General features: G+C 72.6%; 199 protein-coding genes, 2 tRNA genes, 2 pseudogenes and 2 riboswitches (2 of these 205 running past the window's edge). Of the genes and pseudogenes, 124 read left to right on the top strand and 79 right to left on the bottom strand.

Translation table 11 applies throughout. The annotated features are described in order from the left end of the window. Positions 1 to 298, bottom strand: the start of a protein-coding gene (locus ACFYYB_RS04060; RefSeq protein WP_389433078.1) for an enoyl-CoA hydratase/isomerase family protein. The gene continues 452 nt to the left of window position 1, outside the view; 298 of the gene's 750 nt are visible here — the first part of the coding sequence; it begins with the start codon at positions 296 to 298; its stop codon lies off the left edge, out of view. A gap of 214 nt (positions 299 to 512) precedes the next feature. Between ACFYYB_RS04060 and ACFYYB_RS04055 the strand changes: the two genes are divergently transcribed. Next, on the top strand, positions 513 to 1,124 hold the full coding sequence (locus tag ACFYYB_RS04055) for an HdeD family acid-resistance protein (RefSeq protein WP_389433459.1): 612 nt from the start codon (positions 513 to 515) through the stop codon (positions 1,122 to 1,124). A gap of 94 nt (positions 1,125 to 1,218) precedes the next feature. Next, positions 1,219 to 1,773 carry an ATP-binding protein gene (locus ACFYYB_RS04050; protein ID WP_389433077.1) on the top strand — a complete coding sequence of 185 codons (555 nt, stop codon included), beginning with the start codon at positions 1,219 to 1,221 and terminating at the stop codon, positions 1,771 to 1,773. A 64-nt stretch (positions 1,774 to 1,837) separates the two neighbouring features. Here the strand turns inward: ACFYYB_RS04050 and idi are convergent, their stop codons facing one another. Both idi and ACFYYB_RS04040 read right to left on the bottom strand, forming a co-directional pair. Beyond that, positions 1,838 to 2,437, bottom strand: coding sequence for an isopentenyl-diphosphate Delta-isomerase (idi, locus tag ACFYYB_RS04045; RefSeq protein ID WP_250740854.1), 600 nt, complete (start codon positions 2,435 to 2,437; stop codon positions 1,838 to 1,840). A 161-nt stretch (positions 2,438 to 2,598) separates the two neighbouring features. Beyond that, positions 2,599 to 3,849, bottom strand: coding sequence for a GNAT family N-acetyltransferase (locus ACFYYB_RS04040; protein WP_389433458.1), 1,251 nt, complete (start codon positions 3,847 to 3,849; stop codon positions 2,599 to 2,601). 511 nt (positions 3,850 to 4,360) lie between these two features. On the opposite strand from ACFYYB_RS04040, the gene ACFYYB_RS04035 reads away from it, so the two are divergent. The 15 genes from ACFYYB_RS04035 (at position 4,361) to ACFYYB_RS03965 (ending at position 21,705) form a co-directional block, all read left to right on the top strand. Beyond that, positions 4,361 to 6,151: a DUF5941 domain-containing protein gene (locus ACFYYB_RS04035; protein ID WP_389433457.1), complete on the top strand. Its 1,791-nt coding sequence runs from the start codon at positions 4,361 to 4,363 to the stop codon at positions 6,149 to 6,151. Then, a complete protein-coding gene (locus tag ACFYYB_RS04030; protein WP_389433076.1) occupies positions 6,148 to 6,900 on the top strand; it encodes a sugar phosphate nucleotidyltransferase in 753 nt (250 codons plus the stop codon). Before ACFYYB_RS04035 ends, ACFYYB_RS04030 begins: the two co-directional genes overlap by 4 nt. Next, complete coding sequence (locus tag ACFYYB_RS04025; protein WP_389433075.1) at positions 6,888 to 7,949, top strand: iron-containing alcohol dehydrogenase family protein; 1,062 nt, start codon at positions 6,888 to 6,890, stop codon at positions 7,947 to 7,949. The genes ACFYYB_RS04030 and ACFYYB_RS04025 overlap by 13 nt, the downstream gene beginning before the upstream one ends. Beyond that, a complete protein-coding gene (locus tag ACFYYB_RS04020) occupies positions 7,927 to 8,706 on the top strand; it encodes a CDP-alcohol phosphatidyltransferase family protein (protein ID WP_389433074.1) in 780 nt (259 codons plus the stop codon). The genes ACFYYB_RS04025 and ACFYYB_RS04020 overlap by 23 nt, the downstream gene beginning before the upstream one ends. Positions 8,707 to 8,741: 35 nt before the next feature. Next, complete coding sequence (locus ACFYYB_RS04015) at positions 8,742 to 9,605, top strand: glycosyltransferase family 2 protein (RefSeq protein ID WP_389433456.1); 864 nt, start codon at positions 8,742 to 8,744, stop codon at positions 9,603 to 9,605. 96 nt (positions 9,606 to 9,701) lie between these two features. After that, a complete protein-coding gene (locus tag ACFYYB_RS04010) occupies positions 9,702 to 10,631 on the top strand; it encodes an ABC transporter permease (RefSeq protein ID WP_389433073.1) in 930 nt (309 codons plus the stop codon). Beyond that, positions 10,624 to 11,400 (top strand): ABC transporter ATP-binding protein, encoded by a 777-nt coding sequence (locus ACFYYB_RS04005; RefSeq protein WP_389433072.1) that lies wholly within the window; start codon positions 10,624 to 10,626, stop codon positions 11,398 to 11,400. Before ACFYYB_RS04010 ends, ACFYYB_RS04005 begins: the two co-directional genes overlap by 8 nt. 429 nt (positions 11,401 to 11,829) lie before the next feature. Further along, a complete protein-coding gene (hpnC, locus tag ACFYYB_RS04000; RefSeq protein ID WP_389433071.1) occupies positions 11,830 to 12,789 on the top strand; it encodes a squalene synthase HpnC in 960 nt (319 codons plus the stop codon). Between the two features lie 62 nt (positions 12,790 to 12,851). Next, positions 12,852 to 13,793 (top strand): presqualene diphosphate synthase HpnD, encoded by a 942-nt coding sequence (gene hpnD / locus ACFYYB_RS03995; protein WP_389433070.1) that lies wholly within the window; start codon positions 12,852 to 12,854, stop codon positions 13,791 to 13,793. A 91-nt stretch (positions 13,794 to 13,884) separates the two neighbouring features. Continuing rightward, complete coding sequence (hpnE, locus tag ACFYYB_RS03990) at positions 13,885 to 15,258, top strand: hydroxysqualene dehydroxylase HpnE (protein ID WP_389433069.1); 1,374 nt, start codon at positions 13,885 to 13,887, stop codon at positions 15,256 to 15,258. A 68-nt stretch (positions 15,259 to 15,326) separates the two neighbouring features. Beyond that, positions 15,327 to 16,421, top strand: a complete 1,095-nt coding sequence (locus ACFYYB_RS03985) for a polyprenyl synthetase family protein (RefSeq protein ID WP_389433068.1) — start codon at positions 15,327 to 15,329, stop codon at positions 16,419 to 16,421. 124 nt (positions 16,422 to 16,545) lie between these two features. Further along, complete coding sequence (shc, locus tag ACFYYB_RS03980; protein WP_389433067.1) at positions 16,546 to 18,609, top strand: squalene--hopene cyclase; 2,064 nt, start codon at positions 16,546 to 16,548, stop codon at positions 18,607 to 18,609. Further along, entirely contained in the window at positions 18,606 to 19,286 is a 681-nt protein-coding gene (locus ACFYYB_RS03975; RefSeq protein WP_389433066.1) for a 1-hydroxy-2-methyl-2-butenyl 4-diphosphate reductase, read from the top strand. The genes shc and ACFYYB_RS03975 overlap by 4 nt, the downstream gene beginning before the upstream one ends. Positions 19,287 to 19,291: 5 nt before the next feature. Continuing rightward, positions 19,292 to 20,326: an adenosyl-hopene transferase HpnH gene (gene hpnH, locus ACFYYB_RS03970; RefSeq protein WP_266903114.1), complete on the top strand. Its 1,035-nt coding sequence runs from the start codon at positions 19,292 to 19,294 to the stop codon at positions 20,324 to 20,326. Beyond that, the gene (locus tag ACFYYB_RS03965) at positions 20,323 to 21,705 is read left to right on the top strand and encodes an aspartate aminotransferase family protein (protein ID WP_389433065.1); all 1,383 of its coding nucleotides are present in this window, start codon (positions 20,323 to 20,325) and stop codon (positions 21,703 to 21,705) included. The genes hpnH and ACFYYB_RS03965 overlap by 4 nt, the downstream gene beginning before the upstream one ends. A gap of 120 nt (positions 21,706 to 21,825) precedes the next feature. Here the strand turns inward: ACFYYB_RS03965 and ACFYYB_RS03960 are convergent, their stop codons facing one another. Further along, positions 21,826 to 22,632, bottom strand: coding sequence for a tyrosine-protein phosphatase (locus tag ACFYYB_RS03960; protein WP_389433064.1), 807 nt, complete (start codon positions 22,630 to 22,632; stop codon positions 21,826 to 21,828). Between the two features lie 315 nt (positions 22,633 to 22,947). Continuing rightward, positions 22,948 to 23,143, top strand: a riboswitch (cyclic di-AMP (ydaO/yuaA leader). Between the two features lie 4 nt (positions 23,144 to 23,147). Between ACFYYB_RS03960 and ACFYYB_RS03955 the strand changes: the two genes are divergently transcribed. Next, complete coding sequence (locus tag ACFYYB_RS03955; protein WP_389433063.1) at positions 23,148 to 24,146, top strand: LysM peptidoglycan-binding domain-containing M23 family metallopeptidase; 999 nt, start codon at positions 23,148 to 23,150, stop codon at positions 24,144 to 24,146. Positions 24,147 to 24,212: 66 nt separating this feature from the next. Beyond that, positions 24,213 to 25,361 (top strand): winged helix DNA-binding domain-containing protein, encoded by a 1,149-nt coding sequence (locus tag ACFYYB_RS03950; protein WP_389433062.1) that lies wholly within the window; start codon positions 24,213 to 24,215, stop codon positions 25,359 to 25,361. 105 nt (positions 25,362 to 25,466) lie between these two features. Here ACFYYB_RS03950 and ACFYYB_RS03945 read toward each other — a convergent pair whose 3' ends face one another. The 3 genes from ACFYYB_RS03945 to ACFYYB_RS03935 all read right to left on the bottom strand — a co-directional run bounded on the left by ACFYYB_RS03945 (position 25,467) and on the right by ACFYYB_RS03935 (position 28,009). Continuing rightward, entirely contained in the window at positions 25,467 to 26,048 is a 582-nt protein-coding gene (locus ACFYYB_RS03945) for an NIPSNAP family protein (protein WP_389433061.1), read from the bottom strand. Positions 26,049 to 26,282: 234 nt separating this feature from the next. After that, on the bottom strand, positions 26,283 to 27,617 hold the full coding sequence (gene lysA / locus ACFYYB_RS03940) for a diaminopimelate decarboxylase (protein WP_389433060.1): 1,335 nt from the start codon (positions 27,615 to 27,617) through the stop codon (positions 26,283 to 26,285). Between the two features lie 14 nt (positions 27,618 to 27,631). Then, positions 27,632 to 28,009 (bottom strand): SAV_915 family protein, encoded by a 378-nt coding sequence (locus tag ACFYYB_RS03935; protein ID WP_389433059.1) that lies wholly within the window; start codon positions 28,007 to 28,009, stop codon positions 27,632 to 27,634. Positions 28,010 to 28,344: 335 nt separating this feature from the next. On the opposite strand from ACFYYB_RS03935, the gene ACFYYB_RS03930 reads away from it, so the two are divergent. Continuing rightward, positions 28,345 to 29,973, top strand: a complete 1,629-nt coding sequence (locus ACFYYB_RS03930; protein ID WP_389433058.1) for an MBL fold metallo-hydrolase — start codon at positions 28,345 to 28,347, stop codon at positions 29,971 to 29,973. 56 nt (positions 29,974 to 30,029) lie between these two features. On the opposite strand, the gene ACFYYB_RS03925 is transcribed toward ACFYYB_RS03930, so the two are convergent. Together ACFYYB_RS03925 and ACFYYB_RS03920 are read right to left on the bottom strand one after the other, a co-directional pair. Further along, complete coding sequence (locus ACFYYB_RS03925; RefSeq protein ID WP_389433057.1) at positions 30,030 to 31,172, bottom strand: PP2C family protein-serine/threonine phosphatase; 1,143 nt, start codon at positions 31,170 to 31,172, stop codon at positions 30,030 to 30,032. Positions 31,173 to 31,267: 95 nt separating this feature from the next. Beyond that, positions 31,268 to 33,331 carry a SpoIIE family protein phosphatase gene (locus ACFYYB_RS03920; protein ID WP_389433056.1) on the bottom strand — a complete coding sequence of 688 codons (2,064 nt, stop codon included), beginning with the start codon at positions 33,329 to 33,331 and terminating at the stop codon, positions 31,268 to 31,270. A gap of 119 nt (positions 33,332 to 33,450) precedes the next feature. Here ACFYYB_RS03920 and ACFYYB_RS03915 point away from each other — a divergent pair, with 119 nt between their 5' ends. Together ACFYYB_RS03915 and ACFYYB_RS03910 are read left to right on the top strand one after the other, a co-directional pair. Continuing rightward, positions 33,451 to 34,344: an SGNH/GDSL hydrolase family protein gene (locus ACFYYB_RS03915; protein WP_389433055.1), complete on the top strand. Its 894-nt coding sequence runs from the start codon at positions 33,451 to 33,453 to the stop codon at positions 34,342 to 34,344. A gap of 147 nt (positions 34,345 to 34,491) precedes the next feature. After that, positions 34,492 to 35,691, top strand: a complete 1,200-nt coding sequence (locus ACFYYB_RS03910; protein WP_389433054.1) for an MBL fold metallo-hydrolase — start codon at positions 34,492 to 34,494, stop codon at positions 35,689 to 35,691. A gap of 100 nt (positions 35,692 to 35,791) precedes the next feature. Here ACFYYB_RS03910 and ACFYYB_RS03905 read toward each other — a convergent pair whose 3' ends face one another. Together ACFYYB_RS03905 and ACFYYB_RS03900 are read right to left on the bottom strand one after the other, a co-directional pair. After that, on the bottom strand, positions 35,792 to 36,889 hold the full coding sequence (locus ACFYYB_RS03905) for a hypothetical protein (RefSeq protein WP_389433053.1): 1,098 nt from the start codon (positions 36,887 to 36,889) through the stop codon (positions 35,792 to 35,794). Between the two features lie 63 nt (positions 36,890 to 36,952). Beyond that, positions 36,953 to 38,029, bottom strand: coding sequence for a hypothetical protein (locus ACFYYB_RS03900; protein WP_389433052.1), 1,077 nt, complete (start codon positions 38,027 to 38,029; stop codon positions 36,953 to 36,955). A gap of 526 nt (positions 38,030 to 38,555) precedes the next feature. On the opposite strand from ACFYYB_RS03900, the gene ACFYYB_RS03895 reads away from it, so the two are divergent. From ACFYYB_RS03895 to ACFYYB_RS03870, 6 genes are all read left to right on the top strand, one after another. Next, positions 38,556 to 40,157 (top strand): ATP-binding protein, encoded by a 1,602-nt coding sequence (locus ACFYYB_RS03895; RefSeq protein ID WP_389433051.1) that lies wholly within the window; start codon positions 38,556 to 38,558, stop codon positions 40,155 to 40,157. Between the two features lie 38 nt (positions 40,158 to 40,195). Continuing rightward, positions 40,196 to 40,675 carry a roadblock/LC7 domain-containing protein gene (locus tag ACFYYB_RS03890; protein ID WP_389433050.1) on the top strand — a complete coding sequence of 160 codons (480 nt, stop codon included), beginning with the start codon at positions 40,196 to 40,198 and terminating at the stop codon, positions 40,673 to 40,675. After that, on the top strand, positions 40,672 to 41,091 hold the full coding sequence (locus tag ACFYYB_RS03885) for a DUF742 domain-containing protein (protein ID WP_389433049.1): 420 nt from the start codon (positions 40,672 to 40,674) through the stop codon (positions 41,089 to 41,091). The genes ACFYYB_RS03890 and ACFYYB_RS03885 overlap by 4 nt, the downstream gene beginning before the upstream one ends. After that, positions 41,069 to 41,710 (top strand): ATP/GTP-binding protein, encoded by a 642-nt coding sequence (locus ACFYYB_RS03880; RefSeq protein WP_389433048.1) that lies wholly within the window; start codon positions 41,069 to 41,071, stop codon positions 41,708 to 41,710. The genes ACFYYB_RS03885 and ACFYYB_RS03880 overlap by 23 nt, the downstream gene beginning before the upstream one ends. Before the next feature lie 20 nt (positions 41,711 to 41,730). Continuing rightward, a complete protein-coding gene (locus ACFYYB_RS03875; RefSeq protein WP_389433047.1) occupies positions 41,731 to 42,282 on the top strand; it encodes a GAF domain-containing protein in 552 nt (183 codons plus the stop codon). Positions 42,283 to 42,362: 80 nt separating this feature from the next. Continuing rightward, complete coding sequence (locus ACFYYB_RS03870) at positions 42,363 to 42,791, top strand: MmcQ/YjbR family DNA-binding protein (protein WP_389433046.1); 429 nt, start codon at positions 42,363 to 42,365, stop codon at positions 42,789 to 42,791. On the opposite strand, the gene ACFYYB_RS03865 is transcribed toward ACFYYB_RS03870, so the two are convergent. Continuing rightward, the gene (locus tag ACFYYB_RS03865) at positions 42,778 to 43,677 is read right to left on the bottom strand and encodes a transketolase family protein (protein WP_389433045.1); all 900 of its coding nucleotides are present in this window, start codon (positions 43,675 to 43,677) and stop codon (positions 42,778 to 42,780) included. The two genes, ACFYYB_RS03870 and ACFYYB_RS03865, sit on opposite strands and share 14 nt — an antisense overlap. Positions 43,678 to 43,746: 69 nt before the next feature. Beyond that, positions 43,747 to 44,451 (bottom strand): transketolase, encoded by a 705-nt coding sequence (locus ACFYYB_RS03860; protein WP_389433044.1) that lies wholly within the window; start codon positions 44,449 to 44,451, stop codon positions 43,747 to 43,749. Positions 44,452 to 44,611: 160 nt separating this feature from the next. Between ACFYYB_RS03860 and ACFYYB_RS03855 the strand changes: the two genes are divergently transcribed. After that, positions 44,612 to 44,688: transfer RNA gene (locus tag ACFYYB_RS03855), tRNA-Pro, on the top strand. Positions 44,689 to 44,825: 137 nt separating this feature from the next. On the opposite strand, the gene ACFYYB_RS03850 is transcribed toward ACFYYB_RS03855, so the two are convergent. Beyond that, on the bottom strand, positions 44,826 to 45,677 hold the full coding sequence (locus ACFYYB_RS03850) for a class I SAM-dependent methyltransferase (RefSeq protein WP_389433043.1): 852 nt from the start codon (positions 45,675 to 45,677) through the stop codon (positions 44,826 to 44,828). A gap of 231 nt (positions 45,678 to 45,908) precedes the next feature. On the opposite strand from ACFYYB_RS03850, the gene ACFYYB_RS03845 reads away from it, so the two are divergent. After that, complete coding sequence (locus ACFYYB_RS03845; protein WP_389433042.1) at positions 45,909 to 47,279, top strand: FAD-binding oxidoreductase; 1,371 nt, start codon at positions 45,909 to 45,911, stop codon at positions 47,277 to 47,279. Here the strand turns inward: ACFYYB_RS03845 and ACFYYB_RS03840 are convergent. From ACFYYB_RS03840 to ACFYYB_RS03830, 3 genes are all read right to left on the bottom strand, one after another. Further along, positions 47,276 to 47,560, bottom strand: coding sequence for a hypothetical protein (locus ACFYYB_RS03840; RefSeq protein ID WP_389433041.1), 285 nt, complete (start codon positions 47,558 to 47,560; stop codon positions 47,276 to 47,278). The two genes, ACFYYB_RS03845 and ACFYYB_RS03840, sit on opposite strands and share 4 nt — an antisense overlap. A gap of 68 nt (positions 47,561 to 47,628) precedes the next feature. Further along, positions 47,629 to 48,216, bottom strand: coding sequence for an RNA polymerase sigma factor (locus ACFYYB_RS03835; protein WP_389433040.1), 588 nt, complete (start codon positions 48,214 to 48,216; stop codon positions 47,629 to 47,631). Positions 48,217 to 48,257: 41 nt separating this feature from the next. Beyond that, on the bottom strand, positions 48,258 to 48,347 hold the full coding sequence (locus tag ACFYYB_RS03830) for an LPXTG cell wall anchor domain-containing protein (protein WP_327303218.1): 90 nt from the start codon (positions 48,345 to 48,347) through the stop codon (positions 48,258 to 48,260). Between the two features lie 147 nt (positions 48,348 to 48,494). Between ACFYYB_RS03830 and ACFYYB_RS03825 the strand changes: the two genes are divergently transcribed. From ACFYYB_RS03825 to ACFYYB_RS03815, 3 genes are all read left to right on the top strand, one after another. Continuing rightward, positions 48,495 to 48,797, top strand: coding sequence for an ArsR/SmtB family transcription factor (locus tag ACFYYB_RS03825; protein ID WP_389433039.1), 303 nt, complete (start codon positions 48,495 to 48,497; stop codon positions 48,795 to 48,797). Beyond that, positions 48,794 to 49,186 carry a VOC family protein gene (locus ACFYYB_RS03820; RefSeq protein ID WP_389433038.1) on the top strand — a complete coding sequence of 131 codons (393 nt, stop codon included), beginning with the start codon at positions 48,794 to 48,796 and terminating at the stop codon, positions 49,184 to 49,186. Before ACFYYB_RS03825 ends, ACFYYB_RS03820 begins: the two co-directional genes overlap by 4 nt. A gap of 121 nt (positions 49,187 to 49,307) precedes the next feature. Next, positions 49,308 to 51,161: a hypothetical protein gene (locus ACFYYB_RS03815; protein WP_389433037.1), complete on the top strand. Its 1,854-nt coding sequence runs from the start codon at positions 49,308 to 49,310 to the stop codon at positions 51,159 to 51,161. A 54-nt stretch (positions 51,162 to 51,215) separates the two neighbouring features. Here ACFYYB_RS03815 and ACFYYB_RS03810 read toward each other — a convergent pair whose 3' ends face one another. Then, entirely contained in the window at positions 51,216 to 52,295 is a 1,080-nt protein-coding gene (locus tag ACFYYB_RS03810; protein ID WP_389433036.1) for an NUDIX domain-containing protein, read from the bottom strand. 138 nt (positions 52,296 to 52,433) lie between these two features. Beyond that, positions 52,434 to 53,066, bottom strand: coding sequence for a LysE/ArgO family amino acid transporter (locus ACFYYB_RS03805; RefSeq protein ID WP_389433035.1), 633 nt, complete (start codon positions 53,064 to 53,066; stop codon positions 52,434 to 52,436). Between the two features lie 70 nt (positions 53,067 to 53,136). Here ACFYYB_RS03805 and ACFYYB_RS03800 point away from each other — a divergent pair, with 70 nt between their 5' ends. The 4 genes from ACFYYB_RS03800 (at position 53,137) to ACFYYB_RS03785 (ending at position 56,506) form a co-directional block, all read left to right on the top strand. Further along, on the top strand, positions 53,137 to 54,033 hold the full coding sequence (locus tag ACFYYB_RS03800) for a LysR family transcriptional regulator ArgP (protein WP_389433034.1): 897 nt from the start codon (positions 53,137 to 53,139) through the stop codon (positions 54,031 to 54,033). Positions 54,034 to 54,130: 97 nt separating this feature from the next. Continuing rightward, positions 54,131 to 54,523, top strand: coding sequence for a TOBE domain-containing protein (locus tag ACFYYB_RS03795; protein WP_327303211.1), 393 nt, complete (start codon positions 54,131 to 54,133; stop codon positions 54,521 to 54,523). Between the two features lie 143 nt (positions 54,524 to 54,666). Next, a complete protein-coding gene (gene corA, locus ACFYYB_RS03790; protein WP_389433033.1) occupies positions 54,667 to 55,755 on the top strand; it encodes a magnesium/cobalt transporter CorA in 1,089 nt (362 codons plus the stop codon). Positions 55,756 to 55,879: 124 nt separating this feature from the next. Further along, a complete protein-coding gene (locus ACFYYB_RS03785; RefSeq protein WP_389433032.1) occupies positions 55,880 to 56,506 on the top strand; it encodes a GNAT family N-acetyltransferase in 627 nt (208 codons plus the stop codon). 19 nt (positions 56,507 to 56,525) lie between these two features. Here the strand turns inward: ACFYYB_RS03785 and ACFYYB_RS03780 are convergent, their stop codons facing one another. Together ACFYYB_RS03780 and ACFYYB_RS03775 are read right to left on the bottom strand one after the other, a co-directional pair. Beyond that, positions 56,526 to 57,728 (bottom strand): sensor histidine kinase, encoded by a 1,203-nt coding sequence (locus tag ACFYYB_RS03780; protein ID WP_389433031.1) that lies wholly within the window; start codon positions 57,726 to 57,728, stop codon positions 56,526 to 56,528. After that, positions 57,719 to 58,381, bottom strand: a complete 663-nt coding sequence (locus ACFYYB_RS03775) for a response regulator transcription factor (RefSeq protein ID WP_389433030.1) — start codon at positions 58,379 to 58,381, stop codon at positions 57,719 to 57,721. Before ACFYYB_RS03775 ends, ACFYYB_RS03780 begins: the two co-directional genes overlap by 10 nt. Before the next feature lie 179 nt (positions 58,382 to 58,560). On the opposite strand from ACFYYB_RS03775, the gene ACFYYB_RS03770 reads away from it, so the two are divergent. The 4 genes from ACFYYB_RS03770 to ACFYYB_RS03755 all read left to right on the top strand — a co-directional run bounded on the left by ACFYYB_RS03770 (position 58,561) and on the right by ACFYYB_RS03755 (position 63,018). Beyond that, complete coding sequence (locus ACFYYB_RS03770) at positions 58,561 to 59,835, top strand: ABC transporter permease (protein ID WP_389433029.1); 1,275 nt, start codon at positions 58,561 to 58,563, stop codon at positions 59,833 to 59,835. An 81-nt stretch (positions 59,836 to 59,916) separates the two neighbouring features. Then, on the top strand, positions 59,917 to 61,302 hold the full coding sequence (locus ACFYYB_RS03765; protein WP_389433028.1) for an FtsX-like permease family protein: 1,386 nt from the start codon (positions 59,917 to 59,919) through the stop codon (positions 61,300 to 61,302). 5 nt (positions 61,303 to 61,307) lie between these two features. Next, positions 61,308 to 62,018, top strand: a complete 711-nt coding sequence (locus ACFYYB_RS03760; RefSeq protein ID WP_389433027.1) for an ABC transporter ATP-binding protein — start codon at positions 61,308 to 61,310, stop codon at positions 62,016 to 62,018. Between the two features lie 148 nt (positions 62,019 to 62,166). Next, a complete protein-coding gene (locus tag ACFYYB_RS03755; protein WP_389433026.1) occupies positions 62,167 to 63,018 on the top strand; it encodes a chitosanase in 852 nt (283 codons plus the stop codon). On the opposite strand, the gene ACFYYB_RS03750 is transcribed toward ACFYYB_RS03755, so the two are convergent. Further along, positions 62,991 to 64,418, bottom strand: a complete 1,428-nt coding sequence (locus ACFYYB_RS03750; RefSeq protein ID WP_389433025.1) for a glycosyltransferase family 87 protein — start codon at positions 64,416 to 64,418, stop codon at positions 62,991 to 62,993. The two genes, ACFYYB_RS03755 and ACFYYB_RS03750, sit on opposite strands and share 28 nt — an antisense overlap. A gap of 103 nt (positions 64,419 to 64,521) precedes the next feature. Further along, positions 64,522 to 65,427 carry a helix-turn-helix domain-containing protein gene (locus ACFYYB_RS03745; protein ID WP_389433024.1) on the bottom strand — a complete coding sequence of 302 codons (906 nt, stop codon included), beginning with the start codon at positions 65,425 to 65,427 and terminating at the stop codon, positions 64,522 to 64,524. A 105-nt stretch (positions 65,428 to 65,532) separates the two neighbouring features. On the opposite strand from ACFYYB_RS03745, the gene ACFYYB_RS03740 reads away from it, so the two are divergent. Together ACFYYB_RS03740 and ACFYYB_RS03735 are read left to right on the top strand one after the other, a co-directional pair. Then, positions 65,533 to 66,648, top strand: a complete 1,116-nt coding sequence (locus ACFYYB_RS03740) for a serine hydrolase domain-containing protein (protein WP_389433023.1) — start codon at positions 65,533 to 65,535, stop codon at positions 66,646 to 66,648. Between the two features lie 39 nt (positions 66,649 to 66,687). After that, entirely contained in the window at positions 66,688 to 67,242 is a 555-nt protein-coding gene (locus tag ACFYYB_RS03735) for a GNAT family N-acetyltransferase (protein WP_389433022.1), read from the top strand. Here ACFYYB_RS03735 and ACFYYB_RS03730 read toward each other — a convergent pair. Genes ACFYYB_RS03730 through ACFYYB_RS03720 form a run of 3 tightly spaced genes read right to left on the bottom strand, consistent with a single transcriptional unit; the run spans position 67,231 to position 69,307 of the window. Next, positions 67,231 to 67,938: a class I SAM-dependent methyltransferase gene (locus tag ACFYYB_RS03730; RefSeq protein WP_389433021.1), complete on the bottom strand. Its 708-nt coding sequence runs from the start codon at positions 67,936 to 67,938 to the stop codon at positions 67,231 to 67,233. The genes ACFYYB_RS03735 and ACFYYB_RS03730 overlap by 12 nt on opposite strands. After that, a complete protein-coding gene (locus tag ACFYYB_RS03725) occupies positions 67,935 to 68,573 on the bottom strand; it encodes a DUF2064 domain-containing protein (protein WP_389433020.1) in 639 nt (212 codons plus the stop codon). The genes ACFYYB_RS03730 and ACFYYB_RS03725 overlap by 4 nt, the downstream gene beginning before the upstream one ends. Continuing rightward, entirely contained in the window at positions 68,570 to 69,307 is a 738-nt protein-coding gene (locus ACFYYB_RS03720; protein WP_389433019.1) for a glycosyltransferase family 2 protein, read from the bottom strand. Before ACFYYB_RS03720 ends, ACFYYB_RS03725 begins: the two co-directional genes overlap by 4 nt. Before the next feature lie 123 nt (positions 69,308 to 69,430). Here ACFYYB_RS03720 and ACFYYB_RS03715 point away from each other — a divergent pair, with 123 nt between their 5' ends. Beyond that, entirely contained in the window at positions 69,431 to 70,228 is a 798-nt protein-coding gene (locus ACFYYB_RS03715; RefSeq protein WP_389433018.1) for a response regulator, read from the top strand. Further along, positions 70,225 to 71,385, top strand: coding sequence for a sensor histidine kinase (locus ACFYYB_RS03710; RefSeq protein ID WP_389433017.1), 1,161 nt, complete (start codon positions 70,225 to 70,227; stop codon positions 71,383 to 71,385). Before ACFYYB_RS03715 ends, ACFYYB_RS03710 begins: the two co-directional genes overlap by 4 nt. A 216-nt stretch (positions 71,386 to 71,601) precedes the next feature. Here ACFYYB_RS03710 and ACFYYB_RS03705 read toward each other — a convergent pair whose 3' ends face one another. Then, positions 71,602 to 72,606: an NAD-dependent epimerase/dehydratase family protein gene (locus ACFYYB_RS03705; protein WP_389433016.1), complete on the bottom strand. Its 1,005-nt coding sequence runs from the start codon at positions 72,604 to 72,606 to the stop codon at positions 71,602 to 71,604. Between the two features lie 271 nt (positions 72,607 to 72,877). Between ACFYYB_RS03705 and ACFYYB_RS03700 the strand changes: the two genes are divergently transcribed. After that, positions 72,878 to 73,231 (top strand): DUF805 domain-containing protein, encoded by a 354-nt coding sequence (locus tag ACFYYB_RS03700; protein ID WP_389433015.1) that lies wholly within the window; start codon positions 72,878 to 72,880, stop codon positions 73,229 to 73,231. A gap of 214 nt (positions 73,232 to 73,445) precedes the next feature. Further along, a complete protein-coding gene (locus ACFYYB_RS03695; RefSeq protein ID WP_389433014.1) occupies positions 73,446 to 75,665 on the top strand; it encodes an NADP-dependent isocitrate dehydrogenase in 2,220 nt (739 codons plus the stop codon). A 165-nt stretch (positions 75,666 to 75,830) separates the two neighbouring features. Here ACFYYB_RS03695 and ACFYYB_RS03690 read toward each other — a convergent pair whose 3' ends face one another. Further along, the gene (locus ACFYYB_RS03690) at positions 75,831 to 76,283 is read right to left on the bottom strand and encodes a hypothetical protein (RefSeq protein WP_389433013.1); all 453 of its coding nucleotides are present in this window, start codon (positions 76,281 to 76,283) and stop codon (positions 75,831 to 75,833) included. A gap of 487 nt (positions 76,284 to 76,770) precedes the next feature. Between ACFYYB_RS03690 and ACFYYB_RS03685 the strand changes: the two genes are divergently transcribed. The 3 genes from ACFYYB_RS03685 (at position 76,771) to ACFYYB_RS03675 (ending at position 81,079) form a co-directional block, all read left to right on the top strand. Beyond that, positions 76,771 to 78,402 carry a glycoside hydrolase family 71 protein gene (locus tag ACFYYB_RS03685; RefSeq protein WP_389433012.1) on the top strand — a complete coding sequence of 544 codons (1,632 nt, stop codon included), beginning with the start codon at positions 76,771 to 76,773 and terminating at the stop codon, positions 78,400 to 78,402. 80 nt (positions 78,403 to 78,482) lie between these two features. Then, positions 78,483 to 78,624, top strand: a riboswitch (cobalamin riboswitch). A 38-nt stretch (positions 78,625 to 78,662) separates the two neighbouring features. Continuing rightward, positions 78,663 to 80,441, top strand: coding sequence for a ribonucleoside triphosphate reductase (locus ACFYYB_RS03680; protein ID WP_389433011.1), 1,779 nt, complete (start codon positions 78,663 to 78,665; stop codon positions 80,439 to 80,441). Next, a complete protein-coding gene (locus tag ACFYYB_RS03675) occupies positions 80,438 to 81,079 on the top strand; it encodes an anaerobic ribonucleoside-triphosphate reductase activating protein (protein ID WP_389433010.1) in 642 nt (213 codons plus the stop codon). The genes ACFYYB_RS03680 and ACFYYB_RS03675 overlap by 4 nt, the downstream gene beginning before the upstream one ends. 9 nt (positions 81,080 to 81,088) lie before the next feature. Here ACFYYB_RS03675 and ACFYYB_RS03670 read toward each other — a convergent pair whose 3' ends face one another. After that, on the bottom strand, positions 81,089 to 81,472 hold the full coding sequence (locus tag ACFYYB_RS03670) for a YybH family protein (RefSeq protein ID WP_389433009.1): 384 nt from the start codon (positions 81,470 to 81,472) through the stop codon (positions 81,089 to 81,091). Positions 81,473 to 81,580: 108 nt separating this feature from the next. Between ACFYYB_RS03670 and ACFYYB_RS03665 the strand changes: the two genes are divergently transcribed. Together ACFYYB_RS03665 and ACFYYB_RS03660 are read left to right on the top strand one after the other, a co-directional pair. After that, the gene (locus ACFYYB_RS03665; protein ID WP_389433008.1) at positions 81,581 to 82,510 is read left to right on the top strand and encodes a LysR family transcriptional regulator; all 930 of its coding nucleotides are present in this window, start codon (positions 81,581 to 81,583) and stop codon (positions 82,508 to 82,510) included. Between the two features lie 37 nt (positions 82,511 to 82,547). Further along, positions 82,548 to 83,750 carry an aminotransferase class V-fold PLP-dependent enzyme gene (locus tag ACFYYB_RS03660; protein WP_389433007.1) on the top strand — a complete coding sequence of 401 codons (1,203 nt, stop codon included), beginning with the start codon at positions 82,548 to 82,550 and terminating at the stop codon, positions 83,748 to 83,750. Positions 83,751 to 83,759: 9 nt separating this feature from the next. Here the strand turns inward: ACFYYB_RS03660 and cobF are convergent, their stop codons facing one another. After that, positions 83,760 to 84,512 (bottom strand): precorrin-6A synthase (deacetylating), encoded by a 753-nt coding sequence (cobF, locus tag ACFYYB_RS03655; RefSeq protein ID WP_389433006.1) that lies wholly within the window; start codon positions 84,510 to 84,512, stop codon positions 83,760 to 83,762. 18 nt (positions 84,513 to 84,530) lie between these two features. Here cobF and ACFYYB_RS03650 point away from each other — a divergent pair, with 18 nt between their 5' ends. The 4 genes from ACFYYB_RS03650 to ACFYYB_RS03635 are packed head-to-tail and all read left to right on the top strand — an operon-like array spanning position 84,531 to position 87,793. After that, the gene (locus tag ACFYYB_RS03650; protein WP_389433005.1) at positions 84,531 to 85,286 is read left to right on the top strand and encodes a (Fe-S)-binding protein; all 756 of its coding nucleotides are present in this window, start codon (positions 84,531 to 84,533) and stop codon (positions 85,284 to 85,286) included. Further along, on the top strand, positions 85,283 to 86,770 hold the full coding sequence (locus tag ACFYYB_RS03645; protein WP_389433004.1) for a lactate utilization protein B: 1,488 nt from the start codon (positions 85,283 to 85,285) through the stop codon (positions 86,768 to 86,770). Before ACFYYB_RS03650 ends, ACFYYB_RS03645 begins: the two co-directional genes overlap by 4 nt. Continuing rightward, positions 86,767 to 87,399, top strand: coding sequence for a lactate utilization protein C (locus ACFYYB_RS03640; protein ID WP_389433003.1), 633 nt, complete (start codon positions 86,767 to 86,769; stop codon positions 87,397 to 87,399). The genes ACFYYB_RS03645 and ACFYYB_RS03640 overlap by 4 nt, the downstream gene beginning before the upstream one ends. Before the next feature lie 4 nt (positions 87,400 to 87,403). Then, positions 87,404 to 87,793, top strand: coding sequence for a VOC family protein (locus tag ACFYYB_RS03635; RefSeq protein ID WP_389433002.1), 390 nt, complete (start codon positions 87,404 to 87,406; stop codon positions 87,791 to 87,793). A 59-nt stretch (positions 87,794 to 87,852) separates the two neighbouring features. Here the strand turns inward: ACFYYB_RS03635 and ACFYYB_RS03630 are convergent, their stop codons facing one another. After that, positions 87,853 to 88,386 (bottom strand): DUF309 domain-containing protein, encoded by a 534-nt coding sequence (locus ACFYYB_RS03630; RefSeq protein ID WP_389433001.1) that lies wholly within the window; start codon positions 88,384 to 88,386, stop codon positions 87,853 to 87,855. Positions 88,387 to 88,504: 118 nt separating this feature from the next. On the opposite strand from ACFYYB_RS03630, the gene ACFYYB_RS03625 reads away from it, so the two are divergent. Then, positions 88,505 to 88,578: transfer RNA gene (locus tag ACFYYB_RS03625), tRNA-Pro, on the top strand. A gap of 93 nt (positions 88,579 to 88,671) precedes the next feature. Here ACFYYB_RS03625 and ACFYYB_RS03620 read toward each other — a convergent pair. The 10 genes from ACFYYB_RS03620 to ACFYYB_RS03575 all read right to left on the bottom strand — a co-directional run bounded on the left by ACFYYB_RS03620 (position 88,672) and on the right by ACFYYB_RS03575 (position 105,047). Beyond that, positions 88,672 to 90,738 carry a phosphocholine-specific phospholipase C gene (locus ACFYYB_RS03620; protein ID WP_389433000.1) on the bottom strand — a complete coding sequence of 689 codons (2,067 nt, stop codon included), beginning with the start codon at positions 90,736 to 90,738 and terminating at the stop codon, positions 88,672 to 88,674. A gap of 343 nt (positions 90,739 to 91,081) precedes the next feature. After that, positions 91,082 to 92,395 carry an acetyl-CoA carboxylase biotin carboxylase subunit family protein gene (locus tag ACFYYB_RS03615; RefSeq protein WP_389432999.1) on the bottom strand — a complete coding sequence of 438 codons (1,314 nt, stop codon included), beginning with the start codon at positions 92,393 to 92,395 and terminating at the stop codon, positions 91,082 to 91,084. Next, positions 92,388 to 93,725, bottom strand: coding sequence for an MFS transporter (locus tag ACFYYB_RS03610; RefSeq protein WP_389432998.1), 1,338 nt, complete (start codon positions 93,723 to 93,725; stop codon positions 92,388 to 92,390). Before ACFYYB_RS03610 ends, ACFYYB_RS03615 begins: the two co-directional genes overlap by 8 nt. Continuing rightward, the gene (locus ACFYYB_RS03605) at positions 93,712 to 94,449 is read right to left on the bottom strand and encodes a thioesterase II family protein (protein WP_389432997.1); all 738 of its coding nucleotides are present in this window, start codon (positions 94,447 to 94,449) and stop codon (positions 93,712 to 93,714) included. Before ACFYYB_RS03605 ends, ACFYYB_RS03610 begins: the two co-directional genes overlap by 14 nt. Beyond that, positions 94,449 to 97,529: a type I polyketide synthase gene (locus ACFYYB_RS03600; protein ID WP_389432996.1), complete on the bottom strand. Its 3,081-nt coding sequence runs from the start codon at positions 97,527 to 97,529 to the stop codon at positions 94,449 to 94,451. The genes ACFYYB_RS03605 and ACFYYB_RS03600 overlap by 1 nt, the downstream gene beginning before the upstream one ends. Next, on the bottom strand, positions 97,526 to 100,144 hold the full coding sequence (locus ACFYYB_RS03595; protein WP_389432995.1) for an amino acid adenylation domain-containing protein: 2,619 nt from the start codon (positions 100,142 to 100,144) through the stop codon (positions 97,526 to 97,528). The genes ACFYYB_RS03600 and ACFYYB_RS03595 overlap by 4 nt, the downstream gene beginning before the upstream one ends. Positions 100,145 to 100,186: 42 nt before the next feature. Then, positions 100,187 to 100,759, bottom strand: a complete 573-nt coding sequence (locus ACFYYB_RS03590) for a hypothetical protein (protein ID WP_389432994.1) — start codon at positions 100,757 to 100,759, stop codon at positions 100,187 to 100,189. 111 nt (positions 100,760 to 100,870) lie between these two features. Further along, positions 100,871 to 102,148 carry an MFS transporter gene (locus tag ACFYYB_RS03585; protein WP_389432993.1) on the bottom strand — a complete coding sequence of 426 codons (1,278 nt, stop codon included), beginning with the start codon at positions 102,146 to 102,148 and terminating at the stop codon, positions 100,871 to 100,873. After that, a complete protein-coding gene (locus tag ACFYYB_RS03580; protein WP_389432992.1) occupies positions 102,145 to 104,754 on the bottom strand; it encodes an ATP-grasp domain-containing protein in 2,610 nt (869 codons plus the stop codon). Before ACFYYB_RS03580 ends, ACFYYB_RS03585 begins: the two co-directional genes overlap by 4 nt. Positions 104,755 to 104,822: 68 nt before the next feature. After that, positions 104,823 to 105,047, bottom strand: coding sequence for a hypothetical protein (locus ACFYYB_RS03575; RefSeq protein ID WP_389432991.1), 225 nt, complete (start codon positions 105,045 to 105,047; stop codon positions 104,823 to 104,825). Between the two features lie 312 nt (positions 105,048 to 105,359). Here ACFYYB_RS03575 and ACFYYB_RS03570 point away from each other — a divergent pair, with 312 nt between their 5' ends. Beyond that, positions 105,360 to 106,589 carry a helix-turn-helix domain-containing protein gene (locus tag ACFYYB_RS03570; protein WP_389432990.1) on the top strand — a complete coding sequence of 410 codons (1,230 nt, stop codon included), beginning with the start codon at positions 105,360 to 105,362 and terminating at the stop codon, positions 106,587 to 106,589. 204 nt (positions 106,590 to 106,793) lie between these two features. Here ACFYYB_RS03570 and ACFYYB_RS03565 read toward each other — a convergent pair whose 3' ends face one another. Further along, on the bottom strand, positions 106,794 to 107,993 hold the full coding sequence (locus tag ACFYYB_RS03565) for an MFS transporter (RefSeq protein ID WP_389432989.1): 1,200 nt from the start codon (positions 107,991 to 107,993) through the stop codon (positions 106,794 to 106,796). A 147-nt stretch (positions 107,994 to 108,140) separates the two neighbouring features. Between ACFYYB_RS03565 and ACFYYB_RS03560 the strand changes: the two genes are divergently transcribed. From ACFYYB_RS03560 to ACFYYB_RS03525, 8 genes are all read left to right on the top strand, one after another. Then, positions 108,141 to 109,418, top strand: a complete 1,278-nt coding sequence (locus ACFYYB_RS03560; RefSeq protein ID WP_389432988.1) for an ATP-grasp domain-containing protein — start codon at positions 108,141 to 108,143, stop codon at positions 109,416 to 109,418. After that, positions 109,415 to 111,811 carry an ATP-grasp domain-containing protein gene (locus ACFYYB_RS03555; RefSeq protein ID WP_389432987.1) on the top strand — a complete coding sequence of 799 codons (2,397 nt, stop codon included), beginning with the start codon at positions 109,415 to 109,417 and terminating at the stop codon, positions 111,809 to 111,811. Before ACFYYB_RS03560 ends, ACFYYB_RS03555 begins: the two co-directional genes overlap by 4 nt. Next, on the top strand, positions 111,808 to 113,754 hold the full coding sequence (locus ACFYYB_RS03550) for a prolyl oligopeptidase family serine peptidase (protein WP_389432986.1): 1,947 nt from the start codon (positions 111,808 to 111,810) through the stop codon (positions 113,752 to 113,754). Before ACFYYB_RS03555 ends, ACFYYB_RS03550 begins: the two co-directional genes overlap by 4 nt. A 60-nt stretch (positions 113,755 to 113,814) precedes the next feature. Next, positions 113,815 to 114,978 (top strand): fatty acid desaturase, encoded by a 1,164-nt coding sequence (locus ACFYYB_RS03545; RefSeq protein ID WP_389432985.1) that lies wholly within the window; start codon positions 113,815 to 113,817, stop codon positions 114,976 to 114,978. Further along, positions 114,975 to 115,955 carry a proline dehydrogenase family protein gene (locus ACFYYB_RS03540; RefSeq protein ID WP_389432984.1) on the top strand — a complete coding sequence of 327 codons (981 nt, stop codon included), beginning with the start codon at positions 114,975 to 114,977 and terminating at the stop codon, positions 115,953 to 115,955. Before ACFYYB_RS03545 ends, ACFYYB_RS03540 begins: the two co-directional genes overlap by 4 nt. A 115-nt stretch (positions 115,956 to 116,070) precedes the next feature. Continuing rightward, positions 116,071 to 117,210: an aminotransferase class V-fold PLP-dependent enzyme gene (locus tag ACFYYB_RS03535; RefSeq protein WP_389432983.1), complete on the top strand. Its 1,140-nt coding sequence runs from the start codon at positions 116,071 to 116,073 to the stop codon at positions 117,208 to 117,210. After that, positions 117,207 to 120,350, top strand: a complete 3,144-nt coding sequence (locus ACFYYB_RS03530) for an AMP-binding protein (RefSeq protein ID WP_389432982.1) — start codon at positions 117,207 to 117,209, stop codon at positions 120,348 to 120,350. Before ACFYYB_RS03535 ends, ACFYYB_RS03530 begins: the two co-directional genes overlap by 4 nt. Next, positions 120,347 to 121,540 carry a cytochrome P450 gene (locus ACFYYB_RS03525; RefSeq protein WP_389432981.1) on the top strand — a complete coding sequence of 398 codons (1,194 nt, stop codon included), beginning with the start codon at positions 120,347 to 120,349 and terminating at the stop codon, positions 121,538 to 121,540. Before ACFYYB_RS03530 ends, ACFYYB_RS03525 begins: the two co-directional genes overlap by 4 nt. Before the next feature lie 214 nt (positions 121,541 to 121,754). Here the strand turns inward: ACFYYB_RS03525 and ACFYYB_RS03520 are convergent, their stop codons facing one another. Next, positions 121,755 to 122,516: a BTAD domain-containing putative transcriptional regulator gene (locus tag ACFYYB_RS03520; protein WP_389432980.1), complete on the bottom strand. Its 762-nt coding sequence runs from the start codon at positions 122,514 to 122,516 to the stop codon at positions 121,755 to 121,757. A 311-nt stretch (positions 122,517 to 122,827) separates the two neighbouring features. Between ACFYYB_RS03520 and ACFYYB_RS03515 the strand changes: the two genes are divergently transcribed. The 5 genes from ACFYYB_RS03515 (at position 122,828) to ACFYYB_RS03495 (ending at position 128,396) form a co-directional block, all read left to right on the top strand. Beyond that, a complete protein-coding gene (locus ACFYYB_RS03515) occupies positions 122,828 to 123,094 on the top strand; it encodes a StsA-related sactipeptide RiPP (protein WP_266884495.1) in 267 nt (88 codons plus the stop codon). 71 nt (positions 123,095 to 123,165) lie between these two features. Beyond that, positions 123,166 to 124,665 (top strand): StsB family radical SAM/SPASM domain sactipeptide maturase, encoded by a 1,500-nt coding sequence (gene stsB, locus ACFYYB_RS03510; RefSeq protein WP_389432979.1) that lies wholly within the window; start codon positions 123,166 to 123,168, stop codon positions 124,663 to 124,665. Then, positions 124,646 to 124,978 carry a PqqD family protein gene (locus ACFYYB_RS03505; RefSeq protein ID WP_389432978.1) on the top strand — a complete coding sequence of 111 codons (333 nt, stop codon included), beginning with the start codon at positions 124,646 to 124,648 and terminating at the stop codon, positions 124,976 to 124,978. The genes stsB and ACFYYB_RS03505 overlap by 20 nt, the downstream gene beginning before the upstream one ends. After that, positions 124,975 to 126,534, top strand: coding sequence for an FAD-dependent monooxygenase (locus tag ACFYYB_RS03500; RefSeq protein ID WP_389432977.1), 1,560 nt, complete (start codon positions 124,975 to 124,977; stop codon positions 126,532 to 126,534). Before ACFYYB_RS03505 ends, ACFYYB_RS03500 begins: the two co-directional genes overlap by 4 nt. Further along, a complete protein-coding gene (locus ACFYYB_RS03495; protein ID WP_389432976.1) occupies positions 126,531 to 128,396 on the top strand; it encodes a S9 family peptidase in 1,866 nt (621 codons plus the stop codon). The genes ACFYYB_RS03500 and ACFYYB_RS03495 overlap by 4 nt, the downstream gene beginning before the upstream one ends. Positions 128,397 to 128,422: 26 nt before the next feature. Here the strand turns inward: ACFYYB_RS03495 and ACFYYB_RS03490 are convergent, their stop codons facing one another. The 6 genes from ACFYYB_RS03490 to ACFYYB_RS03465 form a co-directional block, all read right to left on the bottom strand. Further along, positions 128,423 to 129,712, bottom strand: a complete 1,290-nt coding sequence (locus tag ACFYYB_RS03490; protein WP_389432975.1) for a helix-turn-helix domain-containing protein — start codon at positions 129,710 to 129,712, stop codon at positions 128,423 to 128,425. 82 nt (positions 129,713 to 129,794) lie between these two features. Then, complete coding sequence (locus tag ACFYYB_RS03485) at positions 129,795 to 130,433, bottom strand: GAF domain-containing protein (RefSeq protein ID WP_327303171.1); 639 nt, start codon at positions 130,431 to 130,433, stop codon at positions 129,795 to 129,797. Beyond that, on the bottom strand, positions 130,430 to 131,293 hold the full coding sequence (locus tag ACFYYB_RS03480) for a S8 family serine peptidase (RefSeq protein WP_389433455.1): 864 nt from the start codon (positions 131,291 to 131,293) through the stop codon (positions 130,430 to 130,432). The genes ACFYYB_RS03485 and ACFYYB_RS03480 overlap by 4 nt, the downstream gene beginning before the upstream one ends. Beyond that, a complete protein-coding gene (locus ACFYYB_RS03475) occupies positions 131,290 to 134,310 on the bottom strand; it encodes an AAA family ATPase (protein ID WP_389432974.1) in 3,021 nt (1,006 codons plus the stop codon). Before ACFYYB_RS03475 ends, ACFYYB_RS03480 begins: the two co-directional genes overlap by 4 nt. Positions 134,311 to 134,316: 6 nt before the next feature. Further along, a complete protein-coding gene (locus tag ACFYYB_RS03470; RefSeq protein ID WP_389432973.1) occupies positions 134,317 to 134,766 on the bottom strand; it encodes an aroma-sacti cluster domain-containing protein in 450 nt (149 codons plus the stop codon). A gap of 65 nt (positions 134,767 to 134,831) precedes the next feature. Beyond that, complete coding sequence (locus ACFYYB_RS03465; RefSeq protein WP_389432972.1) at positions 134,832 to 135,668, bottom strand: hypothetical protein; 837 nt, start codon at positions 135,666 to 135,668, stop codon at positions 134,832 to 134,834. Between the two features lie 346 nt (positions 135,669 to 136,014). Between ACFYYB_RS03465 and ACFYYB_RS03460 the strand changes: the two genes are divergently transcribed. From ACFYYB_RS03460 to ACFYYB_RS03440, 5 genes are read left to right on the top strand one after another with little or no spacing between them, the layout of a single operon-like run. Beyond that, entirely contained in the window at positions 136,015 to 136,956 is a 942-nt protein-coding gene (locus ACFYYB_RS03460; protein ID WP_389432971.1) for an ABC transporter ATP-binding protein, read from the top strand. Positions 136,957 to 136,960: 4 nt separating this feature from the next. Beyond that, on the top strand, positions 136,961 to 137,770 hold the full coding sequence (locus tag ACFYYB_RS03455; RefSeq protein WP_250741952.1) for an ABC transporter permease: 810 nt from the start codon (positions 136,961 to 136,963) through the stop codon (positions 137,768 to 137,770). A gap of 19 nt (positions 137,771 to 137,789) precedes the next feature. Further along, positions 137,790 to 138,986, top strand: a complete 1,197-nt coding sequence (locus ACFYYB_RS03450) for a YcaO-like family protein (protein WP_389432970.1) — start codon at positions 137,790 to 137,792, stop codon at positions 138,984 to 138,986. Then, positions 138,987 to 140,318, top strand: coding sequence for a TfuA-like protein (locus tag ACFYYB_RS03445; RefSeq protein ID WP_389432969.1), 1,332 nt, complete (start codon positions 138,987 to 138,989; stop codon positions 140,316 to 140,318). Between the two features lie 44 nt (positions 140,319 to 140,362). Continuing rightward, positions 140,363 to 140,989: a DUF6434 domain-containing protein gene (locus tag ACFYYB_RS03440; protein ID WP_389432968.1), complete on the top strand. Its 627-nt coding sequence runs from the start codon at positions 140,363 to 140,365 to the stop codon at positions 140,987 to 140,989. Here ACFYYB_RS03440 and ACFYYB_RS03435 read toward each other — a convergent pair. Next, positions 140,970 to 142,142 (bottom strand): MFS transporter, encoded by a 1,173-nt coding sequence (locus tag ACFYYB_RS03435; protein ID WP_389432967.1) that lies wholly within the window; start codon positions 142,140 to 142,142, stop codon positions 140,970 to 140,972. The two genes, ACFYYB_RS03440 and ACFYYB_RS03435, sit on opposite strands and share 20 nt — an antisense overlap. A gap of 120 nt (positions 142,143 to 142,262) precedes the next feature. On the opposite strand from ACFYYB_RS03435, the gene ACFYYB_RS03430 reads away from it, so the two are divergent. The 4 genes from ACFYYB_RS03430 (at position 142,263) to ACFYYB_RS03415 (ending at position 146,527) form a co-directional block, all read left to right on the top strand. Next, the gene (locus ACFYYB_RS03430; protein ID WP_389432966.1) at positions 142,263 to 143,015 is read left to right on the top strand and encodes an AraC family transcriptional regulator; all 753 of its coding nucleotides are present in this window, start codon (positions 142,263 to 142,265) and stop codon (positions 143,013 to 143,015) included. 83 nt (positions 143,016 to 143,098) lie between these two features. Then, a complete protein-coding gene (locus ACFYYB_RS03425; protein ID WP_389432965.1) occupies positions 143,099 to 144,835 on the top strand; it encodes an FAD-dependent monooxygenase in 1,737 nt (578 codons plus the stop codon). Positions 144,836 to 144,963: 128 nt separating this feature from the next. Then, on the top strand, positions 144,964 to 145,935 hold the full coding sequence (locus tag ACFYYB_RS03420; RefSeq protein WP_389432964.1) for an arylamine N-acetyltransferase: 972 nt from the start codon (positions 144,964 to 144,966) through the stop codon (positions 145,933 to 145,935). 88 nt (positions 145,936 to 146,023) lie between these two features. Then, complete coding sequence (locus ACFYYB_RS03415) at positions 146,024 to 146,527, top strand: MarR family winged helix-turn-helix transcriptional regulator (RefSeq protein ID WP_389432963.1); 504 nt, start codon at positions 146,024 to 146,026, stop codon at positions 146,525 to 146,527. 71 nt (positions 146,528 to 146,598) lie between these two features. Here ACFYYB_RS03415 and ACFYYB_RS03410 read toward each other — a convergent pair whose 3' ends face one another. After that, a complete protein-coding gene (locus tag ACFYYB_RS03410; RefSeq protein WP_389432962.1) occupies positions 146,599 to 147,165 on the bottom strand; it encodes a dihydrofolate reductase family protein in 567 nt (188 codons plus the stop codon). A gap of 63 nt (positions 147,166 to 147,228) precedes the next feature. On the opposite strand from ACFYYB_RS03410, the gene ACFYYB_RS03405 reads away from it, so the two are divergent. Beyond that, positions 147,229 to 148,299: an enoyl-CoA hydratase/isomerase family protein gene (locus ACFYYB_RS03405; RefSeq protein ID WP_389433454.1), complete on the top strand. Its 1,071-nt coding sequence runs from the start codon at positions 147,229 to 147,231 to the stop codon at positions 148,297 to 148,299. A gap of 37 nt (positions 148,300 to 148,336) precedes the next feature. Here ACFYYB_RS03405 and ACFYYB_RS03400 read toward each other — a convergent pair. Then, positions 148,337 to 148,432, bottom strand: a pseudogene (locus tag ACFYYB_RS03400) (DinB family protein); the annotation flags it as partial. Next, complete coding sequence (locus ACFYYB_RS03395; protein WP_389432961.1) at positions 148,433 to 148,849, bottom strand: VOC family protein; 417 nt, start codon at positions 148,847 to 148,849, stop codon at positions 148,433 to 148,435. Between the two features lie 106 nt (positions 148,850 to 148,955). On the opposite strand from ACFYYB_RS03395, the gene ACFYYB_RS03390 reads away from it, so the two are divergent. Then, positions 148,956 to 149,735 carry a TetR/AcrR family transcriptional regulator gene (locus ACFYYB_RS03390; RefSeq protein ID WP_389432960.1) on the top strand — a complete coding sequence of 260 codons (780 nt, stop codon included), beginning with the start codon at positions 148,956 to 148,958 and terminating at the stop codon, positions 149,733 to 149,735. Positions 149,736 to 149,820: 85 nt separating this feature from the next. Here the strand turns inward: ACFYYB_RS03390 and ACFYYB_RS03385 are convergent, their stop codons facing one another. After that, on the bottom strand, positions 149,821 to 150,744 hold the full coding sequence (locus tag ACFYYB_RS03385) for an SDR family oxidoreductase (protein WP_389432959.1): 924 nt from the start codon (positions 150,742 to 150,744) through the stop codon (positions 149,821 to 149,823). A 145-nt stretch (positions 150,745 to 150,889) separates the two neighbouring features. Here ACFYYB_RS03385 and ACFYYB_RS03380 point away from each other — a divergent pair, with 145 nt between their 5' ends. Further along, positions 150,890 to 152,200 carry a cytochrome P450 gene (locus ACFYYB_RS03380; RefSeq protein ID WP_389432958.1) on the top strand — a complete coding sequence of 437 codons (1,311 nt, stop codon included), beginning with the start codon at positions 150,890 to 150,892 and terminating at the stop codon, positions 152,198 to 152,200. Here ACFYYB_RS03380 and ACFYYB_RS03375 read toward each other — a convergent pair. Continuing rightward, positions 152,177 to 153,256 carry an alpha/beta hydrolase gene (locus tag ACFYYB_RS03375; protein ID WP_389432957.1) on the bottom strand — a complete coding sequence of 360 codons (1,080 nt, stop codon included), beginning with the start codon at positions 153,254 to 153,256 and terminating at the stop codon, positions 152,177 to 152,179. The two genes, ACFYYB_RS03380 and ACFYYB_RS03375, sit on opposite strands and share 24 nt — an antisense overlap. 461 nt (positions 153,257 to 153,717) lie before the next feature. On the opposite strand from ACFYYB_RS03375, the gene ACFYYB_RS03370 reads away from it, so the two are divergent. After that, the gene (locus ACFYYB_RS03370; protein WP_389432956.1) at positions 153,718 to 154,557 is read left to right on the top strand and encodes a hypothetical protein; all 840 of its coding nucleotides are present in this window, start codon (positions 153,718 to 153,720) and stop codon (positions 154,555 to 154,557) included. Beyond that, on the top strand, positions 154,554 to 155,525 hold the full coding sequence (locus ACFYYB_RS03365) for an exonuclease SbcCD subunit D (RefSeq protein ID WP_389432955.1): 972 nt from the start codon (positions 154,554 to 154,556) through the stop codon (positions 155,523 to 155,525). Before ACFYYB_RS03370 ends, ACFYYB_RS03365 begins: the two co-directional genes overlap by 4 nt. Before the next feature lie 84 nt (positions 155,526 to 155,609). On the opposite strand, the gene ACFYYB_RS03360 is transcribed toward ACFYYB_RS03365, so the two are convergent. The 4 genes from ACFYYB_RS03360 to ACFYYB_RS03345 all read right to left on the bottom strand — a co-directional run bounded on the left by ACFYYB_RS03360 (position 155,610) and on the right by ACFYYB_RS03345 (position 161,917). Continuing rightward, positions 155,610 to 157,205: a molybdopterin-dependent oxidoreductase gene (locus ACFYYB_RS03360; protein ID WP_389432954.1), complete on the bottom strand. Its 1,596-nt coding sequence runs from the start codon at positions 157,203 to 157,205 to the stop codon at positions 155,610 to 155,612. Between the two features lie 43 nt (positions 157,206 to 157,248). Next, entirely contained in the window at positions 157,249 to 157,512 is a 264-nt protein-coding gene (locus tag ACFYYB_RS03355) for a hypothetical protein (protein ID WP_389432953.1), read from the bottom strand. 225 nt (positions 157,513 to 157,737) lie between these two features. Further along, positions 157,738 to 160,083: an alpha-N-acetylglucosaminidase gene (locus ACFYYB_RS03350; RefSeq protein ID WP_389432952.1), complete on the bottom strand. Its 2,346-nt coding sequence runs from the start codon at positions 160,081 to 160,083 to the stop codon at positions 157,738 to 157,740. Positions 160,084 to 160,201: 118 nt separating this feature from the next. Beyond that, positions 160,202 to 161,917: a ricin-type beta-trefoil lectin domain protein gene (locus tag ACFYYB_RS03345; protein ID WP_389432951.1), complete on the bottom strand. Its 1,716-nt coding sequence runs from the start codon at positions 161,915 to 161,917 to the stop codon at positions 160,202 to 160,204. A gap of 192 nt (positions 161,918 to 162,109) precedes the next feature. Here ACFYYB_RS03345 and ACFYYB_RS03340 point away from each other — a divergent pair, with 192 nt between their 5' ends. Both ACFYYB_RS03340 and ACFYYB_RS03335 read left to right on the top strand, forming a co-directional pair. Beyond that, a complete protein-coding gene (locus tag ACFYYB_RS03340) occupies positions 162,110 to 162,754 on the top strand; it encodes a TetR/AcrR family transcriptional regulator C-terminal domain-containing protein (protein ID WP_389432950.1) in 645 nt (214 codons plus the stop codon). A gap of 31 nt (positions 162,755 to 162,785) precedes the next feature. Further along, the gene (locus ACFYYB_RS03335) at positions 162,786 to 163,751 is read left to right on the top strand and encodes a serine/threonine dehydratase (RefSeq protein WP_389433453.1); all 966 of its coding nucleotides are present in this window, start codon (positions 162,786 to 162,788) and stop codon (positions 163,749 to 163,751) included. Positions 163,752 to 163,841: 90 nt separating this feature from the next. Here the strand turns inward: ACFYYB_RS03335 and ACFYYB_RS03330 are convergent, their stop codons facing one another. Then, complete coding sequence (locus ACFYYB_RS03330; RefSeq protein WP_389432949.1) at positions 163,842 to 164,291, bottom strand: universal stress protein; 450 nt, start codon at positions 164,289 to 164,291, stop codon at positions 163,842 to 163,844. A gap of 193 nt (positions 164,292 to 164,484) precedes the next feature. Here ACFYYB_RS03330 and ACFYYB_RS03325 point away from each other — a divergent pair, with 193 nt between their 5' ends. Continuing rightward, positions 164,485 to 164,841 carry a hypothetical protein gene (locus tag ACFYYB_RS03325; RefSeq protein ID WP_327303143.1) on the top strand — a complete coding sequence of 119 codons (357 nt, stop codon included), beginning with the start codon at positions 164,485 to 164,487 and terminating at the stop codon, positions 164,839 to 164,841. 48 nt (positions 164,842 to 164,889) lie between these two features. Further along, a complete protein-coding gene (locus ACFYYB_RS03320) occupies positions 164,890 to 165,864 on the top strand; it encodes a universal stress protein (RefSeq protein ID WP_389432948.1) in 975 nt (324 codons plus the stop codon). A 219-nt stretch (positions 165,865 to 166,083) separates the two neighbouring features. Here ACFYYB_RS03320 and ACFYYB_RS03315 read toward each other — a convergent pair whose 3' ends face one another. Beyond that, a complete protein-coding gene (locus ACFYYB_RS03315) occupies positions 166,084 to 166,776 on the bottom strand; it encodes an SDR family oxidoreductase (protein WP_389432947.1) in 693 nt (230 codons plus the stop codon). Between the two features lie 114 nt (positions 166,777 to 166,890). Here ACFYYB_RS03315 and ACFYYB_RS03310 point away from each other — a divergent pair, with 114 nt between their 5' ends. Beyond that, positions 166,891 to 167,451, top strand: coding sequence for a TetR/AcrR family transcriptional regulator (locus ACFYYB_RS03310; protein ID WP_389432946.1), 561 nt, complete (start codon positions 166,891 to 166,893; stop codon positions 167,449 to 167,451). Positions 167,452 to 167,459: 8 nt separating this feature from the next. Here ACFYYB_RS03310 and ACFYYB_RS03305 read toward each other — a convergent pair whose 3' ends face one another. After that, positions 167,460 to 167,951, bottom strand: a complete 492-nt coding sequence (locus ACFYYB_RS03305) for a PaaI family thioesterase (RefSeq protein WP_389432945.1) — start codon at positions 167,949 to 167,951, stop codon at positions 167,460 to 167,462. Between the two features lie 109 nt (positions 167,952 to 168,060). On the opposite strand from ACFYYB_RS03305, the gene ACFYYB_RS03300 reads away from it, so the two are divergent. Next, on the top strand, positions 168,061 to 168,534 hold the full coding sequence (locus tag ACFYYB_RS03300; RefSeq protein ID WP_389432944.1) for a winged helix-turn-helix transcriptional regulator: 474 nt from the start codon (positions 168,061 to 168,063) through the stop codon (positions 168,532 to 168,534). A gap of 22 nt (positions 168,535 to 168,556) precedes the next feature. Here the strand turns inward: ACFYYB_RS03300 and ACFYYB_RS03295 are convergent, their stop codons facing one another. The 3 genes from ACFYYB_RS03295 to ACFYYB_RS03285 all read right to left on the bottom strand — a co-directional run bounded on the left by ACFYYB_RS03295 (position 168,557) and on the right by ACFYYB_RS03285 (position 171,748). Continuing rightward, complete coding sequence (locus tag ACFYYB_RS03295; RefSeq protein ID WP_389432943.1) at positions 168,557 to 169,828, bottom strand: MFS transporter; 1,272 nt, start codon at positions 169,826 to 169,828, stop codon at positions 168,557 to 168,559. 100 nt (positions 169,829 to 169,928) lie between these two features. After that, complete coding sequence (locus tag ACFYYB_RS03290) at positions 169,929 to 170,522, bottom strand: ArsR/SmtB family transcription factor (protein ID WP_389432942.1); 594 nt, start codon at positions 170,520 to 170,522, stop codon at positions 169,929 to 169,931. A gap of 134 nt (positions 170,523 to 170,656) precedes the next feature. Continuing rightward, positions 170,657 to 171,748: an ABC transporter ATP-binding protein gene (locus tag ACFYYB_RS03285; protein ID WP_389432941.1), complete on the bottom strand. Its 1,092-nt coding sequence runs from the start codon at positions 171,746 to 171,748 to the stop codon at positions 170,657 to 170,659. A 396-nt stretch (positions 171,749 to 172,144) separates the two neighbouring features. Between ACFYYB_RS03285 and ACFYYB_RS03280 the strand changes: the two genes are divergently transcribed. The 5 genes from ACFYYB_RS03280 (at position 172,145) to ACFYYB_RS03260 (ending at position 179,030) form a co-directional block, all read left to right on the top strand. Then, positions 172,145 to 173,479 (top strand): ABC transporter substrate-binding protein, encoded by a 1,335-nt coding sequence (locus tag ACFYYB_RS03280; protein ID WP_389432940.1) that lies wholly within the window; start codon positions 172,145 to 172,147, stop codon positions 173,477 to 173,479. A gap of 179 nt (positions 173,480 to 173,658) precedes the next feature. Further along, positions 173,659 to 174,552: a carbohydrate ABC transporter permease gene (locus ACFYYB_RS03275; protein ID WP_389433452.1), complete on the top strand. Its 894-nt coding sequence runs from the start codon at positions 173,659 to 173,661 to the stop codon at positions 174,550 to 174,552. Further along, the gene (locus ACFYYB_RS03270; protein WP_389432939.1) at positions 174,549 to 175,424 is read left to right on the top strand and encodes a carbohydrate ABC transporter permease; all 876 of its coding nucleotides are present in this window, start codon (positions 174,549 to 174,551) and stop codon (positions 175,422 to 175,424) included. The genes ACFYYB_RS03275 and ACFYYB_RS03270 overlap by 4 nt, the downstream gene beginning before the upstream one ends. Before the next feature lie 118 nt (positions 175,425 to 175,542). Then, complete coding sequence (locus ACFYYB_RS03265) at positions 175,543 to 178,566, top strand: alpha-mannosidase (RefSeq protein WP_389432938.1); 3,024 nt, start codon at positions 175,543 to 175,545, stop codon at positions 178,564 to 178,566. Positions 178,567 to 178,664: 98 nt separating this feature from the next. Further along, positions 178,665 to 179,030, top strand: a complete 366-nt coding sequence (locus ACFYYB_RS03260; protein ID WP_389432937.1) for a DUF4328 domain-containing protein — start codon at positions 178,665 to 178,667, stop codon at positions 179,028 to 179,030. Here ACFYYB_RS03260 and ACFYYB_RS03255 read toward each other — a convergent pair. Beyond that, positions 178,996 to 179,709: an alpha/beta fold hydrolase gene (locus tag ACFYYB_RS03255; RefSeq protein ID WP_389432936.1), complete on the bottom strand. Its 714-nt coding sequence runs from the start codon at positions 179,707 to 179,709 to the stop codon at positions 178,996 to 178,998. The genes ACFYYB_RS03260 and ACFYYB_RS03255 overlap by 35 nt on opposite strands. Before the next feature lie 231 nt (positions 179,710 to 179,940). Between ACFYYB_RS03255 and ACFYYB_RS03250 the strand changes: the two genes are divergently transcribed. The 3 genes from ACFYYB_RS03250 to ACFYYB_RS03240 are packed head-to-tail and all read left to right on the top strand — an operon-like array spanning position 179,941 to position 181,337. Next, positions 179,941 to 180,924 (top strand): L,D-transpeptidase, encoded by a 984-nt coding sequence (locus ACFYYB_RS03250; RefSeq protein ID WP_389432935.1) that lies wholly within the window; start codon positions 179,941 to 179,943, stop codon positions 180,922 to 180,924. Beyond that, positions 180,897 to 181,061 carry a hypothetical protein gene (locus ACFYYB_RS03245; protein WP_389432934.1) on the top strand — a complete coding sequence of 55 codons (165 nt, stop codon included), beginning with the start codon at positions 180,897 to 180,899 and terminating at the stop codon, positions 181,059 to 181,061. The genes ACFYYB_RS03250 and ACFYYB_RS03245 overlap by 28 nt, the downstream gene beginning before the upstream one ends. A gap of 39 nt (positions 181,062 to 181,100) precedes the next feature. Further along, positions 181,101 to 181,337, top strand: coding sequence for a hypothetical protein (locus tag ACFYYB_RS03240; protein WP_389432933.1), 237 nt, complete (start codon positions 181,101 to 181,103; stop codon positions 181,335 to 181,337). A 189-nt stretch (positions 181,338 to 181,526) separates the two neighbouring features. Here the strand turns inward: ACFYYB_RS03240 and ACFYYB_RS03235 are convergent, their stop codons facing one another. Continuing rightward, positions 181,527 to 182,630, bottom strand: a complete 1,104-nt coding sequence (locus ACFYYB_RS03235; protein ID WP_389432932.1) for an Ig-like domain-containing protein — start codon at positions 182,628 to 182,630, stop codon at positions 181,527 to 181,529. A 189-nt stretch (positions 182,631 to 182,819) separates the two neighbouring features. On the opposite strand from ACFYYB_RS03235, the gene ACFYYB_RS03230 reads away from it, so the two are divergent. From ACFYYB_RS03230 to ACFYYB_RS03220, 3 genes are all read left to right on the top strand, one after another. Beyond that, positions 182,820 to 184,844, top strand: coding sequence for an FAD-dependent oxidoreductase (locus tag ACFYYB_RS03230; RefSeq protein WP_389432931.1), 2,025 nt, complete (start codon positions 182,820 to 182,822; stop codon positions 184,842 to 184,844). Between the two features lie 97 nt (positions 184,845 to 184,941). Continuing rightward, positions 184,942 to 185,358 carry a PaaI family thioesterase gene (locus ACFYYB_RS03225; RefSeq protein WP_389432930.1) on the top strand — a complete coding sequence of 139 codons (417 nt, stop codon included), beginning with the start codon at positions 184,942 to 184,944 and terminating at the stop codon, positions 185,356 to 185,358. Continuing rightward, on the top strand, positions 185,355 to 186,677 hold the full coding sequence (locus ACFYYB_RS03220) for an MFS transporter (protein WP_389432929.1): 1,323 nt from the start codon (positions 185,355 to 185,357) through the stop codon (positions 186,675 to 186,677). The genes ACFYYB_RS03225 and ACFYYB_RS03220 overlap by 4 nt, the downstream gene beginning before the upstream one ends. A gap of 352 nt (positions 186,678 to 187,029) precedes the next feature. Here ACFYYB_RS03220 and ACFYYB_RS03215 read toward each other — a convergent pair whose 3' ends face one another. Beyond that, positions 187,030 to 187,842 (bottom strand): DeoR/GlpR family DNA-binding transcription regulator, encoded by an 813-nt coding sequence (locus ACFYYB_RS03215; RefSeq protein WP_389432928.1) that lies wholly within the window; start codon positions 187,840 to 187,842, stop codon positions 187,030 to 187,032. A gap of 127 nt (positions 187,843 to 187,969) precedes the next feature. Between ACFYYB_RS03215 and galT the strand changes: the two genes are divergently transcribed. Further along, a complete protein-coding gene (galT, locus tag ACFYYB_RS03210; RefSeq protein WP_389432927.1) occupies positions 187,970 to 189,037 on the top strand; it encodes a galactose-1-phosphate uridylyltransferase in 1,068 nt (355 codons plus the stop codon). Further along, positions 189,034 to 190,185 carry a galactokinase gene (gene galK / locus ACFYYB_RS03205; protein ID WP_389432926.1) on the top strand — a complete coding sequence of 384 codons (1,152 nt, stop codon included), beginning with the start codon at positions 189,034 to 189,036 and terminating at the stop codon, positions 190,183 to 190,185. Before galT ends, galK begins: the two co-directional genes overlap by 4 nt. A gap of 42 nt (positions 190,186 to 190,227) precedes the next feature. Here galK and ACFYYB_RS03200 read toward each other — a convergent pair whose 3' ends face one another. Both ACFYYB_RS03200 and ACFYYB_RS03195 read right to left on the bottom strand, forming a co-directional pair. Then, positions 190,228 to 191,070, bottom strand: a complete 843-nt coding sequence (locus ACFYYB_RS03200; RefSeq protein WP_389432925.1) for an alkaline phosphatase family protein — start codon at positions 191,068 to 191,070, stop codon at positions 190,228 to 190,230. 65 nt (positions 191,071 to 191,135) lie between these two features. Then, the gene (locus ACFYYB_RS03195; RefSeq protein WP_389432924.1) at positions 191,136 to 193,331 is read right to left on the bottom strand and encodes an alpha-galactosidase; all 2,196 of its coding nucleotides are present in this window, start codon (positions 193,329 to 193,331) and stop codon (positions 191,136 to 191,138) included. Between the two features lie 119 nt (positions 193,332 to 193,450). On the opposite strand from ACFYYB_RS03195, the gene ACFYYB_RS03190 reads away from it, so the two are divergent. From ACFYYB_RS03190 to ACFYYB_RS03165, 6 genes are all read left to right on the top strand, one after another. Further along, positions 193,451 to 194,635, top strand: coding sequence for an ROK family protein (locus ACFYYB_RS03190; protein ID WP_389432923.1), 1,185 nt, complete (start codon positions 193,451 to 193,453; stop codon positions 194,633 to 194,635). Between the two features lie 136 nt (positions 194,636 to 194,771). Beyond that, positions 194,772 to 196,049 carry an ABC transporter substrate-binding protein gene (locus ACFYYB_RS03185; protein WP_389432922.1) on the top strand — a complete coding sequence of 426 codons (1,278 nt, stop codon included), beginning with the start codon at positions 194,772 to 194,774 and terminating at the stop codon, positions 196,047 to 196,049. Beyond that, entirely contained in the window at positions 196,049 to 197,062 is a 1,014-nt protein-coding gene (locus tag ACFYYB_RS03180) for a carbohydrate ABC transporter permease (RefSeq protein ID WP_389432921.1), read from the top strand. The genes ACFYYB_RS03185 and ACFYYB_RS03180 overlap by 1 nt, the downstream gene beginning before the upstream one ends. Before the next feature lie 7 nt (positions 197,063 to 197,069). Further along, complete coding sequence (locus ACFYYB_RS03175; RefSeq protein ID WP_389432920.1) at positions 197,070 to 197,915, top strand: carbohydrate ABC transporter permease; 846 nt, start codon at positions 197,070 to 197,072, stop codon at positions 197,913 to 197,915. A gap of 103 nt (positions 197,916 to 198,018) precedes the next feature. Continuing rightward, complete coding sequence (locus ACFYYB_RS03170) at positions 198,019 to 199,986, top strand: glycoside hydrolase family 5 protein (protein ID WP_389432919.1); 1,968 nt, start codon at positions 198,019 to 198,021, stop codon at positions 199,984 to 199,986. A gap of 39 nt (positions 199,987 to 200,025) precedes the next feature. Further along, positions 200,026 to 201,789 (top strand): beta-galactosidase family protein, encoded by a 1,764-nt coding sequence (locus tag ACFYYB_RS03165; protein WP_389432918.1) that lies wholly within the window; start codon positions 200,026 to 200,028, stop codon positions 201,787 to 201,789. 27 nt (positions 201,790 to 201,816) lie between these two features. Here ACFYYB_RS03165 and ACFYYB_RS03160 read toward each other — a convergent pair whose 3' ends face one another. The 3 genes from ACFYYB_RS03160 to ACFYYB_RS03150 all read right to left on the bottom strand — a co-directional run bounded on the left by ACFYYB_RS03160 (position 201,817) and on the right by ACFYYB_RS03150 (position 205,594). Beyond that, entirely contained in the window at positions 201,817 to 203,001 is a 1,185-nt protein-coding gene (locus ACFYYB_RS03160) for a cytochrome P450 (RefSeq protein WP_389432917.1), read from the bottom strand. Next, on the bottom strand, positions 202,991 to 203,731 hold the full coding sequence (locus ACFYYB_RS03155) for a tRNA-dependent cyclodipeptide synthase (RefSeq protein WP_389432916.1): 741 nt from the start codon (positions 203,729 to 203,731) through the stop codon (positions 202,991 to 202,993). The genes ACFYYB_RS03160 and ACFYYB_RS03155 overlap by 11 nt, the downstream gene beginning before the upstream one ends. Positions 203,732 to 203,956: 225 nt before the next feature. Next, positions 203,957 to 205,594, bottom strand: coding sequence for a carboxylesterase/lipase family protein (locus tag ACFYYB_RS03150; protein WP_389432915.1), 1,638 nt, complete (start codon positions 205,592 to 205,594; stop codon positions 203,957 to 203,959). Positions 205,595 to 205,904: 310 nt separating this feature from the next. Here ACFYYB_RS03150 and ACFYYB_RS03145 point away from each other — a divergent pair, with 310 nt between their 5' ends. From ACFYYB_RS03145 to ACFYYB_RS03125, 5 genes are read left to right on the top strand one after another with little or no spacing between them, the layout of a single operon-like run. After that, on the top strand, positions 205,905 to 207,077 hold the full coding sequence (locus ACFYYB_RS03145; protein WP_389432914.1) for an ABC transporter substrate-binding protein: 1,173 nt from the start codon (positions 205,905 to 205,907) through the stop codon (positions 207,075 to 207,077). Between the two features lie 13 nt (positions 207,078 to 207,090). Next, a complete protein-coding gene (locus ACFYYB_RS03140) occupies positions 207,091 to 207,969 on the top strand; it encodes a branched-chain amino acid ABC transporter permease (protein WP_389432913.1) in 879 nt (292 codons plus the stop codon). After that, positions 207,966 to 208,973 carry a branched-chain amino acid ABC transporter permease gene (locus tag ACFYYB_RS03135; RefSeq protein ID WP_389432912.1) on the top strand — a complete coding sequence of 336 codons (1,008 nt, stop codon included), beginning with the start codon at positions 207,966 to 207,968 and terminating at the stop codon, positions 208,971 to 208,973. Before ACFYYB_RS03140 ends, ACFYYB_RS03135 begins: the two co-directional genes overlap by 4 nt. Continuing rightward, positions 208,970 to 209,716, top strand: a complete 747-nt coding sequence (locus ACFYYB_RS03130; protein ID WP_389432911.1) for an ABC transporter ATP-binding protein — start codon at positions 208,970 to 208,972, stop codon at positions 209,714 to 209,716. Before ACFYYB_RS03135 ends, ACFYYB_RS03130 begins: the two co-directional genes overlap by 4 nt. Beyond that, a complete protein-coding gene (locus tag ACFYYB_RS03125; protein ID WP_389432910.1) occupies positions 209,713 to 210,420 on the top strand; it encodes an ABC transporter ATP-binding protein in 708 nt (235 codons plus the stop codon). Before ACFYYB_RS03130 ends, ACFYYB_RS03125 begins: the two co-directional genes overlap by 4 nt. A gap of 34 nt (positions 210,421 to 210,454) precedes the next feature. Here the strand turns inward: ACFYYB_RS03125 and ACFYYB_RS03120 are convergent, their stop codons facing one another. Continuing rightward, positions 210,455 to 211,294 (bottom strand): DUF4436 family protein, encoded by an 840-nt coding sequence (locus ACFYYB_RS03120; protein WP_389432909.1) that lies wholly within the window; start codon positions 211,292 to 211,294, stop codon positions 210,455 to 210,457. A gap of 299 nt (positions 211,295 to 211,593) precedes the next feature. Between ACFYYB_RS03120 and ACFYYB_RS03115 the strand changes: the two genes are divergently transcribed. The 5 genes from ACFYYB_RS03115 to ACFYYB_RS03095 all read left to right on the top strand — a co-directional run bounded on the left by ACFYYB_RS03115 (position 211,594) and on the right by ACFYYB_RS03095 (position 216,854). Continuing rightward, positions 211,594 to 213,159: an alpha/beta fold hydrolase gene (locus ACFYYB_RS03115; RefSeq protein ID WP_389432908.1), complete on the top strand. Its 1,566-nt coding sequence runs from the start codon at positions 211,594 to 211,596 to the stop codon at positions 213,157 to 213,159. A 12-nt stretch (positions 213,160 to 213,171) separates the two neighbouring features. Continuing rightward, a complete protein-coding gene (locus ACFYYB_RS03110; protein WP_389432907.1) occupies positions 213,172 to 214,755 on the top strand; it encodes an alpha/beta fold hydrolase in 1,584 nt (527 codons plus the stop codon). Positions 214,756 to 214,802: 47 nt separating this feature from the next. Beyond that, complete coding sequence (locus ACFYYB_RS03105; RefSeq protein ID WP_389433451.1) at positions 214,803 to 215,903, top strand: serine hydrolase domain-containing protein; 1,101 nt, start codon at positions 214,803 to 214,805, stop codon at positions 215,901 to 215,903. Between the two features lie 154 nt (positions 215,904 to 216,057). After that, entirely contained in the window at positions 216,058 to 216,477 is a 420-nt protein-coding gene (panD, locus tag ACFYYB_RS03100) for an aspartate 1-decarboxylase (RefSeq protein ID WP_389432906.1), read from the top strand. Positions 216,478 to 216,491: 14 nt separating this feature from the next. After that, on the top strand, positions 216,492 to 216,854 hold the full coding sequence (locus ACFYYB_RS03095) for a GNAT family N-acetyltransferase (protein ID WP_389432905.1): 363 nt from the start codon (positions 216,492 to 216,494) through the stop codon (positions 216,852 to 216,854). 279 nt (positions 216,855 to 217,133) lie between these two features. Here ACFYYB_RS03095 and gndA read toward each other — a convergent pair whose 3' ends face one another. Beyond that, positions 217,134 to 218,579 carry an NADP-dependent phosphogluconate dehydrogenase gene (gndA, locus tag ACFYYB_RS03090; RefSeq protein ID WP_389432904.1) on the bottom strand — a complete coding sequence of 482 codons (1,446 nt, stop codon included), beginning with the start codon at positions 218,577 to 218,579 and terminating at the stop codon, positions 217,134 to 217,136. 207 nt (positions 218,580 to 218,786) lie between these two features. Here gndA and ACFYYB_RS03085 point away from each other — a divergent pair, with 207 nt between their 5' ends. Then, positions 218,787 to 220,043 (top strand): transglycosylase family protein, encoded by a 1,257-nt coding sequence (locus ACFYYB_RS03085; RefSeq protein ID WP_389432903.1) that lies wholly within the window; start codon positions 218,787 to 218,789, stop codon positions 220,041 to 220,043. Positions 220,044 to 220,229: 186 nt separating this feature from the next. On the opposite strand, the pseudogene ACFYYB_RS03080 reads toward ACFYYB_RS03085, so the two are convergent. After that, positions 220,230 to 221,006: pseudogene (locus tag ACFYYB_RS03080) on the bottom strand (DMT family transporter); the annotation flags it as partial. Between the two features lie 200 nt (positions 221,007 to 221,206). Between ACFYYB_RS03080 and ACFYYB_RS03075 the strand changes: the two are divergent. After that, a complete protein-coding gene (locus ACFYYB_RS03075) occupies positions 221,207 to 222,694 on the top strand; it encodes an SDR family NAD(P)-dependent oxidoreductase (RefSeq protein ID WP_389432902.1) in 1,488 nt (495 codons plus the stop codon). A gap of 68 nt (positions 222,695 to 222,762) precedes the next feature. On the opposite strand, the gene ACFYYB_RS03070 is transcribed toward ACFYYB_RS03075, so the two are convergent. Then, positions 222,763 to 223,122 (bottom strand): hypothetical protein, encoded by a 360-nt coding sequence (locus ACFYYB_RS03070; RefSeq protein WP_389433450.1) that lies wholly within the window; start codon positions 223,120 to 223,122, stop codon positions 222,763 to 222,765. Between the two features lie 312 nt (positions 223,123 to 223,434). Between ACFYYB_RS03070 and ACFYYB_RS03065 the strand changes: the two genes are divergently transcribed. Further along, positions 223,435 to 223,611: a hypothetical protein gene (locus ACFYYB_RS03065; RefSeq protein ID WP_389432901.1), complete on the top strand. Its 177-nt coding sequence runs from the start codon at positions 223,435 to 223,437 to the stop codon at positions 223,609 to 223,611. Between the two features lie 222 nt (positions 223,612 to 223,833). Then, positions 223,834 to 224,817, top strand: coding sequence for an NAD-dependent epimerase/dehydratase family protein (locus tag ACFYYB_RS03060; RefSeq protein ID WP_389432900.1), 984 nt, complete (start codon positions 223,834 to 223,836; stop codon positions 224,815 to 224,817). On the opposite strand, the gene ACFYYB_RS03055 is transcribed toward ACFYYB_RS03060, so the two are convergent. Both ACFYYB_RS03055 and ACFYYB_RS03050 read right to left on the bottom strand, forming a co-directional pair. Next, positions 224,803 to 226,266 carry a lipase maturation factor family protein gene (locus ACFYYB_RS03055; RefSeq protein WP_389432899.1) on the bottom strand — a complete coding sequence of 488 codons (1,464 nt, stop codon included), beginning with the start codon at positions 226,264 to 226,266 and terminating at the stop codon, positions 224,803 to 224,805. The two genes, ACFYYB_RS03060 and ACFYYB_RS03055, sit on opposite strands and share 15 nt — an antisense overlap. Beyond that, positions 226,224 to 226,755 carry the 3' portion of a DUF1990 family protein gene (locus ACFYYB_RS03050; RefSeq protein ID WP_389432898.1) on the bottom strand. 71 nt of this gene lie beyond the right edge of the window, so 532 of the gene's 603 nt are visible here — the last part of the coding sequence; its start codon lies beyond the right edge, outside the window; it ends in the stop codon at positions 226,224 to 226,226. The genes ACFYYB_RS03055 and ACFYYB_RS03050 overlap by 43 nt, the downstream gene beginning before the upstream one ends.

Below are 226,755 nucleotides of genomic sequence, written 5' to 3'. Positions count from 1 at the left end.
ACCCGCGGATCGCGGCCAGCGTGGGCTTGGGGAAGGCGGCGAGCGCCTCCTCCGCCGCCACGGCCAGGGCCTGCGGGTCCTCGTCCCCGGTCAGGGAGGAGATGTCGGCCCCCGCGCAGAAGGTCTCGCCGGCCCCCGTCAGGACCAGGACCCGTACGGCGGGATCCGCCGCGTGCCCGGCCAGCAGCTCCGGCAGGCCGCGCCACATCGCGGCCGTCATGGCGTTGCGCTTGGCGGGGTGCGAGATCACGACGGTGGCGACCCCGTCGGCGACGGAGGAGAGCAGGGCGGCGTCCATGCGCCGGATGCTATCCCGGACGGTCAAACCTATGATCAAGAGACCGGTCGCCGGCAGCTCGGCGGACCGGCAGGCAGTCGCGGGGTCCGAAGGTCCGTCGGGGCAGCGGAAAGGTGGCGCGTCCATGGGCGCAGACCGTGGCGAGCGTGGGGACCGTACGGGTCCACAGGACGTGAAGGCCGACAAGAAGAAGGTCAGCCGCAGTTTCGCGTGGATGGCCCTGCTCGGGGCGCTCCTGGTGGTGGCCGGCCTGGTGGGCCTCGTCTACACCGGCGTCGCCACCCTGACCACGATGTTCCTCTTCGGCTGGCTGCTGCTGTTCGGCGGCGCGGTGGGCCTGTTCCAGGCGATCCAGTCGCGCAAGAGCAATTACTTCTGGCTGGCCGTCATCGTCGCCGCGATCAACATCGCGGCCGGTTTCGTGATCCTGCGCCGCCCGGAGGCGAGCGCGGAGGCGCTCACCATGTTCGCCGCGCTGCTCTTCCTCACCGGCGGGGTGTTCCGGCTGGCCGGCGCCGTGGTGGTGCGCGGCGCGCACCTCGGTCTGACGCTGGTCCAGGGTGCCTTCGGCATCCTGTTGGGCCTGCTGATCCTCGCGAACTGGCCCGGCAGCAGCCTGTACGTGATCGGAGCGTTCTTCTCCCTCGCCCTGCTGTTCGACGGCCTGAGTCTGATCGCCGTGGGCATGGGAGCGCGCCGCATCCTGGGCTTGGTCAGGGACGACGAGGTTCCGCTGACGCCGGCAGGGGCGGGAGTGGCCGCGCCTGAGACGCGTGAGGCGGCCGAGAAGAGCCCGCCAGAAGATCAGGAACGGTCGAACAACTGACTCTGTCATACGCCAGCGGTCAGAAAGTGTCCGAATGCTGCTGACTTCTGGTCAGTGGTCCGGCCCGGAGCGGTCCGGTCCCCACTCTTTACGTGTGCAGACGATCGAGCGTGAAGACGGGGGCCGGGAGATGGATGTGAGCGGGAGCGTCCCGCCAGTCAAGGGGGACGAGCCGGAGGTCGCGGCCGCCCCCCTTTCGTACGAGGGAGTGTGGCGATTCACGGCACCCGCGGTAGAAGAATCCGTTCCGCAGGCCCGCCGGGCGGTCCGTGACCTGCTCGGCCGCCAGGAGGTGCCGGCCGACGGAGACCTGGTCTACTCCCTGCTGCTGATCGTCTCCGAGCTGGTGACGAACTCGGTCCGCCACGCGGCCGTGCTCTCCCCGGAGGTCGCGGTGGAGGTGGCCATCGGCCGGGAGTGGGTACGGGTGGCCGTCGAGGACAACCACCCGTACCGCCCCAAGGCGCTGGAGGCGGATTTCGGCCAGACCGGCGGCCGGGGCCTCCTCCTGGTCCGGGAGATCACGCTGGAGGCCGGCGGGGTCTGCGACGTGGAGCACACCTCCACGGGCGGCAAGGTGATCTGGGCGGCGCTGCCGCTCACCACGGCCCTCGCGACCCCCGCGGCCACCCCGACCTCGGCCGTCTGAGCCGGGCCGGGCCTGAAGACCACCGGCGACGACCGCCGGCGACGGCCACCGGCCCGACGGCCGGCTACCAGCCCGCCGCGTCGCCCGTCAGCTCGCGGATCGCGGGCCGGGCCGCGTCCAGCACGGTCATGAACCAGGCCGAGAACGGGACCTCGGCGTGCCGCTTCGCGAGCTCCTCCGCGGTCACGAAGGCGGTGTCCGCGATCTCCTCCGGATCAGGCCGCACCGACCGCTGCGCGAGTCCCACGAACAGGTGGTTGTACTCCTGCTCCACCAGCCCCGACGCCGGGTCCGGATGGTTGTAGCGGACCGTCCCCGCCTCCGCGAGCAGCGAGGGCGACAGCCCCAGCTCCTCGTGGGTCCGCCGGGCCGCCGCCGCGAACGGCGACTCCCCGGGGTAGGGGTGACCGCAGCACGTGTTCGACCACACACCGGGGGAGTGGTACTTCCCGAGGGCGCGCTGCTGGAGCAGCATCCGGCCCTGCTCGTCGAAGAGGAACACCGAGAACGCCCGGTGCAGCTGACCGGGGGCCTGGTGGGCGGAGAGCTTCTCCGCCGTACCGATGGTGTTGCCGGACTCGTCGACCAGTTCGAGCATGATCGGTTCTTGAGCGCCGGTGCCGGTGGTCGCGCTGTTCGCGGCGGTGGCTGGTGTGGTCGGCATACCCATCCTTCGCTTCGGACTTCGGCTTTCAGTCTGCCGTACAAATGAGGATTGCCCCCACTTCGGTGATCTGCGCATGTCCGCCCCCCGCCGCGTGATATGCGACGAGGGGCGGAGCGTGCGGATCCGTCAGTTCGTCCGGCCGCGGGCCTGACCCGGCATCAGACCCCGAACGGGGCCGGGTACGTGATGGTGCCCGTGGGAACCGGCACGGAATCGTCGAGCACCAGCGCCATCATCGCCTCGTCGGGCACCTCGAAGGGCGCGCGGATGCCGAAGCGCGAAGCCGGCACGAACCCGAAGCGCGTGTAGTACTCGGGGTGCCCGAGGACGAGCACGAGGTGCTCCCCGCGCTCGGCGGCCGCCCCGAGCAGCGCCCGTACGACCGCGCTGCCGGCGCCCGAACGCTGGAGCGCGGGAGCGGCGGCCACCGGGGCGAGCGCGAGCGCCGGCGCCCCGTCCACCTCGCACCGGGTCAGCAGGGCGTGCGCCGCGACCGACCCGTCCGGGCCCTCGGCCACGTAGGAGAGACCGGGCAGCCAGGAGCCGTCCGCGCGCAGCGCGTCCACGAGGTCGGCTTCGGCCGGGGTGCCGAAGGCGGCCGCGTGCAGCGCGTGCACCGCGTGCCGGGCGGCCGCGTCCCCGTCCGCCTCGGGACGGACGGGCCAGGCACCGCCGTCCCCGGCCGTCACCGGCCGCAGGACGTAGGCGGTGTACCCGTACTCGTGCCCGTACCGCTCCCGTACGTCGATCTCCTCGCGTACGAAGCCCAGCGCGGCCGCGGCTTCGGGACCCGAGGGCGCCGCAGCCGCGGCGGCCCGCTCGCCGAGCGGACCGTAGTAGGCGGCCCAGTCGGAATCGGGCTGCCGGTGCACGCCGAGCACCTGGTAGCCCGCGGCCTGGATCGCGGCCAGGTTGCGGGCGGTGGAGCGCAGCGCGTAGTGCGGGTCCCAGAAGGCGCGGACCCCGGCGGAGGGTTCGTCGACGGTCCATTCGCACTCGCTCAGCACCAGGGTGCCGCCGGGGGCGAGCAGCCGCTTCCACCGTGCGAGCGCGGTGGCGAAGCCGATGTTGTAGGCCGAGCCCTCGGCCCAGACGAGGTCGAAGGAACCGTCCGGATGGTCGGCGAGGTCGCCGATGTCCGCCCGCACGGCGCGGACGCGATCGGTGAGTCCGCGGGCCGCGGCGGCCGCGCGGAGCTCGTCGAGGAAGCCGCCTTGGAGGTCGACGGCGGTGACATCGGCCCCGAGGCCGCCCGCCTCGGCGGCGAGCAGCAGGGCGCTGGGGCCGGGACCGCAGCCCAGGTCCAGGGCGCGCGGCCGCTCGGGCAGCGGTCCGCACAGGGACAGCAGGTGGCGGGTGGTCGCCTCGGAACCGGGGGACTGCCGGGGCAGGCCGCGGTGCAGCTCCAGGAACGCCTCGAAGAAGAGGTCGCCCCGGGTGCTGAAGTCGTTGGTGTGGGAGTTGCTCGTGTTACCGGTGTGGTCGGTCAACGTGAACCCTTGAAAGGGGGCTCCGGCCGACGCGGGTGATCGGTGTGATCAGGCCCGGCCGGACGCCCGGAAGGAGAGGGGGATGTACCGGAGTGCGCTGCGCTGGGCGGCGACGCCTGCGACGGTCATCAACCCCACCTCTTTCTTTCGTTCGTCACATCTCAGGTGACATTCGGGCGATTGGGACGCTTATGCGGAACTCGTACGCGTCTGCGACCACCCTAACAGTCGCGGTACGCAGGCGGGTTTGTGATCGCTCCCACCGATCGTCAATGATGATCGGCACAGGACCGATAGGCCCATGATTTTCGGCTTATCGGAGCGTAAACAGGCGGTGAACCCCTGCTTCCGTTCATCCGATAGCCTCTGCCGACGTGTCGCAGGCCCACCCGGCGACCGTTACCCGTGTGCGTGCAAGGAGTGAGTTCGTCTGCCGACCGTCATCCTTACCGGCCTGCCGGTGCCCGGATCAGCGCTCGCCGACGAGCTGCGCTCACTCGGTTTCGAGGTCCGCCCCGCGGCCACCCCGTCGGACACCGCCGCCGCCCTGGCGCGCGTACCCGCCGAGCAGCGTGTGGCCGTCGTGGACGCGGAGTTCGTCGGACACGTGCACGCCCTGCGCCTCGCGCTGACCGACCCGCGGTTCGACGCCTGCGCCGTCACCGGGGCCCTCGCCGTCCAGCCCGGCGCCCGCGCGGCCCTGGACCGGGCCGCCGCGCTCGACGCGTCCGCCCCCTCGGGCCACGGCCCGTACCCCGACCGGCTCGCCGCCGCCGTCGAGTCCGACGGCACCCCCGTGCACCGCCCCGAGCTGGGCACCCTCGTCGCCGCCGTGCCCGCCACCACCACCGAGCGTGCGACGGCCGCCGCCGCCGTCGCGGCCGTCGACGACGAGGCCGTCCGGCTGCGCACCGCCGTGAAGTCCCGCGACGGGTTCTTCACCACCTTCTTCATCAGCCCGTACTCGCGCTACATCGCCCGCTGGTGCGCGCGCCGCGGACTGACCCCCAACCAGGTCACCACCGCCTCGCTGATCACCGCACTGATCGCGGCCGGCTGCGCCGCCACCGGCGACCGCTGGGGCTACGTGGCCTCCGGCGTGCTGCTGCTGCTCTCCTTCGTCCTGGACTGCACGGACGGGCAGCTCGCCCGCTACTCGCTCCAGTACTCGACGATGGGCGCCTGGCTCGACGCCACCTTCGACCGCGCGAAGGAGTACTCCTTCTACGCGGGCCTCGCGCTCGGCGCGGCCCGCAACGGCGACGACGTCTGGGCCCTGGCGCTCGGCGCCATGATCCTGATGACCTGCCGGCACGTGGTGGACTTCTCGTTCAACGAGGCCAACCACGACGCCACGGCGAATACGAGCCCCACCGCGGCCCTCTCCGACAAGCTGGACAGCGTCGGCTGGACGGTCTGGGTCCGGCGCATGATCATCCTGCCGATCGGCGAGCGCTGGGCCATGATCGCGGTCCTCATCGCCTTCACCACCCCGCGGATCGTCTTCTACGCCCTGCTCGTCGGCTGCGCCTTCGGCGCGCTCTACACCACGGCCGGCCGGGTCCTGCGCTCGCTGACCCGCAAGGCGAAGCGGACCGACCGGGCGGCCCAGGCCCTGGCGGATCTCGCCGACTCGGGACCCGTCGCCGAGCTCGTGGGCCGCGCGGTGGGCCGCCGGATCCCCGGCGCGGGGATCGCCGCGGCCGTCGTCGGCTCGGGCGCCCTGCTGTGGGGCGCCTGGGACCACGAGTTCGGCAGCCGCCAGGTGGTCATCGCCGCGGTCTTCTACGCGGTGCTCGCCGGCTGGGCCGTCGCCCGGCCCCTCAAGGGAGCCCTCGACTGGCTCGTGCCGCCCGTCTTCCGGGCCGCCGAATACACCACCGTCCTGATCCTCGCGGCCAAGGCGGACGTCCCCGGGGCCCTTCCGGCGGCATTCGGACTGGTCGCGGCGGTCGCCTACCATCACTACGACACGGTCTACCGCATCCGCGGTGGCACCGGCGCGCCCCCGCACTGGCTGGTGCGGACGATCGGCGGGCACGAAGGCCGGATCCTCTTGATCACGGTCCTGGCCTCCGTCCTGGCATCGCGCGCCGTCGACTTCCCCGTCGCGCTCACGGCCCTCGCCGTGTTCGTGGCACTCGTGGTGCTCGTGGAGAGCATCCGCTTCTGGGTTTCCTCCGGGGCACCCGCCGTACATGACGAAGGAGAACCAGCATGATCGGCCTCGTCCTCGCTGCCGGAGCCGGACGCCGCCTGCGTCCCTACACCGACACCCTGCCCAAGGCCCTCGTGCCCGTCGGACCCGAAGGGGCCGAGGAGAGCATCACGGTCCTCGACCTGACGCTCGGCAACTTCGCCGAGGTCGGCCTGACCGAGGTCGCCATCGTCGTCGGCTACCGCAAGGAAGCCGTGTACGAGCGCCGCGAGGCGCTGGAGGCCAAGTACGGCGTCAAGATCACGCTGATCGACAACGACAAGGCCGAGGAGTGGAACAACGCCTACTCCCTGTGGTGCGCCCGTGACGTCCTCAAGCAGGGCGTGATCCTCGCCAACGGCGACACCGTCCACCCCGTCTCCGTCGAGAAGACCCTGCTCGCCGCCCGCGGTCAGGGCCAGAAGATCATCCTCGCCCTCGACACGGTCAAGAGCCTGGCCGACGAGGAGATGAAGGTCATCACCGACGGCGAGAAGGGCGTTCGGCGGATCACCAAGCTGATGGACCCGGCCACCGCGACCGGCGAGTACATCGGCGTCACCCTCATCGAGCCGGAGGCCGCCGAGGCGCTGGCCGCGGCCCTGAAGACCACCTTCGAGCGCGACCCCGACCTCTACTACGAGGACGGCTACCAGCAGCTCGTCAACGACGGTTTCACCATCGACGTGGCCCCCATCGGTGACGTCAAGTGGGTCGAGATCGACAACCACGACGACCTCGCCAAGGGCCGGACGATCGCATGCCAGTACTGACGCGACTCATCCCCTCCCCCCTCGTCGTCGACATCAGCCGCGGCGCGATGGACGACCTGGCCGGCCTCCTGGCCGACCAGCGGATCTCGTCGTCCGGCAAGCTCGCGATCGCCATCAGCGGCGGCTCCGGCGCGGTGCTGCGCGCCAAGCTGGAGCCCGTGCTGCCGCACGCCGACTGGTACCCCGTCATCGACGGGACCATCGACTCCGCGGTCAAGCTCGCCGACGACATAAAGGGCAACCGCTACGACGCGGTCGTGGGCCTGGGCGGCGGCAAGATCCTCGACGTGGCGAAGTACGCCGCGGCGCGGGTCGGCCTGCCCATGGTGGCCGTCGCCACCAACCTGGCGCACGACGGCATCTGCTCGCCGGTCGCCACTCTGGACAACGACAACGGCCGGGGCTCCTACGGGGTCCCGACGCCGATCGCCATGGTGATCGACCTCGACGTGATCCGCGAGGCCCCGGTGCGGTTCGTCCGCTCCGGCATCGGCGACTGCCTCTCCAACATCTCGGCGATCGCCGACTGGGAGCTTTCGCACAAGATCACGGGCGAGCCGGTGGACGGTCTGGCCGCGGCCATGGCCCGTACCGCCGGAGAGTCCGTGCTGCGCCACCCCGGCGGCTGCGGCGACGACGAGTTCCTCACGGTCCTCTCCGAGGCGCTGGTCCTGACCGGCATCGCCATGTCGATCAGCGGGGACACCCGCCCGGCGTCCGGCGCCTGCCACGAGATCAGCCACGCCTTCGACCTGCTCTACCCGGGACGTTCCGCGCTCCACGGCGAGCAGGTCGGCATCGGTGCCGCCTTCGCCATGCACCTGCGGGGGGCCAAGGAGCAGTCCGGGCTCTTCGTCCAGGTGCTGCGCGGTCACGGACTGCCCGTGCTGCCCGAGGAGATCGGGTTCAGCGTGGACGAGTTCGTCGCGGCAGTCGAGTACGCCCCGCAGACCCGTCCGGGACGGTTCACGATCCTGGAGCACCTCAACCTGTCCGCCGCCGAGATCAGGGACGCTTACGCCGACTATGCCAAGACCATCCGTAGCTGAACTCCGGCCCGTCGTTCACCCGGCGGGCGTCAAGGACCGGGTCAGCGGGGAGCACTGGGGCGGGCGCCTCTACATGCGCGAGATCTCCCTGCGCATCACCCGCTTCCTGGTCACCACCAAGGTCACGCCGAACCAGCTGACCTACGTGATGACCCTCGCCGGAGTCCTCGCCGCCCCGGCCCTGCTGGTGCCGGGCATCTGGGGCGCCGTCCTCGGCGTGGTCGCGGTGCAGATGTACCTGCTGCTCGACTGTGTCGACGGCGAGGTCGCCCGCTGGAAGAAGCAGTTCTCGCTGTCCGGGGTCTACCTGGACCGGGTCGGCGCCTACCTGTGCGACGCGGCGGTGCTCGTCGGCTTCGGCCTGCGCGCCTCCGACCTGTGGGGCACCGGGCGCATCGACTGGCTGTGGGCCTTCCTGGGCACCCTCGCGGCGCTCGGCGCGATCCTGATCAAGGCCGAGACCGACCTGGTCGGCGTCGCCCGCCACCAGGCCGGCAAGCCCGTGGTCCAGGACGCGGCGGCCACGCCGCGCTCCTCCGGCATGGCGCTCGCCCGCCGGGCCGCCGCCGCGCTCAAGTTCCACCGGCTGGTCCTCGGCATCGAGGCCTCGCTGCTCATCCTGGTGCTGGCCGTCCTGGACCAGATCCGCGGCGACCTGTACTTCTCCCGCCTCGGCGTCGCGGTGCTCGCCGGCATCGCGCTGCTCCAGACGGTGCTGCACCTGGTGTCGGTCCTGGCCTCCAGCAGGCTCAAGTGAGCGCGCCGCTGCGGCTGGGCGCCGTCATCATCACGATGGGCAACCGCCCGGACGAGCTCAAGGCGCTCCTCGACTCCGTGGCCCGGCAGGACGGGGCCCCGGTCGAGGTGGTCGTCGTGGGCCAGGGCGTACGGCTCCCCGGCCTGGCGGACCCGGCGGCCGGCGTGCGCACCGTCGAGCTGCCCGAGAACCTGGGCATCCCCGGCGGCCGCAACGTCGGCATCGAGGCCTTCCGCACCGCGGGCGGCGGCACCTTCGACGTGGACGTCCTGCTCTTCCTGGACGACGACGGACTGCTGGAGCGCACCGACACCGCCGAGCTGTGCCGCCAGGCCTTCACCGAGGACCCCGAGCTGGGCATCGTCAGCTTCCGGATCGCCGATCCGCAGAGCGGCGAGACGCAGCGGCGCCACGTTCCCCGGCTGCGGGCCTCCGACCCGATGCGCTCCTCGCGCGTCACCACCTTCCTGGGCGGCGCCAACGCCGTCCGCACGAAGGTGTTCGAACAGGTCGGAGACCTCCCCGGGCAGTTCTTCTACGCGCACGAGGAGACCGATCTGGCCTGGCGGGCGCTCGACGCCGGGTGGCTGATCGACTACCGCGCGGACATGGTGCTCCTGCACCCCGCCACGGCCCCGTCCCGGCACGCGGTCTACCACCGTATGGTGGCTCGCAACCGGGTGTGGCTCGCCCGCCGCAACCTGCCCGCCCCGCTGGTCCCGGTCTACGTGGGCGTCTGGCTCCTGCTGACGCTCCTGCGCAAGCCCTCGGGGCCCGCGCTCAAGGCCTGGTTCGGCGGCTTCAAGGAGGGCTGGACCACCTCCTGCGGTCCCCGGCGACCCATGAGATGGCGTACGGTCTGGCGGCTGACCCGGCTGGGCCGACCGCCTGTCATCTGAAACGTCCGGGTCTGAGACCATGGCGCGATCACGAACCGATCGACTCAGGCCCGATGCCACCTTCTGCCGCATCATGAAGACGGAAAGTTTCATCTTGTGAGTGACACAACCCAGGACGGAAACCTTGCCACGAGCAGGCGGCCGTCCGAAGACGCCGGGCTGAGCTCCGCGGAGCTCGCCCGGAAGTACGGCCTGTCCGTCAGCGGACGCCGACCGAGCCTGGTCGAGTACGTGCGCCAGCTCTGGGAGCGCCGCCACTTCATCATCGCGTTCTCCCGGGCCAAGCTGCTGGCTCAGTACAGCCAGGCGAAGCTGGGCCAGATCTGGCAGGTGGCGACCCCCCTGCTGAACGCGCTGGTCTACTACCTGATCTTCGGGCTGATCCTGAACGCCGGGCGGGGCATCGACAAGCACGACTACATCCCCTTCCTGGTGATCGGCGTCTTCGTCTTCACCTTCACGCAGACCTCGCTGATGGCGGGTGTCAGGGCGATCCCGGGCAACATCGGGCTGGTCCGGGCCCTGCACTTCCCGCGCGCCTCGCTGCCGATCTCCTTCTCGCTGCAGCAGCTCCAGCAGCTCCTGTTCTCGATGGTCGTCGTGTTCGTGGTCACGATCGGATTCGGCAACTACCCGTCGCTGTCGTGGCTGCTCGTGATCCCGGCGCTGATCCTCCAGTTCGGCTTCAACACCGGTCTGGCCCTGGTCTTCGCCCGGATGGGATCCAAGACCCCGGACCTCGCGCAGCTGATGCCGTTCGTCACGCGTACGTGGATGTACGCCTCCGGCGTCATGTTCTCGATCGACACGATGCTCGAGGGCAAGCCGCCGTGGATCGCGGACATGCTGCAGTGGAACCCGGCCGCGATCTACATGGACCTGATCCGCTTCGCGCTCATCGACGGGTACGGCGGGAGCCACCTGCCGCCGCACGTCTGGTCCTTCGCGGTCGGCTGGGCGCTCCTGCTCGGGGTCGGTGGATTCGTGTACTTCTGGAAGGCTGAGGAGCGTTACGGCCGTGGCTGAGAACAACCAGGGGCACGTCCCCACCGTCATCGCCGACGACGTCCACATCGTCTACCGGGTCAACGTCGGCAGCGCCGGCAAGGGCAGCGCCACGGCGGCGCTCAGCAAGATAGTCCGCCGGCGCGGCGACGCACCGGGTGTCCGCCGGGTCCACGCCGTGCGCGGGGTCTCCTTCACGGCGTACCGCGGCGAGGCCATCGGTGTCATCGGCTCCAACGGCTCCGGCAAGTCCACCCTGCTCCGGGCCATCGCGGGTCTGCTGCCCTGCGAGTCGGGCAAGGTCTACACCGACGGCCAGCCCTCGCTGCTGGGTGTCAACGCGGCGCTGATGAACGACCTCACCGGTGAGCGCAACGTGGTCCTCGGCGGTCTCGCGATGGGGATGACCCGCGCGCAGATCCGGGAGCGCTACCAGGACATCGTCGACTTCTCGGGCATCAACGAAAAGGGGGACTTCATCTCCCTGCCGATGCGGACCTACTCCTCCGGCATGGCCGCCCGCCTGCGTTTCTCCATCGCCGCGTCCAAGGACCACGACGTCCTGATGATCGACGAGGCGCTGGCCACCGGTGACCGGAAGTTCCAGGTGCGTTCCGAGGAGCGCATCCGGGAACTGCGCAAGACCGCCGGAACCGTTTTCCTCGTGAGTCACAACAACAAGTCCATCCGCGACACCTGCGACCGGGTGCTGTGGCTGGAGCGGGGCGAACTCCTGATGGACGGCCCCACCGAGGAAGTCGTCGCGGCCTACGAGAAGGCGACCAGCTGACGGTTTTCCACCGACGGCCCCCACCGCGTCCGGCGGCGGGGGCCGTCGCATGCGTGCGCGTGCCGCGCGGGTGCCGCGCGGGTGCCGTGCGGGTGTCGTACGCGTGACGTGTGCCGTACGCGTGCCCGGCGCGCGGGGCCGCGCCTTTTCACGCGAGTGGCGTGCGGGCGACATTGTGTGGTGGAGCGAATACCCGTCGAGGTCCGGCGGCGTTGTACAGCGTAAGCTGGGCCAGGCCTCAATCGTGGGCAAGAAGGGGCGATTCCCCCCATAGGTGAATAGCCCGGTACGCCCTGGGGAAAGTGCGGCGGCGTGTCCGAAATGGGATGTTTTGGGTCGGCAGTGTAGAACGGGAGATGTGACGGCAATGGCTACGGGAATTCTCCGGCCCCCAGGCACGACGGCCGTCCCCGCCGCGGGCGGCGGGCGGTGACCCCGGGGTACGGCACCAGCCCCCGGCCGCACGGGCCTTCCGACACCTCCGGCTCCCTCCCCGCGCACCCCGGCGCCGCCACCCTCGGCAAGGCGCGCTCCGAGAACTTCCCCGTCGCCCCCGCCTTCCTGCCCCGCGCCTGGCGCGAGGGCCTGATGGCGGTCTACGGCTACGCCCGCCTGGTCGACGACATCGGCGACGGCGACCTCGCCCCGGGTGGCCACGACGCCGTGCTGCTCGGGCTCGACCCCGCCGCCACGGACGACCGGCTCGCCATGCTCGACGCCCTCGAAGCCGACCTGAAGCGCGTCTTCGGCGGCACCGACGGGCCCCCGCGCCACCCCCTGATGCTGGCCCTGCAGCCCGTCGTGCGCGCCCACGGCCTCACTCCCGAATCGTTTCTGGGGCTCATCGAAGCCAACCGCCAGGACCAGCGGGTCGCGCGCTACGCCACGTACGAGGACCTCGTCGGCTACTGCGAGCTCTCCGCCAACCCGGTGGGGCGGCTCGTGCTGGACCTCACCGGCACCAGCACCCCCGAGCGGATCCGCCGCTCCGACGCCGTCTGCACCGCCCTGCAGATCGCCGAACACCTCCAGGACGTCGCCGAGGACCTGGCCAGGGACCGGATCTACCTTCCGGGCGAGGACCTGCGCCGTTTCCACGTGACCGAGACCGACCTGAAGGCCCCGTCCGCGGGTGCGTCCGTACGCGCCCTCGTCGCATTCGAAACCGAACGGGCGCGGGAGCTCCTCGACGAAGGCACGCCGCTCGTGGGCAGCGTCCACGGAAGGCTCCGGCTGCTGCTCGCGGGCTTCGTGGGAGGGGGACGCGCCGCCCTGCGAGCCGTCACCGCCGCCGGCTTCGACGTCCTCCCCGGCCCGCCCAAGGCCACCAAGAGCGTTCTGCTCCGCGAGGTGGCCGCCGTCCTGCGCACAGCGCCGAGAAAGGGGTGAGCCCGATCGTGGAGGGCCCCACACACGCGTCCGCACCGGGCGCCCCGTCCGTTCCGGCGGCGATGTCCGCACCGATTTCGGCTGCCTACAGCTACTGCGAGGCCGTGACCGGCTCGCAGGCGCGCAACTTCGCCTACGGCATCCGTCTGCTGCCCGCCGACAAGCGGCAGGCGATGTCCGCGCTGTACGCCTTCTCCCGGCGGGTCGACGACATCGGCGACGGCACGCTGCCGCACGAGGTCAAGCTGGCCCGGCTGGAGGAGACCCGTACCCTGCTGGGCCGGATCCGCGCCGAGGAGATCGACGAGGACGACACCGACCCGGTCGCGGTCGCCCTCGCACACGCCTCGCGCCGCTTCCCGATCCCGCTCGAAGGGCTCGACGAACTCATCGACGGCGTCCTCATGGACGTCCGCGGGGAGACCTACGAGACCTGGGACGACCTCAAGGTCTACTGCCGCTGCGTGGCCGGAGCCATCGGCCGGCTCTCGCTCGGCGTGTTCGGCACCTCGTCCGCCGGTGGGTTCGCCGGCGCGGCCGGGCACGACGCGGCACGGGCCGGCGAGTACGCCGACACGCTCGGTCTCGCCCTGCAACTCACCAACATCCTCAGGGACGTTCGCGAGGACGCGGGCAACGGGCGGACCTACCTGCCCGCCGAGGACCTCGCCAAGTTCGGTTGCTCCGACGGCTTCGACAGCGCGCGGATGCCCAGCGGAGCCGACTTCGCCGGGCTCGTCCACCACGAAGTACGGCGCGCCCGCGCCCTGTTCGTGGAGGGCTACCGGCTGCTGCCCCTGCTCGACCGGCGCAGCGGCGCCTGCGTCGCGGCCATGGCCGGCATCTACCGGCGCCTGCTCGACCGCATCGAGCGCGAGCCGGAGGCCGTGCTCCGCGGCCGGGTCTCGCTGCCGCCGCACGAGAAGGCGTACGTGGCGGTCCGCGGCCTCTCCGGCCTGGACGCGCGGACCATCGCGCGCCAGAGCACCAGGAGGCGGCTCTGATGACGGCGGGCCGGCGGGCCGCGGCGGCGAGGCGGACGGGAGCAACCCCGCGGCGCCCGGTGGCGTCCGTGGGAGTGACGGAGGAGGACGTATGAGCGCGGATCGGGCCGTGGTCGTCGGCGGGGGGCTCGCCGGTGTCACCACCGCGCTGGAACTCGCCGACGCCGGCCTACGGGTGACCCTGCTGGAGGGCCGGCCCCGTCTCGGCGGCCTGGCGTTCTCCTTCAAGCGCGGGGAACTGACCGTCGACAACGGCCAGCACGTCTACCTGCGCTGCTGCACCGCCTACCGGTGGTTCCTCGACCGCGTCGACGGCGCCGCCCTGGCACCGCTGCAGGACCGGCTCGACGTACCCGTCCTCGACGTCGCCCACCCCGGCGGCCCCCGGCTCGGCCGGCTGCGCCGCAGCGCCCTGCCCGTACCGCTGCACCTGGCGGCCTCGCTGGCCCGCTACCCGCACCTCTCGCTCGCCGAGCGGGCGTCCGTCGGGCGCGCCGCCCTCGCGCTGCGCCGCCTCGACCCCGCCGACCCGGCGCTCGACGGCGTGGACTTCGCGACCTGGCTCGGCCGGTACGGCCAGTCCCCGCGGACCATCGAGGCGCTGTGGGACCTCGTCGGCATCGCCACGCTCAACGCCACCGCGGGGCAGTCCTCGCTGGGGCTGGCCGCCATGGTGTTCAAGACCGGCCTGCTCTCCGAGAACGGCGCGGCCGACATCGGCTGGGCCCGGGTACCGCTCGGCGACCTGCACGACACCCTCGCCCGCAAGGCCCTGGACGCCGCCGGGGTGCGCACCGAACTGCGCACCCGGGTCACGGACATCTCCCGTACCCCGGAGGGTGGTTGGCGGGTGGCCACCGAGGGCGACTCGTTCGACGCCGGCACCGTCGTCCTCGCCGTCCCGCAGCGCGAGGCGCACGGGCTGCTGCCCGCGGGGGCGCTCGCCGATCCCGACAAGCTGCTCGACATCGGCACCGCGCCGATCCTCAACGTGCACGTCGTGTACGACCGCAAGGTCCTCAAGCAGCCCTTCTTCGCGGCCCTCGGCTCCCCGGTCCAGTGGGTCTTCGACCGCACCGACTCCTCGGGCCTCCCCGACGGCGGTCAGTACCTGGCACTGTCCCAGTCGGTGGCGCACGAGGACATCGACGAGCCCGTCTCGGTCCTGCGCGCGAAGTACCTCCCCGAGCTGGAACGGCTGCTGCCCGCCGCGCGCGGAGCCAAGGTGCGCGACTTCTTCGTCACCCGGGAGCGCACCGCGACCTTCGCCCCCAGCCCCGGTGTCGGACGGCTCCGGCCCGGAGCCCGGACCGACACGCCGGGGCTCTTCCTCGCCGGTGCGTGGACCGCGACGGGTTGGCCCGCGACCATGGAGAGCGCCGTCCGCAGCGGACTGAACGCGGCCCATGCCGCGCTCGCGCCGTTGGACCGCCACCGCGAACACCCCTTGCAGGAGGCGGTATGACCACCACCGGCACTGTCGGCACCACACCACCACGCACCGCAGTACGTACAGGAACCAGAGGAGAGCCAGTGAACCCGGGGAATCCGGCCGTCGAGAACACGGACGCCAGTGCGGGCCCGGCCGGCGGGGAGAAGGCGGACACGCTCGCCCTCCTCGAACGAGGCCGTACGCTCTCGACGCCCGTGCTCCGCGCCGCCGTGGACCGGCTCGCCGCGCCCATGGACACCGTCGCCGCCTACCACTTCGGCTGGATCGACGCCCACGGCAACCCGGCGGACGGCGACGGAGGCAAGGCCGTGCGCCCCGCCCTCGCCCTGCTCTCGGCGGAAGCCGCCGGCGCCGCCGCCGAGGTCGGCATCCCCGGCGCCGTCGCGGTCGAACTCGTCCACAACTTCTCGCTGCTGCACGACGACCTGATGGACGGCGACGAGCAGCGCCGCCACCGCGACACGGTGTGGAAGGTCCACGGACCGGCCCTCGCCATCCTGGTCGGCGACGCCCTGTTCGCCCTGGCCAACGAGGTGCTGCTGGAACTCGGCACGGTCGAGGCCGGCCGCGCGGCGCGCCGTCTGACCACCGCGAGCCGCAAGCTCATCGACGGCCAGGCCCAGGACATCTCCTACGAGCACCGCGAGAGCGTCAGCGTCGAGGAATGCCTGGAGATGGAGGGCAACAAGACCGGCGCCCTGCTCGCCTGCGCGGTGTCCATCGGCGCCGTGCTCGGCGGCGCGGACGATCGTACGGCCGACAAGCTGGAGGAGTACGGCTACCACCTCGGCCTCGCCTTCCAGGCCGTCGACGACCTCCTCGGCATCTGGGGCGACCCGGAGTCCACCGGCAAGCAGACCTGGAGCGACCTGCGCCAGCGCAAGAAGTCGCTGCCGGTCGTCGCCGCCCTCGCCGCCGGCGGACCGGCCAGTGAGGAGCTGACCGAGCTGCTCGCCGCCGACGCCAAGAGCAACGACTTCGAGAACTTCTCCGAGGAGGAGTTCGCGGCCCGCGCCGCGCTCATCGAGGCAGCCGGCGGCCGTCGGTGGACCGCCGACGAGGCGCGCCGCCAGTACGAGATCGCCATCAAGGCCCTCGACGACGTGGACATGGACCAGCGCGTGCGCGACCAGCTCGTGGCGCTCGCCGACTTCGTCGTCGTGCGCAAGAGGTGATCGCCACCCGTACGCGCATATGAATCGCGAGTCGCCGGCCGGTACTGCCTGCCCGTAGTACCGGCCGACGGCGCCCCCCATACAGCGGATGACAGCAGAGGACACTGCACGCAAAGGGGAAGCCATGACTGCGACGACCAACGGCGGCGCCCATGCCTGCGGCGCCGACCCGGACGAGCCCGGCCCCGGGCCCGGCGGCGGACCGCCGGGCCCGGACCCGCTCCCGGACCCCGGCCCCGCCGGGCTGCGCGGGGTCCGCGAGGCCACCGACCGGGCCGTCCGGGACCTGCTGGAGCGGCAGGACGAGGCCGGCTGGTGGAAGGGCGACCTGGAGACCAACGTCACCATGGACGCCGAGGACCTGCTGCTGCGCCAGTTCCTCGGGATCGGGGACGAGGCCACCACCCGGGCCGCGGCCCTGTTCATCCGCGGGGAGCAGCAGGACGACGGCACCTGGGCCACCTTCCACGGGGGCCCCTGCGACCTCTCCGCCACCATCGAGGCCTACGTGGCCCTGCGCCTCGCCGGAGACGCGCCCGACGCCCCGCACATGGCCCGCGCCTCGGCGTGGATCCGGGCCAACGGGGGAGTGGCGGGCGCCCGCGTGTTCACCCGCATCTGGCTGGCCCTGTTCGGCTGGTGGAGCTGGGACCACCTGCCCGAACTCCCGCCCGAACTGCTGTTCCTGCCGCCCTGGGTGCCGCTGAACATCTACGACTTCGGCTGCTGGGCCCGGCAGACGATCGTCCCCCTCACCGTGGTCTCCGCCCTGCGCCCGGTCCGCCCGGGCCCCTTCGCGCTGGACGAGCTGCACGCCGACGCGCGGACCCCGTATCCCGCCAAGAAGCTGGCACCGCTGGCCAGTTGGGGCGGCGCCTTCCAGCGCATGGACAAGGCCCTGCACGTCTACCGCCGGTTCGCCCCGCGCCGGCTGCGCGCGGCGGCCATGGCCAGCGCCGGGCGCTGGATCGTGGAACGGCAGGAGAACGACGGCTGCTGGGGCGGCATCCAGCCGCCCGCCGTGTACTCCGTCATCGCCCTGCACCTGCTCGGCTACGACCTGCGCCACCCCGTGATGCGCGCCGGACTGGAGTCCCTGGACCGCTTCGCCGTCTGGCGCGCGGACGGGGCCCGCATGATCGAGGCCTGCCAGTCCCCGGTGTGGGACACCTGCCTGGCGGCGATCGCGCTGGCCGACGCGGGACTGCCCTCCGACCACCCCGCCCTGGTCAAGGCCGCCGACTGGATGCTCGGCGAGGAGATCGTGCGCAGCGGGGACTGGGCCGTGCGTCGGCCCCAACTGGCCCCGGGCGGCTGGGCGTTCGAGTTCCACAACGACAACTACCCCGACATCGACGACACCGCCGAGGTCGTCCTGGCCCTGCGCCGCATCCAACACCCCGACCGGGCACGGATGGAGGGGGCCATCGCCCGGGGAGTGTCCTGGAACCTCGGCATGCAGTCGAAGAACGGCGCCTGGGGCGCCTTCGACGCCGACAACACCAGCCCCTTCCCCAACAAGCTGCCCTTCTGCGACTTCGGCGAGGTCATCGACCCGCCCTCGGCCGACGTCACCGCCCACGTCGTGGAGATGCTCGCCGTCGAGGGCCGGGCGGGCGACGCGCGCACCCGGCGCGGCATCGCCTGGCTCCTCGCCGAACAGGACCCCAACGGCGGCTGGTTCGGCCGCTGGGGCACGAACTACGTCTACGGCACCGGCTCGGTGGTCCCGGCGCTGACCGCCGCCGGCTACGCCCCCTCGCACCCCGCGATCCGGCGCGCCGTGGCCTGGCTGGAATCCGTACAGAACGAGGACGGGGGATGGGGCGAGGACCAGCGCTCCTACCGGGACCCGTCCTGGGCGGGGAAGGGCGCCTCGACCGCCTCGCAGACGGCGTGGGCGCTGATGGCCCTGCTGTCGGCGGGGGAGCGCGACGCGCCGTCCGTGCGGCGGGGGATCGGCTACCTCGTCTCCACCCAGCGCCCCGACGGCACCTGGGACGAGCCGTACTTCACCGGTACCGGATTCCCCTGGGACTTCTCCATCAACTACCACCTGTACCGCCAGGTTTTCCCGCTCACCGCGCTGGGCCGCTATCTGTACGGAGAACCGTTCGGCCCGGGCGGACGGTACGCGGACCCAGCCGCCCTCCCGCACGCGGCTCCGTCCCCCGGGGAGGCCCGATGACCGGCCGACCCGACGAGGCCGCCCCGCCGCTGCTGATCGCCTGCGCCCTGCGCATCGAGCGGACCGCCCTGCGCAGCACCTCGTACCGCGGCGTCCGCGAGAGCGGCGCGCCCGAACGCCACGAGGTGCTGCGCACGGGGATGGGCCCGCGCGCGGCCGAGCGCGCCGTCGACCGCAAACTGGCCGAGCCGCGGCTGCACGGCGCCGCCGTGCTCGCCACCGGCTTCTGCGCCGGGCTGCTGCCCGGCATGAGCCCCGGCGACCTGATCGTCGCCGAGGAGACCCGGGACCCGCGCGGCACGGTCGCCTGCGCCGGTACCGCCCTGCTCGCCGAGGCGCTGGCCCGGGCCGTACCCGGCCGGACCGTACACCTCGGTGCACTGACCGGATCCGACCACGTCGTCCGGGGCCAGGAGCGCGCCCAGCTGCGCGCCGACGGCGCCATCGGGGTCGACATGGAATCGGCCGCCACCCTCTGGACCGCGACCCGGGGCGGGAGCGCCCCGGGCGGCGCGGACCGTCCGGTTGCGGCCGTCCGGGTGATCGTGGACGCTCCGGAGCATGAGCTCGTCCGCATCGGCACCGTTCGCGGGGGAATATCGGCCTTTCGCGTACTGCGTGCCGTACTGCCCGCGTTTTATGAATGGCACCGTTCTTTGCTGCTCCCCCGGAGGTGAGCCAGATGGCCATGCCACTGCGACAGACGATCAGGGTCGGGACGTACCTGCTCGAACAGAAGCTCCGCAAGCGTGAGAAGTTCCCGCTGATCGTCGAGCTGGAACCGCTCTACGCCTGCAACCTGGCCTGCGAGGGGTGCGGGAAGATCCAGCACCCGGCCGGGGTGCTCAAGCAGCGCATGCCCGTGGCCCAGGCGGTGGGCGCCGTGCTGGAATCGGGCGCGCCGATGGTGTCCATCGCGGGCGGCGAGCCCTTGATGCACCCGCAGATCGACGAGATCGTGCGCCAGTTGGTGGCCAAGCGGAAGTACGTCTTCCTCTGCACCAACGCGATGCTGCTGCGCAAGAAGATCGAGAAGTTCACGCCCTCCCCGTACTTCGCCTTCGCCGTGCACATCGACGGACTGCGCGAGCGCCACGACGAATCGGTCGCGAAGGAAGGCGTATTCGACGAAGCGGTCGAGGCCATCAAGGAGGCGAAGAAGCGCGGATTCCGGGTGACGACCAACTCCACCTTCTTCAACACGGACACCCCGCAGACCATCATCGAGGTCCTCAACTACCTCAATGACGATCTCCAGGTGGACGAGATGATGATCTCGCCGGCCTACGCCTACGAAAAGGCTCCCGATCAGGAGCACTTCCTCGGCGTCGAACAGACCCGCGAACTCTTCAAGAAGGCCTTCGCCGGGGGCAACCGGCGGCGGTGGCGCCTCAACCACTCCCCGCTCTTCCTGGACTTCCTGGAAGGCAAAGCCGATTTCCCCTGCACCGCATGGGCCATTCCGAATTACTCGCTCTTCGGCTGGCAGCGCCCCTGCTATCTGATGAGCGACGGGTACGTGCCCTCGTACCGGGAACTGATCGAGGAGACCGACTGGAGCAAGTACGGCCGCGGGAAGGACCCGCGCTGCGCGAACTGCATGGCGCACTGCGGGTACGAGCCCACGGCCGTCCTGGCCACGATGGGTTCGCTCAAGGAGTCGCTGCGGGCCGTCCGCGAGACCGTGGGGGGCGGGAGCAGGGACAAGTCGGCATGACCGGCTTCGATCTCGGCGCCCTGCTGGCCGAGCGGGGTGGCGAGCGGTACGAACTGCACGCCCGCCACCTCAACCACCAGCTGCCCCGGATGCTGCACACCATCGGGTTCGACAAGGTGTACGTGCGCGCCGAGGGAGCCCACTTCTGGGATGCCGAGGGCAACGACTACCTCGACATGCTGGCGGGCTTCGGAGTGATGGGCCTGGGCCGCCACCACCCGGTGGTCCGCCGCGCCCTGCACGACGTGCTGGACGCGCAGCTCGCCGACCTCACCCGCTTCGACTGCCAGCCGCTGCCCGGGCTGCTCGCCGAGAAGCTGCTCTCCCACAGTCCGCACCTGGACCGGGTCTTCTTCGGCAACAGCGGCACGGAAGCGGTGGAGACCGCCCTGAAGTTCGCCCGGTACGCCACCGGGCGCCCCAGGGTCCTCTACTGCGACCACGCCTTCCACGGCCTCACCACGGGCTCGCTCTCGGTCAACGGCGAGTCCGGCTTCCGCGAGGGGTTCGAGCCGCTGCTGCCGGACACCGCGATCGCGCTCGGGGACCTGGACGCGCTGGAGCGGGAGCTGAAGAAGGGGGACGTGGCGGCCCTCGTCGTGGAGCCGATCCAGGGCAAGGGGGTGCTCGCCGCGCCGCCGGGCTTCCTGCTCGCCGCGCAGGAGCTCCTGCACCGGCGGGGGGCGCTGCTGATCGCGGACGAGGTGCAGACCGGCCTCGGACGGACCGGCGACTTCTACGCCTATCAGCACGAGCCCGGAGTCGAACCGGACCTGGTCTGCGTGGCCAAGGCGCTCTCCGGCGGCTACGTGCCGGTCGGCGCGACCCTGGGCAAGGACTGGATCTTCAAGAAGGTCTACTCCTCCATGGACCGGGTGCTCGTCCACTCCGCCAGCTTCGGCTCCAACGCGCAGGCGATGGCGGCCGGGCTCGCCGTCCTCTCCGTCATGGAGGACGAACAGGTGGTGGCTAGGGCCCGCGCGATGGGCGACCTGCTGCGCGGGCGGCTCGCCGCGCTCGTGGACGAGTACGAACTCCTCCACGAGGTACGGGGACGCGGGCTGATGATCGGCATCGAGTTCGGCCGGCCGTCCTCGCTGGGCCTGCGGAGCCGCTGGACCATGCTGCAGGCGGCGCGCAAGGGGCTGTTCGCGCAGATGGTCGTGGTGCCCCTGCTGCAGAAGCACCGGATCCTCACGCAGGTCTCCGGGGATCACCTGGAAGTGATCAAGCTGATCCCGCCGCTGATCGTGGACGAGGCGGACGTCGACCGGTTCGTCGGCGCCTTCCGCGCGGTCATGGACGAGGCCCACGGCGGCGGCGCGCTGATGTGGGACTTCGGCCGGACGCTGGTGAAGCAGGCCGTCGCCAACCGCTGAGCCGCGGCCGGGCGGCGAACCGGCGGTCGGCGAACCGGCGGCCGGCGAACCCGCGGTCGGCGAACCGGCGGACGGGTGGCGATCAGGCGGCTCGGCGGGCGACGGCCCACTTCGTGGGCGTCAGTCCAGCAGCCGGTCGCGGAGCCTGTCGAGGGTCTCGGGCGCGAGCCCGAGGCCCTCGGCCAGGTAGCGCTCCACACCGCCCCACTCCTCGTCGATGGTGTCGAAGGCCGTGGTCAGGTACGGGGCGCGGGCGTCGAAGAGCGGGGCGAGCAGCTCCATCACCTCGGGGGCGCGGGCCTCGGGCGCGTCGCTGCCCCGGCGGACCCGGTAGCGGTTGTGCGGCGCGTTCGACTCCAGGTAGTCCGCGATGATCGCCTCCCGCTCCACGCCCAGCGCGAGCAGGGTGACGGCGATCGACAGGCCGGCCCGGTCCTTCCCGGCGGCGCAGTGCATCAGGGCCGGGACACTGTCCTCGGCGAGCGCGTGCACCACCCGGCTGTGCTCGGCGGTACGGGTACGGATCATCTGCCGGTACGAACGGGACATCCGCGCGGCGGCCCTGCCCTCGCCCAGGAGCTCGCGGAGCTGCGCGAGCTCCCCTTCGCGGACCATCTTCCAGAACTCCCCGCCGGCGGCCGGGTCCGACAGCGGAATGCCGACGTTGCGCACGCCGGGCAGCTCCACGTCCGGACCCTCCAGCGCGTGATCGGCTCCGTTGCGGAAGTCGAAGACGGTGTGCAGCCCGAGCGACCCGAGGAATTGCGCGTCGCTTTCGGTGGCATGCGCCAGATGTCCGCTTCGGAACAGTCGTCCCGACTTGACCCTCCGGCCGTCCGTGGTCGGCAACCCGCCCACGTCGCGGAAGTTGCGCACTCCGGTCAGCGCCGGCTCCTCGTGCGGACTCTGGGGTATCGGCTGGGTCACCGGGCTCCTCCGTGTCGTCGTCGTTGATGGTGTCCGAATTACGCCGGTTGTGGGCAACTTGCCATAACGAGAGGCGAGATCGGACAGGCCCCCGTGAGCCAGATCATACGGTGACGTTGAGTGGCTGATCGCGAATGGCGAATTGCCTTGCTGGGGCGGCTGTTGGAGGTGCGGAATGGACGCAGGGTGACCGGAATTCCGGCGGCCCGTCATCTTCAAGATTCTATTGGGGAATTCATGACTTGTTCCGTGCGGCCGGACTCGATTACGTTCGCGATCGATCCGGACGGACCGCCTAATCCTGCCGCCGACCGGAAACCGCACCCGACTATTCACGCGCGCGGCAGGAGCGGGGGAACCAGGTAAGCCGCTGTCCCGGATCTCCGGTTGAGATCTTTACAACGGGACAGCTCGGGGTGAAGCCGTACATGTGCTGTTCGCCGGCACAGAGGCGGCCGGACATCTCCAGTCCGAACCCGACAGCTCACCTCGCAGGCGTCGGAGAGGAATTCGCCATGCACGGAACGGGTAAGCACCGCCGTCCCAAGTCCCGCTCGATATCCCGCGGATTCGCCGCCGCCGGCACCGGTGGCGCGGCCCTCGCGCTGCCGCTGCTCGGCGCCACCGGCGCCCACGCCGCGGGCGTCCCGGCCGCGGCGCCCGCCGCCGCTCCGGTCCTCGCCCCGCAGGTGGCGGCCGCGCAGGTGCCCGCCGCGCTGCAGGCCGCCCCGGCCGCCGCGCAGAGCGCCCCCACGGTCTACACCGTGGTGCCGGGCGACTACCTCTCCAAGATCGCCGAGCGCCAGCACCTCACCGGTGGCTGGGAGCAGCTCTACGCGGACAACCTCGAGGCCGTCGGCACCGACCCGTCGCTGATTCACCCGGGCCTGGAGCTCACGCTCGGCGCGAAGGGCGCGGCTCCGGCCGAGGCCGCCGAGTCCGCGCCGGCCGAAACGCCGAAGCCGGCCAAGAAGTCCGCTTCGTTCGGTTCCTCCACTTCTGGCGATTCGTCGGATTCCTCCGATGAGGCGGGTTCCTCGAATGAGGAGGCCGCTCCCCAGGACGCCGCCCCCGAGGCTCCCGCCGAGGAGCAGGGCGGTTCCACGTCCACCGGCTTCGTCGCCCCGGTCGGCGGCGGCACCTCCACCGCGTACAAGACCGCCGGCTCCATGTGGTCCAGCGGCTACCACACCGGCGTGGACTTCTCCGCGAGCACCGGCACCACCGTCAAGGCGGTCGGCGCCGGCACCGTGGTCTCGGCCGGCTGGGGCGGCGCGTACGGCAACGAGGTCGTCATCCGGCACGCCGACGGCAAGTACAGCCAGTACGCGCACCTTTCCCAGCTCTCCGTCTCGTCCGGCCAGAGCGTCACCGCCGGGCAGACCCTCGGCTTCTCCGGTGCCACGGGCAACGTGACCGGCCCGCACCTGCACTTCGAGATCCGCACCGGGCCCTCGTACGGCTCGGACATCGACCCGCTGGCCTACCTGCGGTCCAAGGGCGTCAGCATCTGAGGCCGAGGCGCTGTCGGAGGTGCCGGTTAGGCTGCACGTTCCGGCACGGGACGGGACGGGCGTGGCATGAAGGTCAGCGCAAGGGAGCTCAACCGCTCCACCCTCGCACGGCAGTTGCTGCTGCGGCGCGAGGCGATGGGCGTCGGTGACGCGGTCCGCAGGGTGGTCGCCCTGCAGGCGCAGCACGCGGCCTCGCCCTACCTCGCGCTGTGGAACCGGCTCGCCGGTTTCGACCCGGCGGACCTCGACGCGGCCTTCACGGGGCGCGAGGTCCTCAAGTCGACGCTGATGCGGCTGACCCTGCACGCGGTGCACGCGCGGGACTACCCGTCCTTCCGCGAGGCCGTGCAGCCGTCCGTACGGGCCGCCCGGCTCGGGACCCGCTTCACGGACTCGGGGCTGACGGCCGGGGACGCCGACCTCCTCGTGCCGGAGCTGCTGGACTTCGCCGACCGGCCCCGTACGACGGCGGAGTGCGAGGCCTGGCTCGGACACCGGCTGGGGTCCGCGCCGCAGCCGGGAGCGTGGTGGGGGCTGCGGCAGTACGCGCCGCTGCTGCACGCGCCCACCGCCGCGCCGTGGTCGTTCGGGGAGCGTCCGTCGTACGTCGCACCCCCGAGCCGGCCGCGCACCGTACCGGCGGACCCGGAGGCGGCGGAGGAGTCCTTGCGGACGCTGGTCCTGCGCTACCTGGAGGGGTTCGGGCCGGCGTCGGCGGCGGACGTCGCGCAGTTCTCCCTGGTCCAGCGGTCCAGGGTCCGCCAGGCCCTGCGCGCGCTGGAGCTGGCCGGCGGGCTCGAGCGGCTGACGGGGCCGGACGGCGAGGAGCTGTTCGACGTCCAGGGCGCGCCGATCCCGGAGGAGGACACGCCGGCGCCGCCCCGGCTGATGGCCATGTGGGACAGCGTGCTGCTGGCCTACGCCGACCGGAGCCGCATCGTTCCGCCGGCGTACCGCAAGCTCGTCGCGCGGATGAACGGCGACACCCTGGCGACCCTGCTGGTCGACGGCCACGTCGCCGGCGTGTGGCGGCCGTCCGGCGCCGGCATCGAGGCCACCGCCTTCCACCCGCTGCCGGAGGAGGTCTGGGAGGCCCTCGCCGGCGAGGCCCGGGCGCTGACGGCCTTCCTGGCCGACCGCGAACCGGAGGTCTACCGGCGGTACGGCCACTGGTGGAACAAACTACCGAGCGCCGAGACCCGGCTGCTCGCCTGAACCGTGGGGCCGGGACCGGAGGGGGGTCCCGGTCCCACCACTCCCACCGCTCCCGCCGCTTCCGTGCCCATCGGCACCTGCGGACGCCGTCACCCTCACCCTGATTCACCTGCGATACGCGGCCTGGGAGTTCCGAGGCTTCACGGGCTCCCATCGCAGACGTCGGGTCGGCCAGGGTGCCGGCTCGGCCTGGCCGAACCAGATCCGGACGTCTTCCCCCGTCCGGACGGGCAAGCGGGGAAAGTCGTTCTCGGCGTGCTCGGTACGGTGCAGTGCGTGGCCCGGGCCCAGGTGCCGGGCGGCGTACGCGTCGAAATCGGCCGCGTCGGTGGGGTGGCAGACGGTCGCGACCACCTCGCTCGTGCCCGGCTCCGGCGTGAAGCCCGGGCCGCGCAGCAGTAGTACGTCGTCGCTGCCACTGTCGATCATGGTGGCGTTGGCGCTGTCGCGGTGCTCCCGCCAGACCGGGCCGGTGTAGAAGGCCTCCAGCGCGCGCCGGCGGTGTGCCATGTCGGGGAACGCGCGCAGCCAGACGAAGCGGTCCGGGTCGTCCAGGTCGCGGAACCGGCCGCCGACGGTGATGCCGACGGCCTGCTGACCGGTCACGAACTCGCGCTCGAACAGCTCGATCAGCGTCTCCCGGGCGCCGGGACGCAGGGTGTACTGCCGGAGTTCGACGATGCTCATGCGGTGGCCCGCCCGGTGCGTGTGAGGTCCATGGTCCAGTTGTCGTCCATGCGCCGCAGGTTAGAGCCAGTCTGCTGACACCTCCTGTCAGTGGATGCCGAGCGACATGCGTGCGAACCGGCTGTTCACCCTGCTTCTGCCGCGCCGGAAGCTGCGTGAGGTCGGCGGCCGGGCTCCGGTCGGTGCCGGACACAGCCCGTAGACAACCCGTCCGGCACCGTCGGCCGGCGGGCGCTAGTCGCCGATGTCGCGGATTCGGAGATCGTCCAGGGTTTCGCGCCGTACGAGTACCCGGGCCGTGCCTTCGTGGACCGCGATCACCGGGGGCCGGCCGACCATGTTGTAGGCGGAGGCCATGGACAGGTGGTAGGCGCCCGCCACCGGTACGGCCAGCAGGTCTCCGGGGTGGATGTCGCCCGGCAGGTCGACGTCGCTCGCGAGGATGTCTCCGGCCTCGCAGTGCCGGCCGACGACCGTCGTCGTACGCGGGGCGGCCGTCGAGTGGCGGCCGATGAGGCGGGGCGCGTAGCGCACCCCGTAGAGGGCGGGGCGCGGGTTGTCGCTCATGCCGCCGTCGACGGCGACGAAGACGGTGTCGCCCGTGTGCTTGACGGCCAGTACGCGGTACAGGGCGACCCCGGCCGGCCCGACGACGGCACGCCCCGGTTCGATGACGAGTCGCGGCACGGGCAGGCCCGCGGCGGCGCAGGCGCCGCCGAGCTCGGCGCGCATCCGGCGGGCGAACGCGGTGAGGTCGAGGGCGGGTTCGCCGGGCCGGTAGGCGATGCCGTGGCCGCCGCCCATGTCCAGCTCGGGCAGGACGACGCCGTGCGCGTCGCGGACCCGGGCCATCAGCCCGACCATCCGGCGCAACGCCACCAGGTACGGCTTCGCCTCGGTGATCTGCGAGCCGATGTGGCAGTGCAGGCCGGTCAGTTCGAGCTGCGGCTGGCCCAGTACGCGCGCGATGGCGTGCTGCGCCGACCCGTCGGCGAGCGAGAGCCCGAACTTCTGGTCCTCCGTACCGGTGCGGATCTTGGCGTGGCCTCCGGCCGAGATGCCCGGCACGACGCGCACCGTCACCTTCTGGTGCCCGTCGGGTCCGACGGCGGCCGCGATCCGGGCTATCTCGGACGGGGCGTCGATGACGATCCGTCCCACGCCGAGGCGCAGCGCCGACTCCAGGTCGCGGGGCGACTTCGCGTTGCCGTGGAACACGATGCGGTCGGCGGGGAAACCCGCGGTCACGGCGAGTTCCAGCTCCCCGGCGGAGCACACGTCCAAGCCCAGGCCCTCCTCACGAACCCAGCGCACCAGCGCGCGGGAGAGAAACGCCTTGGCCGCGTAGAGGACTTCGGCCTCGGGGAGGGCGGCGCGGTAGGTGCGGCACCGGTCGCGGACCTCGCCTTCGTCCAGCACGTAGACCGGTGTGTCGAACCGGTCGGCGATCTCTGCCAAGGACACGCCACCGACGGCGAGGTCGCCGTGCGGCAGCAGGGTGGTGGACGCGGGCCACACGGACGGTTCGCGGGTGGAGATCAGGGCATCGGGGAGGTCGGTGATGGTCATGGTGCGGTTCCCCTTCAGGCGGTCCGGGCGGTGACGTCGGGATCCCGCGGCACTGGTGGGGTGACCGGGCCGGTCGGCGTTGCCGCCTCCGGCGTCGTCGGGGTGACCGCAGGAGCGGTCAGCGTCGGATCGACGGTCAGCGGCGACGCTCCGACCGGCCCGGCCATCGCGCGGAGCGCGGACTCGGAGAGCCGGATCCAGGGCCGGCCGGCGCCGAGCGTGGCCGCCAGCCGCTCCGCGGTGGTGAAGCCCACGGCGGTACGGGCTCCCAGTGGGGTGCGGAACAGGCGCACCACCACCTCCGCCCTTCCCGGCAGGACCGGCACGTACAGGGGTCCGGCCGGGACGCGTTCTTCAGGCTCCGGGTCGTCGTCGTACTGGAACAAACACATGGGGCCCTCCCAGAGGAACCACGAGTGGCAGGTGAGCCCCCGGACGCGGGGAGGCGGCCCGGGGCGCGACACCGAAGCTATCCCCACCTCCCCGCCCCCGGTCCCACCTCATGACGGGTCCTTGACGGCGGGCGGCCCAGTCCATACGGATCGCTGACGGGCCGCGGCGGACGGGGGGTTGGCGCCGGATCCGGGTGCTTCCGGAAGCGGGCCTCCGGGAGCTTCGGGCCACGAAAACCTAGCGAGTGCTCGGTAGGTTACGTTACGGTTCCGCAATCGAGGTCTCGAGGTCCCGAGGCTTGGCGGCGCGATCCGCGATCGGGCTGGAGGCTTGAATGGCGATGTGGCGCATCGGTACGACGACGATCCACAAGGTGGTGGAGGCGGAAGTCGCCGTTTCCCCCACGGTGGCCCTGCGGACGGAAGACACCGCGCTCCTGAAGAGGTACCCGTGGCCCGGTCCCGGTTACAGCAGGGCGGACGGCTCCTTCCTCATCTCGGTGCACGGACTGGTCGTGGACACCGGCACCCGCCGCATCCTGGTCGACACCTGCGTGGGCAACGGGCGGGTCTCGGTGCCGATGCTGCGCATGCTCGACACGGCGTGGCTCGAAGATCTCACCGCCCTCGGATACCCCCCGGAGTCGATCGACACCGTCGTGTGCACGCACCTCCACTTCGATCACGTCGGGTGGAACACCCGTCTGGTGGACGGGAAGTGGGCGCCGACGTTCCCCCGTGCGCGCCATCTCGTCACACGGGTGGAGTGGGACCACTGGTCCGGCGAGAACGACGCCGGTCTCGAGGACACGATGCGGCCGCTGGTCCGGGCGGGCCTCGTCGACCTCGTCGCGACCGACCATCAAGTGTGCGACGGAGTACGCCTGGAGGCCGCCCCCGGGCACACCCCCGGTCAGGTCGCCGTCGTGGTGGAATCCGGGGAGGAGCGCGCGGTGATCACCGGCGATCTCGTGCACCACCCCGTGCAGTTCATCGAACCCGACGTGCCCAGCCTCGCCGACGTCGACGCCACGGTGGCGGCGGCGACACGACGGGCGTTCGTCACGCGGTACGCGGACACCGGAACGCTCGTCATCGGGACGCACTTCCCCGCCCCGACGGCCGGCCTCCTCCGGCGCGGAGGCGACGGGACCGTACGGTTCGTCGCGGACGGGCCACGGCCCGTACGAAGCCCGGCGGATCGGCGCCGAGAGGTGGCCGACGAGGACTTCGAGACACGCGTCGAGGAAGCGCGGCAGGCCACCATGACGGGCTGGGACTTCGGTTGGCTGAAGGGCCGGGCGGACGGCGAGGGCCCCTTCTGGGACTACGAGCGGCATGCCCGAGCCCTGCTCCCGCGAGCTGAAAGCCTCCTGGACATCGACACCGGCGGCGGTGAACTCCTGGCCTCGCTCGCCCCGTTGCCGCCTCGGACCGTGGCCACCGAAAACTGGATGCCCAACCTTCCCCTGGCCCGGCAGCGCCTCTCCTCGCTGGGTGTGGAGGTCCAGCGGGCGGCGGGCTCGGACTTGCCCCCCGGACCCTTCGATCTGATCCTCAACCGGCACGGACTGCTGGATGCGGCAAGCGTCCGCGCGGCGCTCGCGCCCGGTGGCCGGCTCCTCACGCAGCAGGTGGGCAGCCGCAACCAGCTGGAACTGAACGAAGCCCTCGGCATCCCCTCACCCGCCGATTCCGGCAGCTGGACCCTGGCCGTCGCCGTCCGGGCACTGGAAGACGCGGGCCTTCACGTGACCACGGCGCGCGAGGCGATGAGCCCCTACACCTTCCGCGACATCGGAGCGGTGTTCTACCAACTGCGGGCCATCCCGTGGCAGTTCCCGGGATTCGAGCTCGCCGGGCATGAAACCGCTCTACGCCGGCTCGATCGGCACATCAGGAGCACGGGCGGATTCACCGTGCACGACCACCGGTTCTTGATCGAAGCCCGGGCGCGGAGTTGAGGGTCGGGCGGGGCGTTGAGGGTCGGGCGGGGAGTTCAGGGTCGGGCGGGGCCGCTTCACGTGAGCCGGTCGATGAGGATCATCGCCACGTCGTCCGTCAAGAGGCCCTCGGTGTGGCGGATCAGCGCCTGGTGCAGTTCGTCCAGGAACTCCTGGGGGGAGGTGTCCGCGGGTATCCGCTCCATGGCCTGCGGCAGGGGGAAGAACGCGTCGGAACGGTCGCGGGCCTCGATCACGCCGTCGGTGTAGAGCAGCAGCCGGTCGCCGGGCAGGAACGGGTGGGTCTCGGGCGGGGCGGGAGGGCCGCTCACGAGGTCTTCGAGCCCGAGCGGCGGCATGGGTGAGGCGGGCATCAGGGCCTGGACCGTGCCCCGGCGCAGCACCAGCGGAGGCGGATGGCCGCGGCTGACCAGGTGCACCACCGGTTCGTCCGGCACCTCGGCGACGAGCGCGGTGGTGAATCCCTCCAGGAGGACCTCGGGAAGTTCCGCCTGGGAGTAGGTGCCCGGGACGGTCGCCTCCCGCCGCAGCGCGGCCGCGCAATGGTTCATGACCTCCTGCAGATCCTGCTCGTAGTGCACGGCCTCCCGGAACGCGCCCAAGGCCACCGCGACCGCGCGTATGGCAGACAGCCCTTTCCCCCGTACGTCCCCCACGATCAGCCGGACGCCGTAGCGCGTCTCCACGGCCTCGTACAGATCTCCGCCCACCTGGGCCCCCGTCCCGGCCGCGAGGCACATGCTGGACGCCCGCAGCGGGCCCAGGAGCTCGGGAACGGGCCGCAGGACGACCTCTTGGGCCGCCACCGCGATCCGGCGGACCTGGTCGAGTTCGCTCTGCCTGCGCGCGCGCACCGCGTTACTCAGGGTGACGCTGGCCACGGACACCACGATGATCCCCAGGAAGTTGCCGATGATCAGCTGGGTCTGGGTTCCCCACGACTGGTTGTACGTGGCGGAGGTCGCGTTCACGGCCGCGGCGAGGGCCGCCGCGGACAGCGTGCCCACTGGGCCCATCGTCAGCGCGGCCAGCGCCGGAGTCGTGGTGAGGACGGGGCCGGTGACCAGGTCGTGTGCGGGCGAGAGCTCGATGCCCAGCACGCCCAGCGCGATCGCGAAGGGCGCGCACTGGGCCAGTGCGAACAGGAGCGTGCCGTGAGCCCCGGTTCGGCCGGGAGGCGGGCGAGGATGTGACCCCATGGGACCAGACTGCCTCGCGGAACCTGTTACGGCCTCCCGGAAATCCGTGACCCCTCTCATCACGCGCACGGTCGGCCCTCCTTCGCGCGCGCGGTCTACGGAGCGCGGTGGACGCGGGCGAGGACCAGAACGGTGTCGTCGGTCGGCGGGGTGGGCAGCAGGCTCGCGAGGACGTGGTCCGCCATCGCCTCCAACGGCTTCGGGGCTCTTCGCAGTTCGACCCGCAGCGCTTCCAGGCCGGCGTCGATGTCCCGGCCACGCGCTTCGACGAGGCCGTCGGTGTACAGGGCGAGGGTCGCGTTCCGGGGGAGTTCGATCTCGGTCGTCCGGAAGGGGAACCCGCCGACGCCGAGAGGGACGCCCAGCACCTCGTCGATGGTCTCGACCGTGCCGTCTGGCCGGAGCAGCAGGGGCGGGGGATGGCCGGCGCTGGCTACGCGGGCGCGGCCGCTCCGCGGGTCGTAGGCGATGTACAGGCACGTCGCCAGCTCGATGCCGGCCTCTTGGGCGCACGCGTCGAGCTCGGCGAGCAGATCGGCGGGCTCGCTGTCGTGCCTGGCCAGGGCCTTGGTGGTGATGCGGAGGCGGCCCATGGCGGCGGCGGCCGACACCCCGTGCCCCATCACGTCGCCCACCACGAGGACGACCCGGCTGTCGGGCAGGTTGATCACGTCGTACCAGTCGCCGCCGACCTCCGTGATGCGGCTGCCGGGCACGTACCGGTGGGCCACGTCCACGTACGGGCTGGTCGCCAGCACGCTGGGCAGCAAGGCCCGTTGCAGGGTGATCGAGATGTCCTGGACGCGGCTGTACAGCCGGGCGTTGTCCAGACAGATCGCGGCACGTGAGGCGAGCTCACCGGCAAGGCTGACGTCGTCCTTGGTGAAGGCCGGCCGGTCGGCGGACCGGCCGAACATGGCGATGCCCTGGACGGTGCCCCTGGCGATGAGCGGGGCGATGAGGACGCAGGCCAGGCCGCTCTCGGCCAAGAGCCGCGCGCGCGACTCGATGAGGACGGTCCGGGCCAGGAACTCCTCGTCCACCACGGCGGAGGCGGCGCGGCCGGTCCGCAGCATGTCGTGGATGACGGAACCGGGGGGATACCGCAACGACTCCACCCCGCTCACGAGCTCGGTGGCCGGAGGGGGCAGGATCGTCCCCGACGCGATCCGGCGGGTGAAGAGCGGTAGCCCCGGATCAAATTCCGCCGCCTCGTCCATCCACTCCACGAGTTCGACCACCGCGCCGTCGCAGAAGTCCGGCATCGACGCGTCGACCAGCTCCTGGGCCGTGAGGTTCAGGTCGAGGGTGGTCCCGATGCGCGTGGAGGCCTCGGCGAGCAGGGCCAGCCTCCGACGGCCCGCGGTGGCTTCCAGGATGGCCTGTTCCCGGTCGGTCACGTCCACCATCAGCCCGCCCACTCCGGGGCGCGAGCCGACCGCCTGGCTCAGGGGGAAGAAGCTCACCGACCGCACTTGGTCACGGTCCGGATGGCCGCGCGGGCGCGTGCCCACCAGCGCCCCCACGACCGGCGGCCCGCCCAGGGCGACGGCCCGGAGCATGTTCCGGTACTCGCCGCCGTCGGACATGATCATGAATTCGTCGATGGGCCGCCCGAGGTGCGCCTCGATCGGGAGGCCGTCCATGTCGGCGAGCGCCTGGTTGAGGTGGACGTACCGGAGGTCCGGGTCGAGCATGACCAGCCCGATGGGGCAGGTCTCGAAGAGCGCGTCGAGGAAGGCGAGGTTGGTCTTGACCCGGTCGAGCTCGTCGCTGCGGCTCGCCAGGACCATCACGACCGAACGTCCTCCGGCTCCCCGCATGGAGAAGGCCCGGAAACCGCATTCGAAGATCGTGGCGTCACGACGCCGTGCCGTCAGCCGGCCCCTCCAGTACCCGAGCGTCCGGCCCCGTTCCGTGAGCCGGGCGCAGGAATCGGAGCCGCTCCGGAGCCCGTCGGCGAAGAGGACCGCGCCGGGCTTCGACAGCACGGCGGTGGAGTCGTACCCGAAGAGGTCCCGCGCGCCGGGCCCCCAGTGGCAGACGAGGTCGCCGTCATCGAGGCCGAAGACGGCCACCGGCACGTGCTCCAGCAGAGCCCCCGGCTCGGACCAGAACGGGCCGTGAGCCTCCTCGCCCCCCGGCAGGGCCGATGGCACGGGACGTCCCCTTCCACCCGCAGTTCCATCCAGTATGGCGCGGGGTGGTGAAGATCACGGTCCGTAAGGCCCTGGCTACGGTCGCGTAGGTCTTGATCGGCGGGGAAGTATGGGCTCCCGTGGCAGCGACGACGACATCCAAGACGAAGACCATCGGCTCGTACGCGGCGCTCGGGGACAGCTTCACCGAGGGCGTGGGGGACCCGGGACCGGGGGACACCTTCCTCGGCTGGGCGGACCGGCTGGCCGCCCTCCTGGCCGATCGGTTCGAGGAACGGTACGAGCACTCCGCGGCATCCGGCGGCTCCGGTGCACCCGCCGGCTCCGGCGACCCCGGTGCCCCCCGCCGGTCGGGCGAATCCGGGGGGCCGGCCGGTTCCGGAGCGTTCCGCTACGCGAACCTGGCCGTACGGGGCCGGCTGCTGGACCAGATCGTGGCCGAGCAGGTCCCCCGGGCCAAGGAGCTCGCACCGGACCTGGTGACCTTCTGCGCGGGCGGCAACGACATCATCCGGCCCGGCAGCGATCCGGACGCCGTCGCCGACCGGTACGAGGCGGCCGTGCGCGACCTCGCCGGATCCGTCGGCCTGGTCGTCATCACCACCGGCTTCGACACCCGCGACGTACCGGTCCTCAAGCACATGCGGGGCAAGATCGCGACGTTCAGCGCGCACGTCCGGTCGATCGCCGACCGCTACGAGTGCCCCGTGCTCGACCTCTGGTCGCTGAAATCCATACAGGACCGGCGGGCCTGGGACGACGACCGGCTGCACCTCTCGCCCGAGGGGCACACCAGGGTCGCCCTGCGCGCCGCCCAGGTGCTCGGCCTCGACACGCCGGCCGATCCGGACCAGCCCTGGCCGCCGATGCGGCCGCGCGGGTCCGTGGACACCACCCGCGACAACATCCACTGGGCCCGCGAGCACCTCGCGCCGTGGATCGGCAGGCGGCTGCGCGGGGAGTCCTCCGGCGACCACGTGGAGCCGAAGCGGCCGGACCTGCTGCCGCTGTAGAGGCGGAGCGGCAGGTGGCGCGGGGGTCGGCGGGCAGGGGGCGGAGAGCGTTCGCGGGCGCGTAGCGGAATCCTTGGGGGGTGTCGCGCGTTGGGATGGTGGTAATCATGAGAACGCCCTGCCCGCACCCCCCACACTGGAGGCGCCTTGACCGGCTCCCGTCCCTTGCGTCCACGGCTGCGCGCACTGCGGCCCGAAGCCTTCGGCGCGGACCCGTCCGGTGCCCGGCTGGAGCGGATCCTGCGTTCGCCGAACTTCGCCGACGGAATCTTCCAGAACCCGGCCGGGACCAGGACCAGACCCTCCGGATCCATGGCCGAGTTCGCCAAGATCTACTTCCACAAGGAGCAGCGGCTCCGGCGCAGCCCCGGCGCGCCCATCCCGGTCTACCCGACGACCCTCGCGGAGATCTCGAAGCCCCCGGCGAGCGGCCTGCGGCTGACGTGGATGGGCCATTCGAGCGTGCTCGCGGAGATCGACGGGCGCCGGGTCCTCTTCGACCCGGTCTGGGGCGAGCGGTGCTCCCCCTTCCCCTTCGCCGGGCCCAAGCGCCTGCACCCGGTCCCCGTACCGCTGGCCTCGCTGGGCGAGGTCGACGTGGTGGTCATCTCGCACGACCACTACGACCACCTCGACCTGCCGACGATCAAGGCACTGGCCGGTACGGACACGGTCTTCGCCGTGCCGCTCGGCGTCGGCGCGCACCTGGAGCGCTGGGGCGTCCCGGCCGACCGGCTGCGCGAGCTCGACTGGAACGAGACCGCCAAGGTCGCCGGACTCTCGCTCACCGCCACCCCGGCCCAGCACTTCTGCGGGCGCGGCCTGCGCAACCAGCAGTTCACCCTGTGGGCGTCCTGGGTCGTCGCGGGCGACGAGCACCGGATCTACCACAGCGGGGACACCGGCTACTTCTCCGGCTTCAAGGAGATCGGCGCGGCGCACGGCCCCTTCGACGCGACGATGATCCAGATCGGCGCGTACTCGGAGTTCTGGACCGACATCCACATGACGCCCGAGGAGGGCGTGCGCGCCCACCTCGACCTCCAGGGAGGCGTCGCGCGCGGCACGATGCTGCCGATCCACTGGGGCACCTTCAACCTGGCCCCGCACCCGTGGGACGAGCCGGGGGAGGGCACGGTGACGGCCGCCGAGGGCGCCGGGGCGGCGATCGCCCTGCCGATTCCGGGCCAGCCGTTCGAGCCGGGTGCGGCGGACGCGCCGAGCGCGCCCTGGTGGCGGCCGTTCGTGGCCGCGGGCTCGCCCCCGCCGCCCGCGCCGGCCCGGCCCGTGGTGGCCGAGCGGCCTGCGGCCGTGACCCGTGAGGAGCCGGAGGCGGTGGGCTCGTAGCCTCGTAGGCTCGGCGGCCTCGAAAGGCGGAGCGGGACCTCCTGGATCAGGAAGTCCCGCTCTTCGGTCGTGCCGGGGGAGCCGGAGGGGCCGAGGGGAGCTACTGCTTGTGCCCGTGCCGCACGTCCAGGCACAGCGCCCAGACGTCGGAGTAGCTGCCGGGGGAGGCCGAGCCGCCGCTGTGGGTGAAGGCGGTCCAGTGCGACGGGTCGGACGCTCCGTCGCCGGCCGGGGTGCCCGCGGCGTCGCCGGGGAAGCTGCCGTTGAGGTGGGGGCCGCCCGAGGTCGCCTTGGCGAAGTCGGTGGTGGTCACGTTGCCGCCGCTGATGGCGGCGCCCCCGCTGACCAGCTGCCCGTCGGCGCGGGAGCAGCCGACCGTCGCGGTCTGTCCCGTGGAGCCCGTGTCCGGGCCGCTGACCTCGCGGAAGCGGACCGTCGTGGAGACGTGCTTGAGATCGGCGCCGCCCGCGCCGCATATCGCGTAGGCGAAGGTCATGTTGTCCGGGCCGCGTCCGCCGCCGATCCCCCCGACCGCGGTCCAGGAGTCGGGGTCGTTCTCGCCGTCGCCGGCGGCGATCGAGCCGAAGTGGTGCTCGGCGTCGCTGAAGGTGGGGAAGCTCGCGATGGGCTTCAGGCTGCCCGCACTGGCCGGGGTGGTGCGGGCGCCGCCGCCGAGCAGGACCGTGCCGGCCGGACAGGTCGCCGTCACCAGACGGGCCGACTGCGAGGTGGAGGGCCCGGCGGCCTTGTTCATCACCACCTGGGTGTGCCGGATCAGGTGGGAGCGCAGGCACATCGCGTAGGAGGTGGTGGAGAGGTCGGCGTTGCTACGGGCCCCGGTCCCGCCGAACGCCAGCCAGTGCGCGGCGTCGAGGCCGACGACGCCCGGGGTGCCGGCGTACTCGGTGATGCCGTCGGCGCTGGGCGCCATGCCCATCACGTGACTGCCGTTGGAGTTCTCGTCGTTGCCGATGGCCTGGAGGATCCCGCCGCCGGAGACGGGGCTGCGCCCGCAGTCCGCCCGCGAGGAGACCTCGGCGAAACCGGTCGTGGGGCCCATGGTGGCTCCGGGGACGCTGACGGTGACGTCGGCGGTCTTGGCGTACGCGGATCCCGGTACGGCCAGGGTCAACAGGGCGGCCAGGAGCAGGGCTTTGCCGGTGGTGGCGGCGGGAGCCCGCCGGAGTGTGGTGCTCATCGGATTCTCTCTCTCGACGTCAGGTACGGGGCGGGGCGAGGCGGACCGTCCGGAACCGCCGCCTCAGACGCCGTCGTCGGCGCACAGCGCCCAGACCGCGGTGTCGGTGCCGGGCGAGGACTGGCCTCCGGTGTGGGAGGCGGCCGTCCAGTACGCCGCCGTGGTGGTTCCGTCGGCGACGGCGGCCCCGCCGGAGGTGCTGGGGAAGCTGCCGTTGAGGTGGTCGCCGCCCGAGCCCGGACCGGTGAAGTCGGTGGTGGTCACGCTGCCCGCGCTGATCGCGGCACCGCCGCTGACCAGCTTCCCGTCGTTGCCGCCGCAGCCCACGGTCGCCGTCTGGCCGGTGCTCCCGGAGGTCGGGCCGCTCACCTCGGCGTAGCGGACCGTCACCGTGGCGCCGGTGACGGTGATGCCGTTACCGCTGCAGATCGCGTAGGCGTAGGTGTAGTCGGCGGCGTTGGCGCCGGAGTCCCAGCCGACCGCCGACCAGGAGTCGGGGTTGGTCTCCCCGTTCGCCGCGGCCCTCGCGCCGTAGCTGTGCGCGGAGTTGTTGAAGGTGGGGAAGCTCGCGATCACCTTGAGGCTGCCCGTGGTGCCCGGGGTGGTCCGGGCGCCGCCGCCGAGGAGGCGGGTGTTGGCCGGGCAGGTCGCCGTGACGCGGCCCGCCGTCGCCCCCGCGGTGGGGGTGTTGGCCTTGTTCATGACGACCTGGGTGTGGTTGATCAGGCTGCTGGTGAAGCACATCGCGTAGGGCGTGGTGGAGAACGAGGCGTTGACCTGGCCGCCGCTTCCGCCGATGCCGAGCCAGTGCGTCACGTCCGTGCCGACCACGCCGGTGGAGCCGGTGTACTCGGTGGTGCCGTCGGGGCTGGGCGAGGTGCCGTTGACGTGGTTGCCGTTCACGCTCGCGCCGGTGCCGATGGCCTGGTTGATGCCGCCGCCGGAGGCCAGGCCGGAGGCGCAGTCCGCGTGCGTCGATATCTCCGAGTTGCCGGTGGCGGGTCCGCTGGTGGCCCCGGGGGTCTTCACGGTCACGCTCACGGTGTTGGCGTAGGCGGTTCCCGGTAGGGCCAGGGCCAGTACGGCGCCCAGGGCCAGTGTCCTGCCCGCGGCGAAGCGGCGCAGCAGTCCTGTGGTCATGGAGATCTCCTCAACTGATAGGCGATGGGCGGGTCCGGTGCGCACGGGCGTCGTCGGTGCGGAGCTGTCACGGCATCACAACGGCTGTCTGCCTCGCGGATGTACGCCGCTCAGGGGCAGACCGGGACATGGACCGGCCATTGCGCCGCTCTTCATGAGCGGCGCATGCGGACTCTAACAGCCCTTTATCGCTGCATCTACTGAGGAAATTCTTCGAATCGCGCCGCATCTGCCGAAGTGGAGTAGGTGACTCCCGAGTAGTCGGCCGCCGTCGCTGGGGCGGAAGGGGGTCGAGGTGCGGGCGGGGGTTCCGGGAGAGGGCGCGTGCCGGCGGAGCGCCGGGGAGTGCGCGCTCCCGGCGCATTCGGGCTGTCGTGCGAGCGCTCCATCGGGAGCGGGAAGCACCCGGGCGAAGTTCCCCAACTGGCCGTCCTGGGGCCGAGCATGCGGTCTAGCGTGGGTATCCGGTGATCAACACCGGATCCCGGGAAGCCCGGGGGCCGGGCCCCACATACCGAGGACGCCGATGTCCGGACTCCGCGCCGCCCGCCACTCCCCGTCGAGACACGCCGTCACCGGTCCCGGTCGGCAGATACGGCCCCAGCTGATCCGCGCCGCCCTGCTGCCCACGCTGGCCGCCGGGCTCAGCGGCGCCGCCGCGGTGATCTTCGCGCTCCAGCTCGGCGGCGGCGCGGGCGCCCGCGACCCCCGGCTGTGGCCCGTGCTCAGCGGCTGCGCGCTGCTCTTCGCGGGCGCGCTCGCGGCCGCCCTGCTCGGGGCCCAGCGCGCGGCCAAGACCGTCCGCGACCGCTGCGAGGCCCTGCGCCGCTCCAGCGTCCGCGGCCGCCAGGAGCTGCACACCACCGCCGACCGGCTGGAGCGCGGCGAACTGCCCGCGCGCCCGGTGCGCGGCGGGCCGGCCGCGCCGTCCTTCGGTCCCGAGACGGCGGGAATCGACGAGTTCTGGCTGCTGGCCCAGGAACTACGCGGGGCCCGCGAACAGGCCCACGCGACCCTGGTCCGCCTCGGCGGACCCGTCACGCCCTCCGACAGCGACCGCAAGGTCGAGGTCTTCGTCAACCTCGCCCGCCGCCTCCAGTCCCTCGTGCACCGCGAGATCTCGCTGCTGGACGACCTGGAGGACACGGTCGAGGACCCGGACCTGCTCAAGGAGCTCTTCCACGTCGACCACCTCGCCACCCGGATCCGGCGCCACGCGGAGAACCTCGCGGTGCTCGGCGGAGCGGCCTCGCGCCGCCAGTGGACCCGGCCCGTCGACCTGAGCGAGGTGCTGCGCTCCTCGGTCGCGGAGGTCGAGCAGTACACCCGGGTCAAAGTGGTGCCCCCCGCGGGCGGTTCCGTACGGGGCCACGCCGTCGCCGACGTCGTGCACCTGCTGGCCGAACTGGTCGAGAACGCCACCGTGTTCTCCGCCCCCGACACCGATGTCGTGGTGCGCGCGGAGCGGGTCACGGCCGGGATCGCGGTCGAGGTGGAGGACCGGGGCCTCGGGATGCCGCCCGAGGAAGCGCACCGGATGAACGCCCTGCTCGGCGACCCCGACCAGATCAGCGTCCGGCAGCTGCTGGCCGACGGGCGGATCGGCCTGTTCGTCGTCTCCGCGCTGGCCCGCAGGCACGGGATCGCCGTGGAGCTCAAGTCGAACATCTACGGCGGCGTGCTCGCCGTACTGGTCCTGCCCCAGGAGCTGTTGGGGGCCGAGGCGCCGAGCGCGTCCGACGCCCTGGGCGGCTCCCGGGCCACCGCCTGGGGGACCGGCGAGGGGGCGGGAGCGCCACGGCTGGAGCCGGTACGGGTGCCCCTGCCCGGGGCGCCGGAGCCCTCCGGAGCCCCGCCGGTGGCGCCGGGCCGGGACGCCGGCGTGAGGACCGTCGTGGCGGCGCCCCTCGCGCCGCCGCTCTCCGCCGTACCCGCCGCCAGGGACGGCGGCGAGCGGCCGCCGCTGCCCCGCCGGCGGGCCCAGGAGCACCTCGTGCCCCAGCTGCGCGAGGCCCCGGTGCCCCGGCCGGGCGGCGGCGAGGGCGCGGAGCGGCCCGTACACGACCCCGGCCTGATGGCCGCCTTCCAACGGGGCTTCGGCCTCGCCCAGTCGGAGCACCAGACGTGACCCCGGTCCCTCACCCGACAGCTAAGGAGCGCACCCCCATGGGCGGCGAAGCGGCGACCACGATCAGTACGACGTCCACGATCAGCACGGCAGCCACGATCAGCACGACGACCACCCGGCTCTCGGACCTCGACTGGCTGCTCAGCGGCCTGGTCCAGCGGGTTCCTTACACGCGCAGCGCGGTCCTGCTGACCGCCGACGGGCTCGTCACCTGCCTGCACGGACTCGACGCCGACAGCGCCGACCACCTGGCGGCCCTCGCCTCCGGGCTGTACGCCCTGGGACGCAGCGCCGGGTCCCGGTTCGCGGAGGGCGCCGAGGTCCGGCAGGTGGTGGTCGAGCTCGACACCGCCCTCGTCTTCGTCTCGGCGGCCGGATCCGGCACCTGTCTGGCCGTACTGGCCGACCGGGAGGCCGACGCGGGCGTGCTCGGCTACGAGATGGCCATGCTGGTCAAGAGCGTCCGCCCGTACCTGGCCGCCCCGCCGAGGCGGCCCGCCGCCGACACGGAGCGATGAGGGCCCGTGCCAGGGGGGCGACGGCGCCGGGGGGACCGCGCGACGCGCCGTGGCTGGACGATTCGGCGGGCCGGGTCATCCGTCCGTACACCGCGAGCGGCGGGCGGACGCGCGCGTCCGTCGCCCTCGACCTACTGTCGCTGGTGACGGCGACCGGCGTGCGCCCGCGCGTCCCGCTCGGCGCCGAGCACGTCCTCGCGCTCCGGCTCTGCGCCGGCTCGGCCGCGGTCACCGTCGCCGAGGTGGCCGGACACCTGCGGCTGCCGGCGGTGGTGGTCAAGGTCGTCCTCGGCGACCTGATGGAACAAGGAGCCGTGACGGTGCGGGCGCCCTGCTTCCCGACCGGCGGCTCCTTCGCCGACGACGACCAGTCCCTGCTCCGGGCGGTGCTCGATGGCCTGCGCAAACGGCTCTGATCCGGCCGCCCGCGGAACGTCGGCGACCTTGAAGATCCTGGTCGCGGGCGGGTTCGGGGCGGGCAAGACCACTTTCGTGGGCGCGGTGAGCGAGATCGAACCGCTGAGCACGGAGGAGCTGCTGAGCGGGCCGGGCGAGGCCGCCGACCCGCTCGACGGGGTCGAGGCGAAGACGACGACGACCGTGGCGCTGGACTTCGGCCGGATCACCCTGGACGAGCGCAACGTGCTGTACCTCTTCGGCACCCCCGGTCAGCAGCGCTTCTGGTTCCTGTGGGAGGAGCTGTGCGCGGGCGCGCTCGGGGCGGTGGTGCTCGCCGACACGCGCCGCCTCGCCGACTGCTTCCCTGCCGTGGACTTCTTCGAGCGCCGGGGCGTCGGCTTCATCGTCGCCGTCAACGAGTTCGACGGCGGGCATCGCTACACCCCCGGCGAGGTGCGGGACGCCATGGGGATCGGCGCGCAGGTGCCCGTCGTGCGCTGCGACGCCCGCCTGCGGAGCTCCGGAACGGGGGTGCTGGCAGCCCTGGTCCATCACCTGCTCGACGGGTCGCACCCGACGCGTGCGAGGTACCCGGAATGCGAGATGTCCATGAGGTCCGCGCGGCGCGCGGAGTGACGTGATGTGGGGGAGACACCATGACGTACTACGAATCCACCGGACACCTGCTGCTCACACCGGTGGACCGGGAGGCGCCGGCGCGCGTACTGCGCTTGCGCGAACTGGGGCTGGGGGAGCGGACGGACGCCGAGCTGGACGCGTTCGCGCGGCGGGTCGCGGACGAGCTCGCGGCGCCGTACGCGGGCGTCAACTTCATCAGCGAGGAACGGCAGTTCTTCGCCGGCCTGCACCACGCGGCCGACGCCCCGGCGAGCGGCTACCCGGCGCGGACGCTCCCCCGGGACCACGGGTACTGCCCGCACGTGGTGGTACGACGGCGGGCGCTGGTGCTGGAGGACGTACGGGACTTCGCGCGCTTCGCGGGCAACGCCGTCGTGGACGAGAGCGGCGTGCGGTCCTACGCGGGAGCGCCGCTGACCGACCGGCGCGGGATCGTCCTGGGGACGGTGTGCGCGGTGGACGTGGTGCCCAGGCGGTGGGGGCTGGCGGGGCTCGCGGCCGTGAAGGAGCTGGCGGCGGAGCTGGTGGAGCTGCTGCACGAACGGGAGGACCGCACGGCCCGGGGGTGAATGTCAGTGCCCGGGTCTACGGTCGAGACGAGGCACCATCCGTGCCCGTGTTCGGGCCCGTGTCGGAGAGGAGTCGGGGGATGGCCACGACGGCGGAGGACGTCCGGGAGATCGCGCTGTCGTTCCCGGAGAGCAGCGAGAAACTCGCCTGGGGCATGCCCACTTTCAGAGTGGGCGGAGCCAACGGGAAGAGCGGCAAGATCTTCGTGGCGCTCGGCGACGACGACACCTCGATCGGGGTGAAGTGTCCCCGGGAGGACCGTGCGGAACTGATCGCCGCGGAGCCGGAGAAGTTCTTCCTACGGCCCGGCCACGACGACAACTACGACTGGCTCCGGGTCCGGCTGGCGGCGGTGGAGGACACCGCGGAGCTGCGCTCGATCCTGACCGACTCCTGGCGGCAGGCGGCCCCCAAACGCCTGGCGGCCGCCCATCCGGAGCTGGAACGCTCGGGGCCGAAGGGGTCGAACGGGCCGAACGGGCCGAAGGAACCGCTCACCGCGGAGTGAAGGCGGCGATCCGCGCGCGCAGCGAGGCCGGGTCGAGGCCGTGGGCCGCCGTGTGCTCGTCCATCGTGCCGTAGCGGCGCAGCTCGGCCCGGCCCACCCCGAGGCCGAGCACCCGGTGCGGTACCGCTTCGAGTGCCCGGTTCGCGGCGGCCGTGGAAGTGCCCGCGAGGTACGGCTCGACCAGCACCACGTCGGCCGGGCCGTGCCCGACGGCGGTGCGCAGTGCCGCGTCATCGAAGGGCCGTACGGTCGGGGCGTACAGCACGCTCACATCCATGCCCTCGGTCGCGGCGAGGACGTTGTCGAGCAGGGGCCCGACGGCGACGACGACGCCCGCACGACCCTCCCGTACGGTCTGGAAGTGCAGGCCGGCGACGGGACGGGCCGCCGTGTTCGACTGCGCGGAGAGCCGGACGTAGACCTTGTCGTCCCCGGCGGCGTAGGCGTGGCGCAGGAGCGCCTCGGCCTCGTCCGGGTGGCCCGGGACGTGCACGGTCCAGCCGTCCAGGGTGTCGAGCAGGGCCACGTCGCCCGGCGCCATGTGGGTGAACCCGCCGGCGGGCCAGTCGTAGCTCGCGCTCGCGCTGACGAGGACCCCGCCCGTGCCCTGGTGCCCGAAGTCGAGCTTGACCTGCTCGAAGGGCCGCTCCACGAGGAAGCTGGCGAAGGTGTGCACCACCGGGCGCAGCCCCGTGAGGGCCAGGCCCCCGCCCACGCCGACCAGCAGCTGCTCGCGGATGCCGACGTTGATCACGCGGTCCGGATGGCGCTCCTGGGCGGGCCGGAAGCCGTCCATGGTGATCTCGGCCAGGACGACGGCCAGGCGGGGATCCTCGTCGAGTGCCCGTGATGTGACCGAAATGAACCGCTCGCGCATGGTGTCCATGTCTCCCCCTCGGAGATCGCTACTGCTTCGACTGCTTCGACTGCGTGATCCGTGCTTCTTCGGCGCTCTTCACCGCTTCTTCTCGACCCGGGCGATCACGGCGTGCGGCCGGCCCGGGTGAGGTGTGGTGTACGCGGTGTGCAGTGCCGCGTGGTCCCGGCCGTCCACGGTGACCGCGGACCAGCCGGCGGCTTCGAAACGGGAGGCGATGCCGCCCTGCCAGCCGTGGGTCGCGGAGTCGTTGTCGATCACGATGGTGTGCAAGCGCTCCAGCCCCGCCGAGCCGGCGTACGCGAGCGCCTCGTGGTTGCTTCCCTCGTCCAGCTCGGCGTCCCCGATCAGCACCCACACGGCCGGATCGGTGAGCCCCTGGGCCCGCAGCCCGAGCGCGCTCCCGACGGCGAGCGGCAGTCCGTGCCCGAGGGAACCGCTGCCGATCTCCACTCCGGGGATCAGGGTGCGGTCCGGGTGGTGCCCGAGGGGCGAGTCGTACGCGCCGAACCCGCTGAGCCAGTCGACCGGGAAGAACCCCTTGGCGGCGAGGACCGCGTAGTAGGCCATCGGTCCGTGCCCCTTGGACAGCAGGAACCGGTCCCGTCCCGGATCCTCGGCGTTGCCGGGTTCGACCCGCAGGATCCGGTCGTAGAGCACCCACAGCGCGTCGAGCGTGGAGGTGGCGGCGGGGCCGTGCTTCTCGGCCCCGGTCATGAGGGCCATGAGGGCCCCGAGGTCTTCGTGGCGGAACCGGGCGTCCGCGGTCGCTGTCCGTGTCATGGACCGATCGTGCAACCTCAAGCGTGCTTGAGGTCAACCACCGCCCGGTCGGCCCTCGCCCGCCCCGCCGCGGAGCGGAAAGGTGCGCGCGACCACCTCTGGAAGTGCGGTATCGTTCTCCTGCGCGTTCAAACAGGGGAAACCCCAGGTCAACGCGTATCGGGACGTGGCGCAGCTTGGTAGCGCACTTGACTGGGGGTCAAGGGGTCGCAGGTTCAAATCCTGTCGTCCCGACCATGCGGAAACGCAGGTCGGAGGCCGTTCTCTCGTTCGTGAGAGGGCGGCCTTTGTCATGCCCGGCCGCTTTCGGCCTTCGTCGCGGTCTTCGTCACGGTCTTCGTCACGGCCTTCGTTGGCCTGGGACACGGCCTTCGTTACGGACGGGCCGCCCGGATGATCCAGGCCGCCGAGTCGTAGAGGACGCCGGCGGCGGTGTCGTGGGCGGTCAGGGTGGCCCGCAGGCCGTCGACGGCGCGCCGCCGGCCCTCGTCGTCGAGTCCCTCGAGCATCCAGCCGAGCATGCCGAGGGTGAACCGCTCCGCGTCGTCGGCGTCCTCGCCGAACCACATCGCCTCGGTGTGGGCTTCCAGCCGGACGTCGGTGAAACCGGCGGTCGTCAGCACGCTCCGGACCCGCTCCGGGTCCGCGAGCCCGAACGGCCCGGGAGCGTCGGGTGCGGGCGTGGGCGGCGGCCGTCCGGCGGCCAGGGCGCGGGTGAACGAAAGGAACCATTCGTTGCCCGCCGGTGCCTGCCAGACCAGCTGTACGAGGCGTCCACCGGGCCGCAGCGCGCCCGCGATGTTGCGGAAGGCGGCGACCGGGTCGGCGAAGAACATCGTCCCGGTGCGGCTGACGGCCAAGTCGAACCCCGTGGAGGGGAAGGGATGGACCTGGGCGTCGGCCTGGACGAAGTCGGCGTTGCCCAGTCCCTCGGCCACCGTTCGCTGCCGTGCCACGCGCAGCATCGCCGCCGAGAGGTCCACGCCCAGGGCCCGGCCGCCGCTCGCCCGTCGCGCAGCGTCGCGGGTGGTCTGGCCGGTGCCGCAGCCGATGTCCAGCACCCGGTCGGTGGCGGACACCTCGGCCGCCGCGAGGAGGTGCGTGCGATGGGGGCCGATCGCACGGTCGTACCGATCGGCGTGTTCCGCCCAGTACGCGCCTTCCCGGCCGTCCCAGGCGCGGGCCTGTTCGGCGTTGGCGGGATCCACCCGAAGAGTGCTGGTCATGACCACTACCGCCTAGGTCGGCAAAGGGCTCCGAGGGGGTGATGGGGGGCTATTTCCTGAGTACGCCTCAAGGGGGGCGATGTCCACCTGAGCTCGCGCACCGGCTCCGGATTGCCGCTCCACCCATTCGGCGTAGCGTGAATCGGGGGCGGCCTTATTCACCGGCAGACAGTCCCGGGGCGGCTCGACGCAGGCCACACGTGCCGAGCCGGGGCGCAAGGAGCGATGGCCATGGGCAACCTCTCTGTGGACCAGCTGAGTCAACGGGTACGCGGCACCGTCGTCACGCCGGGGGACGAGGACTACGACGAAGCCCGCACGGTCTACAACGCCATGATCGACAGACGGCCGGCCGTAGTCGTGCGCTGCGCCAACGCGGGCGATGTCATGGCCGCCGTCGACTACGCCCGGGAGAACGGGCTCGACCTGGCCGTCCGGGGTGGCGGGCACAGCGTGCCCGGCTTCGGCACGTGCGACGACGGCGTGGTCGCCGACCTGTCCGCGATGCGCGGCGTCCGCGTGGACCCCGTACGGCGCACGGCGCGCGCCGAGGGCGGAGCGACCTGGGGCGACTTCAACGCGGCCACCCACGCCTTCGGTCTGGCGACGACCGGCGGGATCATCTCCACGACCGGCGTCGGCGGCCTCACCCTGGGCGGCGGCATCGGCTACCTCGACCGCGGACTGGGGCTGAGCTGCGACAACCTGATCTCCGCCGATGTGGTGACGGCGGACGGACAGCTCGTCGTCGCCAGCGAGCAGGAGCACGAGGACCTCTTCTGGGCCCTGCGCGGCGGTGGTGGCAACTTCGGCGCGGTCACCTCCCTCGAATTCCGGCTCAGCCCCGTGAAGGACATCTACGGCGGGCCGATCCTCTACGAGCTGGACAGCGCCGGCGACGTGCTGCGCGCCTACCGGGACTTCATCGCCGACGCGCCGGAGCAGCTCGGCGCGTTCCCCGCCTTCCAGATCGCCCCGCCGCTGCCGTTCATCCCCGAGGACCGGCACGGCGACACCTTCATCCTGATGGTGTCGTGCTGGGCGGGCCCGGTCGAGGAGGGCGAGCGCGCCCTCCAGCCCATCCACGACTTCGCCCCGGTGGTCGCGGAGCACGTAGGCGTCATGCCGTACCCCGCGCTCAACAGCGCCTTCGACGCCCTGGTGCCGCCCGGTCTCCAGCACTACTGGAAGGCCAACTTCGTGACGGAGCTGAGCGACGAGGCCATCGAGGCGCACCTGGTGCACGGCCCCCGCGTGCCCGCCGTGAACTCGACGGTCCACATCTACCCGATCAACGGCGCCTGCCACCGGGTCGCCCCGGAGGCCACGGCCTTCGCCTACCGGGACGCCTCCTTCGCCACCGTCATCGCCGGCATGTGGCCGGACCCCGCCGACAACGAGGCCAACACCGCCTGGGTCCGCGACTACTACGAGGCCACCGCCCCGCACTCGGAGGAGGGCGGCTACGTCAACTTCATGGCGGACGACGACCAGGACCGCATCCGCGCCAACTACAAGGGCAATTACGACCGTTTGGTCGCGGTCAAGGGAACCTACGACCCGGGCAACCTCTTCCACCTGAACCAGAACATCAAGCCCTAGCGGTCCATGGCTCCCCGGTCTTCGCTGTCGGGTGGGCCTGGGCGAGCGAGGGTGCAGACGCCGTCCGCGCACCGGCGCTCCAGACGGCCGCGCGAGATGGTCTGCGCCAGGCCGACCATCCAGCAGGTGGGGCAGCCGCGGAAGGCGACGAGGGCCAGTGGGGCCGCCAGCAGGGTGACCGGACCGGCCACGGGCACCAGGGCGATCGAGCCGACGATCAGCCCGAAGCCGATGGCGCCGCGTGCCAGGTGGCGCGGGACGGACCTGCTGGCGTAGTTCATGTCGGTCCTCCCACGACCGGCTGCCGTTGATCGTGCGGGTTCCACCGTGTTCAGCTCGTTCAGCGTGTTCACCGCCGTGTGTCTCCTTCTGCTCGTGCGACTGGTCGGTCGAGCGCCGCCAGGGAGTGGCGCAGGGCCGCGCGTGCCCGGTGCAGCCGCGATTTCATCGCGGTCGTGCTCAAGCCGAGCGCATCGGCGACCCTCCTGCCGGGCAGGCCCTGGACGTCCCGCAGGATCAGGACCTGGCGCTGGTCACGGGGCAGGGCGCTGATGGCGGCGGCGACCCGCTCCGCCTCCAGCCGGTGCAGCGCCGAGTCCTCGGCGGACGGTTCCGCGGGCACCGGGTGGTCCGGGGCCGCGGCCGCGTCGCCCCGCGGGACGACCAGCCGTAGCTGCCGCAGGCACTCGTTGCGCACGATCCGGAACATCCACGACGCGAGGGCGCCCGTGGCCCGCAGGGTGCCGATCTTCCGGTAGAGGATGATCAGCGCCTCCTGCGCCGCGTCCTCCGCGTCCTGGGGGGAGGCGCAGAGGGAGAGGGCGAACTTGCGCACATGGGGCTGTGACTCCATGACGACGGTGGTGAGCGAGGTGACGTCGCCGTCCTGGGCGGCCCTGATCAGCCGCTCGTCCGGCCAGGTGAAGCGTTGGTTCATGTACGGCTCATTCCCGGAAGGTCTCCCGTGCCCGGCTCTGGTCAGGCCCGGCTCTTGTAGCGCCGGACGAGGTGCCAGCCGCACGCGCCCACGAGCAGGGCTCCGATCACTACGAGGCTGGTGATCATCATGGTGTTTCCTCCTGGATCCGTCGGCCCGTTCGGCCGGTACGGGGACAAGAGGCGGGGAGGCCCGAAAAGGATTCACCGGTCTTGGGCAGTCTTCTTCAGCGGTCCCCCGAGTTGATAGGCAAGTCGCTGCTTGCCTATGCTGGGGTCGTGGCCGACGAACTCTTCAGAGCTCTGGCCGACCCGACCCGCCGCACCATCCTCGACGAGCTCGCGGAGAAGTCCGGGCAGACGCTGTTCGAGATCTGCTCGCGGCTGACGATGAAGCACCAGCTCGGCATCTCGCGCCAGGGCGTCTCCCAGCACCTCGCGGTGCTGGAGGCCGCCGGACTCGTCGAGACGAGGCGGGAGGGCCGGTACAAGTTCCATGACCTGAACACCGCCCCGCTGCGGCACATCGCCGAGCGATGGCGCACGCCCGACCCGTCCGGACCGGAAGAGAGCACCCCATGAAGATCCACCTCACCAGCGTCTTCGTCGACGACCAGGCCAAGGCCCTGCACTTCTACACCGAGGTCCTCGGGTTCGTGAAGAAGCACGACGTCCCGCTGGGCGGAGGGGCCCGGTGGCTGACCGTGGTCTCTCCCGAGGAGCCCGGGGCCGCCGAACTCCTCCTGGAGCCCGCCGGTCACCCCGCCGCCAGGACCTACCGCGACGCCCTCGTCGAGGACGGCATCCCGCTCGCCCAGTTCGCCGTCGACGACGTCACGGCGGAGTACGAGCGGCTGCGCGGCCTCGGCGTCCGCTTCATCCAGGAACCGCTGGAGATGGGCCCCGTCACCACCGCCGTCCTCGACGACACCTGCGGCAACCTGATCCAGCTCGCGACCGAGCCGAAGTAACCGCCTGCCGGTATTGCTGCGCTCATGCGAACGTGCGTGCCCTACCCTGCGGTGATCCACAACCAGGACATGCGCAGAAGGACTCACGATTCCCATGACTCGCCGAAGAGCCGGTGCACGAGTGCCCCGCGCACTCATAGCCGTTCTCACGCTCATCCTCCCGCTCACGGCGGCAGACCTGCTCTCCGCACCGGGCGCGTCCGCGGCGACCCCGACCAAGCCCGAGGTCACCGGTGCCGGAGCCTTCGAGGGGAACTGGGCGCCTTCCGCCGAAGGCAACAAGCCCGTCCCCTGCAACGGGCTGATGGGCAACGGCGGCCTGGTGCTGACCGCGGGCCTGCGCGACAACGACGGTGGGACCGTCACCCCTCGGTTCGTCGTCACCACCGCGGCGGGTGCGGCCGTACCGGTTTCCGACGTCACCACCGTGCCCAGCGGCGGCACGGCGACCGCGAAGGTCCTCGCCCGGAACCTTCCCACCGGCAACTACACGTGGAAGGTCCGGGCAAAGGACCAGGAGGGCGCCTACAGCGCCTACACCGCCGCGTGTGCCTTCAGCGTCGACGCGGACGCGCCCGCGGAGCCCGTCACCGTCACCAAGGAGGACGGCAGCGACCTCACCACCCAGCCGGTGCGCACCAAGATGCGCCTCAAGTTCAAGAACCCGGCCACCGACCTCGCCGGGTTCTGCTGGGCCATGGACCGCCCCCTCTCCGTGTCCGGCACTCCTTGCGGCGGGAACAACTGGATTCCTCTAGCCAACGGCGCCAAGGAAGCCACCGTCGAGGTCAACCTGACGGTGTCGCCCCGCCACACGCTGGCGGTCCGCGCTTTCGACAAGGCGGGCAACGGCTCGTCCACCACCGACATCTCGCTGGCCACGTCCCCGGCCACCTTCGTCTACCCGGCGGGGCAGACTCCGCTGAACGGGACGCGCACGGACCTCCTCGGCGACCTCGACGGCGACGGCTTCGTCGACCTGCTCGGCCCCGAAGCGGACGGCGGCCTGCGCTTGTACGCAGGCAACGGAGCCGGTCGGGTGCGGTCGCGCGTCGTCGCGGAGTCCGGTTGGAAGGGTGCGCTGATCGCGCACGGCGGTGACTTCGTCGGATTCCGCGGTTCCTCGGCCGCACCGGACGGCTTCGAGGACGTCATAGCCCGCTTGAGCGACAACAAGCTGTACGTCTATCCGGGCAATGGACAGGGCGACCCCTCGTACGCCACCCGTCAGGAGCTGGTCCCGCCCGTCGGCCTCGGGTCCACGGGCTGGGGGCGGCTGCAGCAGATCCTCGCGCCCGGCGATCTGGACCAGCGCACGGATGCCGGCTTCAGGAAGGGCAACGACCTGGCCGTCGTCGAATGTGTGGACGACGCCTGCTCGGCCGCCCGCCTGCGCGTCTATTCCGGCCGGACCCTGTCCGACGGAAGCGCGGACCAGACCAAGCCCTTCGACTTCAAGAGCCCCGCGTTCACTGGCGGCACCAGCTGGAAGAACTACACGATCCTCGGCATCGGGGATCAGAACGGCGACGGAGTCAAGGACATCCTCGCCCGCAACAAGCTCGACGGGAAGCTGTACCTCTATCCCGGCAAGATCGCCGCGGACGGCACGTTCGGCCTCGCGCCCCGCACCACCTACGCCGCCGGGGGCTGGCAGCCCGGCGTGCGCCCGGTGATCGTCAGCCGGGGCAACGCCCAGGGCACCGTCGTCAGCAAGACGATCACCAGCGACGGCCAGGTCATCCCGTACAAGCAGTTCCGGCCCAAGGCGGGTGACGAGCAGGGCGACCTGTGGGCGACCACTCCGGCCGACCCCAAGCTCGTGGTGAACTACGTGGACAGCGCGGGCAAGGCGGCCACCACCACCTGCCCCACCGGCTGCCTGGTCTTCTACCCGGGCGGTCCCACCGGCCTCAAGGCGCCCCTGCTGGTCGGCGCGAGCGGCTGGGCCACCAGCGTCACCAACCTGTTCTGACCCGACCCACCCCGCACCACGAGCGGCGCCGCCGGACCGTCCGGCGGCGCCGCTTCATGCGTTGTCGGTCCGGTCCACCGGTCGGCCCGCGTGCAGTTCGACGGGGCCGTCCGCGGTGGTGCGCGCCGTGAGGGAGGCCTCGATCTGACGGCGGAGGGACGGTTTGGTGTAGCGGCGCAGTTCGGGTGGGGGGACCGCGCGCCATGCGAGGAGTTCCACACCGGGCAGGCGGATCCGGGCCAAGGCGGCGGCGTCGAGGGTGCCGCCGTCGTAGAGGAAGCGGACCCGGGCCGGATAGCCGGGCCGGTGGGACCAGTTGACGGCGAGCAGCCGGCCCGGGGCGAGGTCGAGGCCGAGCTCTTCGAGGACCTCGCGGCGCGCCGCGGCGCGCGGGATCTCGCCGAGGTCGCTGTCGATGCCGCCGCCGGGGAGGTTCCAGTGGTCCGGATCGCCGTAGGCGGGCCGCACCAGCAGGACCCCGCCCGCGGAGTCCGTGAACAGCACGCTCGCCGCCGTGAGCGCTTTGGGGCGGGCGGCGCGGTGGCCGGCGGAGTCGTAGGCGCCCGCGTGTTCCAGTTCCGCCCGGCGCGCGGGGTCGAAGCCGGCCGGGGAGCCGGGCTGCGGCACGCCCTCGATCAGGTGCGCGAGGGAGCCGGAGTACAGGGCTGCCAGTGCGGCGCGCAGGCGGCCGCCCTTCCGCGTGCCCAGGGCCGCGTAGGCCTCGTCGGGGGTGAGCCAGCGCGCCTCGGTGACCTCCCCGTCCGGGAAGGAGATCGCGGAGGTCTCCTCGGGCGTCAGCGGGCCGACCAGGTGGACGTGGACGACGAGGGAGCGCCCGAGGGGCCCCGGCGGGCGTGAGTCCACCGCGAGCAGCCGCCCCACCGGCACGCTCAGGTCCAGCTCCTCCTTCAGTTCGCGGGCCAGCCCCTCCTCCGGGGTCTCGGTGTCCTCCACGCCCCCGCCCGGGAGCTCCAGATCCGCCTTGTACGAGGTGGTGAGGACGAGCACCCGCCCGCGCGGGTCCAGCACGATCCCGGTGGCGGCCACGAGGGGGGAGGGCTGGGCGGCGTAGTAGGCGCGGACCGAGTCGGTGTACGGGGACGCGGGCGGCGGCGGCGGGGGCTGATCCGGCACAAGGGCTCCTGGGGGCGGGCGTGCGGGCGGGGTGGGCACGGTGATCCGTACCCACTCGGGGAGGGTCCATGGGGTGGACCTCGGGGGACGGCGGCAGGTGGCGGCGCCCGAGCCGGCGGGCGCCCGGCGCGGAAGGGGTCAGGCCCGGGCGAGGAGCAGGCCCCCCATCGTGACCATGGTGGCCGCGACGAGTCCGTCCAGGGCCCGCCAGGCCGAGGGCCGGCCGAGCGGGCCGCTGAGCAGCCGGGCGCCGTAGCCCAGCGCGCCGAACCAGGTGAGGCTCGCCAGGACGGCCCCGGCGCCGAAGGCCCAGCGCAGGTCGCCGCGGCCGGCGGCCAGGGAGCCGAGCAGCAGCACGGTGTCGAGGTACACGTGCGGGTTGAGCCAGGTCATGGCCAGGCAGGTCAGCACGGCGCGCCGGGTGGCGGCGGAGGTGGAAGTGGAGGCGGCGGCGGGGCCGTCGAGGGCGCGCGGGCCCGGGCGCAGCACCCGGCGGGCGGCCAGGGCTCCGTAGCCGATCAGGAAGGCACCGCCGACGAGTCCGACGAGGGTGAGGGCCGCGGGCCAGGCGGTGACGAACGCGCCGACGCCGGCCACTCCCAGGGCGATCAGGGCCGCGTCCGAGAGGGCGCAGATGGCGACCACGGCGAAGACCGACTGGCGGCGGACGCCCTGGCGCAGGACGAAGGCGTTCTGGGCGCCGATGGCGACGATCAGGGACAGTCCGGTGCCGAAGCCCGCGAGGGCCGCGGGGATGATGCCGTGGTTCATGGCTTCGACCGTAGGCGGCGGCGCGGCGAGGAGTACAGCTAAAGATTCTTACGTAGCATTAGCCGCTGTGATGGATGAGCTGCCTGTCGACCAGGTACGGACCCTGCTCGCGGTGATCGACGAGGGCACCTTCGACGCGGCGGCCGCCGCCCTGCACGTGACCCCCTCCGCCGTCAGCCAGCGCGTCAAGGCATTGGAGCAGCGGACCGGGCGGGTACTGCTGATGCGGACCAAGCCCGTGCGGGCGACCGAGTCGGGGGAGGTCCTCGTGCGCTTCGCCCGGCAGCTCGTCCGGCTGGAGCGTGACGCGCGGGCCGAGCTCGGCATGGCCGAGGGCCTGGGACCGGTGGTGCTGCCGATCGCGGTCAACGCGGACTCGCTGGCCACGTGGTTCCTGCCCGCGCTGACGGGGCTGCCGCAGGACCCGCCGGTCTGCTTCGAACTGCACCGGGACGATCAGGCCCACGCGGCCGAACTGCTGCGGGACGGACGTGTGATGGCGGCGGTCACCTCGCAGCCGGTGCCGGTGGCGGGCTGCACGGTGCGCAGGCTGGGGCTCGTGCGCCACCTGGCGGTGGCGAGCCCGGAGTTCGCGGCGCGGCATCTGCGGGGCGCGGTCGAGCGGGACCTGAGGGAGGCGCCGGTCGTCGTGTTCGACCGGCTGGACCTGCTCCAGGACGAGTTCGTGCGGGTGGTGACGGGGGACGCGGCGGCCGGGGCGTCCGCGGTACGCCACCACGTGCCGACCTCGGAGGGGTTCTGCGACGCGGTGTCCGCCGGGCTGGGCTGGGCGATGCTGCCGACGGCGCAGGCGGATCCGTTGCTGGAGGCGGGCCGGCTGGTGGTGATCGCGCCCGGGCGGAGCCTGGACGTCCCGCTGTACTGGCAGCAGTGGAAGCTGGACTCGCCCGCGCTGTCCATGGTCGCGGAGGCGGTGGCACGGGCGGCCGCGGCGGCGCTCGACTAGACCGTCCCTTCCAGACCGTCCCCTCGGGGCCGTCTCCTTCGGAGGCTCTGCCCTGTGGCCTGCGAGGACCGGTCGGGGGAGGGCTTAGGCTGCGGGCATGGAGTCCTACACCATCGGCCAGGCGGCGCGGCTGCTCGGCGTCAGCGTAGACACGGCCCGGCGGTGGGCCGACGCGGAACGGTTCCCGACGCGTCGGGACGGCACCCGGCGGATGGTCGACGGGCCGGACCTCGCCGCGTTCTGCGTGGAGATCGCGCAGGAGGGCGGCGACGACGAGGGGACCCCGTACACCTCGGCGCGCAACGCCTTCCCCGGCATCGTGACGGGCGTGAAACTGGGCACGGTCGACGCGCAGGTGGAGATCCAGGCCGGACCGCACCGCGTCGTGTCGCTGCTGACCCGGGAGGCCGTGGAGGAACTCGGCCTGGAGGTCGGGGCGCGGGCGACCGCGCGGGTGAAGTCCACGAGCGTCTTCATCGACCGGGCCTGAGGGCCGGTCGGTGGGGCCCGCCGGTGGGGCCGGTCGCTGGGGCCTGCCCGTGGGGCCGGCCGGTCGGGTGGGCTGGTAGGGCGGTCCGCGTGCCGGTGGCACACTGGCGGCTGATCCGCCGAAGGGGAGTACGTCCGTTGTCCATGTTCAGCACCCTGCGCCGAGCCGTGCGCCGCAGCTACCGGCGGGCCGTCGACCTCAGCCACCCGGCCCGCTCCCCGCTCGGCAGCGCCGTCGTCAACTGCATCGTGTACCGGGACGGCGTGCGCCAGGACGGTCACGGTCACGCCGATGTCGGCGAGGCGCTGCGCCGTGTCCGCAAGACGGGCGAGGGCTTCGTCTGGGTCGGTCTGCACGAGCCCTCGCAGGAGGAGTTCGCCGGACTCGCCGAGCTGCTCGGCCTGCACCCGCTCGCCGTCGGGGACGCGGTCCGGGCCCACCAGCGGCCCAAGATCGAGCGCTACGACGAGACCCTCTTCGCCGTGTTCAAGACCGTGCGGTACGTGGAGCACGAGGAACTGACCGCGACCAGCGAGGTGGTGGAGACCGGCGAACTCATGGCCTTCGCCGGCAACGACTTCGTCATCACCATCCGGCACGGCGGGCGCGGCACCCTCGGGTCGGTCCGCGAGGAGCTGGAGACGCTGCCCGAGCAGCTGGCCAAGGGGCCGGTCTCCGTCCTGCACGCACTGGCCGACCACGTGGTCGACGAGTACGTGGCCGTCACGGACGCGGTGCAGAACGACATAGACGACGTCGAGACCATGGTCTTCAGCGAGCACGGCGGCCGCGGGGACGCCGGGCGGATCTACCAGCTCAAGCGGGAACTGCTGGAACTGCGCAGGGCGGTGGCACCGCTGGCCCGTCCGCTCGCGCAGCTGAGCACCCAGCCGATTCCGGTCATCCCGCCGGAGATGCGCACCTACTTCCGGGACGTCGCCGACCATCTGACCCGTGCCACCGACCAGATCAGCGCGTACGACGCCCTCCTCGACTCGATACTCCAGGCCCATCTCGCGCAGGTGACCGTCGCCCAGAACGAGGACATGCGCAAGATCACCGCATGGGCGGCCATCGTCGCCGTCCCGACGATGGTCTGCGGGGTCTACGGCATGAACTTCGAGCACATGCCCGAACTGCACTGGACCTACGGATATCCCCTCGTGCTCGGCGTGATGGCCGTCGCGTGCTTCGTCATCCACCGGGGCTTCCGGCGCAACGGCTGGCTCTGACCGGCCGGAGGGCCGGGGCGGGTGGGCCGGGGCGGGAGGGCCGGAAAACCCCGGGAGGATGGCCCGTGGTGCCCGGTAGGGTCCCCGTGTTGACGCGCGGACACGAGGAACGGGCAGGTCAGGCATGCGGCAGGCAGCGGCGAGCGCGGGGGCGACGGCGGAACTGTCCGGGGAACGGGTGCGGTTGGAGCCGTTGGAGCCGCGGCACCACGACGGGCTGTGCGAGGCGGTCCGCGACGGCAGCCTCTGGGAGCTCGCGGTGACGATCGTCCCGCACCCCGACGATGTGCGGGGCTTCATCGAGGACGCCGTCGAGGCGCGGGCGCAGGGCCACCAGATCCCGTACGCCACGGTGGACGCGGCGACGGGACGGGTCATCGGATCCACCCGGCTGATGGTCATCAACACCGCGAACCGGCGACTGGAGATCGGCTGGACCTTCCTGGCGGCCTCCCGGCAGCGGAGCGGTGCGAACACCGAGGCGAAGCTGCTGATGCTGACGCACGCCTTCGAGACGATGGGGATGAACCGGGTCGAGCTGCTCACCGACGTGCGGAACGCGAAGTCGCGGGCGGCGATCACCCGGATCGGCGCGCAGCACGAGGGCGTGCTGCGGCACCACATGGTCATGCGGGACGGCTGGATCCGCGATACGGCGGTGTACAGCATCACGCGCCCGGAGTGGCCCGAGGTGAAGCGGGGCCTGCGGGCCCGCCTGGCGGCGCACCCGGTCGCCCCCACGGAAGGCTGAGCCCAGCCCAGCCCCCGGCCTACGGCGCCCCCGGCCGGAAGCGCAGGGTGAGGGTGAGCCCGCCTTCCGGGCCCGGGCGCGCCGTCAGGGTGGCGTGGTGGGCTTGGGCGATGGAGGCGGCGATGGAGAGTCCCAGGCCGTTGCCGGCCGTGGTGGTGCGGTCCGCGTCGAGGCGCCGGAAGGGCTCGAAGAGGTCGGGGACGCGGTGGGCGGGGATGCGGGGGCCGGTGTTGGTCACCGTCAGGGCGGATCCGTCGAGCCCTACGCGTACGTGGCCACCGGGGTGGTTGTACTGGACGGCGTTGCGGATCAGGTTCGTCAGCAGGTGCCTCAGCAGGACGGGGTCGCCGGGAACGAACCACGGCGCGGCGGCGACGCATTCGATGCGCAGGCCTGCCCCGGCCGCGAGCGGGGCGAGTTCCGCGGTCACGAGCCGGGCGGTGGCCGCGAGGTCCACGGGCTCGGTCTTCTCCAGCCCGCGGTCGCTGCGGGCCAGGAGCAGGAGCGCGTTGATGAGCTGTTCCGCCTCCCGGTTGGCGTCGAGCAGGTCTTCGCGGACCTCGGTGAGCCCATCGGGCAGGGGGTCGGCGAGGCCGACCTGGAGGGTGGTGCGCTGGACGGCCAGGGGGGTCTTCAGCTCGTGGGAGGCGTTGGCGACGAAGCGGCGTTGGCTCTCGAAGGACCTCTCCAGCCGGTCGAGCATGGTGTCGAAGGTGTCGGCGAGGCGGTGCAGTTCGTCGTCGGGGCCGGTGAGCGCGAGACGTTGGTGCAGGTTCTGTTCGCTGATGCGGCGGGCGGTCTCGGTCATGGAGGCGACGGGGCGCAGGGCGCGTCCGGCGAGCCACCGGCCGAGGAGTCCGGCGAGCAGCGCCATGACGAGGAGGCCGATGGCGGACCAGAGCACCATTTGGTGCAGTGCCGTGTCCTGGACGGCCCGCACGGTCTGATCGATCTTCTGGATCGCGGCGACGTCGCTCGGAGGATCGGGTGTGAGGCACGGGCGGGTCGGGTGCACGGGGTCGAAGGGGGAGGCCCGTCCACTCGGCAGGTCGCCGTACGTAATGGAGATTCCCTGCACCTTCTGGGACGTTCCGTAGCGTGCGAGCAGCACCACGAAGGCCAGGAGGAAGGTGCCGGCGAGGAGGAAGAGCCCGGAGAAGGCGATGGCCAGGCGGGTACGGAAGGGCAGTCCGTTCAGCAGTGCCCGGGGGCTCAGTCGCACAGCCGGTACCCCTCTCCCTTGTCGCTGAGGATCAGGCAGGAGTCGCCGAGTTTGCCGCGCAGACGGCTGACGGTGGTGCGGACCGCCCCGGTGCGCGTGTCGAGGTTCTCGTCCCAGACGGTACGGACGATCTCGTCGTGGGCCACCGGTGCCCCGCCGGCCCGCATCAGCAGGCGCAGGACCGCGGTCTCCTTGGGGGACAGCTCCAGCGGCATTCCGTCCACGGACACTTCGCGACGGGTCTCGTCCAGGGTGATGTTCCCGAAGCTGAGCACGGCGGGGGGCGGCTTGGGGGCGCGCCGGCTCAGTGCCCTCACCCGGGCGACGAGTTCGGTGAAGTCGAAGGGCTTGGCCAGGTAGTCGTCGGCGCCGAGCGCGGTGAGGCCGTAGACCCGGTCGGTGAGCTCGCCGGCCGCCGTGAGCATCAGGATCCTGGGCGGGTCGGTCAGCTCGCGCAGCCGTCTGCACACCTCGTCGCCGCTCATCACCGGCAGGTCCCGGTCGAGGATCAGCACGTCGTAGGCGGTGAGCAGGCACATCCGTTCGGCCTCGTCGCCCGTGGCGGCGATGTCGACTGCCATCGCCTGACGGCGCAGACCGGTGGCGATGGTGCGGGCGAGGACGCGGTGGTCCTCGGCTACCAGGACTCTCATGTCCCCAGGAAACCAAGATCACGATTGCAGCGGGATAAAGGCCCGCGAGCGCGCCGGGAGATGTCCGGCATCCGTGGGCCGGACGTGCGGAACGAGTGTGGAACGACTGCGGAACGAATCCTTATGCCGCTGTAACACGCTTATCTTCCCGCAAACGGCGGACTGCTTTCCTCCGGGACATGAACTTCGTCAAACGCGCCGGAACGAGCCTGGGTGCCAGGAGATCCAAGACCGCCGCCCTGCTCGCGATCTTCCTCGTCCTGTGCGCCCTGCTCCTGGGCGGCTTCCTCCTGCAGGCCGCCGCCGCCCGCCAGGAAGCCGGCGCGCAGCGCACGATCGGCGTCGACGTGACCGTCAGGAAGGACGGTCTCACCCGAGCCCTCGCCGACCGGCTCGGCGCCCTGGGCCTGGTGCACCGCTACAACGCGGAGATCGCGGTGCGGGCCGGCGCGCAGGGCTTCACGCCGTTGACGTCGAAGGTTCCGGAGCCTGTCGGAGCCGCGGGCGGGGAGAAGGACAAGGGCGCGCTGGCCGTGAACGGAGTGCGCGACTCGGACATGCTGCTGCCCTTCTCGTACGGCTCGACGAAGATCACGGCGGGCCGCGGCATCACCCCCGAGGACGAGGGCCGCGACCTCGCGGTGATCGAGCAGCGCCTGGCAGACCAGAACCACCTGAAGGTCGGAGACACCCTCCGGGTGCGCTCCGCGGACGGTGACCGCACCACGGACGTGACGGTCGTCGGCATCCATCGGGACCCGGCCCAGGATCCGACGATGTGGGTCGCGGCGGATGAACTGCCCGGCAACCGGCTCTACGTCCCGCTGGGCACCGCGCAGAAGCTCGGCGCCGGTACCGCGGCGGTCCGCGAGGCGGTGTACAGGATCGGCTCGCCGGACCGGGCCCGGCGGCTGCACGCCGAGACCGAGCGCGTCCTGGGCAAGGGCGGCTTCGACTTCCGTGTCAACGACAAGGCGTACAAGGACCAGGTCCTGCCCATCCAGCGGGTCGGCGCGTTCGCGGGACTGCTCGTCTGGGTGATCGCCCTGGCCGGGGCCCTGATCCTCGGCCTCATCGTGATGTTGCAGATCCGTGAACGGCGCTCCGAGCTCGGGGTGCTGCTCGCGATGGGCGAGAAGAAGTGGAAGCTCATCGGCCAGCACGCCGTGGAGGTGGCGGCCGTGGCCCTGCCCGCGGTCGTACTCGCCGCGCTGGCCGGCGCGCTGGCCGGACAGTCCGCGGGTGACGCCTTCCTGGGCGGCCAGGGTGACGCGCCGGTGTCCGCCGCCGGCGCCGCGGACACCGGGATCGAGCCGCCCACGGTGCGGGTCGAGGCGGCCGACGTCGGCAAGGTCGCCGGCATCGCGCTCGGGATCTCCCTGGTCTCCACCGTCATCCCGGGCGTCGGGATCCTGCGCCTGCACCCCCGCTCCATCCTCACCGACACCGAATAACCACCCTCCCCCCGAACCCCCGTCACCACCCCCGTCGCACCGGGCGGCCAACCGCCGGCCGGACCGAGAAAGCCGATGCCCATGAACTTCGTCAAACGCGCGGTGCTCAGCCTGTGGGCCCGCAAGGGCCGCACCTTGATCACCCTCGCCACCTTCCTGGTCATCTCCGTGATGGTCCTGGCAGGCGTCCTGATCAACGGCGCGACCGCCCGGGCCGAACAGGACGCCAAACGCTCCGTCGGCGCCGAGGTCAACCTCGATGTGGACATGAGCCAGATGGGCAACGCCGCACAACTCCAGGCACCGAGCATCGAAGCCGCGACCGTCGACAAGATCGGCTCCCTGCCCCAGGTGCAGAAGTACACCTACTCCATGTGGGACCGCGCCCTCCTGACCGGCAAGAACAAGCTCGTCGACGGCGGCACGAAAGACGCCATGGGCATGGGTCCCGGCGGGACCATAGGCATGGGCGTCCTGGACTCCTCGCTGCTGCCCGACTTCCGCAGCGGCAAGTCCACCCTCCTGTCCGGCTCCCACATCACGGCCGCCGACAAGGACAAGAAGCAGCTCCTGATCGAGGAGCGCCTCGCCCGGCAGAACGGCCTCACGGTCGGCGACACGATCACCCTCACCGGCAACGACGAGAAGACCACCGGCGAGTTCACCATCGGCGGCATCTACCGCGACCCGCGCCCCACCACCGACGCCGACCCCGAGTACGGCATCAGCCCCGCCAACATGCTCTACGGAACGGTGGGCGGCCTCTCCGCACTCGACCCCGGGAGCAACGGGCCGCGCAAGGTGGGCAAGGCGACGTTCCTCCTGAACGACGCCGACGGACAGGACGCGTTCAAGAGCGGGGCGAAGCAGGTCGCGGGCAAGGAGCTGACCGGCTTCAAGCTCGACGCCAACGACAAGGCCGTCCAGCAGATGACGGGCCCGCTCAAGAGCATCCGCTCCACGGCCACCGTCGCCATGTGGCTGATGGGCCTCGCCGGCGCGGCCGTCCTGGCGCTCCTGGTCAACCTGGCCGTCAAGCAGCGCCGCACCGAGTACGGCGTCCTGCTGGCGATGGGGGAGAAGAAGAGCAGGCTCATCGCCCAGCAGGTCCTGGAGATCGTGGTCGTCGCCGTCATCGCCATCGGGCTCAGCTCGCTGTTCGCCCCGAGGCTGACCCAGAGCGCCGGCCAGGCACTGCTCGGCAGGGAAGCCTCTTCCGCCGCGGAGAAGCTCGGCTCCTGGAAGCCCCCGGCCCCGGGCAGCACCGGACTCGACCAAGGCATCGACCCGAACGACCGGCCCGTCGAGAACGCCGACCCCATCGACCGGATCACCGTCGCGCTCGACCCGGCGGACCTCGCCGCCGTCGGCGGCATCGGCCTCGGCATCGGACTCCTCGCCACCGCCGTCCCGGCCGCGTCCGTACTGCGGCTGAGCCCCCGCACCATCCTCACGAAGGGCAAGTGACCGCCATGACCACCGCCACGACCACGGCCCCGCCCGTCCTGCGCCTCACCGGCGTCAGCCACACGTACTCGGGCCAGCGCCGCAGGACCACCGTCCTCAGGGACGTCGACTACGCCTTCGAGCGCGGGACCTTCTACACGATCCTGGGCCCCTCCGGCAGCGGCAAGACCACGCTGCTGTCCCTGGCCAGCGGCCTCGACGCCCCCACCAAGGGCACCGTCAGCTTCGACGGGCAGGACCTCGCGGAGCTGGGACTCGGCCGCTACCGCAACAAGCACGCCGCCACGATCTTCCAGCAGTACAACCTCCTCACCTACATGACCGCCCTCCAGAACGTCACCACGGCCATGGAGATCACCGGCGCGAAGCCCGGGACCGGAAGCCGCAAGGCGCGAGCCATGCAGCTCCTGGAGAGCATCGGCCTCGACAGGGCGATGGCCACCCGCAACGTGCTGCGGCTCTCCGGCGGCCAGCAGCAGCGTGTCGCCATCGCCCGGGCCCTCGCCTGCGACGTCGACATCCTCTTCGCCGACGAACCCACCGGAAACCTCGACGAGGACACCGCCCAGGGCATCATCGGCACCTTCCGGGACCTCGCCCACCGGCAGGACAAGTGCGTGGTCGTCGTCACCCACTCCCAGCAGCTGGCGGCCCAGTCGGACCGCGTCCTCCAACTGCGCAAAGGCAGGCTCACGGAACAGGCCGACATGCGCTGAGGGCCCGTGCCCGCAACGCCCGTGCCGGTAACGCCCGTGCCCCCTGCCGTCCGTGCCCGTGCGGTCCGGGGTCTTGAGGTGGTGGGACTTCTGGTAGTAAAGTTTCCTAACGAAGTCGCCAGAGCAACAACTCCCTTATGGAGGCACTGTGTTCACCCCCCACCGCAAGCGACTGGCCGTAAGTACCGTGCTCGGCGCCGCCCTTCTCGCCGTGCCCGTCACCGCCCACGCGACCGCCACTGCCGCCGCCCCCACCGCGGCACCGGTTTCCGCGAAGGTGTTGCCCGCCGCCGTCGGACTCGACGACCCGGTGAAGAAGGACATCGCCATGCAGATCGTCTCCAGCGCCGAGAACTCCTCGCTGAACTGGAAGGCGCAGTACAAGTACATCGAGGACATAGACGACGGCCGCGGCTACACGGCGGGCATCATCGGATTCTGTTCCGGCACCCACGACATGCTCGAACTCGTCGAGTACTACACGCAGATCAAGCCGGGCAACGTGCTCGCCAAGTACCTCCCCGCCCTGCGGAAGGTCGACGGCAGCGACTCGCACTCCGGGCTCGACCCCAACTTCACCAAGGACTGGGTGAAGGCGGCCTCCGATTCCGACTTCAAGAAGGCCCAGGACCACGAGCGCGACCGGGTCTACTTCAACCCGGCCGTGAACCAGGGCAAGGCCGACGGAGTCGGCGTCCTCGGGCAGTTCACCTACTACGACGCCATCGTCATGCACGGCGACGGCACCGACTCCACCAGCTTCCGCAACATCCGCAAGCGCGCCCTCACCAAGGCCAAGCCCCCGGCCCAGGGCGGCAACGAGACCACCTGGCTGAACGCCTTCCTCGACGCCCGGGTCTGGGCGATGAAGCAGGAGGAGGCGCACAGCGACACCAGCCGCGTCGACACGGCCCAGCGGGTGTGGCTCAAGAAGGGCAACCTCAACCTCAACACCCCCCTGGACTGGAAGGTCTACGGGGACCCGTTCCACATCGGCTGACCGCCTCGCGGAGCGTGAGGCGGCGGTCCGGGGCGAACTCCCCTCCCTCCCCGGGCCGCCGCCCGCCGCCGCAGCGCCCACCCCACCAGCACGGCCGCGCCCGCCAGCCCGTACGCCACCGGGATCGTCGCCCCGCCCAGCGCGCGCACCGAGACGTACGCCGCCGCCCCCGCGACCGCCACCCCCAGCCACTCCGCGCGGCCGTCCAGCGCCACCAGCGCGATCAGCAGCAGCGCGTACCAGGAGTACCCCGGGGTCATCAGCAGGAACGCCGTGCCCGTCACCAACAGCGCCGCGCTCCAAGGCCGTTCGGGATCCCCGCGCCGCCAGACGTACGCCGACACCGCCAGCATCCCGACCGCGACCGCGGGCACCGACCAGGAGTCCGGGAGCACGAGGCGCAGCAGCGCGTAGCGCCCGCCCGCGCCCGGGTCCTCGTACCCCTCCTCCTCGGCGTAACCGCCCAGGTAGCCGAAGACCGACCCGCGCGAGAGCAGCACGTACGGCAGGTAGGTCAGGCCCACGACCGCGGCCGCGGGCAGCAGCAGCGCCGCCGCGTCCCGCCACCGCCGTACGCCGGCCAGCGCGCCCGGCAGCAGTACGGCCGGCAGCAGCTTCGCCGCGATCGCCAGCCCGAACAGGGCGCCGCCGAGGGCGCGTCGGCGCACCACCACCCCCAGCGCCGCCACCGACAGCAGGACCGCGAGCACGTCCACGTGCGCGTTGTTCACCGCCTCCACGGCCACCGCCGGACACCAGGCCCAGTACGCGGCGGTACGCAGCCGCGCGCCCCGGCGGCGCTGGATCAGCAGCAGCGCCCCGGTCACGGCGAGCGCCAGCAGGGCCCCACCGGTCTGCAGGGCCTTGTGCCGCACGCCCGGTGGGGACAGGGCGTGCACCAGCCCGAAGTACCCCTCCGCGACGGGCGGGTAGACGGTGTGGACGCCGGGCCGGTTGATGCGGGTGCACACCCCCGGCTCGACGGTCACCCGGTCGGGCCCGGAGCAGGCGGCCGCGCCGCGCGGGAACAGCCAGTCGTCGCGCAGGGCGCGCAGCTCCGGATCGGCGGGGGCGTGGTCGTACGGGGAGATCCCGGCGGCCTGCACCCGCCCGTCCCAGGCGTAGCGGAAGGAATCGGTGCTGGTCAGCGGCGGCCCGGAGAGCCCCGCGGCGCAGACGGCCAGCGCGCCCGCCAGCACGAGGGGGACCACGTACCGCTCCGGGACCCGCCGCAGCGTCCAGGCGGCCGCGCCGAACAGCGTCCAGGCGGCCGCGTACCACCAGGTGAGCCGCGCGGGGTCGGCGAAATAGCCCTCCTCGCGGACGGCGGGCACGAGAACGGCGGTCAGCGCGGCGAGCAGCAGCACGGTGAGGAGGGTCCGGGCGCGGGGGTGGTCCATACGGCCAGCCTGGCAGCGCGGGGCGCCGCCGGACGGTCGACCCGGCCCGGCGTCCGCGTTTCGTAAGGTGTCGGGCGGGCGGGTGACGGCGGCCGGCGCGTCGTCAGACGCCGCCCCGCTCGACCGGGATCCACAGCTGGGAGCCGGTCTCCGCGCCGATCGCCACCGGCCGCGTCAGGAGCAACTCCGGCCCTGGGCGGCTCGTGTACGGGTTCGAGGGGAACCACTGGGTGAACACGTCGCGCCACAGCTCCTGGAGGGAGCTCGGATAGGGCCCGCGGTTGTCGAAGACGGCCCAGGTCCCGGCCGGTACGTCGAGGGCATCGAGGGTGTCGAGCGTGTCCGTGGCGTCGAGTGCGTCGGGTTCTGCGGCGGGCGTCCCCGGACCGGTCACCACGCCGACCCAGTAGTCCACCTCGGCGCCCTCGTCCCGGCTGTCGGTCAGGTGCACCACCGCCGACAGGACCCCTTCCGGCTCCAGGCTGGGCAGCTCCTTCATCCGCCGGACCGTCCGCTCGTCCAGGCTCTCCACGTGGGCCGTGGCGGCGGCGTTGGGTCCGTCGTGCACGAGGGGGACCCGGGCCTTGCGGCCGAGGACCCGGAACGGGCCCTTCTCCACGATCCGGTACCGCATGGCAGTGCTTCCCTCGACGACGACACGGAAGGACATGCGGGGCTGCGCCGTGAGCACCGCGCCCGTGCGCCGGGCCTCGCCCGGCCCGATGCCGTGCACCGACCGGAACGCCCGGGCGAACGCCTCGCCCGACCCGTACCCGTACCGCACCGCGACATCGAGCAGCGTCAGCTCCCCGGCGAGCACCTCGGCCCCGGCGAGGGTCATCCGCCGGCGCCGCACGTAGACCGGGAGCGGCATCCCGGCGAGCGCCGAGAACAGCCGCCGGAAGTGGTACTCCGACACCGCGGCGATCCGGGCCACCTCGGCCATGTCGATCTCCTGGTCGAGGCGGGACTCCAGGTGCTCCAACGCCAGGTTCAGCCGCTCCAGCACGCCGCCCGCCCTTCCGTGCCCGCCCCGTGGTGTCGTGCCCGCCCGACAGATCCGGTGCGGGAAGTATCGGGCGGCAGACCCCGGCGCCGCCCGAGGCTTATGCCCATGAACGACATTAAGGGATATTGCGAGCCGCGGTTCGGGGCGGTCCACGAGGCACTCGCGGGGCTGCTCGACAAGGACGACGTGGGTGCCTCGGCTGCGGTCTACGTCGACGGCGAGCCGGTGGTCGACCTCTGGGGCGGGTACGCCGACGCGGACCGCTCCGTCGCATGGGAGGGCTCCACCCTCACCTGCGTGAACTCGACGACCAAGAACATGACGGCCCTGTGCGCGCTGATCCTGGCCGACCGGGGCCTCCTCGACCTGTCGGCGCCGGTCGCCGCCCACTGGCCCGAGTTCGCCGCGGCGGGCAAGGAGGGCGTGCTCGTACGGCACGTGCTCTCGCACACCGCGGGGCTGCCGGACCTTCCCGGGCTGAACACGGTCGAGGAGCTGTACGACTGGGAGGGCGTGACGGCGGGGCTGGCCGCGCGGGCCCCCGCGTGGGAACCGGGAACGGCCGCCGGCTACCACGCGCTCACCTTCGGGTTCCTCGTCGGCGAGATCGTCCGCCGCGTCACCGGGCTCGGCATCGGCGAGTTCTTCGCGCGGGAGGTCGCCGGCCCGCTGGGCGCGGACTTCCACATCGGGCTCCCCGCGGAGCACGACCACCGCGTCGCACCACTGATCCCGCCGCCGTCGCTCACCGACGCGTACGCGGCCACCGCGCCGCCCGGACCGGACGGCGCACGCCGGGAGGACACCGGCGTCGCCGTCCGGGTCAGGGACGTCAACACGCCGGCCTGGCGCCGTGCGCGGCTCCCCGCGGTGAACGGGTACGGCAACGCCCGTTCCGTCGCCCTGGTCCAGTCGGCGCTGTCGAACCGGGGCACCGCCGCCGGCGTGCGCCTGCTGTCGCCCCGGGGGTGCGAGCCCGCGTGGCAGGAGGTGTTCGGCGGCCCGGACCGCGTGCTGGGGACGCCGATGTCCTGGACGACGGGCTTCGGGAAGTTCGGCAACACCTTCGGCTGGGGCGGCTGGGGAGGCTCGCTGGTCGTGAGCGACCCCGACGCCCGGATGACCGTGGCCTACGTCATGAACCGGATGATCGACCGGGAGCACCGGCAGGACGACCGCGGCATGGAGATCGTGATGGCCGCGTACGGAGGACTGCGCTGACGGGGCGACGGGCCACGGGCGTTCGATAGGTTGCCCGACATGACCGAACTCGGACCCGTGGCCTGGCCGCCCGTCCCGATACGGACCGAACGGCTCGTGCTCCGCGAGTCCGAGGCCCGGGACCGGACGGCGTTCATCGAACTGTTCGCCTCGCCGGAGGTGCGCACCTACCTCGGCGGTCCTGTGGCGCGCGACGAACTCGAACGTGCCGTGCCCGAGGTGCCCGGGCGGCGCCCCGGCCTCTTCGTGATCGATCTCGACGGAGCGATGATCGGCACGGTGTCGCTCGACCGGCGCGGCGCCGAGCGCCCGGGGCACCTCCTGCCGGATGCCGGAGAGGCCGAACTCGGCTACATGTTCCTCCCCGGGGCCTGGGGGCACGGGTACGCCGCCGAGGCCTGCGCCGCGGCGCTCGGCTGGGCCGCCGGCGCGATGCCCGGTGAGCCGGTCGTGCTGTGCACGCAGACCGCCAACGACCGCGCGATGCGCCTCGCGGCGAAGCTGGGGTTCACCGAGGTGGAGCGGTTCGAGGAGTTCGGAGCGGAGCAGTGGTTCGGCGTGTGGCCTTCGCCCGCGCCGAGGTCAGCACGGTGAAGGACCGGCCCGCCGGTTCAGGACGGTGAAGGACCGGCCCGCCGTCGTCCAGTGGGCGGACGGTGCCCAGTCCGCGGCCGCCGCGTACCGGGCCAGGGCCGCCCGGCCGACGCGGGCCCAGGGGAACGGGGCGCCGAGGCCGCCTCGGCCGTCGGCCACCCGGACCTCGCAGCGTTCGTCGACGTCGGCCCCGTCCTCCGCCCGCGCGCACTCCACGATCAGCGAGCCCGTCTCCGCGAGCACCTCGGCCGCGCGGAGCAGCAGCGCGGTGGGGTCCCCGCCGATGCCGATGTTCCCGTCGATGAGCAGCGCCGTGTCCCAACGGCCTTCGCCCGGAAGGGTGTCGAAGACCGACCGGTGCAGGGCGGCGCCGCCCGTGCGGGCGGTCCGGGCCACCGCCTCCGGGCTGACGTCGATGCCCAGGGCCCGGTGCCCGCGTCCGGCGAGCGCGGAGACCAGCCGGCCGGGGCCGCAGCCGATGTCCAGGACGGCGCCCCGGCAGCGGTCCAGCACCGTCCGGTCGGGGCCGTCCGGAGCCTCGCACCAGCGCTCCACGTCCAGCGGCAGCAGCCACCCGTCGCCCCGCCGCAGGTAGAGCGGTCCGCGGCCGCTGCGCAGGGCCACCGTGTACGGATCGGCCGACCAGGCGGTGACCGGACCCCCGGCCCGGGCGCCGCCCGAGGTGAGCGTGGTCATCGCAGGACCGGCCGGGTGAGGTGGCGGGTGAAGTCCGCCAGCCGCGCGGCGAAGGCCCCCGCCGGGGCCTCGGCGGCGACCAGGCGGGCGTCCCCGGCGGTGTCGACGTCGCGCAGGACGGGCAGCCGTTCGGTGCGCAGCCCGGCCGCGCGCAGCCGTTCGTACTGGACCGCGCCCGTCTCGGGGACCGACATCGGTACCCCGCGCAGCAGCGAGGGGTCCGGGACGGCCAGTCCGAGCGCCCAGAACCCGCCGTCGACGGCGGGCCCGAACCAGGCCTCGTACGACGACCAGTCGACGTCCAGCAGCTCCGGCGTGACCTGCGGGGTGTCCATGCCGATCAGCAGCGCGGGCCCGTCGCAGGCCCCGAAAGCGGCGGCGAGCCGCAGGTCCAGGCTCCCGGCGCACTGCGGGACCACCTCGAAGCCGGCCGGCAGCCACGGGCCCGGCCGGCCTTCCAGGACCAAGACCCGGCGCCGCGCGGGGGTCGCGGCGACGGCGGCGAGCGTGTCGGCGAGGGAGGCCTCGGCCAGCGCGGCCGCCTCGGCCGGGGTGAACGGCGGGGTGAGCCGGGTCTTGACCCGCCCCGGGGCCGGCTCCTTCGCGATCACCAGCAGGGTGGTGTCCGTGCTCATCGGGCACCGCCCGAGGACGCGCCGGCGCCGGTCCGGCCACCGGCCGGGCTGCCGTCGGCAGGGCCGTCGGCCGGCTGCGCCAGGACCCGGCTCATGTCGCGCACCGCCTGCCAGGTGCCCCGCCAGGTGCCCGTCACCTTCGACTTCCCCGAACGCGGCAGGTACGGCACGTCCACCTCCCGGACCCGCCATCCCGCGTCCGCGGCCCGGACCACCATCTGCAGCGGGTAGCCGGAGCGCCGGTCCGACAGGTCCAGTCCGAGCAGGCCCTCCCGTCGCGCGGCCCGCATCGGGCCCAGATCGCGCAGCCGCAGGCCGGTCCGCCGGCGCAGCAGCCGGGCCAGCGCCAGGTTCCCGGCCCGGGCGTGCGCGGGCCAGGCGCCGCGACCCCGCGGACGGCGCCGGCCGAGCACCAGATCGGCCTCGCCCGCGGCGACGGCCGCCACGAAGCCGGTCAGCAGCCCGGGGTCCATCGAGGCGTCGCAGTCGCAGAAGCAGACGACGTCCGCCTCGGAGGCGAGCAGTCCGGCGTGGCAGGCGGCGCCGAAACCGCGCCGGGACTCGGTGACCACGGTCGCGCCGAGGCTCCGCGCGAGCTCGGCGGAGCCGTCGGTGGAACCGTTGTCCACGACCAGGGCCCGCCAGCCGTCCGGGATGCGCGCGAGCACCCAGGGCAGGGCCTCGGCCTCGTTCAGACAGGGAAGTACGACGTCTACCGTCACGGTTTCGCTCACGGATTCACCGTAGGAACCGCGGCGCCGCAAAAGGGCCGTGCACTCCTTACGAAACGCGGACGTCGCCCCCACGGACGCGATCCGGGGTCCGGGAGGGCGCCCGTGGGTGGGAGGCTGGACGGTATGAGCGGTGACGGCGTGAACGGCAGCGGCAGCGGCGGCAGGAGTGGCAGCGGTGGCGGTACGGAGCCGGCGCCCGCCCGGATCCTGGTCGTCGACGACGACCCCACGGTGGCGGAGGTCGTCACCGGCTACCTGAGGCGCGCGGGCTACGCGGTGGAGAGCGTCGCCGACGGTCGGGCGGCGCTCGCCCACGCCGCGCTGATCCGGCCGGACCTGGTCGTACTGGACCTCATGCTGCCGGGTCTGGACGGGCTGGAGGTGTGCCGCAGGCTCCGCGCGGCCGGCCCGGTGCCCGTGATCATGCTGACCGCGCGGGGCGACGAGGACGACCGGATCGCGGGACTGGAACTGGGCGCGGACGACTACGTCACGAAACCCTTCAGCCCGCGCGAACTGGTCCTGCGGGTCGCCTCCGTGCTGCGCCGCGCGGCGGCCGCCGGGGCCGAAGACGTCTCCGCGGCCGGCGGGGGAGGGGACCGGCTCACGGGCGCCGGGATCACCCTCGATCCGGCCACCCACCGGGCGGCGAAGGGCGGCCGCGAACTGGCCCTGACCGTAAGGGAATTCGACCTGCTGGCGCACTTCCTGCGGCATCCCGGGCAGGCGCACGGGCGGGAGGATCTGATGCGCGAGGTGTGGGGCTGGGACTTCGGCGACCTGTCGACGGTGACGGTGCACGTACGCCGCCTGCGCGCCAAGGTCGAAGAGGACCCCGGGAGGCCGAAGCTGATCCAGACGGTGTGGGGCGTCGGCTACCGCTTCGAACCGGGCGAGCCGGACGAGGGGGCCGCGGCATGAAGGACATTCTGCTCATCGCGCTGTTCGCGTTCGGCGGGGCCGTGTGCGCGGGGGCGCTCGGGGCGCTCGTGCTGAGGCTGGTGCGGCACCGGTCGGTGGCGGTGTCCCTGACGGTGATCGCCGCGGTGACGGTCACCGCGATGCTGGCCGGGACGCTGGCCGTGGCCCAGGCGATGTTCCTCTCCCGGCACGACCTCGGGGTCGTCACCCTGGTCGTGGCCATGGCGGCGGTGGTCTCGCTGGCCGTGGCGCTGGTGCTGGGGCGATGGGTGGTGGCCCGCAGCCGGGACCTGTCGCTGGCCGCACGGGACTTCGGTGACGGCGGCAGCTTCGCGGCCCCGCCGGGCCTCGCGACGGCTGAACTGGACTCCCTGTCGCGGGAGCTGGCGGCGACGAGCGAGAAGCTGGCGGTGTCCCGGGAACGGGAGCGGGCGCTGGAGACCTCGCGGCGGGAGCTGGTGGCCTGGATCTCGCACGATCTGCGGACCCCGCTGGCGGGGCTGCGGGCGATGTCCGAGGCGCTGGAGGACGGCATGGCGGAGGATCCGGCGCGCTACCACCGGCAGATCCGCACCGAGGTGGACCGGCTGAACTCCATGGTCGGCGACCTCTTCGAACTGTCCCGGATCCACGCGGGGGCGCTGGCGCTGAGCCCGAGCCGGATGTCCGTGTACGACCTGGTCGGCGACGCGCTGTCCGGGGTGCATCCGCTGGCGCGGGAGCGCGGCGTGCGGCTCGACGGCGGAGCGGTGGACCGGGTGCCGGTGGAGGTGGACGGCAAGGAGATGACCCGGGTCCTGGCTAACCTGCTGATCAACGCGATCCGGCACACACCGGTGGACGGCACGGTGGCGATCGCGGCGTCCGTTCGGGCGGCCGGGGACGCGGTGGTGGTGTCCGTGACGGACGGCTGCGGCGGCATCCCGGCGGAGGACCTGCCGAGGGTCTTCGACACGGGCTGGCGGGGCACGCAGGCGCGGACGCCTCCGGCGGGGTTGGCGCCGGAGGGGGTGGCGTCGGTGCCGGCGCCTCCGGCGGGGGCGGGGCTGGGGCTGGCGATCGTACGGGGCATCGTGGAGGCCCACGCGGGGCGGGCGGCGGTACGGAACGTTCCCGGAGGGTGCCGGTTCGAGGTGACCCTGCCGCTGCCGGCCTGACCCCGGCCGGGGTCAGGGGCGCCGCCCCCGGACCCCAGCGCCTCCCGCCGTGGCGGGAGGCGGCGCCGTTGTCGGGGCCGGCCGCCGTACCCCTGCGCCTCACACTCCGGCGGGGCCGGAGGGTGGTGGCCGCCGTGGCGGGGTGCGGCGCCGCTTCTGGGGGCCGGCCCCGTGCCCCCGCGCCCCACACGCCGGCGGGGCTGGATGTGGCCGGCGTCAAGCGTGCGCGAAGTCCGTCATGCCCTTCGCGAAGTCGACCTCGGGCCGCCAGCCCAAATCGGCACGCAGGCGGTGGGAGTCGGCCGTGATGTGGCGGACGTCGCCGAGGCGGAAAGCGCCGGTGACGACGGGCGCGGGGCCGCCGTGGGCCGCGGCCAGGGCGGTGGCCATCTCACCGACGGTGTGCGGGGTTCCGCTGCCGGCGTTGTACGCGGTGCACACGCCGGGCGGTGTCGAGGCCTCCAGGGCCAGGGCGTTGGCCTCCGCGACGTCCGTCACGTGGACGAAGTCCCGCCGCTGGCCGCCGTCCTCGTACACCTGCGGGGCCTCTCCCCGCGCCAGCGAGGAGCGGAAGAAGGAGGCCACGCCCGCGTACGGGGTGTCGCGCGGCATCCCCGGGCCGTACACGTTGTGGTAGCGCAGCGACACCGCCCGGCCGTCCACGCACCGGGCCCAGGAAGCCGCCAGGTGTTCCTGGGCCAGCTTCGTGGTCGCGTACACGTTGCGCGGATCCGTCGGGGCGTCCTCGGCCACCAGCCCCGGCGCCAGCTCCGAGTCGCAGGTGGGGCAGTGCGGTTCGAAGCGGCCCGCGGCCAGGTCGGCGGCGCGGCGCGGGCCCGGGCGGACCACCCCGTGGCGGGGGCACTCGTAGCGGCCCTCCCCGTAGACCACCATCGAGCCGGCGAGGACCAGGTCCCGTACCCCGCCGTCCGCCATGGCGGCGAGCAGCACCGCCGTGCCGAGGTCGTTGTGGGAGACGTACGCCGGGGCGTCCGCGAAGTCCTTGCCGAGGCCGACCATCGCGGCCTGGTGGCAGACGGAGTCCACCCCGCGCAGGGCCCGGCGTACCGCCTCGGGTTCGCGGACGTCGGCCCGCACGAACTCGCCGCCGTCCGGCGGGGGGACGAGGTCCAGGACGAGCGGGTCGTGGCCGTGAAGGCGCAGAGTGGTAACGATGTGGGAGCCGATGAACCCGGATCCGCCGGTGACGAGTACGCGCATGACCGGGACGTTACGGACAGCCGGGGTGCGCGGGGGGCTCCCACGCCCCGCCGTAAGACTTCCGTCAGGTCATTTCGTCACGGGCGGTGAGCGCGTGGGGGCAGGGGGTCTCAAGTTGCGCCCGGTACCAGTGTGTTTGAGCGGCCGAGCGGCGAAAAGTAACCTTTTTGGTCCCTTGCCAAGTGGCTTGACCGCGACGTAAGCGGGGCATAAGTTCTGCCCCGGCTTGCTCCGTCCGGGTGGGCCGGAACGTCGTCCTCAGGGGGGACCCATGCACTACTTCACCGATGTCGTCAAGCGCTACGTCGACTTCAACGGCCGGGCCCGGCGCCAGGAATACTGGATGTACGTCCTCTTCTACGTGGCGCTGGTGGTCGTCGCCATGATCATCGACTTCGCCGCCGGCACCTACCCGCTGTTCTACCTGCTCGTCGTGCTCGGCCTCTTCCTCCCCACGCTCGGGGTGGGCGTGCGCCGGCTCCACGACCAGGACAAGTCCGGTTGGTGGATCCTGGTCGGCATCATCCCCTTCGTCGGCTGGATCTGGGCCATCGTCCTGATGGCCACCGAGGGGACCCCCGGCCCGAACCAGTACGGCCCGAGCCCCAAGGCCGTCCACGCCTGAGCGGGTCCGTGAATCCGTAGCGCCCGAGCGCCGCCCCTGGCTGGAAACAGCCGGTGGCGGCGTTTTCGGCGTTCGGGGCGTCCCCGGCGCCCCGCGTGACGCGCGTCTCGTCCGACCTTGAGCAGGGGGCTGTCCAGACCGGCCCGATCACGAGATATCTTGATGTCGAGCAATGTTGCAGACGAGAGACGCAGACTGTGGAGCGGAGCATCCGGTGACTGACTCGACCATCATCTACACGCACACTGACGAGGCCCCGGCCCTCGCGACGTATTCGTTCCTGCCTGTGATCCAGGCGTACGCGTCGACGGCCGGTGTGAATGTCGAGACCCGTGACATCTCCCTGGCAGGCCGGATCATCGCCAGCTTCCCCGAGTACCTGGAAGAGGGACAGCGGATCGCGGACGCCCTCGCCGAGCTCGGCGAGCTGGCGAAGACGCCCGAGGCCAACATCATCAAGCTGCCCAACGTCTCGGCATCGATCCCGCAGCTCAAGGCCGCGGTAGCCGAGCTCCAGGGCCAGGGCTACGCGCTTCCGGACTACCCGGACGACCCGAAGAGCGACGAGGAGCGCGAGAACCGCGCCCGCTACGACAAGATCAAGGGCAGCGCCGTCAACCCGGTCCTGCGCGAGGGCAACTCCGACCGCCGCGCCCCGGCCTCGGTCAAGAACTACGCCAAGGCGCACCCGCACCGCATGGGTGCCTGGGTCTCCGAGTCGAAGACGAACGTCGCCACCATGGGCGAGAACGACTTCCGCTCCACCGAGAAGTCCGCCGTGATCGCCGAGGCCGACACGCTGCGCATCGAGTTCGTCGACGCCGACGGCGCCGTCACCGTCCTGCGCGAGTCCGTACCGGTCCTCGCCGGCGAGGTCGTGGACGCGTCCGTCCTGCACGTCGACGCGCTGCGCACCTTCCTCAACGACCAGATCGAGCGCGCCAAGGCCGAGGGCGTCCTGTTCTCCGTGCACCTCAAGGCCACGATGATGAAGGTCTCCGACCCGATCATCTTCGGCCACGTGGTCCGCGCCTTCTTCCCGAAGACCTTCGCCCGCTACGGCGAGACCCTGGCGGCCGCCGGCCTCTCCCCGAACGACGGTCTCGGCACCATCCTGAACGGCCTGGGCGCGCTGCCCGACGCCGCCGCGATCAAGGCCTCCTTCGACGCCGAGATCGCCGAGGGCCCTGCCCTCGCGATGGTGGACTCCGACAAGGGCATCACCAACCTGCACGTCCCGTCGGACGTCATCGTCGACGCCTCGATGCCGGCCATGATCCGCACCTCCGGCCACATGTGGGGCCCGGACGGCGCCGAGGCCGACACCCTCGCCGTCCTCCCGGACAGCAGCTACGCCGGTGTCTACCAGGTCGTCATCGACGACTGCCGCGCACACGGCGCGTACGACCCGTCCACGATGGGCTCGGTGCCGAACGTCGGCCTCATGGCCCAGAAGGCCGAGGAGTACGGCAGCCACGACAAGACCTTCGAGCTGGCCGCGGCGGGCACCGTCCGCCTCGTCAATGCCTCGGGTGCCACGGTCCTGGAGCAGGAGGTCGCCGCCGGCGACATCTTCCGCGCCTGCCAGACCAAGGACGCGCCGATCCAGGACTGGGTCAAGCTCGCCGTCACCCGCGCCCGCGCCACCGGCGTCCCGGCCGTCTTCTGGCTCGACGAGGGCCGCGCGCACGACGCGCAGCTGATCGCCAAGGTCAAGACGTACCTCGCGGACCACGACACCCACGGTCTGACCATCAAGATCCTGTCCCCGGTCGAGGCCACCGCCTACTCCCTGGAGCGGATCCGCCGCGGCGAGGACACCATCTCGGTGACCGGCAACGTGCTGCGCGACTACCTGACCGACCTGTTCCCCATCCTGGAGCTGGGCACCAGCGCCAAGATGCTGTCGGTCGTCCCGCTGATGAACGGCGGCGGCCTCTTCGAGACCGGCGCCGGCGGCTCCGCCCCGAAGCACGTCCAGCAGCTCGTCAAGGAGAACTACCTGCGCTGGGACTCCCTCGGTGAGTTCCTCGCGCTGGCCGTCTCCTTCGAGCACCTCGCCACCACCACCGGCAACGCCCGCGCCCAGGTGCTGGCCGACACCCTGGACCGGGCGACCGGCACCTTCCTCAACGAGGACAAGTCGCCGAGCCGCAAGCTGGGCGGCATCGACAACCGCGGCAGCCACTTCTACCTCGCCCTGTACTGGGCGCAGGAGCTGTCGCGCCAGACCGATGACCCGAAGCTGGCCGCCGCCTTCGACCCGCTGGCCAAGACGCTGGCCGAGTCCGAGGAGAAGATCGTCGGCGAGCTCATCGCCGTGCAGGGCGCTCCGGCGGAGATCGGCGGCTACTACCAGCCCGACGCCGCCAAGGCCTCGGCGATCATGCGGCCGTCCGCGACGCTGAACGAGGCGCTCGCGCTCCTCGGCTGAGGTTCATCGGGACCGGGGTTCATCGGGACCGTGGTTCATCGGGACCGTGGTTCATCGGACCGAGATCCATCGGGACCGAGACTCATCGGGACTGAGGTCCATCGCTTCCACGGGTCCGCCCCGGTCGGCAATCGCCGACCGGGGCGGACCCGTTTCCGCACCCGCTCAGAGTCGGTGCACCTGATCCGGCGAGAAGGCCAGCGGGTCGCGCCCGGCGGCCAGGATCCGCAGCCCGGGGGCCACGGCGAGCAGCTCGCGCAGCCAGTCCAGGGTCTCGGACGCGAGGTGCTCGCAGCCGTCGAGTACGAGCAGCATGTCGCGCTCCGCCAGCCACGACGCCGCGTTCGACGTCCCGCACGGCAGGAACGGCATGCCCGGCAGGCTGCCCAGCGCCGCGGTCAGGTCGCGGATCCCGAACCGGTGGTCCATGGACACGACGGCCACTCCGTCGTAGAAATTGGACGAGAGCCGTTGCCCGATCTCCCGGACCAATTGGCTCCGGGGCTCACGGAACCGACCGGTGACGGTCAGCACCTTGCCCCGCCGCACGGCGGTGAATAGACGGGACAGCTCCGCGGAGGTCGCCGGGAAAGTGCCGGCTCCTCTGGAATCCCTCATCGACACGATGCCCCCCTGCATGCGTGACCTGCGGCAAGAGGGTTGTTTCAAGCCGCATGAAGACGATTATGCGCCACTTTTCAGGAAAGGCCAGTGGAATTCCCTATTCCGCTGAAAGGACCGTGGCGTCCGATGATCGCCGTAGTTGTACAGGTCACATCGCTTTGTCCACCCCGCGCGAAGAGGCGCGACACTCCGTCGTTCGCGGCCGTTTCCGCCAACGGTTGTCCGGGGGCCCGGAATCCGCTGTACTGCTCCGGTGCGGCCCGATGTCCGGGCGCGGCGCGGGAATGCTCTGGGGAGGGCCAGGATGAGTGCGGACCGGCGTCGGGCAGGGCGGGGCGCGAGACCCACGTCGCACCGGCGCCGTGCGGGCTTGCGGGGCCGTGCGGGCGTGCGCGGACGTGCGGGCGTGCGGGGCCGTACGGGCGTGCGCGGACGTGCGGGCTTCCGGAGCCGCCCGGGCTTCCGCAGCCGAAGGCCCGTAATGAGCCTCTTCCTGACCGCCTTCCTCCTCGTGGGCGTCTGCGCCGCGACGGGCCTCGCCTGGGACACCCGCACCGTCGCCGGCGCGCAGGGCCGTCCGGGAGCCGTCCCGGGCGCCACGCTGCCCGCGGTCCCCGGCGACGGCCCCGCGCCCACGGCCACCGGCCCCGCCGTCACCGGCGCCCCGGGCACCACCGTCCCGCAGAGCCCGCCCGCGCCGTCCCCGGAGCCCGAGGACCCGGAGTCCGGCGGGGGCGACGGAGCCCGCCCGTCCGGGCCGCTTCCCTTCGACATGCCGCAGCCGGCCACCCTGCGCTCCGGCGCCGCCGGCAAGAAGCTGGTCTTCGCCCACTACTTCACCCCGTACCCGCTCTCCCTCGACAACGCGAGCGCCGACGCCGACTACTACACCCGCAACTACCTGAAGCCGGACGGCGAGAACGGCAAGCACGAGCGCTACGGGGGCCTGCTGCGCGACCGGCCGCTGCCCGTCCGGCCCAAGGCCGGGAACTGGGAGCTCGCCAACCTCCAGCAGGAGGTTCGTACGGCCCGCGCCGCAGGCCTCGACGGGTTCACCCTCGACCTGCTCTCCCTGGCGGGGAAGAACCGGGAGCGCTGCGCGCTCCTGATGGAGGCCGCCCGCTCGGTGGACCCGTCCTTCAAGGTCATGCTGATGCCGGACATGACCTCCCTGGGCACCGACGACCCGGCCGTGCTCGCCGACCTGCTCGCGGACCTCGGCAAGGCCCCGGCGGCCCACCGGCTTCCCGACGGCCGGCTGGTCGTCTCGCCGTTCAAGGCCGAGGAGAAGAGCGCCGCCTGGTGGACCCGGGTCATGGACGTCCTGAAGTCCCGGCACGGCATCCGCACCGCCTTCGTCCCGCTCTTCCTCGACTTCGGCTCGCACAGCGGTGAGTTCGAGTCCATCAGCTACGGATTCTCCGAGTGGGGCAGCCGCAGTTACGTCGGTCAGGAGGGCTCCACGCGCGACGTCCGGCGCGCCCACGCCGCGGGCAAGATCTGGATGCAGCCCGTATCGGTCCAGGACGCCCGGCCCAACCAGGGCATCTACGACGAGGCCGGCAACACCGCGACCCTGCGGGCCACATGGAACCGCGCCATCGAGGACGGGGCCGACTGGGTCCAGCTCACCACCTGGAACGACTACAGCGAGGGCAGCCAGTTCGCGCCCTCCCTGCACAACGGCCATGCCTACCTGGACCTTTCCTCGTACTACCTCACCCGGTTCAAGACGGGTGGCTGGCCGAAGATCGTCCGCGACACGCTGTACCTGAGCTCGCGCACCCAGTTCGCCGCCGCCGACCCGAGCGGCGGCCAGTCCCTGGTGATGTCGCTGCGGGGCGGCAGCGCCGCGGCCCGGGACACGGTGGAGGTGCTGAGCTTCCTGACCGCGCCCGCGAGCATCCGTACGGCCGTGGGAGCGGCCGGGGACGCGCACGCCGCTCCGGCCGGTGTCCACTCCGAGCTGCTGCCCCTGGGCACGGGCACGGGCTCGGCGGCCGTGGTGCGCGACGGCAGGACCGGGGCCCGGGTGGAGCTGCCCTACCGGGTGGACCGCACGGTGGAGGTCCAGGACCTCCAGTACTACGCGGTCACCAGCGGCCGGAGCTGAGCCCGCAGGGCCCGAAGTCCCTTACTCCGGGACCTTCGTCACCCCATATGTAGTGGTGGCGATCTGCCATCACATCTATATGTAGTGTTGGCTCTGCCGGTTCGGCGGGGTCTCTCCCCGGCCGAGGCAACAGGGAACCCGGTGGGAATCCGGGACTGCCCCGCAACGGTGAGTCCGCCACGGCGGACGAGTCCGACCCCTGCCGGCATGGGCTTCGAAGCCCGCCATTCTTCCGTGCCGAGCCTCGTGGGAGGGCTGCCGTGACTGCTGTCGTCGACGCCGTAGAGACCGTGACCGAATACCTGGACCGCCGGGACTGGCGGGTGAACGCCAACGCCAACCAGGGCTATTCGCTCGGCGGCCTCATCCTCAACGCCGCCGGCAAGGTCACGGCGAACTACTGGCTGGAACAGGTCTATCCCGCCGCCGTGGCCCGCGCGCACCGCGAGGGCGACCTCCACATCCACGACCTGGACATGCTCTCCGGCTACTGCGCCGGCTGGTCCCTGCGCACCCTGCTGACCGAGGGCTTCAACGGGGTCCCCGGACAGATCGACTCCGCCCCGCCCCGGCACCTGTCCTCGGCCGTGGGCCAGATCGTGAACTTCCTCGGCACCCTGCAGAACGAATGGGCGGGCGCCCAGGCCTTCTCCTCCTTCGACACCTGCCTCGCGCCCTACGTCCGCCTCGACGCGATGACGTACGACCAGGTCAGGCAGTGCGTCCAGGAGCTGGTGCACAACCTCAACGTGCCCTCGCGCTGGGGCACCCAGACCCCCTTCACCAACCTCACCTTCGACTGGACCTGCCCCGAGGACCTGCGCGGGCAGGTCCCGGTGGTCGCGGGGGAGGAGACCGGCTTCACCTACGGCGAGCTCCAGGCCGAGATGGACATGATCAACCGGGCGTTCATCGAGGTGATGACGGAAGGGGACGCCACCGGGCGGGTGTTCACCTTCCCCATCCCGACCTACAACATCACCCGGGACTTCCCCTGGGAGAGCGAGAACGCCGAGCGGCTCTTCACGATGACCGCCAAGTACGGGCTCCCGTACTTCCAGAACTTCATCAACTCCGAGCTCGAACCGCACATGATCCGCTCCATGTGCTGCCGGCTCCAGCTCGACCTGACCGAGCTGCTCAAGCGCGGCAACGGCCTCTTCGGCAGCGCCGAACAGACCGGCTCGCTCGGCGTGGTCACCCTCAACTGCGCCCGGCTCGGGCACCTTTACGCGGGCGACGAGGCGGGCCTGCTGGTCGAGGTGGACCGGCTGTGCGAGCTCGCCAAGGACAGCCTCGAACTCAAGCGGATCACCGTCCAGGACCTGATCGACGGCGGCCTCTTCCCCTACACCAAGCGGTACTTGGGCACCCTGCGCAACCACTTCTCCACCATCGGGGTCAACGGGATCAACGAGATGGTGCGCAACTTCAGCGGGGACGCGTACGACATCACCGCGCCCGAGGGCCACGCCCGCGCCGTCCGCCTCCTGGACCGGGTCCGGGCCCGGATGGTCGACTTCCAGGAGAGCACCGGACACCTCTACAACCTGGAGGCCACCCCCGCCGAGGGGACGACCTACCGCTTCGCGAAGGAGGACCGGGCCCGCTTCCCCGGCATCCTCCAGGCCGGCACCGACGCCAACCCGTACTACACCAACTCCTCGCAGCTGCCCGTCGGCTGGACCGACGACCCCTTCGAGGCGCTGGAGCGCCAGGACGAGCTGCAGGGCAAGTACACGGGCGGCACCGTCCTGCACCTGTACACCCCCGAACGGATCCCGACGGCCGAGGCCTGCCGCAAGCTGGTCCGGCGCTCGCTGGAGACCTTCCGGCTCCCGTACCTGACGGTGACCCCGACCTTCTCCATCTGCGCCGACCACGGCTACCTGGCGGGGGAGCAGCCCCACTGCCCCACCTGCGGGGCGGTGTGCGAGGTCTGGACCCGGGTCATGGGCTACCACCGCCCGGTGTCCTCCTTCAACATCGGCAAGAAGGGCGAACACGCCGAGCGCGTCCACTTCAAGGCGGCCGTGTGAGCCCCGCGGCGCCCGCCGCGTCCGCCGCGCGGCCGGACGAGGTCATCCGCATCGGCGGCTGGTCCCGGCTCTCCACCTGCGACTGGCCCGGCCGCCTGGTCAGCACCGTCTTCTGCCAGGGCTGCCCCTGGCGCTGCGGCTACTGCCACAACCCCGGCCTGCTGCCCGCCCGCACCCCCGCCGCCGTCTCCTGGGGCGAGGTGCTCGGCCACCTGGCCCGCCGGACGGGGCTGCTCGACGGGATCGTGTTCTCGGGCGGGGAACCGCTCCTCCAGCGCGGCCTGCCCCGGGCCGTACGGGAGGCCCGTGCGCTCGGCCTGGAGGTCGGGCTCCACACCGGTGGAGCCTTCCCCCGGCGCCTCGCCCGGCTGCTGGACGCGGGCCTGCTGGACTGGGTCGGCTTCGACGTCAAGGCCCCGCCCGGCCGCTACGAACGGGTCACCGGCATCGGCCACGCGGCCGCCTCTGCGGAGCGGAGCCTGCGGCTGCTGCTCGCCTCGGGGGTTCCCCACCAGCTCCGCACCACGGTGGACCCGGCCCTGCTGGACCCGCCCGCCGTGGCCGACCTGGACGCCTGGCTCGCGGAACTGGGCGCGGGGCCCACGCTCCGCCAGACCGTCCGCCCGCCGGCGGCCTGACGCACCGCCCTACGCGGCTGCGCCGGGCGCCGAGGCGAACTCCGGCTGGTCCAGCAGCCGCAGCCAACTGCCGTCGGGCTGGCGGCGTACGACCTGGGCACGTGCCCCGGTGCCGTCGCTCGGCGGGGTGGAGGTGAGGGCGATGCCGTCGCTCACCAGCGTCGGCAGCGGGGGCTCCGGCTCGAACTGCGGCCGGCTCACCAGCACCTGCTCCCACAGGGCGCGGATGGCCTCCCGGCCCACCGTCAGCTCGCCGGGCGGGAAGGCCATCACGGCGTTCTCCTCGTAGAGCGCGGCGACCCCGGCAGCGTCACCGGCGTTGGACCGTTCGACGAACAGGCGGGTGATGTCCTCGGGGTGCAGGGCCTTCTCGTACGACGCGTAGTCCGACATCGCTGCCTCCTGTGCTGGAACCGGGGTGTGTGCTCTGTGTTCCAAGCCTGACGTCCGCCGGATCAGAAGTCCAACAGCTGGTTTTGATGGAAGCTAGAATCCCCAGTCATGGAACTGAGGCAGCTCGAATACTTCGTCGCGGTGGCCGAGGAACAGAACTTCACCCGCGCGGCCGAACGCGTCCACATCAGCCAGTCCGGGGTCAGCGCACAGATCCGCCGCCTCGAAGAGGAACTGGGCGCCGAACTCTTCGACCGGTCCGCCCGCACCGTCACCCTCACCGTCGCGGGCAAGGCCGCCCTGGACCACGCCCGCGCCGCCCTGGCCGCCACCGGGTCCCTCGCCCAGGCGGTGGGGGAGGTGACCGACCTGATCCGCGGCCGCCTCACCGTCGGCATGGTCGTCGGCTGCACCGTCACCCCGCTCTTCGAGGGACTCGCCGCGTTCCACCGGGCCCACCCCGGGGTGGAGATCGCCCTGCTGGAGGACAACTCCGAGCCGCTGGTGCAGGCGGTGCGCACCGGCGCCGTGGACCTCGCGCTCGTCGGAAGCGCCGCCACCACCCCCGACGGGCTCGAGGCGCTGACCATCGTCAGCGAGCGCCTGGTCGCGGCGGTGCCGCCCGGGCATCCCCTGACCCGGGCGGACCGGGTCACCCTCGGCGACCTCGACGGCCACCCGCTCATCTGCATGCCCCGGGGCACGGGGATCCGTACGGTCCTCGACCGGGCCTGCGCCGCCCGGGGGCTGCACCCCGCCATCGCCCTGGAGGCGGGCGCCTCCGACGCCATGGCCGACCTCGCGGCGCGCGGTCTCGGGGTGGCCGTCCTGAGCGCCTCGATGGCCGAGCACTACCGCGACCGGCTCACCGCCCTGCCCCTCGCCGACGTGGAGATCCCGGCCCTGCTCTGCCTGGTCTGGCGCGATGCGCGCGGACCCGCCGTACGGGAGCTGCTGCGCCACTGCCACCGCGCCTTCGCGGCGCCGGGCCCGGTGGCCGAGAGCGGGGGTGTCGCTCCGGACGCCGGCGGGGCATGATCGGGCCGACAGCCGCGCCGCACCCACGGAGACCCCTGTGACCGAGCCAGTCGAGTCAGTCGAGCCCGCCGGGCGGACCGAGCCCGCCGCCCTGGGCGTCAAGGAGCCCATACGTCCCGCCGAATTCCCCTGCGGGCGGGACCTGTTCCGCCTCGACCCGGCCATCAGCCACCTGAACCACGGGTCGTTCGGAGCGGTGCCGATCCCCGTCCAGGAAGCACAGGCCGCCCTGCGGGCCGAGGCGCACGCGGACCCCGACGCCTTCTTCATCGGGGCCCCCGACCGGCTCGTCGGGGCCCGGACCCGGATCGCCGCCCGGCTCGGCGCCGATCCGGACGCGCTCGCCTTCGTGTCCAACGCCACCGAGGCCGCCAACGTGGCCCTCGACGCCGTGGAGTTCGCCTCCGGCGACGAGATCCTGGTCACCGACCACGGCTACGGCACCGTCGTCGCGGCCGCCGCCCGGCGCGCCCCGCTCACCACCGTGGCGCTGGGTACCGACCTCCCCGACGAGGACGCCGTACGGGAAGCCGTGCTGGCCGGGGTCACGCCGCGGACCCGGGTCGCGGTGCTCGACCACATCAGCTCGCCCACCGCCCGGCTCATCGCCTCGCCCCGGCTGCTCGCCGAACTCGCCGAGCGGGGCGTCACCACCATCGTGGACGGCGCGCACGCGCCCGGCATGATCCCGGACCCGCTGGGCGGGGGCGCCGACTTCTGGTTCGGCAACCTCCACAAATGGGCCTACGCCCCGTCCGGCACCGCGATCCTGTCCGTCGCCCCGCGGCACCGTGCCCGGGTCCGGCCGCCGGTGCCCTCCTGGGAGGACCACCACGGCTACCCGCGCTCCGTGGAGAACCGCGCCACCTTCGACTACACCGGCTGGCTCGCCGCCCCGGAGGGGCTCGACCTGCTGGAGGAGCTCGACGCGGCCAAGGTGCGCGCCCACAACAGCGCGCTGGCCGCCCACGGCGCGGCCCTGCTCGCCGAGATCCCGGGCATCGCCCCGCTCCCGTACACCGAGGGCCTCGCCCTGCGCACGCTGCGCCTGCCGCCGGGGGTGGCCGAAACCCCGGCGGCCGCCGCCGCACTGCGCGAGCGGATCGCGGCCGAGCAGCGGATCCGGGTGCTCATCTGGCCCTGGCCGGGCGGCGGCGGCATCCGGGTGAGCGGCCAGATCTACAACCGGCCCGAGGAGTACGAACGGCTCGCCGAGGTGCTGCCCGCCTACCTGACCTGAGACGGGGCCTCAGTCGCGCCGGAGCAGGTACGTGTCCATGATCCAGCCCTTGCGGGCACGGGCCTCGGTGCGCAGTTCCTCGATCCGGCCGGCGACCTCCGCCAGCTTCCCCGAGACCAGGATCTCGTCGGGGGTGCCGACGTACGCACCCCAGTAGATGTACAGGTCCTGGTCGAGGTGGGCGGTGAAGGCGTGCCGGGCGTCCAGCATCACCACCACGTCGTCCACCCCGTCCGGCCAGCCCTCCGCGAGCCGGCGCCCGGTGGTGATCTGGACCGGGCGGCCCACCCGGTTGAGGGTGGTGCGGTGGCGGGCCAGCAGCGAGGAGATGCTACTGATGCCGGGCACCACCTCGTGCTCGAAGGCGACCCGTCCCTTCTCCAGCACCTCGTCGAGGATCGCGAGCGTGGAGTCGTAGAGCGAGGGGTCGCCCCACACCAGGAACGCGCCCGTCTCGCCCTCCGCCAGGTCCTCCGCGATGAACCGCTCGAAGAGCTCGGCCCGCGCGCTGCGCCAGCCGTCCACCGTAGGGGCGTAGTCGGAGGGCGTCCGGTCCCGGTCGGGATCGCGGCCCTCCACCAGCCGGTGTCCGGGGCGGGCGTGCGCGTCGAGCATCGCCCGCCGCAGCCCGGTCAGATCCGCCTTCTCCTCGCCCTTCTCCAGGATGAGGAATGCGTCCGCCGCGCCGATCGCCCTGACCGCCTGGAGGGTCAGGTGGTCCGGGTCGCCCGCGCCTATGCCGATCACTGAGAACTTCTTCACCGGGCTATTCTGCCCGTCATGCGCGCCGCCCTGTTCGTCACCTGCGTCAACGACGCGCTCTACCCGCGCACGGGCATCGCCGTGGTCCGCATCCTGGAGCGGCTCGGGGTCACCGTGGACTTCCCCGCCGCGCAGAGCTGCTGCGGGCAGCCGCAGTACAACACCGGCTACCGGCGCGAGGCGGAACCACTGGTCCGGCGTACCGCCGAGGCCTTCGCGGGGTACGAGTACGTGGTCACCCCCTCGGGCTCCTGCGCCGCCATGGTCCGCGCCCACTACCCCCGGATCGGGCGCGCCGCCGAGGCCGAGGGCCGGGGACCGGGGCTGGCCGCGCTGGCCGAGGACCTCGTACCGCGCGTGTACGAGCTCACCGAGTTCCTGGTCGACGTCCTCGGCGTGACGGACGTCGGCGCCCACTTCCCGCACACCGTCACCTACCACCCGTCCTGCCACGGCCTGCGGGGCCTCGGGCTCGGGGACAGGCCCCGCCGTCTGCTGGAGGCCGTACGCGGTCTGGAACTGCGCGAACTGCCCGGCGCCGAGGAGTGCTGCGGATTCGGCGGGACCTTCGCCGTCAAGAACCCGGACGTATCGGCGGCCATGGGCGCCGACAAGACCGCCCGCGCGCTCTCCACGGGCGCCGAGGTGCTCTGCGGGGCCGACAACTCCTGCCTCGCCCACCTCGACGGCATCCTGCGGCGCCGGGGCGCCCCGCTGCGGGCCCTGCACCTCGCCGAGATCCTGGCCGCGACGGAAGAGGAGCCGCTCGTATGACGGGCACGTACCTCGGCATGCCGGCCTTCCCCGACGCGGCCCGCGAAGCCGTACGGGACGAGGTGCTGCGGGCCAACCTCCGACACGCCACGCACACCATCCGCGACAAGCGGGCCCGGGCCGTCGCCGAGCTGGAGGACTGGGACCGGCTGCGGGCGGCCGGCAAGGCCGTCAAGGACCACACGCTGGCGCACCTGGACCGGTACCTGCTCCAGCTGGAGGCCGCCGTCACCGCCGCGGGCGGCACCGTCCACTGGGCGGCCGACGCGGAGGAGGCCAACCGCATCGTGACGGACCTGGTCCGCGCCACCGGGGAGACGGAAGTGGTCAAGGTCAAGTCCATGGCCACCCAGGAGATCGGCCTGAACGAGGCCCTGGAAGCGGCAGGGATCGCCGCCTACGAGACCGACCTCGCCGAGCTCATCGTCCAGCTCGGCCACGACCGGCCCTCCCACATCCTGGTCCCCGCCATCCACCGCAACCGCGGCGAGATCCGCGAGATCTTCGCCGCGGAGATGGGCGGCTGGGGGCGCCCCGCGCCCGAGGGGCTGGGAGACGACCCGCGCGAACTCGCCGAGGCCGCCCGGCTGCACCTGCGCGAGAAGTTCCTGCGCGCCAAAGTCGCCGTGTCCGGAGCCAACTTCATGGTGGCCGAGACCGGCACCCTGGTCGTCTTCGAGTCCGAGGGCAACGGCCGGATGTGCCTGACCCTGCCCGAGACCCTGATCTCGGTGGTCGGCATCGAGAAGGTGGTCCCGACCTTCCGCGACCTGGAGATCTTCCTCCAGACGCTGCCCCGCTCCTCGACCGCCGAGCGGATGAACCCGTACACCACCATGTGGACCGGGCTGGGGCCGTCGAAAGGCGCCGACGGCGACGGCCCCTCCGCCTTCCACCTCGTCCTCCTCGACAACGGGCGCACCGACACCCTCGCCGACGAGGTGGGCCGTCAGGCCCTGCGCTGCATCCGCTGCTCGGCCTGCCTCAACGTCTGCCCGGTGTACGAGCGCGCCGGCGGCCACGCCTACGGCTCCGTCTACCCCGGCCCGATCGGCGCCATCCTCAGCCCCCAGCTCCGGGGCACCGGCAGCGAGATCGACGCCACCCTGCCCTACGCCTCCACCCTGTGCGGGGCCTGCTACGAGGTCTGCCCGGTCGCCATCGACATCCCCGAGGTCCTGCTCCACCTGCGCGAACGCATCGCCCAAGGCGGCCCGGTGACCCGCGACGGGATCCGCGTCCGCCTCCGCCCCGCCGACGGCCACACCGCCGAACGGGCCGCCATGCGGGCCGCCCGGCTCCTCCTCGACCGCCCGGGCGCGCTGCGCGCCGGGGAGCGGCTGCTGGCCCGGGCCCGGCGGCTGCGACCGCGCCGGCTGCCGGGCCCGGGGCGGGCCTGGACGGACAGCCGGGAGCTGCCGGAGCTCCCGGAGCGCTCGTTCCGCGACTGGTGGGCGGCGCGCGAGAAGGAGGCACGCCCATGAGCGCCAGGGAGCAGATCCTGGCCCGCATCCGCCGGGCCCTGCCCGAGCCGCGCCCGGACACCACGATCCCCCGGGACTACCTCCCGGTGCACGGAGCCCGCACGCCGGCCGAGACCGTCGACCTGCTCGCGGCGAACCTCGCGGAGTACCGGGCCACGGTGCACCGGGTCGGCGAGGACGGCATCGCCATGCTGCTGACGCGGCTCCTCGCCGAGCGGGGCTCCGAGTCGGTCCTGGTACCGCCCGGGCTGCCCCCGCACTGGATGGCGGCCGCCGATCCGACCCGGATCCACGACCGGGCGGGCTCCACCCCGTACCAACTGGACGCGGTCGACAGCGTGGTGACCGGCTGCGCCCTGGCGATCGCCGAGACCGGCACGATCGTCCTCGATGGCGGGCCCGAGCAGGGACGGCGCCGGATCACCCTGATCCCGGACCACCACATCTGCGTGGTCCGCGTCCCCGACCAGGTGGTCGACTCGGTTCCCCGCGCGCTGCCGCTGCTTGACCCCACCCGCGCCCTGACCTGGATCTCGGGCCCCTCCGCCACCAGCGACATCGAGCTGGACCGGGTGGAGGGCGTGCACGGGCCCCGCACCCTGGAAGTGGTCCTCCTCGGAGCACAATGAGGGCATGTCCTCCCACCTCGCCCTCACCGCCCTCGTGGTCCACGACTACGACGAGGCCATCGACTTCTACACCCGCGCGCTCGGCTTCGACCTCGCCGAGGACACCGCGCGCCCGGACGGCTCCCGCTGGGTCGTGGTGCGCCCGCCGGGCGCCAAGGAGTCGGCCCTCCTGCTGGCCCGCGCCAAGGACGACGCCCAGCGCTCCCGCGTCGGCGACCAGACGGGCGGCCGGGTCGGCTTCTTCCTCTACACCGACGACTTCGCCGCCGACCACGCCCGGATGACCGCGGAGGGCGTCCGCTTCCTGGAGGAGCCGCGCCACGAGACGTACGGCTCGGTCGCCGTCTTCCAGGACCTCTACGGCAACCGCTGGGACCTGCTCCAGCCGGCGTAGCCCCGTCCGCCGGACTCGGCCCGGACTCGGCCCGGACTCGGCCCGGACTCGCTCCGGGCTCAGACCGGGCCGGGGCCGCCCGTGAGGTGCGGCGCCTCGGCGGCGGCGTCGACGACCGCTCCGGCCTCCACCCGCCCCGCCAGCTCCCGGGCCCAGCGGGCCAACCCGGGCAGGTCCATCCCGTAGGGGGTCCCGGGCACGACCCCGGCCCCGGCTGCGGCCGGGTCCCCGGCCGTTTCCCGCCCGGCCGGCGCCAGCGCGTCCGCTCCGCGGCGCAGCAGCCGGGCCCCGCCGACCGCGTTCCCGCGCGCGGAGTGCGTCAGCCCGACCGCCAGCTGCGCCAGCGCCCGCCACAGCGGCGCTTCGGCCCCGGGCCCCGACTTCCAGGCGTCCTCGAACACCTCGTGCGCGTGGAAGGGCATCCCGGCGTCCAGCAGCGCTTGCGCCTGCGCCACCGTCTCCCCGGGCGGGCGCACCACTCCCTCGGGCTGCCGCTCCACGCCGTGGGCCCCGTACGGCAGCGGCCGCCCCAGCCCGTCCCGGGGACGGGCGTTCCGCGCCCGCCCCTCATCGTCCCGATCCCGTGCCTTCACCCGTCCATCCTCGCCGCATCCCCCTCCCGCCGATAACCGGTGCATGGACACCCCTCGGTGTGGGGTAATGTTCTGCATGTGCCGCCGGGACGGGGGAAACCCCAGATCAGAAGCACATCGGGACGTGGCGCAGCTTGGTAGCGCACTTGACTGGGGGTCAAGGGGTCGCAGGTTCAAATCCTGTCGTCCCGACTTTTCGAAGTCGCAGTTCAGAGGCCGTATCGGAGAAATCCGATACGGCCTCTGGCCGTTTCACGGCTGATCGGGGCCCCGGGGCGGGTGCCGTCAGGAGGAGCGTTCCGTCAGGATCGCCGGGTCGGACAGGCCCGAGCGGCCGGTCTCCACCGTGCCGGCGAAGCGGCGCAGGAAGCCCGGGGTACCGGACGCGGTGACGGTCACGTCGTACCAGCGGCGGGTGTTCTTCAGGGAGACCGTGTGCCTGACGGTGGCGCCCTTGGGGACCTTGAGGCGCTTCGGGCCGCCGCCGTAGGCGTTGGTGAGCGTCAGGGTGACGGTGGTGGCGCCGGCGTTGGTCAGGACGAGGTCCAGGTTCCCGGTCGCGGCATGGTGGCGGGCGGTGACCTCGGGGCCGGGGGTGGTGCCGGGGTTGCGGAAGGCGCGCAGGAAGCCGTTCGGGCCGTGCACGGTCAGGTCGGTGGACCCGGCCGAGTAGGCGGTGTTCCAGGTGTCCGCGATCGACTTGCCGGCCTCGGTGGTGTAGGTCCAGGGCGCGTCGGTGCGGTTGCCGGAGGTGACGTAGAACTGCGCGCCCAGTTCCGGGCCGCCGCTGAACGCCAGCCGGAACTTGCCCTCGGAGACGAGTGCGGAGCCGTCCACGTACGGGGCGTACTTGAGCGCGCGGGTGCGGCGCGGGCCCTTCTCCTGGCGCGGCATGACCCCTTGGGCCGGCGGGGTGGCCCGGAAGTCGGGGTGGCGCTCGCGGTCCGGCGGGTACCAGCCGTCGGTGTCGGGCAGCGGGGCGGGGCCGGTGTCCTTGCGGGTGAAGTCGAAGGCGGAGGTGAGGTCGCCGCAGACGGCGCGGCGCCAGGGCGAGATGTTGGGCTCGTGGACGCCGAAGCGCCGCTCCATGAAGCGGATGACCGAGGTGTGGTCGAAGGTCTCGGAGCAGGCGTAGCCGCCGGTGCTCCAGGGGGAGACGACGAGCATCGGCACGCGTGGGCCCAGACCGTAGGGTCCGGCCACGTAACCGGCCTTGCCGGGGAACACGTCCAGGGCGGTGGGAGTGGTCGACAGGCCCTGGGCGGCACTGGCGGGGGCGTACGGCGGGACGACGTGGTCGAAGAAGCCGTCGTTCTCGTCGTAGGTGATGAAGAGGGCCGTCTTCGCCCACACGTCGGGGTCGGCGGTGAGCGCGTCCAGGACCTGGGAGATGTACCAGGCGCCGTAGTTGGAGGGCCAGTTGGAGTGCTCGCTGAAGGCTTCGGGAGCGGCTATCCAGGAGATCTGCGGGAGGGTGCCGCCCACGACGTCCGCGCGCAGCCTGTCGAAGTAGCCTTCGCCCGCGGCGGCGTTGGTGCCCGTACGGGCCTTCTCGTGGAGGGCGCTGCCGGGTTGGGCGCCCCGGTAGGTGTTGAAGTACAGCAGCGAGTTGTCGCCGTAGTTCCCGCGGTGGGCGTCGTCGATCCAGCCCCAGGAGCCGGCGGCGTCGAGGCCGTCGCCGATGTCCTGGTAGACCTTCCAGGAGACTCCGGCCGCCTCCAGGCGCTCCGGGTAGGTGGTCCAGCCGTACCCGGCTTCGGCGTTGTTGAGGACCGGGCCGCCGCCCTTGCCGTCGTTGCCGGTGTGGCCCGACCAGAGGTAGTAGCGGTTGGGGTCGGTGGAGCCGATGAACGAGCAGTGGTAGGCGTCGCAGATGGTGAACGCGTCCGCGAGGGCGTAGTGGAAGGGGATGTCCTGGCGGGTCAGGTGGGCCATCGTGGTGGCCGTCTTGGCGGGGACCCAGTTGTCGTACTTGCCCTTGTTGAAGGCGCTCTGGCCGCCCGCCCAGTCGTGGTTGAGGCCCTGGAGGAATTCCATGCCGAGGTCCTCGGACGGCGGCCGGAAGGGCAGCGTCTCCTTGGTGCCGTCGGACTGGTGCCAGACGGACTTGCCGCTGGGCAGGGTCACCGGGCGCGGGTCGCCGAAGCCGCGGACACCGCGCAGCGCACCGAAGTAGTGGTCGAAGGAACGGTTCTCTTGCATGAGCACGACGATGTGCTCGACGTCCGCGATGGAGCCGGTGGTCCCCTGTGCGGGGATCGCGGCGGCACGGGCGATGCTCTCGCCCAGCATCGTCAGGGCCGTGGTTCCGCCCGCGAGCTGCAGGAAACGCCGACGATCGAGTTGGTCCATGGCGCGAACGACCTCCGTGGTCGAGGGGTGGCTGAGTGCCCCAGCACAGCGGGTCCGGGGTTCCGGTGAGAGAGCCTGGCGTGACGGCGGCGCGTACACCAGGCGAACGGCGGCCGGGTTCGGCGCGCCGGTCGGCCGGTTTTGGACCCTCGCGAGAAGAGCCGTGGACCGCGCGGGCGCCGCTCGTGGCTCGGCCGCCCCGCCGACGCGGCGGCGGGCACGCTCGGAGCGGCGGCGGGACACGTCGCCGGGAGCCTGGCACGGACCCTGTTCCGAGGGCGGCGCGGCTCCGGCCCGCCGCGCACCCGGTGTCGGCGGGCGTGCGGCGGGCCGGAGCCGTACCTCAGACGAGGTCGCGGGGCGGCGGGGAGACGTGGAAGACGAACGACAGCGCGCCCACGGTGGAACGGGCCGCCTCCAGGGCCTCCTCCGCGGTGGGGGCCGTGCCGCGGGCGCGGGCGATGCGCGTGAACGAACCGGCGAGGCCCGTGAGTTCGGAACCCTCCGCGAGCAGGACCGTGACGGCCGGGTCGGTGCGCCCCGGGTCCGCCTCCGCGAGCCCCATGAACGTGCCCGTGACCTCCGGGGCGGTGTACCAGACGGCCTCGCAGCGCGGCTCCCGCGCGGACTCCAGGATCGCGCGGATGTCGGCCAGGACCTTGAGGCCGGAGGCCTGCCGCGCCTGGAAGTCGATCATGTCGACGCCCGTCGCGTCCTTGGCCAGGTTGAAGATCTCGTCACCGCCCACCCGCAGATGGGTCTCGATGATCCGCGGACCCTCGTCGGTCAGGACCACCTCGGTGTGCGTCGGTCCGAACTCGACGCCGAGGGCGTCCAGGACCCGTGTGACGTGTGCCTCGATCGCCTCCCGCGCCGCCGGGTCCAGCGGCGCCGGCAGGACGTGGCCCAGCTCGACCATGTCCCGCGGGTCGGAGTACTTGCGGGTGATGGCGACCACGACGTGCTCCGCGGCCTCGGAGAACGCCTCCACGCTGTACTGCGGCCCCGTGTGGTACTGCTCGGCGAGCACCCCCAGCCGCGCGATCCCGGGGAAGTCGCCGGTCGCCGTGCGGTACGCCGCCAGGGCCTCCTGCGGGGTGTGGACGAGGGTGACCCCGAAACTCGCGGTGCCCGCCGTGGGCTTGACGATGAACGGGTATCCGGCGCTCTCCCCGAAGGCGAGCAGGTCGGCCTCCCCGAAGGCGCGCCCGGCCCGGGTGTCCTCCACGCCCGCTTCCCGCAGCCGCTCCCGCATCTCGTGCTTGTCCTGCACCAGGCGTACGGTCTCGGGGCTGTGGGTGGCGACGCCCAGGGCCGCGCCGACGGCGGCGGCGCGATCCTGGTCCTGTTCCCAGAACGCGGTGATCCGGGTCACCGGCCGTATCGCGTGGACGGTCCGGGCCAGGGCCACCACCTCGTCGAGCGGGGCGTTCTGGCGGATCGCCAGGATCCGCCGGTACTGGCCGTGTTCGGTGATCCTGGCGAGGTGCTCGGGACGGCAGATCACCGACAGCTCGGCGTCCTCGTCCAGTGCGAGCAGCTTGCCGGCGAAGTCGAGGCTCGGCCCCACCGCGAAGATCAGGTAGTGGTCGCCGGGCGGCGCGGGCACCGGCGCGGGGGCGGAGGCAGGGGCGGGGGTGGACGCGAGGTCAGACATGGGAGGCGGCCTTCTCGGTGAGGGGAGCGGCGGACGGGGCCACGGGGACCGTGGCGAAGGGACGGGCGGCCGTGCAGAAGACCGCCGTGGCGACGAGGAACAGTGCCGCGACGGCCAGCCAGCCGACGGGGCCGGCGGGCAGGACGAAGGCGGTCATCAGGAACGGGCCCACGATGAGCTGAGCGCTCATTCCCATGCTGAACATGGACAGGTACTGCGGGCGGGACCGGGGCGGGGCCATCTCGTACGACAGTTCCCACGCCGCGACGGCGTGCAGGTTCTCGCCGACGGTGAGCGCGACCACGGCCAGGACGACGGCGGCCAGCGCGATCCCGATCCCGGTCCCGGACCCGGTGCCTTCCGCGGCGGCGAACAGCGCGCAGGACAGGACCAGCGGCACGCAGGCGAGCCGCAGGAGCCGCAGCGCCTTAGCCGCACCACGGGCGAACCGGGCCACGTACACCTGGAGCACCACCGTGAGCACGGTGTTGACGGCCAGCACGACGGAGCTCGCGCCCTGCGGCAGGCCGGCCCGTTCCGTCATCCACAGCGGTACGAGGATGAACAGGACCGAGTCGTTGAGCAGCAGCACGGCGTTGGCCAGCGCGGCGGCCAGGAACCGCCGGTCGCGGTACGGGGACTTCGGCCCCCCGGCTCCGGCCTCTCGTTCCGGTACGGGCGGCGGCGTCGGTGTCACCGGTCCGTCCGCCGGCCGCGGTGCGGTCGGGGCCGGGGTCGGGGCCGGGACACCCGCGCTCCGGCCGGCGCTGCGGATGAGCAGGGCCACTGCCACGAACGCCACGCCGTTGAAGACGAAGAGCGCGCAGAACGCGGCGCGCGAGTGCGCCGCCTGGACCACGGCGGCGAGCAGGAAGCCGGCCGTCATCCCGATGTTGCTGACCGCCCGGAGCGAGGCCATGGTCCTGGTCCGCTGGTCCTCGGGCTCCAGTTCGCCCACCACCACCTGGAGCAGCGGCATGGCCGCGCGGGTGGCCGCCGTGATCAAGCAGGTGACGGCGAAGTAGCCGGCGTAGCCGTCCACGAAGGCGTAGGCCGCGAAACCGGCGGCCCGCGCCAGGGTCAGCCCCACGTACACGGGCAGGGCGCCGCACCGCCCGGCCAGCGCCCCGAAGGGCGCCGGGCTGAGCAGCCCCAGCACGTTGGCCGCGGTGAGCGCACCGCCCACGGCCACGGCCGGGATGCCGACGAAGCCCACGAAGTAGAGGGTGGCGGCGGCCAGGAACATGCCGACGGCGATCGCGTCGACCGCCGCGCCGGCCGCGATGACGCGGCCGCTCCTCGAGGCCGGGAGCAGGTCAGCGAACACCATGCGGCAACCCCTGCGACAGGATCGCGAACGGAGGCCGCGCGATGAGGTAGAAGTGGTCGCCCGGCACGGTGTGGTGCCGGAACGGCCCCTGTGTCACGGCCTCCCAGGCCGCCGCGTCCGCCGTGCTCACCTGCGGGTCGCCGTCGCCCGCGACGGCCGTGACCGGACTGTCCAGCAGCGGTCCCGGGCGGTGCTCGTAGGCGTCGAACATCCTGAAGTCCCCGCACACGTAGGGCAGGACCAGCTCGCGGAAGTCCGGGTCCGCCAACAGCTCGGCGTCGGTGCCGCCCAGCGCGGTCAGTGCGTCCGCGATGTCCTCGTCGTCCATCTCCTGGGCACCGCGGCCCGGCTCGGGGCGGTGTGCCAGCTGCGGGGCGCGGGCCCCGGAGGCGTACAGGTGGGAGACCGGCCGGCCGGCGGCCTGGAGCAGGCGGGCCGTCTCGTACGCGACGACCGCGCCCATGCTGTGGCCGAGGAAGGCCACCGGCCGGTCCAGCAGCGGCAGTACCGCCTCGGCGATCTCCCCGGCCAGCTGGTGGAGGTCGGTGGGCAGCGGCTCGCCGAGCCGGGCCGCGCGGCCCGGGTAACAGACCGCGTGGACCTCGTACTCCGGCAGTTCCCGGGCCCACTCGTGGAAGAAGGAGGCGGAGCCGCCGGCGTGCGGGAAGCAGACGAGGCGGTGGGTGGCCAGGGGCCGGGGTTCGGGGCATTTCAGCCAGGTCATCAGCGTTCTCCCGCGGTGATCAGTGAGGTGACGAGGGCCGTCTGCTGGGCCAGCGTGGAGCCGGTCATCAGCGCGCGGACCGGGACGCGGACCCCGAGGTCGTCGCCGAGCCGCCGGGCCAGCCGGACGACCAGGAGCGAGTCCCCGCCCAGGTCGAAGAAGTCCGAGTCGGGCGACAGTCCGGGATGGCCGAGGAGCTCGGTCCACCGGGCCGCGACCGTCTCGGCGGGCAGCCGCGGGGCCGGCGCCGGCGCCGGGCCCTGTGCCGGTTCCCGTGCCGAACCCTGCGCACGGCCCTGAGGCTGGTCCCGCAGCGGTTCCCCTACGGGGCCCCGTGCCGAGCCGCGTCGCGCGGCCCGCGCCGCCGGGGCGAGCAGCCGCGGTCCCGCGAAGACGTACCCCGGAAGGTGGGCCGGACGGCCGGGACCGGCCAGCGCCACCGCGTCGAGGGGCAGTCCGGCGGCCCACAGGCCGGCCAGCGCCGCCTGCGTCTCCCGCGCGCCGCACTCCGTACGGCCGGGGGCCAGGGCCACGGCGGTCAGCCCCGCGGCCTCCGCCATCGCGCAGAGCGCCCTGCCGGGGCCGACCTCGACGGCCACCGTGTCCGGGTGGGCCCTCGCGATCGCCGCCAGTCCGTCGGCGAACCGGACGGCGCTGCGCGCCTGCTCGGCGAACGAACCGGACTCCACCACCCCACCGGCCGGCACCAGGCGACCGGAGACGTTCGACAGGTACGCCGTCCGCGGGCGCCCCAGCGGCAGCCCGGCCACGGCCTGCCCGAGCTCCCGGACGGCCGGGTCGATCATCGAGGTGTGGAAGGCGTGACTGGTGTGCAGCCGGCGCACGCTCACGGCGTCGCCGGTCCACGCGACGAAGGCGTCCACGGCGTCCGCGGGGCCGGCCAGGACCGTGCTCTCGGACGTATTGACGGCGGCGAGCTCCAGGTGGAGCCCGAGCCCGTTCTCCGCGGCGAACCGGTCCAGAAGCCCCACGGCCTCCGCCTCGCCGGCGGCCAGCGAGACCATCGCGCCGGACGGGCAGGCCTGCATGGCCCTCCCGCGCAGGGTCACCAGCGCGGTGGCGTCGGCGAGCGTCAGGACGCCCGACAGGGCGGCCGCGGTCAGCTCACCGAGGCTGTGCCCGGCGAGGGCCACCGGGGCCGGGCCGAGGCCGGTCAGCGCGGTCGCCGCCGCGTACTCGACGCAGAACAGCGCCGGCTGGGCCAGCTCGGTCCGGGCCAGTTCCGCCGGGGGGAACTCCGGGTCGAACAGGGCCTCGCGCAGCCGCGCGGCGAGAGCCGGCTCGAAATGGCCGAGGCAGCCGTCCAGGGCGGAGGCGAACCCGGGCAGCGCGTCCCGGAAGGGTGCGGCCATGCCGGGGCGCTGGCTGCCCTGACCGGGCAGCAGGAGGACCAGGGGAGGCGGGGTGGCGGCGGCCCGGACGGTACGGCCGGCCACCGTGCGCAGCTCGGCGGCCAGTTCCTCACGGGTGCGGCCGGTGACGGCGGCCCGGTACGGCAGCCGGGCCCGGCCGGCGGCCAGCGTGTGGGCGACGTCGTCGAGCGGAGTCGACGCGAGGGCGGGCAGCCGGTCGGCGAGGCGCCGCGCCGCCAGGTCCAGTCCCTCGGGAGTGGCGGCCGAGAGCACCAGCACCCGGGAGGCGCCGCCGACGTCGCCGTGGTCGCCGTCGGCTGTGGACGGGGCCGGCCCGGAGGTCCGCACCGGAGGTTCTTCGACGAGGACGTGGGCGTTGGTGCCGCCGATGCCGAAGGAGCTGACGCCCGCCCTGCGTGGACCGGAACCGGTCCAGTCGAGCCGCCGGGTGGGCACGTACAGCGGCGAACCGTCCGTCTCCAGCAACGGGTTGAGGCTGCGGAAGCCGGCCACCGGAGGAATCTGGCCCTCCCGGACCACCATCAGCGTCTTGATGAGCGAGACCAGTCCGGAGGCGGCGTCGAGGTGCCCGATGTTGGCCTTGACCGCACCCACGGCGATCTGACCCGGCGCGGCGCCCAGTCCGCGCAGGACCCCGGAGGCGGCCGACCACTCGATGGGGTCGCCGACCCGGGTGCCGGTGGCGTGGGCCTCGAGGTAGCCGAGGGTGTCGGCGCCGATGTCCGCCGCCGCGAGGGCGGACCGGATGACGGCCTCCTGCCCGGCGGCGGAGGGCGCCTGGTACCCGGCCTTCGCGGAACCGTCGTTGTTGACGGCGGTCGCGATGATCACCCCGTACGGGTCGTCCCCGTCGTCCAGCGCGTTCTCGGCGGGGCGCAGCACCACGGCCACCACCCCGGAACCCGCCAGCGCGCCGTCGGCCGACGCGTCGAAGGGGCGGCACTCGCCGGACGCGGACAGGATGCCGCCGGGCAGGTGCACGTGGCCGGTCTGCGGGAAGTCGACCGCGGCCGCGACGACCACCGCCTGCTCGCACTCGCCGTTCAGGAGGGCCTGTACGGCGAGGTGCACGGCCACCAGGGAAGAGGAACAGGCGGTGAGCACGCTCATCGCCGGGCCGGTGAGCCCGAGCCGGTAGGCGATCCGGGTGGCCATGTAGTCCGGCTCGTTGGCGCGCAGCGCCTCCTCGACACCCACCGCGTCCAGGGTTCCGGAGGTCAGCATGGCCCGCAGGTACGCGCTGCTGCTCGCGCTCGCGTACACGCCGGTGACCCGGGTCTCGGTCAGCGGGTCGCAGCCCGCGTCCTCCAGGGCCGACCAGGCGGCCTCCAGCATCAACCGGTGCTGGGGGTCCATGAGTTCGGCCTCCCGGGGACTGATGCCGAACAGTTCGTGGTCGAACCTGTCGGCGTCCTCCAGCAGGCCCCGTACGGGCACGTAGTCGGGGTCGTCCAGGACGGCGTCCGGTTCGCCGTCGGCCCGCAGCCGCTCGCGGGAGAGCCGGGAGGTGAGGATCTCGGCCCGCAGCAGCGCCTGCCACCACGAGTCGATGTCGGGGGCGCCGGGGAAGCGGCCGGCCATGCCGGTGACCGCGATGTCCAGCGACGGGTCCCGGTCCGTACCGGGCTGCGACTGCGACTGCGACTGCGACTGCGTCGGTGTCGGGTGCGGTGCGTTCGCGTTCATCGGGTGGCTCCCTGGAGGGCACGGCGCTGGCGGGCGCGGGCGGCGCGCTCGCGGCGGGCCCGTTCGGCGCGGCCGTCGACCTGGGACGCGGGCGCCGAGCCGGTCGGGGCGCCCGCCCGTACGAGGTCGGCCTGCGCGTCGACGGTCGGGCAGCGGAAGAGCTCGACGACCGAAGGACGTACGCCGGTATGGCGGCCCAGGGCGTCCTGGAGCCGGATGATGAGCAGGGAATGACCGCCCAGGTCGAAGAAGTTGACCCCCGTCGGCACCGTCGCGATCTCCAGGACCTCGGCCCACGCGGCCGAGACCTGCGCGATGGTGTCCCCGCCCGCGGCGGCGCCCTCGAGCGCGCCCTCGGCGGAGGCCGGCGGCTGCTCCGCCGAGGGCTCCGCCCCGGGCTCCGGCGCCGCGGCCAGGGCGGCCAGGGCCGTCCGGTCCGCCTTGCCGTTGACCGTGACCGGGAAGGCGTCCAGCGCCCGCAGCCGGGCCGGTACGGCAACCGCCGGCAGCAGCAGCGCCAGCCGCTCCCGAAGGGAGGACAGGGATCCGGGATCGTCGGTGACGACGAACCCGGTCAGCCGGGTACCGTCCGCGTCCGGTACGGCGACGGCCTCGCGGACACCGGGGCAGGCGAGCAGGGCGGCCTCGACCGCACCCAGCTCGACGCGGTGGCCGCGGATCTTGACCTGGTTGTCCTTGCGTCCGAGGAACTCCAAGGTGCCCGTCCGGCTCCAGCGCACCAGGTCGCCGGTGCGGTACATCCGCCCGCCGCCGCCCGCGAAGGGGTCCGCGACGAAGGCCGCGTCCGTGGCTTCCGGCCGGCCGAAGTAGCCGCCGGACACACCGGCGCCGCCGATGTGGAGCTCGCCCGTGATGCCGGGCGGCACCAGCCGCCCCTCCCGGTCGAGCACGTACAGCCGGGCACCCGGCACCGGACCGCCGATGTCGACGGGCCCGGCCTCCGTGAAGCGCCGGTAACTCGCCCAGACGGTCGCCTCGGTGGGCCCGTACTCGTTCACGAGCGCGGTACCGGCCAGCAGCGCCGCATGGCGGCGCAGCAGCGCCTCGGGAAGGGCCTCGCCGGCCGTGATCACCGTGGTCAGTCCGACCGGGGGACGGCCCAGCCGCTCGGCGGCCGCGAGGATCGCGTCGTACAGCGACGGCACGCACAGCAGGTGCGTCACCGCGTGCCGCTCGATCAGGGCGAGCAGCGCCTCGGGATCGCGGTACTCGCCGGGCCCGGCGACGACGAGCCGGCCGCCGGCGGTCAGGGTGCCCCACACGCCGGCGACGGAGGAGTCGAAGGCCAGCGGGGAGAGCAGCAGGAAGACCGGCTCGCCCGGATAGACCTCGCGGCGCGCCAGGGTGGAGGCGGCCAGCTGGGCGTGTGCCACGACCACGCCCTTGGGGGCACCGGTGCTTCCGGAGGTGTAGATGAGGTACGCGGCGTCCCCGGGGCCGGGCTCCACCGGGGCGAGCACCTCGCCCTCCTCGCGGACGGCGCGGTCGTCGGCGGTCACGACCGGCAGGCCGAGCCCGCTCACGCGCCGGCCGAGGTCGCCGGTCACCAGGACCGCCGCCACCCGGGCGTCCGCGAGCACCGAGGCGATCCGCGCGTCGGGGTTGGCCGGGTCGACCGGGACGTACGCCGCTCCGGTGCGGACGGCGCCGAGCACCGCCGCGACCATCGCGGCGGACCGGTCGGCCAGGACGCCGACCCGGTCACCCGGGCCGATGCCGGCCGCGGCCAGGCGGGCCGCGATCCGGCCCGCCCAAGCGTCCAGAGCGGCCCGGTCGACCTGCTCCTCGCCGCAGACCAGGGCGGGCCGGCCGGGCGCGGTACGGGCCAGCTCCGAGACCCGCAGGTGCACCGCCGCGTACTCCTCGACGGGCAGTTCGGCGCCCTGTCCGAGGGCGAGCAGCTCCTCGTGTTCGGACGCGTCCAGCAGCTCCAGCGCGCCGACGGCCGGGACCTGACCGGTGGGGGCGGTCAGCCCGCGCAGGACGGTGCGCAGCTGGCCGAGCAGCCGCAGGACGCCGGAGGCCGTGTAGCGGTCCTCGTTGTAGCGGGCGACGAGTTCGGCCGCACCGGCGGCCGGGTCGCAGTCCCACAGACCGATGCCGATCTCCCGGGCCCCGGCGAGCACGGTCGGCGCCGCGCCGTGCCGGAACTCGACGAGGTGGTCGGGCAGCGTGGCGGCCGACTGGTCGGACCACAGCGAGATCGACCGTTCCAGTGCCCGGTCGGTGTCGGCGAGGAGCTCCGAGGGGGCGGCGTCGTCCCGTACCGCGAGGACGACGGGGACCCGCAGCGCTCCGGCCACCGCCCGCCGCGTGCCCGTGCGCCGGGTCAGGGTGACGGCGAGCGCGGCGAGACCCACGGTCAGCGGGGTCACCGCGTGTTCCCGGGCCGAGCGTCCGATCGCCGCCCGCAGGGCGGTGTCCAGGGGCAGCCGTACCACCGCGGACCGTCCGCCGGGGACTGGTCGGGCCCCGCCGATGCCCAACGGGCGTTCGGTCGTGGCGGCGCGGACCTCATCGGCCCACAGCCTGGACTCCTCGGTGCCGGCGTGGTCCGTGGAGGGACCGGCCGGAGCGGCGGACGGCGTTGACATGGATACTCCTTCGGTGACGATCGGGACGCGGGGCAGCGGGGGTCAGTCGGCCAGCGTCATCGTGAGGTGGATGCGGTCGGTGCCACCGGCGTTGTAAGCGGAGTGGTGGCGCAGGGTGTTGAGGATGTGGACCCGGCCGTCGGTGGGCACGTGGTAGGTGTGGCCGCTGCGGAACAGCAGACGGCTGTCCTCGTTGGTGGTCAGCGACACGTGCGCCACCCGGGAGTGGTCCGTGTGCATGTGGTAGATCTCGCCCGGGTGCAGGGTGACCAGGCGCATCCGGCCCGGACGGAACGGCAGCGCCTTGTACAGCTCGTAGAAGTACGTGTCCTTGAGCTCCTCGTTGAAGAACGCGAACTCGCTCTCCTCGAAGTTCTTGAGACCGGTCTTCTGGTCGAACTGGCCGTTGCCGGCGTCGCGCCAGGCGTCCTCGGCGCCGGCACGGTGGGTCAGGCCCAGGCGGCGGAAGCGGTCCTCCTCCTTGCCGGACGGAGCCTGCGGGACGCGCTCGATGAACTGCTGGTACGCCTTGAGCAGTTCCTCGTGGTCCAGGGAGAGGCCCGGGACGATCTCGACGAGCTCGGGGTCGATCATGCTGAGCGTGGGCGTGGCCATGGTGGTCTCCGTTTTCGGGTGTGCCTCGGACCGGGCGGGCGCCCGGAGGGCATGCTGAAGGGAAGGAAGGCGAGTGAAGGGGGCAAGCGGGCGGGCGGGGTCGCGCGGGACTCAGGCGACCGGGCCCTCGTAGGTCCGGGGCCGCGGTGCGGTCCGCACGGCCCAGGCGATGAGCGGGCGGCTCGCGAAGCCGACGGCGAGGAACACGGCGGCCAGCAGGAACCAGCCCGGCCGGCCGAGGCCCAGGGCCAGCGTGCCGAGCACGGCGGGCGCGAGCGCCTCCGCGACGCCGCCGCCGAGGCCGAAGACTCCGGAGTACTGTCCCTGCGCGTGCGGGGCGGCCAGGCCGAAGGAGTACTCCATGGCGGCCGCCGCGTGCCACAGCTCGCCGAGGGTGTAGACGGCGGTGGCGGCCAGGAGGAGCGCGGCTCCGGCCCAAGTGGACAGGGAGCCGGCGGCCATCATCAGGAGGAGCCCGACGGCGACGGCTCCGCCCGCCCAGCGCATCCGGGATCCGGCGGCCGCCGGGTCCCCGACGTTCTTGCTGACCGCGACCTGCAGGGTGATGACCAGGACCGTGTTGAGGACGAGGACCCCGGAGACCATCCAGCGCGGCGACTGGGTGTGCTCGACGATCCACAGCGGCAGCAGGAAGGTCGGCACCGCGAAGTGCAGGGACATCAGGCAGTTGAGGACGGTGGCCGCCAGGTAGGGGCGGTCCCGCAGCGCCTCCCAGCGACTGCTGAGCGGCGGAGCCTCGACCGGTACGAGCCGGGGCAGCCACAGCAGGGCGAGCGCGCAGCCGATGAAGGCCAGGGCCCGGCCGCCGACCAGGCTCAGATAGGCCGGTGCCGTGTCGAGCTGGATGGCCACGCCGGCGACGAGCGCCCCGAGGGAGATGCCCAGGTTGGTCCCGGCCCGCAGGTAGGCGCGGAACCGGGCCGGGTCCTCGCCGCCGAAGCCCCGTACCAGGGGGGCCCGGCTGGACTTGTCGGCGGCGAACACCACCCCCGTGAGGACCGAGATGAGGACGAACGACCAGAAGGCGTCGACCAGGAGGAAGCAGCCCATGAAGACCGCTCCGGACAGCATCACCGCGATCTGCGTCTCCCGGGCCCCCCTGCGGTCCGCGATCCGGCCGCCGAGGATGCCGGCGACGAGGCCGACCATGGCGCCGGCGAACAGGCCGAACGCCACCTGGGACATCGGCAGGTGCACGACGCGAGTGAAGTAGAGGGCGCTGGAGGACATGAACATCCCGCTGCCGAAGGCGTTGACGAACGTCGCTCCGGCCAGGGTCCGCTGTGGACCGCGTGCGGGGACGAGCCGGGCGAGCGGTCCCCGGGGGCCGGCCGCGCCGCCGGAGGAGCCGCGCGCGGGCGTGGTCACTGCCACAGCGGGTCCCGGAAGTCGGCCTCGGGACGGTTCGCCCGGCCCCAGGCGCGGATCTCGCGGCCGGTGACGCCCTGCGGGGCGACGACCAGGCGCGCGTCGAACCAGTCGCGGACCTCGGTGAAGCGCTTCTCCAGCTGCTCCTCGGTGTCCGCCGACACCAGGACCTGACCCACCCGGTGGTTGGTGTTGTCGATGTCGCCGAGGAAGCGCTCGCCGGCCGGGAACTCGATCCGGGCGAACTCCACACCGGGCAGCTCGCGCAGTTCGGCGGGGGAGGGGCAGTGGAACATGATGCCGGCCCGGCCCTTGAGGTAGGTGGTGCCGAAGATCCCGGGGCGGTGCTCCACCTCGGCGCGAGGCCGCGAGCCGAGTGCGCTCTGCAGCGAGGCGTCGCCCAGGTGGATGCCGAATTTGGCCTGGATCTGTTCGTGGATGAGGGCTCCGCCCCGGCGGGCCGCGCACTCGCTGAAGGTCAGCAGGCCGGTGTCCGGGTCGTGGAAGAGCTCCATGTGGAAGACGCCGTCGCGCAGTCCGAGCGCCTCGAGTGCCCGGCGTACGACCGGCTCCGACCGGTCGTAGGCCCAGCCCTCCTCCTTCGGGTCGAAGTGCCGCATCCACAGGGGGGTCTGCTCGTCGATCATGGTGAGGCAGGGGGCGCCGTAGCGTCCCACGGCGAGGAAGAGCAGTTCACCGTCGTGCAGGAAGCCGTCCGCGATCCACTCCTCGCCGCCGACGTACTCCTCCAGGACGAAGGTGCGCTGGGCGGTGCGGTCGGCGCGGTACTTGCGGCTGAGGGTGCTCAGGGCCTGCCGGCTCTCCACGACCGCGGTGCGCGCGGTCGCCGCGCCCGCGACGGGCTTCAGCACGGCCTTGTCGTAGATCCACTCGACGCCCGACACGTCGTGCACGTCGTCGATGACGGTGACCCGCGCGGCCGGTATGCCGGCCGCGGCCACCCGGCGCTTCTGGAGCGACTTGTCGCGGAAGTGGACGGCGGTGACCGGGTCGAGGGCGCGGCAGCCGAGCTGCGCGGCGAGGACTCCGGCGGTGACCAGCGCCCATTCGTCGGAGGTGTGGACGGCGTCGAAGCGGTGCTCGGCCAGTCCGGCCCGGTGCAGGGCCATCAGGACGGCCTCCGGGCTCTTGTGGTCGTCGACGAGGAGGGTGGTCATCCCGTCGGGCACTTCGGCCAGGCCGTGGTCGTATCCGGCGGCCCCCTGGACGACGACCGCGTCGACGCCGGCGCGTACGCACGCCTGCAGGACGTACTTGTCGGTGCCCAGGAGCAGGATGCTCCGGCGCGGTCGGTCCCCGGTTGCTCCGGCCACCCGGTACACCTGGTCCTTCAGGGTCTGGATGGTGTCCCGGTCGGTGCGGATCCGCTCCATGTCGTCGGCCGTCATGAAGATGCGCAGCGGGCTGGTCAGCAGGTCGGCGGTGGGGGTCAGGCGCTTGCCCGGACCGAGTTTGACGCCCACGAGATGGACGCCCGGCAGGGCCGCGATCCGGTCCACCGCCTCCTGGTCCACCGATTCGACCAGTCCGCCGAAGGTGGTGCGGGTGCTGTGGACGGCGGCCGCCGTGCGGGGAGAGTAGACCCGGCCGGCGTACCGGCGGGCGAACTCCTCGGGCCGGGCGTAGGCCAGGGCCGTCAGGTCGGCCTGGTTGGCCCCCAGGCACACGTCGTGGAAGCCGGGGTTCATGTTGCCGTTGAGGCGGGCCCCGATCTCGACGAGGGCCGGACCCTGCGGGGTCATGATGACCTCGGCGTGGGCAGGGCCGTGCTGGATGCCGAGGGCTTCCAGCACCGTGTCGACGTAGGCGATCAGCGCGGGAACCGGTGCGGCGTCCGGGGCGAGCAGGACGTCGAGGTCGTAGATGTTCTTGCCGTTCGGCAGGATCTCCTTCTCGTACTCCCACACCCCGCACACGTACCGCTCGCCCGCCACGCTGACGGTGTCCACGATGTACTCGGTGCCCTCCAGGAAGGACTGCACCAGGGCTTCGGTGTTCCTGCGCTCGAAGATGTCGGTGGAGCCGAGCACCGCGCGGGCGGCCGTCAGGACCTCGGCGGCGTCGTGGCACCGGTAGACGTGGTCGGTGGAGGCCGAGCTGAGCGGCTTGACGATCACGGGGTACCCGGCCGAACGCTCGGCCCAGTCGGCGACGGCCTGCGGATCGCCGCTCTTGAACTGGTCGGCGCACCTCACCCCGGCGCGGCGCAGGGCCTCGATCATCTCGTACTTGTCGCGGCGGGCCGCGGAGAGCGCAGTCCCGTTGGTGGCCAGGCCCAGGGCCTCGCTGAGCGCGTCGGCGAGGGGCACGCCGGGCTCCTGGCCCGCCAGGACGGCCACCGGGCCGAGCTCCGCGAGCGCCGAGACCGTTGCTTCGAAGGCGGCCTCGTCGGGGCAGTGGAACTGGTCCCGGTAGGCGTCCGGATCCGGCGGGAGCATCGTCGCCATCGGCTCCGCGGAGCTGTACACGTGCACCACGTCGAGGCCGAGACGGGCGAAGGCCGGGGGGAGGAACGTGCCGGTCGAATACCCGTCCACGATTACGGCGGTCTTGACCGGGCGGGCCGGGGGCGAGTCGGAAGCCATCGGGTCGATCACTCTCTGTGTGGGGGTGGAGAAGGAGGGGCCGGGGTGCCGGCCGGGTGGCGTCCGCGTTACGCGCCCTGGACCGGCCAGCCGATGTCGGTGCGGGCGGCGGTGGCGGGAGCCGCCGGCGAGGGCCAGCCGATGTCCCCGGCGACCGTGACGCCCTTCGGCGGAAGCGGCCAGCCGATGTCCCCGGCGGGGCTTCCGGACGCACCGACGACGGCGAACAGGGCGACGAAGGCGATGGCGCCCGCTGCGACGCGGACCCGGGTGGCACGGAGGAAGGAACGCACTGGAACTCCTGAGCGAGAGGGGAAGGCGAGATCCGCGGAATCGTCGTGACCACCGCGTTGCCGAGGAAGCTAGTGCAGATCCCAGCCCTTTGGCAAGGTGTTGCCAACCGATTGGCAAGCCCTGTGGTGCCGGAAGTCCGAGATCACTGTTTGGTGCTCGCATGCATTGGGCAAGAATTTGCCCGACTGTGGACTTCCGGGCTAGCCTCTGGTCCGCCTGGGGCGGAGTGTTTCCGTGGGTACGCGCATGTCACGGAAGTCGTCCGGCCCTGCCACCCCTGTCACCGCCTCCGAATCCATGGGGTTGATCACGTGTTGGAACAACCGCTGTTCGGGCGCCGGCTCAAGCAGCTCCGTACCGAGCGAGGGCTGTCGCAGGCGGCCCTCGCCGGCGAGGGCATGTCCACCGGCTATCTGTCCCGGCTGGAGTCCGGCGCCCGGCAGCCCACCGCGCGGGCCGTGGAGCATCTGGCCGCGCAACTCGGCGTACCCGCCTCGGCGTTCGAAGAGGCCGCCACCAACTCGTTGGCCCGGGCCCTCACCGTCGCCGCGTCCGCGGGCACCGACGAGACCGCCGTGGCGGTCGAGAGCGCCCTGGGCGGGGAGGGGGACCAGGACCCGCTGCTGCGCTGGCAAGGTCTGTGGCTGGTCGCCCAGTGGCGGCGTCGCAGGGGGGAGCACGCCAAGGAGCGGGAGCTGCTGCTGGAGCTTGTCGGGCTCGGCGACGAGCTGGGCCTGCCCGAGCTGAGCGCCCGGGGCCAGACCCAGTTGGCGCGCTGCCTGCGGGCCTGCGGCGAGATCGGCCCCGCCGGTGAGGCCGGCGCGGCGGCGTACCGGCTGGCCCGGGAGAACGGGCTTCCGGTGGCCGACGTGGCCGCCAGCCTGCTCGCGCTGGTCTCCGTGGAGACCGAGGCGGGCCGGCTCGGGGAGGCCCGCGCGCACGCCGACGAGCTGACCGCCCTCACGCACGGCCGCACCGACACCCTGTGGGCCGAGTCGCTGTGGACCGCCGCCGCCGTCCGGGTCCGCCAGGGCGACCTGGACAGCGCCCAGGGCCTCTTGGCACAGGCGCTGGAGCGCTTCAGCAGCGCGGAGAACCTGTTGCTGTGGGTCAGGCTCAGGGTCGCCGCCGCCCGGCTCCACGTCCGCAAGGCGCCGCCGGAACTGGACCGGGCGGAGCAGTACGCCGAGCAGGCCGAGGCGAGCCTGGTCTACGTGGACATCCCCGCCCTGGGCCACGAGGTGACGGCCCTGAAGGCGGAAATCGCCTTCCTGGGCGGGCGCTTCGCCGATGCCCGCACGCTGCTGGACAGGGTGCGCGGCGCCGACGCGAAGACCACGTACCGCGACCGGGTCCGCCTGGACATGCTGGACAGCCGGCTCCTCATCGTCGAGGGCCGGGAGGACGAGGGCCTGGCGCGGATGCGCGAACTCGCGGAGGAGGCCCAGGCGTCGGCCAGCATCGACCTGGCCGCGGACATCTGGCGGACGCTGGCCGAAGCCCTCGCGCAGGCGCGCGGGGCAGCCGGTCCCAGGGCCTGACGCGCGGCGGGACGCGCGGGGCGCGAGGCGTGCGCCCCGCCCCGCCCCGTCCCGCCCCGCGCGGCGCGGGAAGGCGAAGCGCCGGGCGGTGTGCGTCGGGCCGGATCCGGAAGGGGCGGCCCGGCCGACGCGAAGGGGGTGGTGCGGGAGCTTCCGGCTCCCGCGCCACCCCCTTCGCGCATCCGGTCGGGCCGCCCCGTCCGGTCAGTCCATCCGGCGTCCCGCCACCATGCCCAGGGCGGCCAGGGCCAGGAAGCCTCCGCAGCCCAGGATCATGCCCTGCCATCCGTAGGCCTGGTACAGCGCGGCCCCCGCGAACGAGCCCACCGAGCCGCCGGCGAAACTGGCCAGCATGAACACCGTGTTGAGGCGGGCGCGGATTCCCGCCGCCAGCCGGAAGACGCGGACCTGGTTGGCGATCTGCCAGCAGCTGCCGCCGTACACCAGCAGGTTGCAGCCCACGACCAGTGCGATCAGGGACCGGTCGCCGAGCGTGCCGAGGAGCACGAAGGCGGCGCACACGCACGCGAAGGCCAGGTTGTTGACGTAGCGCGGCCCGTGCTGGTCGCTGAGCCGGCCCGCGGAGTACGACAACAGTGCGGCCGGCAGGCTGAACAGCCCGAACAGGCCCGCCCAGGCGACCCCCAGACCGAACGGCGGGCCGGCCAGGTGGAAGGCGAGGGTCGCCCAGAACGCGCTGAAGGCGGCGAACACCGTGGCCCCCAGGTACGCCGACAGGCGCAGCTCGGGATGGGCCGCGACCAGCTTCGGCATGGAGGCGATCAAGGCGCGATAGGGCAGCGCCGGGCTTCCCGGGGCCCGCTCGGGCAACAGCCTGGGCAGGAACAGGACCAGGCCGCCGGTGAGCGCCGCCGCCACCAGGTAGGCGGTGCGCCAGTCGCCGCTGAGGCCCACGACCGCGCCGGAAAGGGTGCGCGAGAGCGTGGAGCCGAGCGTCAGTCCGATGCCGATCAGGCCCAGGGCGCTGCCGCTGCGGCCCGGCCCGGCCATCGACGCCGCCGTCGGCATGATCACCTGCGGCAGCACCGTCGTGGTGGACAGCGCGACCGTGGCCACCGTGAGCGTGACCAGGTCGGGGGAGAAGGCGGCGACCAGTAGCCCCGCCGTGGTCAGCAGGAGCAGCACGGTCGTGAGCCGGCGCAGCCGGGCCGTGTCCGCGAGGGGGACGACGAGGCTGATGCCGAGGGCGTAGCCGACCTGCGCCGCGGTGGCGACCAGGCCCGCCGCCGAGCCGCTGATGCCGAGGCCGGAGGCGATGGCATCGAGCAGCGGCTGCGGGAAGTAGATGTTCGAGACCGTGAGGGCGCCGGCGACCGCCAGTGCGAGCGCGGTGCCGCGGCTCAGGCCTGGTGGGGGCGGCAGTACGGGTGCAGTGACGGTCATGGGCCTGGCCTCCGCGTACGGATCGGTGGATGCTGCCGAACCGATATTGCCAGCTCGGCAATCCCTGTGGCAAGCTCTTGCCAATCCCTGGAAACAGCCTGGCCCCTTCGGGTCGGGACTGTTCCCATGAGCGCAAGGTGGAGAATCATGAGGAGCGAGCAAGTACGCCCGGTGGCAGTGCTGGTGGACGCGTACACCAGCGGCAATCACTTGCCACCAGCATTTGCCAGGCTGGGTGTGGACGTGGTGCACGTACAGAGCACACCCGAGCTGATGACGTCGATGCGGCTGCCCGACCTGACCGCGTACCGCGCGGTGGTGCCCCACGGCACCCCCGCCGAGACCGCCGCCAGGCTCGCCGAGTTCGAGCCGATCTGCGTGGTCGCGGGCCAGGAGCCGGGCGTCGAACTCGCCGACGAGCTCTCCGAACTGCTCGGCCTGCCGGGCAACGGCACAGCGCTGTCCCGCGCACGGCGCGACAAGTACGAGATGATCGAGACCCTGCGCCGTGCCGGGGTCCGCTGCGCGGACCAGCTGAAGAGCGGCGACGCCGAGGAGATCGTCGCCTGGGCCGAACAGCGCGGTGCCTACCCGGTGGTCGTCAAGCCGCTGTCGTCCGCCGCCACCGAGGGCGTCGCCGTCTGCCGGGGCCCGGTGGAGGTCCGCAAGGCCGCGGAGGCCGTGCTCGGCACCGTCAACATCTTCGGTGAGCGCAACGACGAGGTCCTCGTCCAGTCCTTCCTCGACGGCGAGGAGTACATGGTCGACTTCGTCTCGTACGGGGGACAGCGCCACGCCTGCGGGATCTGGCAGTACCGCAAGCGCCTCGACGGCACCCACCGGCTCTACGACCGCGACTCCGTCACCGAGCCGGACGCCGAGCCCGCGCCCGAGATCATCGCCTACATGCACGAGGTGCTCGACGCTCTGGGCATCCAGTACGGGCCCACGCACGCCGAGGTCATCGTCACCCCGCAGGGACCGGCCCTCGTCGAGATCGGGGCCCGCCTCTCCGGCGGGGTCCTGCCGGACTTCAACGACCTCTGCCTGGGCGGCAATCAGGCCGACATGACCGCCCTCGCCTACGCCCGCCCGCAGGAGTTCCTCGACCGGCACGCCGGGCGCACCTACCGCAAGCTGACCGAGGCGAGCCAGATCTTCACCGCCACCACCCTGGAGGGCGTCGTCGACAGCCTCGACCGGGAAGTGATCGCGGAGATCGAGGCGCTGGACTCCGTCCACCTGGTCGTTCCCAAGCTCGCCCCGGGCAGCCGCATCCGCCCCACCGTCGACCTCTACACCGCCACCCTCGTGGTGTGGACCCGGCACGACTCGGTCGAGGTCCTCGAACGGGACTACGCCCGCATCCAGGAACTCGCGGAGCGCGTCTACCGCCTGCATCCGGAATCGGAGCCGGCCGCATGAGCTCCGCGCACGACTCCCGCCCGCACCTGCTGCTCGTCGGCGGTGGCGGGGCGATGACCCTCAGCGTCGACGTCGCCGTCCAGGCACTCGAGCAGGCGAGCGTCCGCGGCCTGCACACCCACGTGACCAACCAGGCCGCCACGCTCGACGCGACACCCGAGGTCGCCGCCGCCGCCGACGGCGCCAGCGCCGTCGACTTCACCCGCGCCGGCGAGACCGCCGACTGGGCCGCGGAGCGCACGCGCTCGCACGGCAGGCCCGCCGTGGTCTTCGGCGTCCGCGAGATGGCGCAGGTGGCCGTGGCCGAGACGGCGCAGCGCCTGGGCCTGCCCGGCAACCCGCCCGAAGCGGTCCACCGCATCCGGACCAAGGACGCCTGCCGGGCCGCCCTCGCCGAGGCGGGCTTCCGCCAGCCGGCCGTACGGCTGTGCTCCGGGGTCGACGAGGCCCTGGCCTTCCTGGCCGCGGGGGCCGGCCCCTGGGTGGTGAAGCCGCGCGACGGCGCGGACAGCGCCGGCGTACGCAAGGTCACCGGGCCGGCCGACCTGGCGGCCGCGCTCGAGGGGCTGCCCGACCCGCACGCGCCCTTCCTCGTCGAGGAGTTCGTCCAGGGGTCGGAGTTCAGCGTCGAGGGCGTCTTCACCGGCGGAGTGCCGCGGGTGCTCGCCGTCACCGCCAAGGAGAAGCTGGCACCTCCCCACTTCGTGGAGATCGGGCACGTGCTGCCCGCCCCCCTCCCGGCGGACACCCAGCGGGAGATCGAGGACACGGTCACGGCCGCGCTGACCGCGCTGGAGCTCCGGTTCGGTCTCTTCCACGTCGAACTGTGGCTCACGGCCGACGGCATCGTGCTCGGCGAGGTGCACGCCCGGATCGGCGGCGGCTGGATCCACCGCATGCTGCCCCACGCCCGGCCCGGCCTGGAGCTCTACGGGGCCGTCTACGACGACGTGCTCGGGCTGCCCGTGGAACTGCCGGCCACCGTCCGCGCCGCGGCCACCCGCTACTTCGCCCCGCCCGTCGGCACGATCACCGCCGTCGAGGGCTGGGAGGCGGTCGGGGAACACCCGGCCGTCCTGCACGCCGAACTCCACCTCGGACCCGGTGACACCGTCGGGGACTTCCGCAGCGGCGGGGACCGGGTGGGCGCGGTGGTCGTCGGAGCCGACACCCCGGAGGAAGCCCGCGTACTCGCCCGTCGGCTGACCGACTCCGTGCGCTTCACCGTCGACCCGGACGTCGACCCGAAGGTAGACCCGCTCGTCGAGCCGGACGTCGAGCCGCTCGTAGCGCCGGTCCTCGACCCGCTCGTCGCGTCGGCCGTGGAGCCGGCCCGGGAGGGGGTCCCCGAGGTGGTCGTCACCGTCGAACCGCGGCCGCTGACCAGCTCCTTCCAGATCTCCCACATGACGATCGAGACCGTCGACATCGTCCGGCTGCGGCTCCTGTCGGGCGGCGTGACCGAGGGCGAGGGCGAGATCGCCGCCGACTTCGGATACGGCCAGGACGCCACGGTCATCGCCATCGAAGCCGGGGCACTGGCCCGTACCCTGGCGGCCGACGCCGACGCCGACGCCGCCACCGGCACGGACCCGGCCTCCGCCCCGGCGCGGGAGGCGGACCCGGTGGAGCCGATCCGCTCCCGCCTTGCCGCGGCCGCCGCCGACGGGGTCAGCGCACCCGCGCGGATGCTCGTCGAAATGGCCTTCCTGGACCGCGCCGCCCGCCGGGCCGGCGTACCGGTGTGGCAGCTGCTCGGGCTTCCCGAACCCGGAACAGTCCGGCTGCTGCACACCGTGCCCATCGGGGAGGAGATCCCCCTCGACGGCCGGCCGCTCAAGATCAAGCTCGGCGGTCCGGACGACGAGGAGGTGCTCCGCTCCCTCGCCGGAGTCGACGCCCCGCTGATCCTCGACGCCAACCGCGGCTGGGACCGCGCCGACTGGGAGCGGCTGCGGCCGCTGGTGAGCGCACTCGCCCCGGCCGTCCTGGAGGACCCGGTCCGCGACACCGCGCTGCTCCCCGAGATCCGTGCGGCCCTGCCGGGCACGGCCGTCCTCCTCGACGAGGGCATCGCCACCGCCGCCGACGCCGCCCACGCGGTCCACGCGGCCGGCGGACTCAACGTCAAGCTGATGCGCTTCGGCGGACTGCTGCCCGCGCTGGACGCGCTCACCGACGCGGCCGAGCACGGCGCGGCCCGCATGCTGGGCTGCTTCCTGGAGCCGCCCCGCGCCATCGCCTACGCCGCGCAGCTGGCCGGGCTGTGCGACTGGTCCGACCTGGACGGCCACTTCTGGGTCAGCGACGACCCGGCCGTGTCCTCGTACGGTCTCGACAGCAGCGTCCCGGGCATCCCCCGGATCGCCTACCGGCAGGACGTACGGGCATGACGGCCGCCGGATCCCGGATCCCCTACGGCAGCTGGCCCTCCCCGGTCGGCCCCGAGGACGCGGCGCGCGGCGACGCCCTGCTCGAATGGGTCGGGTTCCTCGGCGCCGACGTCTGCTGGACGGAGGCGCTGCCCGAGGACGACGGCCGGAGCGCGCTGATGCGCCGCTCGGCGGAGGGCATCGCCGAAGTACTGCCCCCCGGCTGGGACGTGCGCACCCGCGTGATCGAGTACGGCGGCCGGCCCTGGCTGGCCCTGTCCGACCGGGCCGAGGACGGCATCGTCTTCACGCACGGCCCGGACCAGCGCGTCTACCGCTGGCTGCCCGGCCACGACCCGGTACCGCTCAGCCCCTGCGGCGACTGGCCCGGACAGCTGCGCTACGCCGACTTCGCCGTCCGCGGCGACGAGGTGTGGTGCCTGCGCGAGGCCGTCGGCGACGAGCAGGCCGTCCGGGCCGTCCGGCACCTGGTCGCGCTGCCGCTCGACGGCTCGGCCGCCGCCGACCCCCGCGCGGTACGCGAACTGGCGGCCACGCACCACTTCATGACCGGCCCCCGGATCGAGCCGGGCGGCGACCGGGTGGCCTGGCTCGGCTGGGAGCACCCCGACATGCCGTGGGACACCACCGACCTCATGACCGCCGGGGTCCGCGCCGACGGCACCCTGGGCCCCGCGGTCCCGCTGATGGGCGGGGACGGGGAATCCGTCACCCAGACCGAGTGGGCGGCGGACAGCTCCGGGACCCTGTACGCCGTCAGCGACCCCGACGGCTGGTGGAACGTCCATGCCATCCCCCGCGACGGCGTGCCCCGCAACCTGTGCCCGCGCCCCGAGGAGTTCGGCGAGGCGCTGTGGCGGATCGGCCTGCGCTGGTGCCTGCCCCTGCGCGACGGCCGGCTCGCCGTCGTCCACGGCGTGGGCGAGCGCCGGCTCGGGATCCTCGCGGCCGACGGCACCCTGTCGGACTTCGAGGGACCGGCGACCGAATGGCACTTCGCGGCCACGGACGGACGGCGCGTCGCCGCCGTCGCCTCCTCGCCCGCGCAGCGCCGTACGGTGGTCCTCGCCGATCCCGCCGACGGCACCGTGGAGATCGTCCGTGCCCCGGCCGGCGGCGAGCTCGACGCGTACGCCACCCGGCCGTACCGGCGCACCTACCGGGGACCGGAGGGCGAAGAGGTCCACGCCCACGTCCACCCGCCGCACCACCCGGCCATCACCGGTCCCGAAGGCGAACGGCCGCCCTGGCTGGTCTTCGTGCACGGCGGCCCGACCAGCCGCAGCCACCTCGTCCTCAACCAGGAGATCGGCTTCTTCACCAGCCGCGGCATCGGCGTCCTCGACGTGCAGTACGGCGGCTCCACCGGCTACGGCCGGGCCTACCGCGAACGGCTGCGCCACACCTGGGGCCTGACCGACGTGTCCGACTGCGCCACCGCCGTCCGCGGCCTGGTGGCCGAAGGCCTCGCCGACCCCGGGCGGATCGCGATCCGCGGCGGCAGCGCCGGCGGCTGGACGGCCGTCGCCTCGCTCGTCGCCGAACCCGGCCTCTACCGGGCGGCCGGCGTCTACTACCCGGTGCTCGACCCGGTCGGCTGGCGGGCCGAGGGGGGCACGCACGACTTCGAATCCCGCTACCTGGACGGCCTCATCGGCCCCTGGCCACAGGCCGCCGACCGCTACGAGAAGCAGTCCCCGCTGTCGGGGGCCGAGACCATCAGCACCCCGTTCGTCCTGCTCCAGGGCCTCGACGACACCGTCTGCCCGCCCGTGCAGGCCGAACGACTGCTCCGGCTCGTCGACCGCACACGCGTCGACTGCCGCTATCTGACCTTCGAGGGCGAGGGGCACGGCTTCCGTCGCGCCGACACCATCGCCGACTCCCTCCGGGCCGAACTGCGGCTCTACGGGCAAGCCCTGGGCTTCAGCCCCGCGCCCTGAGCCGCGCCGCCGCGCCCGCACGCGCGGCTCCCACCGCACGACCGAACAAGAGGCACACGCATGTCCGCATTCGAGCAACTCAACTTCGACCGGCTCGCGCCGGGCATCCGCAAGGAACTGCGGACCCTGCGCACCCTGGACAACCACCACGGCCCCCTGGCGATCCTCTTCGAGTACGCCCTGATCGCCGCTTCCATCGCGCTGTGCGTGGGCGTCTCCTACTGGTTCTATCCGCTGGCCCTGCTGGTCATCGGCTCGGTCCAGCGCTTCCTCGCCCACTTCCTGCACGAGTCCAGCCACAAGGTCCTCGCCAGGAACAAGGCGCTCAACCTGGCCGGCGGATCGATCTTCTCCGGCTACCTCGTCTGGCATCTGTACGGCCCGTACCGCAGCTCCCACGTGGGCAACCACCACCGCAACCTGGGCGACGAGCAGACCGACCCCGACTACACCTTCCACATCGAGTGCGGGCTCTACGACACCGAACGCTCCGACCGCCACTTCTTCCTGAAGGAGGTCGTGGCCTCCGCCCTGGGCCTGCGGACCTTCACCTACCTCGGCTACATCGCCCGCGAGCGGGTCTTCTGCGACAGCTCGCAGATCACCGTCTCGGTGCCGGTCCCGCTGCGGACCGAGCGGATCGTCTTCCTCACCCAGTGGGCCGCGATCTTCGCAGCCTGCGCCTGGTTCGGCGTCCTGCCCCAGCTGCTCCTCTTCTGGTTCGTCCCGCTGTTCACCACCAACGTCGCGATCGGCTGGCTGGCCGAGCTCTCCGAGCACTACCCGATGCCGGAGAGCGAGAACAAGCAGGTGCTCCTCACCCGCAACCGCCACGGTGTCTTCCTGGAGCGGTTCCTGATCAGCCGTCACAACGACCGCTACCACCTCGTGCACCACATGAACGCGGGCATCCCCTTCTGGAACCTCGCCCGCGCCCACCGGGTCCTCCTCGGCGACCCCGGCTACGCCGCCTGGGACGGCCTGTGGGCCGGCGCCTTCACCCGCCCCCGGTCCCGCCGCGACAAGGAGACCGTGATCAGCTACGCGGCCAAGTACCGCGTCTGGCGCCAGGCCGGCGGTGACCCCGCCGCGGCGGGCCCCAGCTTCGCCGAACTGATGATGCTCGCCGCCCGGGCCGGGGGCCCCACCGACCCCGCCCTGCTCGTCCCCGCCGGGGGCGCGCCCACCTCCCGTACCGAAGAGAAGGTCAAGGTGCTCTCGTGACCACCACCACCATGTCCCAGCGTGCCCTGCACGAGGCCGCGGGCAAGGGCCTGCGCATCCTGGCCGCCGACGAGCGGTGCCGCAGCGCCTTCACCACGCCCGGCTCCGTCCTCCAGGACATCCTCTCGCCCGCCGCCCGCCGGTACGTACTGGCCGCCGGCCGGGACGAGTTCATCGGCCACCTCGAAGTGCTGCGCGCCAAGTCCTACGAGATCACGGTCGAGTTCGTCGGCGAGGAGAACTCCGACCCGGCCGAGATCGAACGGGTCGTCGACGAGTACCTCGCCGTCCTGTCCCACGAACCGGTCCCCGGACAGGTCGGATTCGACCTCTCCAACCTGGGCCTGGCCTTCTCCCGCGAACTGGCGGAGAAGAACACCGTCCGCATCGCGGAGGCCGCCGCCGCCCGGGGCAGTGAGGTCGTGCTCAGCATGGAGCGCGCCCCGGCGGTCGACGACGTGCTCGACACCTATCGACTGCTCGCCGCCGACCACGCCAACCTGGGCGTCACCCTCCAGGCCTACCTGCACCGCACCGAGGACGACCTCGACACCATCCCGCTCGAAGGACGCAAGATCCGCCTCGTCAAGGGCGCCTTCGGCGAACCGTCCGAGACGGCCCTGGGCCGCGGTCCCGCCCTCGACGACCGCTACCTGCACCTGGCCCGCCTGCTCGTGGAACGCGGGGCCCGGGTGAGCCTGGCCACCCAGGACGGCGAGGTCCTCGCCGAAGCCCGGCGCAGCGGCCTGCTCGACCGCGTCACCGAGATCGAGATGCTCCACGGAGTGCGTCCCGCGCTCCTGCGCTCGTACCGCGAGGCCGGCTACGCCTGCCGGATCTACGCCACCTACGGCGAGAACTGGTGGCTGCACCTGCTGCACCGGCTCGCCGAGCACCCGCCGATGGTGCTGACCGCCCTCGCGGACATCGCCCAGCGCCACCTGGACGGCGGACACACCGTCGGCGCGGGCTACTGACGCCACGGCGCCGAGCACCACCGCGGCACCGCACCAACGCATCACCGCACCAACGCACCAATGCATCACCGCATCAACGCACCACCGCACACGAAGAAGCAGGGGAGAAGGAACAGTGGGAGACAGGATCCATCTGAACACCGCCGGTGCCGGCCTGGTACCCGCGGAGGTCCGGCGGGCCATGGCCGAGGTCCTCGACCGGGAGGCGGCCGACGGCTGCTACGAGACGGAGGAGCACTACTCCCCGGTCATCGGCGAGGAGGTGTACCAGCGGCTCGCACGCGTCCTGGACGCCCCCGCCGAGGACATCGCGCTCTTCGACAGCGCCACCCGCGCCTGGTGCGCCGTGGTCCCGAAGCTGCGGCTCGGCCCCGCCGACCGGGTCTGGGTCACCCCGTACGAGTACGCCGGCAACCTCATCTCCCTGTTCAGCCTCCGCGACCGCACGGGCTGCCGCATCGAGGTCGTCCCCACCCTGCCGGGCGGCGACCTGGACCTCGCCTGGATGGCCGCCAACATCGCCGACGACGTGGCCCTCGTCTCCGTCACGCACATCCCCTCCGGCTGCGGCATCGTCAACCCCGTCGAGGAGATCGGCCGGCTGCTCGCGCCCTACCGCTGCTTCTACGCCGTCGACGCCTGCCAGTCGGTCGGCCAGCTCCCGGTCAGCGCCCGGCGCATCGGCTGCCAGCTGCTCACCGGAGCCGGCCGCAAATTCCTGCGCGGCCCGCGCGGCACCGCCTTCGCCTACGTGGCACCGGAACTCCGGGCGGTCCTCGCCACGGACTTCCACGACCTGCACGTGGCCCGCGTCGACTCTCCCACCGGCTACCGGATCGACGATCGCAGCGCCCGCTCCCTGGAGCTCGCCGAGCGCGGCACCGCCGCGACCGTCGGGTTCAACACCGCCCTCACTCTCTTCGAGGAAGGCACCCCCTTCGACCACAAGGACGTCTTCCAGGCGCTGCGCGCCACCGTCGAGGCCACACCGGGAACGGAGCTGATCGTCCCGGGGACGGACCAGTCGGGCATCGTCTCCTTCCGGCACGAGCACGTCCCCGCGGAGGTGATCCGGGCCCGGCTGGCCGAGCGGCGCATCAACGTCTGGAAGATCGTCGGCCACCACACGCCGATCTACATGGCCCAGCGGGGGATCGACACCGCCGTCCGCGCGTCCGTCCACTACTACAACACCCCCGACGAGATCGAGGTGTTCGGGCGGGCCCTGCGCGCGGCCGTCGGAGCCGGCGCATGAGCGGCCACCGCCCGGAGGTCCTGCACGCCGCCGTCGCCCTGTGGGCCGCGGAGCGCCCCGAGGCCATCGCCGTCATCCACGGACCCCGGCGGGTGGGCTACGCGGAGCTGGACCGCACCGCCGACGCCTGGGCCGCGGCCCTGCACGACCGGGGCGTCACCGAGGGCGCGCTCGTGCCCGTCCTGCTGCCCCGCGGCATCGAGCTGATCACCGCGACCCTGGCCGTGCTCAAACTCGGCGCCGCCTACGCACTCCTGGACCCCGCCTGGCCCGACCGGCGGATCCGCGAGGTCGTCGCCGAACTCGGCGCACCGCTCATCGTCACCGACACCGCCGGGGGGAACCGGGCCGGGCTGCCCGTCTGGTCCCCGCCCCCGCCCGGCGCCGACCCGCGGCCGACCGCCGGGCGGTCCCGCTATCCGGGGCCCCACGCGACCGACCCGTCCGCCCCGGCCTGCGTGTTCTTCACCTCCGGAACCACCGGCCGGCCCAAAGGCGTACTCAGCCCGCACCGCGCCACCGCCCGACTGCTGCGCCCGGGCACCTTCGCACGCTTCGGCACCGGCACGGTCCTCCCGCTGGCCGCGGCCCTGCCCTGGGACGCGTTCTCCCTCGAGCTGTGGGGCGCGCTGCTCGGCGGCGGCACCTCCCTCGTCATCGACGAGCCGTACCTGACGGGCCAGGCCATCCGCGAGGCGGTCACCGTCCACGGCGCCGACACCCTCTGGATCACCAGCAGCCTGCTCAACATGACCGTGGACGAGGACCCGGACGCCTTCCGCGGCCTCGCGCAGGTGATGACCGGAGGCGAGCGGCTCTCCGTGCCGCACGTGCGCGCCTTCCTGGCCCGCCACCCCGGCATCGCCCTCGTCAACGGCTACGGCCCGGTGGAGAGCACCGTCTTCGCCACCACGCACCGCATCACCGAGGCCGACTGCGACCTGCCCGGCGGCATCCCCGTGGGCCGGCCGGTCCCGGGGACCGCCATCCACCTCGTCGACGGGGAGATCTGCATAGCCGGCGACGGGCTCGCGCTGGGCTACCTCGGCGATCCCCGGCTCACCGAGGAGAAGTTCCCCCTGGTCCGGACGCAGGACGGCACGCGGACCCGCGTGTACCGCACCGGAGACCTCGGCCTGCTCGACGAGGACGGCGTCCTGCACTACCGGGGGCGCGTCGACCGGCAGGTGAAGATACGCGGCCACCGGATCGAGCCCGCCGAGGTCGAGCGGCAGATCGAGGACATCCTGCCCGGCGTACGCACCTGCCGCGTGGTGGCCCGCCGCGACGCGGCGGGAACCGCGGAGGCACTGCTCGCCTTCTGCGTGCCCGCCACGCCCGGCGATCCGCTTACCGGCGCGGCGCAGACCCTCGACGCGGCGCTCGTGCCCTACCAGCGGCCCGAAGCGGTCATCACCCTCGAGGCCTTCCCGCTGACCGCGAACGGCAAGCTCGACGAGCGCGCCCTGCTGGCGCGGGCCCCCGGGCCCCGGGCGCCCGCGAGCGCGGAGGCCGGCCCGGCCCCGGCCGGCTGCCACCCCCTCGCGGTCCGGGCCGCCGCCGTCTTCGCCGACGTCCTCGGCCTACCGGCCGCCGCCCCCGTCGACGTCCCCTTCACCGACCTCGGCGGCAGCTCGCTGGCCGCCGGCCGGGTCTGCGCCCGACTCGCCGCCGAACTCGGCCGCTCCGTAGCGGTGTCACGCCTGTACGCCCATCCCACGGCAAGGACCCTCGGGGACTGGCTGGCCACCACCCAGGGCCCCGGTCCCGCCGCGCCGGGCCAGGCGCCCGCCGCCGCCCCCGGGGTCGCTGCCGCGCCCGCCGGCGGCGACCCGTCCCGGGACACCGCCGGCGTACCGCTCACCCCCATGCAGGCCGGCTACCTCACCCAGCACCTCCTCCACCCCGAGGACCGGTCGGCGCACTGCCTCCTCCTCTTCGCACTCGACGGCGCGCTCGACGAGGACGCCCTCGCGGTGGCGATCGAGGCCGTGCACGACCGCCACGAGACGCTGCGGACCGCGTACACCATCGACCCGCGGCCCCTGGCCCTGCCGTCGGACTTCCCCGCGCCCGTTCTGGAGGTCATGGACGGCTGCTCCGACGCGGATGCCGCGGTGGAGCTGCTGGCCGAGGTCCTCGGGGATCCGCTGGACCTGGCCGAAGGCGAGATCTGGCGTACCGCCCTCGTCCCGCTGGAGCGCGGCGCCCCCCGGCAGGTCTTCGGCTGCGTGGTCCACCACATCGCCTTCGACGGCTGGTCGGAATCCGTCCTCGCCGCCGACCTCGCCACGGCCTACGACCTCGCCCGCCGGGGCGCCCCGGCCGCCCTGCCCCCCGCCCCGACCCTGGCCGAGGCCGCCCGGCTGCGCGCGGACCGGCTCGCCCAGACCGATCCGGCCGGCCAATGCGAGGCGCTCGCCGCCGAGTTGCGCGGCGTGCCCGAACTGCGCTGGCCCGGCGCGGCAGGGCCACAGGCCCCCACCGCGGTCTCCGGAGTGCCCCGCTCGGCCCGCGTCGAGCTGCTGCTCGACGAGGACGCCGGCGCCCGTCTGGACGCGGCCGCGGACCGGTCCGGCGTCACCCGGTACGCCGTCCTCCTGGCCCTCTACGGCGGACTCCTCGCCGACCTCACCGGCAGCCGGGACTTCGCCGTGGGCGTCCCCGTGGCCCAGCGCCCCGACGCGGCACTGGAAGACGCCGTCGGCTGCCACATCGAGATGGCCTGCCTGCGCCTGCGCGGCCCCGTCCTCGACGGCGGGCCCACCGCCGTCGCCGAGGCCGGTCGCATCCTGCACCGGGCCCTCGCGGCACAGGACGTGTCCTTCCACGACCTGGTGCGCCACCTCAACCCGCCGCGCACCGGCAGGCCCCCGCTCTTCCAGACCCTGCTCGTGCTCCAGGACAACACCCCGGCCGCACTGCGCCTGGACGGCCTGACGAGCACCCTGCTGCGCCCGCCCTATCTCGACCTGCCACTGGACGTCCACACCGAGTTCTGGCCCGAGCCCGACGGCCGGCTGCGGCTCGCCGTCAGCCACCGGACGGCCGCCGTGCCGCACACCCTCGCCCGCGAGATTCTCAAGCGACTCGCCGACCTCGTCCACACCCTGCCACTGTCCCGAGGAGAGTCCCGATGACCGTACTGGCGCCCGAGAACGTCAACCTCGTCGATCCGGAGCTGTACGCGACCGGTGACCCGTACCCCGTCTTCCGCTGGATGCGCGACCACGACCCGGTACGCCGGCACGACGCGACCGAGTACCCGGCCTTCTGGTCCGTGACCCGCTACGACGACATCCGCGCCGTCTACAACGACGCCCGCGTCTACAGCTCGGCCCAGGGCATCCTGCTCCGCCCGAAGGGCCACGGCCAGGACCCCGGTGGCGGCCGCACCCTCGCGCTGACCGACCCGCCGCGCCACAAGGCGCTCCGCTCGCTCGTCGCCGACTGGTTCACCACCCGGTCCGTGCGTGCCCTGGAGGACGCCATGCGCGACGCGGTGCGCCAGGTCGTCGCGCGCGCCGTCGAACTGGGCACGTGCGACTTCGTCACCGACGTCGCCGGACGGCTCCCGCTGTACGTCATCTGCCGGCTCATGGGCGTGCCCGCCCACGAACAGGAGATGCTCTTCGCCCTCACCACGCAGGCCTTCGGGGCGGGGGAGCCGGAGGCGCGCAGCATCGCGCACCAGGAGATCATGGCCTACTTCGTCGAGCTGATGTACCGCAGGATGGACGAACCGGCGGACGACCTGGTCAGTGCCCTCGTCAACGGCGAGGTCGACGGTGAACTCCTCACCGAGGAGGACATCCTCCTCAACTGCGACAACCTCCTGGTCGGCGGCACCGAGAACGTCCGCCTCGCGGTCGCGGGCGGCATGCGGACCTTCCTGGAACGGCCCGCCGACTGGGAGCGCCTGCGCGACGACCGGGGCCTGATGCCGACGGCGATCGAGGAGGTGCTGCGCTGGACCTCGACGGCCACCCACATCATGCGCACGGTCACCGAACCGGTGGTGCTGCGCGACCGCGTGCTGGAGGCGGGCGACCGGGTCGTCCTGTGGACGCCGTCCGCCAACCGGGACGAGCGCCACTTCGCGAACCCGGATGCCTTCGACCTCACCCGTCGCCCCAACCGCCACCTCGCGCTGGGCGCCGGCGAGCACTTCTGCCTGGGCGCGATGATGACCCGGACCGAGATGCGGATCCTGTTCTCGGAATTGCTCGATTCCACCCGCTCCATCGAACAGACCGGCCCCGCCGTCCCCTTGCGGTCGATCGTCGTCAACGGGCTGGAGAGCCTCCCGGTGCGGATCACGCCGGCATGAACCTCCTCATCCTCCAGACCCTGACCCCGCCCGCTCCCGGACCCGCTTCCGGGCCCGCCCGCCCGCCACGTCCGTCCCACCCGGGCCTGCGCCCCCTCCTGGTCCGCCGCCTCCGGGCGGTCATCTCCAGGGCAGGGCGCCCGACGGTCCGCCGCGTGCCCGCAGCCCGGCGCGCGTCCGGCACGGCCGGGCGTCCGCGGCGCCGGTGACCCGGTCAGTACTCCGCCGCGAGGGCGAGCTGGCGCTCGCGGTCCTGTCTGAGCAGCCGCGGGATGGCCCCGCTCGGCGCCACGCCCAACTCCGCGGCGAGCAGCTCCTGGTAGCCGCGGTAGCGGCGGTGCGCGTCGGCCACCTCGCCGGCGAACAGGCACGACTGCACGGCGATCCGCCGGGGCCCCTCCCGCAGCGGGTCGGCCTGGGTCGCGGCGTCGGCCAGTTCGAGCACGGCCGCGTGCTGCCGGCGCTGGAGGAACTTCTCGGCGAGGCGCTCCAGCGTCTGGACGCGCTGGACCTTCCACTTCTCCTGGAACGGTACGAGCCAGTCGTCGTCCCAGTCGTTCAGCAGCGGGTGGCGCAGTACGCTCCACGCCTGCGGCAGCCGCTCCCCGCCCGCGACCGCGCCGAGCGTCCCGACGGCCCCGGACACCGCCGCGATCAGCCTGGCCGCCGCCCGGTAGTCCACTTCGACGTGATCGGTGAGGGTGACGGTGGTGTGCGAGGCCCGCAACAGGCCCCCGGCCGTGGCCTGATTCAGCCGCCACAGGGTCTGCCTCAACCGGGCACCGGCCCGGTCGGGCGGGGCATCGGGCCACAGTCGGGCGGCAAGGTCGACGCGCCTGAGCGGACGGTCTGCGAGCACCAGGGCCGCGACGAGCCGTTGCTGGGTGTCGCTGAGGTCGGTGATCCGTTGGTCGGTGCGGCAGACGAAGCCTGGCACCAGCGATAAGTGCACGATGCCTAAGCCGGTGGGATTCATCGCACCTCTCGGGTCGTCCGGCGGGCCGCCGGCCGCCGGGTGGGCGCTCCATTGATCCCGATTTCCACGTTCGCTTCACATGGGCTTCACAACGGCTGTGGTCTGAGCGTGAGGCACGGTCTGGAGAGCGTCAACACCCGTGCGCGGCGCGTTCCGGCCGTCCCGGCCACTGCCGCAAGACGCCCCGCCCGCGCTGCGTATGTCCCCTTCGCCGCTCCCGCACAACCCACATTCGTGGGGTTGTTTCACGGGTCCGCCGCGCGCAGTCTCGGTTGCGTCCCCGATCGAACGCGACAGCGAAAGGTGGAAGCATGTCCTTCAACGCCCTGGAGTCCCTGCGTGCGGCCGGCGTCATCGGCGGCACGATGGCGCCCGCCCTCGAAGAGTTCTACGCCAGCCTGACCCCCGAGGAGACCAAGGTCCTCATCTCGACGAAGACCCGCCTCGCGGCGATCCTGCCCGACGTGGTGGCGCACTCCCAGGACTGGACCTCCCCGGAGGCCACGAAGGAGGGCTTCGACGCCGCGATGCTGTGTGCCTGCGGCCTCTGGTCGGGATCGGGCCAGGCCGAGAACTGACCGTTCCACAGGCGGGGTCCGGCGGCCACACGCGTCGGGCCGCGCCTGTGCCAGTCCAGAGAGGAGGCGGGATGCGCGGAAACCTGGTTCGGAACCTGTCGTTGTTCGAGGTGCCCAACGACCTGACGTACTTCGTGCACGGCGAGGACCACCTCGTGGTCAACCCGGAGGTGGCCGCCCGGTGCGTCCTCTCCGGACGTGAGTTTCGGGTCCTCGAGACCCTGGCGGCCGCCCGGGCCCGCGGGGAGCAGCCGGGGCTGGAGCAGAACGACGAGACGGAACGCGTCCTCGCCAAGCTCATCCTGAGCTGGATCGTGTACTTCAACGGCAACAAGCCCAAGGTCAGGCTGAGCGAACCGCCCCTGGGCGTCGCGTACTACGCCATCACCGACGGCTGCAACCTGCGCTGCCCCTACTGCTACGCCTCCTCGGAGAAGTGCCTGCCGGGCGAGCTCGACACCGCCGAATCCCTGGACCTGGTCTCGCAGATCGCCGACTTCGGCGCCGGGACCATCATCTTCACCGGCGGCGAGCCGATGCTCCGCAAGGATCTCTTCCAGGTCGTCGAGCACGCCAAGAACAGCGGCCTGAAGGCCAACATCATCACCAACGCGACGATGATCCGGACCGCGGAGAAGGCCCAGCGGTTCGCCGAGCTCTTCGACGCCGTCACCGTGAGCCTCGACGGAGGCACGGCCGAGACCCACGACCGCACCCGCGGCAAGGGCGCGTTCGCCAAGACCCACCGGGCGATCCAGCTCCTCAACGAGGCCGGGGTGGCGCCGGCCATCAACCACATCGTCACCTCGGACAACATCCACGAGCTGGAGGACTTCGCCTCCTTCCTCGACGGGATCGAGATCCACAGCGTCCGCCTGATGAACCACAACGACCTGGGCCGGGGCGCGGACGACACCTACGACTTCGGGTGGCAGGACCACCTGGACGTGCAGCAGCTCGTCTGGACCTCGCCGGTCGCCGGCAAGCTCAAGCCGGACGGCCCGAGGCCGGTCACCGCGTGCTCGGTCAAGGGCAACTGCGGCATGGGCGGGCACGAGATCTACGTCAACTCCCTCGGCGACGTATACCCGTGCAAACTCGTCACGGGCAAAGGGGAGTTCGCCGGAAACATCAGGAAGCAGCGGCTTTCGGAGATCTTCGCCAGCCCGGTCCTGACCTCGATGCGCCGGAGCACCGTGTACGGCGGGGAGTTCCACGCCGACTGCGAGAAGTGCTACATCAAGGCGAACTGCGGCGGCGGCTGCCGGGCCGCGCACATGTCGGAGTCCGGCGACCTGCGGCGCAACAGCCGCCACCTGTGCCGGATCCTGCGGCACGGAGTGACCACGCAGCTGTGGCAGGAGACCGGGGTGACCCGTGCCGAACTCGCCCTGGACGGAACCGAGATGACCGTCCCGCGGCTGGTAGCCACCGGGGAGGTGCACGAGGCCCACGAGCAGTGGAAGACCTACGTCCGCCCGCCGGCGCCCGTGCCCGCGATCAAGGTGGGCGAACTGATTCCGATCATGCCGGTGAACAGGAGGCTGGGAGATGTCCCTGCACATCAGTGACGCGGTGATCTGGCAGGAGACCGGAGACGGCATCTCGCTCTACCACAGCGAGTCCGGCGACTTCCGCACCCTGAACGCGACGGCCGCCCAGATCTGGGCGCTCGTGGAGAGCGACGGGGACCGGGAGACGGTCATCACGAACCTGTCCCTGCTGTTCGCGGGACACAACCCGGTGATGACGGCCCGCATCCGCGCGGAGGTGGACGCCTTCATCAGCTCCATGATCGAAGCCGACCTCATCGAGGAGACGGACACCGAGGAGACGGAAGCCGGAACGCCGGCCGTACGGAGCGAGCCGGCCGCACGGTCATGACCAGGGCCGTCGTCCTCGGCGGAGGCTTCGCGGGGGTGCTGGTGGCCAAGGTGCTCTCCCGGCACGCCGACGAGGTCACCGTCGTCGAGGGCGGCCGGTACCCGGACGGGCCCGGGGTCCGGCCGGAGCTGCCGCAGGCGTTCCACAGCCACGTCCTGGTGACCGCCGGCGCCGAGGCCCTGAACACGCTGCTCCCCGGAACGCTGGAGGCGCTCCTCGCCCGGGGAGCGCACCGCCGGGGCCTGCCGGACGGCGCGCTGATCCTGAGCGCGGACGGCTGGTTCCGCCGCCACGAGACCGGGGCCTTCATGGTCTCGTGCAGCCGCTGGCTGATGGACGACGTCATCCGGCAGCGGGCCCTGGCCGACGGGGCGGTCACCGTACGGGAGCGCACCCGGGTCCTGGGACTCGCGGGGGACGCGTCCCGCGTGACCGGTGTCCTGGTCGCGCACGAGGACGGCTCCCGCGAGACGCTCGGCGCCGACCTGGTGGTGGACGCGACGGGCCGGCGTTCGCGGGCCGGACGCTGGCTGACCGCGATCGGCGGACCCGGAGTCGAGGAGGAGGTGCTCGACCCGGGACTGGCGTACTCCACCCGGATCTACCGGGCGCCCCCCGCCCTCGCCGCCGACCTCCCGGCGGTCATGGTGCACCCGCGGCCGGAGCGCGGCCGCCCGGGGTACGGAGCCACCCTGTTCCCCATCGAGGGCGGCCGGTGGATCTTCACGCTGACCGGCACCCGCGCGGCCAGACCGCCGTCGGACGAGCCGGGATTCACGGAGTGCGCACGCTCGCTGCGCTCGCCCCTCGCGGCGGAACTGCTGGCCGCGGCCGAACCCCTCGGCGGAGTACGGCCGTTCCGTGCCACCGCGAACCGCCGGAGGTTCTTCGAGCGGCTGCCGCCGCCCGAGGGCTTCCTGGTCGTCGGCGACGCGCTGACGGCGGTGAACCCCGTCTACTCGCACGGGATGTCCGTCGCGCTCCTCGGCGCGCTGAGGCTGGACCGGGAACTGAGTGAGCGCGGCGCCCGCCCCCGCGCGCTGCCCGCGATCCAGGCCGCGATGGCCGAAGTGGCCGCGGAGTCCTGGCGGATGGCGACCGAACAGGACCGGGCGCGGGCCGCCGCGGAGGGCTTTGGCTCAGGGGAAGGCCCAGGGGAAGGCTCAGGGGAAGGCCCAGGAGCAGGCCCGGCGGCAGATCCCGGGGCAGGCCCGGTGGCAGGTCCCGCGGAAGGCCCTGCGTCGGCGCCCCTGTCCGCCGCCGGGCAGCGGATGCGGGCCAAGGTGTCCCGAGCGGTGCTCGGCAGCCCGGTGCTGATGACCCGGCTGTTCCGCGCCCAGACGCTGGTCTCCGTCCCGACGCCGGTCCCCGCCCAGGCACCTTTCCCCGCCCGGACGCCGGTCCCTTCCGGGGCGGCCCTCCCCGCACCCTCCGCCGGCCGCCCCGCGGCCCCGCCGCTCGACACCGACGAGGCGGTCGCGCAGTTCCCCGAACTCCGCGACTGGTGGTTCTCGGAGCGCGGCGTCCAACCACCCGCCCCGGGAAGGGAACCGTGACCACACCGGCCGTACCGCTGATCCCGCACTCCGTCCTGTTCGGCAATCCGTCGTACCTCGTGCCCGAGATCTCCCCGGACGGGACCCGCCTCGTCTACCTGGCCCCGGACGACGGCGTCCTGAACGTGTGGGCGGCGCCCGTGGACCGGCCCGGGGAGGCGAGGCCCGTCACGCACGACCGGGGCCGCGGCATCCGCACGTACGGCCTGTGCCACGACGACCGCACCCTCTTCTACCTGCGCGACCGGAACGGCGACGAGAGCTGGCGGGTCCACCTCGTCGACCTGGTCACCGGCCGGGAGCGCTGCGCCACCCCCTTCGACGGAGTCCAGGCGCGGGTGCTGGCGCACAACCGGTGGCACCCGACGACCCTGCTGATCGGACTGAACAAGGACCGGCCCGCGCTGCACGACGTCTACGCCCTGGACCTGCTGACGGACCGGCTCACCAAGGTCGCGGAGAACCCCGGGTACCTGAGCTGGATCGTGGACACCGACCTGCGGGTGCGCGGCGGCACGGTGATGAAGCCCGACGGCGGCCTGTCCGTGTTCCTCGACCCGCCGGAGGGTTCGGGTGCTCCGGGCGGACCGGACGGTGCCCCGCCCTGGCTCGACGTGCCCTACGAGGACGCCATGGGGACGCGCGTGCTCGGCTTCTCGCGCGACGGCGCCACCTGCCACCTCCTGTCCTCCATCGGGGCCAACGCCGGTCGCCTGTTCGCCGTCGACCTCGCCACCGGTCAGCGGACGCTGCTCGCGCACGACCCGGTGTACGACGTCAAACAGGTCGAGTTCGATCCCGTGACCCGCAGGCCGCAAGCGGCGCTCTTCGCGAAGGACCGCGACGAATGGGTGTTTCTCGACGAGGAGTTCGGCAAGGACATCGGCCGGATCCGCGGCGAGCTCGCCCTCCTGTCGGTCGACGGCGAGGTCTACGTGGACCGCACCGACCGCGGCGACCGGCTGTGGACGGTCTCGGTGGTGACCGGAGCCGGGCCCGTCCTCTACTACGTCTACGACCGGCCGGCCGGAACGCTGCGCCACCTCTTCAGCCACCAGCGGGAACTGGAGGCCTACACCCTGGCCCGGATGGAGCCCTTCGTGTTCTCCGCGCGCGACGGGGTCACCGTCCACGGCTACGTCACCTGGCCGCCCGGTGCCGAACGCACGGGCCTGCCCGCGGTGGTGAACGTGCACGGCGGGCCCTGGGCCCGCCACACCTTCGCGTTCGACGAGGAGGCGCAGCTCCTGGCCAACCGCGGTTACGCCTGCGTCCAGGTCAACTTCCGCGGTTCGACGGGCTACGGCAAGCACTTCCGCAACCTGGGCGCCAAGCAGTGGGGCGCCGCGATGCAGACCGATCTGCTCGACGCGGTCGCGCACCTCGTCGCGGAGGGCGGCATCGACCCCGCCCGGATCGCGATCATGGGCTGCTCGTACGGGGGGTACGCCGCGCTGGTCGGCGCGGCCTTCACCCCCGAGGTGTTCACCTGCGCGATCGACCTCTGCGGTCCGTCGAACCTGCTGACGCTGCTCGCGGCCGGGGCGCCCTACCGCACCGCGCTGCGCTCGTTGATGCACGCCCAGGTGGGGGACCCGGAAACGGAGGGCGCCATGCTGTGGGAACGCTCCCCGCTGTCCCGGGTCGACGAGATCCGCATCCCTCTCCTGATCGTCCAGGGCGCCAACGACGTCCGCGTGCCCCGGGCGGAGGCCGAGCAGATCGTCGCGGCGCTGGAGGCCAAGCAACTCCCGTACGAGTACCTGCTGTTCCCCGACGAGGGGCACGGGCTGTCCCAGCCGGCGAACCGGCAGGCCTACTACGCGGCCGTGGAGCGGTTCCTCGCGGAGCACCTGGGCTGAAGCGGAGCACCTGGCCTGATGTCACGTCAGCCGAGGGCCGCCCGCACCAGGTTCGGCAGGTGCAGGCGGGTCTCCGCCTCCCCGTGCGCGGCCCGGACGAACCCGCCGCCCGTCAGCGCGCCCAGTCCGCCGACCACCTGGTTCATCGGCAGGCGCAGCGTCTCGGCGGCCTCGCAGGCGGTCAACGCCGTCTCGAAACCGGCCAGTTCGCCGAGAAGCTTGCGAGGTACGGGGTCCAGCCGCTCGACCCCCGACCGGATCGGGCAGCCGATCGTCCCGGGAACGCCGACCGGCCGGCCGGCCGCCGGCAGTTCGAGCAGCTCGGCCGCCGGCATGTCCGCGAGGCGTCGCAGGCTCAGTACCCCGCACCCCGCGGCCGCCGCTTCCAGTGCGGCCGGCAGACCGTCCAGGGTCCGGCACAGGCGTACCGCGGCCACCGCGTCCGCCCGGCCCAGTACGAACCCCGGCCGGACCTCGGCGAGCCGGTCCACGAGCAGCCGCACCGACGGCACGGCGGTGAGGACGTCCAGGGATCCCGCCCCCGTCCTCTCCCCGTCCGGTCCGGGGACGGCCAGCGGCGCGAGCACCGTCCCCTGGACGCCCGCCACGGTCCACGGCGCCCGTGACGTACTGACCACCCGGACGCCCGGGCAGTACGCCAGCAACTCCTCCACGCCGACCGGGTCCCGCGCGTCCGCGACCCCGTCGAGCACGAGCAGCAGCTCGTGCCGGCCGATCAGCCGGCAGACCGCGGACACGTCCTGCGCACCCGACTCGACGAGCAGGCGCAAGGACCGCAGCAGGGGGCCGAAGGCCGTGCCGGGACCGGCCGGGGCCGTCGTTCCCGACCCGATCCACAGCACCGGCCAGCCGCGCCGGGAGCTCAGCCGGGCCGCCGTCTCCGCCGCCACCCGCGACTTTCCCACGCCGGCGAGGCCCGAGAGCGAGATCATCCGGCGGTGGTCCGACTCCAGGGCGCTCACCATCGACCGGACCTCGACGTCCCGTCCGAGGAGGGCGTTGACGGACCTGGGCACCGCCGGGCAGGGCTCGGCCCCGACCGGAACCGGCCCCCCGCCGCCCAGGCCGGCGGTGACGAAGAGCTCCCGCGCCAGGCCGTCCAGCCCCAAGGCGTCGGCGAGCAGCCGGACGGTCTGCATCCGCGCGTTCACCCGGCCCGACTCCAGGGCGCGGATCGTCCGCGGGCTGATCGTCGACAGGTCGGCGAGCGTCCGCTGGGTGAGCCCGGCCTGGACGCGCTTGAAGCGGAGGAGTTCGGGAAACGACGGAGTCTCGGCCTCGGCACTGTGGACCATAGGCCAGGAGGGTAGGAGGGGCCCGTTCCGTCCGCGTCTCCGCCGCGTCGCCGGTCCGTCTGCGCTCCGTCTCCCCCGGCCGTCAGACCACCTTCGAACCGGGGTGCGAACCCCGGTCCAGCAGGTCCAGCGAGATGCTCAGCAGGGAGACGGCCAGCGGGTCGGACGCGTCCATGACGGCGTGCTGGGACAGCCGGGCCACCAGCTCGCCCATGCGCGGCGCCCCGCTCGCGGCCTGCTCGCTGCGCCGCAGCAGGGCGAGGCTCAGGGCGGCCTGCGTGGCCAGCAGGCCCAGCAGTTCGATGTCGTCGAGCTCCCGGCCGGGAGCGTGCTCGTCGTGCACGTGGCGGTCCAGTACCTCGATCACGCCGATGCACTCCCCGTCCGCGATGAGCGGGGCGGCCATGATGCTCGCGGGAACGTACCCGGTGGAGGCCGCCGCGTCGCGGGCGAACCGGTCCGTCGCGCCCACGTCGTCCGTGATCAGCGGCTGTCCGCTGGCCGCCACCCAGCCGGCGATGCCGGTGCCGGGCTCGAAGCGCCGGCCGACCAGGCCCTGTTCGCCCTCGCCCGCCACCGCCGCGAAGATCAGCTCACCGGTGTCGGGGCTCACCATGAAGACCGAGGACGCGGCCGCCCCGTAGATGTACCGGGCCACCGTGACGACGGACTGCAGGAGTTGACGCTCGGTGGCCATCAGATCGTGCGGCCAGGGTTTCATTCGCCGTCTCCTTCTCCGTGGACGTTCGCTGCGCAGTGGTACAGGACGCTCTTGAGCTGGAACGGCGTGAGCCATGGATGCTTGCTCAGGACGAGGGCCGCGATCCCGGCCATGTGCGGCGCCGCGAAGCTGTTGCCGGTGTTGCGGACCGTGCCGCCGCCCAGGCTCGCCACCGGCACGCGCACCCCCCGGGCGCGGAACTCCACCGGGGGAGCGGCGTTGTAGTAGAAGCGCATGCCGTCCGGCTCGGCGTGGCTGGCGACGGAGATCACCGACGCGAAGTTCCAGGGGAAGCTCTCGATGGGCAGGTTGTGCGCCGCCGCCACCACCGCGGTCCGCCGGAAGTAGGCGCGGTCGCACAACTCGGCCAGCCGGTCGCGGAATTCGACCCGGGTCGTCGACAGGCTCATGCTGATGACGTCGAACCCCTCCTCGATCGCGAAGGCCAGTCCGGCGATCAGCGCGGAGGCGCTGCCGGCCCTCCCGTCCCCGAGCACCTTGAGCGAACTGATCGAGGCCCGGGGCGCGAGGGAGCGGATGATCCCCGCGCAGGCGGTCCCGTGCCCGGCGCTGTCGTGCGGCTCGCACTCCTCCACGCGCGGAGCCCGGCCCTCGGCGCTCACCACCTGCCAGGCCCGCTCGACCGGGCCGACCAGCGGGTGCTCCGCCTGGACGCCGCTGTCGAGCACGCAGACCCGTACGCCCTCTCCGCTCGCGCCCTCCCAGGCCCAGCGCGGCCCGATCCCCGCGAACAGGGCCGTCGGCAGCGGATCGCCGGGGTCCCCGCCGGCCGGCATGCTCCACGCGGGCATCCCCGACGCGTGCGGCCGCCGCTCGCGCCGCCAGGGCGCGCCGTTCACATCCATGCGCGTACCGCCTCCAGCGGTTTCACCGCGCCGACGGCGGCGTAGCTGTCGGCGGCCAGTGCGGCCATGGCCAGGGCCTCGTCCCGCTCGCCCAGGAGGCGGTGGGCCCGGGCGAGATCGAAGGAGACCTCGCCCCGCAGGCACGGGTCGTCGAGGTCCCGGAGCAGCCGCAGCACCTCGGCGCGCAGTACCTCAGCGCTCAGTACGTCAGTGCTCGGCACCTCGGCGCGCACCGGCCCGGTGCGGCCCTGCGCCGCCGCGCCCAGTACGGCGGCCGACAGGCACAGGATCCGGCCCCGGACGTCCATCTCCTCGCGCCGCGCCAGTAGTTCGGCGATCCTGCGGGCCGCCTCGTCCGCCCGGTCCCGGCGGGCGCACTCGCGGGCCGCCTGCACCCGCATGGTCAGCGCCACCGGTACGTAGCCCGCCTGCTCGAGAGCGTCCGCCGCGCGGCCGAAGCGCCGCTCGGCCTCGGCGTGCTCACCGTCCAGGGAGGCGGCCAGCGCGGCCACCTGATCGACCAGGACCCGCGCCAAGGTCAGCCGGAGCTGTACGACGACGGACTCCGCCTCGGTCAGCGCCGCACGGGCACCGCCGCGGTCCCCGGTCAGCGCCAGGCAGCGGGCGCGGGCGGCCAGCGCGGGCAGGGCCAGGAACCGGTCGGCGGCGAACCGTTCCAGGAGCTCCGCGCACCCGGCGAGCTTCTGCGCCATCGGACTCGGCGACCACTGCCGGATCTCGCACAGGGCCACCAGCAGCCGGTCCTCCTCGTACGCGTCGGCGGCGTCCCGGGCGTGGGCGAGCGCGGCGCACGCCGCCTCCTCCGCCGCCCCGAACCGGCCGTGGTCCAGGTGGATCAGCATCCGCAGCTGCTCGAACCGGCACAGCGCCGACCGGTCGGGCTCCTCGCTGTCGAGCGCGGCCCGCAGCCCCTCCACGTCCGCCGCCGAGACCTTCCCGAGGCGGGCGGCCAGCAGCAGCCGCTGGACCCGTACCAGGGCGGGCGCGGGGGCAGCCACCTCCGCGGTGCGGGCGCCGGGCCCGGTATCGCGCCAGGTGCCCTCCTCCACCGCCTCCAGCGCGCCCCGGGTGTCCCCGGAGAGCATGCGGGCGTCGCTGAGCCGGACGGCGGCGACCGACCGGCACCGGTCCGGCCCGCCCCGCGCCAGTACGAGCGCCCGCTCGAGCAGCCCGATCGCCGTCGGCACGTCACGCTGCCGCAGCGCCACGGTGCCCTCGCCCAGCAGGGCCCCGGCCGCCTCGCGCGCCAGCTCGGGCAGCTGCGCGTCGTCGGGGCGCAGCCCGCCGAGGAGCCGGGTGGCGGCTTCGAGGTGGAAGCCCGGACTGAAACCGTGCTCGGCCAGCCGCCGGTGCCAGGTGACCCGCTGCTCCTTCTCCAGCCGGCCGTACGCCACTTCGTGCACCGGCTGCTGGACGAAGCGGTAGCCGCCCGCTTCCTCCGTGGCCCGGAACAGGTGCCGGCGCGCGAGTTCCAGGGCCGCCGCCTCCGGAGCCGGCTCGCCCAGCAGCGCGAGCTGCTCCAGGGTGAAGGAAGGGCCGATCACCGAAGCCGCGCCCAGCAGCCGGCGGCCCGGCGCGGGCAGCCGGTCGATCATCGCCCCCACCATGGCCGTGATGCTCGGCGGCACCTCCTCGACGGTCCGGCCGCTGCGCAGCCAGTCCATCATCAGCCGGATGTACAGCGGATTGCCCGCGCTGTACACGGCGACCCGGTCCACCTGCTCGGCCAGGTCGAGCCCGTGCAGTTCCACCTCGTCGCCGCTCCCGCGCCCGGCCAGCGAGAACGCCAGCCGCGCGCTGTCCGCCGGGACCAGCGCCCCGACCTCGATCACGTCCGTTTCTCCCGGCCGCCCGGGATCCTCCGGGCCCGCGAGCTCCGGTCGGGACACGCAGACCATCAGGAGCGGAAGGTCGCGCAGCCCGTTCATCAACTCGCCGATGAGCCCCAGGAGCGACTGCCCGGCCCACGCGAGGTTGTCCCACACCACGACGAGCGGGTCGCGGGCCGCGGCGGTGAGCAGTTCGCGGGTCGCCCAGGACACCTCCTCCACGCCCGGGCCCGGGACCGCGCCGGCCCGCCGGGGGAGCGAGGCGTCGCGCAGGGCCGCGAGGACGCCGGCGATCCGCTCGTCCGCCCGCAGCAACTCCGCACAGGACGGCGCCCGCCGGGTCAGCGCGTCCAGCATCTCCACGAGCGCCCCGAAGTTCCCCACGGTTCCGTACGACTGGCAACTGCCGAACACGGCGACGGGCCTGGCCCCGGCCGCCACGAGGTCGTCCACGGCCTCCCGCACCAGGCGGGTCTTGCCGATGCCGGGTGGCCCGAGCACGGTCACCAGTTCCGCGCGCCGCTCCCGGGCCACCCGGTGGTAGATCCCGCGCAGCCGGTGGCGTTCGGCGCCGCGGTCCACCATGAGGGAGTGTTCGCCCGCGCCGTCCGCGGCCGCCTCCCCGGTGACCACGAGCACGGGCACCGGTTCGGACTTGCCCTTCAGCGCCACCGGCGGCACCGGGACCATCGTGTAGTGCGGGCGGGCCAGGTGTGCCACGGTCTCGTTGACGATGATCTCCCCGGCGACGGCCAGGGACTGCAGGCGCGCGGCCAGGTTGACCACGTCGCCGACGACCCGGATGCCGGCCCGGGCCGAACGCGTCACCAGCGCCTCCCCGGCCGCGATCCCGCAGTGGACCTCGACCGGAGCCGCGTCGGTGGCGGGCGTGCGCAGGCCGCGGACCTCGGCGCGGATCCGCGTGGCCGCGCGCAGGGCCCGCGGGGCGTCGTCCTCCTGGGAGGTGTCGGCTCCGAAGACCGCCATGACGGCGTCACCGATGAACTTCTCGACGACGCCGCCGTGTTCCTCCACCGCGGCCGAGCAGATCTCGTAGTACTCGTCGAGCAGACCTTGCAGCGACTCCGGGTCCACGCGCTCGGCGAGCCGGGTCCACCCGACCAGATCGAGGAAGAGGACGACCACCAGTCTCCGGCTCATGCGGGCTCAGAGCAGCTTCAGGTCGTGCGCCCACACCTCGGCATCCGCACCGGAATCCGCCTCGACCAGTCGCAGCTGCACCGATACGACGACCGAGGTCTCCTCCTCGGTCAGGCCCGCCAGCACCTCGCGCTGCGCGGTGCTCAACTGGTCGACCGGAAGCCCGGCCTCGCGCAGAGCGGTCAGAGGGTCGAACACGTCACCCACCCCTTTCACGGGGCCGCACGGCGGCGGCCAGACATCGATGGGCAGGAGCCGGTGGACGTAGCAGTAGGCCACCAGTTCCGCCCGGTTCCTGCAGTTGAACCGGTCGAGCAGGACACTGATCTCCTCGCCCACCGTGTGCCTGCTCAGGCGCAGCGCACGGGCCACGCGGTCGGTCGTGTGCCCCCGTGCCACCAGGGCCACGAGCACCAGGCCTCGGCTGGAGATCTCGGCACCCCGTAACGCCGTCACCGGCGCGAGTTCCTCACGACGCACTCCTCACGACGCACTCCTCACGACGCCTCGCGGCGCACCCTTCACGACGTACTGCGGACGAACAGCTCACGGACCATGACGGCCGCCATGAACGAGACGCCGGTCCAGCGCGCCTTGCGTTCGAACCAGAGCCAGTCCCCGTCGGGGTTGGCCTCCAGGAACACCACGTCCCCGGTGTCGGACACGAGCAGGTCGAACGCCCCGTAACGCAGGTTCCAGGCCGCGCACAGGGTGCGCACCGCCTCGGCCGCGGGGTGGGGGCAGTCGACGCGCGTCACGGTGACGCTGTCGGGATCCGTCATCGGGCTCGACGGATCGGGCTTCTGGACCTCGAAGGCGCAGATCCCGCCGTCGAGTTGGTAGACGCGCAGTTCTCGCGCGTGCGGCACGTACTCCTGGACCACGACCGGGCGCTCTCCCGCGCCGCCCGGCACCGTCGGTCCGGGGTCCCGCTCCACCGCTTCCCGGCCGGTGATCCGGGGCAGGCAGGTCTTCCAGGCCGACCGGTCCGGCTCGAACAGCCGGAAGTCCGGAGTCTTGACCACGAGGGTGGGCGCACCCACCGCGACCGCCCCCGTCGGCACGTCATTGGTGACGACCGTACGGGGCGTGCGCACGCCCAGCCGGCGCGCCTGAGCCAGCTGGCCCGGCCCGACGACCGCGCCGCCGGGCAGTGCGGTGTCCGCCGTGTCCGCCACCTGCCGCAGGAAACCGGACCAGGACTCCGCCCGCAGCGGAGTCATCGAACCGGCGGGCCTCGCCTGCGCCATCAGCGCGCAGGCCGAACCGTGCCGCACCCACACCACGGCCGGCCGGACCCGGCGCCCGGAGACGTCCAGCAGGCCGGTGTCCACATCCAGAGTCATCGAGGTCGACATGAGTTCGTCCTGCCGGATCAGTATCGCCGGAGTTTCCAGAGGACCCGTCAAAGCATTCCGTACGCCCTCCAATTCACGGCCGCCCGCGCAATTCACCAGAACCACAACGGATCGGCCGTCACGGTCTTCCGTCTGTACTGAACGGCTCATCTGCGCATGCTAGCCAACGGTTCCTTACGGCAGGAGGCAGAACGGAGGCAGTTGCGCGGCAGCTTGGACGGCGGCCGCTTCCGTGCCGCCCCGCGGGCGTAACGTCCAGCCGCAGCAAGCCCGGTCGGCGATGCCGGACAAACGCCGAGCGGAGAAATGCCCAGAGGACCACCGATCACATTCTGGAGGGCGGACCGTGGCGAATGGTGTGGTGAACGCCGAGGAACTGACCAAGCGATACCGCGGGAAAGAGACGCCGGCAGTCGACCGTATTTCATTCGACATCGCCAAAGGCGAGACCATCGGGCTGCTGGGACCCAACGGTGCCGGAAAGACCACCCTGATGAAGATGATCTGCGGCGTCACCCCTCCCACCACCGGCCGGATCCGGGTGTTCGGCGTGGACCCGGCCCGCGACCCGGTCGCCGCCAAGACCGGCATCGGCGCGATGCACCAGTCCGCCCCGTACGACGAGATGCTCTCGGCCCTGGACAACCTGCTGATCGCCACCCGCTTCAAGGGCCTGTCCTGGCGCACCACCCGCCCCTGGGCGATGGAGGTGGCCGAGTACCTGGGCCTGGCCGACCACTTGTCCCGGCTCGTCTTCCAGCTGTCGGGCGGGCAGCGCCAGCGGCTGCAGCTCGTACGGGCCCTGCTGACCATCCCCGAACTGCTCATCCTCGACGAGCCCTCGGCCGGACTGGACGTGGCCGGCCGGCACCAGATCGAGCGCTTCGTCCGGTGGCTCCGCGAGGAGTACGGCATGACCGTCATCTGGACCAGCCACATCATCCAGGAGCTGGAGCGCAACGCCCAGCGGGTCCTGGTCATCAACCAGGGCAAGGTGGTCCGCTTCGCCCAACCGAGCGAACTCGTCCGCGAGTTCGGCGGAGCGCACCTGCTGGTCAGCGTCGACGACGCGGTCGGCGCCAAGGTCGTCAAGGAGTGGGCGGCCGCGGCCGGACTGGCCGCCACGGTCCAGGACGCCGAGGTGCGCATCGACAACGCGCAGGTCCGGGACGTACTGCCGCAGCTGTCCCGGCACTGCCACGATTCCGGAGTCGCGATCTGCGGAATCTCCACCGTCACCGACTCGCTGGAGCAGGTCTTCCTGCGCATGACCGGGAACGAGGGCTGACACCGTGGCCGACCTGGGATTCAAGACCACCGCACCGGTCGCTTCGGGCAAACCGGCGGACTTCACCGCCGTGTTCTACCGCGAGTACGCGCTCCTCGCCCGCAACAGGGTCAACCTCATCCTCGGCCTGACCCCCATGCTCGTGTACCTGCTCCTGGTGAACACCTCGCTGGGCAACGTCGTCGGGAACATCACCTACCGCGGCGAGACCCTCCCCTTCGCGGTCTTCCTCCTCCCCATGGTGCTGGCCATGTCGGTGGTCAGTGCCTCCGGGACGACGGGCATGGCGATGTTCCAGGAGGAGATGAGCGGGGTGTCGACCCAGCTCTGGAGCTGGCCGCTGCGCCGCTCGCGCTTCCTGGCGGGCAAACTGCTGGCCGGGGTCTCGCTCGTGCTGGCCCAGAGCCTGCTGGCCCTGGCCGTCGCCGCGGTCATCTTCGACTACCCGTTCCACGCGTCCCACTGGATCTGGCTGCTGCTGGCGCTGGTGCTCTCGTCGGTGGCGTTCAACGGGCTGTACCTCGCCGCCGCCGTCCTCATCAGCGACTACCGCACCTTCATGGTGCTCACCAGCGTGTCGGTGCCCGTCCTCGTCTTCGCCGCGCCGTCGCTGTCCACCTCGCAGCAACTCCCCACCGTGCTGCGGTGGATCTCGACGGTGAACCCGGTGTCGTACGCTGTCACCGGCATGCGCGACGCCGCGATCTTCGGCCTCGGCAAGGCCTGGCCCTCCCTGGTGGTGCTCGCCGTCGTCGCGATCGTCGCCAACTTCGTCGCCGGCCGGGCGCTGTTGCGGCGCACCCGGAACCTCTGACCCGCAGGAGCTCCCCACCGTGCAGACCCGTGACACTGCGCAGACCGACGATGCGCCCCTGGCCTGGCTCGCCACGCCGCAGGACCGCTCCGTGCACCGCCTCCCGGGTACGGATCGTGCCCAACCGCCCGAAGCCACCTGGGAGATGGCGACCCGCGCCGCGGCCAAGGTGGGTGTCACCCGGGTCGCCGACATCACCCGGCTCGACTCCATCGGCATCCCGACCTTCCAGGCGATCCGGCCGCTGTCCAGGACGCTCGCCGTCTCCCAGGGCAAGGGGATGACTCCCGAACTGGCCAGGCTCTCGGCGGTGATGGAGTCGGTCGAGACCTGGCACGTCGAACAGCCGGCCCTGCCCGCGCTGACCGCCTCCCCCCGCAAGCTCCGTACGCAACTGGGTTATGACGTGGCCGCGTTGGCGCCCTCCGTACCGAACCTTCTGCACGACGGGCTGCCGTTGGAATGGGTGGCGGCCAGGTCGCTTGTCGACGGAGCGCGCACCCTCGTTCCCGTGAACGTCGTCCGGCTGACGCTGGAGGAGCGCACCGACTGGAACCCGCCGGTGTTCTTCGAGTCGACCAACGGCCTGGCCGGCGGGAACACCCGGATCGAAGCCGCCCTGCACGCGCTCTGCGAGGTCATCGAGCGCGACGCGATGACCGCCGCGGTCACCGGGGGCGGGGAGATGGGCGTACGCGTCGACCCGCGCTCCCTCGGGTCGCCGGTGGCCGACGAGCTGTGCACGCTGATCGAACGGGCCGGCGTCACCCTGGAGGTCCGCCTCGTCCCCTCGCCCACCGGCCTGCCGTGCTTCCTCTCCTGGGTCGCCGACGACGAGTACCCGGCGCCGATGTTCGGCTTCGGCTGCCACCTCAGCCCGGAGATCGCCCTCACCCGGGCCGTCTCCGAGGCGGCCCAGGCCAGGCTCGCGTACATCTCGGGGGCCCGGGACGACCTCCGGGAGGACTTCGGCCACGTGGATGCCGACCGGCTGCGCAGCGCACGCTCGGGCCCGGCGGCCGCCGACATCAGGGGTCTCGTGGAGGACCCCGTCCCGCACGACAGTCTGGCCGGCGCCCTCGCCCACGTGGTGGGCCGGGCGGCCGCCGCCTTCTCCCACCCGCCGCTCCTCGTCGACCTGACGCGCGAGGAGATCGGGGTCCCGGTCGTCAAGGTCGTGGCTCCGGGCAGCCGCGTATGCCCGGAGGTGCTGTAGTTGAACGGGTCCAAGGTGATCGTCTACGCGGGGCCGACCATCTCGGCCGCCGACGTCCACGCGGTGCTCCCGGACGCGGAGGTACGGCCTCCGGCGGGCCGGGGCGACCTCCTCGCGGACCAGTGGCACCCGGGAGACGTGGTCGTGGTCGTCGACGGCTACTTCCGGGAACGGCGCTCCGTCGGCCACAAGGAGATCCTCCAGGTCCTCACCGAGGGCGCGGAGGTGATCGGCGCCGCGAGCATGGGGGCGCTGCGGGCCGCGGAGCTCGCCCCCTGCGGCATGCGGGGCCTCGGCACCGTCTTCACGATGTACGCCTCGGGAGAGATCGACGGGGACGACGAGGTGGGGGTCCTGCACGGCCCGGCCGAGATGGGGTACCCGCCCCACACCGTGGCCCTGGTGAACCTCCGCTACGGCTGCAAGGAGGGCGCCGAGAGCGACCTGATCGCGCCCGACGCCGGACGGCGGATCGTGGCGGCGGCCGCGGCGCTGCCCTTCACCCACCGCGGCTGGAAGGACCTCGAGGGGGCGCTGGACGAGGAGGACCACGACGCCCTGTGGACGCTGGAGGAGATGATCGCCTCGGGCGTCTGGGACGTGAAACGGCTCGACGCCATGGCGGCGCTGCGCGCGATCGCGGGCCGGGGCGCGGTGACCCCCGGTCCGGTCGCGCCCGAGGTGCCCATCACCGGCATCAGCCGGACCCAGTCCCTGGTCCGCCGGACCCGGCGGGAGCACGCCCCCGGCCGGTGGATGTCGGACCTCGACGTACTGGACGCCGCCCGGCTGTTCGACGAGGGCTACCCGGCGCTGCACGAGGAGGTGCTGACCGGCCTGCTGGAGGAGCTCGCCGGCGCCCGGGGCATGACCCTCGCGACGTACGCACGGGACAAGCTCGGGCTCGACGGCCGGTCGCCGCTGCCGGACTCCCTCGCGCGCTGGTTCACCGAGCGGGAACGGGACGAGCTCCCCGCCGCCGAGCGGATCCGGCTCCTCATGGTGCGGGTGTGGCCGGTGTGGCAGTCGGTGGACTGGCGGCCGACGGTCCTGGAGCGCCTGCGGGACTCCGAGCGCTGGGAGGAGTGGTGCGCCCTCGTGGTCCGGGCCGACGAGGCCGCGGAGGAGACCCGTCCCCGGCTCGTGGTCCCGCCGCCGCCGATGTGCGCGAAGCTCTTCCTGCGCCACTGGCAGGGGCGCGGCACCTCGCCGGACGTCGAGATGGCCCGGCGCGGGTTCACCGGCCCCGACGGGCTGGGCGCGGCCGTCCCGAGGTTCTTCGCCCTGGACGTCCTGCGGGGCCGTGAACGGCGTGCGGCCGCGGCCCGTTGACCTCGGGCTCCGAGTACTCCGGAAGAGGCGTCTAGGATGGGAACGTGCGTACGAATAACGGTGAAGTGCGGCCCGCTCCGAGCCCGGAACTGAGCGGGGCGGAGCTGGCCCGCTGGTACTGGACGCTGGCCGAACTCAGCTCCCTGGCCCGACGGATGGGCCTCCCGGCCGGAGGCGGGAAGGCGGCGGTCACGGCGCGGATCGCCGCGGCGCTGGACGGGCTTCCGGCCCCGGCCCCGGTTCCGGCCCGGGCTCCGGCCCCGGTTCCGTCCCCGGCCCGGTCCGGCGGCCGGCCCGTCCATGGTGCGGGCCGGCAGCTGGCGGCGCCCGTGGACGGGGCCAGCGTGCTCCCGCCGGGGCAGCGGTGCAGCCAGGTGCTGCGGGCGTACTTCGTCCGGGAGATCGGGCCCGGCTTCCACTTCGACGCCTTCATGCGGGATTACGTCGCCCAGGGCGCGGGGCGCACCCTCGCCGAGGCGGTCGCCCACTGGCACGCCACCCGGGCGGCGGCGGCCGAACCCCGGGAGATCGGGGCCCAGTTCGAGCTGAACCGGTTCCTCCGCGACTGGCACGCCCGCCACCCCGAGGGCACCCGCGCGCAGGCCCTGGCCGCCTGGCGGGCCCACCGCTCCCGACCGCGGGAGGCCGCCGTCACCCCCGGGCGGGAGTGAGCTCCGGCTCCGCTGGCTCCGGCAGGCGCCGGGCCAGGACCCAGGCCAGCAGCGGCAGCGCCGCCAGCGGGAGCAGGGCCGTCCGCAGGGAGGCCGCGTCGGCCGCCGCGCCGATCAGGGGGCTCGCGAGGCCCCCGATGCTGACGGTCAGGCCCAGGGTGACCCCGCTCGCCGTGCCCATGCGGCTCGGCAAGTAGTCCTGGCCCAGGGTGACCTGGAGGGAGAACGGCACGTACAGGGCGGTGGCGGCCAGCGCCGAGCAGACGTACACCAGCGGCAGTGGCAGGAAGAGGATGCCCGCGACGGCAGGCACCACGGCCGCGTAGGCGCGGTGGACGGTGGTGACGCGGCCCCAGCGGGCGGCCAGCCGGCCTCCGAGGAGGGTGCCGCCGGCGCTCCCGGCGAAGAGGGCGAACAGGGCCACGGCGCCCGCGGTTTCACCACCGCCGCGCTCACGGACGTACAGCGCGATGAAGGTGCTCAGGCCGGTGAAGACGACCGAGCGCACCACGACCACCAGGGACAGCCGCAGGAAGGCCCGCCAGTCGTCGCGGGGGCCCCGGGCCGGGGCCGGGATCGCTGCTCGCGGGCTCGCGGCCGAACGCTTCGCGGACGGCGGGCGGTTGAGGAACACGCCCAGGGCCGCGGGGGCGGCCAGCAGCCACCACCCCGCCGGGCCCGGCAGCGCGAGCGCGCCGACGACCAGCAGCGGCGCGCACGCGAAGCCGATGTTGCCGCCGAGCGCGAACCAGCTCATCGCCCCGTGCCCGGGTCCGCCCACCGTACGGACCAGCCGGGCGGCCGCCGGGTGATAGGCGGCGACGCCCAGCCCGGACAGGGTGACCGCGGCCAGGGTGGCCGCGTAGCCGGCGTCGAGTCCGACCAGCGCCACGCCCAGCCCCGCGGCGGCGGTGGCCAGCGGGATCAGCCAGGGCATCGGCCACCGGTCGGTGAGCGCTCCGAACAGCGGCTGGACCACGGAGGAGAGCAGCGAGGCGGCCAGCACGATGCCGGAGGCGGCGGCGTAGCCGTACGAGCGCTCGGAGACGAGGAAGGGCACGAGCGCGGCGACGGCGCCCTGGTAGACGTCCACGCAGGAGTGGCCCGCGGAGAAGGCGGCCGTACGGAGCTTGGCCGGTCCCGGGGCTGTCACCGGAGTCGGCACCGTTATCGGGTTCGGGGACGGTGGCGGGGGAGGGGTGGGTCTCATGGAGGTCACCGATCGAGAATCGCTCTCGCCGGGGGCGGCCCGCTTCCGATAAATTGCCGGGTGATGCAGAAAATCCGCCACACTCCGCGCGCGGCGACGAGCATCCGCGAGCTCGACACCCACCTCGGCATCGATCCGCACCGCCACGACGACCACCAGATCTGCTACGCGGGCTCCGGGGTCCTGTCCGTCACCACCGACGCCGGGACCTGGGTGGCCCCGACCACCCGCGCCCTGTGGATCCCCGCCGGGACCGTGCACGAGCACCGGGCCTTCGGCCGCGTCGACCTGCACTGCGTCGGCCTGCCCACCCACCTCAACCCGCTCTCCCTCTCGGCGCCCGCCGTGCTCGCCGTCGGCCCCCTGCTGCGCGAGCTGATCCTGGCCTACACCCGGGCCCCGCACGACGACGGCGCCGAGCGGCGGCGGATGCTGGCGGTGCTGCTCGACCAGCTGAAGGCCTCACCGCTCCAGCCGCTGCACCTGCCCGCTCCCTCCGACCCCCGGCTGGCCGCCGTGTGCGCGCTGCTGCACGCCGACCCGGCGGATCCGCGCGGTCTGGCGGAGCTCTCCGCGCAGGCCGGGGCCGGGGCGGGGGAGCGGACCTTGAGCAGGCTCTTCCGCGCGGAGCTGGGCATGACCTTCCCCCAGTGGCGGACCCAGCTGCGTCTGCACCACGCGCTGCGGCTGCTGGCGGTCGACACCCCCGTGACGGCGGTCGCGCACCGCTGCGGCTGGTCCTCGGCGAGTGCGTTCATCGACGTGTTCCGCCGGGCCTTCGGCCACACTCCGGGGGCGCACGCGAAGGCGGGCTGACCGGTTCGTCTGGCCGTCCGCTCCGCAGCGGGCCAGCATGGAGGGGAGGGACCGGTTCGGGGCCGGGCGATCGGGAGGAACCCATGACGCACACCCCGACGACCGACGTGCTGATCGCGGGCGCGGGTCCGGTCGGCCTCAGCGCGGCCGCGGAACTCCGCCGCCACGGCGTGAGCTGCCGCCTCGTCGACCGGCTGCCCGCCCGCCTCCCGTACGCGAAGGCGGTCGGCATCCAGCCGCGCACGCTGGAGCTCTGGGACCGGATGGGCCTGGCCCGCACCGTCATGGAGAGCGCCGTCCCCCTGCGCGGCCAGCTGATCTACGTCAACGGCGCCGAGCGGGCGCGGATCGAGCTCATGCTGCCTCCCGAAGTCCCTTACCGGTTCGCCGCGTTGCCCCAGTACGAGACGGAGCGGATCCTCGAAGAGCACCTCGCGGGGCTGGGCACCGTCATTGAACGCGGCACCGAACTGCTGTCGTTCGCCCAGGACGGGGACGGCCCCGCGGGCGGCGTCACCAGCTTCCTGCGGACCGCGTCCGGCGCCGAGGAGGAGCTGCGCACCCGCTACCTCATCGGCTGCGACGGAGCGCACAGCGTCGTGCGCAAGGGGCTGGGACTGTCCTACGAGGGCGGGGCCTTCGCCGAGGAGTACATGCTGGCCGACGTCGTGAGCGACTGGGACCTGCCCGACGGCTACGGCCTGCGGTCCCTGCACCAAGGCGCCGACGGGTCCACCGACGACGTGCTGGTGTGCATCCCGCTGCCCGGCCGGGGCCGCTACCGCATGTCGATGCTGGTCCCGCCCGAACTCTCCGCGCAGCCGCCGGGCGGACCGGGCAGTGGATCGGCGGGCGGCCCCGGAGCGGGCGACGGCGTACGGCACGGGCTGGAGGGGGGCCGGGTCCCCGAGCTCTCCCACATCCAGGCCGTCGTCGACCGCCTCGCGCCGGCCCCGGCCACGGTGTCCGGCATGCGCTGGTCCTCCGTGTTCCGCATCAGCCACCGCATCGTCGACCGGTACGCAGACGGGCGCGTCTTCGTCGCGGGCGACGCCGCCCACATCCACCCGCCGACCGGCGCCCAGGGCATGAACACCGGGATCCAGGACGCCTGCAATCTGGCCTGGAAGCTCGCGCTGGTCCTGCGGGAATCCGCCGGGGCCGCCCTGCTCACGAGCTACGACGCCGAACGCCGCCCCGTCGGCGAGGAGGTCGTCGGCCGGACCGTGCGGCACGCTACCCAGGGCATCGAGAACGAACCGGACGATCCGCGGACCGTGCTGCTCCGCGAGGCCCAACTGCTCGTCGGCTACCCGGACGGACCGCTCGCCGGTCCTCCCTTCGGTCCCGCCGACGCCCCGCAGCCCGGCGAACGGGCCCCGGACTGTAGCGGGTTGACCCTGCCCATCGCCGCCTATCCCTCGCGACTGTGCGACGTCCTGCGCGGCCGGGCAGGGCACGTGGTGCTCCTGTACGGGACCGACGGCGCGGCCCTGGCCGAGGCGGCGGAGCAGGCCCGGGCGGCGGGGCCGGCGCCGGCGGAGGGCGGATCGGGTGAAGACGGCTCGCGCACGGTGGCCGTCCTCGCCCGCGAGGCCGCCCCCGACGCGGGCGCCGACCTCCCCGCACCCGTCCCCGGATACCGGGACGCCACGGGGGAGTTCGCCCGGCTGTACGGCTGCGACGGCCCGACCGGATTCCTCGTACGCCCGGACGGGTACCTCGGCGCCCGCTTCCCGCTGCCCGCCACGGCGGCGGCCCTGTCCGGCTACCTCGCATCGCTGTCCGCGCCGGCCCCTTCCGCCCCTGAGCGGTCCTGACGGAAGCCGTGGCGGCAGCCGGAAGGCGAACCCCGCCGAGGCCGTCCGCGCGCAGGCGTCAAGGGGAGGTGACTTTCTCTTTCCCGGGCTCTGCGGCCATGAGCGGTTCCCTATGCACCATGTCTGCCATGACGACGAACGACGATGCCACGGCCTGGCAGGGCGGCAGCCTCGACCTGGATGCCTACCTCCGGCGTACCGGCTATGACGGAGAGCTCGCGCCCACACTCGACGTTCTCCGGGCGCTGACGCGTAAGCACATCACCTCGATCCCCTTCGAGACCGTAGAGATCGTCCTCGGGCGGCCGATCTCCCTCGAACTGCCGCACGTCCAGAACAAGTTGGTCCACGGACGCCGCGGCGGCTACTGCTACGAGCACACCGTGCTGCTCGCGGCGGTGCTGGAGCGCATCGGCTTCCGCGTGACGGGGCTCGCCTCGCGGGTCCGCATCGGCTCCGAAGGGGTGGTCCGTGCGGCCACGCACGCCATGCTGCGCGTGGAGACGGCCGAGACCCCCGAGACCGGCAAGGTGTGGGTGTGCGACCCCGGTTTCGGCCGCAACCCCATAGGGCCCATCGAACTTGCGGCGGGCGCCGAGACCTCGTTCGGCGGCTGGGGCTTCCGGCTGGAGGGTTCCACCACCGAGGCGGGCGACCGGCTGTACGCGATGCGGACGTGGGGCGCCGACGGCTGGTACGACCTGCACGCCTTCACCCTCGACCAGCGGTATCCGCAGGACTGGATGGTGTCCAACCACTTCCTGACCACGCATCCCCGTTCGCCGTTCGCCGGCCGGTTGCTCGTCCAGCAGATGCGCGAGCAGGAGCACGTCTTCCTCGACGGCACCGTGCTCACCCGGACCCTGCCCGACGGCACGGCCACCGCGCAGACGTTCACCCCGGAGGAGATCCCCGGTCTCCTGCGCGACCTGTTCGGCATGGAGGTGCCGGAGACGGATCGCGACGAGCTCATCGCCCGCGTGTACGTGGCCCGTCAGGCCGTCGCGATGTACCCGACGACGGTGCAGCCATCCACCGTGCCCATCCAACCGCTGCGGGCGCACCGCGCCGGACGCAGGAGGGTGGCGCCGGTCAGGTGAGATCGGAGGCAGTGTTCTCGGTTCCTTCGGCCGTTCCAACTCCACAAGCAACTTGCCGAAGTTGCTTGTGGGGTGTCACGGAGAAGTCATGATCACGAAACCCGTCCGGAAGGCGTCGGCGTCCACCGCGGCCGCGCAGCGGCTCGACGACGCGATCAAGAGGCTGCGCGCGCGGCTGCGCGCAGAGTCGGGACAGGACGCGACGGGCCTGACCGTCACGCAGCTCGCCATCCTGGCGAGCGTCGTACGGGTGGGCCCGGTCACCGCGGCCCGGCTCGCTTCCCTGGAGCACGTCAGCCCGCAGTCCATCGCGCAGAGCCTGGCGGTCCTCAAGGCCGCCGGGCTGGTGCACGGCGAGCCCGATCCGTACGACGGCCGCCGAAAGCTGATGAGCGCGGATCCCGCCGCCTCCGAGCTGATCGACAAGCTGCTGGCCGGCCGCGCGGCCTACCTGGCCCGTGCGATCGACCGGCGCGTCCCCCCGGACCGGCTGGCGGACGTGGAGAGGGCCGTCGAGCTGCTGGAGCGACTGGCCGCGGCCGACGTGCCCGGCCTGGTGGGCAGGGCGGTCCCGAGCAGCGGCGGCGGATGAGGACCGGCGCCGGCCGGGGCACGGGCCGGAAACCCGGTCCCCTCGCCGGCGACCGTTCCCGATGTCTCCGCCTAGGCGCGGGCGTACCGCAGCAGCACCACCCCGGTGCCGAACGTACGGGTCCCCTCCAGCCGTAGCGGGACCGTGCCGTCGGAGGGCGGGAAGAGGTGGTGGCCGCGGCCGATGCGTACGGGGTGCACGTAGATCCGGTACTCGTCCACCAGCCCGTGGCGCAGGAACGAGGCGGCGAGGTCCGCCCCGCTCACGGTCAGATCACCGCCCGGGGCGGCCTTGAGGGCGGCGACCTCCTCCGGTACGACCTCCCGCACCACGGTGACCTCGGGGTCGGGCTGCTCGGCGGCCAGGGTGCGCGAGTACACGTACTTCCGCGCGGAGCGCCAGATGCCGGCGTAGTCCTTCTCCACCGCGGACGCGTCAGGATCGGCGCCGGCGGTGGGCCAGTAGGCGGCCATCTGCTCGTAGGTGACCCGGCCCATCAGCATGCCGCCGACCGAACGGACTTCGTCGTTCATGTGCTGGTGCAGCTCTTCGTCGACGAGGCCCCAGTCGAGCTGCCGCTCCGGGCCCTCGTAGTAGCCGTCGAGGGAGACCTGCGACATCAGGATGATCTTTCCCATGACGCACCAGACTACGCGCCGTCCATACTGGGCGGCGTGAAGAGCGAAGCCGACACCGCGTCCATGGCCGCCCCCGACGACAGCACCGACACCGTCCTGTGCGCCGTCGAAGGCCGTACCGGGGTGATCACCCTCAACCGCCCCAGGGCCCTCAATGCCCTCACCCACCCCATGGTGCTCCGCATCGCCGAGGCCCTGACCGGCTGGGAGCGGGACCCGGGCGTGGAGCAGGTGCTCCTCCGCGGCGCGGGCGAGCGGGGGCTGTGCGCCGGCGGGGACATCCGGGCCATCCATGACGACGCCAAGGCCGGGACGCGGGCCTCGGCCGCCTTCTGGCGCGACGAGTACCGCCTCAACGCGCACATCGCCCGCTACCCCAAGCCCTACGTGGCCCTCATGGACGGGATCGTGATGGGCGGCGGGGTCGGCGTGTCCGCCCACGGCGGCGTCCGCGTGGTCACCGAGCGCTCCCGCGTCGCCATGCCCGAAACCGGCATCGGCTTCGTCCCGGACGTCGGCGGCACCCACCTGCTGGCCCGCGCCCCCGGCCTGCTCGGCACCCACCTCGCCCTCACCGGCTCCGCGGTGGGCGCCGCCGACGCGCTGCTGTGCGGGCTGGCCGACCACTTCGTACCCGCCGACCGGCTGCCGGCGCTGACCTCCGAGCTCGCCGGGGCCCCGGCCCGGGAGGCGGTGGAGCGGTACGCCGCCGAGCCCGGGCCGGGGACGCTGGCCGACGGGCGGGACTGGATCGACCACTGCTACGCCGCCGCCACCGTCGAGGAGATCGTGGACCGGCTGCTCGCTTACGGGGACCCGGCGGCGAAGGAGGCGGCCGAGACCATCCTGGGGAAGTCCCCGACGGCCCTGAAGGTGACCCTGGAGTCCGTCCGCCGGGCCGCCGCGCTCGGCGCGCTGGAGCCGGTGCTGGAACAGGAGTTCCGGGTCTCCTGCAATGCGCTGACCTCGCCCGACCTGGTGGAGGGCATCCGGGCGCAGGTGGTCGACAAGGACCGCAGCCCGCGCTGGTCCCCGGCCACCCTCGGCGAGGTCACCGAGCAGGACGTGGCCCGCTTCTTCGCTCCGCTCGCCGGGGGCGGCCGGGGGATCGCCGAGTGGACCCCCGAGGGGTGAGTCCGTACGGGGCGCCGCGCGGGCGACCCGTACGGGGCCGCCGTGCCCGGTACGGATCGCGGAGCAGGGCGATCTCGGCCCCGTGGCGCGGCAGCTCCTGGTTGACCCACCGGGCGATGCCGACGAACGGCTCCTAGGCGGTGGTGGGGGTGGCGTCGGCGGCCGGCTCGGCGGGGGTTTCCACCCAGTCGACCAATTCGATGATCACACCGTTGGGGTCGGCGACCAGGAACACCCGCTCGCCCCAGGGCTCCACGCGCGGCTCCATGACGATCGGGACGCCCTCGGAGCGCAGGCGCTCGTACTCGGCGGGCAGGTCGGTCACGGTGAAGGCGAGCAGTACTCCGGCGGCGTGCTGCTCGCGGAGGTCCGCGGGGAGCACCTCCAGGCCGCGACGTACGAAGATCACGTTCGGGCCGTCGGGGTGGGAGAGGGAGGCGAACCCCTCGGCCGCCATCGTTTCCTTGAATCCGAAATGCCTGGTCAGGAAGGCGGAAGAGGTGGTGGCGTCCTCGACGGTGAGGCAGATGGCGGTGTCGGTGATCCGCATGGGTCCTCCTGGTGTCCTGGGCTCGGATTTCATTATACATAGTATTCTGTACAGCGTAGAAGATTAAATGATCGGGCTGCCGGGAGGCGGCGGAAAGGGGTCGGGAGTGGCCACGGACCGGAGCGGCGCGGGCGACCCCGTCCGCACGTTGGAGCTGCTGTGGCGCGAGCCGGGGCAGGGGGCGCCCAGCGGGCGGCGCGGGCCCCGGCAGGGGCTGACCGTGGACGCGGTCGTCGACGCCGCCGTCGCACTGGCCGACGAGGCGGCCAGCGAGGGGCGGTCGGGGCTGGCCGCGCTGACGATGCGGGCGCTGGCCCAGCGGCTGGGGGTCACCCCCATGACCCTCTACACCTACGTCCCCGGCAAGGCCGAGCTGCTCGACCTGATGCTGGACGCCGCGTACCTGGCCATGGACCGCGCCGCGCCGGACCCGGAAGGGTCCTGGCGCGAGAGGGTCGCCCGCGTCGCCGGGGACAACCGCGCGCTGTACCTGCGGCACCCGTGGACCGCCGAGCTGTCCGTCACCCGCCCCCCGCTGGGCCCCGGCGTGATCGGCAAGTACGAGTACGAACTCGCGGCCCTCGAGGGCATCGGCCTGACCGACGTGGAGATGGACGCCGCCCTGACCCACCTGCTCGGCTTCGTCCACGCGCAGGCCCTGGCCGCCGCCGACACCGCCGCGCACAACGCCCGCCAGAGCGACCAGGAGTGGTGGGAACTCAGTGCCCCGCTGCTGGAACGGGCCATGGACCCGGAGCGCTACCCCCTCGCCGGGCGGGTCGGCGGCGCGGTCGGCGGGTACAGCCCCGAGACCGTGTGGGACTTCGGCCTGCGCTGCGTCCTCGACGGGATCGCCCGGCTGCTGGAGCGGGCCGACCGGGCCTGATCCGGGCGGAGCGGGCCTCATCCGGGCCGACCGGGCCTGATCGGGGCGGAGCGGGCCCGCCTCCGCCTGATCCGGGCGGCGCCGCCTACCGGTAGCCGGTGGTGTCCGCCGGGAGGTCCGGGTCCTGCACCTCGATCATGTACCGCCAGGCGTCCGGCCGGCTGCCGTCCACGTCGGTGAAGCCGTAGACCCGAGCCAGCTGTCCGCTGGAGAGCGACTGTCCGTTCCAGCGGGACCGCTCCGGGTCGGCGGCCAGCGCGGCGACCGCGCGGCCGACGTAGAACGGGGTCTCCGAGATGGCGAAGTGCGGGACCGTCTTCAGGGCTTCCCGCCAATTCGCCTCGGTGACACCGAAGTTGTCCAGCATCATCTCCGACCGGAGCCAGCCCGGGGTCAGGGCCACAGCCGTCGCGCCGCGCGGGCCCACCTCGTGTCCGAGCGCGAACGCCATGCGCAGCACCGCCGACTTGGCGATGTCGTAGAAGAAGGAGACCCGGTACCGGCTCGCGTTGTACTCCGCCGTGCCGTCCGTCATCTCCACCACCAGTCCGCCCGGCTCGCGCAGCAGCAGGGGCAGCGCGTAGTGGCTGGTCACCGCGTGGGTCTCCACGGCCAGCCGCAGCAGCCGCAGCCCGTTGTCCAGGTCGTGTTCCCAGACCGTGCTCTCCCACTCGAAGAGCCGCTCGCCACCCCAGATGTCGTTCACCAGGACGTCGAGCCGGCCCTGCTCCGAGTCGATCCGCCCGACGAGGGCCTCCACCTGTTCGGGTGCCAGGTGGTCCGCCACCACCGCGATTCCGCGTCCGCCGGCGGCCGTGACCAGCTCGGCCGTCTCCTCGATCGTCTCGGGCCGGTCGTACTCCGAGCGACTGCCCCGGGTGCTGCGCCCGCTCACGTACACGGTCGCGCCCCGGGCCCCCAACTCGACCGCGATGCCCCGGCCCGCGCCGCGGGTCGCTCCGGCCACCAGGGCCACCTTGCCTTCGAGAGTCCGCTCTGCCTCCGTCATGACCGCGACCCTACGACGCCCGGGCGCGGCGGGTGCGGCGCGGCGCGCCTGCGGATCCGTGAGACGGGGCGGGCGCGGCCTTGAACAACCGGCCCCCGAGGCCGCACTGTTGGCGGAGATCCGTTCGTATTGTCAGGAGACAGGTTTGTCCACCGACCCCGCGCAGACATCATCCGAGCCAACGCCCCCGTCCGAGCCGACGCCCCTGTCCGCGCCCGCGGCCTCGTACGTCATCGACCCGGCCGGCGGCTGCCCGCACGCCCTCAACGCCCGGCTGCGCGCCCAGGGGGCGGTGGCCGAGGTGGTGCTCCCCGGAGGCGTTCCCGGCGCGGTCGTCCTCGGTCACGAGGCGCTGAGGGAGTTCCTCGCCCACCCCGACGTGGCCAAGGACGCCCGGCACTTCCCCGCCCTGCACGACGGCACCATCCCTCCGGACTGGCCGCTGCGCGTCTTCGCCAACGCCCAGGGCATGCACACCGCCGACGACGCCGACCACCGCCGGCTGCGCTCCCTGGTGGGCAACGCCTTCACCGTCCGCCAGGTGGAGCGGCTGCGCCCCCGCATCGAGGAGCTGACGGCCGGGCTGCTCGGCGACCTGGAGCGGGCGGCGCGGGACGCCCCGGACGGGGTGGCGGACCTGCGCACGCACGTCGCGCTCCCGCTCCCGATGAGCGTGATCTGCGAGCTCCTCGGCGTGAACCCCGAACACCGGGGGCGGCTGCACGAGCTCTCCAACACCGTCATCGTCGCCACCGACAAGACCCCGGCCGAGGTCATGGCGGCCCTGCGCGAACTCGTCGAGCTGATCGGCGCCATCGCCGCCGCCCGCCGGGCCGATCCGGGCAAGGACCTGACCAGTGCGCTGATCGCCGCCCGGGACGACGACGGCGGCCGGCTCAGCGAGACCGAACTCACCGGCACCATGCGGCTGATGCTGGTCGCCGGCCACGAGACCACGCTCAACCTGATCAGCAACGCCGTACGCGCCCTGTGCACCCACCGCGACCAGCTCGCACTGGTCCTGGAGGGGAAGGCCACCTGGTCGGACGTGGTCGACGAGACCCTGCGCTTCGACGCCCCGGTCAGCTGGTTCCCGTTCCGCTACCCGACCCGCGACCTGACCATCGACGGGACCGTGATCCCGCAGGGCACCCCGGTCCTCGCCGGCTACACGGCGGCCGGCCGCGACGGGGCCTTCCACGGCCCGGACGCCGACCGGTTCGACCTGACCCGCCCCACCGCGGCCCGCAACCTCTCCTTCGGACACGGCGCCCACTACTGCGTCGGCGCCCCGCTCGCCCGGCTGGAGGCCACCATCGCCCTGGAAGCCCTCTTCACCCGCTTCCCGGACCTGGACCTGGCCGTGCCCGAAGCCGAACTCCCGCACCAGCGCAGCTTCATAGGCAACAGCGTGGAGTCGCTGCCGGTCCGCCTACGGGCTTTCGGCGGGCGGTGAGATCTCCGTACTCAGCCACCCCAGTGCGTCGGGGTACATCGCGATCCAGGTCTGGAAGTTGTGTCCGCCCTGAGGGCGGACCAGCGTCTTGACCCGGACCCCGGAGTTCTGGGCCGCCTTCGTGAAGTCGGTCAGCTGCTGTGGCGGGCTGTCCTTGTCCTGGGCGGACGTGGCCAGGAACAGCCCGACGTCGGTGTTCTTGTCGCGCTTCGCCTGCTGGACCAGCCACATCGGGCTGTTGCGCTCGCGCAGCACCGGATCGGACAGCACGTCCGGGTCGCCGGTCAGCGGATCAGGGTCCAGGGCCGCGCCCGCCCGGAACGCCTTCGGGTACTGGAGCGGCAGTTTGGCCGCGCAGAAGGCTCCGGTGGAGATGCCCATCAGCCCCCAGCCCCGGGGCTCGGGGAGCGTGCGGAAGTTCTTGGCGACCAGGTCCGGCACGTCCTCGGCGAGCCAGCTCGCCACCTTCCGCTGCGGGGTGTCCGTGCAGTCGGTGTTCACCCCGCCCGGGTACAGGTCGGGGATCACCAGGATGAAGGGGTGCGCCGCGCCGATCCGGACGAGCTGCTCCAGCGCGCCGGGCATGTCACCGATGTCGAGCCAGGAGCGGGGTGAGCCCGGATAGCCGTGCAGCAGCATCAGTACGGGGAACCGGGTCTTCTCCGCGCCCGGTGCGTCGTACTCCGGGGGCGTCCACACGATCACCTGGCCGGCGAGCTTCGAGTGGGAGCCGCGGAAGTACGTGGTGCGGGTGCCGTCGCCGCCGAGGGTGAACTTGGCCCGCCCCAGCGGCGGCCCGGTCATGGCGGAGTCGTTCTGCCCGGCTTCGGTGCCCAGCAGGTCGTCCCAGGAGGAGTAGAGGCCGTAGCTCCCATTGATCCAGGTGGCCACCACGCAGATGGCGGTGAGCTGGCACAGGCCGATCATCAGCAGCCGGGCCGGCCAGCGCACCCAGCCGGGGCCCGGGATCCGGTTCCACAGGAGCAGCGCGGCGAGCATCGCGAATGCGGTGACGACGATCAGCGTGACGAGGAACGACGTACTGGTCAGCTCCACTGCGCCGGCTCCTGACGTACGACGGAATGATGGAGAATTCCGGACAATACGCCAAATCTACGATGCGCACCGTCCGGGGGAGGGGGCGGTGCGCATCGTGTCGGGCTCGACGCTCCCGGAGGGTGGGCCGGTCCCGGAGGTCGCGGCGGTCTCGGATGAGGAAACGGCGATCAGGTCAAGCGGGCCGGCGCCGGCTACCGAGTCGAAGATGTGTGCGGAGTGGCCATGACGTGCGCCTTTGTCCGTTGCCAGGATCTTGTGAACGCATCCGTAATCCATGATCTTCGGTCGGCGCGAACGTACGGCGAAGATTCCGAACCTGGGGGTCGCGAGACCTTACAGGTCGGGACCTTGGTCCTGGGGTAGATTCACCGCCTGTTCACCTGCGCGGTTCCGAGGTTTTCGGGCGGGCTGGTGTCGTATGAGGCATGATCGACGGGGATATGCGCAACACGCGGAAAATGACGAAAGCGACGAGTCGCCGGATTCGTCCCGGAGTGCGGGCCGGGATCTCGCCGGTGACTCCGGCGCGCACGGGCTACCAGGTCAAGCTGCTGGTCGACCCGGACCGGGTGCTCGACGCCGACGGCCGGCCCACGGCCGCCGCGGCCGCCGCGCTGTCCCTCGGCGCGCCCGGCCGCTCCGAGGTGGCCCAGTACATGGACGACGCCGGGCGCAGCCTGAACGGCCAGGGCTGGATCGTCCGCATGCGGCGCCACGACGACGAGAACCGGATCCGCCTCGCCTACAAGGCCCGCTTCGACATCGAGGGCGACGGTACGGACCCGGTCGAGGTCCGGCGCGTGATGGATCGGGCCTCCGGGCACAACTTCTGTGTGGGCGACGGCAATTACTCCGTCCAGGTCAACCTCAGCCACACCCGCGCCACCCTCGACTTCACCAACAAGAAGTGCCGTCCGGTCCCGGGCCTGGCGCCCGGCGAACTTCCGGGGCTCGACGCCTCCCGCGCCCTGGTCTTGGACCGCCTCCCCGGAAAGCTCGCCAAGTGGGCTGCGAAACCTGCCGGTTGGGCGGAGTCGGTCACCGCTTCATCTCGACTCCACGGGCCGGTAAGGCAGTCCAACTACCCTGGGCGCATGCTCGATCACGCGATGGAGACGCAAGTCAGCCGGCTGCGGACCGCCTCCGGCGAGCTGGCCTGGTTCGCCGAGATCACCGCCAAGGGGCGCACCCTGCGCGACGCGGTCGAGCTGCGCTCCGACCTGATGGGCAAGCTCCGCGCCGAGGGCTGGCTGCTGGAGCGGGACGCCTTCAAGACCGACCTCATCCTCGGCCGGTGAACACCTCCGCGCCCGCGCCGATACGCGTGGCCCACCTGGCCGACCTGCACATAGGCTCCGCCCTGCGCGGGCTCGCGGACTACCCCGGGGCGCCCGCGATAGACGGGCGCGAAGCCCCGTACGAGGCCCTGCGCGCGGCCGTGCGGCGCATCGTCGAGGGCGGCTACGACGCGGTGCTCATCGCCGGGGACGTCTTCGACCGCCGCCACTGCGACGCCCGGGCGCTGGCCGCCTGCCAGGACGTGCTCGGCGCCTTCCACGAGGCGGGCCTGCGCACGGTGGTGGTCTCGGGCAACCACGACGCCGAGACCCCGCTGCCGCACAAACTGAACCTCCCGCCCTCGGTACGCTGGCTTGGCGCAGACGCCCCCGAGTCGGTGACCTGGCCCGACCTCGGCATCACCGTCCACGGCCAGTCGGTGGCCGGTCCCGACGAGCGCCGCGACCTCGCGGCCGGCTTCCCGCGCGCGATCCCCGGCGCCGTCAACCTAGGGCTGCTGCACACCAGCCTGCACGGTGCCTGGAGCCGCCGGATCTGCGCACCGGCCGACCCGCGGACGCTGGCCCGCGCCGGCTACGACTACTGGGCGCTGGGCCACGTCCACCACCGGCTGGTCCCCGGCGCCGGGGCCTTCGCCGCCTATCCGGGCAACACGCACGCCCGCGGGCCCGCGGAGGCCGGCGGCCGCGGTTTCACCGAGCTGCTGATCGACGGCCCCGGAGCGCCGCGGATCCTCCCGGTGGACACCGCCCCGGTCCGGTACGAGACGCTCCACCTCCCGTACCGGGAGACCGCCGAAGCCGACCTGAAGGACCGCTTCGCGGCCGTCCCGGAGCCGTCCGGGGGCGGCGCCGTCGTATGGACCCTCAGCTCCGCCACCGACCCCGGCCTCCTCCACGAGGCCCGCGCCCTGGCCGGCCCGGCCGCCATGGTCTGCCCGGCCGGGGAATCGGCCGTCGCTTGCTGACCTGACGACCTGACCCGGCCCGACCTCACGGCCTGACCTGATGGCCTGACCTGACGGCCCGGCAAGATCCGAAAAAGAGACGGCCTAGCCCCGGACCCGGACCGTCACCGCGTGCCATCCGGTGGCGCCGTCGGGGAGGGTTCCGGCGCGTTCCCCCGTCTGTACGGCGCCGACGCCGTCCGTGGCGCGGACCTCCAGCGTGTGCCCGCCCGGAGCCGCCTCCCAGGGCCACACCCACTGGCGCCAGGTGTCGTTCCCGTCCGCCGCCCCGAGCCGGGCCCCCCGCCACGGACCCGCGTCCACCCGTACCTCGACCCGTGCGATGCCCCGGTGCAGCGCCCACGCCACCCCGGCGACGGCCACCCGGCCAGCCGCCACCTCGGCGGAGGGGCGCGGGGTGTCGATGCGCGACTGGGTCTTGACCGGGGCCCGCTGCGCCCAGGACCTGCGCACCCAGTACGCGTCGTACGCGGCGAAGGTGGTGAGCCGGAGCTCGCGCAGCCACTTGCACGCGGAGACGTACCCGTACAGGCCCGGCACGATCATCCGTACCGGGAAACCGTGCCGGAAGGGGAGCGGTTCGCCGTTCATGCCCACCACCAGCAGCGCCTCCCGGCCGTCCATCACGGTCTCGACGGGGGTGCCGAGGGTCATCCCGTCCACCGAGCGGGCCACGAGCTGATCGGCGCGGCCGCCCTGCGAGGGCGGCCGGACCCCCGCCTCGCGGAGCAGATCGGCGAGGCGCACGCCCAGCCAGCGGGCCGTGCCCGCGTACGGGCCGCCGACCTCGTTCGACACGCAGGTCAGGGTGGCGTCGTGCTCGACCAGGGGCCGGGCGAGCAGTTCCCGCAGGCCGAGGGTGAGGGGCGTGGAGACCCCCTCCCCGCGCACGGTCAGCCGCCAGGTGTCCGCGTTCACGCGCGGGATCACCAGAGCGGTGTCCACCCGGTAGAACTCCCGGACGGGTGTGATGAACCGGGTGGCTCCGGGGATCCGCAGGTCCGATCCGGCCGGGACCGGCGGGGCCGCCGCGGCGGGCGGCGGAAGGACGAGCCCGGCCCGCGAGGCCGTGGCCCCCGCGTCCCCGAAGGCGCCGAGCCGCCGCCCGGCGTACCCGGCTCCGGCCGACAGGGCCAGGACGGCGACGGCGAGGCGGCCGAAGCCGCGTCGGTCCAGGGCGCCGGGCGGGCCGGCTCCCGAGGGCCGCGGGCGGGGCCGAGGGATGGCTCTGACCAGCAGGTACAGCACTCCGGCCGCCGCGCACCCGCCCACCAGCGAGGGCAGGGCGTCCTGCCAGGCCGCCTCCGGCCGGCCGAGCGCGGCCGCCGCGCCGAGCACGCCGAAGGCGGCCGCGAGCGCCGTGCCCGCGGCCGGGCGGCGTACGGCGAGCAGCCCGGCCGCGATCGCCGCGACGGCCAGCACGGCGCCGATGCCCAGGGTCAGGACCAGCTTGTCGTCCGTACCGAAGCTGCGGATCGCCCACTCCTTGACCCCGGCCGGGGTGCCGTCGACCACGGCCCCGCCGACGGCGGTGAGCGGGGCCGCCTCGGGCCGGACGGCCGCCGCGACCAGCTGGGCCAGGGCCAGCCCGGCGAAGGCGGCGAGCAGTCCGCCGACGGCGCCGAGCGCGTACCGCCCCGGCCCTCCGGCGCGGGCCCGACCCGCTCTCGTACGGATCATGCGGAGTCACCGTCCGCCCCGCTCGGTGGGATGGAACCCCCACCTACCAGGGTGCCTCCGACGGCCGGCGCTTGCGCAGCTCCACGATCCCGTCGGTGAGCCGTGCCCGCAGGGCGGAGCGGCGGCGAAGCTGCTGCTCCCGGTCCGGGGGCGGCCCTAACCGGCCGATGGGCGCGGTGGCGGGCGTGGTGGCAGGCGCGGTGGGGGGTGCGGCGGCAGCCGCGGCGGCAGCCGCGGCGGCACCGCCGGTGAGGAGCGCCAGCAGCTCCAGGGTCGCGCAGACGCGGTGCGGGTCGGTCTCGGACATGGCGGGCGTCCTTCCGGCGATGGCGGGCGTCGGAAAGGGGCGGTCACCGGACGATGGCTCCGGTGACCGCCCCTGATCCGTGTGCGGCAGCGTCCTTCAGTGAATCCGGTGCCGCGCCGGAGCGTCGGCCGGTCGGCCCGGTTGTCCCCCGGGCGGGTGGGCGGCCTCCCCCGGAGGGTGAGCGCCGCTCCAACCGGCCGATCTCCACCTCCCGCGGGGTGTAGGTCAGTTGACGGCGGGAAGGGTGGCGGCGATGCCGCTCGCCAGGACGTACGGGTCACCGGTCGGCCGCGTCGGATGGCGGGTGGTGAGCTTGGCCCAGCCGTCCTCGAAGGCGTGCCAGTCGATCGCCCTCGGTGCGGCGCGCCGCACCAGGGCCTCCTCCAGCGAGGTGAAGTAGGAGGACCAGCGCCGCGCGTACAACTCGCTGACCAGGCCGCTCCATTCACGGTTCGCGTAGTCGTGCAGGAAGCCGCCCTCGCTGGTGCTCTGCCGTCCCCACACGCTGAGGAGCGAGCGGGCGTCGTACTCGTACCGGTCCTGCTCGGCCTCGTCCCCGCCGTGTGCGCGGGCCGCCGACAGCCAGGTGCCGAGCAGGAAGTTCGGATCCGATCCGACGAGCGCGTCCAACTGCCGCTCCCGGTGGGCCCAGTCGGCGGTCAGTTCGCGGAACAGGGCCAGGTCCCGGTCCTCGTAGGCCGCCTTGATCCGGGGCAGCAGCACCCGCGAGTGGTTGGCGAGGGCCTGCCGGGCGGTGTCCACCAGGTCGAAGCGGTAGGCGCTGGAGCCGCGGAGCCGGGGATCCACCTTGAGCAGGTGGTCCAGGGCCCGGCGCACCGAACCCGCCTGATACCGCATCGCCTTGGGGCTCCAGTAGGCCGATCCCACGGCCGTCAGGCTCGGCCGGGCGGCGAACAGGCTGTCCTGGGACTCCGACCACAGCCCCGAGGAGGTGCTGTACGGGCCCGTGCGCAGCTCCTCCCAGGCCGCGGCGGCCCGGGCGTCCGGGGCCCCGTACCGGCGGGCCGCGAAGTCGGCGAACCACTGGCGCTGGTCGACGGGGCCGGGCTCCCACGCGAGGTCGGTGAAGAGGTCGAAGGCCGCGGGATTGGTGCCGGTGGCCTCGGGCAGGTAGGCGATGCCCTTCAGCGCGCTGTCGGGCTTCGCCCGCCAGGACTGGAAGCGGTCGATCCACACCGAGGTGTTCGCGCCGATCGTCGTGTGCCCGCCGAAGTTGTAGATCGAGCCGATGGCGTACGAGGTCCCGCCCCAACGGGTCTCGCGGTCCAGCCGGTTGTACCGGTCGGAGAGCCCGTCCAGGATCAGCAGCTTCGAGGTGTCCACCCCGGCCAGCAGCTCCTTGGTCGGATCGTCCTGCCATCCCAGCACCGCCCACAGGGCGCCCGGATGCGCCGCCCACAGAGCCTGCTGCACCGCCCCGGCGGCCGCCTTCACGTCCACCGAGCCGGTCTGGCCGCCCTCGTGCAGCGGACTCATCCGGTACATCGTGCTGTCCCCGAACACCGCGCGCTGCTCCGCGTAGTACGCGGCGGCCAGCTTGGCGAAGGGCGGTGAGGCCGGGTCCAGCCAGTCGGGCCGGTCGAAGCCCGCCCAGTCGCCCTGCGGGACCGTGATCGCACCCGGGTTGCGCCCGGCGAAGGCAGGCGGCACCGTCCCGAAGTAGCCCGGCAGGACCGGGGTCATGCCGAGACCGCGCAGCTGCTCGGCGATCCTGCCGCCCAACTCGGCCCGGCCGCGCATCAGTTCCTCGGACACCGGGCCGCCGAAGCCGCTCAGGTTCTGCAGCAGCCACCAGCTCTGGTGACCGGGACCCGGGATCCACTCCCGCAGCTCCTCGGCGCTGTAGCCGAACCGCTGGAGCGCCTTGTAGTACGGGTACTCGGCACCGACCTGGACGAACACCTCGTTCATGCCGTGCAGGGCGAGCAGGTCGATCTGCCGCTGGTGTTCCTCGAAGGTGCGGTACGGGCCGCTGTACCCGTCGTCGGTGTCGTTCAGCGCGTACCGGTGCGCCACGTGCGCGCTGCGGGTGACCGGCGAGGGCACCGCCGGCAGCTCGGCGGGCAGCAGGCCGATGCTGTCTCCGGGCCAGCCGATGTCGGCTCCGGCGACGTGCTGGAGGTACCAGCCGACGCCGGTGAGCAGCGTGGCTCCGGTGGACCCCCGGACGGTGATCGCGCCGGCGGTGCCGGAGACGGTGAAGGTGTCGGGCCCGGATCCCGGGTCGGGCACCAGCGTGAACTGCCCCGCGTGGCGCGGCAGCAGCCGCTGCAACGAGGCCCGGGCGGGGGCGATGTCGAAGGCCCGCGGCCGGGGCGCGGGCGCCGCCGCGGGGGACTGGGCCGCGGGAGCCGTCGCCCCCACGGCGGGAGCCCCCACGGCGGGAGCCGCCGCCCCGGGAGCCGCCGCCCCCGGGGCCGGAGCCGTCGCCCCGGGGGCCGCCCCGGTGACGGTCAGGGTGAGCAGGGCCGCGGGCAGTGCGGCCAGGGTGATGCGGCGGCGCGCCCGCCGGGCGGCGGCCCGGCCGCGTCGTGTGAGGGGGACCGGCATGCGCGTCGTCCTCGTTTCCGTCGGCTCCGCCGGCCGCGGCGCTGCGGCCGGCTCGCTCGGCTCGGTGGGTGGATGCTTCCTCGTCTGGTGCCTCGTCGGCTTCCCCATGGGCGGGCCGTCAGACCGGCAGGGCCCACGCCTGGTCGACCTGGTGGTCGCCGCAGGGCGTCAGCCGCAGCCGCTCGGCGGGGGTGCCCGGCTCGACCGGGGCCGCCGCGGGGGCGGGAGCCGTCAGGCAGAGTCCGCTCGCGTCCTCGACCAGGGCGCCGTCGCGGCGGGGGGTCCAGCTCTGACCCGGTTCGCGGTGGCGCCGGTCGCCCGAGCAGTCGGCCAGCTCCACGAGGCCCTCCTCGCCCGCCGACAGGCAGGCGCCGGCCTGGCGCAGGCCGCCGTCCCGGCCCAGGGTCCAGCGCTGGTCGGGTGCGCCCGTACAGGCCGCCATCACGACGGCGCCGACGCCGGTGGTGTTCGCCCCGTCGGCGCAGGCGGCGCTCGTGCCGGAGCCCCGCCCGGCGATCTGCCCGGTCGGGACGGGCTCGGCGCAGCCGGGGTGCGGGGTGAGCCGCCAGACGCCCGTGTCGTGCGCGGCCAGGGTTCCGGTCAAGGTGTCGGACAGCTCGCGGGACTCACCGTTCCACAGGTTCTTCGCCTCGACGGTGCAAGAGTCCAGCCCGAGCTCGTCGAGCGGTACGCGGATGTCGCGGGCGGCGCCGGACCGGTTGAGCACGGCGACCGCGCGGTCCCCGTTCGCCAGCGGCCGCACCAGGATGTCGAAGGTGGCGTTCGAGGAGACCACCGCGCCCTGGCGGCCCATCGGGTCCTGGTCCAGCGCGATCAGATCGGTGTTGCCGAGGGCGGCGAGCCCGTCCGCGGAGAGTTCGGATACCTGCGAGGACAGGATGAACGGCGCTGCCATCATGGCCCACAGGCCGACCTGGCTGCGGCTCTCCGCCGCGGTGAGTCCGGGGGCGCCCGCGATCAGGAAGTCGGGGTCGTTCCAGTTGCCGGGGCCGGCGTACCGGCCGAGCCAGCGGTTGTAGCCGTAGTTGCCCATGACCGAGCTCCAGCGCGAGGTGTCCGGGGCGGTCGGCTTGTAGACCTTGATGTCCCGGCCCTCGCGCCACAGCTGGCCGGTCTCGCCGACCCAGTCGATCACCTTGTGCCAGTCGGATCCGCCCCACTCGCCCTGCTGGAAGTAGGCGGGCGCCGAGGCGGACAGCGCCATGTCCCGGCCGCTGCCGCGCAGCGCCCTGGCCACGGAGTTGTAGGCGTCCCGGTAGGCCTGTTCCTTGGTCTTGCCCTCCGGCACCCAGAGGTTGCAGCCGTCCATCTTGACGTAGTCCACCTTCCAGGAGGCGAACTGCCGGGCGTCGCGGGCGTAGTGGTCGGGGCCGCCGCCCTCGGGGGAGCCGCTGCCGGGGTAGCGCTCGCAGGTGAGGGAGCCGGCGTCCTGGTAGATGCCGAACTTCAGCTTCCTGGCGTGCAGGTACGCGCCGAGCCAGGCCATCCCGTGCGGGAACTTCTGCGTGTCGACGACCAGATTTCCGTCCGCGTCACGGCTCTTGGTCATCCAGCAGTCGTCGATGGTGACGGTGTCGTAGCCCTTGGCTGCCAGGCCGGTGGTCACGAGCGCGTCCGCGTTCGCCACGACCTTGGCCTCGTCGATGTCGCACATGTAGTGCGCCCAGTTGTTCCAGCCCATGGGCGGGGTGAGCGCGAGCGGGGTGTCCGACGTCGCGTGGGGCTCGGCCGTCGCGGGGGCGGGGCAGAGCGCGAGGGCGAGCAGGGCGGCCGCGGTCAGACAGGGGAGCGACGCACGCAGGCGAGGCGGCACGGAGTCTCCTTGACGTGGGGGCTGTCGAGGGCTCAGTGCAGCGGTGTGACTACCCGCTGTCAACATAAGTCGGGGGTTATTGATCAATGACCAGCAATATGGGTGTAGTCGAGTACGCAGGAGGAGGGTGATACGGCGTACGGTACGCCGTTCGTTACGGCGGCTGTGACAGTGGCTGATACGGTGTATCTCATGCCGAGAAGATCAGCAGCCCTGGACCGTGCCACACCCGCGGCGATCGCCGCCGCCGCCCTGCGGATCCTCGACGAGCAGGGGCCCGCCGCGCTCAGCTTCCGCGCGCTCGCCGAGCGGCTCGACGTCTCGCACGCCACCGTCCAGCGCCGGTGCACCGACCTCGCCGGCCTGCTCGACCTCTGCACCGAGCACCTCGCCGCGCAGCTGCCCGAGATCCCGGCCGCGGAGGGCTGGGCCGAAGCCACCGAGCGGCGGTTCAGCGCCCTCTACCGGCTCCTCGCGGCCCACCCCGGGCTGATGATCCTGCGCGGCGGCCGCCCCTGGCTCGGCCGGCAGCTGCTCGCCCGGCTCGTGGAACCGGCGCTCGCCGACAGCGTGGCCGCCGGGATGAACCCGGCCGAGGCGATGACCGCGTACCGGCGGATGTACCTGCTGACCCTGGGCAGCGCGGCCTTCGTCGACCACCGGGACCCGGCCGCCGCCACCGCCGCCTCGCGCGGGGCGCTCGCCGCCCTGGACCCCGCCGAGTTCCCCGTGCTCTCGGGCGGGCTGGCCGACGTACTGCCCGCGCTGACCGACCACGAGGTGTACTACGGCGCCCTGCGGCAGCTGATCGAGGCGAACCGGCCCGCGGGGGCCTGACGAGATGTCCGAACGACGGGAGTACGGGTTCATGGAACAGCAGCTCGACGCAGTGCAGCTCGACGCGGTGCCTCTCGACTACGGCGCCGTGCGCGCCGCCGCCGCCCGGATCGCCGGGGCCGTGCGGCCCGTCACGGTGATACCGGCGGGCGGAGGGATCTCGTACGCCCTGGAGTACCTCCAGCACACGGGCTCCTTCAAGGCGCGCGGAGCCCGCAACTTCCTCGCCGCCCACCGCGCCGCCGGAAGCCTCACCGGCGCGGGGGTCACCATCGCCTCCGGCGGCAACGCCGGGCTCGCCTGCGCCTGGGCGGCCCGCGCCGAGGGCGTGCCCGCCACCGTGTTCCTGCCGGCCACGGCTCCGCGCGTGAAGGTGGAGCGACTGCTCGGCTACGGGGCCGACGTACGGCTCGTCGGCGACCGGTACGCCGAAGCGCTCGCCGCGTGCCGGGAGTTCGCCGCCGGGAGCGGGGCGCTGAGCAGCCACGCGTACGACCATCCGCTGATCGCCGCGGGCGCCGGGACCCTGCTCGACGAGATCCGCACCGCCCTGCCCGGCCTGGACACGGTCGTCGTCGCGGTCGGTGGCGGCGGGCTGTTCGCCGGCATCGCGACCGCCGCGCGGGAACACGGCGTACGGGTCGTCGCGGCCGAGCCGGAGAACTGCCGGGCCCTGAACGCGGCCCTCGAAGCCGGCCGGCCCGTGGACGTCCCGGTGGACTCGGTGGCCTCCGACTCGCTCGGAGCCACCCGGGTCTCCGCGGACGCGCTGGCCGCCGTGCGGCAGCCGAACGCCTCGTCCGTCCTGGTCCCGGACTCGGCGATCACCGCCGCCCGGCGCGCGCTCTGGGACGAGCACCGCATCGTCGTCGAAGCCGGCGCGGCGACCGCCCTGGCGGCCGTACGCACCGCGTCCGGGCCGCTCGGCGAACGGGTCGCCGTGGTGCTCTGCGGGGCCAACACCGACCCGGCGGACCTGGGAGCGGCGCCGGCCTGATCGGCGGAACGCCCCCGGGGTCCGCAGCCGAGCGGACCCCGGGCCGCGGCCGCTCCGGGCCCCGGCCGCGATGGCTCGGGCCGCGGCGGCTCAGGCGGAGCCGTCCTCGCGGACCACGACGACCGTGCTGGCCGCGTACTGCACCACCTGCTGGCTCACCGAGCCCAGCAGCGCGCCCTTGATGCCGCCGTAGCCGCGGGTGCCGACGACCGTCAGCGCCGCCTCCTTCGAGGCCTCCACCAGCACCTGCGCGGGCGAGCCCTGCTCCACCCGGCGGAAGACCGGCACGCCCGGCGAGGTGCCGACCGCCTCCGCCACGGTGTCGGCGAGCTTCTGCCGGGCGGCGTCCTCGGCGTGGACGAGCTCGGTCTGCTCGGCCGGGCTGATGCCGAAGGGGTTGGTGTTCCAGTCCCAGCTCATCACGGCGTGCACGCGGCCGCCGATGGCCTTCGCCTGGGCCACGCCCCAGCGCAGGGCCTGCTTCGAGTGGTTCGAACCGTCCACGCCGACGACGATCAGAGGCTCGGTGTTCTGGCTCACGATGGTTCCTCACGTTTCAAGCGGTTCGTCCGAATGATCGTTCTCATCCCTGTATACACGCCGCACCCGTTCCGACCTCGAACGACGATCGTTGCGCGGTCCCGAGACTTTGGAGAACAGCGGCGGCCGACCCCGCTTGCGAGAGTCGGGAGGACAAGCAGACAGAGGAACGCAGAGGGACGAGGAGTTCGACGTGGCGCGACGCAATGGATGTCTGATCGGCGGTGTGGTGGCCGGGGTGCTGGGGATCGGACTGCTCGTGGCACTGCTGTTCGGGGTCGGCAAGGTCATGGACGTCGCCGAGAAGACCCTCGTCGACCAGAAGGTGTACGAGGCCGTGAGCGTGGGCGATTCCGAGGCCGAGGTCCGCGCCAAGCTGCCCTCGGGCGAAAGCTTCGTCACCTCGGCCCTCAAGGACGGCGGCCCCGCCGTGCCCGCCGGCAGCCAGTGCTCCTGGTACCTGTCCGACGCCGGGAACGGCGATACGGTGCTGCGCTTCTGCTATAAGGACGGCAAGCTCGCGGAGAAGGCCGACTACCGCGTGAAGTAGGGCCTTCGGCCCCTGCCTGAGGGAGCCGCACCGCCGGAGGGTGGAGGCATGCAGACCAACTCGGCCACTGCCGCCCCCGCCCGCCCCGTCCTGGCCGCGGTGGACGGCTCGGAACACAGCCTGAGGACCTTGGACTGGGCCCTCGACACCGCGCGCACGCGCGGGGCGGAGCTCTACGTGGCGCACGTACGGCCCGACGCCCCGCGGATCCACGCCCACGGTGAGGCCCTCGTACCGCCGCCCGGCGGGGAGGGCGATCCGGTTCTGGACGCGGTACGGGAGCGGCTGGCCGGGCGGGACGACCTGCCGCCCGTCACCTGCGTCTCCCGCGACGGAACCCCCTCCGCCACCCTGATCGAACTCGCGGCGGGCGCGCAGCTCCTGGTCATGGGCTCGCGCGGGCTCGGCGGCTTCGCCAGCCTGCTGCTCGGCTCCAACAGCCGGGTGTGCGCGGCCCAGTCGCCCTGCCCGGTCGTGGTCGTCCCGCACACCGCGCGGCTCGTCACGCAGGAGGCCGCGGGGCAGGCGCCGGGCCGGGACCCGGGCGGCGAGCGGAGGATCGTCCTGGGCCTGGCACCCGACGAGACCTCCGAGGACGTCGTCGACTTCGCCTTCGCGGAGGCCCGCCGCCGGGGCGCGGTGCTCCAGGTCGTCTCCACGCACCTGGTCCCGCTGTCCTCGCTCACCCTGGTCGGTTCCCTCGTCGCGGAGCGCGGCGGCGGCCACCCGCCGGGCGCCGCGGGCGCCGAGGCCACCGAGACGGCCCGGGAACTCGCCGAGAACCAGCGCGCGCGCCTCCAGCCGTACCTGACCAGGCACTACCCCGACGTCACCGTCGAAGCGGTCGTCGCGCCAGGCGACCCGGCCGGCCGCCTGGTCACCGCCTCCCAGCGGGCCGAACTCATCGTGGTGGGCCGCCACCGCCGCCGCCTGCGGGCCAACTCCCTGCTGATGGGCTCGGTCTCCAACGCGGTGCTCCTGCACGCCCTGTGCCCGGTGGCGGTGGTTCCCGTACGCGGCTAGGCCGTCTCTTTCGGATCTTGCCGGGCTCGCGGCGTCTGGTGCCGTGCCTGGCCGCACTGCCGAGGCGCCCCCGTACGCCCCGTACGCGAGCGCCCCGGCAGCACGCCCAGGCACGGCACCAGACGCCGCGGGCTCGGCCGACAGGATCCGAAAGAGACGGCCTAGGCCGTGCAACGCCCGGTCGGGTTGATCCGTCAGATCAACCCGACCCGGTGGGCCTCAGACCGCGATCGGCTGCGGTGCGGCGGCGAGGCCCTGCTTGACCTGTCGGGTGAGCTCGTCGGCGACGATCTCCGCCAGGCCGGCCTCGATGCCGTCCAGGGTCTGGGTGGCGACGTCGGCGGCGGAGACCTTCCGGTCGGCGGGGACGGCGGCGGCCATGTCGGTGTCCATGTAGCCCACGTGCAGGGCCGAGACGGCGATGCCCCGGGGTGCCAGCTCTTCGCGGGTCGCGCCGGTCAGGGCCCAGGCGGCGGCCTTGGTGGCGGCGTAGGAGCCGAGGTGGGCGGGGTGCGCCCAGGACAGCACCGACAGGACGTTGAGCACGGCTCCGCCGCCGTTGCCCTCGATGACGGGGGCGAAGGCCCGGGTCGCGGTCAGCGGGCCGAAGAAGTTGGTCTCCATCTCCCGGCGCACCTCGTCCGGATCGCCTCCGATCAGCGTCGCGCCGGTGGAGATGCCCGCGTTGTTGATCAGCAGGGTCGCGTCGGAAGCGGTGCGGGCGGCTTCCCGCACCGACTCCGGGTCCGTGACGTCCAGACGCAGCGGGACGACGCCGGAGAGGTCGACCGACTCCGGGCGGCGGGCCGCCGCGTAGACCTTCGCGCCGCGCTCCACGAGCTGGGCGGCCAGATGCCGCCCGAGGCCCCGGTTGGCGCCGGTGACGACCGCGACCGCGTTCTTCAGTTCCATGCCTGCTCCTCGCCCTGGCGGGTGCCGGCCGGCACCCCGCGCAATTAGATTATGGATGCAATCTAACCACCGTCCTAAGATAGATGCCAGTCGACATCCAAACGGGAGGTAGTCATGGGTCGCGTGTCGCAGGCGCAGGCGGAGGAAAATCGCAGGCGGGTGGTGCACACCGCCTCCCGGCTCCTCAGGGAGCGGGGGACGCAGGTCAGCGTCGCCGACCTGATGAAGGCGGCGGGGCTGACCCACGGCGCCTTCTACAAGCAGTTCGCCTCGAAGGAGGCGCTCGTGACCGAGGCGACCGCCCGGGCCTTCGCCGAGCTCGCCCTGCGGCACACCGCCGGGCTGGAGCAGCACGACGGGCAGCGGGGCGCCGCCCAGCAGGCGCTGATCGACGCCTATCTCTCCGTCGGGCACCGCGACGCCCCGGCGGACGGCTGCCCGGTCGCCGCGCTCGCCACCGACATGGCGCGGGAGGGTGGGGGGCCGGAGGCCCGGCACGTCTACACCGAGGGGGCGGCCCGGTTCGCCGAGTTCCTCGCCACCGACGATGAGGACGGGACCGTCAGGCTCTGCACCCTGTTGGGCGCGCTGCTCCTGTCCCGGGCCACCAAGGGCTCGCCGCTCTCCGAGGAAATCCTCGCCTCGGCGCACGCGGCGCTGACGTCAGCCCCCTGATCGGATTGCTAGGCGGGCACGGGGAAGAGCATGCAGCTGCTCGTGGCGTGGGCGAGCAGGCGGTCCTGCGCGTCCACCAACTGGGCCTCGGCGAGGGCGATGCGGCGGCCGGCGTTCAGTACCGTGCCGATGGCCCGCACCCGGCCCGTGTCCACGGTGATCGGACGCAGGAACTTCACGGTCAGGTCGAGTGAGGTGTACGCCATCCCCTGCGGGAGCGTGGACTGCACGGCGCAGCCCGCCGCCGAGTCGAGCAGCGTGGCGAACACGCCTCCGTGCACCGTGCCGATCGGGTTGTAGTGCTCTTCGCCCGGCAGGAGGGAGAAGACCGCCCGGCCGTGGTCCACCTCGTCCAGCTCGAACTCGAGGGTCCGGCCGATCGGCGGACGCGAGACCCGCCCCGCCTGCACCTCGCGCAGGAAGTCCAGGCCCGCCATGCCGCGGGCGGCCTGCGCCGGGATCGCGGGGTCGTCCCAGCTGTACGTACGCGTTCGCCCCACGGCCCGGTGCCTTCCTGTCGGTCATTTGGCTTCTCCGGCTGAAGCTAGCCGTGCTGTCGGCTGACTGTCAACGACGAAGCCAGCGGAGCCGTGGCCTTACGATGACGGGATGGAGTGGCTTGAGGTCAGCACGGAGAACTGCCCCGTCCAGCGCGCGCTCGACGTGGTCGGGGAGAAGTGGACGCTGCTGATACTGCGCGACGCCGTCAACGGGGTGCGCCGCTTCGACGGCTTCCACCGTCACATCGGCCTCTCGGAGGCCGTCCTCAGCGACCGCCTGCGGAAGCTGACCGCGGCCGGAGTGCTGGAGACCGTCAGCTACCAGGAACCGGGACGGCGCTCCCGCAAGGAGTACCGCCTGACCCGTAAGGGCTGGGACCTGTGGCCCGTCCTGATGGCGCTCGGCCAGTGGGGCGAGACGTACGCCCTCGGCCCCGACGTCCCCCGCCCCGTCCTGGACATGACCCACACCGACTGCGGCGCCCCGGTCCGCGTCGCCGTCCAGTGCACCGCGGACCACACCGCCCTGAACCCGCAGGACGTCACCGTCCGCCCGGGTCCGGGTGCCCGCGGCTCCTCCTGAACGGCCGTCCCGAACGACACGCCTACGCGGCCTTGCCCGGCGCCGGTCGCGGCAGTTCGGCGCGCCGCACGGCGCTGGAGGACAGGGCGATGGCCACGCCCAGGCTGCCGAAGGCGCCGCAGCCGACGAAGACCGGGGCGGAGCCCCAGGCTCCGATGGCGGCGCCGACGAGCGGGTAGCTGAGGGGCGCGAGACCGACCATGGTGAGCATGAGGACGGAGGTGACCCGGCCGAGGTACGCGGGGTTCGCCGCGGTCTGTATCAGGGAGTTGTTCAGGCTGCCGAAGACGCCCGCGCCCAGTCCGACGACCGCCGCGAGCACCACGGCGATCCAGAGGGCCGGCACCAGCGCGATGGTGGCCGCGCCCGCGCAGCCCATCAGCAGGGTCCCGGAGAGCACCAGGCCGGCGCGGGGCAGACGGCCGAGGAGGGCGAGCAGCGCCGCGCTGGCGGCCGCTCCCGCGCCGAAACCGCCGACGATCCAGCCGTAGCCGGAAGCTCCCCACCCCCGCTCCGCGTTGAGCAGCACCATGCCGACATTGAGCGTGCCCGTGAGGCCGAGCTCGCATACCGCGCCGGCGGCGACGAGCGGGCCGATGAGGCGATGGCGGCGGATGTAGCGCAGGCCGTCGAGCAGGTCCTTCCACGCCGTGCCCGGTTCCGCCGGGGTCTCCTCGCGCGCCCCGACGGGCCGCACGCGCACCGTCATCAGGAGCGGCAGGGACAGTGCGAAGAGGAGGCCCGCGACGGTGAAGGCGGCCGTGGGGCCGCCGAGTCCCATGGCCAGGCCCCCGAGAGGAGGGCTCGCGATCTGACCGAGGCGCATGGACAGGGAGCGCATGCCGGTCACGCGGGTGAGCTGATCGGCGCTGGTGATCCGCGGCGGGAGCGCTCCGATCGCGGGTATGAACAGGGCGTCGACCGCGCCGAAGACCAGCGCCACGGCGACCAGGAGCCACAAGGCCGGTACGGTCAGGGCGACGGCGGCGGCCACCGACAGGAGCAGGACGCAGCGCAGCGCGTCGCTGCCGAGCAGGACGCGCCGGGGATCGAACCGGTCGGCCACCACGCCTCCGCCCAGCATCAGCAGGGCCCGGGGCAGCGCCCCGGCGGCCATGATGAGGCCGACCTCGGCCGGACCGGCGGACTTCTGCGCGGACCAGGCCAGGGCGATGAAGTACACGTTGTCGCCGACGAGGGAAACGGTGTACGCGGCGAGCCAGCGCAGCACGTTGCCGTCGCGGTGGGCGGGCACGGCGGCGTATCCGGACAGGGCTCTCTCTGCGGTGGCCAAGGCAGGCTCCAGTGGCTCGGGACGCGCGGGATCGGGCTGGGGGTGCGGCTCGGAACGCGGTGGGGACACGGCTCGGAATACCGGTGGGGATACGGCTCCGTCAGAGCCGGAACGGGAACCCGTAGAGGTGCACGGACACGTGCTCGCGGTCCTCGGCGTCACCCTCCGCTCGGGCGGCCTTGCCGCGCTCCCGCCAGCGCCGGGTGAGGGCCTCGAACTCGGCGCTCATCTCGGCGAGTTCCTCGGCGGTCAGCTCGAGCATCCACTCGGAGGTGAACGCGGCGTCGGTCCAAGCCGGGCTCCACGCGTCCGTCTGGTCCAGGTACGCGCGGTACTGCGCGGTGCGGTTGTCGAGGATGCCGCGGGTCACCGCGTCGACGGCGGCGGCCCCTTCGGGCGTCTGCGCGAAGTCCGAGCCGCGGAAGCCCCAGCCCTCGTCGGACGCCGCCTGCCACCACCGCTCGCGGCCGTCGGTGCCCTGGCCGCTCGCCTCGGTCACGAAGCCGTGCTCGGCCAGCTTGCGCAGGTGGTAACTGACCAGCGACGGGGCCTGGTCGACCTGCTCGGCCAGCTGGGACGCGGTGGCCGTGCCGGCGGCGTACAGCAGCCGGTAGAGCTGCATGCGCAGGGGGTGCGTGAACGCCTTCAGCCGGGACAGGTCGGTGATCCGCTCGGGGGCGTGCTTCGGTCGCATGGGGGAACAGTAGATATGAAGCGGAATTTGCGCAATAAATATTTTGGAACTGCGGACGGGGGAGCCCCGGACCGGTCGGTGACCTGTCCGGGGCTCTCGTGGCGGCGGGGAGCGGACGCGGGGAGCGGCCGCGGTCAGTCGGGAAGGCGTTCGCCCGTCGCCGTGTGGAAGAGGTGGATGTCCTCCTGGCGCGGGATGACCCGGATGGTCTTGCCGCGCAGGCCCTCCTCGCGGCCGTACGTCCGTACGGTCAGCGGCTGGGTGTTGCCGTCGCCCAGGTCGAGGTGCCCGTACGCGAAGCCGTCCGCGCCGAGTTCCTCCACCGAGTAGAAGGTGACGGGCAGGCCCTTGTCGCTGTGCGCGGCGTGGAAGTCCAGGTGTTCGGGACGGATCCCCAGGGTGACGGCGGCGCCGCCCGCCGCCGCCCGGGCCGCAGGGCTGATCTTGACCGTGGAGCCGCCGAAGCGGATGCCGTCCCCGTGCAGCGGCAGGCTCAGCAGGTTCATGGCGGGGGAGCCGATGAACCCGGCCACGAACTTGTTCGCCGGCCGGTCGTACATGGTGCGCGGGGAGTCGCACTGCTGGAGGAGGCCGTCCGCGAGGACCGCGACGCGGTCGCCCATCGTCATGGCCTCCACTTGGTCGTGGGTGACGTAGACGGTGGTGGTGCCCAGGCGGCGCTGGAGGTTCGCGATCTCGGCGCGCGTCTGGACGCGGAGCTTGGCGTCGAGGTTGGACAACGGCTCGTCCATCAGGAAGGCCTGAGGTTCGCGGACGATCGCCCGGCCCATGGCCACGCGCTGGCGCTGGCCGCCGGAGAGGGCCTTGGGCTTGCGGTCGAGGTACTCGGTGAGGTCGAGGATCTTCGCCGCCTCCTCGACCTTCTTGCGGATGGTCTCCTTGTCCACCTTGGCGATCTTCAGGGCGAAGCCCATGTTCTGAGCGACCGTCATGTGGGGGTAGAGCGCGTAGTTCTGGAACACCATCGAGATGTCCCGGTCCTTGGGCGGCAGGTGCGTGACGTCACGGCCGCCGATGGAGATCGAACCCGAGGTGACCTCTTCGAGTCCGGCCAGCATCCGCAGGGTGGTGGACTTGCCGCAGCCCGAGGGGCCGACGAGAACGAGGAACTCCCCGTCGGCGATGTCGAGGTCCAGCGATTCGACCGTGGGGCGGTCGGCGCCGGGGTAGGTGAGGCTCGTCTGGTGGAACGTGATCCCGGCCATGGCTGTCAATCCCTCTTTCACCGGCGGTACGTGCCGGACGATCCGTGTGGGTGGGGTTGGCAGGAGTGGCGGAGCTGTATTGCGGTACGCGGGGTAAACCGCATTAGTGCCAGTTTTGGTTGACCGGCGATAAGAAGTCAACCTCTCCCGGAACGATCGCCTTCGTTATCGAATCGATATCACGCCAAAGGAGGTGAGGACTAAAGCGCATCAGTGCAGGTCGGAGTGATGGTTAGGGAGTGACTTTCGGACTGTTCGGCCTCCCGCTGTCGTATTCGGGACGTACGGGTGCCTGTCGCGCGGGACTTTGGTCATATTGACGGAATCTTGATTCCGGGTGAGTTTGGGCCCAGTGATCCGGCGACGAGGCCGGAACTCCCCCTGAAGGCGGCGACGATGACCCGTGAGAACGTGACCCGTATAGCCATCACCACGCTCGTGGCCGGCACTTTCCTCGCGACCTCCGCGTGTGGCATGAGCGGTGGCGCCGGAGACGTGAAGGAGGGGGAGAAGACCGGCAAGGTGGCCGGACAGATCACGTTCCGCACGCTCCAGCTGAAGCCCATGTTCACGTCGTACGTCCAGGGGGTCATCGACGCGTTCGAGAAGAAGTACCCGGACGCGAAGGTGAAATGGGAGGACGTGCCGGGCGACGGCTACAACGAGAAGATCGTCGCCGACGCCCAGGCCGGGGCCCTCCCCGACGTGGTCAACCTCTCCACCGACTCCTTCCAGCTCCTCGGCGACCGCGGGATGCTGGCGGACGTGGCGAAGCTCGACCCCGAGGTGGCCAAGGAGTACGTCCCCGGCGCCTGGGAGCAGTTCAAGCTGCCCGGCAAGGGGGACAGCGTGTTCGCGTACCCCTGGTACGTGACCCCGGAGATCCTCACGTACAACAAGGACCTCTTCGAGAAGGCCGGTCTCGACCCGGCCGAGCCGCCGACCAGCGTCGAGCAGTTCTTCGACTACGCCGAGCGGATCGCCGCCAAGTCCGGGGGCAAGTACTCGGCCTTCATGGCCGACCCCAAGGGCCGGCTGCCCGGGGACTGGCAGAAGATGGGCGTCCCGATCCTGAACGAGAAGCAGGACGCGTTCACCTTCGACACCGACAAGGCCGTCGAGTGGGTCGAGCGGATGAAGTACCTGTACGCCAAGGGCGCCATGCCCAAGGAATCCCTGCTCAAGCAGGACGACATCAACCAGCTCTACGGCGGCGGCAAGATCGTCTTCGGTCCCGGGTCCCCGGGCTTCGTCAAGGACATCAAGCAGAACGCCCCGCAGGTCTACGCGAACACGCAGGTCGCGGGCGCCGTCACCGGGCAGCTCGGCCACATCGGCATCTACGCCCAGTCGCTCGGCATCAAGAAGGACACCAAGCACATGGACGCGGCGACCGAGTTCGCCAAGTGGCTCACCAACGGCCCCAACCAGGTGGAGTTCTCGAAGCACGCCACCATCTACCCCTCCAACGCCGTCGGCCTCGCCGACCCCCTCTTCTCGGACCGGGGTGACGGCAAGGACGCGCAGACGCTGGCCCGCGCCATCGGCGCCGAACAGCTGAAGACCGCCGGACTCGACGCCAACACCCCCGTCCAGTGGACCAACCAGGTCGGTGACGTGGTCGTGCGCGAGATGCAGAAGGCCATCAAGGGAGAGCAGGACGCCAAGACGGCGGTGAGGAAGGCCCAGGAGGAGGCGAACAAGCTGCTCGCCAAGACGGCACAGCGGTGACGGCGGCAGCGGAGAGAGGAGAGGAAGGCGCCATGAGCCCCACGAGTCCGCCCGCAGGGCCGGGACTGCGGGAGAGGCCCGGCCCGTCCCGACGGGGCAACGCCCCGCGGAGCAAAGCCGCGACCGGGCAGGCCAAGCAGTCCAGGCAGGCCAAGCAGGCGAAGAAGGCGAAGAAGGCCATGGAGGCCGAGACCGGGCTGCGCCACCGCACGTGGTGGACCCCGTACCTCTTCCTCGCCCCGGGCCTGATCATGGTGACGATGTTCAGCCTCTGGCCGTTCGTCAACACCGTGATCCTCTCCTTCACCGACGCGCAGATCCTGCGCGGCGGCGGGTTCGTCGGCTTCGACAACTACACCCGCGCCTTCGCCGACCCCGACTTCTGGGTCGCCACCGGCAACAGCGTGCTGTACCTCGTGGTCGTCGTCCCCTGCCTGGTCTTCCTGCCGCTGGCCCTCGCGGTCCTCGTGCAGACGAAGGTGCCCGGCATCGGCTTCTTCCGGTCGGTGTTCTACACCCCGGTGATCGCCTCGGCCGTGGTCGTCGGCCTCATCTGGCAGTGGGTGCTGCGCAGCGACGGCCTGGTCAACACGCTGTTCCAGAAGCTGAGCATCATCTCCGAGCCGATCCCGTTCCTGACCGACAGCACCATGCTGCTGGTCTCCGCGATGATCGTGACCGTGTGGAAGGGCCTCGGCTACTACATGGTCTTCTACCTCGCGGCCCTCGGAAACGTCTCCACCTCGCTCTACGAGGCCGCCGCACTGGACGGCGCGGGCCCCGTCCGCCGCTTCTTCAGCATCACCGTTCCCCAGGTGAAGCCGATGATGCTGCTCGTCGGCACCCTCTCCGCGATCTCCGCGCTCCGCGTCTTCACCGAGATCTACATCCTCGGCGGGGAGAGCGGCGGTCCCGGCGGCGGCGCCCGTACGCTGCCCTTCCTCATCCGGCAGGTCGGCCTCGGCTTCTCCGGCGAGACCGGCTACGCGGCCGCCATCTCCATCCTGTTGTTCCTCCTGACGCTGGTCTTCAGCCTGCTGGGCCGCCGTCTCTCGAAGGGAGACGAAAGTTGAGCACCCTCGCTTCCCTCGGCAACACGTCGGGCAAGCGCGTCGGAGCCGACGCGCGGCGGTACTGGACCGGCCTCGCCGGCCGGTACGCCACGCTCCTCCTGATGCTCGTGATCATGCTCGGGCCGATCGTCTGGCAGTTCCTGACCTCGATCCGCGGCCGCACCGAGAACGTGTACGACGGGGTGCTGCCCTCGCAGCCCACCCTCGACAACTACTTCCGGGTCGCCGAGTCCTTCCCGCTGTTCCAGTACGTCGGCAACACCCTGACGGTGGCGGTCCTCGCCATCACCTCGAACATGCTGTTCGCGGCCATGGGCGGCTACGCCCTCTCCCGGGCCGCCTGGAAGGGCCGCAAGATCGTCTTCACCGTGCTGGTGGCGACGCTGATGTTCCCCTTCGAGTCCGTGATGATCTCGATGTTCCTGACGGTCCGCGAGATGGGCCTGGTCGACACCCTCATCGGCGTCTGGCTGCCCGGCGCGGTCTCCGTCCTCAACATCATGATCATGCGCTCGGCGTTCCTCTCCGTCCCCAAGGAGGTCGAGGAAGCCGCGGTCCTGGACGGCGCGAACGAATGGACCCGCTTCACCCGGGTCTTCCTCCCCGCCGCGAAGGGAGCCCTGGCCGTCGTCTGCATCACCAGCTTCATGGGCGCCTGGGACGACTTTCTCTGGCCCCTGCTGGTGCTGACCAACAGCGACAACTACACCCTCCAGCTCGGCCTGAAGACCCTGGCCGGCGCCACCACCGTCAGCGACCAGCGGATCATCGCCGCCGGTGCGATGGCCGCGCTGATCCCGATGATGCTGCTCTTCTTCGCCCTCCAGCGCTTCTTCTTCAAGGGCGTCGGCGAGGGAGCCATCAAGACCTGACCTGACCTGAGCTGACTGGGCCCGACCTGACCGGGCCCGTCCGAGCCCCGGCGGCCCGGCCGCCCGGCCCCCGATCCATCGCGGGACCACAGTCCACCCCCACCCTGGAGCAGCCGTCATGCACGACGACCGCAGCATCACCGAACACCGCCTCCGCCGTGTCCTCAAGGAGCGCATCAAGCCCGCCGTCCACTCCCGCCCGGTCCCGCTGACCGTGGAGCGGTGGGAGGCCCCCGGCGAGCCCGTCCCCGTGGCCGAGGGCCTGGCGGCCTCCTACGAACCCTGCGCCATCGGCGACATGTGGGGCCCGGCCTGGGGCACCACATGGTTCAAGGTCACCGGCACCGTCCCCGCCGACTGGGCCGGCCGCACGGTCGAAGCCGTGCTCGACCTCGGCTTCGACCGGATGATGCCCGGCTTCCAGTGCGAGGGCCTGGTCCACCGCGCCGACGGCGGAGAGGTCAAGGCGCTCAACCCGTACAACGACTGGGTGCGCGTCGCCGACCGCGCGGACGGCGGCGAGCGCATCGAGTGGTACGTCGAGGGCGCCTCCAACCCGATCCTCGTCGACCACGCGGTCACCTACGAGGGCGACAAGCGGACCAGCGGCGACAGGCCCCTCTACCGGCTCGCCCGGATGGACCTCGCCGTCTTCGAGACCGAGGTCTGGGAACTCGTACAGGACCTCGAAGTCCTCTACGACCTGATGACGCAGCTCGACGAGCGCGATGCCCGGCGCTACGAGATCCTGCGCGCCATCGACTCCGCCCTCGACGCGGTGGACCTCTGCGACGTCCCCGGTACCGCGGCCGACGCCCGCGCGCTGCTCGCCGAGGTCCTGGCCGCCCCCGCCAACGCCTCCGCGCACCGGATCAGCGCCGTCGGCCACGCCCACATCGACTCCGCCTGGCTGTGGCCGCTGCGCGAGACGGTGCGCAAGGTCTCGCGGACCACGTCCAACATGCTGGGCCTGATGGACGAGCACCCCGAATTCGTCTTCGCCATGTCCCAGGCCCAGCAGCTCGACTGGATCAAGACCTACCGGCCCGAGCTCTTCGAGCGCGTCAAGAAGAAGATCGCCGACGGGCAGTTCGTGCCGGTCGGCGGCATGTGGGTCGAGTCCGACACCAACATGGTCGGCGGCGAGGCCATGGCCCGCCAGTTCCTGTACGGCAAGAAGTTCTTCATGGACGAGTTCGGCATCGAGACGAACAACGTCTGGCTGCCCGACTCCTTCGGCTACACCGCCGCCATGCCGCAGATCGTCAAGCTCTCCGGCTCGAAGTGGTTCCTCACCCAGAAGATCTCCTGGTCCCAGGTCAACAAGTTCCCCCACCACACCTTCTGGTGGGAGGGCATCGACGGCACCCGCGTCTTCACGCACTTCCCGCCCGTCGACACCTACAACTCCGACCTCGGCGGCGCCCAGCTGGCGCACGCCGCCCGCAACTACCAGGAGAAGGGGCGGGGTTCACGCTCGCTGGCCCCCTTCGGCTGGGGCGACGGCGGAGGCGGCCCGACCCGCGAGCAGCTCGGCCGCGCCAAGCGGCAGCGGGACCTCGAAGGCTCCCCGCGCGTGGAGATCGAGCGCCCCGACGCGTTCTTCGAGAAGGCGCACGCCGAGTACGGGGACGCGCCCGTGTGGGCCGGCGAGCTCTACCTGGAACTGCACCGCGGCACCTACACCTCCCAGGCCAAGACCAAGCAGGGCAACCGGCACAGCGAATCACTGCTGCGCGAAGCCGAGTTGTGGGCGTCCACGGCCGCGGTGAAGGTCCCCGGGTACGCGTACCCGTACGAGGACCTGGAGCGGATCTGGAAGACCGTGCTGCTCCACCAGTTCCACGACATCCTCCCCGGCTCCTCGATCGCCTGGGTGCACCGCGAGGCCCGCGAGACGTACGCCAAGGTGCGCGAGGAACTGACGGCCGTCACCGTGGCCGCGCAGACGGCCCTCGCCGGAGCGGGCGAGGAGGAGCTCGTGTTCAACTGCGCCCCGCACGCCCGGCGCGGAGTCCCCGCCGGCGGGGCCGGCCGGCCGGCGGCCGCCGAGCAGCCCGTCACGGTGCAGGAGCGCCACGGCGGCGGCCACGTCCTCGCCAACGGGCGGCTCCTCGTGGAGATCGACGGCCGCGGCCTGATCGTGTCCGCGTACGACCTGGAGGCCGGCCGGGAATCGATCGCCCCCGGGGCCGCCGCGAACCTGCTCCAGATCCACCCCGACTTCCCGAACATGTGGGACGCCTGGGACATCGACGCGTTCTACCGCAACAAGGTCACTGATCTGGTGGACCTGGACGCGCTGGAGGTCGCGGGGGCCGGGCCCGACGCGGCCGCCGTGCGGGTGAGCCGCTCGTTCGGTCTGTCCCGTGTGGTCCAGACGGTCACCCTGCGGGCCGGGGCGAAAACGGTGGACATCGTCACGGACGTGGACTGGCACGAGACGGAGAAGTTTCTCAAGTCGGCCTTCCCGCTGGACGTCAAGGCCGAACGGTCCGCCTCCGAAACGCAGTTCGGGCATGTGTACCGGGCCACCCACACCAACACCTCCTGGGAGGCGGCCAAGTTCGAGATCTGCGCGCACCGCTGGATTCACGCCGAGGAGCCCGGCTGGGGCGTCGCGGTCCTCAACGACTCCACGTACGGGCACGACGTCACCCGCGACGTGCGCCCGGACGGCGGCCAGACCACCACCGTCCGCCTCTCCCTCCTGCGGGCCCCGCGCTACCCGGACCCGGAGACCGACCAGGGCGCGCACACCCTGCGCTTCTCGCTGGCCCCCGGCGCGGCCGTGGGCGACGCGGTCCGCGAGGGCCACGCGCTGAACCTGCCCGAGCGCGTGTTGCGCGGCGCGGGCCCGGTGGCCCCGCTGGTCGCGGTGGACACGGACGCGGTGGTCGTCGAGTCGGTGAAACTCGCCGAGGACCGCAGCGGCGACGTGGTCGTCCGGCTCTACGAATCCGGGGGCGGCCGCGCGCACGCCACCCTGGCGGCGGGGTTCCCCCTGACGGCGGCGGTCGAGAGCGACCTGCTGGAACGCCCTCTGGAGGGCGCGGCCGTCTCCGCCCTCGCCGCGGACGGCACGGTCGCCCTGACCCTGCGCCCGTTCCAGATCGTCACGGTCCGCCTCCACCGGGCCTGACCACCACCGCGGGGCGCCCCCTGGACCGGGGCGCCCCGCGGCGCGGGCCCACCCGTGCCGTATGTTCTGCCTGCCCGCCCCCGTCGGCGGGCCTCCGCATGTCAACGCACCCGTGGGGGGTCCCTCGTCATGTCCGCCGGTACCGCACGACTGTCACCGCTCGGCGCGCAGTCAAGCTGGCCATGATCCTCACGGCGGTGGTCTGCATCGTCTGGTTCCACCGGGTCCGGGTGAACGCCGGCGCGTACGCGCAGGGAGCCATCCGGGGCGGTGCGGGCTGGGCGATCGGAGTCTGGTTCATTCCGGTCGTGGGCTGTACCGTCCTGCGCTGCCTGATCGCGCTGAAGGTGTGGTCGGCCAGTGCGTCGAGGCTGTCGGGCAAGGCCACGCTGACCTCACTCGCCCCGGTCCCGGGGGTGCGACCCGGGATCACGCCCCGAGGAACGCCGCCACGGCCGCCGTGAACTCGCCCGGCGCCGCCGCGTGGATCAAGTGGCCGTACGGGAGGGTCAGCAGGCGGGCGTCCGGGATGCGGCGGACCACCTCGTCGAAGGACGCGGGCGCCAGGTGGCTGGTGGGACCGCCGTACACGACCAGCGTCGGGGCCGTGATCCGCGCCAGGTCCGCGAGCCAGGCCGGGTCGGGGCGGTCGAGCTGGGGCCGGACCGCGAGCACCATCGCCCAGTCGAAGGCGAGTTCGCCCTCGGGGCGTTCCGGGACCACGGGCTCGCGGGGGAGCGGCGCGGGCGCGTCCTCCAGGACGAGACGGCCGAACCGGTGCGGCCGCGCGGAGGCCGCCAGGTACCCGACGACGCCCCCCATCGAATGCCCCACCAGGTCCACCCGGTCTAGTCCGAGGGCGTCCAGGAAGCCCAGCACGTCGTCCCGCATGAGCGGCAGCGAGTACGCCGACGGCCACGCGCTGGCTCCGTGGCCGCGCAGGTCCAGCGCGAACACCCGCCGCTCCCGAGCGAGTTCGTCCCGTACGGGCGCCCAGTCGGCGGCGGTCTTGCCGAGCGCCGGGAGCAGGAGCACCGGGGGTCCGGCCACCGGGCCGGTGACCTCGTAGGCGAGGCGCACTCCGCCGTTCACCGTCACGGTGCGCCGCTGGACCGGCGGGGTGCTGCTGGGATTCCGCGTCATCCGGCCGAGGGTAGCGTCCGGCATCGGGTGGCGGGGCAAGGGGCGGGGCAAAGGGCGGGGTCTCTCGCCCTCGTCGATCCGCGACGAGACGGGCCTGTGGTTTGTCACACAACGGTCATCAGCGGATAAGAACCGGAGGGTTGCCGGCGGCCGTCCTCACAGCTGTACCAGCCAGCCCTTTCCAGAGAAGAGCCGTCCACCATGATGCGTGTTGGCCCCCAGACGACCCCCGTGGCATCCGCTCGGGGCCGCGGAAGCTCCGCGGCCCCGCTGTTCGCCGTCGTCACAGGGCTGTTGCTCCTCACGGCCTGCGGCGCCGGCGGGGACACGGGCCGGGCGGAGGACGCGAAGGGGGCCGCCGACGCGGCGGGTGTGCAGGCCGCGGCGTCGAAGGCGGCCGCTCCGCCGAAGGTGACCACCGGAGCCGTACTGGACTTCGACCTGATTCCGGGGGCGGGGAAGACGGTGGGCACCGGCCAGCCGGTGTCCCTGCAGTTCGAGAAGCCGGTCAAGGACAAGGCCGCGGTGGAGAAGGCGCTGACGGTCACCGCGTCGAACCCGACCGAGGGTTCCTGGGGCTGGGTCACCACGCCCTCGGGCCACGACCGCCTGGACTGGCGCCCCAAGGACCCCTGGAAGCCCGGCACGGACGTCACGGTCAAGGGCACGCTCACCACGGTCGACCCCGGCGGCGCGCACTTCGACCGGGACCTGAACCGCACGTTCACGATAGGCCGCGACCAGCAGCTGACCGCCGACCTCGACACCCACCGGCTGATCGTCGAGCGCGACGGCAAGGTGGTGAAGTCCATCCCCATGTCCGGCGGGCAGCCCGTCAAGGGCCGCCAGTCCCGACTGGGCACCTACGCCCTCAAGACCCGGGAACCCAAGGTGCACATGACCTCCGCGTCCGTGGGCGGACCGGTGGACTACGACGTGATCGTCAACTGGGGCATGCGGGTGACCGACACCGGCGCCTACATCCACCAAGGGGTTCCCGAGGCGCAGAAATACGTCGGCAACACCAACCACAGCGCCGGCTGCATCGGCATGACCCCGGCCGACGCGAAGTGGCTCTTCGACAACACCATCCTCGGCGACCTGCTCACGATCAAGGGGAAGGAAGCCATCAAGAACGTCGACGGCCCCGGCAACGGATACGCCGACTGGAGCATCAGCTACGACGAGTGGAAGAAGCTGAGCAAGGCCGCCTGACGCGGGCCCGGCAGAACCTGGTGGACTGCCTGGGCGGTGCGCGGGAGTCGCTGGACACCGTGCACGGATACCCGGCCCCGCTGGCAGTGGCGATCGGCGGCGTCCGGGACCGCGGCAGTGAGCTCGCTCGCGCGTAGGGGGATTCTGACGTCCGGAGACCCGCGAGAATCAACCTCGTGAGTACACCAACGCAGTCCCAGCGGATCGTCGGACGCGGCGTCAGCACCCTTATCCCGCAGAGCGCCACCGATCAGGCCATGGCCGCGCTCACCGGGCTGGAGACCGTGCCCGTGCACGTGGGGCTCCTCCAGGCGGCCGCCCTCCTGCTGGAGGACGCCGCGCGGACCGCTACGGACGAGGCGACGAAGGCCGCCATGGCCAAGACAGCTGGGATGCTGCGGTCCGCCATGTAGGGGCTGCCGGTCGCTACGGAGGTCCGGCAGGGCCGGACAGTGGAGGTGCCGCCGACCGTCCCCACCCCGCGGTACGTCCGGGCTGGATGCCGTTCGGCTCCGAGTCGCGCCCGAACGGCCTCTGGCGGCGACCCGGAGCAGCGCGAGCGGTACGCACACGACCGGGCGGGCTCCGGCGCGCCGTCGGGCTCAGGTCTTGGAGGCGCCCAGGGTGCTGCCCCGCAGCCATGCGTCCCAGCTCAGGTTCCAGTCGCCGTAGCCGTTGCCGAAGTGGTCCATGGGCTTGCCGGTCGTGCCCGTCACCTCGATGACGTCGCCGACGCGGGACCGTTCGTACAGCCACTTCGCGTCGGCCACCGACATGCCGATGCAGCCGTGGCTGACGTTGGCCTTGCCGAAGGACTCCGCGTTGTCGGGCGCCGCGTGGACGTACTCGCCGCTGACGGTCTCGCGCATGCTCCATTCGTACCGGCCGTAGAACCCGTCCGGGCCGGTGCGCGGGATGCCGATGGTCAGGGAGTCCATCAGGACGGTGGCGTCCTTGCTGAGGATCGTCTTGACGCCCTCGCGCGTCTTGAACCGCTCCTCGCCGCCGCTGACCGGGATGGTCCGCAGGGGCGTGCCGTCCTTGACCACCGTGAGCGTGTGCGCGGCGAGGTCCACCTTGCTGACCATCGCGGGGCCCACCCGGAAGGTCAGCCTGCGGTTTCCGGCGGCGGCGGTGCGGTCGTCCAGCTGCACTCCCGCGAGCCTGGCGTCGAGGGTCACCTCGGTGCCTGCGGGCCAGTACTCCCGCGGCCGGAAGTGGAGGTGCGTGTCCCCCTTGGCCTCCGCCCAGTGCCAGGCGCCGACGACCCCGGTGGAGGTCTTGATCTCCATGCGGCCCTCGATGCCGGCCCGGAGCGCGGGGTCCACCTTCTGGCCCTTGAAGACCAGGGAGACGGGCTGGCCGATGCCGACCGTCGTGCCGTGCGCGGGGGCGATCGCCGGGCGCACCTGACGGGGCGGGTTCCGCAGGAGCCGGGCCTCGGGCGCGGGGGAGCGGGTCGGGTCGGGGGCGGGCCCGGGCGCGGTCGACGGTGGGGAGGCGGCCGTGTCCACGGCGTCCACAGGGTTCACGGGGTCCACGGCGTCCGCCGCGGCCTTGCGGCCGAGCCGGTCGGTGTCGGACTCGGCGATGGCGCAGCCGGCGAGCAGCACCGTGGCCGCGGCGCCGGCCAGGGCCGCACGCAGAGCGGGGGCGCCGTGGCGCGTGCGGGCGGCACGGCCCTCGGGGGCGGGGAATGCGGGCATCCCCCCATCCTTCGCGATCACCCCGGCCGTGAACTGCGCCACAGGTCCCGCCGGTGAAGGCCCTTGGCCCTGGGAATCGGCGGATCTCCGGGCCGCGGGGTTCCGCACTCGGTTGTGCACCTAGTTGCATAATAAGCGCCCGCTCAGCTAGAACAGGTTCATCACCCCCCGCGCGAGGAGGCGCCCCTCATGAGTCCCCAGAGCCGGTACCCGCACCTGCTGAGCCCCCTGGACCTCGGTTTCACCACCCTGCCGAACCGCGTGATCATGGGCTCCATGCACACCGGCCTCGAAGAGCACGAGCGGGGCTTCGAACGTCTCGCCGCCTTCTACGCCGAGCGCGCCCGCGGCGGCGCGGGCCTGATCGTCACCGGCGGCATAGCCCCGAACGACGCCGGACGGCCCTTCGAGGGGGGTGCCCGCCTCACCACCGAGGAGGAGGCCGCCGAGCACCGGGTGGTCACCGACGCGGTGCACGCCGAGGGCGGGAAGATCGCGATGCAGATCCTCCACTTCGGCCGCTACGCCTACCACAAGGACCTGGTCGCCCCCAGCGCCCTCCAGGCCCCCATCAGCCCCTTCGTCCCGAACGCGCTCACCGACGCCGACGTCGAGCGCACCGTCGAGGACTTCGTCCGCGCCGCCCGGCTCGCCAAGCTGGCCGGCTACGACGGCGTCGAGATCATGGGCTCCGAGGGCTACCTGGTCAACGAGTTCATCGCCGCCGCCACCAACAAGCGCACCGACCGCTGGGGCGGCGCCTACGAGAACCGCGTGCGCTTCCCGCTGGAGATCGTCCGGCGCACCCGCGCCGCCGTCGGCGAGGACTTCATCCTCATCTACCGCCTCTCCATGCTCGACCTGATCCCCGGCGGCTCCACCCTCGACGAGGTCGTCCACCTCGCGAAGGAGATCGAGGCGGCCGGCGCCACCATCATCAACACCGGCATCGGCTGGCACGAGGCCCGCATCCCCACCATCGCCACCTCCGTCCCGCGCGGCGCCTACACCTGGGTCACCAAGCGGCTGATGGGCGCCGTCTCCGTCCCCCTCGTCACCAGCAACCGCATCAACACCCCGGAGATCGCCGAGGAGTTGCTCGCCGACGGCCGCGCGGACCTGGTCTCGCTCGCCCGCCCCTTCCTCGCCGACGCCGATTTCGTCGCCAAGGCCGCCGCCGGGCGCTCCGAGACCATCAACACCTGCATCGGCTGCAACCAGGCCTGCCTGGACCACACCTTCAGCGGCAAGCTCACCACCTGCCTGGTCAACCCGCGCGCCTGCAACGAGACCGAACTCATCCTGTCTCCGACCCAGTTGAAGAAGCGCGTCGCCGTCGTCGGAGCCGGCCCGGCCGGCCTGGCCTGCGCCGTCTCCGCGGCCGGCCGCGGCCACGCCGTCACCCTCTACGAGGCCTCCGGCCACATCGGCGGCCAGCTCGACATCGCCCGCCGCATCCCCGGCAAGGAGGAGTTCGAGGAGACCATCCGCTACTACGGCACCCAACTCGCCGAGCACGCGGTCGAGGTCAAGCTGAACACCCGCGCCGACGTCGAGACCCTGCGCGGCTACGACGAGGTCGTCGTCGCCACCGGCGTCACCCCGCGCATCCCCGACATCGAGGGCGTCGACGGCCCCAACGTCGTCAGCTACCTCGACGTCCTGCGCGACGGCGCCCCCGTCGGGCAGCGCGTCGCCGTCCTCGGCGCCGGCGGAATCGGCTTCGACGTCGCCGAGTTCCTCACCGACAGCGGCGAAGGCGCCTCCCAGGACCCGGAGGTCTACTTCCGCCACTGGGGCGTGGACACCGCCTACACCGGCCCCGGCGGCCTCACCGCCCCCGAGCGCCCCGCCCCGCCGCGCCAGGTGCACCTGCTCCAGCGCAAGGCCACCAAGGTCGGCGCCGGGCTCGGCACCACCACCGGGTGGATCCACCGGGCGGAGCTCAAGCACCGCGGCGTCGTCTCCGTCGCCGGGGCCGCGTACGACAGGATCGACGGCGAGGGCCTGCACATCACGGTGGAGGGCGAGCAGCGCCTCGTACCCGCCGACACGGTGGTCCTGTGCACCGGCCAGGAACCGCGCCGCGACCTGTACGAGGCCCTGCGCGCGGCCGGCATCGAGGCGCACCTGATCGGCGGCGCCGACGTGGCCGCCGAACTCGACGCCAAGCGGGCCATCCGCCAGGGAACGGAACTGGCCGCCGCCCTCTGAGGCGCGCCCAGGCCGTCTCTTCCGGATCTTTCCGGGCCCGAGGCGCCTGACTGAAAGGGAGTTGTGGCGGTCCGGACCGGGCCGCCACAATCACCCGATGACGACGCTGACGCCGGCAGACGCGGACAAGATCCTCCACGACAACTTCGCCCCCTGGGTGCTCGCCCTCGGACTCACCGTCCAGGAGACGGGCGAGCGGCACGCCGTACTGCGGCTGCCCTGGTCCGACAGCCTCGCCCGCGACGGCGGGGGCCTCAGCGGGCAGGCCCTGATGGCCGCCGCGGACACCGCGACCGTCATCGCGATCTCCGCCGCGCGCGGGGCCTACGGTCCGATGACCACCGTCCAGCAGTCCACGAGCTTCCAACGGCCGGTGGTCGGCGCCGACGTGCTGATCGACGTACGGATCACCAAACTCGGCAAGCGGATGGCCTTCGCCGACATCACCATGACGCCCGAGGACGCCGAGGAACCGGCCGCGAAGGCCTCCACCGTCTACGCCCTGCTGGGGTGAGCGGCCCGCGGAGCGGGCTGCGGCACAACCGCCCCTTCATCGTCTTCTGGCTCGGCCAGGCCCTGTCGGTGCTCGGCGGCTCCATATCGATGCTCGCCCTGCCGCTGGTCGTCCTCGAACTCACCGGATCCCTGGTCGGGATGGGCCTGATCACCGCCCTCTCCGGGGTCTTCGCCATCGCCACGGGAACCTTCGCGGGGCACGTGGTGGACCGGGTGGACCGCCGCCGCCTGATGATCGGCTGCGACCTCGCGCGGGCGGCGCTGCTGGGCTCCGTACCGCTGGTGTGGTCCTTCGGCGGCCCGCGGATCTGGTGGCTGTACGTGCTGACCGCGCTCGTCACCGTACTGAAGACGCTCTTCGACGTGGCCTACGTCAGCGCCGTGCCCGCCCTGGTCGAACCGGCCGACCTGACCGCCGCCAACGCCCGGCTGATGGGCACCTTCGCCCTCGGCACCCTCCTCGGCCCGGTCGTGGCCGGCCTGCTCGTCGCGGGGATCGACGGGTCCTGGGCGCTCGCCCTGGACGGAGCCACCTTCCTCGTCTCGGGGATCAGCCTGCGGTGGGTCCGTTTCCGCACCCGGGGGGACGCGGCCACGTCCCGGCCGTCGCGGACGAACACCTCGCTGCGCGAGGTGTTCGTGGTCGGCTTCCGCTTCCTGTGGTCGCACGCCCTGCTGCGCCCGCTGACGGTTCTGCTCACCCTCCTCACCTTCGTCACCGTCGGAGCCACCGACCTGCTGATCTTCCGCCTCCAAGACGACCTCGACCGCTCCCCGGCGACCATCGGCTACGTGATGGCCGTGAGCGGCGTCGGCATCGTCTGTGCCTCCTTCGCCGCCGGGCCGCTGCGCCGGACCCTCGGCTTCGGCCCGTGCTGGCTCGGCGCGGTCGCGCTGATCGGCCTGTCCGTGGCGGGCATGGGAGCCAGCCGCAGCGTGCCCGTGATCGCGGCGATGGCCGTCCTCTTCATGTTCGGGGTGACGCTGGGCGGCGTCTGCTCCATGACCCTGCGCCAGGAAGTCACCCCGGACCACCTGCTCGGGCGGGTCACCTCCGCGTTCTGGACGGTCCACAACGCCTCGGGCCCGGTGGGAGCCGCGGTGCTCACCACCGTGGCGGCCCGGCACGGCGTCCCGTCGACCAGCCTGGCCGCGGGCGCCTTCTGCGTCCTGATCGCCGCCACCGGCCTCCTGACCCCCCTGCGCTCCGCCCGCCCGGACCCGCCGCGCAAACCGGTGGCGGGCGCGCCCGGGGGGCCGCCGGACCCCACCGCCACCGCTTCCCGGCGCACCCCGCGACGGGGCCGCCGCCGGTGAGCGGCAGGCCCGCCAGGGCCGCGCGGTGCCCGGGGACGTCTCGGTCGCGGGCTACGACGGCTCGTCCATCACCGAGTTCACCGACCCTCCCCTGACCACGGGCGCCAGCCCGCCGACCGGTTGGCCCTGGAGGCCGGGCGCAGCGTACTGGCGCTGGTCAGTAACCGGGACGTGCCCACGGGGGAGCTCTTGTTCGACCCCGAGCTGGTCATCCGGGCGACCACCGGACCGGCCCCCGCGGAGCCCGGGGCCTGATCCGGGGCCTGATCCGGGGTCTGATCCGGGGTCTGATCCGGGGCCCGGGGTCGGCGCCCCCGCCCCGGGCGGTTCCCGGGGTCCGTCCCGCGGACTCTCAGTGCCGTTCCTCGCCCGCGACGAGGAGTTCGCCCACTTCCTCCGCGAGCGCGGCGCGGGCGGGCGCGGGCAGACCGGCATCGGTGACGAACCAGTCGGCCTGGCGGAGCGCCGCGAAGCCGCTGAGCCCCACCACCCCCCACTTGCTGTGGTCCGCCACGACGGCGACCCGGCGTGCGGAGGCGACCAGGGCGCGGTTGGTCTGGGCCTCCATGAGATTGGGGGTGGTCAGGCCGGCGCCCTGCGCCACCCCGTGCGCGCCGAGGAAGAGCAGGTCCACGTGGAGGGAGCCGATCGCCAGGTCGGCGAGCGGCCCGACCAGGGCGGCCGAGGGCGTGGGCGAGCCGCCGGTGAGCAGCAGGGCGGGGGCGCCGGCGCCGCGCTCCCGGCCTTCGGCCCACACCAGTTCCGCCACCGGGAGGGAGTTGGTGACGATGGTGAGCCGTGGGATGCCGAGGAGCCGGGTTGCGACCGCGTGCGCGGTGGTGCCGCCCGAGACGGCGATCACGCTGCCCGGTTCCACCAGGGTCGCGGCCGTGTCCGCGATGGCGGCCTTGGCATCGCCCTCCAGGTCCGATTTGGCCTCGAACCCGGGCTCGTGCGCGCTCGCCCCGGCCGGGGCGACGGCTCCGCCGTGGACCTTCTCCACGAGCCCTTGCCGGGCCAGGGCGTCCAGGTCCCGGCGGACGGTCATGTCCGAGACGCCGAGCTGCCCGACCAGGTCCGCCACCCGTGCCGCGCCCTCGCGCCGGACCGAGTCCAGGATCAGCGCGCGTCGCTGGTGGGCCAGTTGGGCAGCCTGCTCGGCCACGGGTCGCTCCCGGGAATCGGCGAAACCGGTCAGAAGGCAGCAAGATAACACGGCAATGCTGTTTAAGTCTGGGGGAAACCTCGGCGTGGGCTGGTGGAAAATGTTCGAGAGTGTTTATTCTCGGTAGGTGAAGAAGACCCTCGCGAAACTCGCGGACGGCCGCGAACTGATCTACTTCGACACCGACCAAGGTGCCGTGCGCGACGCGCCCGACCTGCGCCCCCTCGATCCCGTGGACAGCAGGCCGGAACCGCGGCGGGACGAGGCCACCGGTGACTGGATCACCATCGCCTCCCACCGCCAGAACCGGACCTACCACCCGCCCGCCGGCGAATGCCCGCTCTGCCCCTCCCGGGACGGCCGGCTCAGCGAGATCCCCGCCGCCGACTACGAGGTCGCCGTCTTCGAGAACCGCTTCCCCTCCCTCGGGGGCGGGGCCGGGCGCTGCGAAGTCGTCTGCTTCACCCCCGACCACGACGCCGGCTTCGCCGACCTCACCCCGGCCGCGGCCCGGCTGGTCCTGGACGCCTGGACCGACCGCACCGCGGAACTCTCCGCCCTCCCCGGTGTCGAGCAGGTGTACTGCTTCGAGAACCGCGGGGCCGAGATCGGCGTGACCCTCGCCCACCCGCACGGCCAGATCTACGCCTTCCCCTTCGTCACGCCGCGCACCGCCAAGATGACGGCCGCCGCGCGGGCGCACCGCGCCGCCACCGGCCGCAACCTCTTCGAGGACCTCCTCTCCGGGGCCCGCGCCGCCACCGACAGGGTCGTGACGGCCGGGGAGCACTGGACCGCCTTCGTGCCCTACGCCGCCCGCTGGCCGTACGAGGTCCACCTGTACCCCCACCGCCGGGTCCCGGACCTGACCTGCCTCACCGAAGCCGAGCGGGCCGAGTTCCCCGGGATCTACCTCGACCTGCTCCGACGCTTCGACCGGCTGTTCCCCGTACCGGAGCCGGAGGCCGAGGCGGATGCGCGGCGGAGGGCCGCCCCCACCCCGTACATCTCCGCGTGGCACCAGGCGCCCCGCACCGGCGGCGGGGAACTCGCCCTGCATCTTGAGCTGTTCACCATCCGCAGAACCCCCGACAAGCTCAAGTTCCTCGCCGGGACGGAGTCCGGGACGGAAGCCTTCATCAACGACGTGGCCCCCGAGACGGCCGCGCGACGACTGCGGGAGGCCCTGGCGTGAACCGGACCGAACAGGCCGCGGGCACCTTCACGAAGCTCTTCGGCGGGTCCCCCGACGGAGTCTGGGCGGCTCCCGGCCGGGTCAACCTGATCGGTGAACACACCGACTACAACGACGGGTTCGCCCTCCCCATCGCCCTCCCGCAGACCACCCTGCTCGCCGCCCGCGCCCGTACGGACGGCCGGCTGCTGCTGCACAGCGCACAGGGCGACGGCCGGATCACCGAACTGGCCGTGGCCGATCTGGCACCCGGAGCCGTGCCGGGCTGGGCCGCGTACCCGGCCGGTGTGGTCTGGGCCCTCGCCGGGGCCGGACACCCGGTCGGCGGCGCGGACCTGCACTTCGACAGCACCGTGCCCACCGGTGCGGGGCTCTCCTCCTCCGCCGCGCTGGAGTGCGCGGTCGCCATCGCCTACGACGAGCTGTACGGACTGCGGCTGCCCCGGCCCGAACTGGCCCGGATCGCCCAGCGGGCGGAGAACGCCTTCGCCGGAGTGCCCTGCGGGATCATGGACCAGATGGCCTCCGTGTGCTGCACCACCGGGGCCGCCCTCCACCTCGACGCCCGCACCCCGGAGCGCCACCAACAGGTCCCCCTCGACCTCCCGGGACAGGGGCTCGGACTGCTCGTGATCGACACGAGGGTCTCCCACGACCTGGGAGACGGGGCGTACGCGGCCCTGCGCGCGGGCTGTGAACGGGCGGCCGGGCTGCTCGGCCTGCGCGCCCTGCGGGACCTGCCCGCCCGGGACCTCGTGGGGGCCCTGGAGGAACTCCCGGGAGAACTGGTCCCGTTGGTCCGTCACGTGGTGACCGAGAACGGCCGGGTCGGCGAGGCCGTGGCCCGCCTCCGGGAGGGCGACGCGGCCGCCCTGGGACCGATCCTGACGGCCGGTCACGCGTCGCTCCGCGACGACTACCGGGTCTCCTGCCCGGAGACCGACCTGGCGGTGACCGCCGCGCTGGGCGCCGGGGCCCTCGGCGCCCGGATGACGGGAGGCGGCTTCGGCGGCTCCGTCATTGCGCTGGTGGAGGCGGGGCGGGAGAACGGGGTGGGCGACAGCGTCACGGCGGCCTTCGGCGCGGCCGGCCACCGTTTCCCGCGGCTCCTCACCGTCACCCCGGCGGCTGGTGCCCGACGGCTGTGACCGGGGGCGGGGCCGGAGCCCCGCCCCCGGAAGCCCGCCCGGTCAGGCGGTGAAGGGGGCGCCGTCCAGGGTCCAGTGGCCGTCCAGGCCGATGCCCAGGGCCGCGTAGACGTGGGCGGCGACATCGGTGTGCCGGACCACCGGCGGGGTTACGCCGGCGGCCAGACCGGGCCCGCACGCGGCCACCCAGGCGGTGCGCTCCAGTTCGCTGCGGCCCCCGTGGCCCCCCTCGTCCCGGTGCCCGTGGTCGGTCACCACGATGACCGTCCACTGCTCCCCGGGGTGGCCCGGGCGGTCGCGCACGGCCTTGACCAGGCGGCCCAGGCGCTGGTCCGCCGTCTCGATCGAGCGGCGGTACTCCTCGCCGCAGCCCAGGAAATGGGCCGTCTCGTCGACGGCGCCGAGGTAGACGAAGGAGGCGTGGAGCTCCTCCCCGGAGCCCAGTACGTGCGCCGCTTCGGCGGTCACGGCCTCGTCGGCCTCCTCCCAGGCTTCCGGCGTGTCCGCGCGCGGGGCGATGTAGCTCAGCCGGCTGGGGGCGGTGAAGAGCGGCCCGCCCTGCTGGGCGAGGAACAAGGGGGCCCAGCCGCCGGCGGCGAAGGTCCGCCGCCCGCATTCGAGTGCCAGGCGGGTGGTGAAGTCGGGGAAGACGTCGAGCCGGTTGCCGTCGAGGCGGTTGCCCCACACCCCGTGCTTGGCGACGGTGACCCCGGTGGCGATGGTGGACCAGCACGGTCCGGACATCGTGGGCGTGGTCTCGTCGATCTCGACGGGGGCGAGGAAGCCCGCGTCCGCTATCTCGTCCAGGTGGGGGGTGTCCAGCTGCGGCAGCAGGTCGAGCCGAACGCCGTCGATGCCGACGACCAGAACGTGTCGAGTGTGCATAGTCCGGTCCAAGGTGTCTGTGAGTGGGTGCGGTTCTCCGCGTACGGGTGGCCCGTACGCGGGGCTCAGGGGGTGATGCGGCGCAGCCGGATCAGCCGGCTCGCGTAGTCCCCGGCGGGCAGCGAGAGTTCGATGCCGCGGTGGACCAGGACGGCGCCACTGTGTACTTGGTCCCGGTCCGGGTCCAGGTAGTGGGCGCCGGGGTCGAGTGCGGGCAGCTTGAGGGGTGCGGGCCGGTGCCCGAAGCGGGTCGTCGGCCGCCAGGCGAGCACGGCGTGCTCCCTGCCGTCCCCGGCCGCGTAGTGGACGGCCGTCACCCCGTCCCCGCCCTTGACGCGGTGCTGGATCCCGTACTGGACCAGGGGGCGGATGAGCTTGTACTGGGCCACGAGCGCGGCGGCTTCGTCGAGTTCCTCGGCGGACCAGCCCGTCAGGTCCCCGCCCAGGCCGAGCGCACCGGCCATGGCGACGTGGAAGCGGAAGCGCAGCGGAGTGCTCCGGCCGGTGGCCGGGTTGGGGCTGTCGGTGACCCACGCGGCCATGGTCCGGGCCGGAAAGAGCTGGCTGAAGCCGTCCTGGATCGCGATCCGGTCGACGGGGTCGGTGTTGTCGGAGGTCCACGCCTGGTCGGTGCGGGCCAGGATGCCGAGGTCGGCGCGCCCGCCCCCGCCCGCGCAGGCCTCGATGCGCAGGCCGGGGTGGTCGGCGCGCAGCCGGTCCATGACGCGGTAGACGGCCCGGGTGTGGTCGATCCAGAGCCGGTCGGGATCGGGGTTCCCCTCCCAGCCGGCCTCGGTGAAGGCGCGGTTGGCGTCCCACTTGAGCCAGTCCACCCGGTGGTCGCGGACGAGGCGGTCCAGGGTCCGGTGGGCCCAGGCCTCGACCTCGGGCCGGGCGAAGTTCAGTACCAGCTGATGGCGCAGCTCGGTCGCCTCCCGGGTGGGGGAGTGGAGGACCCAGTCCGGATGGGCGCGGTACAACTCGCTGTCCCGGTTGACCATTTCGGGTTCCACCCACAGACCAAAGGCCATGCCCAGGCGGTGGACCTCGTCGGCGAGGGGGCGCAGCCCCTCGGGGAAGGCGTCGGGGCGCGGGGTCCAGTCGCCCAGCCCGGCCCGGTCGTCGCGCCGTGCGCCGAACCAGCCGTCGTCCAGGACGAACAGCTCGGCGCCGAGCCCGGCGGCCAGCCGGGCCAGCTCGATCTGGCCGGCCTGGTCGACGTCGAAGCCCGTGGCTTCCCAGGAGTTGTAGAGGACGGGCCGCTCCCGTCCGGGATCCGGCAGCACGTGGTCCGCGACGTGGCCGTGCCAGGCCCGGCTGGCCGCGCCGAAGCCGCGCGGGGTGTAGAGCCCGGCGAACACGGGGGTGCGCAGGCCGGTCCCCGGCCGCAGGGTCCAGCGCAGTCCCTCGTGGCCGAACCCTCCCGTCCAGGTGGTGCGTCCCACCGCGTCGCGGTGCAGGGTGATGCGCCAACTGCCGCTCCAGGCGAGGGCGGTGCTCCACACCTCGCCGTGCTCCTCGGAAGCCGTGCCGTCGTCGAGGGCGAGCCAGGGACTGGCGTGGTGGCCGGTGAGCCCGCGGCGGCTGGTCAGGACGGTCTCGGCGACCGGGAGCCGGTCGCGGTGCAGCTGGAACTCGCTGTTCCAGCCGCCGGTGAGGTGGCTGAGCCGGTAGTCGGCGAGGGCCGGGGCCGTCCAGGAGGCGGAGTCCAGCCGGTCCACGGTGATCGGACCGGCTTCGACTTCGACCCCGGCTCCGGCTCTGGCTTCGACCCTGGCCCCGGCCTCGACCTCGGTACCGGCCTCGATCCCGGTCCCGGCTCCGGTGTGCGCGAGCTCCACCCACCGCTCGACGACGTCACTGCCCGGCCGGACGCGGTAACAGAGCTCCGCGCGCAGGGGGTAGCGGCGGTCGTTGAGGAACAGCCGCAACTCGCCGCCGTCGACCCGGTGTCCGGCGAACTCCCACTGGGCCCCGCTGGTTCCGTCGGCGAACCGGACCTGGAGGCCGGCCGGACCGAACCGCGCCCCGGTCTGCGGAGCCAGTTCGTCCGCCGCGGCCCCAGCCTCGAAGCTGCTCGCGGCGGGGGAGGCGGCCTCCGGCAGCAGGGCCAGGGCGGCCGTGTCGAGCGGCGCGCCCCAGTACAGGTGCCGCGGGCTGCCGTCCGGTCCGGTGCGCAGTGCGTACACGCTGTTCGGCGTGCGGAGCACGGCGAGACCGGAGCCGGAGTCGAAGGTGACGAGCGGGAGCGCGGCAGGCACGAAGGGGTCCCCTGAGGTCGAAAGCCCGTGTACAGGAAGAGAGTTGGCCAGAGGCTAGGTCGGACCCGGGGTCGAAATCAATACTGGACGAAGTTATTTATTTGCTCTACGTTGCACCCGTGTTTCGAAACCAACAGCTGCCCCTGGTCTCCGCACCGGCCGAAACGGCGGTCCTCGCCCTGCTCTTGGCCGAGGGTCCGCTCAGCCGGGTGGAGCTCGCGCGCCGGACCGGGCTCTCCTCGACGGCCATCACCAAGGCCGCGAGGCCGCTCATCGACGACGGGTACCTGTACGAACTCCCACCGGAGCGCACCGCTCCCGGGGCGGGCCGACCGGTCAACCCGCTGGCGGTCACCCCGGACCGGGAGTTCTTCGTCGGAGTGAAGATCAGTGACGACCGGCTGTTCGGCGTGGTGTGCGACCTGCGGGCCCGGGTCCGGGCCACGGCCGAACGAACCCTCGGCAGTCACGAACCCACTTCCATCGCAGGATCGTTGACCGACATGGTCGAGGAACTGCTGGACGCGGAGCCCGCGTTCCGTGACCGCACCCGGCATCTCGGCATCGCGGTCTCGGGGGACGTGGACCGCGGCGGCGGCCGGGTCCGCTTCTCCGGCCGCCTCGGCTGGCGCGACGTACCGCTCGCGGAGATCGTCGCCGGTACCACCGGTCTGACGGTCACCGTCGAGAACGACGTCAAGGCACTGACCATCTCCGAGCACTGGTTCGGGGAGGGGGTCGGCACCGGCTACTTCGCGCTGGTCACGATCGGCGCGGGGATCGGCTCCGCGCTCGTGGTCAACGGGCAACTGGTCACCGGCGCCTACGGTGTGGCCGGGGAACTGGGGCACGTCTGCGTGGACCCGGCCGGCCCGCGTTGCCGCTGCGGCGCGGTGGGCTGTGTCGAGGCCATCGCCTCGACCGGAGCGATCCTCGAAGCGGTCCGCCGCGGGACCGGCGTGGCCGACCTCGCCTTCGACCGCGCCGTGGAACTGGCCCGCGAGGGCGACCCCGTGGCACGCGAGGCCTTCGCCCGGGCGGGCCGCGCCATCGGTGTCGGCATCGCCACCCTGGTCAACCTCGTGGGCCCGGAACGCGTCGTGGTCAGCGGCGAGGGAGCGGGCACCTACGACCTGTTCGGACAGCACATCAAGGACGCCTACGCGGCGCACGCCTTCGGGGCCGCGGTCAAATGCCCCCTGTCCCTGCGCCCGCTGCCCTGGGAGGAGTGGGCGCGTGGAGCCGCCGCGGTGGCGGTCCAGGCACTGTTCCCACCGAGCACGGCCGCGGCGGCGCTTCCGTAACCGCACGAACCGAGCACCACTGGCACCCGACCCGGCCCACCCGGCCGGTGCCCCTCACTGCCGGCAAGCACTGATGGAGGGCACCGACCGCGCCGGACACACCCACATCCCGCCTACCCTCACGGAAGGATGCGACATGAGCGCGCACAGAACCGAGCTTAGCCGACGGCGTTTTCTCGGCGGATCACTGCTGATCGCCGCAGGAGCGGTGGTGACCACCGCCTGCTCCACCGCCCCGAACGCGGGTGCCTCCTCCGGGGCGAAGACCACCCTGAACGTCTGGTACCACGCGTACGGCGAGGCCGGCACGCAGCAGGCCGCGCTGCGCTACGCGACCGCCTTCACCAAGGCGCACCCGGACATAGCCGTGAAGGTCACCTGGGTCCCCGGCGACTACTCCGGCAAGCTCAACGCGACCCTGCTCACCGACGCGGCCCCCGACGTCTTCGAGATCGGCGACTTCAGCGAGAGCCTGGCCCGGCGCGGCCAGATCGCCGCCCTCGACGATCTCTACGGCAGCGAGCGGTCCGACTTCAACGACAACGCCGTCGCCGGCGTGGGCGTCGACGGCAAGCTCTACGGCGTCAAGATGATCGACGACGTCATGATGCTGTACTTCCGCAAGAGCGTGCTGGCCAAGGCCGGCATCACCCCGCCCACCACCTTCGACGAACTGGCCGCGGCGGCCAAGGCCCTCACCGTCAAATCCGGCAAGGGCCTGTTCCTCGGCAACGACGGCCTGGGCGACAGCCCGATCCTCGCCGTCCGCTCGAACGGCGGCGACCTGGTGACTGACGGCAAGGTGGCCTTCGGCTCCCCGCAGGCACTGGAGGCCTTGAACGGGCTCAAGCGCCTGCATGAGGACAAGTCTCTGCTCCTGGGGTTCACCACCGACTGGTGGGACCCGTCCGCCCTCACCCAGAACGTCGTCCCGATGCAGTGGTGCGGCCTGTGGGCGATGCCGGCCGTCAAGGCCGCCCTCGGCGAGGACTTCGGCGTCCTGCCGTGGCCCGCCTTCAAGGCCGGCGGCACCCCCGTCGTGCGCGTCGGCGGATGGACCAGCTGCGTCAACGCCAAGAGCGAGAACGGCGACGCCGCGAAGAAGTTCGTCCAGTGGCTGTGGATCCGGCAGGCTGACCTGCAGAAGGACTGGGCCGAGAGCTACGGGTTCCACGTGCCGCCCCGCAAGTCCGTGGCGGCCGGGGCCGCGAAGCTCACCGACGGAGCCGCCAAGGAGGCCGTGGAACTGGCCGCCAGGTACGGCAAGGCCAACCCGGGCACCTGGGACACCGCCGTCAGCTCCGCCTTCACGGGAGCCGCCGCGAAGATCGTCGGGGGGCAGGGGGTCCCTGCGGAGGTCTTGGCCGACGCGGTGAAGCAGGCCCAGAGCGCCATCGACAAGCAGCGCGGCTGATGCTCCCCGCACCGCAGACCACACGGCGGTCCGGGCGGCCGGGACCGCCCGGACCGTCCGGGCGGTCCACCGCGGGGGCGGCCCGCGCCGGGCGCCCGGGCGCGGGCGGCTCCGAAGCGGGCCGCTCCGGCCGGATCGCCTTCGCGCTGCTCACCGCTCCGATCCTGATCGGCCTCGGCGTCTTCAAGTACGTCGCCATCGGCTGGAGCTTCCTGCTCAGCCTGAGCGACGCGCGCGGCACCATCGCTCCCACCCGGTGGGTGGGACTGGACAACTACCGGGCCCTGCTCTCCGACGGGACCTTCCGCGGCTCCCTGACCCAGATCCTCTGGTTCACCGCCTTCATCGTGCCGGTCACCTTCGCCGCCTCCCTCGGGCTCGCCCTGCTGGTGCACCGGATCCGGCGGGGGCGTGCGGCACTGCGCACCGTCTTCCTCATCCCGGCTGCCGTGTCCTACGTGGCCGCCTCGCTCCTGTGGAAGATGTGCCTGTTCAACGGACTCCCGGGCGGCATCGCCAACACCCTCGGCGGCTGGTTCGGCATGGAACCGGTCCCCTGGCTGCAGACCACCACCCCGCCGCTGTACTGGATCGTCCTGGTCACCCTGCGCCTCTGGCTCCAGGTCGGCTTCTACATGGTGCTCTTCCTGGCCGGCCTCCAGAGCATCCCCAAGGAGCTCTACGAGGCCGCGGCACTGGACGGTGCGACCGGCCTGCGGCTGCTGCGCCGGATCACGCTGCCGATGCTGCGGGGCACCTCCGTCGCCGTGCTGATGCTCCTCTTCATCGCCGCCTTCCAGGCCTTCGACGAGTTCTACAACCTCTTCAACAGCGGGCTCTCCGGCACCGGCGGCGCCCCCGTCCAGACCCCGCTGGGCTATCTCTACAACACCGCGATGGGAAGCCAGGACTACGGAATGGGATCGGCCGGAGCCTTCGTACTCACCGCGCTCATCGTCGGAGTGACCCTGATCCAGGGGCGCTTCACCGGATTCGGCAGGAGCGAGGGGTGAGCCGCCCGTGAAGACCGCGGCGAGACTGTCCGCGGCGCTGGGCCTCGGCGCGCGAGGACTGCTGGTGGGCCTGCTGACGACGGCCTTCCTGACGCCCTTCTACCTGATGCTGCGGGGCTCCCTGATGGACGCCCGGGGCGTCACGTCGCCGCACTGGACCTGGTGGCCGTCGACGGCGCACTTCGAGAACTTCACCGCGCTCTTCGACGACCCGACCCTGTCCATGGGCCGGGCGCTCGGGAACTCCACCGTGATCGCCCTCATCACGGCCCCCGTCTCCACCCTCCTGGCCTCCGCCGCCGGCTACGCCTTCGCCCGGATCCCGGTGCGGGGACGCGGATTCCTCCTGGCCCTGGTGGTCGCCACCCTGATGATTCCCGGCTCGGTGACCTTCGTACCGACCTTCGTGGTGGTCGGCTCCCTCGGCGGGGTGAACACGCTGTGGGGCATCATCGCGCCCGGCCTGTTCAACCCCTTCGCCGTCCTCCTGTTCCGCAACTTCTACCTCCAGTTCCCGGCCGAGATCGAAGAGGCCGGACGACTGGACGGGCTCGGCTGGTTCGGCCTCTACCGCCGGATCGCCCTGCCCAACTCGGGCGCGATGCTCGCCTCGCTGGGCGCACTGGCCTTCATCGACAGCTGGAACTCCTTCCTGTGGCCCCTGGTCATCGGACAGGACCCGTCGGCCTGGACGGCGCAGATCGCCTTGTCGACGTTCCTCACCTCGCAGACCATCAACCTGCCCGGCCTGTTCGCCGGAGCCGTCGTGACGATCGTCCCCCTGGTCGTCATGTTCCTGGTCGCCCAGCGCTACATCGTGGCGGGCATCGCCACCAGCGGCCTCAAGGGCTAGACAGTCAGGGCACGGCTCAGCACGGAGCACCACCGCACAGAGCACCACCGCACAGAGCACCACGGCACGGCACGGCACATCCTCCCTCTCCGAAGGATCCAACGTGACAGGCACACCACTGCTCCGACGCGCGGCCTCGGCACTCGCCGTGCTGTCCGCGCTGCTCCTCGCCACCACCACCACCACCACCACCACCACGGCCGGTGCGACGGCCGCCGTCCCCGCCGCGGCCGGCGCCCCGGCCGCGCCCGAGGTCCTGACCGGCCCCGAGCTGGCCGCCTCGTGGACCGCGCCGCTCAGCACCCGGGGCCGCTGGATCGTCGACGCCGCGGGGAACCGCTTCAAGCTCAAGGCGGGCAACTGGGCCGGGGCTCAAGGAACATGGACCGGCAGCGGGGACATCAACGATCCCGCCAGCCACCACCAGGGCATATCCGCCCACAGCATGCCCCTCGGCCTGGACCGGACCCCCATGTCCGCCATCCTGGCCGACTTCCACGGACTGGGCCTCAACAGCATCCGGCTGCCGTTCTCCAACGCCCTGGTCCACGACACCGTCCCCGTCCCGGACGCCGCGGTCGCCGCCAACCCGCAGCTGAAGGGCAAGACCCCGCTGCAGGTCCTCGACGCGGTCGTCGCGGCGCTCACCGCCGACGGGTTCGCGGTCATCCTCAACAACCACACCACCACCGCCCGCTTCTGCTGCGGCCTCGACGGAAACGAGCGCTGGAACAGCAGCCAGAGCACCCAGCAGTGGCTGGACGACTGGGTGTTCATGGCGAACCGCTACAAGGCGGACAAGCGGGTGGTCGGCGCCGACCTGCGCAACGAAGTGCGCCGCGACACCTGGGACGACCCCAACTGGGGCTGGTACGACGACCACGACGCCTACGCGGCCTACGAAGAGGCCGGGAACCGGATCCTGCGTACCGCCCCCGACCTGCTGGTCGTCATGGAGGGCATCAACTGGTACGGCATCCCGCTCGCGGGACTCCCGCACGGAAGGCCGCAGTTGACGCCGGTGGCCAACCTCTCCCACACGCTGATCACATCGGGCAAGCTCGTCTATTCCGCGCACTTCTACGCCTACACCGGTCCCGCCAACACCGGCGCCGGCAGCGGACCCGGCTCCACCAACGACCCCCGCTACCAGGACTTCACCCCCCAGCAGCTCGCCCAGGTGGTCGACTCCGAGGCACTGTTCGTCACCCGGGCCGGCCAGCACTTCACCGCCCCGGTGTGGATCAGCGAGTTCGGGGCCGGCGGCCGCGGCTCCGACAACGCCAAGGAAAAGGCCTGGCTGCACCACTTCACCGACATCCTCGTGGCCAACGACACGGACTTCGCGATCTGGCCCCTCGTCGGCTGGACCGACGCGGCCGGAGCCCCGATGGACAACTGGGCCCTGCTCTCCTACGGGGCGACCGGTGCCCGCCAGGGCATCGAGGACGGCGGCGACTGGCGCGCCGACGACTGGAACAAGCTGGTCGGGACCGCCGGCCGCACCGGCCAGGTACCGCAGGTCAGCCACTGGAACATGCTCGACCTCGACCACGCCGACTACAACGTCTCCGCCGTCATGTCCGCCAAGGCGGACTGGTCCCCGGGCAACCGGAAGGGCAACTGCCCGGACACCGAGCGGCTGACGGGCCTGGCCCGTAGCTCCGGCCGGGGCCTGTGCACCGACGCGGGCGGACCCGCCAAGGCGGGCGGCACCTGGACCACGGTCACGGACGAACGATTCGTCACCGGGGGTGACTGGGCGAGCGGCTACAACAAGCTGCAGTGCCCCGCGAACTCCTTCGCGGTCGGCTACAGCGTCCGCAGCAACGCCATGTCGGCCCTGCTCTGCGCCCCGGCCGCCGCCACCCTGCCCGTCACGAACCGACTGCTCTGGTTCGACAAGGGTGACAGCCGCCCCGCCACCGGAGGCTCGAACGCCAGCGACTGGGCGCCCGGCAACTACAAGGGCCAGTGCAACGACACCGAGTACATCGCCGGCGTCGCCTACACCTGGAAGTGGAACCACGGCGGCGTGCCCGACGCCCTGCTGTGCCGCCCGCTGAGCTGACCCCCTTCCCCCTCCACTCCTCCCCTAGGAGCGCACGGCATGCCCCGACTGGAGATCGCCGCAGACGGCTTCCGTCTCGACGACCGGCCGTTCCGCATCGTCTCCGGTGCACTGCACTACTTCCGCGTCCACCCGGAGCAATGGGCCGACCGGCTCCACAAGGCCCGGCTGCTGGGGCTCAACACGGTCGAGACCTACGTCCCGTGGAACCTCCACGTCCCGCGGCGCGGGGAGTTCCACCTCGACGGAGGCCTCGACCTGCCCCGGTTCCTCGACCTCGCCGCCGCCGAGGGCCTGTACGTCCTGCTGCGCCCGGGTCCGTACATCTGCGCGGAATGGGAGGGCGGCGGCCTGCCCCCGTGGCTCCTCGCCGAGGAGGGCATTACGCTGCGCGGCCGCGACCCGCGCTTCCTGCGGGCCGTGGACGAGTACCTCGGCGCGCTCCTGCCACCCCTGCTGTCCCGGCTGGGCGGCGGGGGCGGCCCGGTGCTCGCCGTCCAGCTCGAGAACGAGTACGGGGCCTACGGGCAGGACACCGGGTACCTCGCCGAACTGGCCGGGCTGCTGCGCCGGCACGGTGTGGACGTGCCCCTGTTCACCTGCGACCAGCCCGCGGACCTCGCCCGCGGCAGCCTGGAAGGAGTGCTGAGCACCGTCAACTTCGGCAGCAAGGTGGAGGCCGGGCTCGCGCGGCTGCGCGCCCACCGGCCCGAAGGGCCGCTGATGTGCTCGGAGTTCTGGATCGGCTGGTTCGACCACTGGGGCGGGCCCCATGCGGTGCGCGGCGCCGAGGACGCCGCGGCCGATCTGGACCGGCTGCTCGCGGCCGGAGCCTCCGTGAACATCTACATGTTCCACGGCGGAACGAACTTCGGCTTCACCAACGGCGCGAACGACAAGGGAACGTACCGGCCCACGGTCACCTCGTACGACTACGACGCGCTCCTGGACGAGGCCGGCGATCCCACGGCCAAGTACACCGCCTTCCGGGAGGTTCTCGCGAAGCACGGCCCCGTCCCCGACGCCCCGGTGCCCGCACCCGGCCCGAAGCTCGCGCACGGTCCCGTCGAACTCACCGACTCGGCACCCCTGTTGGAGTACGCCGATCTCCTCGGCCCACCGGTGGAGGGCGACCGGCCGCTCACGATGGAGGAGCTCGGGCAGGGCCGCGGTTTCGTCCTGTACGAGACCCCGCTGACGGCCGGCGGCCCGGCCGTCCTGTACGCGGAGGACGTCCGCGATCGCGCGCAGGTCTTCGTGGACGGACAGCCCGTCGGCGTACTCGAACGCGAGGGCCACGAGCACGCCCTCGCCTTCACCGTCCCCCGCCCGGGCGCCCGGCTGTCCGTACTTGTCGAGAACCAGGGGAGGGTCAACTACGGGCCGGGCATCCACGACCGCAAGGGACTTCTCGGCGAGGTCCTCGTCAACGGCCGCCCCCCGGAACGCTGGACCAGCCGGCCCCTGCCCCTGGAGGACCCCGCACACCTCGCGGGGCTGCCCTTCCGCGCCTTCGACGCGGCCGCGCCCCCGGTGGGCCCCGCCTTTCACCGCGGGTACGCCGACGTGGAAGAGCCCGCCGACAGCTTCCTCGCCCTGCCCGGCTGGACCAAGGGCTGCGTCTGGATCAACGGATTCGCCCTGGGCCGGTACTGGTCGCGCGGCGCCCAGGTCACCCTGTACGTCCCCGCCCCGGTGCTCCGGGCGGGCCGCAACGAGATCACCGTCCTGGAACTGCACGCCTCGGCCACCCGCACCGTAGAGCTGCGCGACCGTCCCGACCTGGGCGGGTCCGAGGACTGACCCGCCCAGGTGCGTCCTGCCGAGCGGCTACCAGAGGACCGGGAGCCGCTCGGGGATGCGCTTCATGAAGCGGGTGCGCCAGACGAGCTGGTCGACCGGCACGGCGAGCTGGAGGCGGGGCATCTTCTCCAGGAGCACCTCGATGGCGATCTCGGCGTGCCGCTTGCCGAGGGCGGTGGCGGGGCAGTAGTGCTGTCCGCCACCGAAGGAGAGGTGGGTGCCCGCGTTCTCCCGGTCGATGTCGACGACGTGGGGGTCGCTGTAGACGGCCGCGTCGGTGTTGGCGCCCTCGACCAGAACGAGGAGGAGCTCCCCCTTCTTCACCTCGACGTCCCCGAGGGTGACGTCCTCGAGGGCGAGACGGGGCAGGCCGTCGGCGATCGAGAGGTTGACCCGCAGGAGTTCGTCCACGGCGGCCGGGATCTTCTCCGGAGCCTTCCGCAACTGCTCCCACACGTCCGGGTTCTGGAGGAGGGAGAAGATGGCCATCGTCAGGAAGCCCATGGTGGAGATGACCCCGGCGCCGAAGAAGGTCACCCCGACCGTGGCGAGCATCTCGTCCGTGAGGTGGGCGTACTGGGGGTCCTCACGCAGGGCCGCCAGCTCCGCGACGAGCCCCGTGGTGGCGGGATCGTCGAGGCGCTCGACCATATAGGCCATGTCCCGGTCCCAGTTGAGCTTGGCACCGGTGACGGGGCAGGCCGAGTTCATGAACGCGATGTCGAGGCTGGACGCCAGGCGCGGGGCGTCGGCCTGCGGTATGCCGAGGATGCGGCAGTGCAGGTTCTCGGCGTACGGGTTGGTGAACTGGCTGCGCAGGTCGACCGGCGCCCCGTGGGCGAGGAGGGCGTCGACGAGGGTGGCGGCCTCGGCGCGCATCCAGTCGGTGAGGCCGTCGGTCTTCGGGTTGATCGCCTTGAGGACGGCCTTGCGCAGACCGGCCCCGGTGATGTTGCCCATGTTGTTGACGACCTCGGGCGGGATCGTCAGCGCGTACTGGCGGGGCACCCCGGGGGCCGAGGTGTCCTTCAGGCTGAATCGGGGATCTTCCAGGACCTGCTTGCACAGCTCGTAGGAGGAGACGAGCCAGGCTTCGTCACCGGCGATCGTGCGGACCCGCTTGACCGGCTCGGAGCGCAACTCCTCGACCTCGGGGGGCAGCTGGTCGCCGCGCGCGGAGAACGGGAAGTCGAGAAGGGTCTCAGTGGACATCGGGTGCTCCTTCGGCGGGGGTGATGACGGCGTGTCCCTGGTTGCGCGAGGCGCGCAGGCCGGAGCCGCGTGAGTAGAGCAGTTCCGCCATGGGCAGGAGCTGGTGGTAGCAGTTGAGGGAGGACGGCACCCCGAGGATGGCGGGGGTGTCCAGGAAGAGCGGCGCCTCGGCGCAGACGTACTCCAGGCAGACTTCGCGCTGCCGGGTGGTGGCGGTCTTGCCGCCCAGCACCTTGGAGGAGAGGAACGAATCGACCAGGGAATTGCAGGTCCTGCGGAATTCCGGGTCGGTGTCCAGCAAGTTGTACAGGTGAGCGTGGAGCGCGCGGTACGCGGGAATGTCCGTGAGGGCGGACATGGGCCGCGCACGCAGACGCTCGCCGCTTGGGTCGGCTTCCGCCGCGGCGTTGTTGACCTTGGCGCGGACGCCCCGCAGGTTCTTGACCGCCTTGCGCCGGGCTTCGTCGGCGTCGTAGCCGAGTGCCTCGTACATCTCGGCCACGTGCAGGTCGGTGTAGATGAGATCGACCTGCGCGAAATGACGCATGCCCCACTGGGCGAGGTCGAGGACGCGCTGGGCGGAGAAGTAGCTGTTTCCGGGTGAGATGCCGATCACTGCGTGATCCCCTTCGGCATGGATCACCTGGCAGTGCGGGGTAAACGGCCGGACTGTGAAGACTTCGGTCAATGTCGTCAACAGATGTCGGGTCCTTCGCGCCGCAAGTCCCATCGGGCCCTGTGCCCTGGTGTGGCGGCGACGTGACGGAAAGGTACCGGAACGTCGCGCACCGTCCTACTCCTTCCGGCCGGTAACTCACCTGCTGGACAGCACGGTTGCCCGGGGCTACGAGCAGGTGGCGGGCCTGCGGCCCCTGGAAGAGGGCGCGTCGCCCCGGGTTCGCGGCGCCTTTGGGAGGTCACCTGCCGCACGGAGGTGACCCCCGAGGGTGACCGGTTACCGCCCTTCGGGATGGTGCAGGCGCCGCCAGTGGCCCGCGAGGTCGCCGACGGCGCTGGTGACGGAGTCGAGCGCCATCGTCGTGCGGGAGTCCTGGTCGTAGCGGCCCCATCGGGGCATGGCGCCGTGGTTGGGATCGCCCGTGCGGATGAAGGAGATCCAGGCCGCGTGCATCGTCGAGGCGAGACCGTCGCGGACCCTGGGGTTCAGCCCCGACAGGAACGGCGCCTGTGACCACTTGTCGAAGTTGTCGAAGACGAAGGGCAGTTCCAGGCAGTGCGCGGCCGCGAGCCGGCCGCCGTGCGCGGGCGTCGGCAGGTTGAACTGGTACGCCCAGACGGGACGTCCGCGGGCCGCCCGCCGTTCGGCCAGCTCGACGGCGGGCATCCGGAACAGGTCGTCGGTGATCAGATCCATCAGCACGTCCACGGGGCGGGCGCCCGGCCGGGCCTCCTCGTAGGCGGTGTAGCCCTGTTCCGCGCGGTTCCCGAAGGTGTCCCGCGCCCTGGAGACCACCTGCTCCCTGGTCGCGGCGGCGTACGGCTCGCTCAGCCCGAAGGCGAAGTTGGCCTCCTCCCTGGTCCAGCCGATCAGGACGTCGATGTCCGCCCCGGCTCCGCCGAGCAGCAGCTCGGCGGGGTCGCGGTCCAGTGTTACCCCGTCGAGCACCGGCAGGAACGGGGTCGACCAGTAGCCCCACCGTCCGGTGCGCCCGAACATCTCGAAGGTGGCGGCGATCAGGCGCTGCCAGGGCACGGCCCGCAGTTCCGTCACGTTCGCGGCCCCCAGGATGTCCAGGAAGGCGGCGGTGCGCTCCAGGGATTCGGCCCGTGTGGGGATCTTCAGTCCGAGCGGGGGGCTCTGCAGGATGGCGCGCCGGAACGGCGGGCGGCCCGGCCGCCCGGCGGCGCGGGCGCCGGCCAGCGCCGCGACCGACAGCGCGCCGCCGGACTGGCCGGCGAGGGTGATGTCGTCGGGGTCGCCGCCGAACGAGGCGATGTTCTGCCGTACCCAGCGCAGGGCGGCGAGCTGGTCGGTGAGCCAGAAGTTGCCGCCGGCGCCGTCCTCGCCGAAGTAGAGGTAACCAAGCGGTCCCAGGCGGTAGTTGACGGTCACGACGACGAGGTCGCCGTCGCGCGCGAAGGTCTCGCCGGAGTAGTTCGGCATCGAGCCGGATCCGGAGATGAAGCCGCCGCCGTGGATCCACACCAGGACGGGCCGTTTGGCGTCGTCGGTTCCGGGAGTCCAGACGTTGAGCGTGAGGCAGTCCTCGTCGAAGGGCGGTGAGCCGTGGGTGCCGAGCACCTGGTCGCCGCCCTCCCGGTAGGGCTGCGGGGCGCTCGGGCCGAAGGCGGTCGCGTCGCGCGTGCCCTGCCAGCCGGGGTGGGGCCGGGCCGCCCGCCAGCGGAGTGCGCCGACCGGCGGCGCCGCGTAGGGCACGCCCTTGAACACGGCGAGCCCCCCTTCGGCGCTCCCGAGCAGCCGGCCCGAGGGCAGGACCACGACGGGTGGGGACGGGGTCGTGCGCGGGGCGGCCTGGGCCGCGTGCCCGCCCACTGTCCCGGAGAGCAGTGCGGCGCCCGTCAACGCCCCGCCGTTCTTGAGGACTTTGCGCCGTGAAGGATCGTCGGTCATGGTGCTTCACTCCCTGACTGATCGTGTGCCCGTCGCCGGAATTGCTATAGCGGCAATTTGACGAGGGCCAGTATTGCTCTATGTCTGGGGCGCGGGTCAAGAGGTGACGGACGGGTGCCGTCGCATATCTTGCGCAGTCTTGACGCACGTCATAAAAGCGCGATAGACACGTGTCACTTCGACCGGAGGCCGGGCCGTCCGCGAGCCCCGGACCCTCTGTGCCGGACCCTCTGCGCCTGGGCCTCCCCAAGGCGACCCTCATCAACAACATCCCGCCCAACAGGGCTGGTTGACTACGTACGGAGTTCCCATGGCAGGTCGTATTCGTCCCGTTGGTCTGGTCGCCGCATCGACGGCGCTCCTGCTGACCACGGCATGTGGTGGTGCGAGCCTCGGGACCGGCGAGGACGAGCGGAGCGGGCCCGTGAAGATCGGGCTCCTCGTCCCGCGGTCGGGGACCTACAAGGCGCTGGGCGACGACATGAAGCAGGGCTTCGAGCTCTACGTCGCGCGGCACGGCGGCAAGCTGGGCGGCCGCGAGGTGGAGATCGTGGTCGCGGACGAGGGGGAGACGGCCGACTCGGGCAAGGCCGCGGCCGAGAAGCTGGTCAAGCAGGACCGGGTGATCGCGGTCAGCGGAGTGGTCAGCTCGGCCACCATCAACGGGGTCAAGGACCTCTTCGAGACCGGCAAGGTCCCGCTCGTCGGCTCGAACGCCTCGCCCACGACACTGACCGGGACCGAGTACATCTGGCGCACCTCGTACGTCAACGACGAACCGGGCAAGGCGCTCGGCACGTACGTGGCCGAACGAGCGGGCGGCCCCGTCTTCCTGATCGCCGCGGGATATCAGGCGGGCAAGGACGAAGTGGAGGGTTTCAAGTCCACCTTCCTCCCGGCGGGCGGCAAGGTGGCGGGCCAGGAGGTCTACACGCCGTTCCCGGGCACCAAGAACTTCCAGCCGTACCTCGCGCAGATCGAGAAGTCCGGTGCGAAGGCAGTCTTCTGCTTCTACGCCGGCGGCGCGGCCGTCGACTTCGTCAAGCAGTACCGGGACTTCGGACTGGCCGGAAAGATCCCGCTCTACGCGCCCGGCTTCCTCACCGAGGGCGGCGTGCTCAAGGGGCAGGGAGCCGCGGCCGACGGCATCCTCACGGCGCTCAACTACAGCGCCGACCTGGACAACGCCGCCAACAAGGAGTTCGCGCCGGCCTACACGGCCGCCTACGGCTCGGCCCCGACCACCTACGCGATGGCGTCATGGGACGCGGCGCAGGTCCTCGACAAGGCGGTCAAGGCAGCCGGTTCCACGGTGACTTCGGAGTCGGTCAACAAGGCCATCGCCCAGGTCGGGGACGTCGACAGCCCGCGCGGCACCTGGCGGTTCAACGGTGGCGGTACCCCCGTCCAGCCCTGGTACCTGCGCGAGGTCAAGCAGGGCGCCAACACCGTGAGTTCCGAGCTCGTCAGACTGGGCGGCTGACATGGCGGCCGATATGTCCCGATGGCTGGACGGCAACTTCGTCAGCGTCGTCGACGGGGTCGCCTTCGGTCTGCTGCTCTTCACGATCGCGGTCGGACTCTCCCTGGTCTTCGGCATGATGGACGTGCTCAACCTCGCGCACGGCACCCTCTACCTCGCCGGGGCCTACGTCGCCTACGCCCTGTCCGACGGGACCGTGACGGGTCTCCTCCTCGCGCTGCTGGCGGGCGTCCTGGTGGGCACCGCGGGCGGGGCCGCGCTGACCTTCCTCACCCAGCCCCTGGCCCACCGCGGTCACCTGGACCAAGCCGTGCTGACGCTCGGCATCACCTTCATCGTGGCGGACCTCCTCGCCGCCGCCTTCGGCGGAGACGTCCTGCCCACCGACCCGCCGACGGCCCTGCGCGGGACGGTCGGCCTCCTCGGTCACTCCTACCCGGTCTACCGGCTGGTGTTCATCGCCGTCGCGGCCGGCCTCGCGCTCCTGGTGTACCTCGTCTTCGAGCGCAGCTCGCTCGGAGCCCTCGTCCGGGCCACCGTCGCCGACCGGGACATGGTCCGCGCACTCGGCGTCGACATCCGCAAAGTGCTCTACGGGGTCTTCGCGGCCGGCGCCGCCCTGGCGACGGCCGGCGGGGTCCTCGGGGCCCCCATCCTCGGCCCCGGGCCGGGCGTCGACGAGACCGTGCTCGTCCTCTCCCTCGTCGTCGTGGTCGTGGGAGGCCTCGGATCGGTGCGCGGCGCACTCGCCGGGGCGCTCCTGATCGGCCAGGTGCAGACCCTCGGGGTGGCCCTCCTCCCGGAGTACGCCTCCTTCCTCCTCTTCGGCACCATGCTCCTCGTCCTCGTGGTCCGCCCGCAGGGCCTCGTGGCACCGGCGGTCCGCGCATGAGCCCCTCCGCCACCGCCGGCCCCGCCACCGTCGGCCCCGCAACCGCCCTCCCCGCCACCCGCCGGCTGCCGGCGGCCGTGGTCGCCGTCGCCCTCGCCCTGGCCCCCTTCCTGCTCGGCCCGTACGCCGTCGGCACCCTGTCGCGGATCCTGGTGTTCGCCCTCCTCGCGCTCAGCGTGAACCTCCTCACCGGCCTGACCGGTCTGCCGACCCTCGGCCAGTCCGCCTACTTCGGGGTCGGCGCCTACACTGCGGCGATCGTGGCGACGCGGATCACCGACATCGGACCGCTCCAACTCCTCGTCGCCGGGGGCGTCTCCGCCCTGGTGGCGGCCGGGACCGGCTGGCTCGCCGTACGAGCCCGGGGCGTGGTCTTCCTGATGCTCACGCTGGCCATCGGCGAGATCGTCTACAGCGCCGCCGTCAACTGGAAGTCCGTCACGAACGGCACCGACGGGATGTCGGGCATTCCTCCCGTCGTCCCTTTGCCGGGCGTCCCCGCCCTGGAACTCGACGGGCTGGTCTACTTCTATGTCCTGGCCGTGTTCCTGCTGCTCTTCGCGGCGCTCTCCCGCCTGGGTGCGACCTCGTTCGCCCTCGCCCTGCGCGGCATCCGCGACAACGAGCCCCGCATGCGGGCGATCGGCTACCCCACCCAGCGGTACGCCCTGGCCGTCTACAGCGGCGCCGGGGCGCTGGCCGGAGTCGCAGGGGCCCTGTGGGTCTCGGTCCAGCGCTTCGTCTCGCCAGGCGACGCCGGCTTCGAGATCGCCGCGCTGGCCCTGCTGGCCGTGGTCATCGGAGGCTCCGGCTCGATGTGGGGGGCCTGCGCCGGCGCCGCGCTGGTCTGGCTCACCCGCGACTACCTCGGCAACCTCGAAGCCGTCGCGGGCCGCGGTCCCCTGCTGCTCGGACTGCTCTTCGTCATCGCCGTCTACGCGCTGCCCCGAGGACTGGCCGGCGTACGGATCCCGCACAGGCTCACCCGGAAGAGGGCGGCGTGACAGCTCACGATGTACTGCAACTGCGCATGGTGTCGCGGCACTTCGGCTCCTTCCGAGCCCTGGACGAGGTCGACCTGACGGTGCGTCCGGGTGCCCGGCACGCGATCATCGGCCCGAACGGCGCGGGCAAGTCCACGCTCTTCGGCCTGATCTCCGGCACCCTGCGGACCACCGCCGGAACCATCCTCGTCGACGGACGGGACGTGACCCGGCTGCCCGTGCACCGCCGGGTCGGACTCGGGGTGGCGGCCACGTTCCAGCACTCCAGTCTCTTCCTGCGCGAGACGGTGCTGGAGAACGTACTGCTCTCGGTGAACCGCAGGCCCAACCCCCGCTCCCGCTCCCGCGACGCGGCCATCGCGCAGGCGCGCGAACTGCTCGACCGGGTGGGCCTGCCCACCCGGCACGACCTCACGGCCGCCGCCCTCTCGCACGGCGAGCGGCGCCAGCTGGAGGTCGCCGTGGCGCTCGGGACCGCACCCCGGCTGCTCCTCCTGGACGAACCGGCCGCCGGCATGTCGCCGGCCGAGACGGCGCGCCTCACCGAACTGATCGCCGCCCTGCCCGGGGAGATCACCGTGCTCCTCATAGAGCACGACCTCGACATGGTCTTCGAACTCGCCGACACGGTGACGGTCATGCACCTCGGCAGACACCTGAAGACCGGCTCCCCGGACGAGGTGCGCGCCTCCGCCGAGGTCCGGACCGCCTACCTGGGCACCAGCATGGAGGTCACCCCGTGAACCCGCTCCTCCGCATGCGCGGACTGCGCTCCGGCTACGCCGGGGGCGTCGTCCTCGACGGTGTCGACCTGGACCTCGAGGAGGGCGGTACCCTCGCCCTCCTCGGTCGGAACGGGGTCGGGAAGACCACCCTCGTCTCGACCGTCATGGGACTCGTCCGCCCCTACGGGGGCAGCGTGCTCCTCGACGGACGGGAACTGGCCGGAGCCCGCGTCGACGTCATCGCCCGGGCCGGCGTCGGGGTCGTTCCCCAGGGCCGCCGGGTGTTCGCCCCGCTGACCGTGGACGAACACCTGACGATCGCCACGCGGCGCCCGGCGCCCGGACCCTGGAACAGGGCCCGCGTCCTGGACCTGCTGCCACGGCTGGGCGAACGGCTCGGGCACCGGGGCGACCAGCTGTCCGGCGGGGAACAGCAGATGCTCGCGATCGCCCGGGCCCTCCTCGGCAATCCGCGCCTCCTGCTCCTCGACGAGCCCTCCGACGGCCTCGCTCCGGCGATCGTCTCCCAGGTGGGCGAGGTGATCGGCGAGGTGAGCGCGCAGGGCATGTCGGTCGTCCTCGTTGAACAGAACCTGGGCCTCGCCCTCTCCGCCGCCGGGACCGTGGCGGTCATGCGCAAGGGAGTCATCGTCCACCGGTCCACCGGCGCGGAATGCGCCTCCCACCCCGAGGACCTGCGCCGCCTGCTGGGCGTCGACTGACCCCGCGGGCCCAGCGGGGTGCCAAGGAGACGGCCTAGGCGCGGGGCGCGTCGGCTTCCCGGAGGGCGGTGCGGACGCCGGTGACGACCACGGTGATCAGGCAGAGGGCGATGATGGTCTCGGCCCACAGGAAGGCGAACCAGTCCAGCACGCAGCCGATCGGGGGCGTGCCGGGAGCGGTGTTGCGGAACGCCGACAGGGCGAAGAGGGTGGCGGCCATCCATCCGAGGGCCGGCCAGACCAGGCCCTGGCGGCGCGTCGTCAGGTACCAGGTCGCCAGCAGCACGGACGCCGCCAGCGCCCACATCACGATCATCATGAAGGAGGTGAAGACGAGCAGGCTGGCCGATCGGGACAACTTCACCCCCACGAGGGCCTCTTGGCGGGAGCCGGTGGGTGTCGCGGAGACGGAGAAGAGCGTGTCGTTGTTGGAGAACAGCAGCCGCACCGGCACTTCCTTACCGCCGAGTTGTGCCCAGAACCCGATGTCGGTCACGTAGGAGTCGAACGGGTAGTCGCCGATCGATCCGTCCGTGACCGCGACCTGCAGATCCTTGGTCGTGATCCGCTCGTGCGCCTTGAACTCCAGGTCACCGAGGGTCGCCTCGGAGGTCTGGAGGCCCAGATCGGCCACCGGCGCGGCGCCGCCCTCCTCGCCGAGGGCCCCGCGCGGGATGACCCGGACCCGGAGGACCAGCTCTCTGGCGGAGGCGTCGACGCGCTGGACGGAGGCCTGCACGTCCACCCGGTCGCGCGCCGTGGATCCGACCGTGTGGACCGTGTCGATCACCTGCCGCTCGTGGAACTGCAGCCACGACCCGACGGCCACCGCCGCCAGGATCAGGAACGCGATGGGAAGCAGGACGGGCAGCATCGACGCCCCGGAGCGGCTTGGGCGGGCTGGGTCCGGGGGTGGGGCCGTGGGGGCCATGGTGACTCCGGCGAGAGGGGGGAGGGGCTCGTCCGGCCGGGGCAGCGGCCGCGGTGCGATCCTCGCCGACCCGGCCGGAGATCCACCGCATCCGGCCGAGCGTGTCGCCGCCGGTCGGAGCCGGAGGCTCCCCTCGTTGTGCGCCCTCAGGCCACCCGTTATCGTGGAAATGTGCGTTCCGCCCGGATCGCCGGGGTATCGCCCGGTGGGACAGCCGTAGACCGGCAGAGGAACGGGATCACATGGCTGAGCAGAGTTCCCACATCGCCGTGCCGGTTGCGGGCGTCACCATGGCCCTCCTGGCAGCCCTCGGTCCGACGGCGGCGGGTGCCGCACCACCACCCGCCGGCACCACGGGAATCATCGGGCCCGGCGCCACCGCCGCGTCGCGGTTCGTGCCGGGACCCTGCCCCGAACCGCCCGAGCCGATCGAAGCGCTGGCCACCGCACGGTGCGGTGTCCTGGAAGTCCCCGAGAACCGTGACCGTCCCGACGGCCGGACCATCCGGCTGGCCGTGGCGGTCATCCCGTCCGTCTCGGCGGAACCCGCCCCGGACCCCGTGGTGTTCATGGCGGGCGGCCCCGGTGGCGAGGTGTTCGACGACATCCCGTTCCTGGTCTCCTCCGGCTTGAACAAGGACCGGGATCTCGTCGTCATGGCCCAGCGCGGCAATCTCTACGACCAACCCAACCTCGCCTGCCCGGAACTGGATCACTTCTACGCCCGGTCCGTGGGCCTCCCCTCGTACGCGCCGCAGACGGAAGGGCTCATGGCCGACGCGGTGAAGCGGTGCCGGGACCGTCTGACGGCCGACGGGACCGACCTCGGCGCCTACAACAGCACCGAGAACGCGGCCGACTTCGCCGACCTGCGCACCGCACTGGGCTTCAAGCAGTGGAACGTCTACGGCCACTCCTACGGCAGCAACCTGGCCCTGACCTACCTGCGCCTGCACCCTCAGGGCATCCGCGCGGTGGCGCTCGACTCGGCGGCCCCGGCGCAGTTCGTCTCCCTGCCCTTCGCCTGGGCCAACGCCCGGGAGGGTCTCGACAACCTCTTCAAGGCCTGCGAGGCCGAGCCCCGCTGCAAGAGCCGTTACCCGGACCTCGAACGCACCCTGAACGAGCAGGTGCGGAAGCTCGAAGCGAAGCCGCTGACGCTGAACGTCCGTCCGCCGCAGGGCGGAGACCCGGTGAAGGTCGTCCTCGACGGCGGCGCGCTGGTGAACCTGCTGGTCGCCAAGGCGATTCCGTTCGCCGACTTCCCGGCCGCGATCGACGAACTCGCCCGCGGAAACCCCGAGCGCCTGGCCAAGGCCCGCGCCGCCGGCTCGGTCGAGGTGGACGGCCAGACCGCACACGGCCTGACCCAGTCGGTGGTGTGCGGCGAATGGGTACCCGGCCACTCGACCTCCGACGTGCTGAAGGCGGGCCGCGAAGCGTTCCCCGCATGGCCCGAGTCGGCTCAGGCGCAGGCACCCCAACTGCCCTTCCAGGACGAGCTGTGCCGGATCTGGAACGTCCCCGATCGCACCGCCGCCGTACGGGTGCCCACCGTCAGCTCGGTACCGGTCCTCTTCATCAACGGGACGTTCGACATGAAGACCGGAGCCAGTTGGGCCCCCAAGACGGCCCGTACGCTGTCGAATTCGACCACCGTGCAGGTGCCCGGGATCGGGCACTGGGTGGTCCCGCAATCGCCCTGCGCCCAGAAGGTGCTGGCGTCCTTCCTCGCCGATCCGACCGCGCCCGACACCGGCTGCGTGGCGGGGCTGAGGTGGGAACCGTTCACGATCACCCCGGAGTGACGGGGAGGAATGATGGCACGGTCACACGCAGGACGCCTGCGCACCGGGTCGGCCGCAGCGGCCGCCGGGATGCTGATCGCCGGTCTGTACGCGGCGCCGGTGAGTGCGCAGGAGGAGACGCCTTCAGGAGCCGCCGGCACGGTCGCCCGCACCGTAGGCGACGCCGCGTTCACGCCGGGCCCCTGCCCCAAGACGGCGGATCCGGTCGCCGAACTCGACGGAGCCCGCTGCGGCACGCTCACCGTGCCGGAGAACCGCACGAAGCCGGACGGTCGAAAGATCACCCTCGGTGTCGCGATCGTGGCCGCCGAGGCCGCCGAACCGAAACCCGATCCGATCGTGTGGCTCGCCGGCGGACCCGGTGACGACGCGGTCGGGGAGGCGAAGATGGCGATCGGCGGCGGCCTGAACCGGGACCGCGACGTGATCTTCATGTCCCAGCGCGGCACCTACTCGGCCGACCCGGCACTCACCTGCCGCACCATCGACGAGTTCAACGCGCGCGCGACCGGCCTCGTCTACGACGCGCCGTCCACCGAGCGCGAGCACGTCGCGGCCACCAAGGCCTGCCGCGACGAACTGGCGGCGACCGGGGCCGACCTCAGTGCCTACAACGACATCGAGAGCGCCGCCGACTACGCGGACCTGCGAACCGCGCTGGGCCTCAAGGAATGGAACCTGTACGGCATTTCCTACGGCACCCAGCTGGCGCTCGTCACCATGCGCCTGCACCCCGAGGGAATCCGGTCCGTGGGCATCGACGGCATCCTGCCGCCGTCCACCGGAGGTTCGGCCGTGACCTGGGCCGCGGCCAAGCAGGGGTTCGACGGGGTGTTCAAGGCCTGCGCGGAGCAGCCCGACTGCAACCGTCGCTACCCGAACGTGTCGGCCACCTTCGAACGGCTCGTCCGCGAACTCGAAGCCAAGCCCGTCACCACCACCGTGACGCTCCCCGACAGCGAGAAGCAGGTGAAGGTCACCCTGGACGGCGGAGCCCTGGTGAACTGGATGACCGCCGCCACCCACATAGCCCCCCAGGTGCCGATGGCCCTCGACGAACTGGCCAACGGCAAGCCCCAGCGGATCGCCGAGCAGTGGGCGAGCGGCAAGTACAGCCCCCAGGCCATCGGCCGGCTGTCCCACGGGCTCGTCTACGGCGTCTTCTGCAGCGAGTGGACCCCGTACGAGACCCAGGCCGAAGCACTCCGCGCAGGTCAGAAGACCTACCCGTCCTTCCCCGAATCGGTACAGGCCCAGGCCCCCCTGCTGACCTTCCTCCGCCCTGACTGCGACGTCTGGGACGTCCCCGCGGCGCCCGCCTCCATCCGGGACGTCACGCGGAGCGACATCCCCACCCTCGCCATCTCCGGCGGGTTCGACGGCCAGACCGCAGCGTCCAACGGGGCGTACGTGGCCCGCACGCTGCCCAACGCCACCGTCGTCACGATCCCCTACGAGGCCCACGTGGTCTTCGCGTCGTCGAAGTGCGCGCAGGAGATCACCGTCTCCTTCTTCGACACTCCCATGGCGCCGAACACCGACTGCCTCAAGGACCTCAAGCCCCCGGCCTTCGAGATCGCCCCGGACCCCACCTGATGTGGGCAAGGAAGAAGGCGGAAGGAAGAAGGAAGAAGGCGGTGACCATGAAGCGGATGGCGTCCTCGTGCGCCGCCGGGGGCGCCGTGCTCGTGGTGATACTGGCCGGCGCCGCTAACCCGCGGGCCTACGCGACGGGCGGCGACGACCGTGAGAAGCGGAGCACGGAGGTGCTCCGGCAGCTGGTGCCTTCTCCCGACGGCCCGGGCTGTGCGGCAGCCGTCGGTGAGCGGGGACACGTCGTCTGGGAGGCGGGGAGAGGCAAGGCCGATCTGACGACCGGGCGTTCCATCACCCCACGCACCGTCTTCGACATGGCATCCAACTCCAAGCAATTCACCGCGGACGCCGTCCTCTTGCTGTCCGGTCGCCACCAACTGGCCCTGAGCGACCACCTCTCCGATTTCCTCGACGACCCGCCCGCCTGGACGCGCGAGGTCACCCTGGGCGACCTGATGCGGCACACCAGCGGCATCACCGACTACCAGGACCTGCTGGAGGCCAAGGGCATCGAGGTGACGGACCCGGCCGGACAGAAGGAAGCGATCGAGGCCATTCTCGCCTCACAGCCGCAAGAGCCTGCGGGCCGGCGCTTCTCCTACTCCAACTCCAACTACGTCCTCCTGGCGCACGTCGTCGAAAGGGTCACCGGCAAGCCGTTCCCCGCCTTCGTCCAGCAGGAGTTCTTCACCCCGCTGCACCTGCGCATGACCCTGTCTCCGGCGGTGGACGTTCCCGGAAAGGCGAAGTCGTACGACGAGAAGGACGGCTCGTTCACCCCCAACTCCTCTCCTTGGAAACAGTACGGAGACGGGTCCGTTCAAAGCACCCCCGGGGAATTCGTCCGCTGGGCCGACAACTACCGCACCGGTCGCGTCGGTGGAGCGGAACTGCTCGCAGGGGTCACGGCGGACGCGGTGAGCGTGGGCGACGTCCTGCGCCAACGCGGCATCGCGGAAGGGAAGTACGGGGCCGGCATCCTGCTCCTCCCCGACCGGAGCCTGGTCCATCGCGGCGACTGGGAAGGCTTCCACAGCAGCTTCAAGGTGTCCCCGGACCGCGACACGGCCGTCTCCGTCGTGTGCAACGTGGATTCGCCCGATCATTTCCGCGCGGCGAACGAACTGCTGGACATCTGGAAGAAGTGACCGAGGGACCCCTGTGCGCTCAGCGCGCTCGATCGTGGGAGACGCTTCGGCGGTGTGGACGTAGGTATCACCGACGCCGGTCCGTTGTAGGCTCCGGATACGGCCCTTGACCTGCGATGAGCGGGCAGGGAGCAGACATTTCGGGAGCTTCTTCATGATTCGCACCATGTTCAAGTCCAAGATCCACCGGGCCACCGTCACCCAGGCCGACCTGCACTACGTCGGGTCCGTGACCATCGATGCCGATCTCCTCGACGCGGCGGACCTGCTGCCCGGCGAGCTCGTGCACATCGTGGACGTCACCAACGGGGCGCGGCTGGAGACGTACGTCATCAAGGGCGAGCGCGGATCCGGGGTCATCGGGATCAACGGTGCCGCCGCGCACCTCGTGCACCCGGGTGACCTGGTCATCCTCATCAGCTACGGGCAGATGGACGACGCCGAGGCGCGCGTGTTCGAGCCGCGTGTCGTCCACGTCGACGGGGACAATCGCATCATCGAACTGGGTGTGGATCCGTCCGCCCCGGTTCCCGGAACGGACCAGGAGCGCAGCCCCCACGCGGTGGCTGTCTGAGGGGAGCAGGGGCGATGGCGCAGAGCGGGTCGAGCGAATCGATCAAGATCGTGGACGACCGCCCGTCCGGGCGGCTGCTGGCCGTCGAGGACGGGGCGGTGGTCGGAACCATCGCCTACTTCGTGCTCGCCGAGGCGCCCCACGCCCTCGTGGCGGTGCACACCGTCGTCGAGCCGGGGCGCGAGGGCCGCGGGATCGCCGGGAGCCTGGTGAAGGCCTTCTACGGGATCGCGGCCGACGAGGGCGTGCCCGTGGTCCCGCTCTGCCCGTATGCCGCGAGCTGGGCCGCCAAACACCCCGAGCAGGCGCCCGAGGCACCGGCCGGGGTGGTGGCCGCTGCCAAGGCGCAGCTCGACTCGGACTCCGACCTCTGGTGACGTCGCCCGGCGGGCGCCGGGACGCGGACCGGGGGAGGCTGGAGGTATGACACAGCCTCCCGTCCCCGGCCCGGCCCCGGTGCCCAATCCGTTCCCGGATCCGGCGCCGCTGCCCCGGCCCGAGCCGCCGACACCGGGTCCGGTGCCCGAACCCGACCCGGTTCCGCCGCCGCCCGGCCCCGCGCCGCAGCCCGCGCCGGAGCCGTGGAGCTGACGCGGAGCGGCTGACACCGAGCTGCCGAGCCGACGCGGACGGCCGCGCCGGCTCGTACGCCGACGTCAGTCCGTACGGACTTCGGAGCGGTCGCCGCTCCACAGCGTGTGGTACGAGCCATCCCGGTCGGTGCGCCGGTAGGTGTGCGCGCCGAAGAAGTCGCGCTGTCCCTGGGTCAGGGCCGCCGGGAGCCGCTCCGAGCGCAGGGCGTCGTAGTACGCCAGCGAGGCCGCGAAGGCCGGTACCGGGATGCCCTGGCGGACCGCCGCCACCAGCACCTCGCGCCAGTCCTCCTGCGCGGCGCCGATCTCATCGGCGAAGCCGGCGTCCGCCAGCAGGCTGGGCAGCTCCGGGCGGGCGTCGTACGCGGCCCGGATCCGGTCCAGGAACGCGGCGCGGATGATGCAGCCGCCGCGCCACAGCGAGGCCACGGCGCCCGGGTCCACGCCCCAGCCGTACTCCTCGCTGCCGGCCTGGATCTGGTGGAATCCCTGCGTGTACGAGACGATCTTCGAGGCGTACAGGGCCTGCTCCACCTGGGCCGCGAAGGCGTCGGCGGCCTCCGCGGAGAGCGGCTGGGCCTTCGGCCCGGCCAGGCCGCGGGCGGCCGTACGCAGCTCGCCGTGGCCCGAAACCGCGCGGGCGAAGACGGCCTCGGCGATGCCGGACACCGGCACGCCCAGGTCGAGCGCGATCTGCACGGTCCAGCGGCCGGTGCCCTTCTGCTCGGCGGCGTCGGCGACCACGTCCACGAACGGCCGGCCGGTCGCGGCGTCCGTGTGCGCGAGGACCTCGGCGGTGATCTCGATCAGGTACGAGTCCAGCCGGCCCCTGTTCCAGGCGCGGAAGGTCTCGGCGATCTTCGCGGGGGAGTAGCCGGCCACCTCGCGCAGCAGGTGGTAGGCCTCCGCGATCAGCTGCATGTCGGCGTACTCGATGCCGTTGTGCACCATCTTCACGAAGTGTCCGGCGCCGTCGGGGCCCACGTGCGAGGTGCACGGCGTGCCGTCGGCGGCCTTGGCGGAGATCTTCTCCAGCATCGGGCCGAGCGAGGCCCAGGACTCCTCCGATCCGCCGGGCATGATGCTCGGGCCGAGCAGCGCGCCCTCCTCGCCGCCCGAGATCCCGACGCCCACGAAGTGCAGGCCCTGCTCGCGCAGCTCCTTCTCGCGGCGGCGGGTGTCCTCGAAGTGGGCGTTCCCGCCGTCGATGATCACGTCGCCCGGCTCCAGCAGCGGGGCGAACTCGCGGATCACCGCGTCGGTCGGCTCGCCGGCCTTCACCATGATGATGAGGCGGCGCGGGCGCTCCAGCGCGTCCACGAACTCCTTCGCGCTCCCGGCGGCCACGAAGGAGCCCTCGTGGCCGAACTCCTCCACGAGCGCCGTGGTCTTGGCGGTGGTGCGGTTGTGGACGGCGACGGTGAACCCGTTGCGGGCGAAGTTGCGGGCGAGGTTGCTGCCCATCACCGCGAGTCCGGTGACGCCGATCTGGGCCGTGCTGCTGCTCATGTGGGTGCGCTCCTGAGTGCGTCGACAGTGCATTCGATGTGCGGCGGAATGCAGGTACGACGACGCTACCCCGACGGTGATCCTTACCGGCGTCTTACATTCGGCGTTAAATCAACTTCCGCTCGAACGCGTTGTGTTGTGCGCCTTGTCATGCCCCGGTCGTGGCGTTAGGTTGCGAGGTTCCTGATGTCTTCGATGGGGGCTCCCATGGGTGTACGGGGCCGGCACCGCCGGTATCAGCCGAGCAGCATCAACCGTGCTTCGCTCGTCGTGACCGCCGGCGGAGCCGGAATAGCGCTGCCCCTGATCGGAGCCGGCACGGGGCACGCCGCGTCGCTGGACACGTGGAGCAAGGTCGCCGCCTGCGAGTCCACGAGCAACTGGCACATCAACACCGGCAACGGCTATTACGGCGGACTGCAGTTCAGCCAGAGCACCTGGCGCGCCTTCGGCGGAACCGCGTACGCCGCCCGCGCCGATCTGGCCACCAAGGCGCAGCAGATCGCCGTCGCGGAGAAGGTGCTGAAGGGGCAGGGGCCGCAGGCCTGGCCGGTCTGCGGGAAGCAGGCCGGACTGAGCCGCAGCGGCCCGGCGCCCGCGCTCGGCGCCCAGGGCAAGGTGACGGGCCCGGGCAAGGCGACGGCTCCGAAGGTCGCGGCGCAGGCCGCGCCGAAGGCCACTCCGAAGGCCGCCGCTCCCCAAGCCGCGACGCCGCGCCCGGCCGGGGGGTCCGTCCTGCCGAACCCCTACGTCGTCGCTCCCGGCGACTCGCTGTCGGCGATCGCCACCGAGCAGCACGTCGACGGCGGCTGGCAGTCCCTGTACGCGACCAACCGGGCCGTCGTGGGCGGCGATCCGGACCTGATCTTCCCCGGGCAGCGGCTCACCCTGCGCGTCACGGCCGCGCCGCCCGCGCAGAATCCGGAGAAGCCGCCGCGCACGGCCGAGCCGGTGAAGCCCGTGGCACCGGCGAAGCCGGCGGAGCAGGCCGGTTCGAAGCCGGCGAAGCCCGCGGAAAAGCCTGCCGAGAAGCCCGCGGAGAAGCCGCAGACCCCCTCCGGAGCCTTCAGCGCCCCGGTCGACGCGGGCCTCGGCACCGGCTACCACGTCGCGGGTTCGTCCTGGTCCAGCGGCTACCACACCGGGATCGACTTCCCGGTGGCCACCGGCACCACCGTCAAGGCCGTCAGCAGCGGGCAGATCGTCTCAGCGGGCTGGGCCGGTGCGTACGGATACCAGGTCGTCATCCGGCACACCGACGGCCGGTACTCCCAGTACGCGCACCTCTCGGCGGTCTCGGTCAAAGCCGGCTCGGCGGTCTCCGGCGGGCAGCGCATCGGCCGTTCCGGGGCGACGGGGAACGTGACCGGGCCGCACCTGCACTTCGAGATGCGCACGGGACCCGGCTACGGCACCGACATCGACCCGCTGCGGTACCTGCGGTCCCACGGAGTCAGCATCTGAAGCCGGGGCCGCTGAAGCCGGGGTCCCGCCCACCGCGGGGGTCCCGGCCACCGCCGGGGCCCCGGCCGGCGATAGCGTCCCGGCCGCCGAGGGAGCCGGGACCGGCACGGGTCCCGACGGTACGGGCACCCGCGCCTCCCGGGGTGCGACGGTGAGCAGGACGAGCCCGGTCGCCGCCGCCGCCGCGCTCACCAGCGCCGCGGCGACGCCGGCCGCCCCGTAGCGGAAGCCCTCGTCGAACAGCGCGATGCCGACCGCCGCCGCGACCACGGGGTTGGCCACCGTCACGGTGGCCAGCGGGGCGGTCAGCCCGGCGCCGCGGTAGGCCGCCTGCGACAGCAGCAGTCCGGCGGCGGCCAGCGCGGCGATCGCGGTCAGCTCCGGCCACAGCGTGACCAGCGCGTCCGGTGCGAAGCTCTCGGCCACCGACTTCGTGAACACCGAGGCCATCCCGAAGGCGGCTCCGGCGGCCGTGGCCAGCAGCACGCTGTGCGCGGTGACCCGCCGCACCCGGCGCGCGGCCAGGAACAGTACGGACACCAGGGCCCCGGTCGCGGTCAGGAGCAGGCTCTGCTCCCCGCCCGACAGGGACTGCTCGGCCCGCCCGCCGCCGCCCGTCAGGGCCAGCAGCCCGGCCAGCCCGGCCGTCGCCAGGACCGCCCCGCGCCACGCGGCGGCTCCCGCCCGCCGCCGTACGAACACGGCCGCCATCGGGAGCGCGAAGACGATGGTGAGAGCGCCCAGCGGCTGCACCAGGCTCAGCGGCCCGTAGGCGAGCGCCACCACGTGCAGCAGGGCCCCGAGGCCGTTCAGCGCGATCGCGCCGTACCAGGCGGGCCGGCGCACCGGGGCGTACGACCGGCCGGTGGAGGCGGCCGCGACCCGCTCCTGGACGATCGCTCCGGCCGCGTACGCCACGGCGGACACCAGGCACAGCAGGACCGAAAAGGCTAGGGCGCTCATAAAAGTCACAATGCCCGAGTCCGGAGAGCTATTCCTCCCCCTCAAGGTGGGGACGGGTAAGCCCTTGGGCGTACTCCGAACGCAGTAGCCGGGAGCGGGGAAGTGCGTTTGTCTTCCCGTGTGGGGGATCCGTACACTAGCCCTTTTGGGGACTTCCGCATCCGGCGGACGCGGACGACTGATCAAGGAACGCAGCGGGTATGACGGTGACCGAAGACAGCCAGGAGCAGGGCCACGCCTTCGGGCCGGGCATCGACCCCGACCGCCTGGCCCTCTGCCTCAGTGTGCTCGACGAGCTCGACAAGCTCGACGTCGACCACCCGGACGCGATCACCGTGCGCCGCGCCACCGCCGGTCTGTACCGGACGGTCAAGCAGCGCCGCCGCCAGGACCGCCGCGCCGCCAAGACCGCCAACGACAAGGCCGTCACCGAGGCGACCGCGACCGGCTCCGCCGAGCGCATCGACGACGAGACCGAGGGCCTGCTGCCCTCCTCGGTCACGGAGACCGGCCGGATCGCCGGAATTCTCCAGCGCCCGCGCTCCTGCTACGTCTGCAAGGCGCGGTACGTCGAGGTCGACTACTTCTACCACCAGCTCTGCCCGAGCTGCGCCGTCGAGAACCGGACCAAGCGGGAAGCCCGTGCCGACCTCGCCGGCAAGCGCGCGCTGCTCACCGGCGGCCGGGCCAAGATCGGCATGTACATCGCGCTGAGGCTGCTGCGCGACGGCGCGCACACCACGATCACCACCCGCTTCCCCAAGGACGCCATCCGCCGCTTCAAGGCGATGGACGACTCGGCGGACTGGATGCACCGCCTGGAGGTCGTCGGCATCGACCTGCGCGACCCGGCCCAGTCGGTGGCCCTCGCCGAGCAGGTGGCCGCGGCCGGCCCGCTCGACATCCTGATCAACAACGCGACGCAGACCGTGCGCCGCCTGCCCAGTGCCTACGCGGCGCTGGTCGAGGGGGAGGGCGCTCCGCTTCCGGCCGGCGAGCTCCCGGCCCACCACGTCATCGGGGCCTTCAACTCCGGCGCGGTCGACGGCCTGGCGGCGCTGCCCATCGGCGTGAGCGGGCTCGAGGCGCAGAAGGTCGCCGACCTCGCCCTGGTCGCGGGCAATGCCAGCCTGGAGCGACACCTGGCCGGCACCGCCATCGACGCGGGCGGCCTGCTGCCCGACGTCGTCGACAGCAACACCTGGGTGCAGACCATCGACCAGATCTCCCCGGTGGAGCTGCTCGAGACCCAGCTGTGCAACTACACGTCGCCGTTCATCCTGATCAGTGCGCTCAGGCCGTCCATGGCCGAAGCCGCCCGAAAGGCGGCGGGTGGACGGGCGTACGTCGTGAACGTCTCGGCGATGGAGGGCGTCTTCAGCCGCGGCTACAAGGGCGCGGGGCACCCGAACACCAACGCGGCCAAGGCCGCGATGAACATGGTGACCCGGACCAGCGGCCAGGAGATGTTCCAGACCGACCGGATCCTGATGACCTCGGTCGACACCGGCTGGATCACGGACGAGCGCCCGCACTTCGACAAGCTCCGCCTCGCCGAGGAGGGCTTCCACGCCCCCCTCGACCTGGTCGACGGCGCGGCCCGGGTCTACGACCCGATCGTCCGCGGCGAGCTCGGCGAGGACCTGTTCGGGGTCTTCCTCAAGGACTACGCGCCCGCCAACTGGTAGGCCCACCCCGACTCATCCGAGCGCCCCCGGCCCCTCTCCTCGCGAGAGGGGCCGGGGGCGCTCCCCGTTCAGACGGTACGGCCGTAGGCCCCCGCCGCGACCAGTTCCAGGACCGGGCGCCAGTCCTCCAGCACGCCCGCGTCCAGGCCCGCGGAGCGGCCCGCCTCCGCCGCGTGCCCGAGGGACTCCGCGTCGGGGTCGGACCCGGGACCCGGCGCCCCCGGTCCGTGGAGCCGTACGAGCCGGGCCACCCGCTCGCCCAGCAGAGGGCGGATCGCCTCCGCGGGGTGGTGGATCAGCAGCCCCGCGACCTGCAGTTCCTTGTCGAAGGGGTGGGATCGGCGCAGCAGCGCGGCGACCCGCAGCCCATGCCCGTCGCCGTGCCCGCGCAGCAGGTCCATCAGCTCCCCGACGCTCCCGACGGCCACCGGCACCTCGGACTTCGCCACTGTCGTTCCCTCCGTCGCCGACCGCGTATCACCCGTATGGCGCCGTCGAGCAGATCAGTCGTACGCGACGCGCCGACGTGCGAGGTGATGAACTCGTGGCGAAAACAAGCTTTCCGGAGTGGATTTTACTATTCTATCGAGCGGGGGTGCGCTCATATGTGTACTCTGATCGCCAAGAGAGCCCCACACGGGCCCTCGCTCCACCACGGCGCCACCGCGTCCGGAAACCCTTTTCATCCCGCACCGGCGCGCGGCTAGCCCGCCGGGTTACGCGACACGAAGGAGTGCGCGGTGACACCAGAACTGACGACGACGGACCAGGCCACCAGGGAACGGACGGGGTCGCGGAGCGGCAAGCACCCCGAGACCCTCGGCAACCTGGAGGTCTGGGCCCGGTCCGCTCCGATTCGACTGGCCGGCTACGAGGACGACCTCGCGGAGCCGCACATCCTGCCCGGCATCGACTGATCGCGCGTCGGTCGGACCGCGAGCGGTCGGACAGACGCATACGGCGCGGTCCGCCCGTCGTCCCGGAGTCAGGGCCCGGGACGACGGGCGGCGGCTGTCCGCCCCGTGTCGCCGCAATGCCGGACGGCGCCCGGAAGTTCCCCGTACGCGTACGCCGTGGGCGTCATCGCTGTGGGCGATCAAGGGTTCCGTGCACCCCCGGTGCCGGGCAGGCTGACCCGCATGAAGCTGCTGATGCTGGGTGGGACCGAATTCGTCGGGCGCGCGATCACCGAAGACGCCCTGAGCCGCGGGTGGGACGTCACCGTCTTCCACCGCGGACACCACGCGCCCCCGCCGGGGACCACGGCCCTGCACGGGGACCGCACCGCTCCCGAAGGCCTGGACGCCCTCGCCGAGGGGGAGTGGGACCTCGTCGTCGACACCTGGGGCGGCGCCCCCACGGCCGTCCGCGACAGCGCCCGCCTGCTGGCCGGCCGGGTCGGCCGGTACGCGTACATATCCAGCCGCTCGGTGCACTCCTACCCCGCCGCGGCGGGCGCGGACGAGGACGGCCCGCTCGTCGACGGTTCGCCCGACGCGGACTCCGTCGCCTACGCCGAGGACAAGCGCGGCGCCGAGATGGCCGCCGTGGACGCCTTCGGCGACCGCGCCCTGCTGGTCCGCGCCGGGCTCATCCTCGGCCCGTACGAGAACGTGGGCCGGCTGCCCTGGTGGCTCAACCGCGCGGCGCGCGGCGGCCCGCTGCCCGCCCCCGGGCCGCGCGAGCTCCCGCTCCAGTACGTGGACGTACGCGATCTCGCGCACTGGACCCTGGACGCCGCCGAAGCCGGGCACGGCGGTCCCTACAACCTGGTCTCCCCGGCCGGCCACGCCACCATGGGCAGCTTCCTGGAGGCCTGCGCGAAGGTGACCGGCGGCGGCGCCGAGCTCCGCTGGATCGATCCGGCCCGGATCGAGGAGGCGGGCGTGCAGCCCTGGGCGGATCTGCCCGTCTGGGTGCCCGAGGGCGGAATGCACGACCACATGTACGGCGCGGACGTCACCAAGGCGCTCGCGGCGGGCCTGAAGTGCCGCCCGGTCGAGGAGACCGTCGCCGACACCTGGAGCTGGCTCCGGGAGGTGGGCGGGGTGGCCCCGCAGCGCGCCGACCGTCCCGCTCCCGGGATGAGCGCCGAGCAGGAGTCCGCACTACTCGGGCTCTGAGCGGGGCCCCGGCCGGGGCTCCGACCACGCCGCCTCCGCGAGCCGGGTCGGCGGCAGGTACTCGCGCACCAGCGTGCGGTGCCACCACGCCCCGGTCTCGCGCAGCTCCCGCCAGGTCGTGAACCGGTAGCGGTACAGCCGCGCCCGGACGTACCGCGGCGGCGCGTCCGGGAAGGGGTTGTGCCGCAGCAGCTTCAGGGTGTCCCGGTCGCCGGCCAGCAGCCGCTCCACGAACGGCCCGAACCAGTCGCGGGCATAGCCGGGGGAGAGCGCCGCGAACCACATGAGCCAGTCGAGGCGCAGGTGGTACGGGGCGAACTGGCGCGGGATCCGGCGCACGTCACCCGGCTTGCCCCGGAACCCGTACTCCCGCCACGCGCCGTCCTCCCGCGGCTGCCGGTCCGCGGTGCCCTCCACCACCACCTCCTCGCGGATCCGGCCCACCGTGCCGAACGCCCCGTAGGTGTTCACCAGATGGAGGGGGTCGAAGGACCGGTTCATGACCTGGCCGCGCGAGACCATGTTGGCCACCGGGTGCCGGCTCAGCACGAGCACGAGCGCGGTCGCCGCGCACACCAGCACCACGTACCAGAGCGGCCCCTGCCGGGAGGCGGCCGGCGGCGGTGCGCCCGCGAGCGTGCCGAAGTCGAAGGCCGGCAGGGCCGCCGTGATCGTGATCCAGTTCAGCCAGGCGAAGTTCCCCGACGCCACCAGCCACAGTTGGGTGGCCACGATGACCGCGGCGGCGTACGAGGCCACCGGCTGCGGAGTGAACAGCAGGACGGGCACCAGCAGTTGGGTCACGTGGTTGGCGGCGCACTCCACCCGGTGCAGCGGCTTCGGCAGGTGGTGGAAGAACCAGCTCAACGGGCCGGGCATCGGCTGCGTCTCGTGATGGAAGTACAGGCAGGTGAGCCGGCGCCAGCAGGGGTCGCCGCGCATCTTGATGAGCCCCGCGCCGAACTCCACCCGGAAGACCACCCAGCGCAGCAGCCACAGCACGAGCACCGGTGGCCCGGCCCGCGCGTTGCCGAGGAGCACGGCCAGGAAGCCGACCTCCAGCAGCAGCGACTCCCAGCCGAAGGAGTACCAGGTCTGCCCCACGTTCACGATCGACAGGTACAGCAGCCACAGCAGCGCCCACATCGCCATGGCCGCACCCAAGGGCACCGCGTCCCCGGCCCCCGCGGCGAGGGCCGCCGCCAAGGCGGCCCCGGTCCAGGCGCAGAGGGCGAAGAACCGGTCGGAGTAGTACAGGTGGAACAGGCTCGGGGCGCGGCGGAAAGGCACGTACCGCAGGTGGTGCGGCACGGGCAGCATGCCGTGCGCCCCGATCAGTGCCCGGAACTGCAGGGCGGCCCCGGCGAAGGCGAGGAGGTAGACACCGGCCAGGGCCCGCTGGAAGATCAGCCGCCCCAGCCAGTATCCGGGCGCCGTGAACCAGTCCATCGCCTCCAGTATCCGGCCCGCGCGGGCCGGGCGCCCGTGGCGAGGCGCCGCACGTACCGCCCGAGCCGGCGGACGTAGGCCCGCTGCAGGAAGGGGACGACCGGGCCCGCGAGACGGGTGTACCAGCTGGCCGGGCGGCTGAAGGCGTTCACCTCGAACCACACCGAGCCGTCCGGCTCCATGTCCACCACGAAGGACTCCTCGCCGCACTCGGGATGCCCGGCGAGCGTGCCGTAGGCGAAACCGGTCCGGCGGGGCTCGTACGCGGTCCAGATCACCTGGCACGGGGCGTCGATCCGCAGCGGGCCGACCCCGATCCCGACGACGACCCGGTCACCGGGCCGGACGGGGGACCCTCCGGCCGTGACGAGCATGCCCGAGGCGCGGTGGGCGCGGAAGGTGGTGACGGCCGCCCCGGCGGCGTCGAAGGCGGCCTGCCCCTGCCCGATCCGGGTGCGGTGGTGGGTGATGTTGTACCCGGCGGGCAGC

This window comes from Streptomyces sp. NPDC002886 (genome assembly GCF_042888445.1).
Classification (GTDB): Bacteria; Actinomycetota; Actinomycetes; order Streptomycetales; family Streptomycetaceae; genus Streptomyces.
The sequence above is the reverse complement of the archived record's forward strand: the minus strand, read 5'-3'. Positions and strand labels throughout refer to the sequence as shown.

Bases quoted from the DNA above. Each gene is read 5' to 3' on its own strand.
- ACFYYB_RS04055 (WP_389433459.1), top strand. From the start codon at position 513: ATGGCCCTGCTCGGGGCGCTCCTGGTGGTGGCCGGCCTGGTGGGCCTC.
- idi (WP_250740854.1), bottom strand. From the start codon at position 2,437: ATGCCGACCACACCAGCCACCGCCGCGAACAGCGCGACCACCGGCACC.
- ACFYYB_RS04030 (WP_389433076.1), top strand. From the start codon at position 6,148: ATGATCGGCCTCGTCCTCGCTGCCGGAGCCGGACGCCGCCTGCGTCCC.
- ACFYYB_RS04025 (WP_389433075.1), top strand. From the start codon at position 6,888: ATGCCAGTACTGACGCGACTCATCCCCTCCCCCCTCGTCGTCGACATC.
- ACFYYB_RS04020 (WP_389433074.1), top strand. From the start codon at position 7,927: ATGCCAAGACCATCCGTAGCTGAACTCCGGCCCGTCGTTCACCCGGCG.
- ACFYYB_RS04015 (WP_389433456.1), top strand. From the start codon at position 8,742: ATGGGCAACCGCCCGGACGAGCTCAAGGCGCTCCTCGACTCCGTGGCC.
- hpnD (WP_389433070.1), top strand. From the start codon at position 12,852: ATGTCCGCACCGATTTCGGCTGCCTACAGCTACTGCGAGGCCGTGACC.
- hpnE (WP_389433069.1), top strand. From the start codon at position 13,885: ATGAGCGCGGATCGGGCCGTGGTCGTCGGCGGGGGGCTCGCCGGTGTC.
- shc (WP_389433067.1), top strand. From the start codon at position 16,546: ATGACTGCGACGACCAACGGCGGCGCCCATGCCTGCGGCGCCGACCCG.
- ACFYYB_RS03975 (WP_389433066.1), top strand. From the start codon at position 18,606: ATGACCGGCCGACCCGACGAGGCCGCCCCGCCGCTGCTGATCGCCTGC.
- hpnH (WP_266903114.1), top strand. From the start codon at position 19,292: ATGGCCATGCCACTGCGACAGACGATCAGGGTCGGGACGTACCTGCTC.
- ACFYYB_RS03965 (WP_389433065.1), top strand. From the start codon at position 20,323: ATGACCGGCTTCGATCTCGGCGCCCTGCTGGCCGAGCGGGGTGGCGAG.
- ACFYYB_RS03955 (WP_389433063.1), top strand. From the start codon at position 23,148: ATGCACGGAACGGGTAAGCACCGCCGTCCCAAGTCCCGCTCGATATCC.
- ACFYYB_RS03950 (WP_389433062.1), top strand. From the start codon at position 24,213: ATGAAGGTCAGCGCAAGGGAGCTCAACCGCTCCACCCTCGCACGGCAG.
- ACFYYB_RS03945 (WP_389433061.1), bottom strand. From the start codon at position 26,048: ATGAGCATCGTCGAACTCCGGCAGTACACCCTGCGTCCCGGCGCCCGG.
- lysA (WP_389433060.1), bottom strand. From the start codon at position 27,617: ATGACCATCACCGACCTCCCCGATGCCCTGATCTCCACCCGCGAACCG.
- ACFYYB_RS03935 (WP_389433059.1), bottom strand. From the start codon at position 28,009: ATGTGTTTGTTCCAGTACGACGACGACCCGGAGCCTGAAGAACGCGTC.
- ACFYYB_RS03930 (WP_389433058.1), top strand. From the start codon at position 28,345: ATGGCGATGTGGCGCATCGGTACGACGACGATCCACAAGGTGGTGGAG.
- ACFYYB_RS03925 (WP_389433057.1), bottom strand. From the start codon at position 31,172: ATGGGGTCACATCCTCGCCCGCCTCCCGGCCGAACCGGGGCTCACGGC.
- ACFYYB_RS03905 (WP_389433053.1), bottom strand. From the start codon at position 36,889: ATGAGCACCACACTCCGGCGGGCTCCCGCCGCCACCACCGGCAAAGCC.
- ACFYYB_RS03900 (WP_389433052.1), bottom strand. From the start codon at position 38,029: ATGACCACAGGACTGCTGCGCCGCTTCGCCGCGGGCAGGACACTGGCC.
- ACFYYB_RS03895 (WP_389433051.1), top strand. From the start codon at position 38,556: ATGTCCGGACTCCGCGCCGCCCGCCACTCCCCGTCGAGACACGCCGTC.
- ACFYYB_RS03890 (WP_389433050.1), top strand. From the start codon at position 40,196: ATGGGCGGCGAAGCGGCGACCACGATCAGTACGACGTCCACGATCAGC.
- ACFYYB_RS03885 (WP_389433049.1), top strand. From the start codon at position 40,672: ATGAGGGCCCGTGCCAGGGGGGCGACGGCGCCGGGGGGACCGCGCGAC.
- ACFYYB_RS03880 (WP_389433048.1), top strand. From the start codon at position 41,069: ATGGCCTGCGCAAACGGCTCTGATCCGGCCGCCCGCGGAACGTCGGCG.
- ACFYYB_RS03875 (WP_389433047.1), top strand. From the start codon at position 41,731: ATGACGTACTACGAATCCACCGGACACCTGCTGCTCACACCGGTGGAC.
- ACFYYB_RS03870 (WP_389433046.1), top strand. From the start codon at position 42,363: ATGGCCACGACGGCGGAGGACGTCCGGGAGATCGCGCTGTCGTTCCCG.
- ACFYYB_RS03865 (WP_389433045.1), bottom strand. From the start codon at position 43,677: ATGGACACCATGCGCGAGCGGTTCATTTCGGTCACATCACGGGCACTC.
- ACFYYB_RS03860 (WP_389433044.1), bottom strand. From the start codon at position 44,451: ATGACACGGACAGCGACCGCGGACGCCCGGTTCCGCCACGAAGACCTC.
- ACFYYB_RS03850 (WP_389433043.1), bottom strand. From the start codon at position 45,677: ATGACCAGCACTCTTCGGGTGGATCCCGCCAACGCCGAACAGGCCCGC.
- ACFYYB_RS03845 (WP_389433042.1), top strand. From the start codon at position 45,909: ATGGGCAACCTCTCTGTGGACCAGCTGAGTCAACGGGTACGCGGCACC.
- ACFYYB_RS03840 (WP_389433041.1), bottom strand. From the start codon at position 47,560: ATGAACTACGCCAGCAGGTCCGTCCCGCGCCACCTGGCACGCGGCGCC.
- ACFYYB_RS03835 (WP_389433040.1), bottom strand. From the start codon at position 48,216: ATGAACCAACGCTTCACCTGGCCGGACGAGCGGCTGATCAGGGCCGCC.
- ACFYYB_RS03830 (WP_327303218.1), bottom strand. From the start codon at position 48,347: ATGATGATCACCAGCCTCGTAGTGATCGGAGCCCTGCTCGTGGGCGCG.
- ACFYYB_RS03820 (WP_389433038.1), top strand. From the start codon at position 48,794: ATGAAGATCCACCTCACCAGCGTCTTCGTCGACGACCAGGCCAAGGCC.
- ACFYYB_RS03805 (WP_389433035.1), bottom strand. From the start codon at position 53,066: ATGAACCACGGCATCATCCCCGCGGCCCTCGCGGGCTTCGGCACCGGA.
- ACFYYB_RS03800 (WP_389433034.1), top strand. From the start codon at position 53,137: ATGGATGAGCTGCCTGTCGACCAGGTACGGACCCTGCTCGCGGTGATC.
- ACFYYB_RS03795 (WP_327303211.1), top strand. From the start codon at position 54,131: ATGGAGTCCTACACCATCGGCCAGGCGGCGCGGCTGCTCGGCGTCAGC.
- corA (WP_389433033.1), top strand. From the start codon at position 54,667: ATGTTCAGCACCCTGCGCCGAGCCGTGCGCCGCAGCTACCGGCGGGCC.
- ACFYYB_RS03785 (WP_389433032.1), top strand. From the start codon at position 55,880: ATGCGGCAGGCAGCGGCGAGCGCGGGGGCGACGGCGGAACTGTCCGGG.
- ACFYYB_RS03775 (WP_389433030.1), bottom strand. From the start codon at position 58,381: ATGAGAGTCCTGGTAGCCGAGGACCACCGCGTCCTCGCCCGCACCATC.
- ACFYYB_RS03770 (WP_389433029.1), top strand. From the start codon at position 58,561: ATGAACTTCGTCAAACGCGCCGGAACGAGCCTGGGTGCCAGGAGATCC.
- ACFYYB_RS03765 (WP_389433028.1), top strand. From the start codon at position 59,917: ATGAACTTCGTCAAACGCGCGGTGCTCAGCCTGTGGGCCCGCAAGGGC.
- ACFYYB_RS03760 (WP_389433027.1), top strand. From the start codon at position 61,308: ATGACCACCGCCACGACCACGGCCCCGCCCGTCCTGCGCCTCACCGGC.
- ACFYYB_RS03750 (WP_389433025.1), bottom strand. From the start codon at position 64,418: ATGGACCACCCCCGCGCCCGGACCCTCCTCACCGTGCTGCTGCTCGCC.
- ACFYYB_RS03740 (WP_389433023.1), top strand. From the start codon at position 65,533: ATGAACGACATTAAGGGATATTGCGAGCCGCGGTTCGGGGCGGTCCAC.
- ACFYYB_RS03735 (WP_389433022.1), top strand. From the start codon at position 66,688: ATGACCGAACTCGGACCCGTGGCCTGGCCGCCCGTCCCGATACGGACC.
- ACFYYB_RS03730 (WP_389433021.1), bottom strand. From the start codon at position 67,938: ATGACCACGCTCACCTCGGGCGGCGCCCGGGCCGGGGGTCCGGTCACC.
- ACFYYB_RS03725 (WP_389433020.1), bottom strand. From the start codon at position 68,573: ATGAGCACGGACACCACCCTGCTGGTGATCGCGAAGGAGCCGGCCCCG.
- ACFYYB_RS03715 (WP_389433018.1), top strand. From the start codon at position 69,431: ATGAGCGGTGACGGCGTGAACGGCAGCGGCAGCGGCGGCAGGAGTGGC.
- ACFYYB_RS03710 (WP_389433017.1), top strand. From the start codon at position 70,225: ATGAAGGACATTCTGCTCATCGCGCTGTTCGCGTTCGGCGGGGCCGTG.
- ACFYYB_RS03705 (WP_389433016.1), bottom strand. From the start codon at position 72,606: ATGCGCGTACTCGTCACCGGCGGATCCGGGTTCATCGGCTCCCACATC.
- ACFYYB_RS03700 (WP_389433015.1), top strand. From the start codon at position 72,878: ATGCACTACTTCACCGATGTCGTCAAGCGCTACGTCGACTTCAACGGC.
- ACFYYB_RS03690 (WP_389433013.1), bottom strand. From the start codon at position 76,283: ATGAGGGATTCCAGAGGAGCCGGCACTTTCCCGGCGACCTCCGCGGAG.
- ACFYYB_RS03685 (WP_389433012.1), top strand. From the start codon at position 76,771: ATGAGCCTCTTCCTGACCGCCTTCCTCCTCGTGGGCGTCTGCGCCGCG.
- ACFYYB_RS03670 (WP_389433009.1), bottom strand. From the start codon at position 81,472: ATGTCGGACTACGCGTCGTACGAGAAGGCCCTGCACCCCGAGGACATC.
- ACFYYB_RS03665 (WP_389433008.1), top strand. From the start codon at position 81,581: ATGGAACTGAGGCAGCTCGAATACTTCGTCGCGGTGGCCGAGGAACAG.
- ACFYYB_RS03650 (WP_389433005.1), top strand. From the start codon at position 84,531: ATGCGCGCCGCCCTGTTCGTCACCTGCGTCAACGACGCGCTCTACCCG.
- ACFYYB_RS03645 (WP_389433004.1), top strand. From the start codon at position 85,283: ATGACGGGCACGTACCTCGGCATGCCGGCCTTCCCCGACGCGGCCCGC.
- ACFYYB_RS03640 (WP_389433003.1), top strand. From the start codon at position 86,767: ATGAGCGCCAGGGAGCAGATCCTGGCCCGCATCCGCCGGGCCCTGCCC.
- ACFYYB_RS03635 (WP_389433002.1), top strand. From the start codon at position 87,404: ATGTCCTCCCACCTCGCCCTCACCGCCCTCGTGGTCCACGACTACGAC.
- ACFYYB_RS03620 (WP_389433000.1), bottom strand. From the start codon at position 90,738: ATGGACCAACTCGATCGTCGGCGTTTCCTGCAGCTCGCGGGCGGAACC.
- ACFYYB_RS03615 (WP_389432999.1), bottom strand. From the start codon at position 92,395: ATGTCTGACCTCGCGTCCACCCCCGCCCCTGCCTCCGCCCCCGCGCCG.
- ACFYYB_RS03610 (WP_389432998.1), bottom strand. From the start codon at position 93,725: ATGGTGTTCGCTGACCTGCTCCCGGCCTCGAGGAGCGGCCGCGTCATC.
- ACFYYB_RS03605 (WP_389432997.1), bottom strand. From the start codon at position 94,449: ATGACCTGGCTGAAATGCCCCGAACCCCGGCCCCTGGCCACCCACCGC.
- ACFYYB_RS03600 (WP_389432996.1), bottom strand. From the start codon at position 97,529: ATGAACGCGAACGCACCGCACCCGACACCGACGCAGTCGCAGTCGCAG.
- ACFYYB_RS03595 (WP_389432995.1), bottom strand. From the start codon at position 100,144: ATGTCAACGCCGTCCGCCGCTCCGGCCGGTCCCTCCACGGACCACGCC.
- ACFYYB_RS03590 (WP_389432994.1), bottom strand. From the start codon at position 100,759: ATGGCCACGCCCACGCTCAGCATGATCGACCCCGAGCTCGTCGAGATC.
- ACFYYB_RS03580 (WP_389432992.1), bottom strand. From the start codon at position 104,754: ATGGCTTCCGACTCGCCCCCGGCCCGCCCGGTCAAGACCGCCGTAATC.
- ACFYYB_RS03565 (WP_389432989.1), bottom strand. From the start codon at position 107,993: ATGACCGTCACTGCACCCGTACTGCCGCCCCCACCAGGCCTGAGCCGC.
- ACFYYB_RS03560 (WP_389432988.1), top strand. From the start codon at position 108,141: ATGAGGAGCGAGCAAGTACGCCCGGTGGCAGTGCTGGTGGACGCGTAC.
- ACFYYB_RS03555 (WP_389432987.1), top strand. From the start codon at position 109,415: ATGAGCTCCGCGCACGACTCCCGCCCGCACCTGCTGCTCGTCGGCGGT.
- ACFYYB_RS03550 (WP_389432986.1), top strand. From the start codon at position 111,808: ATGACGGCCGCCGGATCCCGGATCCCCTACGGCAGCTGGCCCTCCCCG.
- ACFYYB_RS03545 (WP_389432985.1), top strand. From the start codon at position 113,815: ATGTCCGCATTCGAGCAACTCAACTTCGACCGGCTCGCGCCGGGCATC.
- ACFYYB_RS03530 (WP_389432982.1), top strand. From the start codon at position 117,207: ATGAGCGGCCACCGCCCGGAGGTCCTGCACGCCGCCGTCGCCCTGTGG.
- ACFYYB_RS03525 (WP_389432981.1), top strand. From the start codon at position 120,347: ATGACCGTACTGGCGCCCGAGAACGTCAACCTCGTCGATCCGGAGCTG.
- ACFYYB_RS03520 (WP_389432980.1), bottom strand. From the start codon at position 122,516: ATGAATCCCACCGGCTTAGGCATCGTGCACTTATCGCTGGTGCCAGGC.
- ACFYYB_RS03515 (WP_266884495.1), top strand. From the start codon at position 122,828: ATGTCCTTCAACGCCCTGGAGTCCCTGCGTGCGGCCGGCGTCATCGGC.
- stsB (WP_389432979.1), top strand. From the start codon at position 123,166: ATGCGCGGAAACCTGGTTCGGAACCTGTCGTTGTTCGAGGTGCCCAAC.
- ACFYYB_RS03505 (WP_389432978.1), top strand. From the start codon at position 124,646: ATGTCCCTGCACATCAGTGACGCGGTGATCTGGCAGGAGACCGGAGAC.
- ACFYYB_RS03500 (WP_389432977.1), top strand. From the start codon at position 124,975: ATGACCAGGGCCGTCGTCCTCGGCGGAGGCTTCGCGGGGGTGCTGGTG.
- ACFYYB_RS03490 (WP_389432975.1), bottom strand. From the start codon at position 129,712: ATGGTCCACAGTGCCGAGGCCGAGACTCCGTCGTTTCCCGAACTCCTC.
- ACFYYB_RS03485 (WP_327303171.1), bottom strand. From the start codon at position 130,433: ATGAAACCCTGGCCGCACGATCTGATGGCCACCGAGCGTCAACTCCTG.
- ACFYYB_RS03475 (WP_389432974.1), bottom strand. From the start codon at position 134,310: ATGAGCCGGAGACTGGTGGTCGTCCTCTTCCTCGATCTGGTCGGGTGG.
- ACFYYB_RS03465 (WP_389432972.1), bottom strand. From the start codon at position 135,668: ATGTCGACCTCGATGACTCTGGATGTGGACACCGGCCTGCTGGACGTC.
- ACFYYB_RS03430 (WP_389432966.1), top strand. From the start codon at position 142,263: ATGCAGAAAATCCGCCACACTCCGCGCGCGGCGACGAGCATCCGCGAG.
- ACFYYB_RS03425 (WP_389432965.1), top strand. From the start codon at position 143,099: ATGACGCACACCCCGACGACCGACGTGCTGATCGCGGGCGCGGGTCCG.
- ACFYYB_RS03420 (WP_389432964.1), top strand. From the start codon at position 144,964: ATGACGACGAACGACGATGCCACGGCCTGGCAGGGCGGCAGCCTCGAC.
- ACFYYB_RS03415 (WP_389432963.1), top strand. From the start codon at position 146,024: ATGATCACGAAACCCGTCCGGAAGGCGTCGGCGTCCACCGCGGCCGCG.
- ACFYYB_RS03410 (WP_389432962.1), bottom strand. From the start codon at position 147,165: ATGGGAAAGATCATCCTGATGTCGCAGGTCTCCCTCGACGGCTACTAC.
- ACFYYB_RS03405 (WP_389433454.1), top strand. From the start codon at position 147,229: ATGGCCGCCCCCGACGACAGCACCGACACCGTCCTGTGCGCCGTCGAA.
- ACFYYB_RS03395 (WP_389432961.1), bottom strand. From the start codon at position 148,849: ATGCGGATCACCGACACCGCCATCTGCCTCACCGTCGAGGACGCCACC.
- ACFYYB_RS03385 (WP_389432959.1), bottom strand. From the start codon at position 150,744: ATGACGGAGGCAGAGCGGACTCTCGAAGGCAAGGTGGCCCTGGTGGCC.
- ACFYYB_RS03370 (WP_389432956.1), top strand. From the start codon at position 153,718: ATGACGAAAGCGACGAGTCGCCGGATTCGTCCCGGAGTGCGGGCCGGG.
- ACFYYB_RS03360 (WP_389432954.1), bottom strand. From the start codon at position 157,205: ATGATCCGTACGAGAGCGGGTCGGGCCCGCGCCGGAGGGCCGGGGCGG.
- ACFYYB_RS03355 (WP_389432953.1), bottom strand. From the start codon at position 157,512: ATGTCCGAGACCGACCCGCACCGCGTCTGCGCGACCCTGGAGCTGCTG.
- ACFYYB_RS03350 (WP_389432952.1), bottom strand. From the start codon at position 160,083: ATGCCGGTCCCCCTCACACGACGCGGCCGGGCCGCCGCCCGGCGGGCG.
- ACFYYB_RS03340 (WP_389432950.1), top strand. From the start codon at position 162,110: ATGCCGAGAAGATCAGCAGCCCTGGACCGTGCCACACCCGCGGCGATC.
- ACFYYB_RS03335 (WP_389433453.1), top strand. From the start codon at position 162,786: ATGGAACAGCAGCTCGACGCAGTGCAGCTCGACGCGGTGCCTCTCGAC.
- ACFYYB_RS03320 (WP_389432948.1), top strand. From the start codon at position 164,890: ATGCAGACCAACTCGGCCACTGCCGCCCCCGCCCGCCCCGTCCTGGCC.
- ACFYYB_RS03315 (WP_389432947.1), bottom strand. From the start codon at position 166,776: ATGGAACTGAAGAACGCGGTCGCGGTCGTCACCGGCGCCAACCGGGGC.
- ACFYYB_RS03310 (WP_389432946.1), top strand. From the start codon at position 166,891: ATGGGTCGCGTGTCGCAGGCGCAGGCGGAGGAAAATCGCAGGCGGGTG.
- ACFYYB_RS03300 (WP_389432944.1), top strand. From the start codon at position 168,061: ATGGAGTGGCTTGAGGTCAGCACGGAGAACTGCCCCGTCCAGCGCGCG.
- ACFYYB_RS03290 (WP_389432942.1), bottom strand. From the start codon at position 170,522: ATGCGACCGAAGCACGCCCCCGAGCGGATCACCGACCTGTCCCGGCTG.
- ACFYYB_RS03285 (WP_389432941.1), bottom strand. From the start codon at position 171,748: ATGGCCGGGATCACGTTCCACCAGACGAGCCTCACCTACCCCGGCGCC.
- ACFYYB_RS03280 (WP_389432940.1), top strand. From the start codon at position 172,145: ATGACCCGTGAGAACGTGACCCGTATAGCCATCACCACGCTCGTGGCC.
- ACFYYB_RS03275 (WP_389433452.1), top strand. From the start codon at position 173,659: ATGGAGGCCGAGACCGGGCTGCGCCACCGCACGTGGTGGACCCCGTAC.
- ACFYYB_RS03265 (WP_389432938.1), top strand. From the start codon at position 175,543: ATGCACGACGACCGCAGCATCACCGAACACCGCCTCCGCCGTGTCCTC.
- ACFYYB_RS03260 (WP_389432937.1), top strand. From the start codon at position 178,665: ATGTCAACGCACCCGTGGGGGGTCCCTCGTCATGTCCGCCGGTACCGC.
- ACFYYB_RS03255 (WP_389432936.1), bottom strand. From the start codon at position 179,709: ATGACGCGGAATCCCAGCAGCACCCCGCCGGTCCAGCGGCGCACCGTG.
- ACFYYB_RS03235 (WP_389432932.1), bottom strand. From the start codon at position 182,630: ATGCCCGCATTCCCCGCCCCCGAGGGCCGTGCCGCCCGCACGCGCCAC.
- ACFYYB_RS03230 (WP_389432931.1), top strand. From the start codon at position 182,820: ATGAGTCCCCAGAGCCGGTACCCGCACCTGCTGAGCCCCCTGGACCTC.
- ACFYYB_RS03225 (WP_389432930.1), top strand. From the start codon at position 184,942: ATGACGACGCTGACGCCGGCAGACGCGGACAAGATCCTCCACGACAAC.
- ACFYYB_RS03200 (WP_389432925.1), bottom strand. From the start codon at position 191,070: ATGCACACTCGACACGTTCTGGTCGTCGGCATCGACGGCGTTCGGCTC.
- ACFYYB_RS03185 (WP_389432922.1), top strand. From the start codon at position 194,772: ATGAGCGCGCACAGAACCGAGCTTAGCCGACGGCGTTTTCTCGGCGGA.
- ACFYYB_RS03180 (WP_389432921.1), top strand. From the start codon at position 196,049: ATGCTCCCCGCACCGCAGACCACACGGCGGTCCGGGCGGCCGGGACCG.
- ACFYYB_RS03165 (WP_389432918.1), top strand. From the start codon at position 200,026: ATGCCCCGACTGGAGATCGCCGCAGACGGCTTCCGTCTCGACGACCGG.
- ACFYYB_RS03160 (WP_389432917.1), bottom strand. From the start codon at position 203,001: ATGTCCACTGAGACCCTTCTCGACTTCCCGTTCTCCGCGCGCGGCGAC.
- ACFYYB_RS03155 (WP_389432916.1), bottom strand. From the start codon at position 203,731: ATGGGACTTGCGGCGCGAAGGACCCGACATCTGTTGACGACATTGACC.
- ACFYYB_RS03150 (WP_389432915.1), bottom strand. From the start codon at position 205,594: ATGACCGACGATCCTTCACGGCGCAAAGTCCTCAAGAACGGCGGGGCG.
- ACFYYB_RS03145 (WP_389432914.1), top strand. From the start codon at position 205,905: ATGGCAGGTCGTATTCGTCCCGTTGGTCTGGTCGCCGCATCGACGGCG.
- ACFYYB_RS03140 (WP_389432913.1), top strand. From the start codon at position 207,091: ATGTCCCGATGGCTGGACGGCAACTTCGTCAGCGTCGTCGACGGGGTC.
- ACFYYB_RS03135 (WP_389432912.1), top strand. From the start codon at position 207,966: ATGAGCCCCTCCGCCACCGCCGGCCCCGCCACCGTCGGCCCCGCAACC.
- ACFYYB_RS03120 (WP_389432909.1), bottom strand. From the start codon at position 211,294: ATGCTGCCCGTCCTGCTTCCCATCGCGTTCCTGATCCTGGCGGCGGTG.
- ACFYYB_RS03115 (WP_389432908.1), top strand. From the start codon at position 211,594: ATGGCTGAGCAGAGTTCCCACATCGCCGTGCCGGTTGCGGGCGTCACC.
- ACFYYB_RS03110 (WP_389432907.1), top strand. From the start codon at position 213,172: ATGGCACGGTCACACGCAGGACGCCTGCGCACCGGGTCGGCCGCAGCG.
- ACFYYB_RS03105 (WP_389433451.1), top strand. From the start codon at position 214,803: ATGAAGCGGATGGCGTCCTCGTGCGCCGCCGGGGGCGCCGTGCTCGTG.
- panD (WP_389432906.1), top strand. From the start codon at position 216,058: ATGATTCGCACCATGTTCAAGTCCAAGATCCACCGGGCCACCGTCACC.
- ACFYYB_RS03095 (WP_389432905.1), top strand. From the start codon at position 216,492: ATGGCGCAGAGCGGGTCGAGCGAATCGATCAAGATCGTGGACGACCGC.
- gndA (WP_389432904.1), bottom strand. From the start codon at position 218,579: ATGAGCAGCAGCACGGCCCAGATCGGCGTCACCGGACTCGCGGTGATG.
- ACFYYB_RS03085 (WP_389432903.1), top strand. From the start codon at position 218,787: ATGGGTGTACGGGGCCGGCACCGCCGGTATCAGCCGAGCAGCATCAAC.
- ACFYYB_RS03075 (WP_389432902.1), top strand. From the start codon at position 221,207: ATGACGGTGACCGAAGACAGCCAGGAGCAGGGCCACGCCTTCGGGCCG.
- ACFYYB_RS03060 (WP_389432900.1), top strand. From the start codon at position 223,834: ATGAAGCTGCTGATGCTGGGTGGGACCGAATTCGTCGGGCGCGCGATC.
- ACFYYB_RS03055 (WP_389432899.1), bottom strand. From the start codon at position 226,266: ATGGACTGGTTCACGGCGCCCGGATACTGGCTGGGGCGGCTGATCTTC.